This window comes from Paenibacillus silvestris (assembly GCF_009882985.1).
GTDB classification, from domain to species: domain Bacteria; phylum Bacillota; class Bacilli; order Paenibacillales; family NBRC-103111; genus Paenibacillus_E; species Paenibacillus_E silvestris.
The window spans coordinates 466736-697421 of the sequence record NZ_WTUZ01000022.1; the positions used below are offsets into that span (position 1 = coordinate 466736).

Annotated in this window: 202 protein-coding genes (2 of these 202 cut by a window edge); 142 read left to right on the plus strand and 60 right to left on the minus strand. The window is 46.9% G+C overall.

Annotated elements, in window-relative coordinates:
* Positions 1-691 carry the 5' portion of a hypothetical protein gene (locus GQF01_RS22495; protein ID WP_161408908.1) on the minus strand. The gene continues 101 nt to the left of window position 1, outside the view, so 691 of the gene's 792 nt are visible here — the first part of the coding sequence; its start codon is at positions 689-691; its stop codon lies beyond the left edge, outside the window.
* A 533-nt stretch (positions 692-1224) separates the two neighbouring features.
* The gene (locus GQF01_RS22500) at positions 1225-2766 is read right to left on the minus strand and encodes an FAD-dependent monooxygenase (protein ID WP_161408909.1); all 1542 of its coding nucleotides are present in this window, start codon (positions 2764-2766) and stop codon (positions 1225-1227) included.
* Between the two features lie 295 nt (positions 2767-3061).
* Between GQF01_RS22500 and GQF01_RS22505 the strand changes: the two genes are divergently transcribed.
* Together GQF01_RS22505 and GQF01_RS22510 are read left to right on the plus strand one after the other, a co-directional pair.
* Positions 3062-3295 (plus strand): hypothetical protein, encoded by a 234-nt coding sequence (locus tag GQF01_RS22505; RefSeq protein ID WP_161408910.1) that lies wholly within the window; start codon positions 3062-3064, stop codon positions 3293-3295.
* Positions 3296-3499, plus strand: a complete 204-nt coding sequence (locus tag GQF01_RS22510; RefSeq protein WP_161408911.1) for a hypothetical protein — start codon at positions 3296-3298, stop codon at positions 3497-3499. It abuts the gene before it with no gap.
* Positions 3500-3696: 197 nt separating this feature from the next.
* Here the strand turns inward: GQF01_RS22510 and GQF01_RS22515 are convergent, their stop codons facing one another.
* Positions 3697-5133 (minus strand): SpoVR family protein, encoded by a 1437-nt coding sequence (locus GQF01_RS22515; protein ID WP_161408912.1) that lies wholly within the window; start codon positions 5131-5133, stop codon positions 3697-3699.
* The gene (gene yhbH / locus GQF01_RS22520; RefSeq protein ID WP_161408913.1) at positions 5130-6287 is read right to left on the minus strand and encodes a sporulation protein YhbH; all 1158 of its coding nucleotides are present in this window, start codon (positions 6285-6287) and stop codon (positions 5130-5132) included. The genes GQF01_RS22515 and yhbH overlap by 4 nt, the downstream gene beginning before the upstream one ends.
* A 249-nt stretch (positions 6288-6536) precedes the next feature.
* Here yhbH and GQF01_RS22525 point away from each other — a divergent pair, with 249 nt between their 5' ends.
* The 5 genes from GQF01_RS22525 (at position 6537) to GQF01_RS22545 (ending at position 10981) form a co-directional block, all read left to right on the plus strand.
* Positions 6537-6803, plus strand: coding sequence for a hypothetical protein (locus GQF01_RS22525; RefSeq protein ID WP_161408914.1), 267 nt, complete (start codon positions 6537-6539; stop codon positions 6801-6803).
* Between the two features lie 346 nt (positions 6804-7149).
* The gene (locus GQF01_RS22530) at positions 7150-8193 is read left to right on the plus strand and encodes a FecCD family ABC transporter permease (RefSeq protein ID WP_161408915.1); all 1044 of its coding nucleotides are present in this window, start codon (positions 7150-7152) and stop codon (positions 8191-8193) included.
* On the plus strand, positions 8193-9224 hold the full coding sequence (locus tag GQF01_RS22535; RefSeq protein WP_161408916.1) for a FecCD family ABC transporter permease: 1032 nt from the start codon (positions 8193-8195) through the stop codon (positions 9222-9224). Before GQF01_RS22530 ends, GQF01_RS22535 begins: the two co-directional genes overlap by 1 nt.
* Positions 9225-9253: 29 nt before the next feature.
* Positions 9254-10111 carry an ABC transporter ATP-binding protein gene (locus tag GQF01_RS22540; RefSeq protein WP_161408917.1) on the plus strand — a complete coding sequence of 286 codons (858 nt, stop codon included), beginning with the start codon at positions 9254-9256 and terminating at the stop codon, positions 10109-10111.
* 21 nt (positions 10112-10132) lie between these two features.
* Positions 10133-10981 carry a (2Fe-2S)-binding protein gene (locus tag GQF01_RS22545; RefSeq protein ID WP_161408918.1) on the plus strand — a complete coding sequence of 283 codons (849 nt, stop codon included), beginning with the start codon at positions 10133-10135 and terminating at the stop codon, positions 10979-10981.
* A 400-nt stretch (positions 10982-11381) separates the two neighbouring features.
* Here GQF01_RS22545 and GQF01_RS22550 read toward each other — a convergent pair whose 3' ends face one another.
* The 3 genes from GQF01_RS22550 to GQF01_RS22560 all read right to left on the minus strand — a co-directional run bounded on the left by GQF01_RS22550 (position 11382) and on the right by GQF01_RS22560 (position 15426).
* Positions 11382-12437, minus strand: a complete 1056-nt coding sequence (locus GQF01_RS22550; protein ID WP_161408919.1) for an aliphatic sulfonate ABC transporter substrate-binding protein — start codon at positions 12435-12437, stop codon at positions 11382-11384.
* Between the two features lie 151 nt (positions 12438-12588).
* Positions 12589-14019, minus strand: a complete 1431-nt coding sequence (locus GQF01_RS22555; protein WP_161408920.1) for an LLM class flavin-dependent oxidoreductase — start codon at positions 14017-14019, stop codon at positions 12589-12591.
* 45 nt (positions 14020-14064) lie between these two features.
* Entirely contained in the window at positions 14065-15426 is a 1362-nt protein-coding gene (locus GQF01_RS22560; protein WP_161408921.1) for an LLM class flavin-dependent oxidoreductase, read from the minus strand.
* 369 nt (positions 15427-15795) lie between these two features.
* On the opposite strand from GQF01_RS22560, the gene GQF01_RS22565 reads away from it, so the two are divergent.
* Together GQF01_RS22565 and GQF01_RS22570 are read left to right on the plus strand one after the other, a co-directional pair.
* A complete protein-coding gene (locus GQF01_RS22565) occupies positions 15796-16575 on the plus strand; it encodes an ABC transporter ATP-binding protein (RefSeq protein ID WP_161408922.1) in 780 nt (259 codons plus the stop codon).
* Positions 16576-16605: 30 nt separating this feature from the next.
* Positions 16606-17481, plus strand: a complete 876-nt coding sequence (locus GQF01_RS22570) for an ABC transporter permease (protein WP_161408923.1) — start codon at positions 16606-16608, stop codon at positions 17479-17481.
* Positions 17482-17522: 41 nt separating this feature from the next.
* Here GQF01_RS22570 and GQF01_RS22575 read toward each other — a convergent pair whose 3' ends face one another.
* Positions 17523-17726, minus strand: a complete 204-nt coding sequence (locus tag GQF01_RS22575; RefSeq protein WP_161408924.1) for a hypothetical protein — start codon at positions 17724-17726, stop codon at positions 17523-17525.
* 201 nt (positions 17727-17927) lie between these two features.
* Here GQF01_RS22575 and GQF01_RS22580 point away from each other — a divergent pair, with 201 nt between their 5' ends.
* The 12 genes from GQF01_RS22580 to GQF01_RS22635 all read left to right on the plus strand — a co-directional run bounded on the left by GQF01_RS22580 (position 17928) and on the right by GQF01_RS22635 (position 36064).
* A complete protein-coding gene (locus GQF01_RS22580) occupies positions 17928-20258 on the plus strand; it encodes a helix-turn-helix domain-containing protein (protein WP_235960372.1) in 2331 nt (776 codons plus the stop codon).
* Between the two features lie 113 nt (positions 20259-20371).
* Positions 20372-22759 (plus strand): glycoside hydrolase family 95 protein, encoded by a 2388-nt coding sequence (locus GQF01_RS22585; RefSeq protein ID WP_161408926.1) that lies wholly within the window; start codon positions 20372-20374, stop codon positions 22757-22759.
* Positions 22760-23063: 304 nt separating this feature from the next.
* On the plus strand, positions 23064-23966 hold the full coding sequence (locus GQF01_RS22590) for an ABC transporter permease (protein ID WP_202556700.1): 903 nt from the start codon (positions 23064-23066) through the stop codon (positions 23964-23966).
* 22 nt (positions 23967-23988) lie between these two features.
* The gene (locus GQF01_RS22595; RefSeq protein WP_161408927.1) at positions 23989-24888 is read left to right on the plus strand and encodes a carbohydrate ABC transporter permease; all 900 of its coding nucleotides are present in this window, start codon (positions 23989-23991) and stop codon (positions 24886-24888) included.
* Between the two features lie 115 nt (positions 24889-25003).
* The gene (locus tag GQF01_RS22600; protein ID WP_161408928.1) at positions 25004-26665 is read left to right on the plus strand and encodes a type 2 periplasmic-binding domain-containing protein; all 1662 of its coding nucleotides are present in this window, start codon (positions 25004-25006) and stop codon (positions 26663-26665) included.
* A 77-nt stretch (positions 26666-26742) separates the two neighbouring features.
* Positions 26743-29121 (plus strand): glycosyl hydrolase family 95 catalytic domain-containing protein, encoded by a 2379-nt coding sequence (locus GQF01_RS22605; protein ID WP_161408929.1) that lies wholly within the window; start codon positions 26743-26745, stop codon positions 29119-29121.
* A 974-nt stretch (positions 29122-30095) separates the two neighbouring features.
* Positions 30096-31037 (plus strand): aldo/keto reductase family protein, encoded by a 942-nt coding sequence (locus tag GQF01_RS22610; RefSeq protein ID WP_161408930.1) that lies wholly within the window; start codon positions 30096-30098, stop codon positions 31035-31037.
* Between the two features lie 128 nt (positions 31038-31165).
* Entirely contained in the window at positions 31166-32062 is an 897-nt protein-coding gene (locus GQF01_RS22615; protein ID WP_161408931.1) for an aldo/keto reductase, read from the plus strand.
* A 221-nt stretch (positions 32063-32283) separates the two neighbouring features.
* Positions 32284-33285, plus strand: a complete 1002-nt coding sequence (locus tag GQF01_RS22620) for a sulfonate ABC transporter substrate-binding protein (RefSeq protein ID WP_161408932.1) — start codon at positions 32284-32286, stop codon at positions 33283-33285.
* Between the two features lie 43 nt (positions 33286-33328).
* The gene (gene ssuD / locus GQF01_RS22625) at positions 33329-34513 is read left to right on the plus strand and encodes an FMNH2-dependent alkanesulfonate monooxygenase (protein ID WP_161408933.1); all 1185 of its coding nucleotides are present in this window, start codon (positions 33329-33331) and stop codon (positions 34511-34513) included.
* Positions 34482-35264 (plus strand): aliphatic sulfonate ABC transporter permease SsuC, encoded by a 783-nt coding sequence (gene ssuC, locus GQF01_RS22630; RefSeq protein ID WP_328803511.1) that lies wholly within the window; start codon positions 34482-34484, stop codon positions 35262-35264. Before ssuD ends, ssuC begins: the two co-directional genes overlap by 32 nt.
* Before the next feature lie 20 nt (positions 35265-35284).
* Positions 35285-36064: an ATP-binding cassette domain-containing protein gene (locus GQF01_RS22635; protein WP_161408934.1), complete on the plus strand. Its 780-nt coding sequence runs from the start codon at positions 35285-35287 to the stop codon at positions 36062-36064.
* Between the two features lie 62 nt (positions 36065-36126).
* On the opposite strand, the gene GQF01_RS22640 is transcribed toward GQF01_RS22635, so the two are convergent.
* Both GQF01_RS22640 and GQF01_RS22645 read right to left on the minus strand, forming a co-directional pair.
* Positions 36127-36888, minus strand: a complete 762-nt coding sequence (locus GQF01_RS22640; RefSeq protein WP_235960173.1) for a WYL domain-containing protein — start codon at positions 36886-36888, stop codon at positions 36127-36129.
* Between the two features lie 7 nt (positions 36889-36895).
* A complete protein-coding gene (locus GQF01_RS22645) occupies positions 36896-38221 on the minus strand; it encodes a helix-turn-helix transcriptional regulator (RefSeq protein ID WP_161408936.1) in 1326 nt (441 codons plus the stop codon).
* A gap of 163 nt (positions 38222-38384) precedes the next feature.
* Between GQF01_RS22645 and GQF01_RS22650 the strand changes: the two genes are divergently transcribed.
* From GQF01_RS22650 to GQF01_RS22680, 7 genes are all read left to right on the plus strand, one after another.
* Positions 38385-39797, plus strand: coding sequence for an RtcB family protein (locus tag GQF01_RS22650; RefSeq protein WP_161409901.1), 1413 nt, complete (start codon positions 38385-38387; stop codon positions 39795-39797).
* Between the two features lie 249 nt (positions 39798-40046).
* A complete protein-coding gene (locus GQF01_RS22655; RefSeq protein WP_161408937.1) occupies positions 40047-40874 on the plus strand; it encodes a nucleotidyltransferase domain-containing protein in 828 nt (275 codons plus the stop codon).
* Positions 40875-40889: 15 nt separating this feature from the next.
* Entirely contained in the window at positions 40890-42311 is a 1422-nt protein-coding gene (locus tag GQF01_RS22660) for an RtcB family protein (protein ID WP_161408938.1), read from the plus strand.
* A gap of 14 nt (positions 42312-42325) precedes the next feature.
* Positions 42326-43621, plus strand: coding sequence for an ATP-binding protein (locus GQF01_RS22665; protein WP_328803512.1), 1296 nt, complete (start codon positions 42326-42328; stop codon positions 43619-43621).
* Between the two features lie 29 nt (positions 43622-43650).
* Positions 43651-44229: an RNA 2'-phosphotransferase gene (locus GQF01_RS22670; protein ID WP_161408940.1), complete on the plus strand. Its 579-nt coding sequence runs from the start codon at positions 43651-43653 to the stop codon at positions 44227-44229.
* Positions 44222-45016, plus strand: coding sequence for a TatD family hydrolase (locus GQF01_RS22675; protein ID WP_161408941.1), 795 nt, complete (start codon positions 44222-44224; stop codon positions 45014-45016). Before GQF01_RS22670 ends, GQF01_RS22675 begins: the two co-directional genes overlap by 8 nt.
* A 324-nt stretch (positions 45017-45340) precedes the next feature.
* Positions 45341-46297 carry a 3'-5' exoribonuclease YhaM family protein gene (locus GQF01_RS22680; protein WP_161408942.1) on the plus strand — a complete coding sequence of 319 codons (957 nt, stop codon included), beginning with the start codon at positions 45341-45343 and terminating at the stop codon, positions 46295-46297.
* A 52-nt stretch (positions 46298-46349) separates the two neighbouring features.
* Here the strand turns inward: GQF01_RS22680 and GQF01_RS22685 are convergent, their stop codons facing one another.
* Positions 46350-46808: an Lrp/AsnC family transcriptional regulator gene (locus tag GQF01_RS22685; protein ID WP_161408943.1), complete on the minus strand. Its 459-nt coding sequence runs from the start codon at positions 46806-46808 to the stop codon at positions 46350-46352.
* A gap of 359 nt (positions 46809-47167) precedes the next feature.
* Between GQF01_RS22685 and GQF01_RS22690 the strand changes: the two genes are divergently transcribed.
* Entirely contained in the window at positions 47168-49066 is a 1899-nt protein-coding gene (locus GQF01_RS22690) for a sensor histidine kinase (RefSeq protein WP_161408944.1), read from the plus strand.
* A gap of 46 nt (positions 49067-49112) precedes the next feature.
* On the opposite strand, the gene GQF01_RS22695 is transcribed toward GQF01_RS22690, so the two are convergent.
* Both GQF01_RS22695 and GQF01_RS22700 read right to left on the minus strand, forming a co-directional pair.
* Complete coding sequence (locus tag GQF01_RS22695) at positions 49113-49352, minus strand: NHLP leader peptide family RiPP precursor (RefSeq protein ID WP_161408945.1); 240 nt, start codon at positions 49350-49352, stop codon at positions 49113-49115.
* A 284-nt stretch (positions 49353-49636) separates the two neighbouring features.
* A complete protein-coding gene (locus GQF01_RS22700; RefSeq protein ID WP_161408946.1) occupies positions 49637-50575 on the minus strand; it encodes a hypothetical protein in 939 nt (312 codons plus the stop codon).
* Between the two features lie 281 nt (positions 50576-50856).
* Here GQF01_RS22700 and GQF01_RS22705 point away from each other — a divergent pair, with 281 nt between their 5' ends.
* The 3 genes from GQF01_RS22705 to GQF01_RS22715 all read left to right on the plus strand — a co-directional run bounded on the left by GQF01_RS22705 (position 50857) and on the right by GQF01_RS22715 (position 54339).
* Positions 50857-51780 carry an ABC transporter permease gene (locus tag GQF01_RS22705; protein ID WP_202556603.1) on the plus strand — a complete coding sequence of 308 codons (924 nt, stop codon included), beginning with the start codon at positions 50857-50859 and terminating at the stop codon, positions 51778-51780.
* A gap of 19 nt (positions 51781-51799) precedes the next feature.
* The gene (locus GQF01_RS22710) at positions 51800-52693 is read left to right on the plus strand and encodes a carbohydrate ABC transporter permease (protein WP_161408948.1); all 894 of its coding nucleotides are present in this window, start codon (positions 51800-51802) and stop codon (positions 52691-52693) included.
* Positions 52694-52767: 74 nt separating this feature from the next.
* Positions 52768-54339 (plus strand): extracellular solute-binding protein, encoded by a 1572-nt coding sequence (locus GQF01_RS22715; protein WP_161408949.1) that lies wholly within the window; start codon positions 52768-52770, stop codon positions 54337-54339.
* Positions 54340-54381: 42 nt separating this feature from the next.
* Here GQF01_RS22715 and GQF01_RS22720 read toward each other — a convergent pair whose 3' ends face one another.
* Positions 54382-56649, minus strand: coding sequence for an AraC family transcriptional regulator (locus tag GQF01_RS22720; RefSeq protein ID WP_328803513.1), 2268 nt, complete (start codon positions 56647-56649; stop codon positions 54382-54384).
* 200 nt (positions 56650-56849) lie between these two features.
* Between GQF01_RS22720 and GQF01_RS22725 the strand changes: the two genes are divergently transcribed.
* The 6 genes from GQF01_RS22725 to GQF01_RS22750 all read left to right on the plus strand — a co-directional run bounded on the left by GQF01_RS22725 (position 56850) and on the right by GQF01_RS22750 (position 61439).
* Positions 56850-57293: a MarR family winged helix-turn-helix transcriptional regulator gene (locus GQF01_RS22725; RefSeq protein ID WP_161408951.1), complete on the plus strand. Its 444-nt coding sequence runs from the start codon at positions 56850-56852 to the stop codon at positions 57291-57293.
* 36 nt (positions 57294-57329) lie between these two features.
* Complete coding sequence (locus tag GQF01_RS22730) at positions 57330-57659, plus strand: DUF1904 family protein (RefSeq protein ID WP_161408952.1); 330 nt, start codon at positions 57330-57332, stop codon at positions 57657-57659.
* Between the two features lie 9 nt (positions 57660-57668).
* On the plus strand, positions 57669-58589 hold the full coding sequence (locus tag GQF01_RS22735; protein WP_161408953.1) for an AEC family transporter: 921 nt from the start codon (positions 57669-57671) through the stop codon (positions 58587-58589).
* A gap of 92 nt (positions 58590-58681) precedes the next feature.
* Positions 58682-58984, plus strand: coding sequence for a hypothetical protein (locus GQF01_RS22740; protein WP_161408954.1), 303 nt, complete (start codon positions 58682-58684; stop codon positions 58982-58984).
* A 35-nt stretch (positions 58985-59019) separates the two neighbouring features.
* A complete protein-coding gene (locus GQF01_RS22745) occupies positions 59020-59385 on the plus strand; it encodes a DUF423 domain-containing protein (protein WP_202556704.1) in 366 nt (121 codons plus the stop codon).
* Between the two features lie 200 nt (positions 59386-59585).
* A complete protein-coding gene (locus GQF01_RS22750) occupies positions 59586-61439 on the plus strand; it encodes a putative bifunctional diguanylate cyclase/phosphodiesterase (RefSeq protein WP_161408956.1) in 1854 nt (617 codons plus the stop codon).
* A gap of 35 nt (positions 61440-61474) precedes the next feature.
* Here the strand turns inward: GQF01_RS22750 and GQF01_RS22755 are convergent, their stop codons facing one another.
* Complete coding sequence (locus GQF01_RS22755) at positions 61475-61978, minus strand: hypothetical protein (protein WP_161408957.1); 504 nt, start codon at positions 61976-61978, stop codon at positions 61475-61477.
* Between the two features lie 115 nt (positions 61979-62093).
* Here GQF01_RS22755 and ybaK point away from each other — a divergent pair, with 115 nt between their 5' ends.
* The 16 genes from ybaK to GQF01_RS22835 all read left to right on the plus strand — a co-directional run bounded on the left by ybaK (position 62094) and on the right by GQF01_RS22835 (position 80459).
* Entirely contained in the window at positions 62094-62567 is a 474-nt protein-coding gene (gene ybaK / locus GQF01_RS22760) for a Cys-tRNA(Pro) deacylase (protein WP_161408958.1), read from the plus strand.
* Positions 62568-63160: 593 nt separating this feature from the next.
* Positions 63161-63442, plus strand: coding sequence for a hypothetical protein (locus GQF01_RS22765; protein WP_161408959.1), 282 nt, complete (start codon positions 63161-63163; stop codon positions 63440-63442).
* A gap of 177 nt (positions 63443-63619) precedes the next feature.
* Positions 63620-63922 carry a YunC family protein gene (locus tag GQF01_RS22770; protein WP_145659671.1) on the plus strand — a complete coding sequence of 101 codons (303 nt, stop codon included), beginning with the start codon at positions 63620-63622 and terminating at the stop codon, positions 63920-63922.
* A 250-nt stretch (positions 63923-64172) separates the two neighbouring features.
* Positions 64173-64964 carry a basic amino acid ABC transporter substrate-binding protein gene (locus GQF01_RS22775; RefSeq protein WP_235960176.1) on the plus strand — a complete coding sequence of 264 codons (792 nt, stop codon included), beginning with the start codon at positions 64173-64175 and terminating at the stop codon, positions 64962-64964.
* Positions 64965-65046: 82 nt separating this feature from the next.
* Positions 65047-65694: an amino acid ABC transporter permease gene (locus GQF01_RS22780; RefSeq protein WP_161408961.1), complete on the plus strand. Its 648-nt coding sequence runs from the start codon at positions 65047-65049 to the stop codon at positions 65692-65694.
* Positions 65695-65707: 13 nt separating this feature from the next.
* The gene (locus GQF01_RS22785; protein WP_161409902.1) at positions 65708-66430 is read left to right on the plus strand and encodes an amino acid ABC transporter ATP-binding protein; all 723 of its coding nucleotides are present in this window, start codon (positions 65708-65710) and stop codon (positions 66428-66430) included.
* A 470-nt stretch (positions 66431-66900) separates the two neighbouring features.
* The gene (locus tag GQF01_RS36890; RefSeq protein ID WP_161408962.1) at positions 66901-68637 is read left to right on the plus strand and encodes a sensor histidine kinase; all 1737 of its coding nucleotides are present in this window, start codon (positions 66901-66903) and stop codon (positions 68635-68637) included.
* On the plus strand, positions 68634-70220 hold the full coding sequence (locus tag GQF01_RS22795) for a response regulator transcription factor (protein WP_161408963.1): 1587 nt from the start codon (positions 68634-68636) through the stop codon (positions 70218-70220). The genes GQF01_RS36890 and GQF01_RS22795 overlap by 4 nt, the downstream gene beginning before the upstream one ends.
* A 99-nt stretch (positions 70221-70319) precedes the next feature.
* A complete protein-coding gene (locus GQF01_RS22800; protein ID WP_161408964.1) occupies positions 70320-71015 on the plus strand; it encodes an ABC transporter ATP-binding protein in 696 nt (231 codons plus the stop codon).
* A complete protein-coding gene (locus tag GQF01_RS22805) occupies positions 71005-72039 on the plus strand; it encodes an efflux RND transporter periplasmic adaptor subunit (RefSeq protein ID WP_161409903.1) in 1035 nt (344 codons plus the stop codon). Before GQF01_RS22800 ends, GQF01_RS22805 begins: the two co-directional genes overlap by 11 nt.
* A 21-nt stretch (positions 72040-72060) precedes the next feature.
* Entirely contained in the window at positions 72061-74970 is a 2910-nt protein-coding gene (locus GQF01_RS22810; RefSeq protein ID WP_161408965.1) for an ABC transporter permease, read from the plus strand.
* Between the two features lie 2 nt (positions 74971-74972).
* On the plus strand, positions 74973-75857 hold the full coding sequence (locus tag GQF01_RS22815) for an ABC transporter ATP-binding protein (protein WP_161408966.1): 885 nt from the start codon (positions 74973-74975) through the stop codon (positions 75855-75857).
* A gap of 169 nt (positions 75858-76026) precedes the next feature.
* Positions 76027-77322: a homocysteine synthase gene (locus GQF01_RS22820; protein WP_161408967.1), complete on the plus strand. Its 1296-nt coding sequence runs from the start codon at positions 76027-76029 to the stop codon at positions 77320-77322.
* A gap of 193 nt (positions 77323-77515) precedes the next feature.
* Entirely contained in the window at positions 77516-78361 is an 846-nt protein-coding gene (locus GQF01_RS22825) for a M15 family metallopeptidase (RefSeq protein ID WP_161408968.1), read from the plus strand.
* Positions 78362-78463: 102 nt separating this feature from the next.
* Positions 78464-79477, plus strand: coding sequence for a Gfo/Idh/MocA family protein (locus tag GQF01_RS22830; protein ID WP_161408969.1), 1014 nt, complete (start codon positions 78464-78466; stop codon positions 79475-79477).
* Positions 79478-79514: 37 nt separating this feature from the next.
* Positions 79515-80459, plus strand: coding sequence for an AraC family transcriptional regulator (locus GQF01_RS22835; protein ID WP_161408970.1), 945 nt, complete (start codon positions 79515-79517; stop codon positions 80457-80459).
* Between the two features lie 220 nt (positions 80460-80679).
* On the opposite strand, the gene mtnA is transcribed toward GQF01_RS22835, so the two are convergent.
* The gene (gene mtnA / locus GQF01_RS22840; RefSeq protein ID WP_161408971.1) at positions 80680-81756 is read right to left on the minus strand and encodes an S-methyl-5-thioribose-1-phosphate isomerase; all 1077 of its coding nucleotides are present in this window, start codon (positions 81754-81756) and stop codon (positions 80680-80682) included.
* Positions 81753-82979: an S-methyl-5-thioribose kinase gene (gene mtnK, locus GQF01_RS22845; RefSeq protein WP_161408972.1), complete on the minus strand. Its 1227-nt coding sequence runs from the start codon at positions 82977-82979 to the stop codon at positions 81753-81755. Before mtnK ends, mtnA begins: the two co-directional genes overlap by 4 nt.
* 200 nt (positions 82980-83179) lie before the next feature.
* Between mtnK and GQF01_RS22850 the strand changes: the two genes are divergently transcribed.
* From GQF01_RS22850 to sufB, 8 genes are all read left to right on the plus strand, one after another.
* On the plus strand, positions 83180-83638 hold the full coding sequence (locus tag GQF01_RS22850) for a Dps family protein (RefSeq protein WP_161408973.1): 459 nt from the start codon (positions 83180-83182) through the stop codon (positions 83636-83638).
* Positions 83639-83741: 103 nt separating this feature from the next.
* The gene (locus GQF01_RS22855; RefSeq protein WP_161408974.1) at positions 83742-83915 is read left to right on the plus strand and encodes a hypothetical protein; all 174 of its coding nucleotides are present in this window, start codon (positions 83742-83744) and stop codon (positions 83913-83915) included.
* 116 nt (positions 83916-84031) lie between these two features.
* Entirely contained in the window at positions 84032-84601 is a 570-nt protein-coding gene (locus tag GQF01_RS22860; protein ID WP_407945418.1) for a DUF1802 family protein, read from the plus strand.
* Positions 84602-84766: 165 nt separating this feature from the next.
* Positions 84767-85597 (plus strand): Fe-S cluster assembly ATPase SufC, encoded by an 831-nt coding sequence (gene sufC / locus GQF01_RS22865; protein WP_161408976.1) that lies wholly within the window; start codon positions 84767-84769, stop codon positions 85595-85597.
* 57 nt (positions 85598-85654) lie between these two features.
* The gene (gene sufD / locus GQF01_RS22870) at positions 85655-86950 is read left to right on the plus strand and encodes a Fe-S cluster assembly protein SufD (protein WP_161408977.1); all 1296 of its coding nucleotides are present in this window, start codon (positions 85655-85657) and stop codon (positions 86948-86950) included.
* A complete protein-coding gene (locus GQF01_RS22875; protein ID WP_161408978.1) occupies positions 86947-88173 on the plus strand; it encodes a cysteine desulfurase in 1227 nt (408 codons plus the stop codon). Before sufD ends, GQF01_RS22875 begins: the two co-directional genes overlap by 4 nt.
* Positions 88160-88594 (plus strand): Fe-S cluster assembly sulfur transfer protein SufU, encoded by a 435-nt coding sequence (gene sufU / locus GQF01_RS22880; RefSeq protein ID WP_161408979.1) that lies wholly within the window; start codon positions 88160-88162, stop codon positions 88592-88594. Before GQF01_RS22875 ends, sufU begins: the two co-directional genes overlap by 14 nt.
* Positions 88595-88661: 67 nt before the next feature.
* Positions 88662-90059 carry a Fe-S cluster assembly protein SufB gene (gene sufB / locus GQF01_RS22885; RefSeq protein WP_161408980.1) on the plus strand — a complete coding sequence of 466 codons (1398 nt, stop codon included), beginning with the start codon at positions 88662-88664 and terminating at the stop codon, positions 90057-90059.
* Positions 90060-90231: 172 nt separating this feature from the next.
* Here the strand turns inward: sufB and GQF01_RS22890 are convergent, their stop codons facing one another.
* Entirely contained in the window at positions 90232-90630 is a 399-nt protein-coding gene (locus GQF01_RS22890) for a hypothetical protein (RefSeq protein WP_161408981.1), read from the minus strand.
* A gap of 300 nt (positions 90631-90930) precedes the next feature.
* On the opposite strand from GQF01_RS22890, the gene GQF01_RS22895 reads away from it, so the two are divergent.
* The 7 genes from GQF01_RS22895 to GQF01_RS22925 all read left to right on the plus strand — a co-directional run bounded on the left by GQF01_RS22895 (position 90931) and on the right by GQF01_RS22925 (position 95938).
* Complete coding sequence (locus tag GQF01_RS22895) at positions 90931-91428, plus strand: hypothetical protein (RefSeq protein ID WP_161408982.1); 498 nt, start codon at positions 90931-90933, stop codon at positions 91426-91428.
* Positions 91429-91550: 122 nt separating this feature from the next.
* The gene (locus GQF01_RS22900; RefSeq protein WP_161408983.1) at positions 91551-92660 is read left to right on the plus strand and encodes a C40 family peptidase; all 1110 of its coding nucleotides are present in this window, start codon (positions 91551-91553) and stop codon (positions 92658-92660) included.
* A 117-nt stretch (positions 92661-92777) separates the two neighbouring features.
* A complete protein-coding gene (locus GQF01_RS22905; RefSeq protein ID WP_161408984.1) occupies positions 92778-92999 on the plus strand; it encodes a hypothetical protein in 222 nt (73 codons plus the stop codon).
* The gene (locus GQF01_RS22910; RefSeq protein WP_161408985.1) at positions 92996-93700 is read left to right on the plus strand and encodes a hypothetical protein; all 705 of its coding nucleotides are present in this window, start codon (positions 92996-92998) and stop codon (positions 93698-93700) included. Before GQF01_RS22905 ends, GQF01_RS22910 begins: the two co-directional genes overlap by 4 nt.
* Positions 93700-94902 carry a glutathionylspermidine synthase family protein gene (locus tag GQF01_RS22915; RefSeq protein WP_161408986.1) on the plus strand — a complete coding sequence of 401 codons (1203 nt, stop codon included), beginning with the start codon at positions 93700-93702 and terminating at the stop codon, positions 94900-94902. The genes GQF01_RS22910 and GQF01_RS22915 overlap by 1 nt, the downstream gene beginning before the upstream one ends.
* On the plus strand, positions 94899-95552 hold the full coding sequence (locus GQF01_RS22920; protein WP_161408987.1) for a hypothetical protein: 654 nt from the start codon (positions 94899-94901) through the stop codon (positions 95550-95552). The genes GQF01_RS22915 and GQF01_RS22920 overlap by 4 nt, the downstream gene beginning before the upstream one ends.
* Positions 95549-95938, plus strand: a complete 390-nt coding sequence (locus GQF01_RS22925) for a DUF350 domain-containing protein (protein ID WP_161408988.1) — start codon at positions 95549-95551, stop codon at positions 95936-95938. Before GQF01_RS22920 ends, GQF01_RS22925 begins: the two co-directional genes overlap by 4 nt.
* A 7-nt stretch (positions 95939-95945) precedes the next feature.
* Here GQF01_RS22925 and GQF01_RS22930 read toward each other — a convergent pair whose 3' ends face one another.
* Genes GQF01_RS22930 through GQF01_RS36895 form a run of 3 tightly spaced genes read right to left on the minus strand, consistent with a single transcriptional unit; the run spans position 95946 to position 98823 of the window.
* Positions 95946-96989 (minus strand): HD-GYP domain-containing protein, encoded by a 1044-nt coding sequence (locus GQF01_RS22930; protein WP_161408989.1) that lies wholly within the window; start codon positions 96987-96989, stop codon positions 95946-95948.
* A gap of 46 nt (positions 96990-97035) precedes the next feature.
* A complete protein-coding gene (locus tag GQF01_RS22935) occupies positions 97036-98100 on the minus strand; it encodes a ThiF family adenylyltransferase (RefSeq protein WP_328803514.1) in 1065 nt (354 codons plus the stop codon).
* Between the two features lie 21 nt (positions 98101-98121).
* Positions 98122-98823, minus strand: coding sequence for a molybdenum cofactor biosynthesis protein (locus GQF01_RS36895; RefSeq protein WP_161408991.1), 702 nt, complete (start codon positions 98821-98823; stop codon positions 98122-98124).
* A 130-nt stretch (positions 98824-98953) separates the two neighbouring features.
* Between GQF01_RS36895 and GQF01_RS22945 the strand changes: the two genes are divergently transcribed.
* From GQF01_RS22945 to ytvI (GQF01_RS22980), 8 genes are all read left to right on the plus strand, one after another.
* On the plus strand, positions 98954-99424 hold the full coding sequence (locus tag GQF01_RS22945; RefSeq protein ID WP_235960178.1) for a molybdopterin-dependent oxidoreductase: 471 nt from the start codon (positions 98954-98956) through the stop codon (positions 99422-99424).
* Positions 99421-100869: a bifunctional metallophosphatase/5'-nucleotidase gene (locus GQF01_RS22950; RefSeq protein ID WP_161408992.1), complete on the plus strand. Its 1449-nt coding sequence runs from the start codon at positions 99421-99423 to the stop codon at positions 100867-100869. The genes GQF01_RS22945 and GQF01_RS22950 overlap by 4 nt, the downstream gene beginning before the upstream one ends.
* Positions 100870-100973: 104 nt before the next feature.
* Positions 100974-101786: an undecaprenyl-diphosphate phosphatase gene (locus GQF01_RS22955; RefSeq protein WP_161408993.1), complete on the plus strand. Its 813-nt coding sequence runs from the start codon at positions 100974-100976 to the stop codon at positions 101784-101786.
* Between the two features lie 119 nt (positions 101787-101905).
* Positions 101906-103039: an HD-GYP domain-containing protein gene (locus GQF01_RS22960; protein ID WP_161408994.1), complete on the plus strand. Its 1134-nt coding sequence runs from the start codon at positions 101906-101908 to the stop codon at positions 103037-103039.
* A 64-nt stretch (positions 103040-103103) separates the two neighbouring features.
* Complete coding sequence (locus tag GQF01_RS22965) at positions 103104-105332, plus strand: MMPL family transporter (protein WP_161408995.1); 2229 nt, start codon at positions 103104-103106, stop codon at positions 105330-105332.
* 118 nt (positions 105333-105450) lie between these two features.
* Complete coding sequence (yfkAB, locus tag GQF01_RS22970) at positions 105451-106578, plus strand: radical SAM/CxCxxxxC motif protein YfkAB (RefSeq protein ID WP_161408996.1); 1128 nt, start codon at positions 105451-105453, stop codon at positions 106576-106578.
* 29 nt (positions 106579-106607) lie between these two features.
* The gene (locus tag GQF01_RS22975; RefSeq protein ID WP_161408997.1) at positions 106608-107945 is read left to right on the plus strand and encodes a hemolysin family protein; all 1338 of its coding nucleotides are present in this window, start codon (positions 106608-106610) and stop codon (positions 107943-107945) included.
* Positions 107946-107959: 14 nt separating this feature from the next.
* A complete protein-coding gene (gene ytvI, locus GQF01_RS22980; protein ID WP_161408998.1) occupies positions 107960-109006 on the plus strand; it encodes a sporulation integral membrane protein YtvI in 1047 nt (348 codons plus the stop codon).
* A gap of 95 nt (positions 109007-109101) precedes the next feature.
* Here the strand turns inward: ytvI (GQF01_RS22980) and GQF01_RS22985 are convergent, their stop codons facing one another.
* Positions 109102-109788, minus strand: a complete 687-nt coding sequence (locus tag GQF01_RS22985; RefSeq protein WP_161408999.1) for a C40 family peptidase — start codon at positions 109786-109788, stop codon at positions 109102-109104.
* A 206-nt stretch (positions 109789-109994) separates the two neighbouring features.
* Here GQF01_RS22985 and GQF01_RS22990 point away from each other — a divergent pair, with 206 nt between their 5' ends.
* Genes GQF01_RS22990 through GQF01_RS23000 form a run of 3 tightly spaced genes read left to right on the plus strand, consistent with a single transcriptional unit; the run spans position 109995 to position 111068 of the window.
* Complete coding sequence (locus tag GQF01_RS22990) at positions 109995-110219, plus strand: spore coat associated protein CotJA (RefSeq protein WP_161409000.1); 225 nt, start codon at positions 109995-109997, stop codon at positions 110217-110219.
* Positions 110216-110482 carry a spore coat protein CotJB gene (locus GQF01_RS22995; RefSeq protein ID WP_161409001.1) on the plus strand — a complete coding sequence of 89 codons (267 nt, stop codon included), beginning with the start codon at positions 110216-110218 and terminating at the stop codon, positions 110480-110482. Before GQF01_RS22990 ends, GQF01_RS22995 begins: the two co-directional genes overlap by 4 nt.
* Before the next feature lie 16 nt (positions 110483-110498).
* Positions 110499-111068: a manganese catalase family protein gene (locus GQF01_RS23000; RefSeq protein WP_161409002.1), complete on the plus strand. Its 570-nt coding sequence runs from the start codon at positions 110499-110501 to the stop codon at positions 111066-111068.
* 664 nt (positions 111069-111732) lie between these two features.
* Here the strand turns inward: GQF01_RS23000 and GQF01_RS23005 are convergent.
* From GQF01_RS23005 to nagB, 4 genes are all read right to left on the minus strand, one after another.
* On the minus strand, positions 111733-112734 hold the full coding sequence (locus tag GQF01_RS23005; RefSeq protein WP_161409003.1) for a hypothetical protein: 1002 nt from the start codon (positions 112732-112734) through the stop codon (positions 111733-111735).
* A gap of 641 nt (positions 112735-113375) precedes the next feature.
* Positions 113376-114122 carry a YdcF family protein gene (locus tag GQF01_RS23010; RefSeq protein WP_161409004.1) on the minus strand — a complete coding sequence of 249 codons (747 nt, stop codon included), beginning with the start codon at positions 114120-114122 and terminating at the stop codon, positions 113376-113378.
* 388 nt (positions 114123-114510) lie between these two features.
* A complete protein-coding gene (nagA, locus tag GQF01_RS23015; RefSeq protein ID WP_161409005.1) occupies positions 114511-115683 on the minus strand; it encodes an N-acetylglucosamine-6-phosphate deacetylase in 1173 nt (390 codons plus the stop codon).
* Positions 115680-116408, minus strand: coding sequence for a glucosamine-6-phosphate deaminase (gene nagB / locus GQF01_RS23020; RefSeq protein WP_161409905.1), 729 nt, complete (start codon positions 116406-116408; stop codon positions 115680-115682). Before nagB ends, nagA begins: the two co-directional genes overlap by 4 nt.
* A 243-nt stretch (positions 116409-116651) precedes the next feature.
* Here nagB and GQF01_RS23025 point away from each other — a divergent pair, with 243 nt between their 5' ends.
* The 4 genes from GQF01_RS23025 (at position 116652) to GQF01_RS23040 (ending at position 119524) form a co-directional block, all read left to right on the plus strand.
* A complete protein-coding gene (locus GQF01_RS23025; protein ID WP_161409006.1) occupies positions 116652-117320 on the plus strand; it encodes an HAD family hydrolase in 669 nt (222 codons plus the stop codon).
* Positions 117321-117392: 72 nt separating this feature from the next.
* On the plus strand, positions 117393-117617 hold the full coding sequence (locus GQF01_RS23030; protein ID WP_161409007.1) for a spore germination protein: 225 nt from the start codon (positions 117393-117395) through the stop codon (positions 117615-117617).
* A 479-nt stretch (positions 117618-118096) separates the two neighbouring features.
* Positions 118097-119134, plus strand: a complete 1038-nt coding sequence (locus GQF01_RS23035; protein ID WP_161409008.1) for a cation diffusion facilitator family transporter — start codon at positions 118097-118099, stop codon at positions 119132-119134.
* A 27-nt stretch (positions 119135-119161) separates the two neighbouring features.
* The gene (locus tag GQF01_RS23040) at positions 119162-119524 is read left to right on the plus strand and encodes an ArsR/SmtB family transcription factor (protein ID WP_161409906.1); all 363 of its coding nucleotides are present in this window, start codon (positions 119162-119164) and stop codon (positions 119522-119524) included.
* A 45-nt stretch (positions 119525-119569) separates the two neighbouring features.
* Here GQF01_RS23040 and GQF01_RS23045 read toward each other — a convergent pair whose 3' ends face one another.
* The 5 genes from GQF01_RS23045 to GQF01_RS23065 all read right to left on the minus strand — a co-directional run bounded on the left by GQF01_RS23045 (position 119570) and on the right by GQF01_RS23065 (position 125812).
* Complete coding sequence (locus tag GQF01_RS23045; RefSeq protein WP_161409009.1) at positions 119570-120703, minus strand: YheC/YheD family endospore coat-associated protein; 1134 nt, start codon at positions 120701-120703, stop codon at positions 119570-119572.
* 6 nt (positions 120704-120709) lie between these two features.
* A complete protein-coding gene (locus GQF01_RS23050; RefSeq protein WP_161409010.1) occupies positions 120710-121837 on the minus strand; it encodes a YheC/YheD family endospore coat-associated protein in 1128 nt (375 codons plus the stop codon).
* Positions 121837-123201, minus strand: a complete 1365-nt coding sequence (locus GQF01_RS23055) for a YheC/YheD family endospore coat-associated protein (RefSeq protein ID WP_161409011.1) — start codon at positions 123199-123201, stop codon at positions 121837-121839. The genes GQF01_RS23050 and GQF01_RS23055 overlap by 1 nt, the downstream gene beginning before the upstream one ends.
* 97 nt (positions 123202-123298) lie before the next feature.
* Positions 123299-124426, minus strand: a complete 1128-nt coding sequence (locus GQF01_RS23060) for a YheC/YheD family endospore coat-associated protein (RefSeq protein ID WP_161409012.1) — start codon at positions 124424-124426, stop codon at positions 123299-123301.
* 9 nt (positions 124427-124435) lie between these two features.
* Complete coding sequence (locus GQF01_RS23065; protein ID WP_161409013.1) at positions 124436-125812, minus strand: YheC/YheD family endospore coat-associated protein; 1377 nt, start codon at positions 125810-125812, stop codon at positions 124436-124438.
* A 160-nt stretch (positions 125813-125972) separates the two neighbouring features.
* On the opposite strand from GQF01_RS23065, the gene GQF01_RS23070 reads away from it, so the two are divergent.
* Both GQF01_RS23070 and GQF01_RS23075 read left to right on the plus strand, forming a co-directional pair.
* Positions 125973-126308, plus strand: coding sequence for a YlbF family regulator (locus GQF01_RS23070; RefSeq protein ID WP_161409014.1), 336 nt, complete (start codon positions 125973-125975; stop codon positions 126306-126308).
* Positions 126309-126477: 169 nt separating this feature from the next.
* A complete protein-coding gene (locus GQF01_RS23075) occupies positions 126478-127533 on the plus strand; it encodes an acyltransferase (protein ID WP_161409015.1) in 1056 nt (351 codons plus the stop codon).
* Positions 127534-127808: 275 nt separating this feature from the next.
* Here GQF01_RS23075 and GQF01_RS23080 read toward each other — a convergent pair whose 3' ends face one another.
* Positions 127809-128837 (minus strand): NADH:flavin oxidoreductase/NADH oxidase, encoded by a 1029-nt coding sequence (locus GQF01_RS23080; protein ID WP_161409016.1) that lies wholly within the window; start codon positions 128835-128837, stop codon positions 127809-127811.
* Between the two features lie 197 nt (positions 128838-129034).
* Between GQF01_RS23080 and nfsA the strand changes: the two genes are divergently transcribed.
* The 3 genes from nfsA to GQF01_RS23095 all read left to right on the plus strand — a co-directional run bounded on the left by nfsA (position 129035) and on the right by GQF01_RS23095 (position 131674).
* Positions 129035-129763, plus strand: a complete 729-nt coding sequence (gene nfsA / locus GQF01_RS23085) for an oxygen-insensitive NADPH nitroreductase (RefSeq protein ID WP_161409017.1) — start codon at positions 129035-129037, stop codon at positions 129761-129763.
* 105 nt (positions 129764-129868) lie between these two features.
* A complete protein-coding gene (locus tag GQF01_RS23090; RefSeq protein ID WP_328803516.1) occupies positions 129869-130156 on the plus strand; it encodes a hypothetical protein in 288 nt (95 codons plus the stop codon).
* Between the two features lie 189 nt (positions 130157-130345).
* Positions 130346-131674, plus strand: coding sequence for a DRTGG domain-containing protein (locus GQF01_RS23095; protein WP_161409019.1), 1329 nt, complete (start codon positions 130346-130348; stop codon positions 131672-131674).
* Here GQF01_RS23095 and GQF01_RS23100 read toward each other — a convergent pair.
* From GQF01_RS23100 to GQF01_RS23110, 3 genes are all read right to left on the minus strand, one after another.
* Positions 131671-131964 carry a YtpI family protein gene (locus tag GQF01_RS23100; protein ID WP_161409020.1) on the minus strand — a complete coding sequence of 98 codons (294 nt, stop codon included), beginning with the start codon at positions 131962-131964 and terminating at the stop codon, positions 131671-131673. The two genes, GQF01_RS23095 and GQF01_RS23100, sit on opposite strands and share 4 nt — an antisense overlap.
* A gap of 93 nt (positions 131965-132057) precedes the next feature.
* The gene (locus GQF01_RS23105) at positions 132058-132549 is read right to left on the minus strand and encodes a hypothetical protein (RefSeq protein WP_161409021.1); all 492 of its coding nucleotides are present in this window, start codon (positions 132547-132549) and stop codon (positions 132058-132060) included.
* Entirely contained in the window at positions 132546-132878 is a 333-nt protein-coding gene (locus tag GQF01_RS23110) for a YtrH family sporulation protein (protein ID WP_127458086.1), read from the minus strand. Before GQF01_RS23110 ends, GQF01_RS23105 begins: the two co-directional genes overlap by 4 nt.
* Positions 132879-133000: 122 nt before the next feature.
* Between GQF01_RS23110 and GQF01_RS23115 the strand changes: the two genes are divergently transcribed.
* From GQF01_RS23115 to GQF01_RS23150, 8 genes are all read left to right on the plus strand, one after another.
* Positions 133001-136591 carry a DNA polymerase III subunit alpha gene (locus GQF01_RS23115; RefSeq protein WP_161409022.1) on the plus strand — a complete coding sequence of 1197 codons (3591 nt, stop codon included), beginning with the start codon at positions 133001-133003 and terminating at the stop codon, positions 136589-136591.
* Between the two features lie 72 nt (positions 136592-136663).
* Complete coding sequence (locus GQF01_RS23120; RefSeq protein ID WP_145659581.1) at positions 136664-137164, plus strand: phosphatidylglycerophosphatase A family protein; 501 nt, start codon at positions 136664-136666, stop codon at positions 137162-137164.
* Positions 137165-137336: 172 nt separating this feature from the next.
* A complete protein-coding gene (locus GQF01_RS23125) occupies positions 137337-137525 on the plus strand; it encodes a glutamate decarboxylase (RefSeq protein WP_145659579.1) in 189 nt (62 codons plus the stop codon).
* 67 nt (positions 137526-137592) lie between these two features.
* Complete coding sequence (gene accD, locus GQF01_RS23130) at positions 137593-138459, plus strand: acetyl-CoA carboxylase, carboxyltransferase subunit beta (RefSeq protein WP_161409023.1); 867 nt, start codon at positions 137593-137595, stop codon at positions 138457-138459.
* Positions 138449-139423: an acetyl-CoA carboxylase carboxyl transferase subunit alpha gene (gene accA, locus GQF01_RS23135; protein ID WP_161409024.1), complete on the plus strand. Its 975-nt coding sequence runs from the start codon at positions 138449-138451 to the stop codon at positions 139421-139423. The genes accD and accA overlap by 11 nt, the downstream gene beginning before the upstream one ends.
* On the plus strand, positions 139416-141170 hold the full coding sequence (gene pyk, locus GQF01_RS23140; protein ID WP_145659573.1) for a pyruvate kinase: 1755 nt from the start codon (positions 139416-139418) through the stop codon (positions 141168-141170). Before accA ends, pyk begins: the two co-directional genes overlap by 8 nt.
* A gap of 458 nt (positions 141171-141628) precedes the next feature.
* The gene (locus GQF01_RS23145; RefSeq protein WP_202556607.1) at positions 141629-142081 is read left to right on the plus strand and encodes an acyl-CoA thioesterase; all 453 of its coding nucleotides are present in this window, start codon (positions 141629-141631) and stop codon (positions 142079-142081) included.
* A gap of 13 nt (positions 142082-142094) precedes the next feature.
* A complete protein-coding gene (locus GQF01_RS23150; RefSeq protein ID WP_145659570.1) occupies positions 142095-142490 on the plus strand; it encodes an FxsA family protein in 396 nt (131 codons plus the stop codon).
* 41 nt (positions 142491-142531) lie between these two features.
* On the opposite strand, the gene ytvI (GQF01_RS23155) is transcribed toward GQF01_RS23150, so the two are convergent.
* Positions 142532-143668 carry a sporulation integral membrane protein YtvI gene (gene ytvI, locus GQF01_RS23155; protein ID WP_161409025.1) on the minus strand — a complete coding sequence of 379 codons (1137 nt, stop codon included), beginning with the start codon at positions 143666-143668 and terminating at the stop codon, positions 142532-142534.
* Positions 143669-143842: 174 nt separating this feature from the next.
* On the opposite strand from ytvI (GQF01_RS23155), the gene ppk1 reads away from it, so the two are divergent.
* Positions 143843-145975: a polyphosphate kinase 1 gene (gene ppk1, locus GQF01_RS23160; protein ID WP_161409026.1), complete on the plus strand. Its 2133-nt coding sequence runs from the start codon at positions 143843-143845 to the stop codon at positions 145973-145975.
* On the opposite strand, the gene GQF01_RS23165 is transcribed toward ppk1, so the two are convergent.
* Complete coding sequence (locus GQF01_RS23165) at positions 145941-147476, minus strand: Ppx/GppA phosphatase family protein (protein WP_161409027.1); 1536 nt, start codon at positions 147474-147476, stop codon at positions 145941-145943. The genes ppk1 and GQF01_RS23165 overlap by 35 nt on opposite strands.
* A 301-nt stretch (positions 147477-147777) precedes the next feature.
* Between GQF01_RS23165 and citZ the strand changes: the two genes are divergently transcribed.
* The 4 genes from citZ (at position 147778) to GQF01_RS23185 (ending at position 152400) form a co-directional block, all read left to right on the plus strand.
* Entirely contained in the window at positions 147778-148890 is a 1113-nt protein-coding gene (gene citZ / locus GQF01_RS23170) for a citrate synthase (RefSeq protein WP_161409028.1), read from the plus strand.
* 359 nt (positions 148891-149249) lie between these two features.
* Positions 149250-150548, plus strand: a complete 1299-nt coding sequence (icd, locus tag GQF01_RS23175; protein WP_161409029.1) for an NADP-dependent isocitrate dehydrogenase — start codon at positions 149250-149252, stop codon at positions 150546-150548.
* 57 nt (positions 150549-150605) lie between these two features.
* Entirely contained in the window at positions 150606-151547 is a 942-nt protein-coding gene (gene mdh, locus GQF01_RS23180; protein WP_145659557.1) for a malate dehydrogenase, read from the plus strand.
* A gap of 424 nt (positions 151548-151971) precedes the next feature.
* Positions 151972-152400 carry a hypothetical protein gene (locus GQF01_RS23185; RefSeq protein WP_161409030.1) on the plus strand — a complete coding sequence of 143 codons (429 nt, stop codon included), beginning with the start codon at positions 151972-151974 and terminating at the stop codon, positions 152398-152400.
* 71 nt (positions 152401-152471) lie between these two features.
* Here GQF01_RS23185 and yfbR read toward each other — a convergent pair whose 3' ends face one another.
* Positions 152472-153068, minus strand: a complete 597-nt coding sequence (yfbR, locus tag GQF01_RS23190; protein WP_161409031.1) for a 5'-deoxynucleotidase — start codon at positions 153066-153068, stop codon at positions 152472-152474.
* A 17-nt stretch (positions 153069-153085) separates the two neighbouring features.
* Positions 153086-154228 (minus strand): polysaccharide deacetylase family protein, encoded by a 1143-nt coding sequence (locus GQF01_RS23195; RefSeq protein ID WP_161409032.1) that lies wholly within the window; start codon positions 154226-154228, stop codon positions 153086-153088.
* 77 nt (positions 154229-154305) lie between these two features.
* Between GQF01_RS23195 and GQF01_RS23200 the strand changes: the two genes are divergently transcribed.
* The 4 genes from GQF01_RS23200 to GQF01_RS23215 all read left to right on the plus strand — a co-directional run bounded on the left by GQF01_RS23200 (position 154306) and on the right by GQF01_RS23215 (position 159869).
* Positions 154306-155856, plus strand: coding sequence for a fumarate hydratase (locus GQF01_RS23200; RefSeq protein WP_161409033.1), 1551 nt, complete (start codon positions 154306-154308; stop codon positions 155854-155856).
* A gap of 139 nt (positions 155857-155995) precedes the next feature.
* Complete coding sequence (gene pnpS / locus GQF01_RS23205) at positions 155996-157792, plus strand: two-component system histidine kinase PnpS (protein WP_161409034.1); 1797 nt, start codon at positions 155996-155998, stop codon at positions 157790-157792.
* A 96-nt stretch (positions 157793-157888) separates the two neighbouring features.
* The gene (locus tag GQF01_RS23210) at positions 157889-158605 is read left to right on the plus strand and encodes a response regulator transcription factor (RefSeq protein WP_145659545.1); all 717 of its coding nucleotides are present in this window, start codon (positions 157889-157891) and stop codon (positions 158603-158605) included.
* A gap of 181 nt (positions 158606-158786) precedes the next feature.
* Positions 158787-159869: a Gfo/Idh/MocA family protein gene (locus GQF01_RS23215; protein WP_145659543.1), complete on the plus strand. Its 1083-nt coding sequence runs from the start codon at positions 158787-158789 to the stop codon at positions 159867-159869.
* Positions 159870-159918: 49 nt separating this feature from the next.
* Here GQF01_RS23215 and GQF01_RS23220 read toward each other — a convergent pair whose 3' ends face one another.
* Positions 159919-160797, minus strand: a complete 879-nt coding sequence (locus GQF01_RS23220) for a helix-turn-helix domain-containing protein (protein ID WP_161409035.1) — start codon at positions 160795-160797, stop codon at positions 159919-159921.
* Positions 160798-160915: 118 nt separating this feature from the next.
* Here GQF01_RS23220 and GQF01_RS23225 point away from each other — a divergent pair, with 118 nt between their 5' ends.
* Positions 160916-161767, plus strand: a complete 852-nt coding sequence (locus GQF01_RS23225; protein ID WP_161409036.1) for a phytanoyl-CoA dioxygenase family protein — start codon at positions 160916-160918, stop codon at positions 161765-161767.
* Positions 161768-161773: 6 nt separating this feature from the next.
* Here GQF01_RS23225 and GQF01_RS23230 read toward each other — a convergent pair whose 3' ends face one another.
* On the minus strand, positions 161774-162652 hold the full coding sequence (locus GQF01_RS23230) for an AraC family transcriptional regulator (RefSeq protein ID WP_161409037.1): 879 nt from the start codon (positions 162650-162652) through the stop codon (positions 161774-161776).
* Positions 162653-162775: 123 nt separating this feature from the next.
* Between GQF01_RS23230 and GQF01_RS23235 the strand changes: the two genes are divergently transcribed.
* Positions 162776-163549, plus strand: a complete 774-nt coding sequence (locus GQF01_RS23235; protein WP_161409038.1) for a phytanoyl-CoA dioxygenase family protein — start codon at positions 162776-162778, stop codon at positions 163547-163549.
* Positions 163550-164149: 600 nt separating this feature from the next.
* Complete coding sequence (locus GQF01_RS23240; protein WP_161409039.1) at positions 164150-164914, plus strand: DUF975 family protein; 765 nt, start codon at positions 164150-164152, stop codon at positions 164912-164914.
* A 279-nt stretch (positions 164915-165193) separates the two neighbouring features.
* On the opposite strand, the gene GQF01_RS23245 is transcribed toward GQF01_RS23240, so the two are convergent.
* Positions 165194-165979: an HAD family hydrolase gene (locus GQF01_RS23245; protein ID WP_161409040.1), complete on the minus strand. Its 786-nt coding sequence runs from the start codon at positions 165977-165979 to the stop codon at positions 165194-165196.
* 254 nt (positions 165980-166233) lie between these two features.
* Between GQF01_RS23245 and phnX the strand changes: the two genes are divergently transcribed.
* The 8 genes from phnX (at position 166234) to GQF01_RS23285 (ending at position 175001) form a co-directional block, all read left to right on the plus strand.
* Positions 166234-167031, plus strand: a complete 798-nt coding sequence (phnX, locus tag GQF01_RS23250) for a phosphonoacetaldehyde hydrolase (protein ID WP_161409041.1) — start codon at positions 166234-166236, stop codon at positions 167029-167031.
* A 17-nt stretch (positions 167032-167048) separates the two neighbouring features.
* Positions 167049-168155 carry a 2-aminoethylphosphonate--pyruvate transaminase gene (phnW, locus tag GQF01_RS23255; protein WP_202556707.1) on the plus strand — a complete coding sequence of 369 codons (1107 nt, stop codon included), beginning with the start codon at positions 167049-167051 and terminating at the stop codon, positions 168153-168155.
* Positions 168156-168288: 133 nt separating this feature from the next.
* On the plus strand, positions 168289-169392 hold the full coding sequence (locus GQF01_RS23260; protein ID WP_161409043.1) for a putative 2-aminoethylphosphonate ABC transporter substrate-binding protein: 1104 nt from the start codon (positions 168289-168291) through the stop codon (positions 169390-169392).
* Between the two features lie 128 nt (positions 169393-169520).
* Positions 169521-170558, plus strand: a complete 1038-nt coding sequence (locus GQF01_RS23265) for a putative 2-aminoethylphosphonate ABC transporter ATP-binding protein (RefSeq protein ID WP_161409044.1) — start codon at positions 169521-169523, stop codon at positions 170556-170558.
* The gene (locus GQF01_RS23270) at positions 170559-172280 is read left to right on the plus strand and encodes a putative 2-aminoethylphosphonate ABC transporter permease subunit (protein ID WP_161409045.1); all 1722 of its coding nucleotides are present in this window, start codon (positions 170559-170561) and stop codon (positions 172278-172280) included.
* 47 nt (positions 172281-172327) lie between these two features.
* Positions 172328-173116 (plus strand): DeoR/GlpR family DNA-binding transcription regulator, encoded by a 789-nt coding sequence (locus GQF01_RS23275; protein WP_161409046.1) that lies wholly within the window; start codon positions 172328-172330, stop codon positions 173114-173116.
* A gap of 50 nt (positions 173117-173166) precedes the next feature.
* The gene (locus GQF01_RS23280) at positions 173167-174186 is read left to right on the plus strand and encodes a hypothetical protein (protein WP_161409047.1); all 1020 of its coding nucleotides are present in this window, start codon (positions 173167-173169) and stop codon (positions 174184-174186) included.
* Positions 174183-175001 (plus strand): hypothetical protein, encoded by an 819-nt coding sequence (locus tag GQF01_RS23285; RefSeq protein WP_161409048.1) that lies wholly within the window; start codon positions 174183-174185, stop codon positions 174999-175001. Before GQF01_RS23280 ends, GQF01_RS23285 begins: the two co-directional genes overlap by 4 nt.
* 433 nt (positions 175002-175434) lie before the next feature.
* Here GQF01_RS23285 and GQF01_RS23290 read toward each other — a convergent pair whose 3' ends face one another.
* Both GQF01_RS23290 and GQF01_RS23295 read right to left on the minus strand, forming a co-directional pair.
* Positions 175435-175986, minus strand: a complete 552-nt coding sequence (locus tag GQF01_RS23290) for a hypothetical protein (protein ID WP_161409049.1) — start codon at positions 175984-175986, stop codon at positions 175435-175437.
* 225 nt (positions 175987-176211) lie between these two features.
* Complete coding sequence (locus GQF01_RS23295; protein ID WP_161409050.1) at positions 176212-177900, minus strand: DUF2339 domain-containing protein; 1689 nt, start codon at positions 177898-177900, stop codon at positions 176212-176214.
* Between the two features lie 160 nt (positions 177901-178060).
* Between GQF01_RS23295 and GQF01_RS23300 the strand changes: the two genes are divergently transcribed.
* Together GQF01_RS23300 and GQF01_RS23305 are read left to right on the plus strand one after the other, a co-directional pair.
* Positions 178061-178339 (plus strand): hypothetical protein, encoded by a 279-nt coding sequence (locus GQF01_RS23300; protein WP_161409051.1) that lies wholly within the window; start codon positions 178061-178063, stop codon positions 178337-178339.
* Positions 178340-178516: 177 nt separating this feature from the next.
* Positions 178517-180274: a glycoside hydrolase family 2 protein gene (locus GQF01_RS23305; RefSeq protein ID WP_161409052.1), complete on the plus strand. Its 1758-nt coding sequence runs from the start codon at positions 178517-178519 to the stop codon at positions 180272-180274.
* A 36-nt stretch (positions 180275-180310) separates the two neighbouring features.
* On the opposite strand, the gene GQF01_RS23310 is transcribed toward GQF01_RS23305, so the two are convergent.
* From GQF01_RS23310 to GQF01_RS23345, 8 genes are all read right to left on the minus strand, one after another.
* Entirely contained in the window at positions 180311-181993 is a 1683-nt protein-coding gene (locus GQF01_RS23310; protein ID WP_161409053.1) for a DUF11 domain-containing protein, read from the minus strand.
* Positions 181990-188700, minus strand: coding sequence for a hypothetical protein (locus GQF01_RS23315; protein WP_407945422.1), 6711 nt, complete (start codon positions 188698-188700; stop codon positions 181990-181992). The genes GQF01_RS23310 and GQF01_RS23315 overlap by 4 nt, the downstream gene beginning before the upstream one ends.
* Positions 188701-188848: 148 nt before the next feature.
* Positions 188849-189601, minus strand: coding sequence for a class I SAM-dependent methyltransferase (locus tag GQF01_RS23320; RefSeq protein WP_161409055.1), 753 nt, complete (start codon positions 189599-189601; stop codon positions 188849-188851).
* 157 nt (positions 189602-189758) lie between these two features.
* A complete protein-coding gene (locus GQF01_RS23325; protein ID WP_161409056.1) occupies positions 189759-190634 on the minus strand; it encodes a carbohydrate ABC transporter permease in 876 nt (291 codons plus the stop codon).
* 16 nt (positions 190635-190650) lie between these two features.
* Complete coding sequence (locus GQF01_RS23330; RefSeq protein WP_161409057.1) at positions 190651-191580, minus strand: ABC transporter permease; 930 nt, start codon at positions 191578-191580, stop codon at positions 190651-190653.
* Between the two features lie 70 nt (positions 191581-191650).
* Positions 191651-193312, minus strand: coding sequence for an extracellular solute-binding protein (locus tag GQF01_RS23335; RefSeq protein ID WP_161409058.1), 1662 nt, complete (start codon positions 193310-193312; stop codon positions 191651-191653).
* Positions 193313-193571: 259 nt separating this feature from the next.
* Entirely contained in the window at positions 193572-195941 is a 2370-nt protein-coding gene (locus tag GQF01_RS23340) for an AraC family transcriptional regulator (protein WP_161409059.1), read from the minus strand.
* Positions 195942-196067: 126 nt separating this feature from the next.
* Positions 196068-197483 carry an MFS transporter gene (locus GQF01_RS23345; protein ID WP_328803517.1) on the minus strand — a complete coding sequence of 472 codons (1416 nt, stop codon included), beginning with the start codon at positions 197481-197483 and terminating at the stop codon, positions 196068-196070.
* Positions 197484-197490: 7 nt separating this feature from the next.
* Between GQF01_RS23345 and GQF01_RS23350 the strand changes: the two genes are divergently transcribed.
* The 5 genes from GQF01_RS23350 to GQF01_RS23370 all read left to right on the plus strand — a co-directional run bounded on the left by GQF01_RS23350 (position 197491) and on the right by GQF01_RS23370 (position 200243).
* Complete coding sequence (locus tag GQF01_RS23350) at positions 197491-197724, plus strand: cold-inducible protein YdjO-related protein (protein ID WP_161409061.1); 234 nt, start codon at positions 197491-197493, stop codon at positions 197722-197724.
* Positions 197725-197846: 122 nt separating this feature from the next.
* Entirely contained in the window at positions 197847-198290 is a 444-nt protein-coding gene (locus tag GQF01_RS23355; protein WP_161409062.1) for a DUF2663 family protein, read from the plus strand.
* Between the two features lie 127 nt (positions 198291-198417).
* The gene (gene rpoZ / locus GQF01_RS23360) at positions 198418-198633 is read left to right on the plus strand and encodes a DNA-directed RNA polymerase subunit omega (protein ID WP_161409063.1); all 216 of its coding nucleotides are present in this window, start codon (positions 198418-198420) and stop codon (positions 198631-198633) included.
* Positions 198634-198802: 169 nt separating this feature from the next.
* Positions 198803-199546: a hypothetical protein gene (locus GQF01_RS23365; RefSeq protein WP_202556613.1), complete on the plus strand. Its 744-nt coding sequence runs from the start codon at positions 198803-198805 to the stop codon at positions 199544-199546.
* Positions 199547-199622: 76 nt separating this feature from the next.
* Positions 199623-200243, plus strand: a complete 621-nt coding sequence (locus GQF01_RS23370; RefSeq protein ID WP_161409065.1) for a carbohydrate-binding family 9-like protein — start codon at positions 199623-199625, stop codon at positions 200241-200243.
* Positions 200244-200502: 259 nt separating this feature from the next.
* Here GQF01_RS23370 and GQF01_RS23375 read toward each other — a convergent pair whose 3' ends face one another.
* Positions 200503-201702 (minus strand): ornithine--oxo-acid transaminase, encoded by a 1200-nt coding sequence (locus tag GQF01_RS23375; RefSeq protein WP_161409066.1) that lies wholly within the window; start codon positions 201700-201702, stop codon positions 200503-200505.
* Positions 201703-202200: 498 nt separating this feature from the next.
* Between GQF01_RS23375 and aspA the strand changes: the two genes are divergently transcribed.
* The gene (gene aspA, locus GQF01_RS23380; protein ID WP_202556615.1) at positions 202201-203619 is read left to right on the plus strand and encodes an aspartate ammonia-lyase; all 1419 of its coding nucleotides are present in this window, start codon (positions 202201-202203) and stop codon (positions 203617-203619) included.
* Between the two features lie 264 nt (positions 203620-203883).
* On the opposite strand, the gene GQF01_RS23385 is transcribed toward aspA, so the two are convergent.
* The 4 genes from GQF01_RS23385 to GQF01_RS23400 form a co-directional block, all read right to left on the minus strand.
* The gene (locus tag GQF01_RS23385) at positions 203884-204573 is read right to left on the minus strand and encodes a DUF1361 domain-containing protein (RefSeq protein WP_161409068.1); all 690 of its coding nucleotides are present in this window, start codon (positions 204571-204573) and stop codon (positions 203884-203886) included.
* A gap of 122 nt (positions 204574-204695) precedes the next feature.
* Positions 204696-205613, minus strand: coding sequence for an arginase (rocF, locus tag GQF01_RS23390; RefSeq protein WP_161409069.1), 918 nt, complete (start codon positions 205611-205613; stop codon positions 204696-204698).
* Positions 205614-205770: 157 nt separating this feature from the next.
* Positions 205771-207003, minus strand: a complete 1233-nt coding sequence (locus GQF01_RS23395) for an aminopeptidase (protein ID WP_161409070.1) — start codon at positions 207001-207003, stop codon at positions 205771-205773.
* A gap of 68 nt (positions 207004-207071) precedes the next feature.
* Entirely contained in the window at positions 207072-207845 is a 774-nt protein-coding gene (locus tag GQF01_RS23400) for a helix-turn-helix domain-containing protein (protein WP_161409071.1), read from the minus strand.
* A gap of 160 nt (positions 207846-208005) precedes the next feature.
* On the opposite strand from GQF01_RS23400, the gene GQF01_RS23405 reads away from it, so the two are divergent.
* The 4 genes from GQF01_RS23405 to GQF01_RS23420 all read left to right on the plus strand — a co-directional run bounded on the left by GQF01_RS23405 (position 208006) and on the right by GQF01_RS23420 (position 211729).
* The gene (locus GQF01_RS23405; protein ID WP_161409072.1) at positions 208006-208815 is read left to right on the plus strand and encodes a phytanoyl-CoA dioxygenase family protein; all 810 of its coding nucleotides are present in this window, start codon (positions 208006-208008) and stop codon (positions 208813-208815) included.
* Between the two features lie 145 nt (positions 208816-208960).
* Positions 208961-209893 (plus strand): VanW family protein, encoded by a 933-nt coding sequence (locus GQF01_RS23410; RefSeq protein WP_161409073.1) that lies wholly within the window; start codon positions 208961-208963, stop codon positions 209891-209893.
* A 124-nt stretch (positions 209894-210017) separates the two neighbouring features.
* On the plus strand, positions 210018-211418 hold the full coding sequence (uxaC, locus tag GQF01_RS23415; RefSeq protein WP_161409074.1) for a glucuronate isomerase: 1401 nt from the start codon (positions 210018-210020) through the stop codon (positions 211416-211418).
* Positions 211419-211468: 50 nt separating this feature from the next.
* Entirely contained in the window at positions 211469-211729 is a 261-nt protein-coding gene (locus GQF01_RS23420; protein ID WP_161409075.1) for a hypothetical protein, read from the plus strand.
* A 445-nt stretch (positions 211730-212174) separates the two neighbouring features.
* On the opposite strand, the gene GQF01_RS23425 is transcribed toward GQF01_RS23420, so the two are convergent.
* Positions 212175-212999: a helix-turn-helix transcriptional regulator gene (locus GQF01_RS23425; protein WP_328803518.1), complete on the minus strand. Its 825-nt coding sequence runs from the start codon at positions 212997-212999 to the stop codon at positions 212175-212177.
* A 159-nt stretch (positions 213000-213158) separates the two neighbouring features.
* Here GQF01_RS23425 and GQF01_RS23430 point away from each other — a divergent pair, with 159 nt between their 5' ends.
* The 3 genes from GQF01_RS23430 (at position 213159) to GQF01_RS23440 (ending at position 216201) form a co-directional block, all read left to right on the plus strand.
* Positions 213159-214442, plus strand: a complete 1284-nt coding sequence (locus GQF01_RS23430) for a Gfo/Idh/MocA family protein (protein ID WP_161409076.1) — start codon at positions 213159-213161, stop codon at positions 214440-214442.
* 22 nt (positions 214443-214464) lie between these two features.
* Complete coding sequence (locus GQF01_RS23435; RefSeq protein ID WP_161409077.1) at positions 214465-215505, plus strand: dienelactone hydrolase family protein; 1041 nt, start codon at positions 214465-214467, stop codon at positions 215503-215505.
* Positions 215506-215583: 78 nt separating this feature from the next.
* Positions 215584-216201, plus strand: a complete 618-nt coding sequence (locus GQF01_RS23440) for a DUF1273 domain-containing protein (RefSeq protein WP_161409078.1) — start codon at positions 215584-215586, stop codon at positions 216199-216201.
* A gap of 12 nt (positions 216202-216213) precedes the next feature.
* Here the strand turns inward: GQF01_RS23440 and GQF01_RS23445 are convergent, their stop codons facing one another.
* Positions 216214-217077 (minus strand): LysR family transcriptional regulator, encoded by an 864-nt coding sequence (locus GQF01_RS23445; RefSeq protein WP_161409079.1) that lies wholly within the window; start codon positions 217075-217077, stop codon positions 216214-216216.
* Between the two features lie 139 nt (positions 217078-217216).
* Here GQF01_RS23445 and GQF01_RS23450 point away from each other — a divergent pair, with 139 nt between their 5' ends.
* From GQF01_RS23450 to GQF01_RS23485, 8 genes are all read left to right on the plus strand, one after another.
* Positions 217217-218098 (plus strand): DMT family transporter, encoded by an 882-nt coding sequence (locus tag GQF01_RS23450; protein WP_161409080.1) that lies wholly within the window; start codon positions 217217-217219, stop codon positions 218096-218098.
* Positions 218099-218944: 846 nt separating this feature from the next.
* Positions 218945-221014 carry a bifunctional aldolase/short-chain dehydrogenase gene (locus tag GQF01_RS23455; protein WP_161409081.1) on the plus strand — a complete coding sequence of 690 codons (2070 nt, stop codon included), beginning with the start codon at positions 218945-218947 and terminating at the stop codon, positions 221012-221014.
* 33 nt (positions 221015-221047) lie between these two features.
* Entirely contained in the window at positions 221048-222268 is a 1221-nt protein-coding gene (rhaI, locus tag GQF01_RS23460) for an L-rhamnose isomerase (RefSeq protein ID WP_161409082.1), read from the plus strand.
* Entirely contained in the window at positions 222262-223764 is a 1503-nt protein-coding gene (gene rhaB / locus GQF01_RS23465; RefSeq protein ID WP_161409909.1) for a rhamnulokinase, read from the plus strand. Before rhaI ends, rhaB begins: the two co-directional genes overlap by 7 nt.
* A 9-nt stretch (positions 223765-223773) precedes the next feature.
* Positions 223774-224541, plus strand: a complete 768-nt coding sequence (locus GQF01_RS23470) for a DeoR/GlpR family DNA-binding transcription regulator (RefSeq protein ID WP_161409083.1) — start codon at positions 223774-223776, stop codon at positions 224539-224541.
* Positions 224542-224655: 114 nt separating this feature from the next.
* Positions 224656-225399, plus strand: a complete 744-nt coding sequence (locus tag GQF01_RS23475; protein ID WP_161409084.1) for a (Fe-S)-binding protein — start codon at positions 224656-224658, stop codon at positions 225397-225399.
* Positions 225386-226903, plus strand: coding sequence for a LutB/LldF family L-lactate oxidation iron-sulfur protein (locus GQF01_RS23480; protein WP_161409085.1), 1518 nt, complete (start codon positions 225386-225388; stop codon positions 226901-226903). Before GQF01_RS23475 ends, GQF01_RS23480 begins: the two co-directional genes overlap by 14 nt.
* Complete coding sequence (locus tag GQF01_RS23485) at positions 226896-227642, plus strand: LutC/YkgG family protein (RefSeq protein ID WP_161409086.1); 747 nt, start codon at positions 226896-226898, stop codon at positions 227640-227642. The genes GQF01_RS23480 and GQF01_RS23485 overlap by 8 nt, the downstream gene beginning before the upstream one ends.
* A gap of 782 nt (positions 227643-228424) precedes the next feature.
* On the opposite strand, the gene GQF01_RS23490 is transcribed toward GQF01_RS23485, so the two are convergent.
* Positions 228425-229288, minus strand: a complete 864-nt coding sequence (locus GQF01_RS23490) for an aldo/keto reductase (protein WP_161409087.1) — start codon at positions 229286-229288, stop codon at positions 228425-228427.
* Between the two features lie 337 nt (positions 229289-229625).
* On the opposite strand from GQF01_RS23490, the gene motA reads away from it, so the two are divergent.
* Both motA and motB read left to right on the plus strand, forming a co-directional pair.
* Positions 229626-230420: a flagellar motor stator protein MotA gene (gene motA / locus GQF01_RS23495; RefSeq protein ID WP_161409088.1), complete on the plus strand. Its 795-nt coding sequence runs from the start codon at positions 229626-229628 to the stop codon at positions 230418-230420.
* On the plus strand, positions 230417-230686 hold the 5' portion of the coding sequence (gene motB, locus GQF01_RS23500; protein ID WP_161409089.1) for a flagellar motor protein MotB. The gene runs 537 nt beyond the window's last position; 270 of the gene's 807 nt are visible here — the first part of the coding sequence; the start codon lies at positions 230417-230419; the stop codon falls past the right edge of the window. Before motA ends, motB begins: the two co-directional genes overlap by 4 nt.

The following is a 230686-nucleotide window of genomic DNA, read 5'->3' on the forward strand; positions in this document are numbered from 1 at the left end:
GTCCGTCTACCAGCTGACCGCCACCCACTTGCTCAAGAATGGCTGTGCGGAATTGTTCACCTGTGCATGGTGTTGGCGCCACGACCATGTACACATGATTACTCCTGTCATATACGATACCTGAGCGCATACGCTTCTCGTCAATGACAGGCATCTCTTCCGAAACTGCTTGGGCTGCCCACCCGTCGGGATTTGCCAGACCCATGCTAACTCCGCCCTGCGCCCAGTAATTATTGCGATCCATGACCTTTAGCTCATTGGCGTTTTCGACCACTTGGACGGTGAAAGTTTGCGCCTTTTCATCCCAGACCAACGTTCCCCGTTTGCGGTCGATATTGAACCAGCCAGAGCCGTAATCACCTGGTTGTCCCTTGACTGGGAGGTCGTTAATGACGGCGATGCTGAGCAGATAACCCTGCCAGAAGAAACCACCGTTGATGCCATTCTCGCTCAAATCCGTTATATTCGCAGTGATAGCCTTGAGTCCTATATTTTGCGGCGGGGTTCGGATGGTATGGAGGGTAACGCCATTGCTTGCCTGATCGATACGATACTCGGAAATGGGGAGATTCGGCGGTTTGACATGTCCATTCGCCCCCCAGATGAGGGTCCATATGAAACTAGTTATCATGATAAGGAGATAGATAAGTAGGGAGGCTGCTCTATTTTTGGCAAGAGGGATCGTATCCATATGGCAACTCCTATCTCTTCAATCAATTCATTTCTATCAGTCTATGAAACTCAGAAATAAATTATGCCAAGAGGCACGAAAAAAGCCCATCCGTAAAGTGAATGAGTCACTCTAGCGAATAGGCTTTACTTGTATGTGCAGATCCTATTAAAAAATTGGAATTCTCGCTTTATTTCCATCCTTTGCGTATAAAATGGCTTCGGAGCTGAATAAATCAACGTGCTCTAAAGTATGACCAAGGTTCGTTGTCGTAAATTTGTTATAACGAAGAGCGTTGATCAGGGAGGGAATTAGTTTGTGGTCCGTGCCAATAAAGTTCACAGAAATTGGTCTCTTGTTAAATAAAATATTCATTCTCACTTTCAACTCATCTCCTGACATGATAATTATTATCAATTAACTGAGTTCTAATCGTAACATTGCTTGAATAGGATGTCCGTCGATTATCGTTGTCGGAAAACCACTACTTTTGTCATTGAGAGAGTGAGTGAGAAGAGCATTTTTGGCGGGAGGTTTACATGAAGGTTTATCGTTTAATTGCTAGGGGTAAACATTGTGATCACACTTTCGAAAGTTGTCTGCCAGTTGGCCGTGATGATGCTTCCGATGTAACCGTCTGGCCGGATCAAGACCATCGTGTCGCTATTAATCCCATAGATTTTGGTCAAATTTCCTGTGGCGTCATGTATATAATTGCCTTCAATTTGACTTGCATTACCTACCGTAAAGCAGCGGATTTCGGCACCTGTGGTCGGTAAGGTCAACTTGGGAAGCACTTGGGAGGCAGTGGCTCCGAACGCAAGCAGAGTAAACTGGGCACCCCTATATATGTCAAAGAGTCGTCGTGCTCCGTTAGGCCCCATACAAGGCGCATCCGGTGCTCGGTCACCTACGTGCAGCGTCTTGGTATAAGACGAGTCCTCTGGTGCAAGAGGGCCGCTGTGGTACGTGATTCCGAGCTGTCGTTCTTCGTTTCCACGTTTGAGACTGGAGAAGCGGAACTTCTTGAGCCCTGCATATAGCTTGTTGGATTTGTCTAGAACATGGGCGGCAATTGGCCGTCGTTCGGCTTCGTAGCTGTCAAGGAGGCTGCCCGGGGCGCCGAATATAACCTGACTGAGTTTCCAACCGAGGTTGTAAGCATCCTGAACGCCGGTGTTGAGTCCTTGTCCGCCAGCAGGAGTGTGGACGTGGGCGGCGTCGCCGGCCAGGAATACGTTGCCTGCACGATAGTGATCAGCGAGTCGGACGTTTGGACGAAAAACTGATTTCCAGGTGATGTCATAGAGCTTGAAACCGGTGAGGTTATGAAAATTTGCAGCGAGATGAGCTTCATCGAGGTCTAGTGTCTCGTCTGGTGTCAGCTTGATCATCACCTGGAACTGATCGGAGTGGGGCAGCGGGCAAGCAGCGACTGACTTCCCTTTCGTTCGAGGCCACATATGCCACCGATTCCGAGATAGTCCATCAATTGTACCATCAAGAATGAGCATACGGTCGGAGTCATCGGTCTCTCCGACGAATCGAATGCCTGAAGCTTTACGGACGCTGCTCGAACCGCCATCTGCCCCGATCAGATATTTACAACGAACCTGCTCTCCGGAAGAGAGAGTAACCGTCACCCCGTCAGCATCCTGTATGAAGTTTTCTACCGCGGTATTGAACTCAATGCTTAGCCCTTGGCGATTTATTAGGCGGTGTAAGATGGCATCCGTGCGATGTTGAGATAGTAACAGGATGTTTGGATAGGGCACGTCAGGTGTCTGTTTGCTCATCTTTTGCATCCTCCAAGGAACAGTAACCGGGCCGAAATGGAGGCCTGAAAGGGGGTAGGAATCGCCCTGCTTATGTGCCTCACTCAGTATACCGAGGTCTTCGAAGACCTCCTGAGTTCGTGGTTGAACCCCTTTGGCACGGGAGCCCTGGAAAGAATGTGGTGCCTTGTCAACTAGCCGAATACGAAGGCCGCGTCGGAGCAAGTCCGCAGCTAGTGTGGAGCCGGTTGGTCCTGCCCCAGCGATAAGTACGTCGATATCTTGTTGATTTTTTAATCCATCAGATAGGTTGCTTGTCATTGTTAAGTTTCCTTTCTGGAAAGAAATTTAAAGGATAAGGCCTTTTAGGTTAATTCTTAGATGTAATTGGTTGTATTATAATTTCTTAGAAACAATATGTTTCTTGGAAACAATGTTACGTTGGTTTGCTAGTTCTGTCAATTACTTTTCTGGTGAAACTTGAAGAGTTTAAGGGTAGAGAATATATTAATTAAAAAAGAGTCAATTACAGCTAGTCCACTGCATGCCACAACTGAACTAGCTGTAGCTGCAGGTCTGGATATGAGATAATTCTTAAATAAAGGAGGCGAAGCTCATGCAATTCAGTCTTAAAGCCCCAGATGGCACAGTCATTGATTCCTATTTGAAAAACCATAAAGAGTTCATCCGCATTGAAGGCATGGAATACGAGGTCTACAGTCCTGTTGATGAGTTTGATTCCGATCTGGAAGTTAGACAAATGATTGAGGCTTCCGAAAAAGACTTGAAGCAAGGAAAAGTTTATTCTACAGAAGAAATGGTTGAAGCTATAAAGCGTGGTGAACTGTAGTTGATCGTACAGTGGACCGAAACGGCGCGAAATCGATTCCGACAAATTAAGAGTGATCACTACAGCGAGCAGGAAACTATTGACTATAAGATTGAGTTGCTACGTCAAGTGGAGCAGAAGGTTGTAAGCATGGGCACAATGATGCCCTCACGTGAATATCGCAACACATATTATTGCATTGCAGACCGATTTATTGTGTCTTAAAAGGTGATGGATAACGATGAGCGATATGTAATCACCTCTTTTAAGCATGGAGCCATGAAACGCAATATTAAATACTAATTGTCATCGACCCCTATTAAAGGCAGTACGAATTAGTATATTTATGGAATCTCCTCACGCAAACAAACCCCCAAAGCCCTAAGGCTTGGAGGTTTAATTCCTCTGCTATCCAGTATCCACTACAGAAATCTGCGGTGATGCTTCTTCCCGTCAAAAGAGAACAAAACCGGCTTCTCTTCCACAACCGTATGCATATGAATGGACTTGCCCCAGAGCTTGTAAATATAGGGAAGCGTCCGCTCTACGTATTTGAGATCCAGTTCGACGCCCTCGTAACAATGCTTCAAATACAGCTCACCATTACGCTGATAGTCGCCATCCTCCACGACAATATACGGAAAGCCCCCGTTGACACGCGACGCGAATAGCTGATCCCGCGTATTCTCCCATGTTTTATCGGTGATTTTCCACTCAGGACCCTTCTTCTCAAAAACGTATAAATCCAGTTCCTCCACCAACGGTTTGTTCAAATAGTTCCGGATAAAGGAGGTATCGGATTCGTACTCGCGTACCTCGAACATTTTGCTCCGGCCTTCGCCTTTCTTACGGCCTTGTATCCGGATTTCCTCATCGGTCGGATTATCCCAGTGCTTTTCGATGTCTTCGAAAATTTTGACTCCCAAATAATACGGGTTCAGCGTATGGCGGGAGGGAACAACAACAGATGAGTTGAGTTTGGAGTACTCAATCGTCTCCTCTTCGGTCAAATCCAGCTCGCGCAAAATGCGTTGATGCCAGTAGGAAGCCCAGCCTTCATTCATGATTTTGGTCTCAAGCTGCGGCCAGAAATAGAGCATTTCATCGCGCAGCATGGTCAAAATATCCCGCTGCCATTCCTCCATATAAGGCGCATTCTCTTCAATAAAGAGGAGGATATCCTTCTCTGGTTTTGGCGGGAAGCGCTTGGCTTCCTCTTTGGCATCAGCGGAAGGAGCGGGTTTACTTTTAGCATCCAGACTCCATAAGTCCTCATAGCCGTAAGTCGCTTCCGATTTCACAGCAGGGGTTGAGGCTTTGTTGGTCTCTTGGCGATTGCGTGTTTGCCGGTAAGAAAGGGTGAGCACAGGATCAATATGTTCCTGAATCGCGAGTACTGCATCAATGAATTGTTCAACTTCGTCAATGCCGTGCTCGATTTCATATTGGCGAATACGCTCTGCAGTGGCGGACATGCTTTCGACCATGTTGCGGTTCGTTTTGGAGAAGCGGACGTTGTTTTTGAAGAAATCACAGTGCGCCAGGACGTGAGCGACGATGAGCTTATTTTGAATGAGCGAGTTGCCATCCAGTAAGAAAGCATAACAGGGGTCGGAGTTGATGACCAACTCGTAGATTTTGCTTAAACCCAAGTCATATTGCGTCTTCATGCGGTGAAAATTTTTCCCGAAGCTCCAATGGCTATAACGGGTCGGCATCCCATAAGCCCCAAACGTATAAATAATTTCGGCGGGACAAATTTCGTACCTCATCGGATAGAAGTCGAGCCCAAACCCTTTGGCAATCTCCGTTATCTCATCAATGGCGTATTCAAGCTGCTGAATTTCGGATTTACTCACGGAACAGCCACTCCCTCCTGCTTGGTAAAAAAGGTTTTCAACGCTTTGTAAACTTCGCCTTTTTCGCGAATGACATAATGCAGAAATTTAGGATCGTGAATATGGCGAAAAGCGGACATCAGCGTGGAACTGCGGTTATACTGGTTCACCTCTCCATAACCAAACATGTTGCAGCGCTCCATCAATTGGGTGATGAGCTTCACACAGCGTTCGTTATCCGACGTTAAGTTATCTCCATCGGAGAAATGGAACGGATAAATATTGAATTGAGAAGGCGGGTACCTTTTATCAATAATATCGATGGCGGTTTGGTACGCGGAGGAGCAGATCGTGCCGCCACTTTCTCCTTTTGTGAAGAATTCTTCTTCCGTAACCTCTTTGGCTTCCGTATGGTGAGCAATGAACACAATTTCCACGTTCTCGTATTTTGTGCGCAGAAACCGCGTCATCCAGAAGAAGAAGCTGCGTGCGATATATTTCTCAAAGGACCCCATGGAACCTGACGTATCCATCATGGCAATGATGAGGGCATTTGAGTGCGGCTTCTCGACTTCTTCCCAGGTTTTGAAACGTAAATCATCAGGGCTGATGTGATGAATGCCAGGTGAAGTCGAGCGTGAATTGCGACGCATATTTTCAAGGATCGTCCGTTTCTTGTCGATGTTGGACATGATGCCTTTTTTGCGAATGTCATTGAAAATCACTTCTGTGGTCGTCATGTTGCGCTTCTCTTTTTTCTGCAAATTCGGCAGCTCCAGCTCAGAGAACAGCATCGCTTGCAGCTCCTCCATGCTGACTTCGGCCTCATAATAATCTTCGCCAGCCTGATCGCCTGCCCCCTCGCCTTTGCCTGGTCCTTGAGCTGGCTGAGGATCGGTTCCAAGCACATCCCCCACTTGCGAGTCGCCGTCTCCCTGTCCGACATGTTTCCCTTTGTTAAAATTGTACCGAAAGCGATACTCATCCAGACTTTTAATAGGTACCTTCACAACCTGCTTCCCGTTGGACATTACAATGCTCTCATCTGTAACCAAATCAGGGAGGTTCTGCTTAATGGCTTCTTTGACCTTCTCTTGGTGTCGGGTTTGATCTTGGTACCCTTTACGGTGCAATGACCAATCCTCACGGGAAACGGTAAATAGGGGTTCTGTCATGTTGACACCTCCTTGGGGGTGATCTTCCTAGGCAAGTAGCAGCTTACCCTTATCGTATGGCATGCACAAAGCAATGATTTAGATGTGAAAAAAAGCTTGTTACTAAATATATTCAAGACCACGGGGGATATGTGATGAATGTGAAAAGGTCGAAGCAAATGATCTGAATCAGATCAACTTAGACGTCACGTGTCCAGTTGATTTATGTTATGATTGAGATACAAGTTAGATAAAAAGGTGGCGAAAATAATGGAAAAAGTAAATAGCTCCGAAGAGCTTATGGAAGCCATCATCAACATGAATAGTGAGGATTCAGTTCTTCAATTTCTTATACCTGGAAAAGGGAAATTTACTGTTGTTCTTCAAGAAGAAGATCATCTTTCTATTAGTTCTGAAGTCAAAGCTAATCTAGAACTGAAACGTATGATTGAAGATAGCCGTGAAGAATATGCACAAGGCAAAGGAATGTCAACTACGGAACTTTTAAGATCTCTATCCCCCAAGGATTTTGAATAATTATAAATAATCCTATATTTGGTAAGGCCTATACAGAGGAGTTCGGTGAATACAGAGGAATAGCCCGTATAGTCGTCAGAAGATTTAGAATTTATTTTGAGCAAGTAGATGAAGTTTTCATCATTGTTGCTCTTTTATTTCCTGGTGAAAGTAAGTGCCCCATTAGAATTACAAAAAGTCTGCTTAATCTCCAGCGGCCACGCATCGGAGATCAGGCAGGCTTTTTAGTTGCTTAAATTCAAATTAACAATGATAATCATTATCACCTGTGTTATAATGTTTTTCATGAGTAAGATGGAGCTTATTTGATCTTGATTGGGGTACATATCGGAAGGAGATTTTGTTCATGAGTTTATCTGCAGCATCGACCGATGCTCCACGTCCTAAGCTGCGAAGCAGGCCGCTTGTAGCTTCATTTATTATTTTCGGAGGGCTGGCTGCTTTACTGCTTGGGCTTGCTGTTTCCGTTTCGGTTGGAGCGGCTGATATTAAGCTGTCTACTGTTTGGGAAGCTGTGTTTAATTTCAACCCGAAATTGACCCAGCATCAAATCATACAGGAGTTGAGACTGCCACGGGCTTTGGCCGGAGCGCTGGTTGGCGTTGGATTTGCTGTTTCTGGCGCAATCATGCAAGGAATGACACGGAATCCGCTTGCTGATCCGGGTTTGCTCGGGATTAATGCTGGCGCAGGCTTTGTGCTTGCGTTGTGTTTTGCTTTTTTCCCGGGGCTGCCCTTTCATTATTTGATTTTATTTTCTTTTGCAGGAGCCGCTATTGGTACCGGACTTGTGTATGGGGTAAGCTCCATGTCCAAAGGTGGATTATCACCTGTACGGCTTGCCTTGGCAGGCGCGGCGGTAAGTGCGCTGCTTGTAGCGCTTAGCGAGGGGATTGCGATTTATTTTCACATTTCGCAGGATTTGGCGTTCTGGTATGCCGGAGGCGTAGCTGGAACGAAATGGCTGCAAATCAAGATCGTCTGGCCATGGATTGTTGGCGGCATCATCGGTGCGCTCGCCTTATCCAGATCGATTACAGTGCTGAGTCTCGGTGATGAAATTGCCGCAGGACTCGGGCAGCGCACGGGCTGGGTGAAGATTGCTGGGATGCTGCTATCTCTGGTGCTGGCAGGTACATCGGTCTCGGCCGTTGGTGCTGTCGGCTTCGTAGGACTGGTCATCCCGCATGTCGCACGGGCATTAGTCGGCGTCGATTATCGCTGGATTATTCCCTGCTCGGGTATACTTGGCGCTCTGCTCATGGTTACCGCCGATATTGGCGCGAGGATGATTAACCCGCCATTTGAGACACCGATTGGGGCTTTGATCGCGCTCATCGGGGTACCGTTTTTCCTCTATTTGGCTCGTAAGGAAAGGAGAGAACTATAATGGCCTCTCTGGTAGAAATTTCAACGCGCAAGCGATCAGTTAAAGCCTATACCATGTTAACGATTTTGCTTGTGGCGATTACGGTTGTTTTTATCATCAGCATGAATACAGGATTCATTCGCTTGTCTCCGATGGACGTGCTTCGGACGTTGTTCGGTCAAGGAACGGCTAAACAAGAACTGATTCTATTTGAGTTCCGATTGCCTCGCATTATTATCTCTGTACTAGTTGGTGCAGGACTCGCCTTATCAGGAGCTATTCTGCAGGGGCTCTCGCGTAATGCCCTGGCAGATCCAGGGATCCTTGGCATCAACGCCGGTGCGGGCCTTGCGGTTGTGCTGTTTATTTCGTTCTTCCCTGTCAAACAGGCGGCTCCCGTTTATATGATGCCGCTTCTCGCTATGCTTGGGGCCGGAGTTGCAGCAGCACTGATTTATGTTCTAGCCTACAAAAAAGGCATCGGCATTTCGCCAACGAGACTCGTTCTGGTAGGTATTGCGGTAGCGGCTGGAATCAGCGCAGTAATGCTTGTACTTACGATCAAAATGGATCCTCAAAACTATCAATTTGTTGCTATCTGGTTAGCAGGCAGCATTTGGGGAACTAACTGGAAGTTTGTAATGGCCCTGCTGCCTTGGCTTATTATTTTGATTCCATATGTCCTATATAAAGCTCAGACTTTGAACGTGTTGCACTTGGGAGATCAGCTGGCGAGTGCGCTTGGAACGACTGTCGAACGGGAACGACTTGGCCTCCTTGCAGCAGCTGTTGCTCTTGCAGGCGCTTGTGTTGCTGTCGGCGGTGGCATCGGTTTTGTTGGCTTAATTGGGCCTCATCTTGCCAAACAATTGGTTGGCCCGAAGCACCAATATTTGCTTCCGGCTTCGATGTTAACTGGAGGTCTCCTGCTGATTGTGGCAGATACGCTTGCCCGCTGGATTCTGCAGCCGAGTGAGATTCCAACCGGCATTGTCGTAGCTGTAATCGGCGCTCCTTACTTTTTATTTTTGCTTGCTAAATCCAAGGCTTAAGAAAGCTTATTTTGAGAGGAGACATCCCTATGACTCGTTTGTATACACAGCAAGTTGACATTGCTTATGATGATCGTTTGATTGTCAGCAACTTAAATTTATCCATCCCTGATGCCAAAATTACCGCACTTGTTGGCGCCAATGGCTCAGGCAAATCCACCATTTTGAAATCACTTGCGCGCATTATGAAAATAAAAGGCGGCCAGGTGTACCTCGACGGGAAGTCTATCCACCAACGGACGACGAAGGAAGTCGCGCGGGAATTGGCGATTTTGCCGCAAAATCCAACTGCTCCTGAGGGCTTGACGGTGAGCGAACTGGTTTCCTACGGAAGATTCCCGCATCAGAAAGGCTTCGGCTCTATGACGAAGGAAGATAAGGAGACAATCAGCTGGGCGATTGAGGTTACGGGCATGATGCCGTTCGCCGACCGTCCTGTGGATCAACTGTCCGGCGGCCAGCGTCAACGGGCATGGATTGCGATGGCATTGGCGCAGCAGACCGACATTCTTTTCTTGGATGAGCCGACGACTTTCCTTGATATGGCGCATCAGCTTGAAGTATTGAAGCTGCTTAGGAAGCTGAATAAGGAAGAAGGAAGGACCATCATTATGGTCGTTCATGACCTGAACCATGCGACTCATTATGCGCATCATATGGTGGCGATTGTGCAGGGCAAGGTGGTAAGCGAAGGGACGCCGGAGGAGGTTGTGACGCAGCCGGTGCTTCGCGAAGTCTTCGGTATTGAGGCGGATATCGTCAAGGATCCGCGTACGGGCGTGCCGCTTTGCATTCCCTATGATCTAGTAGGTGCTGAGAAATCGGAGAAGACGCTGCAAGAGTCAGATCTCGCTAAAGCCGTGGTGGCTGTTGGCGAATCTCGCTAAAAAGTAGAAGGAGGCCAGACAATGAGTTCATCATTAGAGCATGTTCTCGCGGAGCAGTTCGGGGTTACTACGGAGTTACATCCACAGCCGTTATTTGCTATAGCAGGCAGCCGTCTCTCTACAGAGGCTGGCATGCGGGAGCTAATTAGCGCTTACTCACCGCTGATGAAGGCGCTTGAGCCTGCGGCGGCTTGTGTGTATTTTATGAGTAGACTTGGTGTATTGAACATGGCTATGCATGGCATGGTGTTGAAGGATGAGTTGATTGATCTGGCTCCGGAGCTTTGGACACTGCAAATCTACATGCACAAGCAAGGTTATGCTGAATTCCGCTATGTGCTTCATGATATTCGGAAGCTGGAAGGACCGCGGGAGGGAGAGCGCAGCGCTTGGCGCAAAGAGCGCTTAAGCCACTGGTACGGGACTCACATTCGACCTATTGTTGAAGCGGCTTCCTCGGCTGCAGATATGGATATCACACATTTATGGAAATTGTTTCCGACTCGGATGCGTTATATGTTCGACCGCTTGAAAGAACAAGCTGGTTCCGAGCAGGAGCAGCAGCGCATCGAGGAAGAATGGACGTTCGTTTCGAAAGAGCTGAGCGGCCAAGTTTTCGGACGTGCGGGAAATCCGCTGAACGTAAAGTTTATCTACCTTGACTACCCAGGGGCTCCCGGTGAGCCGGATTCACAGCTGCGGATGAAGTCGGGTTGCTGCATGTTTTACTGCACGGAAGGCGGCAGTTATTGTTACACATGCCCACGGCTGAAGCCGAGTGAGCGCGAAGAGCGCAAGGTGCAGATCAGGGCGAAGCTGGCACTGGAAGCTGCGGCTAAGGCGGCTGCGTCTAAAGCAGCTGCGACATAACATTAGCAGTGGTAGAAGGCTATCTTATTTGGTCAGTGATGACTGGATGAGCTAGCTTTTTTCGTTTGTAGGTGAATTCGAAAGTGGAGGCTATATGAAATAACTGGAAAATCTCCCGTTAATCTATGCAGTTCGGCGGTAGAGAATGAAATAACGGGAGAAGCTCCATCTAAATCGTCGGTAGCTGGCCGAAATCACCTTGATTCGCCAATATTAGCTGGAGAAATTCCAGTTATTTGGGTAAAAGTAGATCATATCGGGGAATTAGCTGGAGTAATCGGCGTTAATTGCAACAAATCGTCCCAACCTCCCAACCTCCCCAACCCCCCAACCACCACTAGAAACAAAAACAAAAGGCCGCCCGCAAGTAGAAATATCTACTTTTGAGGCAGCCCAGTACTTACTTCTTCAATGCTTGATCAATGAATTTGCTCTCAAGAACTTGTGACGTGTCCAGCTTTTTCGTAATAGCGCCGACAGATAGGAGGAAGTCAGCTTGCTCCTGGTGCGCTTTGGCGAATTCCGGTGTAATCGGAGAGAGGATCGGGAATGTGTTTTTCAAAACATCGACAATGATGGCTTTGTCCAGCTTCTGCGACTTGGAGAGCTCGTTCGCGATTTCATCTTGATGATCGACGTAGTACTTGCGTGCTTCTTCATAGGTTTTGAGGAACAGCACAGTAAGATCCGGATGCTCCTGTGTGAATTTGGTCCGAGCGATCAGGAAGGATGGTGCGTTGATATTCAGTTGTTCACCTGTGACTAAAACAGAGGCTCCTATTTGGTAAACGGCTGTAGTCGCGTAAGGCTCCCAAATGGACCAAGCGTCGATGGCGCCGCTGTCGAGAGCGGGTCTTGCTTCATCAGGCTGAAGCTGAATAACTTTAACGTCGTCGCCCTTTAACCCGGCTTTATCGATGGCCATATAGAGAAAGTTATAGGCGCTGCTGCCTTTGGCTACGGCAACTTTTTTGCCTTTGAGATCTTTTAATTCCTTGATGGGACTGTTCTTCGGCACGATAATCATGTTGCCTTTTTTGCCGTCGCTTGTCACAGCGATGCCTTTGAAATCAACGCCGCCAACTTGACCGGAAATCAGGGGCGTTCCGCCGGTGGCACCAAAATCGAGCCTTCCTGCTGCTATCGCCTCAAAATGCGGAGGACCGCTGGCAAACTCATTCCATTTGATTTCAGCGCCAACAGCTGTAAATGCCTTCTCGAAGTATCCCTTCTCACGAGCGAAGTTCAGGACGCCTGTTTTGCCTTGGATGCCGATGTTAACGACAACCTTCTCTTTCGCAGCGGCCGCAGGCGTGGATGCAGCATTGCTGCTTTGCGTAGCAGCGGCGCTGGTTGTCGGAGCACCAGTTGTTTTGGCACCGCATGCGGATAAAAGAACTAACGTGATAACGGCCAGGAACGATAAGCTTTTATTATAAAATGATTTCTGTTTCATAAGGATGACCCCTCTCTTAGTAAAGCTGATGTTTAGTGAGCAGATGTTGCTGACGTGGGCAGTGTGGTTTGCTCTGGTGCAGATGCAATCACTGGTGCGGGCACTGCCGTTTGCTCTGGTGCAGATGCAGTCGCGGTGCGGGCACTGTCGTTTACTCTGATGCTGACGCTAGCGCAGCCTCAGTTGCCACTCCGGCTTGTGACTCATCCGCTGCAGCCGACTCCGCCACAGCTGCCGAACGCTGAGCAAAGCGATTCGCAGGCTCAGCCAAACCAAGGTGATCGCGCAGCGTGTGCCCCGAATACTCAGAGCGGAATAAGCCGCGCCGCTGCAATTCTGGAATAACCAGATCGACGAATTCGTCCAGTCCGCCTGGCAAATAAGGCGGCATGATGTTGAAGCCGTCGCAGGCTTCCTTCACGAACCATTCTTCCAATTGGTCCGCAATTTGGACAGGCGTTCCAGTGATGGTTCGATGTCCGCGGGCACCGGTAACCCGGTGGATGAGCTGGCGAATCGTGAGATGTTCTCTGCGAGCCATATCAAGCAGCAGCTGGTAGCGGCTTTTGCCGCCATTGATGTCGGTAGAATCCGGCAACTCAGGCAGCGGTCCATCCAGTGGATAGCCAGAGAGATCGACTCTCAGCATGTTCTGCACCATCCCCAGCCCGACGGCTGGAAGGACAAGATTCTGGAACTCGGCTTCCTTGGCCTTTGCTTCTTCCTCTGTCGCACCTATGAAGGGCAGGACGCCAGGCAATATTTTCAGCTCATCCGGCGAACGTCCGTAAGCAGGGAGCTGGCCTTTGAGGGAAGCATAGAAGCTTTGCGCTTCTTCCAATGTCTGCCACGCGGTGAAAACGACCTCAGCCGTCTGCGCAGCAAAGGCTTGCCCCGTCGTGGAAGAGCCCGCTTGCACGACAACGGGACGTCCCTGCACAGAACGATGGACATTCAAGGGACCTCGAACGGAGAAGTGATCGCCAACATGATTGATCGCATGAACTTTATCAGGATCAGCGAACTGGCCGGTTGCTTTATCAATAACGAGCGCGCCTTCTTCCCAGCTGTCCCAGAGAGCAGTTACGACATCAACGAATTCCTTGGCTCGCTCGTAACGGAGGGAGTGATCCAAATGATGGTCGCGGCCGAAGTTTTTGGCCGTATTTTCCATGCTGGTTGTGACGGCATTCCAGCCTGCTCGCCCGCTGCTCAAATGATCGAGGGAAGCGAATTTACGCGCCACATGAAAGGGCTCGCTGTAAGTGGTCGATACCGTTCCGACAAGTCCGATCTTTTTGGTGACCGAGGCCAGTGCAGACAGCAGGGTCAACGGTTCCGCCCGGACCGGCAGCGTGTATTGGACGGCTCTGTTCAGCGGCTCCGGAAGCACTGGAATGTCTTCAATAAAAACGAGGTCGAACTTGCCGCGTTCCGCTGTTTGGGCAAATTGCTTGTAGAAATCAAGCTTCAAAAGCCCGCCTGTATCTGTCAAAGGATAGCGCCAAGCCGCGATATGATGGCCAACGCCAAATATAAAGGCCCCGAGATGAAGCTGTCGTTGTTGATGGTTAGTTCCCATTGATACATTCCCCCCAATTCTCAATGCTGACTTATCACTTATCACTTAATACCCGCTTGCAGATTCAGCCTTTTGAAATCGGCTTTGTGGTCTAGTCAGTCCTAGATGATCGCGCAAGGTGCTTCCTTCATATTCGGTGCGAAACAACCCTCTGCGCTGCAGCTCAGGAATGACGAGATCCACGAATTCTTCCAAACCGCCTGGCAAATAAGGAGGCATGATATTAAAGCCATCGCAAGCGCCGCCCTTGAACCATTCTTCAAGCTGATCAGCAATTTGGACCGGTGTGCCATAAATGGTGCGGTGACCCCGAGCGCCTGTCACCCGGTACATCAATTGGCGGATCGTCAAGCCTTCCCGGCGCGCCATATCGGAGACGAGCTGGAAGCGGCTTTTGCCGCCATTCACTTGCTGCAGCTCCGGAAGGTCAGGGAGCGGGCCATCAAGCGGATAGCCGGTCAAGTCGACATTCAGCGATGCAGAGAGCATGGATAATCCGACGGCTGGCAGCACTTGGGACTGGAGAAGCGCTTCTTTCTCACGCGCCTCTTCTTCGGTTGCTCCAATGACTGGGAAAATGCCCGGCATGATAAGGATGTCATTCGGTGATCTGTCGTAGGTGACAGCCAGGTCTTTCACGCTGCGGTAAAAGAGCTGCGCTTCCTCCAGCGTTTGCCAAGCCGTAAAGACGACTTCCGCCGTCTGGGCGGCAAGGTGCTTCCCTGTTTCCGATGCTCCCGCTTGAATCACAACCGGTCTGCCTTGCGGTGAGCGCGGCAAGTTCAAAGGGCCGCGAACGGCGAAGAATTCGCCGCGGTGATTCAGCTCATGCACTTTGCTTGGATCAGCGAAAATGCCATTCTCCTTGTCAGCCACAATGGCGCCATCTTCCCAGCTATCCCAGAGGGAGGTGACGACATCAACGAATTCGCGCGCTCGTTCATATCGTTTATCATGGGCAAGATGATGCCCTTGACTGAAATTATGGGCCTCTTCATCTCGGCCTGAGGTCACGACATTCCACGCCGCGCGCCCTCCGCTCAAGTGATCCAGGCAGGAGAATTCACGCGCCAAGTTGTACGGCTCATGATACGAAGTAGATACGGTAGCAGCCAATCCTATATGTTCAGTAACGCCTGCCAGATAGGAAAGCAGCGTGATGGGTTCGGGCCGAACGGTCACGGTATGCTTGATATTCGTTTTGAAACGATCAATGACCGCAAGCGTGTCTGCGAGGAAAATCATATCGAACTTTCCGCGTTCCGCCGTTTGGGCAAAATGTTCGTAAAACTCATGCTGCAGAATGCCTTGGGCATCTGTATCCGGATAACGCCAAGAAGCTACGTGGTGGCCCACTTGAAATAGAAATGCTCCTAGACGCAGTTGTCGCTGCTCTGGTGTACTCATCCTTCATCCCTCCAAAATAATGCTATTTCATATAAGCCCCCCGGAGTATACAAAAAGGCTCTCACAAGCTTGCCGCTTTGAACGGTGCTTGGAGAGCCTTTGGTGGACCAATAGGCTGCATGGGTTATTGATTAGTTATGCTAGCATATTAATTCCGATAAAACAAGTGGGTTATATAAGAATTAAACCATTGACTTCCATTTTTTGTAGTGATATGATCCCCTTATATCCAAGTTAATCACTATGAATTGAAAGCAAATTGAATCTTGTCGACCAGGTATCTGGAGACTTCCCGATTTCCCCGTAAAGGGGTTCTTATGGGGGTCTCTTTTTTTATAGTTGAATAAATGGTTAGAGGGGGAAAGCTCGATGAGCGTACTATCACTAGATATTGATTTGCCGAGCAAATGGTTTCAGACGCCTCAAGGGCACCGAGTGGAAGCACTTCATAACATTCAATTAAAAATTAAAGAAGGTGAATTTATAACGATTATAGGTCCAAGCGGCTGCGGTAAAAGCACACTGCTCAAAATCATAGCTGGCCTGGATACTGACCATAACGGAAAGGTGCTTCTCGAACAAAAACAGGTAGAAAAGCCTGGTATTGATAAAGGATTTATTTTTCAGGAGCATCGCTTATTCCCTTGGTTGACTGTCGAGAAAAATATCGCCGCCGATCTTAGTTTGAAAGATCCTGACGTGAGGGCGCGTGTAGATCGCCTGATTGAGCTAGTGAGGCTGCAGGGCTTTGAGAAATCGTACCCGAGGGAGCTATCGGGAGGCATGTCCCAGCGGGTTGCGATCGCAAGGGCTTTGCTCCGTAATCCGAAGGTGCTCTTGTTGGATGAACCGTTTGGGGCGTTGGACGCCTTCACACGTTCGCATTTGCAAGAGGTTGCGCTCGACATCTGGGAGAAGAACCGGACAACGATGATACTCGTTACGCATGATATTGATGAGGCCGTGTTCCTGGCTACCCGAGTCGTCGTGATGGATGCGCGTCCAGGCACAATCCGTAACATCATTCAAGTCGATCTGCCTTATCCACGCAAAAAGACAACCGTTTCGTTCCAAGAACTGCGCAAGCTGGTACTCAGCGAATTTGAACCTATCGATGAATTAGAACTGATTGACAGCTCGGGTATTTAACTAAATGAGAATGAAAGTGAGGGAGCAGCGATGAGTCAAGCAGAAGTTATTGTTGGAAAAAATCAGCCCATTTCCCGGTCGAAGACTGCGGAGCCACCCGTTTCATCCGAACAGCCTAGCCTTTCAAAGCCGCAAAGGAAAGAAGCCAAATGGGAGCTTGTTGTGCGAGGGAGCATTTTGCCGCTGACCGTTCTGATTTTATGGCAGATTTTCGGGTCATTAGGCATCGTGTCCAAAACCTTGCTGCCTACTCCGTATGCGATTGGGCAGGCTTTTTATGACTTACTCATTAGCGGTGAGCTCTTCAGACACGTGAGAATTAGTATTTGGCGTGCGGCTGTTGGCTTTCTGATTGGCGGAAGTTTAGGATTGGCCTTTGGCCTGCTCGTCGGCTTGTTCCGCAAATTCGAGCAGACGCTTGATCCTTCCGTTCAGATGCTGCGCACCATCCCGCATTTGGCGATCACACCGCTCTTTATTCTGTGGTTTGGTTTCGGAGAGTTCTCCAAGGTGCTGCTGATTGCGAAAGGAGCGTTCTTCCCGCTGTATGTGCAGACCTTTCTAGGTATCAGGAACGTGGATTCCAAATTGTTCGATGTTGCTCGAGTGCTGGAATTCAGTAAGTTCAAACAAATCACGAAGTTGGTATTACCGGCGGCGCTGCCTAATATTCTGCTTGGCTTACGACTGTCGATTGGCGTTGCTTGGTTAGGGTTGGTCGTAGCTGAACTCATGGGTTCAAGTGAAGGGGTTGGCTACTTGATCTTGGATGCCAGACAGTTCTCTCAGACGGCGATTGTGTTTGTTGGGATTTTGATCTTTGCTTTCGTAGGTAAAGGCTCTGATTCCTTGGTGCGCATATTAGAGAAGAAGCTGTTAAAATGGCGTGATAGCTTTAATGGGTAGATTCTCGCCAATTTGATTGTAGCAACGGTAAAACAAAACGTTCATTGGATGAATTCCAATGAACGTTTTGTTTTTGCTGTTGAAACGTTGATCTCATTGGACAAAATCCAAGGAATCTGCGGATTGGAGCCGTAATAGTGGCCAATTTCGTGTTTTCGTTGGATTTCATCCATTGAAAACTGGAATTCAGCCGCTGAAACGGCTCTCTCATTGGAACTCATCCAATGAAGTGTCCAGCTTGCCAATAATGGATCTAGCTTTCTCGGCGTCTGAGCCTCCCCTTCGTACCGAGCAATTAACCGTACTGTGGAGGGGGTCGGTTAGTCCTATTTTACTCATCGCCTAATTTCGACAGACAAAATCCAGCTTTTATTTTATGATAGAGGTATAATTGAAAACGCTTACCAAAATGGGATTGTACAAGTAGATGAGGTGAACAAGTTGTGATGAAGCTAACTTACAATCTGAAGCTGGAGCATTCCCCCATTTTCAGAAGTTTTCTTATTTCCTATGTGCTCATCCTGTTTATTCCCATGGTGACGGGTTTTATCTCCTATTATGTTTCCTCCGACATTATTAAGTCTAGCTCACTCGAAGCAAGTGCGATGATGTTGAACCAAAGTAAAGACGTTCTGGATCGCAGAATGGAAGAGGTCGAAAACATCACGAGACAACTGTCGTTGGACCAGGAACTGAACTATGTGCTGAATCAGCAAGTGGATGTCGATCACTACGACGTATATGCACTATGGAAATCATGGCGTAATACGGCAGCGTACAGTTTGACGAACACCTTTCTGGAGGATTTCTACATTTATCTAAACAATTATCATGCTATTTTTACGCCATCGGGAGTGTATGTGCGCCCTGATGATTTCTTCGATCTGTATCATTACGAGGATGTAGATCCGGTGCAGTGGAAGCAGGGACTACTCGGCAGTATTCATCGCAGGGAAACGTTGCCATCAAAGCCATTTATCGGTAATGGCAAGAAAAGCAATGTCATCACCTATTTGCAGTCGATTCCGTTCGATAGCTTTCAACATTCGCTCGGTACAGCTGTTATTTTGATTGATGAAAATGAGATAGCCAAAATGCTGGAACGCATTCCGAAGCAGTATGGCGGCTGGGCTTATATCAGCGATAAGGACGGTCATCCGATTGCTAGAGTTGGGATTGATGATGCCCAAATTCAAGCGATGAATATCCCGCAGCTGATCAGTCAGCAGCCTGGCAACATTGTTGAAGGCGAAACGCTGCTTATCTCCTCAAAATCAACCTATAACGGCTGGGTGTATGTTGTTGGTTTACCCAAAAGTATCGTCTTGAAGCAGTCGGTTTTCATTGCAAAGGTGACGTGGACGATTACGATTTCAACGTTATTGCTAGGCATAGTGGCCGCATTATTATTTGCCTATAGGAATAGTGCCCCCATCAATCGGATTGTTTCGGTCTTTCGGGAGCAAACGGGTCAAGGCAGCTATAAAGGGAAAAATGCGTTCGATTTTCTGCAAGGAAATATTTCTGATTTATTAGCCAGTCAGCGTTCTTTGGAAGAGGAGCTTAAATGCCAGCTGCCTTTATTAGAGGATGCTTTTGTGAAGCGGCTATTGAAAGGGGAATTTGATTCTCTGCAGGAAGTCCAAACCTTAATGCACTCACTGCCGAGCATGAAATTAAAAAGAGAAACAGGTCATGTCGCGATCATTCGAATTAACGGCTACAGCGGCTTGGTCAGCCAAGAAATTATTCACGAGCTGAATGCGGCAAGGCTTTTAATCAAAAAGTGTCTGTTTGATTCGAGCGGTGTGTTCCAACTCAATGTAACGGATATCGACTCGGATAAAATCGGGATTCTGATGACGCTAAAGGAAGAAGCTGTTCACTTGGAAGCGGAGGACATGACGGATAGTCTGTCTGGCTTGTTTGAACAACTTAGAGAATATGTGAAAGAGGAGTACCGGATTCAAATGACGGTTGCCATAGGCGGCAGCTTCCAGTCACTTTCCGATAGCAGTCGTTCGTTTGAGGAAGCCAGAGGCGCGCTTGATTATTCGGTCTTTATGGAAGAAGCGGAAACGATCTGGTATCGGGATGTAATTAAGGAGTCAACGACCTATTATTATCCGATTGATATGGAGCTGCGGATGTTGAATGCGGTCAAGATCGGCGAGCTGCAGGAGGTTCACCGCATTTTTGAACAGCTGCTGGCCCACAACTTCACAGAACGGCAGCTATCAGCGGAGATGGTTCAGCAATTATTCGGCGAATTGAAAGGGACTTTCTTCAAGCTCCTGCAGCATAGTCCTTTCACGGATCAAGCGGTGTCTCAAGGGCTGAAAGCGCGAATTGAGCATTTGCAGCTCTCGGCTAGCCTGGATCGTTTCCGCCATGACATTCTTGAGCTGCTCGAAGCATTTTGCAGTAGAGTGCTCAAGAAAAAAGAGGATAGTACAGGTGAAATGATCAACAAAATTGTGGATTTCCTTGATCAGCATTATTCAGATTCAGATTTAAACCTGTATAAGATATCCGTTGACGTCGAGCTGCCAGAGAAGTACATTTCGCAGTTATTTAAGGATCACACGGGTGAAAACTTATCAGACTATCTGGAGAAGATACGGATTAAAAAGGCTACGGATCTGCTGTTTAACAGCCAACATACGATTGATGAAATTTCGCAATATGTCGGCTATAACAGCGCACATGCATTCCGGAGAGCTTTCAAGCGCGTATCGGGCGTTTCGCCTAGCTTTTACCGAAAAACGGTCAATTAAGGCTGTTTCCGTATAAGCGTACCCTAGTGTTAGAAGTGTACCTATACAGGAGGTTCGATATGTGATTTATTGGGGAAGTTCATGATTCCAATCGTAAAAAGGAGCTGTTAACTTTGAAATTACGTTATCGAAGCTATGCCAAAGCGTGGACGGAAGCGCTTCCTATCGGGAATGGCCGTCTCGGGGCCATGGTTTTCGGCGATCCGGAAGTCGAGCATATGCAGCTAAATGAAGATACGCTTTGGTCAGGCCGTGGGCCTGTTGACGGAAACAATCCGAATGCGAAGAACGTGCTGGCAGAAGTTCGCGGGCTTCTTGCCGAAGGCCGTTATGAGGAAGCGGACAAGATGAGCAAGGGCATGATGGGGCCATACAATCAATCCTATATGCCGCTTGGCGATCTTCATTTGAAATTTCTCCACGGTGGAGTGGTTCGCGAATATGAGCGCAGTCTGGATTTGATGAATGCCATCACGGGAGTGACATATCGTATAGGGGATATCCAGTATAAGCGGGAAATCTTTGCTTCATTTCCGGATCAAGTAATTGTGGTTCGTATTGAAGCAAGCGCTCCAGGCGCTTTGAATTTCACAGCGCGTTTGGATAGTCCGCATCCCTATCGAACGCACACGAGTGCAGAGCATCTCTTCCTGCGAGGCATCTGCCCGGAGCATGTCGATCCGAATTATTACAACCGGGATCAGCCTGTGCTGTACGGAGACCCTGAGACAACGGAAGCGATGCGCTTTGAAGGGCGACTTGGCGTTCGTCAGGAAGCGGGAACAGCTACCATTGATCATGACGGCTTACATATTAGAAAAGCTAGCGCAGTAACGCTGATATTCAGCGCGGAAACCAGCTTTCAAGGTTACGATAAACCTCCTGCGAGGGAAACTGAGGATATGGCTGCCGCTAATGAGGAGCGTCTGGAGCGAGCATTAGGCAAATCGTATGCGCAATTGCGGCAAGCTCATATCGATGATTATACAGCGCTCTATAATCGTGTGGAGCTGAGCCTTGGCGCCTCTGAGGCAACCGAGGAGATGCCGACCGACCGACGAATTAAGCAGTATGGGGCGAAGGATGCGGGGCTAGTAGAGCTGCTATTTCAGTATGGCAGATATTTGTTAATTGCAAGCTCACGCGCTGGGTCGCAGCCAGCCAATCTGCAAGGGATATGGAACAAAGAATTGAGGCCGCCATGGAGCAGCAATTTTACGTTGAACATTAACACCGAGATGAACTACTGGCTTGCGGAAACGTGCCATTTATCCGAATGTCACGAGCCACTGCTTGGGTACATCCAGAATTTATCCAACAATGGACGGAAAACGGCTGAAGTTAATTATGGCAGCCGTGGCTGGGTCGCGCATCATAACGGAGACATCTGGTGCCAATCTGCGCCAGTTGGGGATTATGGGCAAGGGGATCCGGTATGGGCGCTGTGGCCGATGTCGGCTGCCTGGCTGTGTCAGCATCTATGGGAGCATTATGCGTTCACCAAGGACGAGCAGTACTTGCGCGAGCACGCTTATCCAATCATGAGAGAAGCAGCGCTTTTCTGTCTGGACTTTCTTCATACGGACGCAAGCGGCCATCTCATCACGTCGCCGTCCACGTCGCCGGAGCACAAGTTCGTGACGGCAGACGGGCAGAAGGCTGGGGTGAGTCAGGCAACGACGATGGATATGTCGTTGATCTGGGATTTGTTTATGAATAGCATCGAGGCTATCGATGTGCTGGAGCGGGCAGATGACGCGTCCTTTAGGGACGAGATAGCAGCAGCATTAGAGAAGCTGAAGCCGATGCAGATCGGCAAGCATGGCCAGCTTCAGGAATGGTCCGTGGATTGGGAGGATGAGGATGTCCATCATCGTCATGTGTCGCACTTGTTCGGCATCTACCCTGGACGTCAACTGACAGAGCAGGAAACGCCAGAGCTGTATAGAGCGGCGCGAAATTCCCTGGAGCGGCGTGGAGATGGCGGCACGGGGTGGAGCTTGGCTTGGAAAATCTGTTTATGGGCACGTTTCCAGGACGGGAACCGAACGCTGCAGCTAATCTCCAACTTGCTTCAGCTGGTGGAGGAAGACGGGACGAACTATCATCGCGGAGGCGTTTATGCCAACTTGTTCGATGCGCACCCGCCTTTCCAAATTGACGGCAACTTCGGATTTACCGCCGGTGTGGCGGAAATGCTCGTCCAATCGCATGCTGGCGAAATTTCCTTGCTGCCTGCTTTGCCAGACGCTTGGCCTACTGGCTATGTGAAAGGCCTCCGAGCTAGAGGAGCGATAGGGGTTAACCTCTCGTGGGAGGGAGGCGCTCTTCAGGAAGCAGAGCTCGAAGTACAGTTCGGTGGAAGCTGCCGCATTCGCACCAAGGAGGCTGTACTTTCAGTTGAGTCGGAAGGTAAGCAAGTATCTTTTGAACGCGTAATAGACGGTGTTATCCGTTTCGATGCGGAGGCCGGTCGAGCGTACACGCTGCGCTGTGTATAAGTGCTTATAATCAAACGGCGGGTTCCATCCGGATCCGCCGTTTGCTGTTTCTTCTGAGAAAAGTACCTGTCAAATCCAAGTGTACCTTTCTTGATTTCAGCGAGTGTACGCACTATTTTGAGGTGTACCTTTCTTGATTTCAGCGGGTGTACGCACTATTTTGAGGTGTACCTTTACGCTGGAGGGGGAAATGTGGTCTTGTAGAGATAGAAAGCGCTACCAAACAGGAGGGATTGATCTGGATACCGTATCCGTCAGAGAAACACGCGCTCCGAGTGTCACCAATAAGAAGTCCAGGCTGTGGATGGAGGCGAGAAGGAGCTTTCGGAAGCACTGGCAGTTCTACTTACTTATTATACCGGCTGTTCTTTACTTCCTTATTTTCAAGTACATTCCGATGGTGAATGCCGTCATCGCCTTCAAGGATTATAGCGTTGTCAAAGGGATTTGGCACAGTCCTTGGGCCGGTTTCAAGCATTTCAACCTGTTCTTCAATAATCCGCAATTTTGGGTGTTGATGAAAAACACGCTGTTCCTTAGTTTATATCAGATCGCTATTGGCTTTCCCGTTCCGATTCTGCTCGCCTTGGCGTTAAATGAAGTACGCAACGGCATCTTCAAAAGAGCCGTACAACTGGTCACCTACGCGCCTTACTTCATTTCAACCGTTGTCATGGTCTCCATGATTATGCTGCTTCTCTCACCGAGATTAGGCGTAATTAATATCATTTTACAAAGCTTCGGCTTAGAAACGATCAACTTTCTTGGCATCCCGAGCATGTTCCGTAGTGTCTACGTATGGTCTGACGTATGGCAAGGTGCAGGGTACTCAGCGGTTATTTATTTGGCCGCACTGGCTGGGGTTGACCCGTCGCTGTATGAAGCGGCTAAAGTCGATGGAGCTTCTCGTTTTCAGAAAATTATTCATATTGATATACCTGGGATTATGCCTACAGCCGTCATCATTTTGATATTAAGCGTAGGGAACATTATGTCTGTCGGGTTTGAAAAAATTTATTTGCTGCAAAATCCGCTTAATCTCGAAACCGCTGAGATTATCGCTACTTATGTCTATAAAATCGGTTTGCTGAACGCGAACTTCAGCTTCGCAACAGCCGTCGGTTTGTTCAATTCGGTTGTGAATTTGATTCTGCTCTTGCTGGTTAATGCTATAGCCAAAAGAATCTCTAGTACAAGTCTTTGGTAAAAGAAAGGAGAGGACCCGCCAAATGATCAAGACGGGGCGTCGCATTCGTGAATCGACTGGGGACCGGCTGTTCCTAACGGGCGTGTATATTGTTCTGGGGATCGCACTGATCGTCGTTCTTTACCCGCTAGTCTTCATTGTCAGCTCATCCTTAAGCAGTCCGCTCGCTGTTTCATCAGGACGTGTCTGGTTATGGCCAGTGGATCTGACATTCGTAGGTTACAAGGTTGTATTAAGTAATCCTCAGGTTCTTCAGGGCTATGGAAACTCATTGTTTTATGCCTTCTTCGGCACATTAATTAGCGTTACGTTAACGATTATTTTGGCTTATCCACTATCGCGAAGAACTTTCTTTGGACGCAGCGCGCTTATGATGTTCATTACATTTACGATGCTTTTCTCTGGTGGTCTAATTCCAACGTATTTGGTCGTCAAACAGCTGGGCCTGCTCGATACCAGGTGGGCACTTCTTATCCCCCAAGCCATCTGGGTATGGCAAATCATTATTGCCAGGACGTTCTTCCAGTCTTCCATTCCAGATGAGCTGGCGGAAGCTAGCGAAATGGATGGTTGCAGCGATTTTCGTTTTATGTGGAGCGTTGTACTTCCCTTGTCCAAACCGATTATCGCTGTGCTCATTCTGATGTATGCCATCGGGCAGTGGAATGCTTACTTTGATGCTTTGATCTATTTGAAAACACAAAGCTTGTACCCGCTGCAGCTGATTCTTCGCAGTATTCTGATTCTCAATTCGGCGGCATCAGGCAACATTGATGCGGCTGAGCAGCTAAGAAGACAGCAGTTTGCTGATTTGACCAAATACTCGCTCATTGTCATAGCAAGCTTACCTGTTTTGATCATTTATCCTTTTGTGCAGCGATATTTCGTCAAAGGGATGTTGATTGGCTCTGTGAAGGGATAAGAGACACCTAGGAGAGGTGGTGGTGCAGCCCCGGGATACTCGGAACAAAGCGCAATAACTTGGCTAATAGCACATGCAGGGGTTACCATTTGACAACGAAAGGGAGAGGGCGCATTTGAAAAAAACAATTTCAACCTTATGGATAATGCTGCTTACGATCAGCTTAGTTCTCACAGCTTGTACATCCCCATCTACTTCTGTTACCAGTACGCCTGGCGCAACGGGCGCTGCGAAACCATCGGAGGGCACGGGCGCTCCGGTTCCGATCAAGATTTTTGCCCAACAAGATGCGAATATCGATCTGGCGACAAACAGTTTCTCTAAATTGGCGGAGCAGAAATTTAATATTAAATTTTCATGGCAGACGGTTCCTTTCGATGGTGCGGCTGAGAAAAGACAGATTTCACTGGCCAGCGGCGATTATCCGGATCTGTACATGCTGATTCCGTGGGTTGATAAATTTTCCCAGACCGACATTCTTCGGTATTCCCAGCAGGGCGTGATTCTTCCGCTTGACGATCTCATTAAACAATATGCACCCAATGTACAAAAGGCTCTGGACAAATACCCCTACTTTAAGGCGATGAACACCGCGCCGGATGGCAAAATATATGGATTAACACAGCTGGTCGAATGTTATCACTGTTCATATCCGAATAAAATGTGGATCAATTCATCCTGGCTGAAGAAGCTGAATCTAACGATGCCGAAAACGCTGGATGATTACAAAAAAGTTCTGGAAGCGTTTAAAACAAAGGACCCGAATGGCAACGGCAAAGCAGACGAAGTGCCGCTTAGCGGATCTATTGAAGACTACGGGGTTCACATCATCCCTTACTTTATGAATGGCTTCATCTATGATGACGATCGCACGTATCTCCTACTGAAAGATGGCAAAGTGGATGTAGCAGCTAACAAGGACGAATGGAAGCAAGGTTTGCAGTTCGTGAAGTCCATGTATGACGGCGGCTTGATTGATAAGGGAGCATTCACTCAAAATGCTACAGCTTACAAGAAAATCGGAGATAATGCAGATGCTCAAATTCTAGGCGCAGGGGTCGCCATGCACCCTTACATTTTCATCACAGGCGGATCGGATAGTTCCAAAACGTACGATGCTGTACCACCGCTGACAGGGCCTAATGGGGCATTAGCGACTTATAATTATCCGAGTGATCCAGGTGCTACTTTCGTTCTTACGAATAAAGCAAGCAAGGAAGCGCAGATCGCCGCTATTAAATTAGTCGATTACATGTTTACGCAGGAAGGCCAAATTCGCAGTCACTTCGGCGAAGAAGGGAAAGACTGGAGGAAACCGAAGGATGGCGATTCTCCTGTAGAGAAGTCAGCGACTCCTCTTCTGGCGACGATTCCTACGCCAACGGGGGAAACTCCGCATAACTCGGCTTGGGGGCCGATGGCGCAATATTTCCAACCGAAGGAGTTCCGGGACAGCTGGGTTGCGGCTACGGATATCTACGACACAACGGGCTATGAGCGCAGATTGCAAGAAGCTACGCATCTGTATGATGGCAAACAGCCAAAAGATGTATTCCCGCACTGGGCAATCTGGATCGATCCGTCAACAGCTGACGAAGCGGCTATGCTGAAGACGAATATTAAAAACTATATCGATCAGAATTCACTGCAGTTCGTCACAGGCGCCAAAGATTTGAACAAGGATTGGGATGCCTATGTAGCTGGTTTGAATAAATTAAACCTGAAACGTTACACGGAAATCATGCAGCAATCCTACGATAAATCATTCAAAAAATAAGGCGATGGTCCTGTACGGCCCAGGTGGTCGTACAGGACTTTTACGCTGCCAAATGATGGTTAAGGGAGAGAGTAGCCATGAACAGTAATGAGCAAGCGAAGCGACACCCAATCCGCTATGAGAAGCCAGCACCAGATTTCTTTGAGGGTGCTCTGATGGGGAACGGCGGCCTTGGTGCCGTGGTCACAACACGTCCAGATGCGGTTGTCATCCATTTTGGACATAATAATGTGTGGGACATTCGGATTGCCGAGAATAATCAAGATAAGATTGGCACTTTTCAAGATGTCTTTGAGCAATTGAAGCAGATTCCGAAAGATTTGGAAACGTTCCGAGAGAACGATTGGTATCGCGAATACTGTAGCATGACGGCGGAGAACTACGCCAAACCATACCCTCGGCCGATGCCGTGCGGCTCACTTCTCCTCGGCTATGACCGACGCAAGGCGGAAGTGCTTGGCCATCAAGTACATATTCACAATGGTCTTATTGAAGTATATTTCAAGCTGGAAGCGGGGGAAGCCACGCTGCAATTGTTTATCGAACCTGAGGCGGATCGAATGTGGATGAAGCTTGTTTCGCCGGAAGGTGCTGTCGGCGGATTGTTCGATCGGGTCAAGCTAATCCCCGATCCAGATACGCCGAAGGAGCTGCCGCTTGCGCAGAAGGCCGCTGACGCTGAGCGTAGTCAGCTTAGCTTCAGGCAGACGCTTCCTTATGCGCCTGAGGGAAATGAACGCGATCCAAGGGATAAAGCGTTCCGCTTGGATGTTCGTGTAGCCGAGGACATCGAGGCTGCGGATACCACGGGCAGCGTACAAGCCAAGCTTCTCCAAACTGCGCCGTTCCTGGCTTGCGTGGAGCTGACAGAAGGCTTAGACAGCTCCGTTGCGACAGGGCTGCAGGAGCTGGTGGCCCCTACGGAGCAAGGGCTTGCTGCCGCTTTCGCTGTTTGCGAGAATAACTGGGCAGCGTATTGGAACTGCTCAGGCGTGAGTCTCGGCGATGAGTTTCTGGAGCAGATTTGGTATTGGAATTTATATTTCTATCACTGCTCTGTCAAGCCCGAAGCGACCTGTCCGGGTCTGTTCGCGAATTGGAGTTACCGTTCGATAGGCTCGGAGTGGCATGGCGACTACCACATGAACTATAATACACAGCAGCCGTTCTGGCTTGCTTTTTCCAGCAATCATGTTGACAAGCACTTGGCTTATGTCAACATGGTAGATCATATTCTACCTGTGAGCCGAAAATGGGCGAGTGAATACTACGGCATGCGAGGAGCTTACTATCCGCATTCCGCTTACCCGGTCGACATGAACATCATGCCTTATCCCGTACCGCATTGGGGCTGGGAAGTCTGTGAAACTCCGTGGACGGTGCAGAGTCTGTGGTGGCATTATCGATACACGATGGATCGGGACTTCCTGGCGAATCGCGCTTTTGTGCCAATAAAAGAAGCTGTGCTGTTTATGGTGGATTACATGCGCAGGCCGGATACACACGGGGAGGCGTGGGGGGATGACCGTTATCACATTTTCCCTACTGTCGTTCCTGAGCTGTATGAATTGACGCCTGGTTTTAAGAAAAATTATGACTGCCTAGTTGATTTGACGCTGACCAAATTTGTATTTCATGCTTTTCATGAGGCTTGTGAAACACTCGGTATCGAGCAGGAAGAAGCGGAGCTGCTGGACAGCGTCCAAGAGATTTTAAGTAAATACCCTGAATATGCAACAGCGGAATCGCAGCGAGGAAAGGTATTCGTATCGGTGCCAGGTGAGGATGCGGAGGTTGTCTATAACACGCCCAATGGTATTATGACGATTTTCCCAGGAGAGGAACATGGCCTTCACTCGACAGGTGAAGCGTACGAAATCGCGCTCAACTCCTATTTGAACCATCGGAATGAAGGCGGAAATGAGCTTGTCTTCTACCATCTTGCTGGAGCACGAATGGGACATCTGGACCTGGAAAAGTTCAAACGGCAAATTAGTTACTGCCTGCTGCCTAATGGTACGTGTACCGATCGTGTCCTGTTGTCCGGCGGTAGGTACAGTGATACGCTGAGTTTTGATTTTATGAGCAGGGTGGGCATTTGGTTCGAGAACTTTGCGCTGCCGGTCGTCATTAATGAGTGCCTGCTGCAAAGCTATAACGGCATTCTTCGTCTGTTCCCGAACTGGCCTAGCAAGCAGGATGCTGAATTTGCTACGCTGAGGGCGGTCGGAGCTTTTCTGGTGAGCGCATCGATTTCGGGTGGCGAAGTGCAGTGGGTGGAGATTGAAAGTGAAGCGGGTGCTGAGCTGAGGTTCTATAATCCATGGGAGCACGGGGCTGTGTGCAAGCAAGCTAACGGTGATGTGACCATCTACGATGACATCGTTCAGTTGTCTACGAGCCCGGGTGAGAGAATCCGGTTGGTGAAAGCTAACGCGCAAGTAGCGGCGAGTTAAACGGATTATGGCCTGATCTCTAAGCCGATGGGCTGGGGATCAGGTTTTTTTATTGAACTAGCTGGCGTGGTATGTCGGAGACCGCCACCTTAGCTCTTCCAGGAGGCTGAGCGCCTCCACGAAGCTTCACGTGAACGCTGATTTCACCAGCGTTCACACGCTCAACCCTCCGAAAGTCGCACATAGCTCGCTCTTAAACTAGCCTAACAATTGAGGGGCGATTGCTGCCCTCTAGAAATCCCCCCACCGGGCCAAGTGTCGCCGTTGATGGGAACTACAGGGCGTTATTTCTGCGAAATGCGCCCATTATCAAACAGCAGGGGAACTATGATCCGCTATTTCAAGCTATTTGGCGAAAATTCCGCCAAATCTGTTGAAATAGCGCCCTGTAGTTCCCCAACATCAACCCCATCGGCCGCTTTCTGCGAAATAGCGGACTATAGTTCCTCATAGGTGGCAGAGCCAGCCACCTTAACTTATTCATGAGGCTGAGCGCCCCCACGAAACTTCACGTGAACGCTGATTTCACCAGCGTTCACACGCTCAACCCTCCGAAAGTCGCACATAGCTCGCTCTTCAACTAGCCTAACAATTGAGGGGGGGGCAACTGCCGCCCTCTTGAATTGCCCCCATCGGCTTAGCATCACCGTTGATGGGAACTACAGGGCGTTATTTCTGCGAAATGCGCCCATTATCTTCCAGCAGGGGAACTATGAACCGCTATTTCAAGCTATTTGGCGAAAATTCCGCCAAATGCTGTGAAATAGCGCCCTGTAGTTCCCAAACCATCATCCCCATCGGACGCTTGTTGTGAAATAACGCCCTGCAGTTCCCCAAAGGCAGCTAGTTACCTCCAAGTAACTAACTTAATTATTTGATATTATGTGAGAAACTTTTCACTACTTATATTCCTTAATCAACTATTGATATAATAGTAGAGCCTGTAATTGAAAATATTAGGAGGATGAAATGAGATGAAATATCGTAAATTAGGGCTTTCCGGATTAAAGGTAAGTGAAATTAGTTTAGGTAGCTGGTTGACATACGGTGGTTACGTTGAGCGTGAGAATGCAGTCAACTCCATTCATAAAGCATATGAATTGGGAGTTAATTTTTTTGATACAGCGAATGTGTATGAGCGTGGTGAAGCGGAGAAGGTCGTAGGCGAGGTTTTGAAAAATTATCCGCGTCATTCCTACGTGCTTGCTACCAAGGTATTCGGCAAAATGGGTGACGGACCTAATGATAAGGGCCTTTCACGCAAACATATTTTTGAACAGCTGCATGCGAGTTTACAGCGACTTGGTACGGATTATGTGGATGTGTATTACTGCCACCGTTATGATCCAGAAACGCCAATTGAAGAAACACTGCGGGCACTCGATGATCTCGTTACACAAGGGAAAGCGCTGTATATTGGGGTAAGCGAATGGACAGCCACTCAAATGGCCCAAGCCTTAGCTGTAGCTGATAAATATTTGCTGGACAAAATTATCGTTAACCAGCCTATTTATAACCTTTTTAACCGTTACATCGAGAAAGAGGTTATTCCTTTAGGTGAGAAACAAGGGATTGGTCAGGTGGTCTTCTCGCCACTCGCGCAAGGCTTGCTGACGGGGAAATACAAATCCGTTTCTGACATACCACAAGATAGCCGAGCAGCGAAGCTGGATAATTTCCGCAAAGGTTTGACCGAGGAAAATATCGCCAAGGTTCAACAGCTAGAAGCCGTTGCTGCAGATTTGAACATTTCGATCGGGAACCTAGCGCTTGCTTGGATCTTGCGTCAACCGAATGTTTCTAGCGCCCTAGTAGGTGCGAGCCGTCCTGCACAGGTTGAGGACAATGTGAAAGCTTCGGATATCACATTATCTACGGATGTTTTAGAGCGTGTAGAAGCAATTATGACGAAGTAATTTGAAGTAATCATGCTCTTAATCTTCATGTTCTTAATCTTCATGCTCTTAATCTTCATGTTCTAAATCTTCATGCTCTTAATCTCAATGTCCTTCATCTTAAACCTCTTCAAAGGAGAAAAGCTATCATGGAAAAGCGTCCTTATGGCAAAACAGGCATGCAGGTTAGTGTTCTAGGATTTGGCGGCGCTGAAATCGGCTTTTCTTCGGCTTCCACAGAAGACGTGGACAAGCTGCTAGGCAGTGCGCTTGATGCTGGTTTAAACGTGATCGATACAGCTGAATGCTACAACGTCAGCGAAGAGTTAATCGGTAAAACGGTATCGCACCGGAGAGATGACTACTATTTGTTCACCAAATGCGGCCACTCCTCTGGGTTTGACCTCCCAGATTGGGATCCTAAGCTGCTAGAACTAAGCATTGAACGCAGCTTAAAACGTCTGAATACAGACTATATCGACGTGATTCATTTGCACAGCTGCTCGGAGGAATTGCTTCGTCGAGGCGAAGTGATTGAGGTTCTGCAGCGGGCGAAGGAGCAAGGAAAGACGCGTTTCATCGGCTACAGCGGTGATCACAAAGCGGCTCAATATGCGGTTCAATCCGGCTTATTCGACTCGCTCGAGACTTCGATCAATATTGCCGATCAGGAAGCTATCGAACTAACCATCCCAGGTGCTATTGAAAGAGGCATGGGTGTGGTTGTGAAGCGTCCGATTGCCAATGCTGCTTGGAAAACAGGCGAGAAGCCGGAGAGCGCCTATCATCAGCCTTATTGGGAGCGTCTGCAGCAGTTGAATTACGAGTTTCTGCAGACAGATCTGCAGGAATCTATTGAAGTTGCTCTGCGTTTCACGCTGTCTGTACCAGGTGTCCATACCGCCATTGTGGGGACGGCTAATCCGGGGCGTTGGCTAGAAAACGCGAAGCTGCTGGAACGAGGCAATTTACCCCAAGAAGCCTATGAGACTATCCGCAAAAGATGGCAGGAGATTGCCGAAGTCGATTGGATCGGTAAAGGTTAACGCAAATTCCCAACTGTGAGTATTTGACGGTTGGTCTTTTTTTACCAAAAAAAGTATTGACGAATGACTGTAATGTTGGTAAATTAAAACCAAGTAAATTGATCAGAATAATTATGTATCGACCGGATCACCGGAGACACATGCTTAACTTCCATTACGGGAGAGCTGTGTCTCTTTTTTGTATGGTTTCAGTGCGCTAGATAGAAAAGGGAGGATCTCTTATGAAAAAAAGTTTAATCGTTTCATTTATTTTATCCGCGTTTCTCGTTACAACGTTAAGCGGCTGCGGATCGACTTCTACAGCGGTGAGTGGTTCAACGGATACGAAGGTGCCGGCGACAGCCAAAACAGAGAAGAGCACTACACTTCGAATTGGCTATCAGAAATATGGTACGGTGAACTTCCTGAAAGCAAATGGGGAGCTCGATAAAGTGTTAAAAGAAAAAGGCATCACGATCCAATGGACAGAGTTCCCCGGTGGTCCTCAACTACTGGAAGCCATGAACGTTGGGAGTATCGATGTGGGGCATACGGGAGAAGCGCCGCCGATTTTTGCGCAAGCTGCTGGTACACCGCTCGTTTACTTAGGACATGAGCCGGCAAGCCCAGCCAGTGAAGCGATCCTCATCCCGGAGAAGTCGGAGATTAAATCCGTTGCTGAGCTAAAAGGGAAGAAGGTTGCCCTGAACAAAGGCTCGAACGTTCACTATTTATTAGTGAAGCAGCTTGAAAAGGCTGGATTGAAATATGAAGATATTCAAGTTGTGTTCCTCCCTCCGGCAGATGCCAGAGCGGCTTTTGAGAAAGGCAGTGTAGACGCTTGGGTGATCTGGGATCCATTCTTCTCAGCGGCTGAGACTTCGGCGAAGGCCAAGATTTTGGCTGATGGCAAAGATACCGTTGCGAATCATGAGTTTTATCTGGCTACCCGGTCCTATGCACAAAGCAATCCTGAGACGGTAAAAACGCTCTTGGAGCAGTTGGCGAAAGTTGATACTTGGTCCAAGGATCATCCGAAAGAGCTGTCCGAAACCTTATCGCCGCAGCTGGGGATTGATGTTCCATCCCTGGAACGTGCAGCGAAACGCAGGACATACGGCATTCAACCGATTGATGATGCTCTGCTTAGTGAACAGCAAAAAATAGCTGACAGCTTTTTCAAATTAGGCCTTATCCCGAAAGAGATTAATGTGAAAGATGCCGTATTGCCGGCTACGAAATAGCTTCGTGCTAACAACTAATAACGAATAAAGGGAGACGATGGAGATGGAAGTATTCTGGTTCATTCCGACACACGGGGACAGCAGATACATTGGAACAACAAAAGGGGCACGCGCAGTCGATTATGGCTATATGAAGCAAATTGCGCAAGCAGCGGATAGGCTGGGTTATGGCGGTGTTCTGTTGCCAACTGGAAGATCGTGCGAGGATGCATGGGTTGTTGCCTCATCCTTGATTCCAGCAACAGAGAAGCTTAAATTCCTAGTCGCCGTTAGACCGGGCTTGATGTCGCCAACCCTTTCAGCCAGAATGGCTTCCACCTTCGACCGCCTCTCCGATGGCCGTCTATTGATCAATGTTGTAACCGGAGGAGACTCCCAGGAGCTTGAGGCAGATGGTCTATTCCTTGATCATGATGCCAGATATGATTTGACAGATGAATTCCTCCATATTTGGCGGAAGGAGCTTGCAGGTGAGCAGGTTGATTTCGAAGGGGAACACTTGAAAGTAAAAGGCGGAAAGATCGTCTATCCACCGATTCAAGCACCGTACCCGCCGCTTTATTTCGGAGGTTCCTCGCCGGCTGGGATTGAGGTAGCTGCGGATCATGTTGATGTTTACTTAACGTGGGGGGAGCCTCCTGCTCAAGTAGCGGAGAAAATCAAAACCGTTCGTGAAGCTGCTGCCAAGCGAGGCCGAACAGTGAAGTTCGGCATACGACTGCATGTTATCGTACGCGAAACAGATGAGGAAGCATGGGCGGATGCCAATCGCTTGATTTCGCATCTGGATGACGAAACTATCGCTGCGGCGCAGAAAATATTTGCACGCATGGACTCGGAAGGTCAGCGCCGTATGGCTGAACTGCATAAGGGCGACCGCACGAAGCTGGAGATTAGCCCCAATTTATGGGCAGGCATTGGACTTGTGAGGGGTGGTGCAGGAACGGCTTTAGTGGGTAGTCCTGAAGCTGTTGCTGCGCGAATGAAGGAGTATGCTGAGCTAGGTATTGAGACTTTCATTTTCTCGGGTTATCCACACTTGGAAGAGGCTTATCGGACAGCGGAACTGCTTTTCCCGCATCTGCCTCTGAAGAAAGGTGTGACTCGAGCGAACGAAACTGCCAACTACGTAAGCCCGTTCGGAGAGCTAATTGCCAATACGGAATTGCCAAAGCCGACGAAGGGGGTTCAGCATAGTGAAAACCAACCTGTCAAAGTCTCTGGGTAAACAACTGCTCCCTTGGGTACTTCCGATAGTGCTTATCGTACTATGGCAGCTATTGGGACAATTTGGGGTGATATCCACTCGCATTCTTTCTACACCTGCGGCAGTTTTTGCAGCGGGTGTTCATTTGGCGCAGAAAGGAACCTTATTTGACTATATCGGTGCCAGCTCCAAACGAGCTTTTATCGGCTTTGCTATAGGAGGCAGTATAGGTTTTGCGCTTGGCTTAATTAACGGACTTATTCCCATTCTTGAAAAGATTACAGATACGTCGGTACAAATGCTGCGTAATATCCCGCATCTCGCCATGATTCCTTTGGTTATTCTCTGGTTTGGCATCGGGGAAGAAGGCAAGCTCTTTCTGGTTGCGTTAGGTGTCTTTTTCCCGATTTATTTAAATACGTTTCACGGGATACGTTCGGTCGATCCCGGGTTAATTGAGATGGGCCGTGTTTATGGACTTCGTCATTTTCATCTGTTTCGTAAAGTCATCGTTCCCGGTGCACTGCCCTCTATATTGGTCGGTGTTCGCTTCTCTTTAGGTATCATGTGGATAACTTTGATCGTTGCAGAAACGATATCATCCAGCTCGGGGATAGGTTACATGGCGATGAACGCCAGAGAGTTTCTGCAGATGGATGTCGTTATTCTGAGTATTCTGGTTTACGCATTGCTGGGCAAAATATCCGACTATATGGCGAAACTGCTGGAGCGCGCTTGGCTTCAGTGGCATCCGAATTTCTTGAAATCTTAGCGTAGAGGAGAGTGAGCGTGATGGCTGACACGAAAGGCATTCGATTGCAGGTGAAGCAGGCGGCGAAGCAGTTTGGCCAAAAGCATGTGCTGCATGAAATCGAGCTAGATGCAGAACCAGGTGAGTTTATTGCGATTGTTGGGCGCAGTGGTTGCGGCAAAAGCACGCTTTTGCGTTTAATTGCTGGACTTGATAAACCATCAAGTGGACAGATCGAGGTGGATGGCCAGCAAGTGAAGGGCATCAACTCGGATACACGCGTGTTATTCCAGGATGCCCGATTACTTCCATGGAACCGTGTGCTGGCGAATGTTCAGGTCGGTGTGCGAGATGGCTCGCGCGCGAGGGCGGAGCAAGTTCTTGCACAGGTGGGGCTTGCGGACAGAAGCAATGAATGGCCCGGCGTCTTGTCAGGCGGGCAGCGTCAACGCGTTGCTCTGGCTCGTGCTTTGGCCGGGCAGCCTCGACTGCTTCTGCTGGATGAACCGCTTGGCGCTTTGGATGCATTGACACGCATTGAAATGCAGCAGCTGATAGAACGCCTCTGGTTCCATCAGAGGTTCACGGCTTTGCTGGTCACGCATGATGTTTCAGAAGCGGTTCAACTTGCGGACCGCGTGATTCTAATCGAAGAAGGCAGGATTGCCTTAGATGTGAAAATTACTCTTCCGCGCCCTCGCGTTCGGGACAGCGGTTTCGCCTATTTCGAGCAGTTGATTCTGGATCGTATTTTGGTGAAAGAACAACATCCTGGTTTGACAGATGTAGCAGCAAACAATAAATACGCCTTTTCCATTTAGGGGTGTATTGTTAAAAAAACCACTCCAAGGCGGCTGCCTTCAGAGTGGTTTTTCCAATTAGTCTACTCATATCTAGCCAAAGCCCTCTGAGCGGACTCCAGCATCCTCTTTTGCAAATACTCGCCTTGCGTGACGCGCACCCGTTTGCCGAGGAAACGCAGCTTGCTTAGTACATATTCGGCTTCATTGTTTAGATATGTTAGCCGAATGGTGTACGTACCCTCTTTGTCGTCATAGTCGACCTGTTTCTCGAAGCAAGAAAACGCATAAAGAATCCGTGACAATTCCCGATTGTATGATTTGATGACGGTGATGCTTGCATGGATGTGACGTTTGTGCAGCAGCTTTTCAATTTGTACGTGTACTTCGGCAGCCCGCTCGGGGGAGAATGGCAGATCATGAATGGCTTCAATGTTGTCCAGCTTTGAGCTCATCATTGTCCGGTGTCTAAGATGATACCAGAGCAAGTACCAATCTTTTTTGACCTGCGAATATTCGAGTTTGTACGGAAAAGCCATTTCATTGGTAAAAGTACGCTCATCCTTCACCCGATAAGTAAGCCTGATAGCACCTTGTCGTGTAATCACTCGGCGGAGGGTGCGCAGCTGCGGATGAAACACGTGTTTTTCTTTACTTCGCGCTTTCTCCGTGAACGCTTCAGACAAATCCAAGGCAGGTTCAACATCCAGAACCCTCTGAAGCTTCTCCAGCGCAGCAGGTGTGAAGGCATGCAAGGCAGCGCTGTGACTCAACATCGTTTTCAGCCATGACCGCTCTACAGAAGTCACCATGAACGTTCCTGAGTTTTCTAATCTCGTAATCATAGTATAGTTAAATATTTTCTCGAACAGGTTCATAATAGCCTGATAGCTCCTTCCACTCCTCAATCATCTCCCGCCGGAATTCGCTAGGTTCTAGCACTTCACAGCTCGAGCCGAAACTTCGAATCCAAGGCTTAATTTCCGTAGTCCCATTGACGGTGATCTCGTATACGAACGAATCTTCCAACTCCTCCGTGATTTCTCCCCATTGTCCTTGAAGAAGTACGCGCTCTTTGATGAAATTCGGTCCTGATCGGCCCGGGTTGTAGAAGCACACTTTTACCGTTACAGCCCTCCCTGTGTCTATGACCCAGCTTAGCTTGATTCGCTCCTCTAAATCCAACTTTCTTTCATTGAAAAATGAGGCATCCACCAGCTCGTCAGGCTCAATCTGTGTCATCCCTTCGACCCGGAATTTCCGGATGCCATGCCGCGAATCGTGGGCAAGCAAATACCATCGCCCATACTGGTGATCGTATACGATTTGCAGCGGCAGCGCCTTCTGCAGCTGTCCTTCCATTTCCCGTTCGAATAAGGGATTCGTATTTTTTGAAGCGTAAGATTGGCCATTTTTGGGTGAAAAATAAAGAAATTGGACCTTGCGGCGCTGAGTGATCGCTGATAACAATCCGGACAAATGGGCTTCGTCCAAAATCCGGGAGTAATACTGATATTTATACAGAAATGGCTCTGCAGCCATTAGTTCGGCTGAGCTCCGATTCATATGCTTTTTAAGCCCGTCTCGCAGTAAATAGCCTTGCACCGAAGGGACCTGAGTATTGGCCATCACATCTATAAAATCATAGAGATCAATAAGCTCATCCTGCGAAAGCTCGTCTATGAACGCATTATGCATACGGTACCGATAGGGGCGTGACACCGAGGTTTTCGTAATGACGCCGACTTCCTCCAGATATTTCAGATCGTTTCGAATCGTTTTCTCATCCGGAAGAGCCGCCTCGCTGGGGATGCCTTTACTGCAAGCTTCAAGCAATTCAATAGCGGTCAAAGGCTGCTCATTCAAAGCCGCTAGCAGTGCAGCGATCCGCTGGCTTTCCGACTCTTTCAGCGATTTGGCCCGAAATAAGAACAGCAGCATAGGGTCTGTTGAATCGAAATAACTGTAGCGCATCATATCGGCGAATTCTTTGCGCTGCGCATCCGGTGCTTGTTGGTACACGCCAGAGATGATTTCTTTTAACCGGCGTAATGTTTTATCAAAAGTATGTACCGAAATGCCGAGTCTCTCCGCAAATTGCTGCCGGCTATACGCTCCGCTTGTCAGCACGAACATTCTCAGAAATTGGATTTCTTTATCAAAGCTTTCTCTAGCCACACAATCCCCTCGCTCTTCCTCTAACCTGATCTTATTGTAGCAGGGCTGCGATTAGGAGAAAATGGAAAACTTTTCGGTTGTCGTCATACTTTCGCCGTGTTCGCCTCATCCTAAATAAGCGATGATAGGTGCAGAAGACAAACGGAGGAGAACCGATATGGAAATGAAAATGAATCACCACGGCAACAATCATTATGAAATGGAGCTGGCTCATGGCCGCCTTCACGTTTTTGCTAACAACGAGGTGTTCCAATCTTTTGAGAATCGCGTCTATGAAATGGCGGACAACAATCTGCGGATTCCCCGCAATTTGCATATGAGCTACACGCCGGATGCCCACGTGGGGATTGGAACTTGCATCGGAACAACAGCTGTTTGGGGTCTAAAAGACGGCTTCGTTTCCCCCTCCATTGTGGGTGTGGACATCGGCTGCGGGATGCGCGTTCATACAACGTCTCTGCACAAAAAAGACATCCAAGACAAAGGTGTGCGCCGGGAATTGATCAAAGCTATTGAGAAGTATGTGCCAACCAATGAGCGCGCGAACACGAATTATGCGGACATTGACATTATGGAAGTTGTGAAACATGGACTGAAAGGACTACCTGAATCGTATATCCCGAGTGAACGGTGGATGACGCACGTCGAGGAATCTACGTTCCAATTCGACCATACGTACCTTGAAAGATTACCTGAAAAAATAGGGAAATATGCGCATGGCCAGCTAGGGACGCTAGGTGGAGGGAATCATTTTATTGAGATCCAATACTTGGAGATAGCGGAAAAGCACCAACAGTTGGCAGCACAGTGGGGATTATTCGATGGTCAAGTGGTCGTCATGATCCACTCCGGTTCTCGTGCATGGGGGGCTAGACTAGGCCAAGAGTTTACCAAAGTTTTCAGAGAAGCGATGCAAAGCTGGGGGATTGAAAACCCTGATCGGAATCTCCTATATGCCCCAATCTCGAGCGTTGAAGGCCAGACTTACTTAAATCTAATGTATTCTGCCTTGAATTTTGCGGTTAGCAACCGGCATATGATTGCGTTCGGCGTGCGTGAAGCGTTCAGGGAGGTTTTTGGCGAAAAGGAAGAGCTGCCTGTACTCTATGATCTCATGCATAACTATGCGCTTAAGGAATTTCATCGCAATCAGCCGATGCTTGTTCACCGCAAGGGAGCAACAAGGGCGCTGCCAGCGGGGCATTACCTAAATACAGCGGCATACAAAGCAACCGGTCATCCGGCCTTGATTCCAGGCTCGATGGGGACCTCCTCTTTTATCATGGTGGGGCGGGAGGAAGGGCTTAAGAACTTTTATTCTATCTGCCATGGCGCTGGTCGAGCGAGATCACGAAGAGCAACGAAAGAGCTGGTCACAGTCGATGAATTCGCACAATCACTCAAAGTGGGTACAGAGGAAGAAATACTAGTGAACCATCGTTCCCTGCAAACGATTCTGGATGAGTGTCCGCAAGCCTATAAGGATGTGGATCAGATCATTGACAGTGTGGTTGGCGCTTCCCTTGCGGATGTGGTGGCAACGTGTAAGCCTATGGTTGGGATCAAAGGGGTTTAGACAAATCAGTATAACGATTTTTTCCGCCGCAGGGTGATTGACGTGATGCAGCTTTCGCTCGTATGATGTTTGTAAATGAATGGAAAGGAGGCCGACGATATGATTCGCAATCAAATTTCTATCCGTAACGTGACAATAGAATTAAGCAGATTACCTTCGGTCTCAGCCGGGTTTGTGACGAATACGTAAGTCCTCTGTGGAGTGGCTTCGTTTAAATTTGACATGAAAAGCCGTAGACGCTGTTGGTCTATGGCTTTTTTGTATGCGCATTTTGAAGAAGAAAGGGTGAGCCCAGTGACGTTGGATGTTAGCAAAATACACGCAGAGCTTAAACAAATTGAACAAGAGGAAGGCGTTCGGATCTTATATGCCTGTGAATCTGGCAGCAGGGCGTGGGGATTCCCGTCCAAGGATAGTGATTATGATGTGAGGTTCATCTATGTAAGACCAGTGGAATGGTACTTGTCAATCTTTGAGAAACGGGATGTGATCGAGCGCCCAATCAGCGATCTTCTTGACATCAACGGTTGGGATTTGAAGAAGGCGTTGAATTTGTTTCGCAAATCGAACCCGCCTCTGCTCGAATGGCTTCAATCGCCGATTCCATATCTGGAGTCGTTCAGCGTGACAGAGAAGATCCGTCAGCTCTCTCCGCTGACTTTTTCCCCACGATCGACTATGTATCACTACTTGCGTATGGCGAAAGGAAATTTCCGGGAGTATTTGCAAGGCGATCTTGTTAAAATCAAAAAATATTTCTATGTGCTGCGGCCCATACTCGCATGCGGATGGATTGGGAAGTACGGCACGATGCCGCCGATGGAATTTGAAGAGCTCGTGGAGCAAATGCTTCCAGCCTCGACATTAAAAGAAGAAGTATATACCTTGTTGACTCGCAAAAAGGCTGGCGTCGAATTCGACTTAGAGCCGAAAATATCGGTGATCAACGACTTTTTAGAGCGGCAAATCGCTTATTTTGAAGAAACCGCCAAACACATTTCAGACTCTGGAGAAAAGCAGGATCAAGCTTTAGATGGTTTGTTCCGAGATGCACTGAAGGAGGTTTGGGGTTCATAGAGAGGATAAAATCGAATGAAAGAAAATTATGTTCAACACGTTCAGCTCCCTTCGGGGGTTGTCCATGTTTATGCAGCGCCTGAGCTGTTTAAAACGTTAGATTATCAAATTTTTCAGATGGCTAACAACAATTTGCAGATCCCGAATCAAAAGTTTATGAGCTATACGCCAGATGTGCATGTAGGTGTAGGTACATGTATCGGGACAACGGCTGCGTGGCAGACTCACGATGGTTATGTGTCGCCATCGATCGTTGGCAGTGATATCGGCTGCGGCATGAGAGTGCATCTGACGAATCTGCATAAGGATGAGCTCAAAGATGTGAAGCTGCGCCGCAAACTCGTGAAGACCATTGAGAAATATTTGCCTGTGGAGGATCACGCGCGTGGTCAATTCTCCGATGTCCGTTTGGAGCATGTTGTGACCAAAGGTCTGCACGGCTTGCCGAAAAAATACATCCCGGATGGCTATACGCCTAAGAAAGCGACCTCCCTTACACATGTCGAGTGCAGCAAATTTTCATTGGATGAAAATGTGTTGAATCGCTTCCCGAATGCCGTCTGGCATCGTTCACACCGACAGCTTGGAACGCTGGGCAATGGGAACCATTTCGCCGAAATACAAGCAATTGAGATCGCTGAAGAGAACCGCGAAGTGGCGGAAGCATGGGGCCTGTTTGACGGCCAAGTCGTTGTTATGATCCATTCCGGATCGCGCGCTTGGGGCGGCTCCGTCAGCCAAGTAAGCAGCAGCGACATGGTGAAAGTCATGCGGACGCTGGGATTGGGAACCGCAGATCCGAAGCTGCTTTTTGCTCCGCTCGAGCATTCGGCAGCCCAAACCTACGTTAACTTGATGTACTCAGCGCTGAATTATGCCGTTGTGAATCGCCATCTCATCGCTTATGCGATTCGTGAGGCTGGTAAAGATGTTTTCGGGTCAAAGTTTGAAATGACGACCTTGTATGATCTCATGCACAACTACGCCTGGGAGGAGAAACATGAGGGCGATTCCTACTTTGTACATCGCAAGGGAGCGACGCGCTCACTTCCCGCAGGGCACCCGGATAATCCGCAGCCTTATATGCACACGGGGCACCCTGCGCTGATTCCAGGTTCAATGGGAACGGCTTCCTATATCATGGTTGGAGCGCCAGGCGGCAAAGCCAACTTTCACTCCATCTGCCATGGTGCAGGCCGCATCCGCTCGCGAAGTGCAACGAAAAGGCTGATTACGCTAAGCGAATTTGCCGCCTCCATGCGTGTCGGGACCATGGATGAAATCGTTGTGAATCAAAAGTCATTAGAGGCGATTCTTGATGAATCACCTCAAGCTTACAAAGATGTCGATCAAATTATAGAGAGTGTCGTCGGAGCGGATTTGGCTCAGGTTGTAGCAAAGTGCAAGCCCATGGCGACAGTAAAAGGTGTCAAATGAAGAGGGATTACAAGGTGAAACTAAGAGAAGTAACTACGGCTGCCGTATCTGTTCCGAATGGTGCTGAAGGCAGCCCGCTCACGGCATATGGGGATTATGCTTATGTGCTGAGGAGCATTCAGAGTGTGCTGAGCGATTTATATGGCAAGGATTATGAACCTTATGTAAGTGATGACGGGAAAGAAGAGTATTGGGAGTTATTGGAACAGGATGTCAAAACGGGAAGTCCTTATGTTCAGCATGTTACGAAAATTTTCGATCATATGGAGTCGCGTGCATTTGGCATGCAAGGAGATAGTGAAGCTTCGTCTTACCACACATTTCCGACCTTGCGCAATAACGTCTTTGCCTATCCGGATTGGGGAATTGCGCTAGCTAGGGTTCCTATTTTTCGGATGCATGGGATTGGTGCTGAGGATTTTGTTTTTGCTGTGGATGACGCCAGTCTTCAGCGGTTTCTGGAACAGTCGCGGCAGCGCAGGAGAGACTTGGATCGGCGGCAAGTGACGATTTTTACAGATGGCCCCCACGGCATGGAAAAAGAACTGGCACCTATAACACGCATGGTCGACCGTACCGATGTCATTATGAAAGTTGAAGTGAAGCGAGATATCTTTAGGTCCATTGATCAGTTTTTTGATGAGGATCGAACCTTTTTTAAGGAATATCAGCTTCCCTATAAAAGAGGCATACTGCTCTATGGCAAACCAGGGAACGGGAAAACAACACTGGTGAAATCCATCGCAGGCAGTGTGCAAGCCCCTGTTGCCTATTGGCAAATCACAGAGAATACGTGCAGCGATTCTATCCAAGAGGTATTTCAAGCAGCAGCGAATCTAGCGCCAATGATTCTTGTGATTGAAGATATCGATGCGATGCCTCAGCGGGCTAGATCTTATTTTTTGAACATTTTGGACGGCGCAACATCGAAAGAGGGTATCTTTCTCATTGGTACGACTAATTATCCCGAACAAATTGATCCGGCACTGATGAACCGCGCAGGGCGTTTTGACCGTGCTTATGAAATTAAGCTTCCTGATGTGACGCTAAGGCAACTCTATTTGGAGCAAAAGGGGATTGGCAAGCTGTTGACCGATGATGTACTGAAGGTAACCGCGATGCAAACGGAAGGTTTTACTTTTGCCCAGCTAAATGAATTGTACACAGCCGCAGCGCTTCAATGGCATTACGAGCAGCATGTGGATATTGAAAAGCTGGTGAAGGCAATGAGATCAGATTTGCAAAAGGGGCAATCGATGTCTTGGCTGAAAGAGGACTCGGGGGTTCGAGTTGGATTTATGATTGGTTAGTGAGCATAGATAGGAGGATGTGATTCGAAATGGTTAGTACACATGTACAAACAAAGTTAAGTAAGTTGATGAGTAAAATATTGCGGCATGCTCCGTTAAAATTCGGTCTGCTGCTTGATTCTGTTGATGGTTCTTGCGAGGTTGCTGATTTATTGCAAGTAATTCGTGGTCAGTCAGGGTGGTCGGAACTTAGTTTGCCTGATTTGGAGGAAGTGGTCGAGCGTTGTGAAAAGCAACGTTTTGAGATCATTGGTGGTCGCATCAGAGCAAGGTATGGACATAGCCATGACAAAGTCAGCTATCCTGCCGACGTGCCTCCTATGGTGCTTTATCATGGTACGAATGCGCAAGCTGCGCTGATGATATTGGAGCAAGGTTTGCGCCCTATGCAGCGTCAATATGTACATTTGTCTGAAGGGCTGCATTTTGCGACGTTGGCTGGTAAGCGTAGAGGGGAACTTGTCATTTTAAACATCGATACAGTGAAAGCTAGCCGTGCGGGGATCAAGTTCTATTATGCAGGAAATGAAGTTTGGCTTGCGGACGCCGTTCCTGCGGAGTTTTGCAGTATTTTGAGTATAGAGAGGGAGAGTGGTCGGAGTGAATAAGCTTATTGACATCGGAGTTAATTTGATGCATCGATCATTTGAGGGCGACCGTGATGAGGTAGTCACAAAAGCGCTTGAGGCAGGTGTGTCACCTCTGATTCTCACTGGCACAAGCGAGCGGAATAGCGATTCGGCCATGCGATATGCGGCGAAATTCCCCGGACAGCTGTTCACGACAGCAGGCATCCATCCGCATGATGCGCGGAATTGCACATCACGAACGCGGGATACATTGCGACGATTAGCAGCGATACCGCAGGTTGTTGCAATTGGAGAGTGTGGCTTGGATTACAACCGCGATTTCTCGCCACGTGATATCCAGCGCAAATGGTTCGAGGAACAGATCCAGCTTGCCTGTGAGCTGGAAAAACCTCTCTTTCTGCACGAGCGAGAGGCACATCACGATTTCGTGCGTATTTTGAAGCCTTACTTAAGCAAAGGAAATTATAAAGCCGTTGTCCATTGCTTCACGGGATCATCCCAGGAACTTGAAACCTATCTGCAACTGGGCATGCATATTGGGATCACCGGTTGGATTTGCGATGAACGTAGAGGCAAGCATCTGCGCGAGCTGGTGAAGCGGATACCCTTGGATCGTCTGATGCTGGAAACGGATGCTCCTTTCCTGACGCCTCGTGATTTGCCCGATAAGCCGAGAGATGGTCGGAATGAGCCGAAGTTTCTTCCTCATGTCGCAGCAACCGTTGCTACTTGTTTGGGTATCACGGTGAAGGAGGTTGCGGAAGCGACAACGAGTACGGCGAAGGCGTTTTTTGGACTGCTTTAGTGTCTCGGGTGGGCGTAAGGGAACTACAGGGCGTTATTTGTTTGAAATGCGGGATTCTCGCGAACAGAGGGAACTGTGGTCCGTTATTTATCCGTTTTCTGAGAGAAAACGGGGTTTGGCGGGCGAATAAGGCCCTGTAGTTCCGCTTGGAAGCGGAAAGGGGCTGGTTTCGTTGGAATAGCGGACCGTAGTTCCTCGAAGGTGTCCCGGCAGCCACTTGAATGCAGCAGGTTTTGAGAGAAAAGAGTCGAATCTATGAATGAATTCAGCCATTTTGTCATTTTCATAGTATAATAGTTCCTAATGACATGTGGAGGAATTAAAATGACATTAATTAAGCAGCTTCAAGCACCAGAAGAATTTGTTGGTTTTTATCTCATTAAAGAACTAGAAGTCAAGCAAACGAACACAACGCCTGCTAAGGATTTCATGGATATCGTGCTGTGCGATGCAAGTGGGCAGATTTCAGCAAAAATGTGGGACGTCAGCGCCGCTGATAAGGAAACATTTTTCCCGATGACATTGGTGAAGGTTCAAGGGGTCGTTCAGACCTATCGCGATAGATTGCAAGTGAAGATTGCTAGAATACGCAAGGTACTACCAGAAGATGGCGTACAAATGACGGAGTTCATCCGATCGGCTCCTATTAGTCCTGCTGATCTTATTCATACCATAAATGGCGTTTTGGAAAGCATTGAGCATCCAAACATTAAAGCGATTGTTTCTTTTTGCGTGGCGAAGGTTGGGGAGAAGCTTAATCATTATCCGGCTGCCAAAACGCACCATCATGCCTATTTCGCAGGGTTAGCCTATCACATTGTACGGATGCTGGAAATTGGCGAGTTCATATGTAAACAGCGCCCGTTTCTTAATCCGGATCTAATCAAAGCAGGCATCATTTTGCATGATATCGCGAAGCCCGAGGAAATGATTGCGCAGCTGGGCATCGTGACGGAGTACAGCGTGCAAGGCAAGCTGCTCGGTCATATTTCGATGGCGTCGAATTGGATTACGGAGGCGGCATTGCACCATGCTTTGGATTTGCAAGCCGACGTGGTTGTCGGTCTGCAGCATATCGTGCTGTCGCATCATAATTTACCGGAATGGGGAAGCCCCGTGCTGCCGCAAATTCCTGAGGCTGTAGCCTTGCATTACATCGATTCGATGGATGCGAAGCTGCAGATGGTCGAGGATACTTTGCAAGTGACTCCGGAGACGGACGCTTGGACGCCTATGATTCGCGGGTTAGAGAATAAGGCGATGTATCGTTTAAATTTATAAAGAAAAACCGTCAGAGCTATTGAAGCCCTGACGGTTTTTTTATAACTAAGGTTCAAAGCCCCAGCCTTTTCCCCTGCTTAAACCGTTTAATCACCACTTGCGTGTTCACGCGAACAACGCCACTCCGTTTATAGAGGTTTTGATACAAAAATGCCTCTAATGCAGCTTCATCTTTCAGGAGAGCATGCACATGCAGCGAACTGTTTCCTGTCATTTGATAAATCGAGATGACATTGGCATCATCTGAAAGCTGATTGCCTACCTCTTCGGTAAAACGCGGCTCTACCTCCACTTCGAAAAAGGCGCTGACGACCTTTCCTAATTTTGCAGCATTCAATCGAATGGTGAAGTTCTCGATGACTTCATTGTCGATCAGGTTTTCTACTCTTTTTTGAATAGCTACACGCGAAAGGTTGAGGATTTCTCCGATTTTGGCGTAGGAAAGGCGGCCATTGTTATGCAGCAGCCTGATAATTTCTTTATCCACTTGATCGAGATGGGAAAGTTCCATATGATATAACTCCTTACATAGAAAAATATATTCAGTTGATGATAAAGATAATATTTTACGAAAAATAATAAGAAGAGCGGTTGATGCCTCTTTGTATGTTAATAAACATAACATAAATATAGATTATTTTAAATGTATGTAATATAAATTAACGCGTCAGAACGGTGGAGTGAAGAGAGAAATAGGTATCACCACAGAGCCGAGCATATCTCAAGTAATTATCACCTCTTAATTGGTAAGAGTGGGCTATATTTGTTTGACTATTGTTTACTTGGTAAAAGAAGGGAAAGTGCGTATCCTGTCGAATTTCATTTATTGTTAAACATTGTAAGTTAAGTTTGGACGGGGATGGTGAACACATGAAGCGGTTTTCTCAAACGCTTTGGTTAGTGGTACTTGTTGTTGTGTTGAGTAGTGTGTTTTTAATGCCGCGAGCAGATGCCAGTGAACTTTCAGATAGAATGCAAACGATTTCGGAGTATTCAATTATGTGGGGGGATCCATCAGAAGGTTTGGAAAGTGTTATGGCGTCCTCGCCTGAGCGATGGAAGATAGTGAAGAGCGGTGAAGCTATTCCTAAGAAACCGAAGGACATTACTACTGCGTGGATAAGAATCAAACTACCTTCTCAAATTCCCGAAAACTATGGGATGTTTATTCAGGGTTTATACGCTGAGCACCTTACGGTGCATATTGGGCATCGATTAGTCCAAGAAAGTAAGATTGGATTTTCTTACGACCAACAAAGCAGTCTTTTCCCTATTAGCAGTGAAGATGGTGGAAAAACTATTTTTATGAAACTTGAGACTTCAATGGGGCGTTTGGGCATAATTTCTGCAATTGCGCTGGATGATTATGATATTCTATTGAGATCCTATATACTTGGAGACTTACAAAATATTATTCTAGGGTGTGCATTTCTTTTCATAGCTTCAATAATGTTGCTAGGATCGATATTCCTAAAAAGAGTTAATCTTACAGACTGGATTTTAGTTAGTGTGCTCTTTGTATCACTTGGTATCATTTTTATTACGTACACGCCTTTCCTATATGCAAGTTTCCCGAAATATGGGGCGATATTTAGTGTTAGCTTCGATATTTCACTTAATGTTTTTTTACCGGCACTAACCTATTATTTTGAACGAATTTTTGGTGATGGTAAAAATAATGTAATTTCTTGGGTTAGAAAGTTTCAAACGGTGTATTCCGTTTTTACAGTTATTTGCTTGTTAATTAACGTATTAAATGATTATCGATTTAATAAAGTTTATTTTTTTGTATCTGTTACGATTTTGGGGATTATAATGATTCTTCAGTTTAGTTTACTCATTGGATCATCGGTATTACTCATGTTCAGAGGGAACAAAGAAGCTGTAATATTTTCAGCAGGGTTTGCCTCACTTGCCTTTATGAGCACACTAGATCTTGTTCTCTACTATGTGAACTCACAGAACAAGCAGATTTTTCTATGGAAATGGGGGATATTGGGATTCATTATAGCCCTTATTATAATAATGGGAAGGCGATTTTCAATCAATCAAGAACGCATTATTAATTATTCTAAAGAACTAGAATATTACAATCATCAGCTTCAGCAATCGGAAAAAATGGAGATTATCAGTCAATTAGCGGCATCAATTGCTCATGAGGTGAGAAATCCGTTGCAGGTAACACGAGGCTTTTTGCAGCTTGTTGCTTCTCGTTCAGATAAGAAGAGCCAGGAATATATGACAATTGCCATCGAAGAGTTAGATCGAGCTTCCGTCATTATTACGGATTTCCTAACTTTTTCTAAACCACAGGGAGAGGAAATTAAGAAGTTAAATCTTTTCGAGGAGTTTAGGCAAATTGAAGGCATCATCTTTCCTTTGGTTGCACTGAATAGTGGAAGGATAAATGTCGATGTCCCTGAACACTTGCTTATCCAGGGTAATTCATCAAAATTAAAACAAGTACTGATAAATCTAATTAAAAATAGCATCGAAGCTTTTCAGGATGATGGCTTTGTGAACATATGGGCTTACGAAAAGCATGAAGAGGTTTATATACATATTAAAGATAATGGGGAGGGAATTGAAGCGGCCCAGTTGACCCGACTGGGAGTACCCTATTATTCTACCAAATTGAAAGGAACTGGACTCGGATTAATGGTCTCTTTTCAAATTATTGAGAATATGAAAGGGAAGGTTGAATTCAAAAGCCAAAAAAATGTGGGCACTGAAGTCATTCTTCGCTTTCCAATTAATAGTAATGAATAGAAAGAGGTGCTACACATTAATTGCGTAGCACCTTTATTAAATTGTTTTACCAAGTAAGGGAAGCAGCACCCGCAGTCACCAGCACCTTAGCCGGATTAGCCGGAATAACAAGCACAAACTCCGTCGAAGTTTCTTCAACCGCGTTCACTGTAAAATCATCCGGGAGATTAATGCCAAAGGTTTCTCTTAGTGCTGCCTTTGGGTTTGCAAGAAGTCGATGTTTGAAAGCTTCATCTTCCCAAGCTTTTTGAATAATTTTTGCTTTTAACTGTTCATGTGATGACATGACAAGCCACTCCCCTTTACATGTAACAGACCTGGAAGCCGCTATTTCTGAATATTAGGGACGAAATGGGATGTTATCGGACTGAGGGGGCGTTATTCACTGTTACTACCCGGGTTAGGGGCTATTTCGAGAGGAATAGCGTCGCACAGGTCCGTTAAATCCTGTTTCGATCTGAAAAGTCATGAATAGGGGGATTTCAGTCCGTTAGGCTCAGCATCTTTACACGAGCCGTTGGTTAATATTACCAACAAAAGGAGTATAGCATGAATTTTCGAAATATTCTATCAAAAATTGCTAGAATTCGACAAAAAATAGGATAAACCGCCAGAAAGAAGCTGCTTTCGCTTTTCTTTGATCTCTTTCGCCGTTGCACGCAAACTATCTACAAGATGAAGATGAAATTCACTAAGCCCTTTCATCGATAACTCTAAAGCAACCAACTCCTCATGATGTGTAGCGGCGATCTCGCTATACCCCTCCAACCCATCACGAACATATATTTGATGTTTGATCCACTCAGACGTCAACGAATCACTCTCTATACGCATCTCACCCCCAAGCAAAAATGCAAGCAAACAATTATAAGAACCCTCGTCCAAATCGTCCTCCCAATCCGCCCAGTCATCCAGCATTTGCAGGGTCACAAGCACCTGTTCAACAGCGCTCGTCACGACAGGGATCAGCTCAGCCTTACCCGCGAGAAGCAGCGCTCCAGTGCTGGCGTTTTTGACAGGACTTGCTTTCCAGGCAACCTTCCTTTGATCCGTGTGAAAGTAATCGCCACTCAGCTCACCTGTAACTGCTTCGGCCCATTCCAGTACGTAAGCCTCGTAATAAGGCCAGAAAGGGGATTGCGGCGGGAACAACGCTCTATACATCTTTTGAAACTGCAATTGAAATAAGTTCGCGAGGGGCAGCTTGTCCTTATGCTCCCCTTTGGCAGCATCCATAATGTCATCTACCACAAAATAATAAAGCATAACGAACACATTCGCTAAACTCAGCTTCTTGACCCTATCTGTCGGCAGATGGGTTATTTCCTGCATCCAATAGGGAAGCAGATAGCAAATATAATTTTTCGTGCTCGATGGCTGGCGCAGGTCAAATTTGGCGAAATAGGCTAGTCCGTGATGATTCAGCGGTTCAGGAAATGCGCGAATAAGACTTTCCGTTTCTGCGAAAACCTCATCCATTTTGACTTTATGAGCGGAGAGCCAATCCATAGGTCATATCCCCCTTTATTGGTATATTTTTGAAACTATCGTAGCACGAATACGACAATGGTACAATCCAAATCCTTCTTAAACCGCCCTGTATCAACGATATATCACATGCAGTTCATTGAAGTTAAGGTTGTTCATATGCCAGTTCACTGAAGTTAAGATTGTTCATACGCCAATTCACCATATTGTTCACACTCCTAGCGAGGCTTCACTACCCGGTTTCTATGCGCTGATTTATGATCGTCTCAAGACACATGCCCCAAGGAGGATCGCACCCAATCATGCTCAAACGCAGAGGTTTCCTTTATGAAATCGTAACGAACAAAATATTGTTTCTCATGCTGCTGCCAACCCTGATCTTCTTCTTTATTAACTCGTACATTCCGATGGTTGGCATCTATTATGCATTCACACGGTTTGACTTCAATGCCGGATTGTTCGGCAGCCCTTTCGTAGGCTTAGACAATTTCTCTTTTTTATGGAAATCCGGCATTTTAATTAAATTAACGCTTAACACGCTTGGGTATAACTTAGCTTTTATCATTTTTGGCAATGTTTTCGCCATTATATGTGCAGTACTGCTGAGTGAAATTCGTAGCGCTTGGTTTAAAAAAATTGCCCAGTCGGTGATGTTCCTGCCCTATTTCATCTCCTTCGTTATTCTGAGTGTCATTGTTTACAACTTATTTAATTATGAGAGCGGATTTCTCAACACAATGTTAAAAGAGTTCAGCACCGAACCTGTCGATGTGTACAACACGCCTTGGGCATGGGTTTTCCTCATTATTATCTTTTATTTGTGGAAAAATCTCGGGTACAGTATGGTCATCTATCTGGCAGCCATCACGGGGATCAGTGAAGAGTATTATGAAGCTGCCAAAATTGACGGTGCGAATATTTTCCAACGAGTCTGGCACATTACGATTCCCATGCTGAAGCCGACTTTTGTGGTGCTTCTCTTATTCTCCCTAGGCAGTATTATGAAAGGCCAATTCGACTTATTTTACCAATTAATTGGAAATAACGGGATTTTGTTCAATGCAACCGATATCATTGACACTTATGTATACCGCTCATTGAAAGTTACTTTCGATGTAGGGATGGCGACTGCAGCAGGGCTGTACCAATCCCTGTTCGGGTTCATCTTGATCATTACCGTCAACTATATCATTCGAAAAATTAATGACGATTACGCTCTATTTTAGGGAAAGAGGTGCTGCTGGCTTGAGAATCAAGGACGAGAAATATATGCATTTGTTCCAAACAATGGCTTATGCCGTGATCATCATCTCTTTTCTAGTCTGCTTGTTTCCTTTCCTGATGATTATTTCGGCTTCGTTCACACAGAATGAATCCATTATTCGAAGTGGATATCACTTTATACCGAAGGTTTTCTCTATTGAGGGGTATAAGACGGTATTTCGATTTCCAGAGCAGGTACTCAAAGCTTACGCTGTGACCATTTTCGTGACTCTGATTGGTACAGCTCTCGGATTGTTTCTCATGACGATGGCGGGCTACGTTCTACAGCGTAAGGACTTCCGATACCGCAATCATTTCTCGTTCTATATTTACTTCACGACGTTATTTGGCGGAGGCTTAGTCCCTTGGTATATCCTGCTGGCCAGTTATTTGAAGCTGACGGACACCTATGCGGTACTTGTGCTGCCAGGGCTCATGAGTCCGTTTCTGATCATCTTGATGCGAAGCTTCATGAAATCAGCTATTCCCGAAGAGCTCATTGAATCGGCCAAAATCGACGGTGCCAATGATTTCAAAATTTACTACAGTGTCGTTCTCCAATTGTCGATGCCCGGTATCGCGACCGTTGGGCTGTTCCTTGCCCTGCATTATTGGAACGGTTGGCTGTTGTCATCACTCTTCATCAATGATCCTAATAAGTATGAGCTGCAGTATTACTTGTACAACGTGATCAATACAATGCGTTTTGTCTCTCAAATGGGGGCAGGAACTGGGGTTGTTATGACCGGCGAAATGCCGACGGAGTCCACGAAAATGGCGATGGCTATCATCGTTACAGGGCCAATTCTGTTTCTGTATCCATTCGTTCAGCGTTATTTCGTCAAGGGATTGACAATTGGTGCTGTCAAAGGTTAGAACCGAAGAAGGAGCTTACAGATTGGCAACCTTCTCGGCTGACATATAACTACACATCTAAAGGGAGGATTCAAATGAAAATGTTAGCAACACACCGATTCTCCGCCATTCTTTCCGGGGCGCTCCTTATCACGGCTCTTACAGGCTGCAGCAGTTCGCCAGAGCCTAAACAAGGGGCAGCAACACCGGCAGCTAGTGCGGCTGCGCCAGCAGCGACAGTCAAGACGGAAGCTCCAAAGAGAGAGAAGGTCGAGCTGCAATTCTACATGCTAGGTAATGCTCCCAAGGATCTGCAAATCATTCAGGACGAGGTCAATAAGCTGGCATTGAAAGATTTAAATACTACGGTGAAATTCAACTATACAACTTGGACGGACTGGGATCAGAAATACAAGCTTCTGCTTTCCTCCGGTCAGCAAGTGGACTTGATTTTTACAGCTGACTGGACACAATATCAATCCTACGCGAAAAAAGGTGCTTTCCTGCCTCTTGATGATATTCTGCCAAAGGCTGCGCCGACGCTAAACAAATATGTGCCGAAGGATATGTGGGAAGCGGTAAAAATAGATGGCAAAATTTATACGGTACCAGCAACGTTCAAAGAGTATGTTACGAATGGGTTCGTTTGGCGTGAAGACCTGAGGGTCAAATACAATTTGCCAAAGCCGACTTCGATTGAAACATTCGAAGCATACATGGACGGCATTAAGAAGAATGAGCCGAACATCCTGCCTTTTGCCAGCGGTGGAGACGGGAATTTGATCGTTAACGGACTTCGTGACGTCGTTCACAACAGCGTGGGATCACCTCTTTACGGCATCGGGATCAACTACAATAAACCAGGTGAAGTTTACTCCTACTGGGGTTCAGAAGAGCACATGGGAGACATCAAAATCGCCAAGCGTTGGATGGATAAAGGTTTTATCCCGAAAAACGTTCTGAACGTGAAAGATTCAACGTGGGATCAGCTTGTCAGCGGCAAAGCAGCTTCTGAATTTGGCGATAACCCGGCACGCTTCAACGATTCTTTGAACAAAATGAAGTCGACGCATCCTGACTGGAATCTTGACTATTATGCCTTCCCGACCATCAAAGGTTATGCGCAGCCTGTTCATCCGATTCACAACGGATTTGCCATCCCTAAGAGCAGTAAAAATGCTGAGCGCGCACTCGAATTCTATGAGAAAATGGTCACGGATAAAGCGTACAATTGGCTTACTTCCTACGGTATTGAAGGCAAGAACTTCCAAGTTGATAATGGCTACTACAAAATGATTGGCGATAACAATTCCAATGGCTTCCCTCGTGAGTCGATGAATAGCTGGGCATGGCGTAACCCTGATTTCATGCTGTTCGAGAAAAGCTTTGATGGGGTGAAAGCGATCTATAAGGATCTGGATAAAATCCAAAAACCGGATATCTTCACTGGGTTTGCTGAGGATTACAGCTCTTACCAAGCAGAGAAAGCAGCGCTGGAGCAAGTAGAGAAGCAGTATTTATGGCCATTGCAGCTAGGGCTTGTAGCTGATCTAGATGCAGGCATGAAAACATTCATGGAAAAAGCGAAGCAAGCTGGACTTGAAAAGGTGCAAGCGGAGTACAAGAAGCAATGGCTTCAATATGTGAATGAAAAAGGCATTAAATAATAGGAAACGGCCGCCTTGCTGGTTGCAGGGCGGCTGTTTGTTTTAGGTTGAAGCTTGATTGCCGTTGCCGGGTTCAAGTCCGGTTTTGCGATAATCGGTGGGAGTTAAGCCGAAATTCTTCTTGAACATTCGGTAGAAGTAAGAACTGTTGGTATAGCCGATCCGTTCGGCGATATCGGCGATGGGCAAATCGGAGTGCTTCAGCAAATCTTTGGCCCGTTCCATTCGCATCGTGTTAATGACATCTACAACCGCGTTCATGGTATTCTGTTTGTACACACGGCTTAGATAAATCGGCGACATATCCATCTCATCCGCGATCCAATTTAAGCATAAATTCGGATTGCCGCAGTGCTGCTCAATCATATCGTTGATTTTACGAATAAGATCGTCCTGCTTCATGCTTCGCTTGTCATCTAGACGTTTCTTCATTTCATCGAACAGTTCGAAAACGACAACTTCAATAGCCTCAATAGTCTCCAGCTTGGCTAATGCATTTCTGGATAACTGAATGCTCATGGAGGTATCTAGGGAATTGTTTTTGAGAATCGTATGCAGGACGCCATTCAAAGTAATTGTTAAGCGCGATAGAGTTGCTTGAAAAACGCTTATCGGATATGGCCTTGTTTCCTCTATAATGACGCTGTACAATTTCTTGGCCTCAGCTATTTTGCCAGCCATTAAAGCATCGATCAGCTTTTTCTCTTTTTCAACGGTAAACAGATAATCATCTGTTTCCGGATACTGGTGATCCAGAGAAGCAATCAAACTGCCCGGGCCAAGAAAAACGCGATGCTCAGAGGCATCGACAACTCTTCGATACAGGGACACCAAATCCTGAGGCTGAGAGCTGGGCGGACTGTAGGTGACGGAAAGACTTATTTTGAGCAGCTCGGCAACGGCTTTTTGTATTTGTTTTAAAAGTGCTAGAAACATACTCTGATCACCATCGAAAGGCACGCTTCGGGCATTAATCAGCAGCACTGTGCTGTCATTCCCGATATCGACCGTTTCCACTTGGTAGGCTTGTGAGGCTATTTCCGAGGAAATATTCATGATCGCATATTTGTACACGTGAAGGTCGTCTTGATGATTTTGTACAAAGGGTTGAAAACCATCGATTCGAAGGAGAATCAGACGATAATCGCTTTGGAAATCGAACAAAATGCCGAGCTCACTGCGTTTCTCCCGCATCATTTTGACCGTAATAGGTTCATGCCCTTGAATCAGCTTCCGCAAGACATCTTGCTTTAATGTAAATAGCGAATTTCGTTTATCCGATTCCAAGGATTTCATCTTCGTAACCATACGATCAATAGGGACATAGAGCTTGCGTGATAATAACCAAGAAACTAACAATCCAGCGACTAAAATGGAGGCACCAATGTAAATCGTCGTTGTGCGAATTTTATTGATTTTCTCCGTGATTGTTTGATAAGGTGTAATGCGGATGTACCGCCACTCTAAGGAATCCGGCGCTGTAAAGGAGATTAAGGATTTCTTGCCTCCCACTGTATCAATGAAGTAACCGGAGCTTTTACTACTCATAATCTGTTTGGTAATGGTTGATTCGGCCGTTAATGCTTCTGCATGATTGGGAAGATCGCCGCTAAGCGTCCTGCCTTTATTATCGATAATAAAAGAGCTGTTCGTGCTATTAGTATGCTGCTTGCCGATATCTTTATTGATCCAATCCGTTGTGATATTGACGATAATGGCTGAATTGAGTGCATTGTTATTGCCGATTGCATCGTAACAAAGGTATGTGTAGACATTGCTTTTTTGCGTGCTTGACGCGCTTTTTAAGTAGGTACGCGGTATAGGTACGAAAGGTTTGAACTCCTGGAAATGATCCAGTACGTTCAAAATATCTTTGTCGACCAACTCTTCTTTGGTCATTAATCCGTTCTGCCCAGAGTCGGAGGCTATGTAGACATAGTTGGCTTTCGGGTTATAGACATAAATGGAAGCAATGTAAGGCATGGAATTTAGATAATTGTTCAATTCTCGCATGGCAGCCGTGGTATCATAGATATCAGGGTTTTCATAAAACATCAGCTTGCTGATATTGCCGTTTCGGTACAGCTGAAATGTAAGCGATTGCGCACTTTCCGTCATGGAGATGACTTCGCGGCTCGTTTGGGTTAGATTTTCCAAATCGGTTTGATAGACCTGGTTCAAGTTAATATTTCTGTAATTCACAAAATAAATCGTGGAGGATACCAGCAGTGTAAGAACCGTACAGAGAATTGTAGTCAGTAGAAGTTTAATGTACAACTTGCGGTTGTCTCCGGAAAAATTCACATTCACAGGCGCGCCTCCCCACACGGACTTAGGGTCAGTGATTTCAAGTAGTAATACCATATCACCCTAATAGAGAATGGCACAAGATGGAATCATACAACATTTATGAACTTATCTGACTATTCACATTGACAGTAGGGCTATTTTTATATACATTTGAAACAAAACGATTGTTCACAATAGGACTTGGAAAGGAAGCCGATCGTATGAGCACCAATGAATTATTAAAACTTGAAAATCAGCTCTGCTTTAGTTTATATGCAAGTTCAAGAGCTATTACACGGATGTATCGTCCCTTTCTTGAAGGTTTGGGAATTACTTATCCGCAGTATTTGGTGCTGCTCGTTCTGTGGGAACAAAAAGAGAGCACCGTCAAGGAGCTCAGCGAGAAGTTAGATCTAGATTCAGGCACGTTGACGCCGATGCTCAAACGAATGGAAGCTCAGCAGTTGATAGAGCGGAAAAGGTCAACGGAAGACGAACGTGTTGTGAACATTGTTATTACGGAAGCGGGCTTAACCCTTTATGAAAAAGCATTTTGCATACCGCAGACGCTGCTTGCATCCAGCGGACTGTCTCTAGAAGAAATTCATAATTTCAATATACAATTGAAACGTATTATTTCCAGCGTAAACGCATCAACGAAATGAGAAGCCTTACGGCAATAACAGATTGGAGTTAGAAGCATGCCTAGATTAACGTTCAGAGGAGTATCCGTCGAACAAATTTGTGGAATGAGTGAGAGCTTGGTTGAACAGCTTGCTGCTATTTGTGAATGTGACACCGATAATTTTACGCTAGAGTGTGTGCAGCATCCGGCGATTTTCGGCGGTAAAATCGTTCCAGCCTACCCGTTTGTTGAAGTCGCCTGGTTTGAAAGAGGGGACCAGATCAGAGATGCAGTCGCTATGGCCGTTACGTCCCATGTCCTTGGCCTTGGTCTGTCAGAGGTTGAAGTTGCTTTTACGACTTACAGCAAGGATGCGTACTACAGCAACGGAACTTCATTTAAGTGAGGAACTATAATGAGTTATTTTGTTTATATTTTAATCAATAATATTGTGCCGATTTCAATCATGATCGCAATTGGCGCAGTCATGTATCGTGCTTTTCATCTTGATATTAAAACATTATCCAAGCTCAATTTCTATGTGTTTTCTCCCGCTATCGTTTTCGTGAAGCTGTACGAGTCTGAAATGAACTTAAGTGTCATTTTGCAGGTTCTTTTGTTTTTCGCCTTGTTCTTTAGCCTCCTTTTTGCGGTGATCGAGATCTATATACGGATTAGAAAAATGCAGCGAGGCATGCGGATTGCCATGCGAAATAGCGTTATTTTCTATAATAGCGCCAATTACGCGCTGCCGCTTAATCAAACCGTATTCGGCGGGAATGCCTATACCCTTTCCATACAAATTATCATTATGATTATGCAAAATTTGATTCCTAACACGTATGGGATTTACACGCTAAATGCGCACAAATCAACCTGGAAGGCAACGATGAAGACGATCCTGTCTTTACCTGTCATTTATGCCATTCCAATAGCCGTACTGCTGAGATATTTCCATCTGCCTGTTCCATCTTCCATCCATTTGCCACTGACGTATCTTTCGAACGCCTTCATGGCAACTGCGCTTTTGACACTTGGTGTACAGCTAGGCGGGATGAAATGGGAATTTCATTTCTCCAATGTGGCTGTTTCGAATATTTTGCGGCTGATTGCGGGACCATTGCTCGGATTTTTGGTTGTCTGGATGCTTGGAATTACTGGACTGACCGCACAAGCGCTAGTTCTTTCATGTGCCGTGCCAACCTCCCTTAGCAGTGTGTTGCTGGCGATTGAGTATGAGAATGAACCGGAGTTTTCCTCACAGGCTGTGTTTACATCGACCTTGTTTAGTATGTTTACTATCCCAGTCGTCATCTATTTTGTGGGTTTTCTGTGAACATTCTTGGTCATACTGAATGATGCAGGAATTTCGACATTTTCCGTTGAATTGGTAAGTAAATGTTACTAATTTAAAGGGGGCAGTTATTGATGAAGTACCAATTTTGCCAGTATGTTACGATTGTGGACATGAATGAAGAAATTTTATCCGAGGTATTGTTTGAACACGGGGAGTACGAATCTAACGCACTTTCCATCGGTTCTTCCGCTCTGATTTATGAGCTGGGACTCAAGCAATTCGAGGTCGTTTATGACAAAAGAGAAGGCAAAATAGCCCGCAATAAAATTGTAGATATTGAGATCGATTTAATTAAACAACCGACAGTTACCAAGGTTTACTTGGAGCCTGTACGCCTAATCGTTGGGCAGCATGATATCGGCGAAGTGGAATAAATGAAGGCTTTATAGAAGGGAAGATTGGAAACATGATGAAAATTTTTGTATTGATCGGCAGTTTGAATGCTTTTCTTTCTGTTGCACTGGGCGCTTTCGGAGCACATATCTTGAAACAGAAATTAACGCCAGACAAACTAGACGTTTTTCAAACGGGTGTGCATTATCACATGATTCACGCCGTTGCGCTAATCGCCATTGCTATATTGTCAGACAAGCTGGGGAACACGTCGATGGTGAATGCTTCCGGATGGGCGATTTTTATCGGAATCATCTTATTCTCGGGCAGTTTATATGCGCTTAGCTTGACAGGCATCAAATTTTTTGGCCCGATTACGCCGCTTGGCGGTTTGAGTTTCTTGGTGGGATGGATTCTGCTTGCCATTGCTGCTCTAAAATAATAAAACTGGAAAGAGTCAGGAGAATCCGACTCTTTTTTCTTTATTTTGTGCCCTATTTGCAGGAAAAGCTCGACTTATGTAGAAAGTAATGAGTAACGGAAATGGATTAAATTACATAGTGACTTGGTTGTATGTCGGATGAATCACACAGTGTGACGCTTCCTATTACCTAGCGTGAGATCGTAAGAGGAGGCAAATTTGTGAAAAACCGGCTCTATATTGGCGGATATTTGATCGTCGCCATATTCGTAAGTCTTTACGTAAAGCCGTATGCTGTATGGATATGTGTTCTAGCTGCTCTGCCGCTGTGCATTCAGTTGTTGAGAAAAGAAAGGGACATTCAGCGCTTATCCGAATCAGATCTGCAGCACCAATCTTATCATCATGTGCTGGATTCTTTATTTGAGCATAATCCGAATGCGATTGGGATTTTTGATCAAGAAGGGACATTCGTTCGGATTAATACAGCCGCGGAATCGATCCTCGGTTATTCGGCCTCTGAGCTGCTGGAGAAACGCTTCAGTCATTTCGTGACGCAAGAGCAGTATGAGCTGACGTGTAATCAAATTCAACTTGCGACGAATGGAGAACCGCTTACTTTCGAAACTTCTGTGTCTCATAAAAGCGGCTACCGGGTTGACCTGTACGCAACGGCAGTTCCTGTTCAGCTGAGCGCTGATGTTAGAGGTTTTATTCTCATTTGTCAGGATATAACCGAACGTAAGCGCGGCGATGAACAAGTCCGGTATATGGCCTATTATGACGACATGACGGGGCTGCCTAATAGGCGCATGTTTAGAGACAACTTGAACGAACGATTGAGCTTGGCTCGATCAGCGGGGCAACAGGTTGCCGTCTTTTACTTAGATATTGATAGGTTTAAATTAGTCAACGACAGCTTCGGCTACGATTATGGCAACATGCTGCTTCTGCAGCTTGCCGAACGTTTCACCAGATGCATCACAGAAAATGATTATCTAGCGCGGACGGAAGGCGATGAATTTGCCTTTTTCTACACCAATGTAGCCGACTCCAATGATGTCATTGCTGTCATCGCCGAGATTAACCGCGTCCTCGAAAAACCATTCGTTCTTGAACAGTATGAACTGCATATAACAGCCAGTATTGGTGTCGCTATCTCTTCGGCAGATGAGGAAGATGCCGATACACTGATGAAATATGCCGATATCGCACTCGCCAGAGCGAAAGAGAAAGGGCGCAATGAGTATCAAATTTTCAACTTCGACATGAAATCCGTATCTATCAATCGGCTCAAGCTGGAGAATGAGCTTCGCAGAGCGATTGCTGGAGAGGAGTTTGTCTTATTCTATCAACCGCAGGTTGATATTGAGACCGGACGCATTGTCGGTGTAGAGGCGTTGATTCGCTGGGAGCATCCAGAGAAGGGGCTGATCTCGCCGAACTATTTCATTTCCTTTGCAGAAGAATCCGGATTGATCGTGCCGATTGGGGAATGGGTGCTGCGCGCGGCATGCAAGCAAAATAAAGCCTGGCAGAATCAAGGCTTCCCCAAGATGCCGATTTCCGTTAATCTATCGATGCGGCAGTTTTTCCAGCATAATTTGAAGGGCAAGATTTCTCATGTGCTGGAGCAAACGGGGCTTGAACCGCAGTATTTGGAGCTTGAAATTACCGAGAGCATGACCATGGATGTTGATCACGCAATCCAATCCTTGCTGGAGCTCAAGCAGCTAGGTGTTCACGTGAGCATCGATGATTTCGGGACTGGCTACAGCTCCCTATATTATTTGAAGAAATTCCCGATTGATAAGCTGAAAATTGATCGTTCCTTTGTCCGTGACATTATGGTGGATCCTAATGACGCGGCCATCGTAACTACGATTATCGCGATGACGCACCATCTGAACTTGAAGGTGATCGCAGAAGGTGTAGAAACGGAAGATCAGCTGCACTTCCTTCATCAGAACCGCTGCAATGAAGTGCAGGGTTATTGGTTCAGCCCGCCTGTGAACGCAGCCCAGCTGGAGAATATGCTAAGTCATGGCGTTCATGCCACGGCTTCGGGAAATTAAAGAGGATGTCCCCTAGTAGGGACATCCTCTTTGTGTTAGAAAGCGACGTAATCGTCGATTTCATTGAGTCGAAATGAGTAAACTTTCTTCTCATCCACATGATACACCGTAACATTCTGATTGCTCCTGTCATAATTCAAAATGCGGCAGGGAAGATTGAGCTTAATGCCCTGACCTTTGATAACGGTTAGTCGAATCAATGTGTTGTTAGCTTTGAAACCTTCGAGCTGTGTAATAATGTGATCGGCCGCTCCGCTTGGCGCTGTTGACTTCATCGTTGGCGCGGGAGTTGCAGGCGGGGGAGAAGTTACTGCCTTTTTGCCCGTATATGAAGGAGGCTTGCTCTCTTTTGTCGTTGTATTCAATTCGATTAATTTGCCAAGCTCGATGCCCTTGAGGATTCGATAGTCTTTGACCGTCTGTGTCTGTGCGTTAAGAAAATGAAGGAGCTTTTCCATTGCAAGCCCATTAGAAGCCTCTTCAATTAAAATTTCTACAGTGAATAAATGACCTGTGTGGTTGGGTTTACCTTGACTCATATGGCCTCCTTGCAGCCTAGAAATTGCTCATGTCCTAACTATATCATGTTATGATATCCAAATATAGATTGGTTTTTCATTCGTGCAACTTTTGTATACAAAAGAGGAGGAACTTATGTCAAACAAAACGAATGCCTGCCGAATCCTCGATTCTCTCCGTATCACTTATTCGCTTCACGAATATGATTGGGATGAAGATCAGTTGGATGCTGCTACTGTTGCCGCTAAAGTAGGCCTAGAGCCTAGCCAGTTATATAAAACGCTCATTTTAAAAGGGGACAAAACGGGCGTACTTGCAGCCTGCATTCCCGGCGATCAGGAGCTGAACCTAAAGAGCCTCGCTTCGGTAAGCGGGAATAAGAAGATTGAAATGGTAGCTGTCAAAGACATCCAATCACTGACTGGCTATATACGGGGCGGCGTATCTCCTCTGGGGATGAAGAAGAAGTACCCCTTTTACATACATGCCTCTGTCGAATCCATGGCATTGGTTAGTATTAGCGGCGGCCGCCGGGGGCTACAGATCTTCTTACGTGGTGGAGATTTGGTGACTGCCTCGGAGGGGCGGTTGGTGGATATAGCTTATTGAACAGTGGACTCGGAGGTAGCTCGGGGCTAGTGCTAACGGACCGTAGTGCCGTTATTTACGGTAAATGGGCCTTTTTGGATGACTAACGGACTCCAGAGTCGTTACTTGGTGAGTGGACGGCCAAATATCATGCTGATCGTGTGAATAGCAGCGGTGGTGTCCGTTAGAATTTGAGATTGGCTTATTTGCGGCGAATAAGGGCTGTGGTGTCTGTTAGGGATCGTGCTACCCAAAAACTACGGCGTTTGGATTGAGGACCTAGCTAGTTAATGAGGGGACTCGGCAGGGTCAGGAAGCAGCTCGGCGCGAGCGCTAACGGACCGTAGTGCCGTTATTTTCGATAAATGGCGTTCATTGCAGGTCTAACGGACAACAGAGTCGTTAATTGGTCATTGGACGGCTGAATTTCATGCTAATCGCGTGAATAGCAGCTGTAGTGTCCGTTAGAATCTGAGAATGCCTTATTTGCGGCGAATAAGGGCTGCTGTGTCCGTTAGGTTATCATACTCACTAAGTTACTTCCGAATTTAGTTCACTGAGATCCAGATCAACGAATGATTAATGCCTAGGTTTTAACTAGGAGGTTCGCGACAATGAATGATAGAAAACAACTATTGACTAGTTTACTCTTGCAAGTTCGTGACCAAGTGGACTCTCCGACTACTGATATTTCATGGTCAAAATACGATTCTCTCGAAGAATTGCTTCAATTCTTGGACATCCTAATAAAGAAGGTTAAAGAGAGTGAGGAAGACTCTATTAACTCTATTATAGAAGACTTAAAGCTACTATTTGCTCCGACGGGCTCATTACAAGAAATATCTATTAGTAGTGGCTGGACGAAAGAATTTTTAGAGCTATCTCAGTGGTGGTAAAAATGAAAGTCTTACGCCTCCAGTAACCTTGACCTTGGCTTGGCCTTGATAGGGCCTGGATACGGGATGTTCTTCTTAGTCCAAGTAAACAAAAATTCTTTTTCCACCAAACATCACACCGTACTAGCCGCACGCGCATATACTACCGTAAGACTGCAAAGAGGAGCTGTGCAGAGCATGATGCGCGTAGAACCAATTCTCCTTGAGGGACATACTGCAATTGCGATAGAGGTTAAATTGCCCAAGACGACGCTGCTGGTAGTAACGACAGATAAAGGATACATCATGTGCGGTGCATTAGACGTTGCACTGCTCAACGAGCGTTTAAGTGAACGCAACATTGTCGCGGCAAGGGCAACGGGCGTGCGCACGATTGAGGAGCTTCTTGAAGCACCACTAGAATCGGTGACGCACACGGCGGAAGACCTGGGCATTTTTGCTGGAATGACGGGAAGAGAAGCTATTTTGAAAATGATGTAAGGGTCTGCCTACGATGGCAGCAATTTATGGAATTTGAACGCTTCGGATCAAGAGATCCGGGCGTTTTTCTATTTTTTTATCGGCAAAAAGTACAAAGGGTGCACAATTCTGTTGTGCAAAAAGCCAAAAATGAACAAGAGAGGTGATTACCTGCAATTTCCTGAGTAATTTTCTAGGCACAGACGTTGTCATTTTATTGACCAGATGTTAAAATATGATTCGTTCCATACATAGCACGGGGGGAATCTTAATGAAAAAAATATCTTTTTTAGTTTTAACAGCAGCTCTAGTTATCGGATTAACAGGTTGTGGAGCAGCTAAAGATAGCGGCGGCACGAAGATCAAGTTTGCGACAGATGCTGCTTATGCGCCAATGGAATATATGGACAAAGACAAGATGACCGGTTTTGACATCGATTTTCTTGCAGAAGTGATGAAGGAAGCAGGACTTTCCTACGATGTAACGAATACAGGTTGGGACACAATGCTTACAAGTGTTAAACAAGGTAAAGAGTATCAAGCCGGTATTTCCAGCGTTTCGATTACAGATGAGCGTAAACAATCTTATGATTACTCCATCCCGTACTTCGAATCAACCAACATGATTCTGGTCAAAGAAGGCAGTCCAATCAAAAGCGCGACAGACCTGAAAGACAAGAAGGTTGCCGTTCAAATTTCTACGACAGCTGATACGCTTATGAGCAAAATCCTAGGCGAGAAGAACCCATCCTTGAAACGTCTTGATAACAACACGCTTGCACTGTTGGAACTTGAAAATAACGGTGTAGACGCAGTTGTAGCGGATATTGCAATCGTTCGTGAATATGTGAAAAATAATCCGAACAAAAAATTCGTTACCATTTCTGATACGAAAAACTTTGAGTCCGAATACTACGGTATTCTGCTTCCTAAAGGCAGCGAGCTTAAAGCGAAACTTGACCCAGCAATCAAAAAAGTGATTGAAAATGGGGCTTATGCAAAAGTGTACAAAAAATGGTTCGGTCAAGAGCCAGATACGAAAAAGTTGCTTGAACAAAAATAAAAAAAGAGCAGCATGCGTGACTCAACCCTACGCATGCTGTTGTTCTGTTATCGGTATAATAAGGTAAGAAAGGAAGTGTGGAATGGAGTTTCGTTTTGACATTATTATTGAATATATACCGCTTTTATTAAAAGGTACGCTTTTGACCATTGGGATATCCATTTTGTCCATCTGTTTGGGTTCCGTGCTGGGACTGGCTGTGGGATTAGGCAAAATGTCTCGCAGAGGGTATCTAAGATGGCCAACTAGCATATATGTGAACTTCTTCCGCGGCACACCGCTGTTGGTACAAATTTTGCTCGTGCATTACGGGGTCGTTCCTTTATTTCTTGGGACAACTAATGCCATCATTGCTTCTATTGTTGCTTTATCTTTGAACTCTGCAGGGTACATGGCCGAAATCTTCAGGGCAGGTATTCAGTCCATCGATAAAGGCCAAACGGAAGCCGCATATTCCCTAGGGATGACACATTATCAAACGATGAAAAAGGTCATTTTGCCGCAAGCGATTAAGCGGATGATTCCTCCATTTGGGAATGAGTTTATCGTGTTGATTAAGGATTCATCGCTGTTTGCGGTTATCGCCGCGCCAGAATTGATGTATTGGTCTAATGCGATGCGCAGCCAGTATTTCGCTGTATGGGAGCCGTATTTGACGGCAGCATTCATTTATTTCATCCTCACTTATTCTCTAAGCAAGCTGCTTAGCTATGTGGAAAGGAGAGTGTAGAGATATGACCGCGATGATTGAGGTTAGAAATCTTAAAAAAGCATTCGGCAGTAACGTCGTTTTGCGGGATATTTCCGCAGATATTCAGCACCAAGAGGTCTTGGTTGTGATTGGTCCTTCCGGATCGGGGAAATCGACATTTCTACGTTGTCTGAACCTTTTGGAGCAGCCTAATGGCGGTTCCATCAAGATTGAGGGCAAGGATATTATGGACCCGACGAATAAAATCAATGAGATCCGCATGGAGCTTGGCATGGTGTTCCAGCGTTTTCATTTGTTCCCGCATATGAAGGTTATTGATAATATTATGCTGGCGCCGATTCAGGTGCGTAAATGGTCAGAGGAGAAAGCGCGCAAAAAAGCGTTGGAGCTCCTAGCGAAAGTGGGTCTCTCGGATAAAGCTGATGCGTTTCCAGATTCGCTCTCCGGAGGTCAAGCGCAGCGTGTAGCGATTGCTCGCGCACTTGCGATGGAGCCGAAGATTATGCTGTTCGATGAGCCGACATCCGCTTTGGATCCCGAAATGGTCGGTGAGGTGCTGGCCGTTATGAAGCAGCTGGCTAAGGAAGGGATGACGATGGTTGTCGTTACCCATGAAATGGGCTTCGCTCGCGAGGTTGGCGACCGCGTTATGTTTATGGAGCAAGGCGTTATTGTGGAAGAAGGCAAGCCTACGCAAATCTTCGAGAACCCGCAGCAAGAGCGGACCAAGTCCTTTTTGTCCAAGGTGCTTTAGTACGGTGAATGAGTGAATGAATAAGAATAGCAAGGGGCTATTTCATTGAGTCAGAAATGACGTGATGGGTGGCCTCTTTTTTCGTGAAGCTAGGGTGATCTAGTCCGGAGCGAGCGAGTGGCGAAGAAATAGGGGAACTACAGTCCCTTATTATGTGTATATCAGAACATATAGCCAGTTCGAGGGAACTATGATCCGCTAATTGAACGAAATGCTGTTGAAAAGTAAGATTTTAAGAGAAATAAGCGCCTGTAGTTCCCAATCATCCCCCAAATAGCTTATCTAGTCCAAAATAGAGCCCTGTAGTTCCCCACTTCCGCAATTACATGATCGTATCGTATTCGTTTTCACATCGGCCGTGAACAACAGCCTCTCTGATATGTCTATCTTTTTGGTAAAAGATAGATTTATAATGAAATAACTATCAACGGCAACATGAAGGGTGACGTATGCGATCGCTGCTCAGACACGTGTTTAATCGCTTTCAATTCCGTGTGCTTCTCTATATGCTCCTGGTTATTTCACTTCCATTAGTCTTGGCCATGTATTTATTTCAGGGGCAATTTTCTGCCTATAGCAAGAAGGAGTTGACCCTTTCTGTAGATCAAAAGCACGATCAAGTAATCGCTTCCATCTATCAGGGGCTGCGCAACGCTTCAGATATTACCCACAGGGTGACGGAGGATTATGGCGTATTAACTTTTGTCAAAATGAAAGAGGCCGCTTCCCGAGAAGGAAAAGAATTGAATGACTATACGAACAGTCTGCTGTCCGATCAAATGCTTCAGAACCGTTATCTAGAACAGGTATGTTTGACTTTGCAATCATCGAATCGAACGCTATGTGCTCAGAGTGCAGAGGCGCCGGGGATGCTGGATACACGCATCAGAAGTGCTGAGAAACGGTTTGAACCATTAATAGCTGAGTATAGCAAACTTGATGCGTATCTGCTGACCTATACGGAATCGATCAAGGACAAGTCAAGCTTACAGGAGCTTGGAAGGGTAACGTTATGGGTCAATATGAACAAGTTGATGAAGGAATTATCGGTTAAAAACAACTTTCAGGCGTATGTTCTTATGGACCAGAATAATAAAGTGGTCTATCGCAATGGCTTATACACGGGCGAAGAATTGAAGAGCGCAGGACGCGCTACTGACTATTTGCGCACAGATGATTCATTCATTCACTCTGCGAAACACGTAGATATGATAGGGGGCGTCCAGTGGACGTCTTATTATGAAACAGCGATTCCATCATTTATTTCAGCATTTCCCTATTATCGCGCTTGGCTGATCGCTTTTGTAGCTCTGGTTGTTATGCTCAGTGCAGGCAGCGCACTCCTGTTCATGACTTATGTAACGAGGCCCCTCGATGTACTCAAAGCTTTGATGAACCGAGCAGAGCTTGGCGATTTGAGAGCGTACTGGACATCCAAAACCTCCACCGAGTGGGGGCAATTAGGTCAAAGCTATAATCAAATGTTGAATCGGCTAGAAGATCTTATTAAGCAGGTAAAAAGAGAGGAATCGCTGAAAAAGGAAGCGGAAATGGAAGCACTCCATTATCAGCTGAACCCGCATTTTCTCTACAATACATTAAATACGATAAAATGGGTGGCCAAAATACATAAAACACCTCAGATATCAGAGGTTGTAAGTGCATTGGTTCGTCTGCTGCAAGCGAGTTTAGGCAAGAAGGGCGAGTTTATTACGCTGCGTGAAGAAATAGGGCTGATCCGAGACTACATGGAGATTCAGAAGTTTCGCTATGGGGATCGCATTCAGGTTGTCTCTCAAGCGGATGAACTAACATTGGGCTGTTTGGTTCCAAGGATGTTCCTGCAGCCGCTTGTGGAGAATGCGATTATTCATGGGATCGAGCCGGCCAAACGGGAAGGCGTCATTACGATTCGGACATGGCTCGATAGAGACCTCCTATTTTGCCAAGTGGAAGACAATGGTGTCGGGATGCAGGTGGAAGAAGGCAGCTCTGGTTGGAAAGCCATGCATGCTGCAGGAGGAAGCCGATCCGATCGGATGCTGAGAGAACGAATGAGCGGTGTAGGTATTTCGCATATTCGGGAGAAAATCAAGCTTTACTACGGGCCGGAATTCAAAATGCATATTGCCAGCAAACCTGGGGAAGGAACCACGATCAGGATGTCACTTCCTATCCATCAGGGAGAGGAGTTGGAAGCAGAATGAATGTACTTGTTGTGGATGATGAACCCATCATTCGTTTGGGATTGCGTACATTGGTGGATTGGGAGATGCATGGCTTTCATTATGCCGGTGATGCGGAAGATGGCCTAGAGGCAGTTGAACTGCTGGAATCACTTCAAATCGATATTGTGATAACGGATCTAATCATGCCCCGTATGGACGGCATAGCGCTCATAAGAGAACTAAGAGATTGGACAAGACCAATTAGTTCCATTGTTCTAAGCTGTATGGACGACTTCACCTATGTGAAAGAAGCGATGAAGCTTGGAGCTAAGGACTATATTCTGAAGCCTACGATGGAGCCAGAATCGCTAATTGACATCTTACTGGGTGTTAAGCGAGAGCTCGAAGCCCAGCGGAATGAGCAGAGAGAGCAGCAGATTCGCGAGCTTGAGCTGGCGTCCACGAAGCAAATGCAGCTATCAAATAGGCTGCAGGCTTACTTGCAGACCAAGCTTGGCGAAGCTGAGCTGCAGGCAGAGCTCTTCGGGGCAGACGCGCCGCCGAGCGGCTCTGCCGGCGCAAGTGCCTCAAGCAGCAGCTTAGTCAGCCTGCTGCTGCACACCAGCGCCGCCGTCATAGACTGGCGCTGGACCGGCTGCCTGGCGGCGCTGCCGCTGGCCGCCGACAGCACGCTGCTGCTCCTCCCAGCAGCAGCCGAACAGCAAGACGCCGCCGAAGATGGCGGCGTCTATGCCACAGCCGCGGCGCTTGAGCGCGCCGCGGAGGTCCGGCTCGCGCACGCGCCGGACTGGTTCATCGGAGCCGGCGTCGTCATCCGCCGGCTCGCGGACGTGCAGCCTGCCGCGGCGCTGCATGCGCGGCAGGTGCAGGAGCGATTCTACAGCTCCAGCTGGAATCGCCTGGTTGTGCATGCGCCGGAGGCAGCATGCGGGCAAGGGCATGCGCTGCCGTTTGAGATTCGCAGCGACCTGCTGCGCTGTGTGCTGCACAATAACAGCGAGGGGTATCGGCACCATGCGGAGGCGCTTTGCCGCAAGCTCGGGGAGCAGCGCCATGACAAGGAGAAGGTGTTGATCTTCATCCAGGAGCTGCTTGCGCTGGCCGCAGGTTATGCGCGCGAACGCGGCTGCGCAGCGCTTGAGCGATACGAGGAGCTATACGTGAACAGCAAAGCTCTGAGCGGCTGCAGCAGGTTCGAGCAGGTCAGTGAAGTGGTTTTTCAAGCGATGAGCATGCTGATGGAGAATGGCTTGGTTGTTGGGAAGGAGCCGGTTCATCGCTCAACCAATCCCTTTATTCGTAAAGTTTTGACTTATATGATGGACAATTATGCATCACCGATAAGCACATCGGACATGGCTGATTATGTCAGATTGAGCCGCAGTTATTTGAGTGATTTATATAGCAAGGAAATGGGAGAATCGCTGAGTGAAACGTTGACGCGAATCCGTATGGAAGAGGCGAAACGCAGGCTGCGCACGGGAGAAATGAAGGTATATGAAGTGGCTGATGCCGTAGGATTTCCAGATGCGAAAACATTTGCCAAGACATTCAAACGCGCAGTCGGATGCTCGCCGAAAGAATTCGAGAAGAACAAATAGACACCTTTTCCAACAAAGGATGTCTATTTTTTTGTTATGTAAAGGTTTACATTTAGAGAGAGAGTTCCATGATTTAGGAATAAAGATGAGGTGCTAACTATGACTATGCAGGTAGATCAGGTGCCTATGGTGCAAGCAATTGGCGTTACGCGCGTATTTGGAAAAGGATCGGGAGCGGTTCACGCATTGCGTGGCGCTCATCTCAGCATTCCCAAAGGCAGGCTTGTGGCACTGCGTGGAAGATCGGGGTCCGGCAAGACGACGCTGCTCAATATTCTTGGGGCCCTCGACCATCCTTCGGAAGGTGCCGTTTATTTGGAGGGCATGGAGATCAGCTCTCTTTCTGAGGCGAAGCGTAATGAAGTCAGACGGAAGCAGATCGGTCTTATTTTTCAATCCTTTGCTTTAGTCCCCTATATGTCGGCCTACGAGAATGTTGAGTTTGGCTTGCGCATATCGGGCATTCCTCCCAAGCATTATAAGCAATTGGCTGAAGAGGCGCTGGATTTCGTTGGTCTGAAAACGCGAATGAAGCATCGTCCTTACGAGCTTTCGGGTGGCGAGCAGCAGCGGGTTGCAATTGCCAGAGCTATTGCTCACAAGCCCAAGCTGATTTTGGCAGATGAGCCCACAGCGGAGCTGGATAGCAGAATGGGGCTGCAAGTGCTTAAATTGTTCAAAGATTTGGTGCAAGAAGGAATGACCATTATTTTGACCACACATGATCTCGCTATTATGGAAATTGTAGATGAAGTGTATGCATTGGAGGATGGTACCATTGTCGATGAAGGTTAATCCATTTGCGTCGAAGTTCTTTCTTATAACTGGTGTTGTGCTATTGCTGGCAGGGTGCTCCCTGCTGCCCAAAGAAGAGGAGGCGCTAAAGCCGCCATTAGTGAAACCCGTGAAAGAAAATTTTGAACTTTATGAAGTGAAGAAAGGCAACATAACGAAAAAAGCTACTTTCATGGGAACCTTCAAGTCGAGCCAAACGAGCAATTACTATTTTAAGGAATCAGACCATCGCTTAGCAGCTCTACGTGTCAAATTAGGCGATGTGGTTAAGCCGGGTGATGTGCTGGTTGAACTGGAGAAGGGGGATTTAGAAACTCGAATTGCCCTTCAAAAGCTGAACTTGGAGAAAGCTCAGATTGCCAGCGTACAAACCAGGCAGGTTGATCCTGATCAAGCACTGACGCTTCGTTTGAAGGATATTGATATTGAAGCTGCGAAGCTGCAATTGACATCGTTGCAAGCGCAGTTGGACAAGACCAAGCTAGTGGCAGAGTCCAGTGGAATTGTCACTTTCATCACGGATGCTCAGCAAGGAAGTGTAGTGGATGCCTTCAATACACTTGTGGTTCTGTCCGATCCTGAACACTTGGAGCTCTCTTATGAAGCTACAGATATCGGAACACTTACAGGCATAGAAGTTGGTATGAATGTAGAAGTGAAGCTCGCGAAATCTGGGAGTACGGTGCAGGGCAAAGTGCTGCGAACACCATCGAGTACTCCCCCAACGGATAACAAAGCACAAGCCGAAAGAAATGCCAAAACAATTATTATTGGGGTTCCTTTAGGAACAGAAGGTGCAGAAATTGGTGCATCTGGAGACATGACGATTGTCGTGGAGCAGCGAGAGAATGTTATTGTCATACCGCGAAAAGGACTGCGGACTTATCTGGGCAGAGATTATGTGCAAGTGCTGAATGGGGAAAGCCGTAAGGAAATCGATGTTGAAAAAGGTCTTGTTACCTCAACGGAAGTTGAAATTCGGAGCGGGCTCAAGGAAGGCCAAAATGTCATTTTAGAGAACTAGTACTTTCTTAGGAGGATTGCAATGGCTTTATTTCTGATGATTCTCCGTAAAATGGTTAAAAATCGCTGGCTCGAGCTTAGTTTGTTGATAGGGCTCATTATTTCCGTAGCTCTTGCAAGCTCGATGCCCATTTATACACACGCCATTTTACAGCGCATGCTGATCAAGGACTTGGAAGTTCTGCAAACAGACACCACGCAATATCCGGGGCAAGTGTATAACTACGCGTACTTTGTACGATCCGAGAAGGAGCAGGACACCGATCATCTTCTCGCGGAAACGGATGCTTTTTTGAAAGAAGAAAGTCATGGATTTGGCGTACCGATCCTGCTTGCGACGACCATGCGCAGCACGATGAATTTCAATTTTAAACCGAGTGATCCAAGTAAAGTCGATCCGAGTGTGAAGCGTCTAGGCGAGCTGACAACGATGTCGGAGTTAGAGAAGCATATTCGCCTTGTTGACGGTGTCATGCCCTCTGCAGAGCCTGTGAATGGCGTGTATGAAGCATGGGTATTCCCTGAACTGTTGACGGAGATGAAGATTGTTCTTGGCAACGAATTAATCATTCAAGACGAGGATTTGAAACAAAACATTCGCATTAAACCGGTAGGGGTCATTGATCGCAGCGATTATGCCGATCCATATTGGACGAATAATATGTATGACTTGCGTTCAAGATTTTTCATTCCCTTCGGATTATTTGAGAAAGAAATTACCAATAACAAAGAGTTTACCAGCTTGTATTGCTTTTGGAATTACATACTCGATTATCACCAATTAAAGCTGGAAGGATTAGGGGCTTATACGGCTGCACATGCACAAATGGAAGGCTACTTAAGCAATCGGTTCAACTCTTATAAATCCGAGAATCCCGCGCTTCCTACCCTGAAAGTGTATGGTGACAAAGAGAAAAAATTAAGAATGATGTTATGGTCGCTGAATGTGCCCGTAAGTATTCTGCTAGCTTTCTATTTATTCATGGTTGCTAATTTGATCACGGAGAGGCAAAAAACAGAAATTGCCGTTCTGCGCAGCAGGGGAGCTAGCCGTACTCAGATTTTATTAGGTTATGTGCTGGAGGGGGCTTTATTAGGGGGCATTGCTCTTCTAGTTGGACCTGCTATCGGCATGCAATTAACCAAAATCTTGGGAGCTTCCAATGGGTTTCTGGAATTTGTACAACGCGCTGCAATGGAGGTTAAGCTGAATCAAGAGGCTTATCAATATGCTTTGATTGCCGTGGTGGCTTCGGTTTGCATGACGCTCATCCCTGCCGTTATGGCAACTCGCACGACCATAGTGGGTCATAAGCAAGCATTAGCGAGGAAAAACAAGCTTTCTTTTGTCCATAAAATCTTTCTCGATATTGTCTTATTGGCTGTATCCATTTATTTATTGCAGAGCTTTAACCGGCGGATGACGGATCTGGTTGCTCTGGGGCTGGATTCAATGGACATGAAGGTTGATCCTCTTCTTTTTGTTGTGCCGGCACTATTCATATTTGCAATGGGTTTGTTTCTCCTTCGGATCTATCCGTGGATTATTCAACTGATCTATACGGCAGGGCGCAAATGGTGGCCGCCATATCTGTACTCGACGCTCCTTCAGGTAGGCAGGTCCACGACACAGTACCAATTCATTATGCTGTTTATCGTGATGACGCTGGCAACTGGGTTGTTTAGTGCGAGCGCAGCCCGGACGATGAATAAAAACATTGAAGAGAAGATCCGCTATACGAATGGGACAGATATTGTTCTGCAAACACCTTGGGATAATGATGCACCGCCTCCACAATCAGGCGCATCTGGACCTTCGGGTGATGCGGGTTCTCCTGCGGGCGAGGTTGTTGTGAAGAAACGCGTGCAATATACGGAACCGCCGTTTCTCCCATTCACCCAACTGCCAGGTGTGGAATCTGCTGCTCGTGTTTTTCAAAAGAAAGATGCGTACCTTTCCATTGGCAAAGAAACGAAGCGGACAACGCTGATGGGGATTGATACCGATGAATTCGGTCAAACTGCTTGGCTGCGTGATCAATTGCTGGATCATCACTTCAACGAATATTTGAACTTGCTCGCTGGGGATTCCAAGGCTGTGCTTATATCCAGGTCCATTGCCGAAGAAACGGGAGCCAAAGTTGGCGATACGGTGAATATTGGATGGGGAGATGTAAGAGGTACAGCATCCATCGTTTATGGCATTATTGATTACTGGCCAAGCTGGAATCCTAATCCGGTATTGACGGCCTCATCGAGTAGTACTAGTAGTACGTCTGGCTCAACAAAGCAAACGAAAGTGGATGCACCTAAGCTCGTCGTTGGGCATCTCTCCTACTTCCAAAATAATTTGGCCGTGGAGCCTTATGATGTATGGCTTAAGCTGAAACCCGATATGACTAGTCAGGCATTATATGATGCGCTAGAACTTAAACATATCAAGATTGAAAGCTTGGTTGACACGAAGCAAATGTTGGTCCGTTCCAAGAATGATCCCTTCCAACTGGCTGTGAATGGCGTAATGACACTTGGGTTCTTGATTGCGATAGGCATCAGCTTTATGGGATTTCTTTTGTATTGGGTGCTTTCACTATCCGGTCGGATTTTGCAATTCGGCGTACTTCGTGCGATGGGAATTTCGTATGCTCAGTTGATTGGGATGCTAGTCGCCGAGCAAATGTTAACTTCAGGCGCTGCTGTCCTAATTGGTATGATCACTGGGAATACGGCCAGCCGTTTGTTCGTTCCCTTGTTCCAATTAACATTTGACTCATCGAGTCAAGTGCCGCCTTTTCAGGTGAGTTTCGATCCTAATGATCAGCTGCATTTGTACATCATTGTCTTAGTTATGATAGGAATTGGTCTACTGCTGCTTGGCGGGATGCTCTCCAGAATTAAGATTCATCAAGCCATTAAGCTTGGGGAGGATTAAGGATGATTCACTGTGAGAATTTGGTTAAAATCTATAAGGCCGCTGATCTTGAAGTCGTTGCTTTGCAGGGTCTTGACCTCCACGTGGAGGAAGGGGAGCTGATGGCGATTATTGGGAACAGCGGCAGCGGGAAATCGACGTTGCTGAATATGCTGGGAGGGCTGGATCGGCCCTCAGCGGGTAATCTCCGAGTGGACGGGAAGGATTTGTTGAAATTTAAGGAATCTGATCTAGTTAAGTATAAAAGGGAAACCGTCGGCTTCGTCTGGCAAAATAATGCGAGAAACCTGATTCCTTATTTGACAGCTTTGGAAAATGTGGAGCTTCCCATCCTTCTTCAGGGGCGACGCAAGCGTCACCGCGCTTTGGATCTGTTGGAAGCTGTAGGTCTAAGCCACCGCAGAAACAATAAGCTCAATGAGCTTTCTGGCGGGGAGCAGCAGCGTGTTGCCATTGCCATTGCGCTTGCGAATCAGCCCCGGCTCTTACTGGCAGATGAACCGACAGGGTCCGTCGATACGAAGATGGCGAATCAAATTCTTGATCTCTTTCGGGAGCTCAACCGCAGCTTTGGCTTAACGGTTGTTATTGTTACGCATGATCCGCTTCTGGCCAAGAAGGTAGACCGGGTTGTTGCGATTCGGGACGGCAAAACTTCCTCAGAGATTCTGCGGCGCAAATCTTATCAAGAGGAATTGCTTGAGCTTGAGCAAGGTATCTTGGCTGCTGAAGAAGACTCACATGTTGAGTATGCCGTCGTTGACAAGGCGGGCAGACTGCAGATTCCGGCTAATTTCCTCGATTCGATTGGAGCTGCCGGGACGAATAAGGTACGGGTTGCTATGGAGGACGGACGGATCGTATTGCTGCCGCCTGACAAGTCATAGAGCGGAAATAATTGCAGCACATTGCCTTTGAAACAAGTATAGAAAATAATGCCGATATGATATATTGACTATAGCTAGATATTTCCATTAGAATGAATACATACTAATCCAGTAGGAATTATCGAGTTTAAGTCAACGAATCCATTCATCATCCAAGGAGGCATGTGCAATGTCAGATTCCAAACGCCAGTACTTACCGGAAACACTAGCTATTCATGCAGGTCAAGAGGTCGATCCGACAACGAAATCAAGAGCTGTTCCGATTTATCAAACAACGTCCTATGTTTTTAACGATACGGATCATGCAGCCAATTTATTTGCACTGAAAGAGTTCGGTAATATTTATACGCGAATTATGAATCCAACGACAGATGTTTTTGAAAAACGGATTGCTGCATTGGAAGGTGCGCCAGCAGCTCTTGCCGTAGCATCCGGTCAAGCTGCTATTACGTTTGCGATTTTGAACATTGCTGAAGCTGGAGACGAAATTGTATCGGCTTCTTCCTTGTATGGCGGAACTTATAATTTATTTTCTAATACATTGCCTAAGCTTGGAATTAACGTTAAATTCGTTGACCCGAGCAATCCCGAGAATTTCCGCAGCGCCATTACCGATAAAACAAAAGCGGTTTACGCGGAGTCGATTGGCAATCCCAAAGGAGATATCCTCGATATCGCAGCTGTGGCGGCTATTGCGCATGAGAACGGCATTCCATTGATTGTTGATAATACGTTCCCAAGTCCTTACCTCCTAAGACCTATCGAGCACGGTGCTGACATTGTTGTGCATTCGGCAACGAAGTTTATTGGCGGCCACGGAACGACAATTGGTGGCATCATTGTGGACAGCGGCAAGTTCGATTGGGTAGCAAGCGGCAAATTCCCAGGCCTGACGAAGCCTGATCCGAGCTATAACGGCGTTGTGTACACCGATGCGGTAGGACCAATCGCGTACATTATCAAAGCGAGAGTTCAATTGCTTCGCGATTTGGGAGCTTCACTTTCACCGAACAGCGCGTTCTTGCTCTTGCAAGGTCTGGAGACCCTGCATTTGCGTCTGGAACGTCATAGTACGAATGCGCTGAAGGTGGCTCAGTATTTGGAGTCTCATGAGGCTGTGGAGTGGGTTAGCTACTCCGGACTAGAAAGCCATCCTTCCTATCAGCTTGCTCAGAAATACCTGCCTAAGGGTCAAGGAGCTATCTTGAGCTTCGGGATCAAAGGCGGCGTTGAAGCGGGTAAGAAGCTGATCCATTCCGTAGAGCTCTTTTCACATTTAGCCAATGTTGGAGATTCCAAATCCCTTATTATTCATCCTGCAAGCACAACACACTCCCAATTGAGTGAGCAAGAACAAATTTCTGCAGGCGTGACCTCTGGACTTATTCGTTTATCCGTTGGAACCGAAGCCATTGAAGATATTATCTATGATTTAGAGCAGGCGATAGCTGCAAGCCAGGCTTAAGCAATTTCTGGAAATAGAATAAACTTGTAACAACGATTCGTTATGCATAAAATATGAGAAGGCTGCGATTTAGGCGCAAAACCTAGATGGCAGTCTTTTTACGTTGAAATGCGACTTCATGCAACTTTTACTAGGGATGAGAAGTCTATTTCATATGTAAGTTTTTTAACTTCAAGGAGGCATTTATTTCAACATGAACAAAAAGACAAAATACGCGCTCGCCCTACTCATGGCGTTATCCATACTAGCGGGCTGCAGCAGCAAAGAGGAAGCTACACCAAGCACGAGCCCAGCTGTCAGCACGGCGGCAACGGCTACGCCTAATACGACGACTTCCACACCAACGACAACAGCGACAGCTTCGCCGCAAGCAAGCTCCAAGCCTGTCCAAAGTCCTTCAGCTTCCCCGAAGGCATCCAGTACGCCTTCCAAAAGTGATGGACTTCAAGTCATTGCCAAGCCAGAAAGTGTGACGGTGCTGGTGAACAAACAATTCTCACTTCCTTCGAGCTATGAGCCGACGGATTTGGTCTATCCGGATATTCCGTTTACATTCGCAGAGAAGAACGAAAAACGCAAAATGCGCACCGTCGCGGCGGAAGCAATTGAAAAGCTGGTCGCTGGCGCGAAAAAGGATGGCATCAACCTAGCTGGTGTTTCGGCCTATCGCTCCTATGCCACGCAGAAGGCGCTATTCCAACGTTACGTTCTGAAGGATGGTGAGGAAAAAGCGAAAACGTACAGCGCTGTGCCAGGAACAAGCGAGCATGAAACTGGACTTGCTATCGATGTATCGGGCAGTGACGGGAAATGTGCCGCCGAGGATTGCTTTGGAGGGACCAAAGAAGCGAACTGGCTGGAGAAGCATGCCCAGGAGTACGGATTTATTATCCGCTACCCCAAAGGAAAAGAGAAAATTACGGGGTACCAATACGAGCCATGGCACATTCGTTATGTAGGTGCGGATACGGCTAAGGATATGGTAGCCAAAAAGGTGACGATGGAAGAGTACTACAATGCGGTGCCTGTAAGTAAATAATGTGATGTCGTTATTTTGCACCCTCATCTGTCGCTAATTCGAAATTTATCAAGCTGCCCAGGCATGTTAAAATGAAACCAAGTCACTTATTTGGAGGTTAACATGATTAAAGTAGCAATGTTAAGTTTTTGGCACGTGCATGCAAGAGACTATGCAAAACAGGTTAACGAGCACAAAGATACCGAAATTGTAGCGGTGTGGGATGAAATTCCTGAGCGCGGACAAGCAGAAGCGTCACAGCGTGGTGTTGCCTTTTATTCGGATCTTGCTGAGTTACTGGCAAATAAGGATATTGACGGCGTCGTTGTTGACACACCGACGAATATGCACCGTGATGTTATGATTGCTGCTGCCAAAGCAGGTAAACATATTTTTACGGAGAAAGTTATTGCTCCAACGTTACATGAAGTGAATGAGATTCTAGATGCGGTTAATGAAGCTGGTGTTACTTTGACTGTTTCATTGCCGCGTTTGAATCCAACGTATACATTAGCTGTACAAGAAATTATCGCGAAAGAGCTGCTAGGAACGATTACGCTCGTGCGCACTCGTTTATCCCACAATGGCGGTATTTCTACAGAAGCGAATCCTAAAGGCTGGTTGCCTGAGCATTTCTACAATGCTGAACAATGTGGCGGCGGTGCGTTAATCGATCTTGGTTGTCATCCGATGTATCTGACTCGTCTATTCCTGGGTCTGCCTGAGTCTGTAAGCGCTTCTTATGGGCATGTAACGGGCAGAGAAGTTGAAGACAATGCCGTAGCTACCCTTCAGTATGCGAATGGCGCTCTGGGCATCGTCGAGGCTGGTTTTGTGAACGCTCATTCACCATTTGTGATTGAAGTTCATGGTACTGAAGGCAGCGTGTTGTACTCCGATCATGACGGAAGAATTCTGCTCCGTACGAGAAAACTTGCTGATGCTGGCTGGACTGCTTACGAGAACGGTCCAAAAGAGAAAGTATCTGCCTTTGATCAATGGGTAGACCACATTCAAAACGGAACAAAAGCTACTGAAAATATTCAGTTAGCTGTAGACTTAACGAAATTGATGGAGGCTTCCAACCGCTCCGCTAAGTCCAAACAACAAGTACGTATTGATTCCCTGGCTCAGTAATAGCAACTGAGTTGTGCAGGATGGAAGGAGGTTCAGCATGAGTCAACCCTTTTACTTCGAACCGATGCTTGAAAATCCAATGGCACTAGATCGGCTGGACCTGCGGTTTCGGTGGGGTTCTTATGGAATCCGGGTGCTTCGCTGTCATCTAACCTCCTTTCCGCCTGGCACGGTGATCGATTTCCATCATCATTCCGAATTCGAGTTTCATTACATCCCTAGCGGCAAAGGCCGAGTCATTTTGGATGGGATCACCCATCCTTTGCAAGAAGGGATGCTGTATGTGACAGCGCCAGGCGTCTCGCACCGCCAAGAGGCGGATGAACACGATAAGATGGATGAGTTGTGTTTGCATGTTGACTTTGTAAGGCTGGATGAGGCTCCGCTGGGTGGAGACCCTGAGTCGCAGGCGTGGGGAGAAGCATGGGAGATAGCGGAGGCAGATGCTTGCATCAAGCAGCTAAGCGAGCTTCCACACATCCCTGCCTTTGACCGGCAGGAAGCGATGAAATGCTTTCTGGTCGCCTTTGGAGCTTGGCGGGACAACCAGCTTGGACAATATACGATCATCAAACAATCGATTATCCAGATGCTGCTCAGAACGATCGGCGCTTACAAAGCGGATCATCAAGGTCTTGATTTGCCAGCACGCGATATGAAAAGCTACCGCTACCAGCTTGCCGTCCAGTTCATCGAGGACAACTTCCGGCGTCCTCTGACGCTTGAGGGCGTTGCTGAGCGGCTGCAGATCTCCTCGCGACAGCTTCAGCGCATCTTCAAGGAGCAAGCGAACATATCCTTCAGTGAATATTTGGAGCAGGTCCGCTTGAAACATGTGTGCACAGAGCTGCTGCAAACGACGATGACCTTGGAGAAAATCGCCGAGAAAAGCGGCTTTGCTTCCAGTAATTATTTGCATTATGTGTTCAAAAAAGCCCACGGCGTCACGCCAAACCGGTATCGTGAACGCCTGCATGGATAAGAAAAAGGCTGTTCTCGCCGCTATCGTAGTCAATCAACTACGATACGGTGGTAACAGCCTTTTTTAGTTGCGACGGGCATGCGATAGATGGCACACTGCTGCTGGGATAGATGGAAAAACTACCGCTAATTGGAGTTGCGTTGGTCCAGGGAAGGCAATAGATGGAGAAACTCCATCTAAATCGCCGCCACCGGACCAAAGTCCCTGGATTTGCATTGCATTATTCAAAAAGCTTACGCAAGTTCTCCGCATACGGAGCACGAACGATGCCTTTTTCCGTAATAATCGCCGTTACATACTCGCTCGGTGTGACATCGAAGGCAGGGTTATACACTTTTACGCCTTTCGGTGCCGTACGTTTGCCGAAGCCTTGCGTGATTTCATCCTCATGGCGCTCCTCAATCGGAATGTCCCCGCCTGTAGGTGTGTTCAAATCGATCGTGGAGATCGGGCTCGCCACGTAGAACGGAATCCCGTGCGCTTTGGCGAGAACAGCCACGCTGTACGTGCCGATCTTGTTGGCGACGTCACCGTTAGCGGCAACGCGGTCGGTTCCGACGATGACCGCCTGGATCCAGCCCTTGGACATGACCGCACCGGCCATGTTGTCACAGATCAGCGTCACATCGACGCCGGCCTGCTGCAGTTCAAAGGCTGTAAGCCGCGCGCCTTGCAGCACGGGTCTAGTCTCATCCGCGAACACTTTCAGGTTCACGCCTTTTTCCTTAGCCAAGTAGAACGGCGCTAGCGCCGTGCCGTACTTGGCTGTCGCAAGACCACCGGCGTTGCAGTGCGTCAGCACGCCGAAGCCATCTTCGAACAGCGTCAGCGCGTGCTCGCCGATCTGGCGGTTCGTCTCCTCGTCCTCCGCTTGAATCTTCTGCGCTTCGTCCAGGAGCGCTGCTTTGAACGCGTCTTGGCTAACGCCCGCCGCTGCCAAAGTGCCTGCCTGCGCTCTCATCCGGTCGAGTGCCCAGAACAAGTTCACCGCTGTCGGACGGGATGTCGCCAGGTAGTCGGCTTGCTTCTGGACTTCGGCCAGAAGCCCATCCACTGCGGCATCCACGTTGCGGATACCTAGATATACACCATACGCGGCGGCGATTCCGATAGCCGGTGCGCCGCGAACTTTCAAGTGACGAATCGCTTCCCACACCTCAATTGGTGTTTCCAGCGGCAAATAAACGATCTCTTCTGGCAGCAAACGTTGATCTAATAGATCAAGCTGCTGACCATTCCAACGCAAGGATTGCAATGCACCTTGCTCCTCTAAACTTTCTAAGTGCTTGTTAGTCATAGAACAAATCCTCTTTCTACTGCTGATTCTTTGGTGACGATGGCAATTAGCTCATCGATTGAAGCCACTTGACGGTTAGCGCGAATAAAGCTGGTGCCGATCGCTAACGCCAAACGCTGAGCGCGCTCTCTAGCAGCGCTATCTTCAATTTTATCAATATCTGCGACATGAGCAAGTCCTACGATACGGCGCACCATTTTGGCACCTGTGAAGCCAGCTGTATCCTGAAGCAGGTTTTTAATGAAATAGTCTTGGTAGCCAGGCGCTTGGAAAACACGATCTACACCATGCTCATTCCACAACGCGCGGAAATTGGCTTCAAAATGCGTCCATACGTCTTTCACCGTTTGTAATAAATAAGCGCGGTAGGCCTTGCGGCTTTCAAGATCCTTGCTCCAGCCTTCTTGTCCTGCAAAGTTTAGAATCAAATTCGCAAGCACAGCTCCGATATCGAAGCCCATTGGTCCGTAATAAGCGAATTCCGGATCGATGACTTTTGTGGAATCAGGCTTGATGAAAATACTTCCCGTATGCAAATCACCATGAAGCAGTGCTTGCGCGCTCGTCAAGAATTTCTGGCGAAGAATCGCGACTTCGAAGTGAAGCTCGCTGTCCGACCAGAGCTGCTCTGCCGCATCGCGGATATGATCTTCAATGCTATTCGTTTCCGCATCGCGGTACGGATCATCGAAAATCAAATCCTCCGTAATTTTGCAAAGCTCAGGATTGATGAAGCGGCCTTGTTGGATTTTCTTATCCTGTTGATTTTTGCCTAAATCCGAAGTGAAAAACAACGTATTTGCCATAAAACGGCCGATATGCTCAGCAAACAGCGGGTATTCGTTCCGTTCAATTAACCCTCTGCGCATAATGATGTGATCGCTCAGATCCTCCATGACCGTCAGCGCGAGATCAGCGTCATAAGCATAAACATGCGGTACAAGATCCGGTACTAGACCTTCTTCAATAATAAGCGCTTCACTCTCAATACGTGCCCGATCAAGCGTCAATGGCCAGGATTCCCCGACAACCTTGGCGTAGGGAAGAGCTTGTTTCAAAATAATACTTTTTCCTGAAGCTTTTTCCGTTATGCGAAAAACGAGATTTAAGTTGCCGTCGCCGATTTCGTGGCTGGTCAGTTCCGATCCTGATTGGAACAAATTCGGGATTTGACGAGCGTATTCGATCGCTTGAGCTTCACTTAAAGGATGATATGCAGACATGGCTTGCCTCCTAATGAATCATTGAAATTAATTCCAACTAGTTTACTGTGTATTAATCGTCTTTCCCTAGTATAAGGCAAAAAGGGGCCGCTTGAAATACTCTCTGCGGAATTGTTGCACAAATTACATAAAATCAGCACAAAGAACGCAAAGTAACGTGTACATGCTGCACCGACAACTACAACTAGGAGGCACTTATCATGGTAACAACGACATTAACATCAGCTCAATCCATTCAAACTGTTCTCAATAAGCAAATTGCGAACTGGGGCTTGCTTTTTGTTAAGCTTCATAACTTCCATTGGTATGTAAAAGGAAGCCAATTTTTCACGCTGCATATCAAATTCGAGGAATTGTACAATGAAGCCGCGCTGCACATAGATAATCTTGCTGAACGTCTGCTTTCGATTGGTGGTCAACCAGCGGCAACAATGAAAGCATATATTGAGTTGTCCTCACTAAAAGAGGCGCAAGGAACCGAGACCGCAACCAAAATGGTTGAAGCCGTCATCGAAGATTTTACAATCCTCACCCAAGAATTAAAGGCAGGTATGCAAGCCTGCGAAGAGGTGCAAGATGAAACAACTTCGGACATGCTGCTGGCCATACAGACTTCACTGGAGAAACACCGCTGGATGCTGCAATCTTTCCTAGGATAGATTCAAGCAGCCCACATCTTTACAATTTCTTTAAACTGGAAAAACATAAGCCTAATGATACTTCGTTATACTAGGAGCAAATTCGCTTTCGGAGGATCTTATGATGATGAAAATCCTGAATGTGCTGCTGGTGATGGCCGCGTGCTTTTTCTTATTCTTCATGGCTTTCGAAGCGGAGCCTCCGGGGGAGCATGCAGACCCTAATCCGATGAAACAGAATCAAACACAGTTTGCCCGTATACAACAATCGTATTACGCCGAAGATGTAAATAAGTAGACTTAGGGATGGCCTGAGAGCCATCCCTTTCTTTTCGCCTTTTCTTGCCGTGTTGTTTTGCTGCTCCAAATTCCTTATAATAGATGGATTATTGGGTGAGCAAGGAGTTGGCGTCGGTGGAAAAACCAAAGGCCTTGAAAGAATGGGCTTCGGCTATCAAAGCACTGGAAGACGGCACACAAATTTTTATTATGCGCAAAGGGGGTATTGTTGAAGAAACGAGAGATTTTCAAGTCGAATCGAATGATTTTTTTCTTTATCCAACCTACGAGCACCAGAGAAAAGAATTGCTCAAGGAAAGTTATCAGGGTGTTATTGATGAAACTTTGGCCCTCTGGAGTGCGCAGGATGAACAGGTCACAATCCGTTCGTACGCCCGGATGATCGAGGATATTGAGATTAACGATGGCGAGCAGCTCCATAAGCTGTATCCATTTCACATTTGGACGGAGAATTTCACGGAAGAGAGATTGAGGTGGAAACGTAAAAATCCGCTGCATCTCATGTTGTTAAGAGTGTATCGACTAGCAGAACCTTTACATATTCCAATTGAGCAAGCCTATATCGGCTGTAAATCATGGATTGAGCTTGGGGCTGAAATACCTCCTGACTCCTCGTTAGTTCCGGTTATGAGCGATGAGGAATTTGCAACGCAGGTTGCTGAAATAAAGCGAACTTTGTCGTAAGAAAATGGTTGCATTTTCACAAAATGCCCACCTTTTTCAAGCAATTGCCCTTTCTTGATTTGACATAGTAAGTTATAATAGAATTATTCTAATGAGAATCAATGATAATCATTTTATGATTATCGTTTATCTAGTACATTTAAACATTATGGAGGCTTAAAGAAAATGGAAAATTCACCAACATTTACAATAGACGGTCTTAGAGCGAACGTCGAAGGAAAGGAAATTTTGAAAGGGTTAAGTCTTGAAATCAAAGGCGGAGAAATCCATGCGATCATGGGACCGAACGGTACAGGTAAAAGTACGCTAGCGGCCGCTTTGATGGGACACCCGAAATATGAAGTGACGGAGGGTTCTGTTACTTTAGAGGGTGAAGATGTTTTGGAAATGGCTGTTGATGAGAGAGCACGCGCTGGCCTGTTCCTAGCTATGCAATACCCAAGCGAAATCACGGGCGTAACGAACGCTGACTTCTTGCGCAGTGCAATCAACGTACGTCGCGGCGAAGGCAACGAGATCTCTTTGATCAAGTTTATCCGCCAAATGGAAGCGAAGATGAAACAGCTTGAAATGAACCCTGAGTTCATGCACCGTTATTTGAACGAAGGTTTCTCCGGCGGTGAGAAAAAACGTAACGAAATCCTGCAAATGCTTTTGCTTGAGCCTAAATTCGTTATTCTTGACGAAATTGACTCCGGTCTAGATATCGATGCTTTGCGTATCGTTGCTGAAGGCGTTAACGCTATGCGCAGCGAAGAACGCGGTTTCTTGATCATTACGCATTACCAACGTTTGCTCAACTATGTTAAACCTGATTTTGTACATGTTATGATGCAAGGTCGCATCGTGAAATCCGGTGGTCCAGAGCTAGCTGAGCGTCTGGAATCGGAAGGTTACGATTGGATCAAAGAAGAACTTGGCATCGTGGACGAAACGGTTGGTCAAGACGAGGAAGAATTCAAAATCCCAATGAACACGCCGGGACCGAAGTACTAAAGAGAGGAGAGACTTTGACTTTAGGGTCAAAGGTCCTTATATATTAGGAGGAATACCATGAGTACTCAAACACAACTTTCCATAGATACTAATGCTGTTATCGAGCTCTCCCGCAGCAAGCAGGAGCCGGAATGGATGACTGCCCTTCGTACAGAAGGGTTGGCATTAGCGAATTCTTTGGAATTACCTACGCTTGAAAAGACAAGAATTGATCGTTGGAGCATTTCCTCTTACGGTTCCTATAAAACGCAAACTCCTCTGACTTCCCTTGAGTCTTTACCAGAAGTAGCCCAAGGTCTAACGAACTCAGATAACTTGATTGTTCAACGCAACTCCGGAGTTGTGTACAGCCAAGTTTCCGAAGAGCTTAAGAAGCAAGGGGTTATCTTCACTGATTTGGAAACAGCGATTCGCGATCATGCCGATCTAGTAAAGCCTTACTTCATGAAAGCCATCGAAGCAAATGAAAATCAATTGACAGCTCTGCACGCTGCGCTATGGAACGGCGGTATTTTCATCTACGTACCAAAAGACGTTCGTGTGGAAGTTCCACTTCAAGCGTTGTTTGTTACCGATGATGCAGAAGCTACATTTGCTCCGCACGTTCTTATCGTCGCAGAACAATTCAGCTCTGTTTCCTACGTTGATAACTTCGTATCTTCCTTGTCTGGAGCTGAGCTCGTACAGAACGGCATCGTTGAAGTATTCGCGAAACCGGGTTCACGCGTGAGCTACGCATCCGTTCATAACTTTGAAGAGTCCGTTACGGACTTAACTTACCGCCGCGCTATTCTTGATAATGATGCAAGCATCGCGTGGGTAGTTGGGGAAATGAACTACGGGAATACATTGTCGGACACGACTTCTATTCTCAAAGGCAAAGGATCTGATTCCGATGCGAAAATCATTTGTGTTGGTACGCATGAGCAGAAGCTTAACTTAACGACACGTGCTGTTCACTGGGGCAAAGCCTCCACAAGTGACATGATTACGCGTGCTGTTATGCGAGATAGCGCAACGGCAATCATCAACGGCATCACGAAGATCGAAAAAGGAGCACAAGGCTGTAACGGTCAACAAACGGAGAAAGTGTTGATGCTTAGCCCCAAAGCTCGTGGAGACGCGAACCCAATCCTTCTCATCGATGAGGATGATGTTAAAGCAGGTCATGCTGCGAGTGTTGGTCAAGTGAATGCTGAGCAAGTGCATTACTTGATGTCCCGTGGTATTACGAAAGAAGAAGCTCAGCGCTTGATCATTTACGGATTCTTGGCGCCAGTCGTTTCCGAGATTCCGATTAAGAGCGTTGAAGAACAGCTGCAAAGCTTAGTGGAGAGGAAGCTGGGACAATGAATACAGCCGAGATACGTGAACTTTTTCCCATTCTAAAACAAGAAGTGAACGGTCATCCACTGGTGTATTTGGACAGCGCTGCTACATCCCAGAAGCCCATTCAGGTGATTGAGGCACTTAAGCATTACTATGAATGGGACAATGCGAACGTACATCGCGGTGTTCATACCCTTGGTTCCCGTGCAACAGATGCGTACGAAGGAGCACGAGCGAAAGTTGCTAAGTTCATTGGCGCATCCAGCGAGCAAGAAATTATTTTCACCAGAGGCACGACAACAGCCATCAATATTGTGGCAAGCAGCTATGCCAAAGCGGTGCTTAAAGAAGGCGACGAAATCGTCCTCACGCCAATGGAGCATCACAGCAATTTGATTCCTTGGCAGCAAGCCGCTAAGGCAACTGGTGCCACTTTAAAATATATCCCATTACAGCCCGACGGATCGATTTCCCTGGCAGATGTAGAAAACACGATTACTGATCGTACGAAGATCGTTTCGGTCGTTTATGTTTCTAACGTTCTGGGTGTTATCAACCCTGTCAAAGAAATCGCCCAAATTGCCCACAAGCATGGTGCAAAAATATTGGTTGACGGCGCACAAAGCACACCTCATATGAAAGTAGATGTGCAAGATTTGGATTGCGACTTTTATGGGCTTTCCGGACATAAAATGTGTGGACCGACCGGTATTGGGGCATTGTATGGCAAGAAGGCTTTGCTGGAGAACATGGAGCCAGTTGAGTTTGGCGGCGAGATGATTGACCATGTTGATTTGTATGAATCGACATGGAAGGAACTGCCTTGGAAGTTCGAAGGTGGAACACCAATCATCGGAGGCGCTGTCGCACTTGGCGCGGCGATCGATTTCCTGCAAGAAGTCGGAATGGACAATATTTTCAAACATGATATTCAGCTCACGAACTATGCGATGGAACGTATGACACAGATCGAAGATCTGACTGTTTATGGACCAACCAGCAACCGTGCGGGACTTGTTACTTTCAATTTGGGTGATGTCCACCCACATGATGTAGCAACTGTTCTGGATGCAGAGGGAGTAGCTATTCGTGCAGGCCATCACTGCGCACAGCCTCTGATGAGATGGCTTGAAGTAAGCAGCACGGCTCGTGCAAGCTTTTATCTATACAATACAGAAGAAGATATTGACCGTCTTGTGATGGCCTTACAAAAAACAAAGGAGTACTTCGGCCATGCAATTGGATGATTTATACCGTAGAGTTATTATGGATCACTATAAAACACCTCGTAACCGGGGGAAATTTGAGTCTGGTGAAGCGGTAACCATCGATCTGAACAATCCAACTTGCGGTGATAAGATTTCGCTGCAAATGTTGGTGGAAGACGGTATCGTGAAACAGGCGAAATTCACAGGCGAAGGCTGTTCGATCTCTCTATCTTCCGCATCCATGATGACGGATGCTGTCAAAGGCAAGACGCTAGAAGAGGCGCTGAAGATGGCTGAGGATTTTTCTGGCCTGATGAAAGGCGAATCTGTTGAATTTGAATATGAAGATATAGAGGCTTTATCTGGGGTGAATAAGTTCCCTGCGCGGATCAAATGCGCAACCCTGGCATGGAACGCTCTTCGCAAAGGTATTGAACATACCCAAAAGACCGATAACTAACGCTTTTAGCGATCGCATAGAACCTTGTTATTGATCTGTAACCTACAACGCTAAGGAGGAAATAACCATGGCAAAACAAATGCCAGATCTTGAAGATTATAAGTATGGATTCCGAGATGAGCACAAATCGATTTTCCAGTCCGGAAAAGGTTTGACTCGTGAAATCGTTGAAGAAATCTCCAGAATGAAGGGCGAGCCGGATTGGATGCTTGAGTTTCGTCTGAAATCCTTGGAGCAGTTCTTCAAAATGCCGATGCCTCGTTGGGGCGGTAACATGGATGATCTTGATTTTAATGATATCCAGTACTATGTGAAACCGTCCGAGAAACAAGGTAAAACATGGGAAGAAGTTCCTACAGAAATTAAAGAAACGTTCGATAAGTTAGGTATTCCTGAAGCGGAGCAAAAGTTCCTTGCTGGTGTATCTGCTCAATACGAATCCGAAGTTGTTTACCACAGCATGCAAAAGGAACTCGAAGATCAAGGCGTTATCTTCACAGATACGGATTCAGCTCTTCGCGAATATCCTGAACTGTTCAGAAAATACTTCGGTACAATCATCCCGCCAAGCGACAACAAATTCGCTGCTCTTAACAGTGCGGTATGGTCTGGTGGTTCCTTTATCTACGTACCAAAAGGCGTTAAATGTGAAGTGCCTTTACAGGCTTACTTCCGTATTAACTCCGAGAACATGGGTCAATTCGAGCGTACATTGATCATTACAGACGAGGAAAGCTTTGTGCATTATGTAGAAGGCTGTACAGCTCCTATCTACAGCACAAACTCACTTCACAGTGCGGTTGTTGAGATCGTATGTCTCAAAAACTCCCGTGCTCGTTATACAACGATCCAGAACTGGGCACCAAACATCTACAACCTCGTTACCAAACGTGCAGTTGCAGAAGAAGGCGCTACAATGGAGTGGGTCGATGGCAACATCGGTTCCAAATTGACAATGAAGTACCCGGCAGTTGTATTGAAAGGCCGCGGCGCAAAAGGCATGGTTCTTTCCATCGCTGTAGCTGGTAAAGGACAACATCAAGATGCTGGTGCGAAAATGACGCATCTGGCTCCGGATACAACATCAACAATCGTGTCCAAATCGATTTCCAAGCATGGCGGTAAAGTAACATACCGTGGTCTGGCTTCCTTCGGACGTAATTCCCAAGGTTCCAAAGCAAATATCAAATGTGATACGTTGATTCTAGATAACGAGTCTACATCCGATACAATTCCTTACAATGAAATCATGAACGATAACATTACGCTTGAGCATGAAGCTACAGTATCCAAGGTTTCTGAGGATCAATTGTTCTACCTCATGAGCCGTGGGTTGACGGAAGCAGAAGCAACGCAAATGATCGTTATGGGCTTCATTGAGCCATTCACCAAAGAACTTCCAATGGAATATGCCGTAGAAATGAACCGTCTCATCAAGTTCGAGATGGAAGGCTCCATCGGTTAAAATTAATATCGAAGAATCCGCAGTTACTGCGGGTTCTTTTTTTATTCTGCTAAAGTCCTCCATTAATGAGTAAGCCAAAAAGTCCCTTTGATAAGTGATGTCACAGCAACTTATCAGAAGGACTATAACATCAAAAATAAAAAGGGGCTGTAACAGCCCCCTGCAAAAATGATTATTGCTCAATGTACATAAACTTCACAGTTGTGTCGCTAGTCCAGGCACCAGTGTTATCTTTAACAGATACACCTACAGCTAAAGTTGTATTTTTTGGAAGTGTAGGTACAACTACGGACATATTTTTTTGTGTTGTGTTTTGAGTTACGACTCCGGAATCATAAACTACATTCCAACTCTCATCATAAATAAGAATCCAATATTCAGCGAAATAACTATTCGCATCTGTATCGTTTTGATACCATGCAATCGGTGGTTGATACGAATATACGGTTGGGTTGCCGGAGATTGAGGAAAAAGGAGTATTAACGACAACATTCGGTGCAGCTGCAAACGCGCTAGTAGAGAAAGCTAGCATTAAAATTGCAAGAAATAAGGAAGAAACTATTTTTTTCATAATGCCTCCAAATGGGTTTATTAGGAAATGTTGGCCAACTATTCCAAGTTATATATTACCATATTTAATAGATTGTACAATCCCTTATTTTGGATATTATTTAAATGTATGTAATTTTACAAAATATTAAAATAAAGAGTAGACGATTTACTTTCATAGTTTTTCGGAAATATCCTCCAAATTCAGTCTCCAGACGGAGTTCTAATCCACTCTAGAGGCGGTTCTGATTCAAAGTGGATGGTGATAGGATAATGAGTAGAGGGAGCCTTGACGTGAGGCTAAGAAGCGAGGGGGCGCAGGATGAACAACAAAAAATGGTTCAATGGGATGTGGGAAAGCAGGGGATGGAATCAGCGGGAAATTGACTATCAGTGGCCATCACCTTCCCTGCCAATCATAAATATACGAACTGGCGGCATGAGAAAAAGCAAGCATCGGGTAGCCATTGGTGTTATCGCGGTTGGCGATATAGCTGTTGGGCTTGTATCGATAGGAGCTGTCAGCGTTGGTGTTTTTTCCTTCGGCGCAGTCGCCATATCATGGCTTGCTTCCTTTGGGGCGGTAGCTATCGCAAGTTACTTAGCAGGAGGGGCTGTTGCTGTCTCAGGCTGGCTCTCTGTGGGAGCTGTTGCAGTTAGTCAACTGGCTGTGGGAGCCGTAGCAATAGGCAAAACGGCTCTTGGTGCAGTCGCAATCGGCGAGTCCGTCTACGGTGTTGTCGTTATTGGACAGCATGGACTCGGGCTAATACCGATTACAGTCGATTTTGCCAATTGGATCAAGGGACTATTCAAGTGATAGATAGCAGTGCTTTCCAACATGCTCCATGCATTTCTAGACTTGGCTGACGTATATTTATTTCCCACATTTCTCAACCTATAGAGGATCATAATGTGTCCCTAAAGGAGAGAAGTGAAGGTATGTGGAAAAGGCTGAAACTTGCAGCAATCGGGAGTATGGCTATCGTTCTAGCGACAACAACGGCTTGTGGGAAAGATAATGCGCCCCCCAATAACTCAGCACCAACGCCGAATGGAGTGACACAATCAGGCACAGGCACTGCGTTGCCGCACAGCTTGTCCCAAGCAGGGAACGGGATAACGAAATTAGGCAATGACGATGCTGTTTTACCCATTAAAGTAATCAACAATGTCAAATATGTTGCAGCCAGTGAACTCATTCAAACATTAAAGTATCAATCCGAGTGGGATGCTGGTAGCCAGAAGCTGCTGATTGGCGATAATGACGCAAATTTCGAAATATCTGCAAATTCCAATAAAGCGATGAAGGATGGAGCAGAAATCCATGTAGGCGAGCCATTCGTCAAAGAAGGCGATGCTGTCTACTTGCCTGTCTCGGCCATTGCGGACTTATTTCAAGATGAGATGTCATATGATGTAAGTAGCAATCAACTGAACATCCATCCTTCGCCTGATGGTTCGCTTGAGAACGAAGATTCTCCTGACCCCAGCGCGGATACACCGGAGCTGGCATTTGCAGACGACCCGAATGATCCCTTCAAAGGAAACGCAGCGGATGGAGCGAACCCAGCCTCCTTGGGGCTGCCTATCGAAGATGATCCGCAGGTATGGGCTTCCTCTGGGGAGAAGGCAATTCCAGTTCTGAAAAATATCAATATTAATGCCTTGATTAACAAAGGTGAGCAATATAAAGGGGTTAAATATAAATTCGGTACAGGTCCATATCCTCAAACCGGTAAATTTGATTGCTCAACGTTTACCCAATACGTGTATGGGAAATACAGCGTTAAGCTTCCGAGATTGGCTCGCGAACAAGCAGCGTTGGGCAAATTGGTTAGTCGAAAATCTTTGCGCAAAGGGGATTTAATGTTTTTCTATGTCCCAGGCCGTTTCAAAACAAATAAAAAAGTCGGACATGTGGGCATCTATATTGGTAATATGCAAATGCTGCATGCCTCCCCGGAGCCAAAGAATGGGGTACAGATTAGTAATATCAATAAAGCGTACTGGAAAAAAACGTTCCTTCGTGCGAAACGTGTTGTAACTTAAAGCGTTCAAGTCTATCCTTAGGGGTAGGCTTTTATTATTTTCTGTCAAGGTGAAACAAAAGGTCGGCTCATGCGTTTTATCTAGTATGAAGTCATCGATGAAGGAGGATGAAACCGAATGACAATTACACTTTTGGAAAAATTGGCGGATGGACAGCTTTTGAAAATTAGTGAACGTCCATGGGATGAGAAGCTGATGCAAGCCCTAGACGCAGCGAATTATGTGCTCATTGGTGGTAAGGAATATGAAATGATCGAAGGAAGATTGAATTTAGATTTGAATGTGTTTGAGCTATTATTAGTTGCAATTGGTTCTGAAGGGGGAGGGAACAAGCAGTGAAAAGACCGCTCAAGGTATTTTCAGCTTCTATAAGTCTGGTGCTAGTCGGGCAGCTTCTGCTGTTACCAGCCTATGCCGCGGAGACGCCAGCACCGAATACTGCCTCCTCCAAGCTTGTCGAATGGTCTAATGATGAAGTGAAAGCCTATTTCGACCCAGCGGTTGACTGGAATTTACCTATTCCTCCCTCAGCGGGCGCAGCTTCACCATCGCCTTCTCCAACACCTACAGCAGGCAGCGGCGGTTCCACAGGAGGCAGCACGGCGCCTATTATTGTAAATAATTATGGTGGTGGCAGCGGGTTTGGATGGGACGATCTGCTCTTATACCATCTTATTTTCAATAGCCCAAGTCCTTATTCCTCAAGCAATTGGGGGAGCAGTCATCGTTCTTATTATTATCGATCCAATACACCCTATGTTACCAAGTCATATCAACCTAGCACGTTCTCCAATCGATCCACGACCAAAGCACCAACGACGTCAAGTGGATCTGGAACGTTTACGACCAATAAATCATCCTCATCTACCACGAAGTCGGGAACTACAGGGAACACAGGAACTGCAGGAACCACAGGTTCCGTTAGCAGCTCAGGCACGAGCAGCGGCTCAACGTCAAGCTCGAAATCAACTTCGACATCAACGGGCAGCATAGGCGGCAAATCGAGTGGTTTCAGCTCCTCATCCAGCTCAGGAGGTTAATGCTTGTGGTATTCGAAGTCATAGGCACACCAGCTCCGGAAAGAGAGCATAGAGTCCAGAAGCTTGCTGAACTTGGATTCACATGGGCCAATCTAGAAGATGAAGCGTACTGGATTGATCAAATTGTCCTTATGGAACAAGCCACTTATAACGAGCTAATTCTCGCGGCAGATGCATTGTGGCGCGTATTTGATAAAGCTGTTCGTTACGTGAAAGGGAATAGAGTGATTTACCAACAGCTGTCGATTCCCGAAGTGCTCTGGGATGGACTTGACCGGCTGGAACTGGGTGATATAGGGGTGATTAGCCGCTATGCAAGATTTGATTTCACTGTGGATCAACAGGGAGGAATCAAACTCTTAGAGCTCAATGCGGACACTCCCACAGGTTATGTGGAAGCGTCGATTGCGACACCGTGGTTATGTGAGCAGAAAGGTTATACCTCCCCGAATACGGATATGAAAAACTTAATCCGCGCTGCATGGGATATTGAGGCGCCGGATTTCGCTGCATGCATTGCCTATGGCCAGCACGCGGAAGATACAGGGACCATTGATGCCCTTGTTGCTCATAGCGGAAGAAACATGACATGTGTTGATTGTCTAGATTTGTGGATTGACGAAGGCGTAGTCAAGGTCGGGGAACAACAAATCATTTCCAGCATGTTCGCACTATATCCAAAGGAATGGATGGGTGTTGATGATGGGGGAGAGGCGCTCTCTTATGCGATTGAAGAACAATTCATCCAATTGTTTAATCCATTGCATGCGGTTATTTTGCAATCCAAGGGTCTGCAAGCTATGGTCTGGAGATTGCACACGGAAACCTCAGCCTTGTTCACCGCGGAAGAACATAAGGCTATAGCTGCTTATATGCTGCCTACCTTTTTTTCTCCTGAGTTGTCAGGGGATTATGTGTCCAAATCCATGTTTGGAAGAGAAGGGGGCTCGGTCGAGCTCTATGACGCTGCGGGTGAGCTAGAAGTCAAAGACGAAGTTGGCTTTGATACGAGTGTTTTTTTTGAGCGCGTGTATCAGCAGAGGGCCGATTTGCCCGAGTTATCTTTTGCTCATGGGAATAGGCATTTGCTAACGGGGCTGTTCGTATTGAACGGAACACCTTGTGGTCTTTTAGGGCGAGCCGGTGGGAAAATTACAGGAAATGCAAGTCAATTTGTACCGATTGGAGTGAAAACACCTTGAAACAAAAACGATTCTGGCTAATGGCGTCTGTTGTGTTGGTCGTCATAATGATGATCTGGGGTATCAGCAGCTTGTTCAATAAGAAGCCCTCTGTCTTAAGCAAACCGGTCGAAGGAAGTTCCGCAACGACAAGCGTTGGCGGCATGGATGGCGATGTGCCTTGGGATTATCAGGTGCAGCAGGCCAAAGTCGGAGATTTGCTTGATGGAGATATGGTTCTGCTGCCAAACAATGAGCGCATATCGAATGACCAGAACTTTGCAACCGGCGATCAAGTTTATGTGCTTAGCTATATGCAGGCAACGATGAAAACAGACAGTCAAGGGAAAAACGACGTAACGCTTTCACAGTGGAAACCGATTAAGACCTTCAAAACAAAGGAAGAAGCCGATAAAGATTTGGCTGAACTTAAGGTTGAAATTAAGACGGATGTGAAGCTGATAGGTGTTTATAAAACGGAGCTGGATGGCAAATTCCGCTATTTCGCCGTTGCTGATCTGCCAACAGGGCAAAAGGTGAAGCAGCCTATTCCTGAAGATCGCTATACTAGCTTTAAAAGCAAGAAAGAAGTTCAGGTTATTTTAGAGGAAGTACACGATTACAGCAATTATGATCAATCTATGGCGAAGTTTCGGGGGTGGGCAGAATGATAGTCTTGAATATTGTGATCAGTTTATTTGTCATAGTCCTGCTGCAATTTGGAGGGATGTATGTATTTAGCTTAATGACGCCCTACCGCGATATGGAAGAAATAAATAAGGGAAACCTAGCCGTTGGAATCACGATGGGTGGTAAATTTGTCGCTACAGCCATCGTGCTGGCGATTGCCGCATATAGCAATTCCTCGATCTGGCACATGAGTTTGTGGTTTGCGGTAGGTTACGTCTGTTTGCTTGCTACTTACTGGGTGTTCGATTGGTTAACGCCTGGCGTGAAGCTATCCGATCAGTTAAAAGGCGGAAATGTAGCCGTCGGCACTTTGTTAGCAGCTGTATATATCGGTATTGCTCTTGCCGTCAGCTCGCTTATTATCTAGAAAAGCATTAAATGGCAATAGTTGAAATCTCGACATCGCTAAGTTGCGAGAGATCCAGGAATTGATTATCGATTCTAATGAGTGGCCGGAAAAAGTCGGTAGGATTGGTCATGACGATTGTACCGACTCGGCCGTCGCTAAGAGATACTGTTTTCCCGATAAAGTTAGGAATCATGTTACGAATAAATACTTGTGTGATTTTCGGATCAAGCTGTCCAAAGCTCATCCGGTGAAGCTCTTTAAGCACGAATAAGAGGTCGCGTTTATCTTGATACACACGCTTGCTGATCATAGCGCTATACACGTCTGCGACAGCAACGATAAGCGAATAAGAATGAATTTCTGTGCTTTTTTTGCGTAACGGATAGCCTGTACCGTCCATGCGCTCATGATGCTGAAGAGCAACGAGTGCCAATGTGTTGTCTTTCAAAGAGTTTTTGATGATTTCATATCCGAAGATGGTATGCTTTTGAATTTCATTGTACTCATCATTTGTTAGCTTGCCAGGCTTAAACAGAATTTCCTGGGGAATTTTACATTTTCCAACATCATGCAAGTAGCCGGCTGTACCAATCATAAGAGCTTCTTTCTCGCTCTTGTTCATCCATTTGGCAATATAGTAGGAAAGCATACCGACTTGTACACTATGCTGAAAAGTGTAATCATCTTGACTGCTTAATGAAAGAAGCAAGGAAACCACGTCATTCTCTTCCTCAAAGCTCGAAATTAACGGATTGAAAGCGGATTCTATCATGTCCATAGAAAGCTTTTCCCCGTTTTCTGCAGAGCGAAATATGTCTTTAATGCCGGAGATGCAATCATGGAAAGAACTTAATTGAGCCAGCTTTGCTTTAGAAGATTCTACTGACTCAATTGCGATTTCATTAACCCTTGGGGCAATATCCACATATTCCACATTATGGCGATTAAGCATCATTATGTCGCTTGCATCCACCACGGTGCCAGCTGATAGAAGATGAAGTCCTTTTGTATTGTAGGAATCGGAAATCAGTTTATCACCAACAATTAGTTGAAGTACGTGTATATGCATTGAATTTCCTCTCCCAGTCCTATATTCGTGTAGGTATATTGTAATACTACATCCCTATATAACGGCTGTAAAGACTTTTGGCTTGAATTAAATCATCCGTTCCTTGAATGAGGACGCGACCATCAGGGAAAATAACCATGTGCAAATCCGGGCCTGCCTGGAACTTTAAAAGGAACCGATTTCGTTCTACCGAACCTAACGGTTTCAGGCGCTCTTCCCAGTATTCAAGCGGCTTCGCAGCAGGAACAACAGGATGAATCTGAACCGAGTTACGTCCGCATAAGGATTGAATGGTGTCACCATCAATGTCAGTCTCCAAGTAGTCGTACTGCTTGCTCGCACAGGCGGGACAATCCGCTTTTAGTGCCCCGGTCACGTTTATCGAGGAATGCTGATTGAACCAAAGGTCCCACTGCTGCATCCGGAGATTCAGATGTTCGGTAGCACCAACTAGTAGTTTAAGAGCCTCAGTTGCTTGAAAGGAAGCAACGACATGAATAATTCCGCCTATCACACCAGCTGTATCGCACGTTTCGGTCGTGCCAGCAGCGGGAGCTTGGGTGAACAAACAACGCAGGCATGGCGTCTGTCCTGGAAGAATCGTCAAAGAGACGCCTCTTGAAGCAACGGCACCGCCATAAATCCAGGGAATGCCCAATTTGATGCTCACATCGTTAATAAGGAAGCGGACGGAGAAGTTATCCGTGCCGTCCAAAATTAAATCAATATCGCCTAACAAATCTTCGGCATTCGTAGCATTCAGATCCATGACATGAGGTTCGATTGTGACGAGTGAGTTCACTAGTTGTAATCGTTTGGCTGCTGCAATTGCCTTAGGAGTCATCATTGCCGCATCATCTTCGTCGTACAACATTTGTCTTTGCAAATTGCTTGCCTCAACAAAATCGCGATCAATCAAGCGGACATAGCCGACCCCAGCGCGCACCATATGATTGGCAAGCACTGTGCCTAGCGCACCCATGCCAACGATAGCGACACGACTGCCAATCAGTTTACGCTGCCCTTCTACACCAATAGGGGAGAAGAGCACTTGTCTTGAATAGCGCGCATCTACCCCATTTTCTTGCTCCGTATGTAAAAATGTGTCCACACAAATCATCTCCAATTCGTTCTAATCCGTAAGTGTTGTTTCTAGCGGATTCCAAGGGCCAGTTTGGCTGCCTTTCCATTCCGAACCATCTTCCCAAATTTCCTTTTTCCAAATAGGTACGATTTGTTTCAACCGTTCGATTGCATAGCGGCTTGCCTCGTAGCAGCTTGCCCGGTGAGGAGAGGATACGGCAATCACAACACTAGCCTCTGCAATCGCTACCTTCCCGAGCCGGTGGGTGATAGCAGTAAGTGTGCCCGGCCAACGGTCGGTAATTTCTTGACCGATTGTCTCCATTGTTTTGATTGCCATAGGAACATAAGCTTCATATTCCAGTAGGACCGTGCGTTGACCATACGTCATCTCTCTCGTTGTCCCAATGAAGAGGAGCGAAGCCCCATGATTGGGATGGTTTACTTTGGCCGCAACTTGCCGAGCATCAATGGAATCGTAAGTAATTTCATATAACGTGGGCTGCCCTCCCGACACGGGTGGTATGAGAGCAAGCTCATCGGCCGTAGTGACCCAATCGCTCTCGTTTGCGTAAGCTTGATTTTTAGCAAAAAAGCAAGTTTTCAGCTGTGGCGCTGCTGCCGGGTACTTGTCCGTGATCAGCTTTCTAAGCTGCTCAATTGAAACGGCCTCTTGGTCGATTGCTATATGTAGGACGGAAGTCCCGAAGAGTTCAACAAGTCCTGCAAAAAGTTGGATGTTTAAGTTCACAATTTTGCTCCTAAATGCTTAGTGTGAGAATCCCTTACAGCATATCATATTTTGACCAAGGAATGGTATAATGGATAGGGCCTTGGGAATAGCAAAAATGAGCTTATGGGATGAAAGGAGAATGGTCAGGATGCAAGCAGATTTACGCATACAAGTGTCAGACCCACATATTGCACACGAAACATTGACAGTACAAGAACTCGTTGATCTGGCGGAGATGAAATTGGCGCTTGAGGACCGTGTTCCGAACGTTTCAGGGGATGCATTTGATCTAAAAGCATGGTATCGAAGCTGGAAAAACAGTCGTGGCGGACAAGCTGAAAGCGAGCCTACGCATGTAAAGGTAGAGGCGGTTGATGAATTTCAAGCGTTAATGTCGTGGTCGGAAGTAGACTCAGCTCTTCTTCTCTACGCTCAGGACGGAGAACCACTCAAGAAGGGGTACCCCATTCGCTTGTATGTGCCAGATGGAAGCAGTGAATGCCTTAATGTCAAAAGTGTTGTACATATCTGGTTTCTTCATGATGCCCTACTTGGCGAAGAAGCGACCTTTGGATTTAAAAATAAAGTAACGCTCGATGAGCTGAAAATCAAGAAATGAAACGACTTCTGATTTTACATACGAATGATTTGCATAGCCATTTTGAGATGATGCCCAAAATTAGTGGCTACTTTAACGAAGCTCGCAAGAACTGGCCATCCGAGCAAGTATTGACGCTGGACATTGGCGATCATATGGACCGGATGAGTCCGGAGACTGAGGGCACCAATGCCATAGCTAACTTGGAAATCATGAATGCAACTGGTTATGATGCGATGGTGCTTGGCAATAATGAAGGGCTGACGTTTACGCCTGACTTTCTTAGAGCAACATTCAAGGACCATGCGCGATTTCCTGTTCTTGGAAGTAATATTTACGAAAGAGCAACACACCTCACACCTGACTGGCTGCTGCCTTCCTTGACGATTGAAAGGTCTGGTTTGAAGATTGGCATTATTGGCGTGACAGCAGCTTATCCAGCTTATTATGAGCTGCTCGGTTGGGATGTGACAGATCCGTTAGCGGCCGTGAAGACACATACAGAACTGCTGCGCCCACACACAGACCTCATCGTGGTCATGTCCCATCTCGGTCTGCCGATGGATAGGCGCATAGCAGAGGAGATCGAGGGCATCGATGTGATCCTAGGCGGCCATACACATCATGTCCTGGAGGAGCCGCTCTTGATCAGCGGCACCTACCTGGCTGCGGCCGGCAAGTTCGGGCAGTATGCCGGCCACATCGAACTTGCCTACGATCCGGCGCAGCGCCGGATCGCTCAGTTCCAGAGCCGCGTCGTCCCAATGACGACGGGCAGCGAAGAAGACAGCAGCGTAGCCGAGCTGCTGGCACGCTTCCGCATCGCCGGCGCAGCGGCGCTGGATGAAGAAGTGGCGCAGCTGCGGGAGCCGCTGCGCCTGGACTGGCACGGCGAATCCCCGCTCGGCAACTTGCTTGCCGCAGGGATTCGCCGCTGGACCAGCGCCGATATCGGGCTGGTCAATAGCGGCCAACTCCTTCAGGGACTGAAGGAGGGGCGCTTGACGCGCGGCAGATTGCTAGAAATCTGCCCAGGGCCGATCAACCCGTGCCGCATGCTGCTTAGCGGCGCGGACTTGCAGCAGGCGCTCGAAGAGTCGCTGCTGCCTGAATTCATGGAGAAGCCAATCCGTGGACTCGGCTTCCGGGGCGAAGTGCTAGGCGCGCTTAGCGTCGACGGCATCACCGTCGAGTGGGACAGTTCCCGCGCGCCTTATGAACGTATCATCGCCGTCCATGTAGGCGAAGAGCTTCTGGACCCTGGCCGTGACTATGTTGTGGGCACGATAGATATGTTTACTTTCGGATCCGGATACTTATCTTTAAGCCGTGGGAAAGAGGTGGTGTACATGCTCCCGGAGTTTATTCGCGACGTACTTGTCCGCCAGCTTACGGATCATGAGGCGATTGCAAGCAGCCACTCAGCAAGATTTATTGATCAAAACGCCTCTGCAGCGAGGGGTTAAACCTACGAATTTCGTCAATAAAGTTGTCAGATCATATAGGTTCCAAGTAGAATATATAATTGGATAGGAGTCCAACCATAATCTTATACCTTTAGGGGGAAACCATGCATACTATTTTTGAAGCGATCATTATTGGGATCGTAGAGGGATTGACCGAGTTTTTACCGGTATCCTCAACAGGGCACATGATTTTGGCGCAAAGTTTGCTCAACACGCAAAACGACGAAGTGATGAAAACTTTTGATTTTGTTATTCAGCTTGGAGCTATTATGGCAGTCGTCATTATTTATTGGAAACGGATCTTATCCTTGTTTGGCTTGGTGAAAAGAAAAAGTGAGAGCAGAAGCGGGAGAAAGCTGAATCTGCTGCATATTCTTATCGGTATTTTACCTGCAGGAATCATCGGTGTTTTATTTAATGATGTTGTGGATGAGAAGTTATTTAATTCGACTACGGTCGTTATCGGACTTATTCTGGGCGGTATTTTGCTCATTATTGCGGAAAAGAAGAAAGAGAGACCCAGCACCGAGGTATTGGATGATTTAACCTACCGTCAAGCCTTCTTCATCGGGTTGTGGCAGCTTGTGTCGATCTGGCCAGGATTTTCCCGTTCCGGTTCAACGATTGCAGGGGGGATGCTTTCAGGCGTTAGTCGTGCAGCCTCTGCAGACTTTACGTTTATAATGGCGATCCCGATTATGTTCGGGGCTTCCGGCGTCTATTTTTTGAAAAACTATGAAGCTCTTTCTTCCAATGATTTTGCTTTTTTCGCAGTAGGGTTTGTGGTGGCTTTCATCGTAGCTCTGTTAGCGGTTGTTTCTTTCATTAAATTTGTTCAAAATATGAAATTGACCTATTTTGCCTACTATCGTTTCGCAGTAGCCATCATATTTGCACTCTATATGTTTTTAAAGTAAATGCTACTGAAATAAAGTGGCGAACCGCGTCGAAAGATGCGGTTTTTTTTGTTGAACTTTTAGATGAAATCTATTACATTTAGATAGATAATAACGTTCAGCTACTCGGGGGTCCTTACATGCTGTTAATGCCGATCAACAAGTGTCATCCTGGAATGAGGCTGGCTAAAAATATTTACAACGAAGATGGTATGGTTTTACTTGCTGTTAACGTTGAGCTGACACAGAGATTACTCGATCGGCTATTTTCATATGGTATCGACTATATTTATATCTCAGATTCCCGGACCGATGACGTTATTCAAGTTGATATTATTCAAGATGAAACGCGAAGCAGAGCTGTTCAAGAGATTCGGCATACCTTTAAGAAGGTCATGGAAGATTCGAACAAACGCGGAGCTGTGAGCTATTATGATATCGGACGTAATTTCCGTGATGTAATGAACATGATTATTGATGACTTAAGTGCACATCAAGGCGCAATGGTCATGCTAAACAATATGAATATCAAAGATAATTATTTATTCCAGCATTCGGTGAATGTCAGTATTTACGCGATTATGCTCGGAATTAGTTATGGATATAGCCGTGAAAAGCTGGAGACGCTTGGACTTGGCGCTTTGCTGCATGATATTGGAAAGACCAAAATTCCACTGGGCATCTTGCGCAAGCCCTCTCAGTTGACGAATGCTGAATTCATGGAAATGAAGAATCATACTACATATGGTTTTCAGATTCTTAAGGATGAGCCGAATATTCCATTGTTGTCTGCGCACTGTGCGCTTCAGCACCATGAACGGATTAACGGAAGCGGATATCCACGAGGTTTGCAAGGCCCGGATATTAATGAATTTGCGAGATGGATCGGTTTGGTCGATTCTTACGATGCTATGACAACTACCCGTGTATATCGCAGACCGTTATTGCCTCATGAAGCTATGGAGCAGCTTTTTGCAGGTTCAGGCACGATGTATGATCAAAGCCAGATTGCTTTATTCCGTGATAAAATCGCCATTTACCCGCTCGGCATTACTGTGAAATTGAACACAGGCGAATTCGGAATTGTCTCCAAATTAAACTTAACGGTTCCGCAGAGGCCGGTCGTTCGTATCCTGCAGGATGAAGGGGGCATAGAACTCAAAGAGCCGTATGAAATCGATCTCTCAATTAAGCATTCGGTTCTCATTTCAGAAATCGGTGAAATTAAAATAGAAGAGCTGGACACAGAATCGGGTATGCCAACTCTACTTTGAGATAAAATAAAGATAACGAACATGAAGAACCTGGGATCCCAGGTTCTTTTTGCAGATCAGGGGGATGAGTGTGAGAGAATCAGCGGTGAAAGGGAATTTCTGGAGATGGGGATACGCCATGCATCGGTATCGGTGGCTAGTCCTTGCGCTTTGCGTATTTCTGTTCCTTAGTTTCGCTCTATTTGCACAGAAAACACCTGGGATACTCAAAGACAATGGCTTTACGCCAAAAGGAAGCGAGTCAGATCTCGGCCTCATCCAACTGCGGGATGACCTAGGCGTTCCTCTTACGACGATTAATTTGGTCTATACGGGAAAAGGCCTCGATATGACCAAGAAAGAGCCGCAGCAAGCCATCATGGATTCACTTAGTGAATTAAGGAAGCTGCCCTATGTAGAAAGTGTGAATTTCGTTGCCTCGCCTCGGAATGAAGGGCATCTAGATGTCCAGGCTGTTAACGTTTCGCTGAATCTGGACACGGACCCAGCGCTGGAGAAATACCCCGAGGTGAAGGAACGTGTACATACTCCTGCTGGCATGAAGGTGTATGTAACCGGCGGACCTGCTATTTTGCACGACATGCAGGAAGCGAGCAAGCATGATATTGCCAAATCAGAAGCCATTGGCCTGCCCATTGCGCTTATCGTACTATTAATTGTTTTCGGAACGTTAGTCGCGGCGCTGCTGCCAATGATTGTAGGACTTATGAGTGTAACGCTCACACTAGGGATTACCTATTTTATTGCCCAGCATCAGTCCTTATCGAATTTTCTTCCGAATATGGTGACGATGCTGGGATTGGCCGTCGGGATTGATTATGCCTTATTCCTCGTTAGCCGTTTCCGGGAGGAACTTAAGGTACAGCCGAGTGTGGCTGAGGCAGTAGCCATGACCTGCCAGACCGCTGGGAAATCGATTTTTTTCTCCGGCATTGCGGTACTGATAGGATTACTTGGCATGCTGTTCGTTGATCTCACGTTTTTTCGCTCTCTGTGCCTAGGCGGAATCATTGTCGTATCCATCTCTGTTGTTGTCGCCAACACGATGCTGTTATCGCTTCTGGGGTTGCTCGGTAAGCGAATTAATTCGCTTCAAGTGCTCCCTAAGCGCTTCCGTAAGCAAGAATCGTCCCGATTCTGGGAAAAGATTGCCTATGGCGTGATGAAGCGGCCTGTTCTGCTTGTCATATTGGTCGGGGGAGTATTGATCTATGCAATGACCCCCATTGGTCAAATGAAGCTAAGCGTGCCCAATGCCGAGGTGCTGCCTCCTAACTACGAGTCGCGATACGGATCGGACTTGCTTAAAACAGCTTATGACCCTCGGATGATGGGGCCAATTCAAATCGTTGTACATACGGAAGAAGACATATGGGAAGAGTCATCGATCCGCCAAGTTCGGGCGTACGCGGATAAAGTGAAGAGTGTTTCGGGCGTCAAAGAAATCCAAAGCTACCTCAGCACGTTAGGACAACATTCAGATGCTGAATTAACAGGTATGCTGAAAGCTCCAGGAGTTAAAGAGAGGATCGAAGGGAGCAAGCTGGCGAAGGGACATACAGCACTGCTTGTTGTGGTGCCGGAGAAGGACACAGATGATCCGTCGACGGACGGGCTTGTACGGAATCTTCGCGCCTTGGGGCACCAAGGACTGGATGTGGCGGTCACAGGCGGGCCAGCTTACCGCCTGGATATCATCGATCGTATTCAAGATGAAATACCTTCTGTGCTCACTTTTGTTATGGGAATTACGTATATCGTTCTTCTGCTTGCCTTCCGGTCTATTCTGCTCCCTCTTAAGGCTGTTCTCATGAATATGCTAAGCCTAGGCGCAAGTCTTGGGTGCGTAGTGTTAGTATTCCAGCACGGTTATATGGCAGATTTGCTTCACATCACGTCCATTGGTTATGTCAGCGCTACGCTGCCGGTTATTATCTTTTGCGTAGTGTTCGGCATCTCGATGGATTATGAAGTTTTCTTGATTTCCCGCATCATGGAGGAATATGAAGCAAGCGGAGATAATGACAAGAGCACGGCGGAAGGGCTTAAGAAAACAGGCAGTTTAATTACAAGTGCTGCATTCATTTTGGTTGTCGTCGTCGGTTCGTTTATCTTCACAGATATTGAGATCATGAAGGCGCTTGGTCTAGGACTTGGTCTCGCGGTTCTCATTGATGCTACGATTGTTCGCGTCATGCTGGTTCCCGCTTTGATGAAGCTGCTTGGAGACGCAAACTGGTGGGCACCGAAGTGGCTCCGGGTGAAATCGCCAACTCCTGCGGAGAAACCGTAGAGAAGGAGATGGCGGTTTCCTTTTTTTCGCATCATAAGTTACAATAAAGGGCATAGGTATAGGCATGATAAGAACAAATTGCAAGTGAATAGGAAATGATAGGTCAGGTGTGAACAGCATGAATATGAATGGAACACGCTCCTTTTTACCGGAGCTATCTCCCGCTTACGACCCTTGGGACCCGATTCGGTCTTATCGGCAATACGGGAAACACGTACTTACTAGTGTAGAGTTAACGATTACCAATCTGTGTAATATGCGCTGTGAGCACTGCGCTGTTGGCGATTCGTTAACGATGACGGAAGGGCCACGTATTCCCTTACCCGTTATTCTAAATAAACTGGATCAGGTAGAGCATTTGGAGACAATCAGTTTGACAGGCGGAGAACCCTCTTATCATAGTAAGATTGTCAAAGATTACATGCTGCCCATCCTTAAATATGCGCGCGAACGGGGTGTTCGTACACAAATCAACTCCAATTTGACACTCGACTTGGAGCGGTATGAACTGCTTGCTCCCTATCTGGACGTCATGCATATCTCCTTTAATTACTTGAATGCTGACGATTTCCACCAAGTTGGTTTCGTTAATTCGCAGCATCCTGTAGGCCGCGAAACAGCGGTGCGCATGTATGAACGTATGGTAGACAATACGATTGCGCTCAGCAAAGGCGGACTATACGTATCAGCGGAATCCATGATTAATACGCGCACGCATGAGAAGCTGCCACAAATTCATAAGCTAATCGATGAAATGGGCTGCAAACGTCATGAGGTTCACCCGATGTATGCGAGTTCGTTTGCCTCACATTTGCCAATGGTTTCACTGGACGAGTTACGAAGCAGCATTCATCGTTTGCTCGATAGCCGCAACCGCGACATGTGGATGTTATTCGGCACACTGCCGTTTTTTGCCTGTAATGAGCTCGAAGAGGACCGAATGCTGGTGAAAAGGCTTCGCGATGAACCGAACGTCACAGTTCGGAATGATCCGGATGGGCGAAATCGCTTAAATGTGAGCACCTTTACTGGCGAAGTATTCGTCACAGATTTTGCGAATGAACCGCCTCTAGGTAATATCCATGATGATCAATTGGATACTATTTTTGCAAGATGGGAGAACAATCCCCTTAATCAAAAGGTGAATTGCTTCTGCAGCGCAGCTTCTTGCTGCGGCCCGAACCTGTTGGTTGCCGATTCGTATTATCGTTCCATTGATTTTAAAAGCCGACAAGCTATTATCTAATATCATCTATCTGAAGGAGATATCCGCACTTGCCACATACTTCCTTTGAAATTGGTCCAATCGTTCTAAATCTGGTATTAGTAATTATCTTGGTTCTGCTGAATGGCTTCTTCGTTGCTGCTGAATTTGCCCTTGTCAAGGTGCGGCATTCCCGCATTCAGCAGCTGCTTAATGAAGGCAGCAGCAAGGCTAAGTATGCGAGCAAGGTTACATCGGAATTAGATACGTATCTGTCAGCCACACAACTCGGAATTACGTTAGCTTCATTAGGGCTAGGTTGGGTAGGGGAACCGGCTGTTTCTGAGCTGATCATGGAACCGTTCTTCCACGTGATAGGCTTAGAAGCCTCTGTGTATACGCATGCGATATCTTTCATCGTAGCCTTTGGTTTCATTACCTTTCTCCATATCGTGCTGGGGGAACTGGCACCTAAGTCTTTCGCGATTCAAAAAGCAGAATTAACCTCCTTATGGCTTTCTGCGCCGCTGTTGTACTTCTATCGCTTGTTTCGTCCGATTATCTGGGTACTCAATGGTACGGCTAATAAGTTCTTGTCCTGGATTGGCGTAGAACCCGCTAGCGAGCATGAGTCCGCGCATACAGAGGAAGAGATACGCATTCTGATGGATGAAAGCGTGAAGAGCGGACATATCGATCAAGATGAAATGGTGCTTTTTGATAATATATTTGAATTCTCAGAGCGTATTGCAAGGGAGGTCATGCTGCCGCGGACCGATATGGATTGCTTATATCTAGAGATGAGCTTTATCGAAAACTTGCGGATGGTTCATGAAACGAAACATACCCGTTATCCTGTTGCTGATGATGATAAAGATAGAATTGTCGGATTCGTACATATTACCGATCTGCTGACGGCTGATCCCGATGTGGAGCACGAGATTAGTGAATTCATTCGACCTATTCTGAATGTGCCGGAGTCCATGGAGATAAGTCGTGTTTTGAAATTAATGCAGAAAAAGCATTCGCAATTAGCGATCGTTGTGGATGAATACGGCGGTACCGCAGGGTTTCTCACATTAGAGGACATTATGGAGGAAATCGTTGGCGAGCTGCACGACGAATTCGATATTGACGAACGACCAGAAGTTGAGGTGAAAGATAAGTATACATCCGTAGATGGACGTGTACTCATTGAAGACTTGAACGATATGCTGGACCTGGAAATTGAAGACGAGGATGTAGACTCTATAGGCGGATGGTTATTTAAGAAGCTGGAAGGAGCCCCGGTTAAAGGTAAAAGAGTGGCTTCAGGCAATCATGTTTTTGAAGTTTCTGAGGTAGATCGATTGCGTATTGTACGTATACATATTACCAAAATTAACTCTGTAAAGCCTGGAAATGAATAATCGGAGGAATTCCTATGTCGCTTAAGACGACACTAATCATAGTGCTTGGATTGCTGGTCCTATACGGATTTTTCACGATAGGGTTACCTTTCTTGCTTGCCTTGGTTACAGCTATTTTTTTGGACCCTCTAACTTTGCTGCTGATGCGAGCTATAAAGGTAAACCGGTTGGTCGCTGCGTCGATCATCGGTACTATTTTTACGCTGCTGACGATTGCTTTGTTCTATTTCATTGGGTTTAATGTTGTGTCAGAAGTCATTGATCTCGGCCGCAAAGCCCCTAATTATATGGACGATGTCAATAAATACGTCGATCAGGCTGTTAGCCAAACTCAGGTGTTCTATGATTCCTTGTCGCCCGAGATGGCGGCGCAGGTGCAAACCTGGGTAGAGCGAAGCACAGAGACATTAACCGCGACATTAACCGACATGTTGAGTGGAATTTCCGGATTCTTCTTGAATATGGCGGGCAAAATTCCGAATTTCTTTATCGTCATGATCGTCTACATCATCGCTTTATATTTATGCATGTTTAGCTTGCCGAAACAGCGAATTGCTTTCTTGTCCATGTTCGAAGACCAGACGAGAACCAAAATGGAGAATGTCCTCGTATATTTACGGGAAGCTATTTTTGGGTTCATTCGGGCTCAGCTCATCATGGCGATATTAACGTATTTGGTCACTTTCGTAGGCTTGCTGGTGCTCAGAGCGGAATATCCGTTAGCTATTTCTTTGCTGGTGATGGTCATGGAATTCGTTCCTGTCATTGGTACAGGGCTTGTGTTCATCCCATGGCTTGGTTATCAGCTGTTAGTCGGGCATACAGGGATGGGAATTGGATTATTGGTGCTGTTCCTTGCCCTGACAATCTTCCGCCGCATTGTGGAGCCTAAGGTGCTAAGCGAAGCGGTAGGGATTAATGCCCTCGCGGCTTTAATAAGCTTGTACATTGGTTTCGAGCTGTTAGGTGTAGCAGGTTTGTTCTTGGGACCTCTGGTCGTCATTATTTATCAAGCGATGCGGAAGGCCGGTCTTTTGAAGTTGAATATTAAGTTGGATTAAAATGTGCGGATGTTGATGCCGTGTGCAAATAAGTCCCTGCTTGCTGCCGTTCTGGCATGGAGCAGGGGCTTTTTGGTTTGCGTCTGAGCGAACAACTAATAAACGCGCTTAGCTCCCATATACTTAGGACCCCAATATGAGCTTGTCAGGCTTTGCGGGTAGATGCCTGCTGATCGTGTGGCAGATAGAAATTGCCCGTTCCCCAAATAGAAGCCTACATGGTCAACGACAGCAGGAGATGCTATGGCGAAGAACACCAGGTCACCTGGCTGCAAATTAGCCTGACTCACGGACAAGCCTGTGGCATAAAGCTCCTTGGAGGTTGTTCGAACAGCCGGTATTCCGTGCTTTTGAAACATGTAATAAATAAAACCGGAGCAGTCAAACCCTTGAGGAGTCGCTCCACCCCATAGGTAGGGGACATGCAGAAAATTCATCGCATCGTCCAGCAGCAGCTGTTTTTTGATCGAGTGGGAGATGCTAGTTTGGGTTGCAGCATCCACTACGCCAGTTGGAGCTAACTGATAGGCTTTTTGATAATCTTTAACAGCTTGAGCTGTGATTGTGCCGAAGTAACCGGTGATGGCCCGATATGTAAAATAGCCAAGTGTTTTTAAATTGGTTTGCAGTGCAGACACGGATGAGCTTGTCATTCCTTGCGCTAAAGTAATGGTGCTCGTTGAAGCCGACGCTGCAGATGCAGGTAGAGCGGGAATCATGCCATTTATGGTTACGCTTACAAGAATTGCTGCAGAAATGATCAGTCGTTTAGATCGTGTCATTGTGATTCCCTCCAAGGTGTTAGATTGTGTAAGTCATGGTGTCACATGGATTGTTCTTATTTTAAGCGTTCAATGCGCCTTCTGACCATGAGGAAATATTGGAAAATCTGTGATTTTGGCCAAGTCGTGCTGCATATACGTGCTTATAGGCCTCTCTGCCGCTATGACTATTTCTCGTGCACCGAAGCGAGAAGAGGAGGAGACGTATGCAATCGCAATTCAGAAAGTACTATCCCTATATCAGTCCATTCGATCCTTGTCCACCGATTCAAGTGAAATTGTATAATGTGCCGCCACACCTCTATATTGCCTTCCAACCGCCAGGTTTGCCGCAATTCAGTCCTTATGAAGCTCTGAAAAAAGGGACGTTATGGCCCGCCCTGTATGGACCTTACGAATCCAAAATAGAAGAAGGGAGCCCTTGGCTATGAATCCACCAGCGGTACCGGAATCTTATTACAAGATGATGCACGACTTGCAGGCTGTTGATTTCGTGTTGGTCGAGCTAACGCTGTATTTGGATACACATCCGAATGATCTCGCAGCCATCCAACAATACAATCAATTTGCTCAAAAGAGGAAGTCGATGGCTCAGGAATTTGAGCTGGAGTTTGGTCCGCTTATGCCATTTGGTCATGCCTACAGCAAAAATCCTTGGCAATGGGTGGATACGCCCTGGCCATGGCAGGTCTGAATAAGGAGGTAAAAGCATGTGGATTTATGAGAAGAAACTTCAGTATCCAGTCAGAGTCAGCAAATGCGACCCGAGGATGGCGAAGCTTCTGCTAGAGCAGTATGGGGGAGCCGACGGAGAGCTTGCTGCGGCCTTGCGTTATTTGAATCAGCGATATGCGATTCCGGATAAGGTAGTGGGGCTGCTCACGGATATTGGGACAGAGGAATTCGCCCATCTCGAGATGATCGCGACAATGGTCTATAAGCTCATGAAAGATGCAACGCTTGATCAACTTAAGGCTGCTGGGATGGACGATCAGTACGTGATTCATGATAGGGCGCCATTCTATCAGAATGCGTCTGGCGTGCCATGGACGGCAGCTTACATACAGGCGAAGGGAGACCCCATTGCAGACCTCTATGAGGACATAGCTGCCGAGGAGAAGGCTAGAACCACGTATCAATGGCTAATTGATTTGACCGATGACGTCGATCTCCAGGATAGTCTGAAATTTCTCCGTGAGCGGGAAATCGTACATTCCCTTCGGTTTCGCGAAGCCGTCGAAATTTTGAAGGATGATAGGATGCAGAAGAAGGTTTTTTGAGAGGTTGAGGGCGACGGTAACCATAGGTTAAATAATTGTTGTAGAGGAGTGAATAATAGAATATCGTAGGGATTGCCATGTAAATGTGAGGGGAGGGAAATTATATTTTGATTAAAAAGGATTTCAATGTCTAAGAAAGCTATCCATGGTTAGTTAATTTTTTAGTAGCCGTAAGCATGGAAAACAGTTGTAGTAATCACTTTTTACCGGGATACGTTGGAGACGGTTTTTGCTTGATAATACAAGTGTAAAAACTCCCAATATCCACAGTTAAGTAATAGGAAAACTACGAACTGGTCCGTTATTTCGTTGTATACAATATATTCCATATAAGATAAAATATTAAAAGTGTGTAATAATAATCTCATCTGACGAGTTGATGCGATTCTATAGTAGATTTACCAGGGGGGTGTTAACAAGTGTTGAGAAGATACTTCGGTATTTGGGCACTAGTTCTAGTCATTGAACTTATTATTCTTTACAACTATCTTGAAAGATATGGTATTACGTACCAAATCTCAATATTTGTAATTATTGTAATCTTGATTACGTTAATTTTTGGTTATGCGGCTATTCAAGCTATTACAAAAAAAACGCCAGACTAAAAGTAAACAGGGAGCTTTAAGAATAGGCTCCCTGTCTTTCTGTTTATATTTTCATCTAACTAATAACTATATTGTCCACCGATCAAAGTATCCGTTGTCTGACTTTTGGTACTATAAGTTATTGTAAAGCTGCTATTTGTTGCTGTTACACTATCGATACTACCAGAGTTCCATGTATGAGCAAAATATACCGTCGCTAAACCATGAGCAGAAGAGAAAGTTGAGCTATATTTTAGTTTTACTGCTCCAGCTCCCCACCTCATCGCGTAACCACCACCCCATGAATCAATTTTATCGGATAATTTAAACATTGCTCCGTTGTTAGAATCAATAGTCCCCCATCGGCTAGTAATAGTTTCAGAGTTTTGACCTGATTTACTAGCAGAGCATCCGCTACAAGGGGCATCATGATAGAGACCTTGAGCAAAAAAGCCTGAGAGTAGAGCAGCGTTATTAGCTGTTGTTAAGTGGATGCCGACTGTGTCTAAATTTCCTATTTGCGTAGCTACATTCATATTTCGCTCGCCCCACCAAGACCAGTTATTTGTAAAACTGTAGCCTCCCCAAACTTCCCAAGTGTTACTAACCGAGTCATAGGATACCCATGGCGAATTTACAGAAACATCAGCTCCCGTTGTCGATGAAATAGCTACTTCTTTTTCTTTTTGCTTTCCAAGCTCATAGTAAACTAGGCCATTTTCTTCTAGAAAGTCGAAGAATTGTTTCGTAAACTTTTGTTCTTCTCCAGCTGCGATTTTAGTAAAATAATCATCAATTTTCTGTGTTCGCTCGTGATTGCCCTCAGCAGCTGCTTTTTGCTTTTGGTTATGTTGATTTGCTTTTTCTGCAATTAATGGTTTGATATTTTTCCCTTCTTTGAACTTGACTACTTTACCAATTGGGTTTACATCTTGCTCAATGTCAACCGTATTATCGTAATACGAGTCAGACACTGTTATTTCAGAAGCTGAAGGTTTAACAAGAACTGAAGCCGAAGTAAGTTGAGGTACTAAGAAAAAGCATGCTAGAACGGATGTCACTAAGATTTTTTTCATTTTCATTATTACTCTCCTTTTTAAATAAATTCTATTTTTTCCATATATTACATTGTGTATGTTACTAGACATAATTAATAGTGTATATAGCTTTTTATGTTTTTAATTGTCGAAAATCATAAAAATAGTATTAATTAACTTTTTTAACACTAATAATCCTATTATTCTGATGCGGCTACAAGGTTAAAGGTAAATTTCAACTAAAAACTCATTTGCAAAAAGTGAAAAAACGAATCATTTGTGAGCAAAACAATCACGTCACAGATGTCTTATTTCTGACGCGAACTTATGGAATAATCTACACAAGACAAGGTGAATCATTCTAGCCATTCATCCATTAAAATAAAAGCTAGCCCGAAGGATTATCTCCGGGCTAGCTTTTGCTTTTTCGGTTGCTTCCATATAAATCATATAACCCATCTCAATAAAAGAGGGGTACTGATTACTGTAACCTTATTTGTTTTATCGAAAATAACAATGTTCAATTGCTTCTCAAAATAACTGATTCAATTTCAAGTCAAGATAAATATCCTGGAAAAAACTCATGATGCTTTCGACAGTTAGGGATTACCTTAAAAAATAGTACAGGGTTTTCGGTAACTATGTCGGTAATGGCAAGCCAGGGAGAGAGCAGTCACACCATGCAGCTAATTTTTAGCTGCGAGTAAGCCCAAATATTCTTTCAACGCGATTGAAGTATTGGATAATCCGCTGGAAGAGGGAACGAATTTACTAATACTGAGTGCCTGCTTTCCCTGCGAAATATAATCGGTTGGATAAGGTAATACATCCACCTTGAGTTTTTGAAACTGTTTGACGGAGCGGGCCATATGGAAGGCAGAAGTAACAAGAATGGGATGCTGCCAGCCATTTGTGGTTAGCAAGGCTTGGGTATGCAGCGCATTTTCCTCCGTGTTGCGGCTCGTATCGTCCAGAAAGATGGACGCTTCTGGAATGCCAAGTGCGATGAGATGGCGTTTGGAAATTTGTGATTCATTGCCGGAGTCTGTGAAAACTTGTCCACCCGAGATGAGGATGGGCAGCTTCGTGCTGCGATATAGCTCTGCTATGGTTAGCACACGGGCAGCTGTGTTCCCTGTCAAATATCCTTCGCCTTTGGTTAGAGGGTCTGGCGTGTCGAGTGTCGCACCGCCTGTCAACATAACAATCACATCACCGGTCACTTGTTCCGGCGGTGTGTATCTGCGTTCGATGGAATTTAGAAAGGCATTGCCGAAATAGGGCATGGAGCAAACGCATAAAAGAAGCGCAGCGAGTCCGACAAGCAGAGTACCTAGGTACTCTTTTTTTTGCTGCAGCCATAAGGCAATGGAAATGAGCAGCAGAATGATAATCCCTGGGGGAAACAATAACGTATAGGCGATTTTGATCAAATAGAGCATAGGGATGATTAGATCCTTTCTTGGAAAAAAGCGGCTATTTGTGTTCCTATGCTTTTTCGACAAAGAGGGAGAATATCCTGCAAAAAATAAGAGAGGCTGTCCCGAAAGTCATCAAATGACCGAGAGACAGCCTTCTCAAATGAACGGTAAATATTACCGTTATATATGGGAATATCATAGCTAAACGATAAATAAATGGAAATTCTCCAGTTAAATAGGACGTTTGAGCTGGGAAGCACGGTTGTAGTCGTGAATTAACTGGAGTTTTTCCAGTTAATTGGATATACAAACCGGAATTGCTTGTATTAACAGGAGAATTTCCCGGTAACTATTGAACAGTTCAGCTACGGAATACAAAGCTTCGCGCTGAATAATTAAATTATGCTTGCAGCTCTTTACCACGAATCCACACGTGTTCGAGCTCCAGCTCAGGGCTGACGAGCAGCAGGTCAGCCTGCTTGCCCTGCGCAATCGAGCCATGCGACGCCTGCAGCTGCAGCAGCCGTGCAGGGTTGCCGCTCGCGAAGCGGCTCGCGTCTTCGACGCTGACACCAACCTCGCGCACCATAAACCGGAGCGCATCGATCATGGTCAGCGTGCTGCCGGCGAGCGCGCCGCCTTCCGTCAATCGGGCAACGCCCGATTGCACGGTAACGGCTTGCCCGCCAAGGTCGTACTGCCCGTCGCCGAGTCCCGCGGCAGACATGGCATCCGTGATCAGCAGCAAGCCATGCGGCTGCTTAGCTTTCACCAGCAGGCGTATCGCTGCCGGGTGCACATGATGCCCATCGGCGATGACTTCGCCGCTGATGCGATCGTCGGTAAGGACCGCACCGACGGTTCCGGGCTCGCGATGATGCAGCGGCTTCATCGCGTTGAAGGTGTGCACCGCATGCGAGAGCCCCACACTAGCCGCCGACTGGATGTCGGCGTAGGAAGCGTCGGTGTGGCCGCACGCAGCAACGATGCCACGATCACGCAGCCACGCGATCGTCTCAAGGCCCCCCTCGACTTCAGGGGCGAGGGTAAGCTGCTTGACGAGCTGCGGAAAGCGCTCGTCCCAGTCTTGCAGCCAGGATAGCTGTGGCGGCAGCATCAGCTTGGGATCTTGCGCGCCGGCCCACTTCGGCGAGATAAAAGGGCCTTCCATATGCACGCCAAGCAGCTGCGCATAAGGCATAGGTTCTTGCATGTAGCGGTTGACTTCACCAAGGACACGGTCAATGGCCTCACGCGTTTGCGTCATTGTCGTAGCCAGCATGCCGGTAGTTCCGTTTTTTGCGTGAAAACGTGTAATGGTATCAAGCGTTTCGGGGCTGGATTCCATGAAGTCAGCGCCATACCCGCCATGTACGTGAACATCGATGAAGCCAGGCAATAACCAGCTGCCGTTAGCATCGAGCGTTTCTGCAGTGCTATCTGCGGTGCTGGGATTCCACTGTGAGCTGCTTTGGACGGAAGCGATAACACCATCTTTTAGATGGAGGACACCTTGCTCAATGACCCCTTGTTCCGTAACGATTTTCGCTCCTGTAATGACAAGTTCGCTCATTCGAACAACCTCCCTGCCTCAGCATCAAGCAGAACGACAAGGTGGGGGTGTGTTTGCAGCAGCGTAGCTGGGACTTCTGTTGTAATTGGTCCTGTAAGCGCGCGGTGGACGATTTCGGCTTTGTCAGCTCCGCGAACGATCAGCAGGATCGATTTGGCTTTGAGAATGGTGCCTACGCCCATCGTTAGAGCGTGTGTCGGAACTTCGTCAATCGAGTTGAAAAAACGCGCATTCGCTTCACGCGTTTCTTCTTTCAATTCAACGAGATGCGTACCGCTGACCAGGGAATCGTCAGGCTCATTGAAACCGATATGTCCGTTATGGCCAAGGCCAAGAATTTGCAAATCAATCTGCTTCGCATCTTCCAGAAGTTCATTGAATCTTTCGCATTCCGCTTCCAGATCAGGTGCATTACCGTTAGGAAGGTGAGCTGAGGCAGCAGGCAAGTCAATATGCGAAAATAAATGCTGCTGCATGTAGGCGTAATAGCTCTCAGGGTGATCCGTCGGCAAACCGACATATTCGTCCAGATTGAAGGAGGTGACGTTCTTAAAGCTGACGCGGCCTTTCTCATAAGCTTTCACCAGCTCTTCATAAATACCTACTGGCGTCCCGCCTGTGGCTAAACCTAGAACAGCCTTTGGCTGCATTTGGACAAGGGATGTAATAATACCGGCTCCAGCCTCATTAAGCTCTTGTTGATTTTGAAAAATATGAAGATTCATATTCGTGTTCCTCACTCTCATGGACAAGTTATTTGCAGAAGATGTCTGATTTATGAAATCATTTTGCATAAAAATATCATTTTTCATAGTAATTATACTCATTTCAATCATAACTGAATTCATAAGTCTCGGCAACAGGCATTTTCCCAAATATGAACATTGACTTACATGGGTATGTTTGCCATTCTTAACTAAGATCATTACACGATTTATATAATTCGATGTTGGCGAAGGAGCTTGATGATGAGTACACAGAGAAACCTACCTGAAGCTATGTTTTTTGACATGGATGGCACGTTATTTCAAACGGAGACGATTCTACTGCCCGCTTATCATGCGACATTTGATGTGCTGAGAGAAAAGGGTCTTTTTACGGGAGAAACGCCGCCGGAAGAAAGAATCCTGGGAGCGCTTGGCATGCTGCTTGAGCATATTTGGCAGCGGGTCATGCCGGAAGCTTCTATAGAAGCGCGACTGGCAGCCGATGAGCTGTTGCTTCAATTCCAGATGGATGCACTGAAGCAAGGACAGGGTAAATTGTACGATGGCGTGGCTGAAACCTTGCAAGTTTTGCATGACAAAGGTGTCCGGTTATTTGTGGCGAGCAATGGACTAGAGGGCTATGTTGGCAGTGTGACCGAGGCAATGGGGCTTTCTCATTCATTCGAGGACCTATACAGTGCGGGGAAATATCAAACTAGATCCAAAGTGGATTTGGTTAAAATAGCGCTCGACAAGCATCAAATCGGGTCCGCTTGGATGGTGGGAGATCGTTCCTCCGATGTGGAGGCAGGCCTTAAGAATAATCTGACCGTAGCGGCCTGTGATTATGCTGGCTTCCGTGAAGCTGGAGAGCTCGAAGGCGCGCATATTCGAATCCGCAGCTTTGCTGAGTTATTGGAATATGTTTAGGAGGAAGTTGTCGCAAACAGGGTTGGCTGGGCATACACTATAGCACATTGACAGATAAAGGTGCTGATTAGAATGCCTTCTTTTGTAGGGATATTCAACATTATAAGGAACGAAGGAAGCCTGGTGAACGGTGATACGTTAGTGATTGCTCCGACAAGTGCAGCCAAATCGTACTCCGGCAGCGGCGGCGGCATAACAGGAGACTTCGCCGTTTCTAATGTTCTATTTAGCGCGACGATATCACTGGATCCGGATGTTGTGGACGCTGGGGCTAATAAAGTAGCTACTGGGACGTAAATGTATGGAAAAAAAGGCTCCAAGCTCGGGTGACGAGCTTGGAGCCTTTTTTGCGTTTAGGCGTTTGTTTCTCAGCGGCAATGATGAGAAGCACTTCCGCATGAGCGATCATTTTTTCGCTCGCTCAGCTATCTGGGAACTACAAGCCGCTATATCGCAGAAAAGTCATAGATCCCACCTGTTGCGGGAACTACGATCCGTTATTTTTGGCAATTTGGCCTGAATACCTGATAGGGAGGACGAATAAGACCCTGTAGTTTCCCTTAGAGCGGCAAACAACTCGTTTTCCTTCTAATAAGGGACTCCAGTACCGCACAACAAAGAAGCAGCCCTGTTTTCTCAAATTTAGGCAAAACGTTATTGACAGGGCAAGGCCTCACTCATTAATATATGAATATATGCTCATATATTAATTCGTTATGTATAAAGATACGGACAGCACGCCATTCTAGTGGCAGAGCGACGGGGGAGGGAATGTTATGCATCAACATTCGTCAGATAAGAAATCTCATTCTCATGAGGAGCATGCTTCTTGCAGCCACGAGGTCGGCGATGGGCACACGCATGCGCAGCATGCTGAGCACAACCACGCGCATCATGGACATCACCACGGGCATCATCATGGACATGGACACCACCATCATGGTCAAGGCGGAAACAAACAAGGTCTTCTGATTGCCCTTTGTATTACTGCAGGTATCATGGTATTAGAGTTTGTTGGAGGGCTATGGACGAATAGTTTGGCGCTGCTTTCGGATTCGGGCCACATGCTAAGTGACGCCGGGGCCCTGCTTCTGAGTTTGATAGCCCTAAGGTTCGCTGCAAAACCATCCTCGGCAAGCAAGTCCTTTGGCTTTCATCGCATTGAAATTTTAGCGGCGCTTTTTAACGCCGTCACCCTTTTTGTAATTGCCGGTTTCATTATTTGGGAAGCGATTGGACGGTTTCTTCAACCTCCGCCTGTAGCGAGCGGTTCCATGATGCTCATTGCTTGCATCGGGCTATTGGCTAATCTGTTAAGCGCGTGGTCGCTTATGCGCAAAGGGGATGTACATGGCAACTTAAATCTGCGCAGCGCGTATTTGCATATTTTGGGTGATGCGCTAGGCTCTGTTGGGGCTATTGTTGCTGGTGCGGTTATGCTGATTTTTGGCTGGTACGCAGCAGATCCAATTATTAGTGTGATTGTGGCGTTGCTTATTTTGAGAGGTGCTTGGGCGGTTCTGAAATCCACGCTTCATATTTTGATGGAAGGGACGCCATCTGAAGTGTCATTCGGAGAGGTTAAGCAGGTGCTGGAGGGTATCGACGGAGTTATTAATGTCCATGATCTTCACATTTGGACGATTACTTCCGGGTTAGACGCCTTAAGCTGTCATTTGCTTATTGCTGATGATCAGGATAGCCAAACGATTCTACAGCAAGCCATTCACAGGATTGAGGAACATTTTCATATTAGCCATTCAACGATCCAAATTGAAAATTCCACGAATACACATTCAGAGTTAAAAGTATAGTTTGTAGGTTGGAGGGAGATTTTTATGATGGAAAAAGCCGTGTTGGATACTTGCGATGAGGCCTGTACAGGTACGGGAGCTGTCAAGGAGGGGCTTGAGCTTCCTATGACCGACGATCTGGCGGTGGGAGTTGCGGATATATTCAAAGCTTTGGGGGACCCAACGAGGGTTAAAATCATTTTCTTACTCTTGAAGCAGGAGCTCTGCGTACATGATCTCTCGACACTGCTATCGATGGGGCAGTCAGCGGTTTCTCACCAGCTGCGTTATTTGCGGGATGTGCATATTGTTAAGCGTAGAAAAGTAGGGAAAACCGTTTTTTATTCCCTGGATGATGATCATATTGAGCAAATTTTTGTGCAAACACTAGGACATCTGCAGCATATGTAAATCGGAAGCTTCTACAGCTTGGTGCTGTTGCTTCCGAACGCGAGATTAATCAGTTTCATTTGAATCATCGCTTGAAGGTAGTTCTGCTTTTCGGGTATTTTGCCTTAACATCCAGACGGCGTACTCGAGAGGTCGTGAAACCGCCTTCTGATAAGTAGCGATTTCGCCAATCTTACGAAATACTTCCCGAGAAGGCTTGGGATTGACTTCAAGCAGCCAAACATTTCCCTTCGGATCTACGGCGATATCCATGCCTAACTCACACAGCTTGCCGAATTTGGTTTCTAGAAAGTCTGCCAACTTATAAGCGAAGTTGTTCATTTCTTTCTTGATCGTTTCCGTTTTCTCAGGTGAAGCAAAACGATACGCTAACAGCTTATCTTGCGAAACCGCGCTTCCGCCACCGTGAAGGTTCGAGGTGATGCTGCGGTGAGGACCGATGCGGCCCGCACAGCCGGTCACTTCCCATTCACCGCGGCCATTTTTTTGAATCAGCAAGCGGTAATCATGCACACGGCCGTCCTTCAGCGTAAGCTGTATTCCTTGTTGAACCACATAGTCCGGACTCAGCTTTAGCGTATGCAGCTTGATCGACAGCTGTTTCTCGCTTGCACGAAAAGGGGCGATGATGGTTCTTTGCTGATTCCTTCCTTGTAACAGAAACAGATCAGGACCCAGCTGCTCAATGCGCAGGATGCCTCTTCCACCTGTACCGTTTTTCGGTTTGACGTAGACGAGTGTATGTTTCTTAATGAATTTCAATAGTTCTTGCACAGAGCTGAACCGCACCGTAACTGGCAGGAAAGGGCGGATGCCTTCATTTTCAGAGAGAATCTGATGCATTGACCATTTGTTGGCTAACGGTCTGCTCAGGAAAATCAGCTTCGCATGCCGATTGCGGAATGCTTTGAGCATTTGGTAATTCGCGGCTGCTTTATAGCGACAGCGGTCATAAATGACCGGCGGCATCGATGTGCGGCGGCGAATCCATTTGCCTAGTGAAGCATCATAGGTTAATGACCTCACCGAGTTATCAGCTTCCACATCGGTCGGAGAGAAGACTTCGACTTGAACCCCCATTTTTTTACCTTCTTTACTTAGCCTTTGAAAGTAAGAGAGTTCTTCAAGCCTGGATTTGCTTAAATAAATAGCGAGTACGCCAAGTCGTTGTGAAGACAAGCATAATCACCTTCTTCTTCCATGATTAATTAAGTAAAGGCTGTAGCGAATAATGCGTTCAAGTGATTTTTTGCGTATTTTTGGTTCGTCGAATTTCATTGGTTTGGAGTTCGCTTCGAAGAACCAGATATGACCTCCAACATCGACTCCGATATCCATCGACATTTCACCCAGCTGATTGCCGGATGATTTTTCGATTTGGTTCGCGAGTGTTACGACAGCTGTTTCAACCCGTTTTAATATGCTTTTTGCTTCCTTGGGTCCAAAGCCCTGTGAAAGGAGTTTGAGCGGATCGTCGATTGAACCGCCACGGGGAACATGCGTCGTGATGCTGGCTTTACCCGCTACACGTGCGCCTACACCTGACACGCTCCATTCTCCATTGGCTGTTTTCTGAATGAGAGCTCGTAAATCATAAGCTCGCTGTTTGTACCTAGCCAGAGCAATGCCCTGCTGAACAATGTACTCGTTGGAGCCGCGGTGCCGATTCCATTCGTTCCATAGTTCTGAGGTGGAATTGTGGACGCTGTACGTCATTTGCCTGTCAACCTGGCGGCTTAATCGGTACTGGGTTTGCGTGCTTTTCGTTGTAATTCGGTCAATGCGCATAATCCCTTTTCCCGCTTTACCCTTCACCGGTTTCAAATATAGCACGGCGTGTTTGCGTAAAAGCGAAGACAGATCATCAGCCGAGCTTAGTTGTTTGGTATCGGGCATATAGGGCTTGCTATCCTTAGCGCCATTAAGCCAGCTGAACAAGGTCCATTTGTTAAAGAAGGAAGAATTGAATAAATGAACACTGGAACTGCGATTGCAAGCTTGAATGGTTTGTTGAACTTCAGGCTTCATTTCCATTTTGCGGTAAGGAATCCGATTGTAGACGACTTGAGGAGCGGGAACGAGTTCCCTGCTCCATTTCTTCGTTTGGTTGTTGTAGCGATAGCCGTAGATGTCATTGCCTGATAGGTTGAAATCCTTGGTTGTCACGACGTAAACATCAACCCCAAGCCGCTCACCTGTCTGAATAAGATCAAGGAAATTGTGCAAATTACCGCGAAATACTCGATTGCTATCTTTAACAGTGAGAATTGCAAGCCTCGGATTCTGCTCTTTATTGTGTAGGAAGAAAGCCATTAATTTTCCCTCCTAGGGCGGAATCGACTTAAGTAGAGGCAGTGCTCATAAATATTTTGTAGAGTAGCGAGGTCTCCTTCTTTCAATGACGGGTGCTTGAAGATCGATCTACCTGGCTTGGCATTGGCTTCGAACATCCAAATTTTCTCATTTTGATCGATCCCAATATCGAATCCGAGCTCTCCGAGCAAGTGGTTATAATTATTTTCGATGCCTTCCGCAAGCTTGATCGCCGTTTCTTTGGCATTGGTGAGCACTTGCTCCGCACGGGTGCCGTAGATCTGACGGAGCACCTGCTCCGGCGTCATTAATTGACCACCGTTGCGGATATGGGTGGTTACGCTGCCCTTGCCGGATTTCTTAGCCCCTATGGCGGCGACAACCCAGTTATTGCTGCCGTTCTTCGTCAGGTGGAAGCGGAAGTCAATGGGACAATTGTCAATTTCAATGAGGCGGATGCCTTGCTGCGCTACGTAATTGGAGAGACGACCCCGCCCGGTCCCGAGCATTTGCATGAGCCCTTCGAACTTTCCATAACGGATGAGTACGTTTTTGCCGCCTTTGCGGTAGCGAACAAAATAACCGCGTTTCGGGTTATAGGTCACCCGGAAAATACCGATGCCCAAGCTGCCCGCCGTTGGTTTCAAATAAATGAATTTATGCTTGTCGAGCATTTCTTTAATTTGATCAGCAGATGGATTAATCCGGGACTCTGGAACGAATTTGTAGGCATCATCGCCAGCTAACATTTTGTAGACATCCCACTTGTCAAAGAAGCTCCAGTTAAACAGCGGTACTCCTCTGCGTACAAAACGATCCTTAAAGCCCTCCATGCCGGCAGACTTCTCAGCTATACGGCTGGAGAGGCGGTTATAGACGACATCTGGCAGCGGAAAGGTTTTGCGAATCCAGCCTCCGCCTTCTTTGGGAATGATACCGGTAACGGTTTCCTGTACCCAGTTGACCCCTTTCGGGCTGAAAGCGAAAATAAAGGACTTGCTTGAACCTGTATTTAAAACCTGACGGATGAATCCGGTCTTTGTACCAAAGGGAGAAGAACCTCCTACAATATTCGTTAAAACGCCGATGAGCGGGCCGATGCGCAGTTCTTTATTACTCGCGCTCGCGACCATAACACTCCCCGAACGAGGAATACGCAGAGAAGCCATCAAAGAAAGCGGAATGTACATATGCTGGCCACTTTTCTTAATCAGACGGATCGGTAGGGTGGCTGTTTTGCTGCCGACCTTTACAGTAATCGATTTGTTACCGGTTAACCGTAAAGCTTTGACGAGTTCACTTGTTAAGTAGACCGATCTATCTGTTCGTTGTACGGCGTGGAGCATACACGTTGTCAAACTCATTAGGTTACCCTCCTAAACTTGTTGCCCTACGGGGCTTCCGTGTCAAAGTAGACAGACATAACTTCTGCCTACCCGGGCACTTACCAGCAATCCAAGCTTAACTCAGCTTTTTGTGCAGCAAATATCCAGCATAATAAATAGGGTTAGCAATGGATTTCAACCGTGCTTTCTCGTTGCGCATGCGCGCAAAAATCGTTCTTCCAGGCTTGGAGTTCACTTCGAGTATCCAGACACGCCCCCAGGTATCGATCCCAAGATCAATACCGAGCTCAGCTAATCGTCCGTGATGAGTCTCTAGAAGTGGGGGGATTCGATTCGAGAGCATGGATAATGTTGATATAAGCTCACTAGCCTTGGCATCGCCGAATTCCTTTGTAAGAAAGGCGGAAACCTCTTCAGCGCTGCCTCCACCATGTAGATTGGAGGTTACACTGCCGGGTTTGCCCACACGAACTGCCATGCCGGTGCTTTCCCATATGCCGGAGCCATTTTTTTGGACGAGAGAGCGTATGTCGTAAGCCATTCCTTCTGAGGAATGCAGGTGCAGATATTCTTGCATCAGATACGGCCTGGTGCCGATACAGCTTCGCAGCCATTGCCAGCAGGAATAGAAATCACTAAATTGGTGATCGACGAGCCCATTATGAGCATTGCGACCTTTGATATGATAAGCGCTTGTTCCGTCTACTGCGTTTACTTTGTGAAGATGCAAGGCACCTTTTCCTTGACTGCCGCCCTGCGGTTTAAGGAATGCATCGTCTCTTGTCTGAAGCCAATTTCTAAGGATATTGCCGCTTGTAAGTAAGTTTGTTTCAGGCAAGTAACGGCTGATTGTGCTATCTTTTTGTAATATTTGATCGACTTCCCATTTTCCGCGCAGCCCGTAACCAAGAAAGCGGATAAAAGGTGTTTCACGCAGCTTTTTCACATGGTACTGATACTGTTCATAGCTGCGCTTGCTGCTAAAGAAACATCGGTCATAAATCAGGGAGGGCAGTGGAACGAGTTTGGCCACCCACTCTTTCGTTTCCGTCAAGTAGGTGTAACCCCGCACCGTTTGCCCTTTCCAATCGATGCGATTCGGTGAGAACACGACGACGTCCAGACCTTCACGGGCGCCATAATAAGTCAGATGCTTATAAAAGCCTGAACTAGCAAACGGCAGCTCCCGTTTCAACTCTGTGACCATAATCCCAAGCAAGGGACGTTTGGTGCTTAATCGCATAGTTCCACCTCAAATCTTTGCTAAAAATTTGGCATACTGTACGAGTTGTTTCACGGAAGGTCTTATTTTCTTCTCATTGTTGAGTGGCGTGTTATCATCTTTGGATGGTTTGGAGTTGACTTCAAGCAGCCAAACCTTCCCCATTTTATCTACAGCAAGGTCAATGCCTAGCTCTCCAAAATGACTTGGGATTTGAGCTTCAATCCCTTTGGCGATGTCGATAGAGGCCTTGCGTAAACGAGCCGTTACAGAGACACGAGTAGCGGAAGAAAATGGCGTTTTGGCAAGTGCGCCCACCACATTCGTCAGACTGCCGCCTCGGGCAAGGTTGGAGACGAAGTGCTGCGACCCGGCAATCCGGCCGACAATAGAAGTAATGGCCCACTCACCTTTGGCCCCACGTTGGACAAGTGAACGGAAATCAATCGATCTGCCGTCTGTTGTGATGAGATCAAGTCCTTGCTGCAGTTGATAACGCTGGGTCTTGAGCTTGCCGGATATCGCTTGGAAGACAGCAGAAAGCGATGGGAACGTTTGTTTGCGGACGCCAGTTAAATTCGTATAATGACACGTATAGACGTCACCGGGTTCTCGGCGAATACGGATTATTCCTTTTCCAAGGCTGCCGGTAATTGGTTTAAGGAAAAGTACGGGATGTCGAGAGGCCATAGATTTTAACATTTGATAATTTTTGAAGAGGTAGGATTCCGGTAAATAACCATGAAGGGAACTATCTTTGCGTAAAGCTTCGAACACTTCCGTTTTGTTCAAATATTTCTCATTGAAGACCTCTGTTCCATAACGGGCCTTGGCATCTTTCAAAAATTGTTGAACATTCGGCAAGTTCTCATACTTGCGCGAAGTAAGTCGGTTGTAGATCACATTGGGGATCGGAAACGTTTTTTTGCTCCAGGAACCATTGGCATACGCATACGCGGAAATGGAACTGGCATTCGCTTGCATTTCACCAGGCGGGAAGAAGCAGACAACAGCCCCATAACGTTCACATGCATCCGTCATTTCTTTACAAAAAGCGGTAATAGCACCAAATGGGCGGTCGTGCGAACTTGAATAAACACGGCTGACCATCACGCCAATTAAAGGTCCAATCGACAAAGTGCCCACATTTTGCCTATAATGGATATTGAGCTGCGCCCCTTGATGGATACCGATCTTGGTAGCGAGGATAGGATTGAACCGTAAACTATTCGATGTAGCAGCGGTGACGACCTTAACATCCTGTTTGGCAGAGCCGAAACGCAGGATCATCGATTGATTGGACGGAACTTTCCATCTTCTTGCAATGGCTTCACTTAGAACAACGGTCCGATCATCCAAATAGATGCTGGTGCCTTGAATGGATATTCCGACTTTCGTCCTGGTCAATAGCGAACACTCCTTCCAGCATCAAAAATGGCATTGCTGTTTAAGCAAAGTAAACTACTCCATCATATGAGGACATATATCCCTTGGTGCTTGGTATGTAGTCGAAACTGTTTGGGGGAAGAGCCCAACCGCATTTGGGTTAAATGAGGAGGTAATGGAAATGAACGTACACGATAAAGCATACGAGCTGGCAAAAGCAATCAAGGAAAGCAGTGAATATCAGGATATGCTGGAGATTCGCTCACGGATTAATGGGGATGCTTCTAGTAAAAACTTATTGGAAGATTTCCGTTTGCGCCAAAATGAACTTCAGCAGAAGATGGCTGGAGGCGAGATGCCCCCTCAAGAGGAAATGGAGCAATTGCAGAAGCTGTATGACGTACTGGCTCTGAACCCAGGAATTAGTCAGCTATTTGATGCGGAGCGTCGGTTGTCTGTTGTATTGGAAGACGTACAGCGCATTATTGCAGAGCCGCTGCAAGCCATGATGAAGTAGAAGATACACAATTGAAGCTAAATGAGAGGCTATTCAGGAAGTTAACCTACTTCAACCTGGATAGCCTTTGTATATGAAGAAAAGTAAGCGCTGTCAGGTTGCGAAATGTGTCGAAACTGTCTATAGTAAAAGGGGATTGTTGAATAGGAAAAGAGGACCTGAAACCGATATGGCTAAACAAAAAATCACGGAGCTAGATATCGTCAGAGCGATAGCTATCCTTGCTGTTGTTACGATCCACGTGACGGCAGACTGGACAGTAGATCCGGCTTTGAAGGGCAGCAGCTCGCAGTTGCTCATTTTATTTTTAAACAAAATAAGTTATTTTGCAGTTCCTGTGTTTATCTTTTTAAGCGGGATTGTGCTTTTCTACATCTATACGGACAATTGGAGCGCCAAACAGGCCGGCGTTTTTTATTGGAAGCGGGTCAGGCAAGTCCTTGTTCCCTATATTGTATGGTCGTTTTTCTACTATATTTATAATCCATGGCTATGGACGCCAGGACATCCATTTAAGATAGAACCGCGTGTGTTTCTGGAGCAGCTAAAATGGGCTGATTCTGGCTATCATTTGTATTTTATGATCATTATTGTGCAGTTTTACTTGCTTTTTCCGCTGCTGGTTTGGGCTGTGAGGAATGCAGCCTGGTTCCGCAAAACGCTAGCGCTTTGGGGTCTGGCCATTCAGGCTGGCGTGTACATATACAGCCATTGGTTCGGAGCAATCGATCACAAGCCGGAGCTGTGTATCACCTATTTCGGGTACTTCCTCATCGGAGGCGCGATTGGGATGAATTACGGAGCATTTCGTGCATGGCTGGAGCGGAACAAAGGTTGGGTTATCCCGGCCTCGATTCTCAGTGGCCTTGTCTACACATCACTCTATCTACTAGGCTTAAAGGGATATACGTTTGAAAATACTTGGTTTGAGGTGCTCTGGCTCCTCTATAGCATTGGAATTGGCATTAGTTTCATCTGGGCCGGAAAGTGGCTTTTGCAAAAAGCAGCACCAGTGGCACGCTTCTTTGTTTCACTCGGCTCCGTGTCGTTCGGCGTATACCTGATGCATCCAGCGCTGCTTTCTCTATGGAAATACAAAGTCCATATGCCTGGCTCGATTGTGCTCTTTCATATGTACAATGCGATCGTGCTGGTGCTAATTGTAGCGATTCCTTGGCTATTAACGCTGCTGTATCGCAAGGTAAGGAAGCTGATTGGGATTTAGTTAAGCAGCAAACACAAAAGCCTGACGGGGTTGATCTCGACCCGTCAGGCTTTTTATTTGTTTCTACCGACTCCTATGAGTCACCAGCTTGGACAGAGGGAACTGTGGTGCGCTATTTTGCCAATTTCACCTTATTCACATGCCACGGAGGCCAAATAACGCCCTGTAGTTCCGCTCAGATAGGAAAAAGCTTGTTTTCCTCCAAATTAGAGGACCACAGTTCCCACAAGATGAGCATTAGCGGAATTCTCTTTCCCGCTAGTGGGAAACCAAGATCAATACCCGCGCAGATATTGCTGCGGGATATAGGGATGCTCATGCCCTAGCTGAACGGCAGCATGCGTTGCCCAATACGGGTCGCGCAGCAAGCCGCGCGCGATGGCCACAAGATCCGCATCCTCGTTAACGATGACGGATTGCGCCTGTTCCGGTTCCGCCAGCATGCCGACGGCGATAACTGGCACTTGCAGCGCCTCGCGAATTTGGCGTGCGAAAGGCACTTGGTAACCGGGAGAATTACCCGGTTTCCGCTGCCCTGCAGGACCTTCCCCGCCTGAGCTCACATGAAACGCATCGACGCCTGCGGCTTGATACGCTTTGGCGAGTTCAATGGCGTGGTCAATATCATAGCCGCCGTCTGCGTACTCAACAGCAGAGATACGGAAAATAAGCGGCATGTCAGCAGGCATTTCTTTTTTCACCGCTTGAATGACTTCAACGCCAAATTGAGCTAGATTGTGCCCATAGACATCGTCTCTTTTATTCGTAAGCGGAGATTGGAACTGGTGGATTAAATAACCGTGAGCTCCATGCAGCTCGATGGTGTCTACGCCTGCTTGCACCGCACGGCGGGCGGCATCGCCGAACAGCTTCACGGTCTCCCGCACCTCATCTGTCGTTAGAGCGCGTGGCATTTTGTAGGCATCTCCAGGGAATGGGATAGCCGATGGCGCGACAGGGACTTCCGCATCCTCAGCCTTGCGGCCTGCGTGGGCAATCTGGATGCCGATTTTTGCACCGTGTGCATGAACGCCATCAATAATTCTGGCGAAAGCAGGAATATGCTCGTCGGACCAAATCCCCAAATCGTGATCTGTGATGCGGCCGTCAGGATGCACATCCGTCATTTCAATAAGGAGGAGGCCAGTGCCCCCGATTGCCCGGGAGAGATAGTGGACGTAGTGCCACTCTGTAGGTTTTCCGTCTTTTGCGGTAACTGAATATTGACACATCGGCGCCATGACAATGCGGTTTCTTATTTGTAAGCCTTTCAGCTGATACGGCGAAAATAAATCTTTTTTCATAGGAAGTACCTCCGAGGATATAGATATATGTGTTAATATAGATATAGGTATATATAGATATTAACCGCCGTTAGGTTGGAGCGGTTAGCAAAACTATGTACCTTAGTATCGATGGTATTATAATTAAATTCAAGTAGTCACTTTTTAGTGCTATAGTTACAAAAAGTATACTAAAGGGAGAGAAAGGTTGCATCTATATGAACGAAATTATTCAGTTATTGCAAAATCATCGCTCGATTCGCAAATTTACAGATCAAGCTGTCACAGTTGAGCAGCTAAAAGACATCCTAGTTTCCGCACAAGCGGCTTCAACCTCCAGTAACATGCAGGCATATAGCGTCATTCACGTATCGGATAGCGAACTGAAAAGCCAACTTGCCGCGTTCGCCGGCAATCAGAATTATGTCAGCGAATGTCCGGTGTTTCTCGTATGGTGCGCTGACTTGCAGCGCTACTCGCAGGCGTCGCACCAGCATGCGGACACACCGATAAGCGGCAATGCGGAGAATTTCATCATTGCCACTGTTGATGCTGCACTCGCTGCGCAGAATGCAGCCATTGCGGCCGAGTCGCTCGGACTCGGCGTTGTCTACATCGGCGGGCTGCGCAATAAGCCCGCTGAGGTCTCTCAGCTGCTCGGCCTCCCGCAGCTGGTATACCCTATCTTCGGCATGTGCATCGGCGTGCCGGATCAAGAGCCGCTGCAGCGTCCTCGGCTCCCTCTTGAAGCCGTATACCACGAGAATCGGTATACGGACAACGAAGAAGCGGTTCGTCAGTATGACGAGACCATCCGCGACTACATGAACGTTCGTACGGGAGGCAAAGTCGATACGACTTGGTCGAAAGAGATGGCGGGCAAGGCGCTAAGGCCGCGCGAGCACATGAAAGCTTTCCTTAACTCGCAAGGCTTCGGAGAGGTGTAGGTTTCGATTCTTTTCGCTGATGTACTCATATTGCCATAACTTGTCTCATACATATGAATGAGGAGAATGAAGACAGGCTTGGAGAGTTCATCAGGCGAAAGGAGTGTGATCAGGTTGAAAGGCTTTAAAAATGTTGTGTACATGAGCGTAGCGCTGGGCATGCTGATTTATTCGTTACCCCAATTGCAGCTTCGCGACGTTGGCTCCCTGCCAATGATTTTCAGCTGTATTTGGATCGCTATGGCGCTACTCGTTATTGCCTCTCATTTGCACCAGATTCTAGGTGTGGATGAAGAGAAACGCAGAGAGCTTAAGCGCATTAACCGGATGAAAAAATGGCAGTTGGAGCAGCTTGTGCAAGGCCGCAGAAAAATGCTGCAATTTCGTAAATAGCCGAATGTAATCCTGTTAAGTTTTACATTTTGACAACGAACATATGTTTGGTATAATACAAATGAAGCATCCAATCCAATAGGGTTGGATTTTTCTTATTATAGAAGCTGTACGCATTGTTCTTGTTCTTTCCAACGTTTATACTAGTAGTACAGAGTAATACAGGAACAGGCGAATGGGGTGTAACAGTTGGATACTCAATCCGTGGATGCGTTAACCAAACATGAACAAATTTTACGTCATATAGAAAGCTTGAAACTCGGTAGTCGAATTTCTGTGCGCAAAATTGCCAAGAACATGGAAGTAAGTGAAGGCACGGCTTACCGGGCGATCAAAGAGGCGGAGAATCAAGGTCTCGTCTCAACCAAAGAGCGAATCGGAACCGTGCGAGTGGAGAAAAAGCTGCGGCAAAACATCGATAAGCTCACCTTTGCAGAAGTCGTGAACATGGTCGACGGACAGGTGCTTGGCGGTTCGCGTGGACTGCACAAAACGCTGAATAAATTCGTCATTGGCGCGATGGAACAGGACGCCATGATGCGATATATCGAAGCTGGAAGCCTGCTTATCGTCGGAAACCGGAACGAGGCGCACAGCTGTGCACTCGAATACGGCGCAGGGGTGCTAATTACAGGCGGATTTGATACCAGCACAGAAGTGAAGCATCTTGCTGACAAGCTGGAGCTGCCGATTATTTCAAGCAGTTACGATACTTTTACGGTAGCTTCTATGATCAATAGAGCGATCTACGATCGTTTAATTAAGAAGAAGATTATGCTCGTTGAGGATATCCTGGCTTCCGGTGCATCACTGTATGCGCTGAAGGCGAACAGCACGCTCAAGGATTGGCAGCGATTATCGGAGGATACTGGCTACAGCCGTTTTCCCGTCGTTGATGAGTGGAACCGCATTATTGGTGTTGTCACGTCCAAGGATATGGTCGGGGCGAATACTTTGCAGACGGTCGATAAGCTCATGACGCGCAGCCCGCTCACGGTCACACCGCAGACTTCGGTAGCTTCAGCTGCCCACATGATGGTGTGGGAAGGTATTGAGCTGCTGCCTGTTGTCGATCTGAACCGCAAGATGGTAGGTGTGCTGAACCGGAGCGATGTGCTCAAAGCGATGCAATATATTCAGAAGCAGCCGCAGAACGGAGAAACATTTGAGGATTTGATATGGTCCGGACTCGAAGAGGTGAGAGATGAGAAAGGGACTTTACAGTTCCACGGTGTGATCACCCCTCAGATGACGAATCATTTGGGTACAGTGTCAGAGGGAGTTCTTACGACGCTCATGACTCAAGCAGCCTATCGCATTGTACAGGAGTTTAAAAAAGGCGACCTCGTCATGGACAACATGTCCACCTATTTCCTCAAACCGCTGCAAATTGATTCCAAAATAGAAATACGACCCACCATTATTGAAGTGAGTCGTAAATTCGGGAAAATTGATGTGGAAATTTATCATGCTGGGGCTTTGGTTTCCAAAGCGATGCTGACCGCACAAGTCATCTAGCGAAGCAGTCGATCGAAGTGCCCGTGATTGCGAATGCCTGCGAATAAATTAAACAATCCAAGCAGGACTAGTACAGTGCCGAAGATTCGGCGGAAGCTGGACTCGCTGAAGAAGAAGAGCTGAGTGACAGCAATCATCACGAGCATCAAGCCCATGCAAATATTCATACGAGCTGAGTATAGACCGCGTTTGGCGGGTTCCTTTTCACGACGCGCCCGGAAGCTGAAGAAGACCGATAGGGCAAGCAGCAAGCAAATGAGAGAGAATAAAGTAATTTGAATCGCGAACATGTGGTTCATCCGTCCTTTAAGCGAGTTTACTGTTAACTTTAGCGATTTTGGGAGGAGAATGCAATCACATCTCACGCAGATCATGCCTTATGCTTATGTTCGCTTCTCTTGGGCTGTGATCCAAACCGTCAATTCAGTCTGAATCAACACGATCGATTTCACTTCAACAATATATTTTTTATCATGCAAAATGTACGTTTTTTGAGTAATCAGCTTTTCGTATAGAGGTTGAGCGTCCTTGACATAAGTGGCTTTCTGGCCGATGACGAGCTTGAGCTCGCTTTTAATATCACTCTCAATTTCCTTCTGAATATCTTCGCTAATCAGCTCATCCTGATTTTTGGAAACTAGATGCACATTGACGATGTTAATTAAGGATTGTTTATTTTTTGTCTTGTTTAAACTATCGATATCATTACGCAAATCACGATTTTCTTGTAAATATTTATGCATTTCCACGTATAGCTGCGTATAGGTGTGCTGATGAATGCTCATATAGACCGCGCTCCCAATGATGGCTCCCGAAACCATCAGTGCGAAGTTCGCAAGCAAGCGCTGATAGCGGGCAAAAGGAGGGATCCTCAAGGCTGATGGCCTCCCTTACAAATCATTTGGATGAGCGAGGTACCGATTTGGGCTCCCACGAAAGCGACAACAATCAGAATGATTTGTTTGATCGCAGGATTCAAATGTCCAACGGCTACATGACTTTCTATATAGCGTATCGGATCAATCGTGCCGCCTACAGCAGCAACCATGGCCCAGATTTTGATGTTTTCAGCCACAGTCATCATTTTCTCCGTCGGTGATTGGAGGGTCAGCACAGCTGCAATGCCGCTTAACATGCTGCCCCCGAAGACGACCCCGAAAGCAATGCAGAAGTACAAAATTATATTTGCCCAAAAGATTCCCATGACTTTACCGCTTCCTTTCCAGTCCGTTATGAGGACAAACTCTCTATACTTAATGTATGGGAATGAACAGCTACAATATGATAATATGTAAAGAATAAAATGAGAGCAGGGAGGAAATGCTGATGAGTTCGTTTGTACACTTGCACGTGCATAGTGAATACAGTTTATTGGATGGTGCCGCACGCATGGAGGAGCTTGTTACACAAGCAGCTAATCTGGGCATGACCTCTCTAGCTTTGACGGATCACGGTGTGATGTATGGGGCTATCGCCTTCTACAAAGCATGTAAGCAGCGTGGCATTAAACCCATTATTGGGTGTGAGGTTTATTTCACAGCGGGCTCCATTCGCGACAAAGGGACAAGACAAGAACAGCCGATCTACCATCTCATTCTGCTTGCCAAGAATTACCAAGGCTATCAGAATCTGATGAAGCTTTGCTCGATTGGGCATTTGGAAGGCTTTCATTATAAACCGCGTATTGATCTGGAACAGTTATCCAAATATTCGGAGGGACTTATCTGTCTGAGTTCCTGCTTAGGCAGCGAAATCTCCCAGCATTTACTGCATAATCGGCAGGATGAAGCGAGACAAGCAGCGGAGCGCTACAAGCGCATCTTCGGGGATGACTTCTTTCTGGAGATTCAAGATCATGGCATGATTGAGCAGAAAAAAGTCATGGTTTCCATGATCGAGCTGAGCAAACAAACCGGCATTCCGTTGATTGCGACGAACGATGTGCACTATGTGACGGAGCCGGATCATGTCATGCAGGATATTCTGATCTGTATTGGAACGGGGAAGACCGTGGATGATACGGATCGGCTCAAAATGGGAACAAGCCAGATGTATTTGAAAAGTGAAGAGGAGATGCGGCGTTTATTCGTCCATGTACCCGAAGCGCTAACGAATACGGCTGTCGTGGCTTCTCGCTGCGAGCTCGAGCTTGAGTTTGGCAAATCGATTTTGCCAAGCTTCCGTCCCATCCCTGAGCCTCTTACCGCAGCTGAGTATTTGCGAGAGCTGTGCGAGCAGGGCATGAATCAGAGGTATGGGGCAAAGCCGGAATGGGAGCAGCTGGACTCACCGCTAAGGAAACAAGCAGAAGAACGGTTGGCCTATGAATTAGGCGTTATTGAGAAAATGGGTTTCTCCGATTATTTCTTGATCGTCTGGGACTTCATTCGGTTTGCTCATGAAAAGCATATCATGACAGGGCCAGGGCGGGGATCATCCGCTGGAAGCCTTGTAGCTTATGTGCTGCGCATCACCAATGTCGATCCTCTTCAATATAAGCTGCTCTTTGAGCGCTTTCTGAATCCTGAGCGGATTTCGATGCCCGATATCGATATCGACTTCAGTGACGAACGTCGGGATGAAGTCATTGATTACGTCGTTGCCAAATATGGGCATGAGCATGTCGCCCAGATTATTACCTTCGGAACGATGGCGGCCAAGGCGGCAGTCAGAGACGTCGGTCGTGTGTTGAATGTTCCTTATGGGGACGTAGATCGCGCGGCGAAAGCCATTCCGAATCAGCTCGGCATGACGCTGACCGAGGCGCTGCAGGTAAGCTCGGATCTCAAGTCTCTAGTCGCTAGACAGCCTAAGACCGCTGAACTGCTTGAAATGGCTATGCGTGTAGAGGGTATGCCGCGTCATGCATCGACGCACGCGGCTGGGGTTGTTATTTCCAGAGAGCCGCTCACGCAGTATGTGCCCCTTCAAGAAGGGACGACTCAGACAGCGCTAACGCAATATACGATGGAGCATTTGGAAGCCATTGGACTTTTGAAAATGGACTTTCTAGGTCTGCGGACATTGTCGATTATTGAACGAACCGTGGATTGGATTGCCCAGATGGAAGGCCTTCATTTGGATTTCGATGGACTGGATATGGATGAGGACGCGGTTACTTACGCGATGCTGAGCAGGGGTGAAACCACCGGCGTTTTCCAATTGGAGTCAACAGGTGTCCGCAAGGTTCTGAAGGACTTGAAGCCCTCTGTATTTGAAGATATTATCTCCGTTCTAGCCTTGTATCGTCCGGGCCCGATGGAGTTCATTCCTAAATATATTTATGGTAAACATGGCCAAGTGGAAGTCGTTTATCCGCACCCGACGTTAGAACCAATCCTTCGGGATACGTACGGCATTATCGTGTATCAGGAGCAAATTATGCAAATTGCCTCCTCGATGGCCGGCTTTTCCTTAGGCGAAGCGGATTTGTTACGGCGTGCGGTTTCCAAGAAGAAGCGGGAAGTACTCGATGAAGAACGCGCTCATTTCGTGAAAGGCAGCTTGCAGCAAGGCTTTATTGTAGAAGAAGCGAATCATGTCTACGATATGATTGTGCGTTTTGCCGACTATGGCTTTCCTAGAGCGCATGCTACCGCATATGGCGTACTGGCTTTTCAGACAGCTTATCTCAAAGCGCATTACCCGATTTATTTCATGGCTTCCATGTTGACGGCCGTGATGGGTAATCACAGGAAGGTAGCCGAATATGTAGATGAGTGCAGGCGGACGAAGATCGCTGTGCTACCTCCGGATGTGAATAAGAGCGGAACGGTGTTTACGCCTGACCCCCAAACGGGAGCGATTCGGTTTGGACTTGCTGCGATCAAAAATGTAGGCACGCAGGCTATCGATGCGATTCTGTTTGAGCGCAAGAAGTCTCCCTTCGAGAGCTTGCTGGACTTCTGCAGACGAGTTGATTTGCGAGTCTGCAACAAACGGGTCATTGAATCATTGATTCAGGGCGGTGCTTTTGACTCCTTGGGAGGTCATCGTGCTCAGCTTATGGCCATCTTGGACGAAACGATCGCTTCAGCGACCAAATGGCGCAAGGAGCGGGATGACTTGCAGCTTCACCTCTTCGGCTTCGTCGAAGAGCCGAACTGGGAAGTTGAAGTTCCGAACATTCCCGTTATGCCGCAGAGCAAGCAGCTGGAACTTGAGAAGGAACTTCTCGGGATGTACATCTCGGGGCATCCGCTGGATGCCTACGCCCAGTCCCTTGAGGAGATGGACGCGGCCATGCTCCACCAGCTGGCAGAGCTGCCGGATAACAGTGAAGTTCTTGTAGCCGGGATGATCCTCTCGAACAAGACGATCGTCACCAAGAAGGGGCAGCCCATGGCCTTCATGGAGCTGGAGGATCGCATCGACAAGGTCGAGGTGGTGCTCTTCCCCGAGACCTGGAAGAACGCGGCTCCGCTCGTGCAGAAGGGCAGACTCGTCCTCGTGCGTGCGAAGCTGCAGCTGCAGGACGAGGATCCGCCCAAGCTGCTCGCGGAGCAGGTGGCCGCGCTGGACGACCCAGCGGCCATTCAGCGCCTGCGCCGGCAGCCTGGGGCGCCTAGGCGCGCAGCTGGCGAGCAGCCTGCTCGCGCGGCTGCTGCATCTGGGGCCGCGCGCAGCGGCGCCCCCGTCAAGCAAGCGGCCCCGCCAGCGGGCCGCCAACCAGCCGCTGCTGAGGCAAAGCCGCAGCGGGTGTTCGTCAAGATCTCGGCTGACTGCGAGCAGCCGGATAAGCTCTTGCAGCTGAAGGCGCTGCTGAAACTGCACAAAGGGCCTCTCGCGGTTGCGCTTTTCTACGAAAGCAGCAACAAGCTTTTGGCCCTGAGCGATCAATACTTGATCGATCCCTCCAAGGATCTGATCCGGATGATCGAAACGATCATGGGTAAAGATTCCGTAAGGGTGAAATAATGCATGCTTCCTCCGCATATGAATAGGAACCCGGCATTTCAGGGGCATTCCATGTGTAGGAGGGGGACTCTTATGACCGAACAGCATATGATCCAGTTGCTGCAAAAACGCGGTGTGACCGTGGAACAAATTTCCGAAATTGTGTTCAAGCTGCAGAAGCCCTATAATGATCATCTGACGGAGCAAGAATGCACCGACAGTGTAATGGCTGTACTTGCCAAGCGGGAAGTGCAATATACACTGTACACGGGCATCGCACTGGATGAGCTCGCAGAAAAAAAGCTGCTGCCCGAACCTTTGCAATCCATTCTTGAGGCAGATGAACCCTTGTTCGGTGTCGATGAAACACTGGCCCTAGGTATTGTTCATGTATATGGAATGATCGGACTAACCAGCTTTGGCTACCTAGATAAAGAAAAAATGGGAATTATTCGGACGCTCAACGATGATAAAAGCTCTGTGCATGTTTTTCTGGATGATTTAATTTGCGGATTAGCGGCTGCCGCTTCTGCCAGAATCGCTCATCAGAATGAGCATGCGCCTGATTATAGCAGTAAATTACGTCTGGACTAACTCGTTTAGTTCAGACTTCACTTTTTTTCATGAACGTGCTCTGTTGCGGTAAAAAGAGAAATTATGATATCATTATTCCATTGTGTGTGCCTATGCTTATTACAGGATGTTTATTATCATCGTACTAAATGCCCTAATCCATGTAGCAGTACTTCATAGGAGGTTTTTTTTCATGTGGACGGTGATATACATAGCTCCTACCGCGAGAATTGCAGAGCGGATTAAACAGAGGCTGACGGAAGAAGGGTTTCTCGTACAAGTAAGGGGCATCTCCTTATCCAAAAATCAGTTTGAAATTGTCGTTCCCGCAGGGGAAGTTGAAGAAGTGCAGGAAGTACTCAATTCTATTTTACATAGATAATGAAAAGTAGAAGCAAGTAACATGGCTTGTCAGAGGTTGACGATAACAGCCAATTAGAGGTGGAAATGTGCTAAAGGATTTATTTCAAAAGCGTAAATACGCAACGATTCCTTCCGAGAAAACAAAAAGGGAAATTCCCGAAGGGTTAATGAATAAATGCCCGAAATGCGGTACCATTCAAACGAGCAAAGAGCTAGAGAAAAACTTAAAGGTCTGTACAGCTTGCGGCTACCATTATCGTTTAAGCGCATTGGAACGTATTCAATTAACGCTCGATGAAGGCCAGATTCTGGAATACGATGCGGATATGATTTCTGAGGACCCTTTGCAGTTTCCTGATTATGTTGAGAAATTAGATAAAGCGAAGAGCACGACGAAATTACAAGATGCGATCATTACCGGCGAAGGCACTATTGGCGGTTATCCGGTCGTGATTGCAGCGATGAGCTTTGATTTCATGGGCGGATCACTTGGGTCCGTTGTTGGAGAGCGAATTACGAGAGCAGTTGAAGCTGCTACTGAGAAGCAAATTCCTATTATTATTTATTCCACTTCAGGTGGCGCTCGTATGCAAGAAAGTATTCTTAGTTTGATGCAAATGGCCAAAACAAGCGCAGCTATATCCAGGCTTAACGACGCAGGCGGGCTTTTTATTTCCATCATCACAGATCCGACATTTGGCGGTGTTTCCGCAAGTTTCGCGATGCTGGGTGATATTATTATCGCTGAACCTGCTGCACCGTTTGGATTTACAGGCCGCCGTGTTATTGAACAAACCATTAAACAAAAGCTGCCGGACAATTTCCAAACATCAGAATTCAATCTCGAGCATGGTCAGCTCGACAAGGTCGTGCCCCGCAAGGATCTGCGACCTACGTTAATCAAGCTGTTGGACATGCACGGAGTGAAGGGGGAGGCGACTTATGGCGGGTGAAATGCCGTTTGAACAGCCGCTGGCGGAACTGAAGAGCAAAATTGCTGAACTGCGCAAATTTGGAGCAGAGAAGCAAATTGACTTTACAGAAGAAATTCGCCGTTTGGAAGAAAGATACGCAGAGCTTGAGGATGAACTTTATGCAAGTATGTCTTCAGCGGAAAAAATGCAATTGGCTCGTCATCCGCAAAGACCGACGACAATTGATTATATTTTATCTATTTTTACTGATTTCATAGAGTTTCATGGAGATCGCTTATATGGAGATGACCTAGCGATTGTAGGTGGACTAGCCAAATTTAACGGCATTCCAGTTACCGTTGTTGGGCACCAAAAAGGGAAAGATACGAAGGATAACATTGCTCGTAACTTCGGTTGTCCACACCCGGAAGGTTTCCGCAAAGCGCTGCGCATGATGCGTCAAGCGAATAAGTTTAATCGTCCAATCATTACGTTTATTGATACGAAGGGCGCATTCCCTGGGAATGCTGCTGAAGAGCGTGGTCAAGGAGAAGCGATTGCCAGAAATTTGCTGGAAATGGCCTCTTTTCGCGTGCCAATCATCTGTATTGTTATCGGTGAAGGCGGCAGTGGCGGCGCGTTGGCATTAGGAGTTGGCAATAAGGTTTTGATGTTGGAAAATGCAATCTATTCGGTTATTAGTCCGGAAGGGGCGGCTTCCATCTTATATAAAGATGCTACCAAAGCTTTACATGCCGCAGAAGCAATGAAGATTACGGCAGATCACATTAAAGATCTGAACGTCATTGACGGCATCATTCCAGAGCCAAAAGGCGGCGCACACCGTGATTTGGCTGCACAAGCAGAATTCATCAAAACAGCGATTTGGGAACAGCTTCAGCTTTTGCTGAGCTTGACCGAACAACAGCTGTTGGAGGACCGTTACCGCAAATTTAGAGACATTGGTCGGTTCACATTCACTCAGGAGGGAAACCATGCGTAAAACGAAAATTGTCTGTACCATTGGACCAGCAAGCGAATCACAAGAAAATTTGAAAAAACTCTTGTTAGCGGGAATGAATGTTGCCCGTCTTAACTTCTCCCACGGAGATTTTGAAGAGCATGGCGCACGTATCCGCAACCTTCGCGCTGCATCCGCTGAGACTGGCAAAGTAGCAGCTATCTTGCTAGACACCAAAGGACCGGAAATTCGTACCGGTAAATTAAAAGAAGAGCCGATTGAGCTTGTACAGGACAAGCATATCATTTTGACTACAGAAGAAATTCTGGGCGATGCAGACCGTATCTCTGTTACTTACTCGGATCTGCCGCGTGACGTTGCAGTGGGATCCACGATTCTGATCGATGATGGTTTGATTGGTCTTACTGTCGTTGACATTCGTGGAACTGAAATCGAGTGCCGTATCGTTAATGGTGGAACAATCAAAAGTAAAAAAGGCGTTAACGTGCCAGGCGTGAAAATCTCTCTTCCAGGCATCACAGAAAAAGATGCTAACGATATTGTTTTCGGTATCGAGCAAGGTGTAGATTTCATCGCAGCTTCCTTCGTACGTAAAGCGAGTGACGTCATGGAAATTCGTGAATTGCTCGAAAGACATAACGCATCACACATCCAAATCATCAGTAAAATCGAGAACCAAGAAGGCGTAGACAATCTAGATGAAATCCTCGAAGTTTCCGATGGTTTAATGGTTGCTCGTGGAGATCTTGGTGTTGAGATTCCAGCTGAAGATGTGCCAGTTGTTCAAAAACAAATGATCAAAAAATGTAACATCGTTGGTAAACCGGTTATTACGGCAACGATGATGCTTGATTCCATGCAGCGCAACCCGCGTCCAACTCGCGCAGAAGCAAGCGACGTGGCGAACGCAGTGTTCGACGGAACAGACGCGGTTATGTTGTCCGGAGAAACGGCAGCAGGGAAATACCCGGTTGAGTCCGTACAAACGATGGCTCGTATTGCTGAACGTGCAGAAGAAGCTTTGGAATACAAAGAAATCTTCCTTCGTCAAGCGCAAGCACAACAAGTAACCGTTACGGAAGCTATCTCTCAAGCGGTAGCTAACTCGGCGTTGGAGCTTGGTGCAAAAGCGATTTTGACAGCGACAGAAAGTGGATATACAGCAAGAATGGTATCCAAATACCGCCCAAAATCACCGATCATCGCGATCACACCAAGCGAGCAAGTGATTCGTCGTTTATCTTTAGTTTGGGGCGTTATCCCTGTGATGAGCGAACAAGCCAAAACGACAGACGAGCTGTTCAACCTTGCTGTGGATAGCAGCATCAAAACAGGACTTGTGTCCTTAGGTGATATCGTTGTTATCACGGCTGGTGTCCCTGTTGGACGCTCTGGAACAACGAACTTGATCAAAGTTCACCATGTTGGCGAGATGCTTGCCAAAGGTACTGGTATCGGTATGCAAACAGCTACGGGTATCGTTGTCACAGCTCGCACGCCTGAAGAAGCAAATTCCAAAATGGTCGATGGAGCCGTGCTCGTTACGGTAACTACAGACAAAGAGTATATGCCGGCTGTACAAAGAGCTTCCGCATTGATTACGGAAGTTGGCGGTATCACATCTCATGCGGCAGTTGTTGCGCTTAGCCTGGGCATCCCGGTTATCGTTGGCGTTGAGAACGCGGTTGAGCTCATTAAAGACGGTACAGAAGTGTCGATCTATCCAGAAGTAGGTATCATCTACTCTGGTCAAGCGAGAGTACTGTAGGTTATAAACGAAGAGGCTATCTAGTGGGGTCTGCAAAGACTGAACTGGATGGCTTCTTTTTTTTTCTGATGATAACCGTCGCGTAGGAGTTGAGAATGCCTCTTGTGTTCGGTTGCTTGGTGTTTAAGCAAAAGGGGTTGCCCGAGGGAACTAGGATCCGTTATTTTCCATACTAGCTGCGTTTTTTGGGGTGGATAGGAACTATGGTCCGCTATTCTGGCAGTTTTGGTTAATAGTAGTCGTTTCTGTTTGAAATAAGTCCCTGTAGTTCCTCATTTCAATAAAATTGACCGATTCCGCTCAAATAGCGGACTCCAGTTCCCTTTCGATTGGGACAGCGGAGGTTTTCCCTGATTCCCGCACCCCCAACCCTGCAGCCACCCAAGCGCAGCAAGGAGTTCCTGCATCCCCTGTGTTATACTAAACACATAACAATAACTCAGGAGGAATGCATAATCATGAGCGAGGAACACTGGTATCAGCACCAGCTGCGCGTGCGATATGCCGAAACAGATCAGATGGGCGTTGTGTACCATGCCAATTATTTGAACTGGTTCGAAATCGGACGAACAGAGCTGATCAGGGAGCTCGGCTACCCTTACAGCAGCATCGAGGCAAAAGGTTTGCTGCTTCCCGTCGTCGAGGCAGATCTTAAATTTAAGAAACCAGCTCGTTATGATGATTTGGTAACGATTCGAACAAAGGTGCTTGAAATGACATCGGTGCGGCTCCATTTTGCGTATGAGATTCGTAAGGTAAGTGAGGATAAGGCGAGCGAATCAGAAGGGAATTCAGGGGAATTGCTTGTAACAGGAACAACGCGGCATGTTTGGGTGAATCCTTCTTGGAGGCCAGTACGTATAGAGAAGGAAGCGCCGGAATTGTGGCAGCTGTTATCTAAGTACTCTTAAAGGGGATGGGCTTATGTTTCGTATCATTCTTGCTATTTTCATTATAGTGCCTGCCATTGAAATTTCTGTGCTTATCGCATTGGGTCATTTTGTAGGCGGCTGGACGACCTTCGGGCTTATCCTGTTAAGTGGTTTCCTTGGTGCTTATTTTGCTAAGCGAGAGGGGCGTAAAGTGCTGGAGTACGCTCGATTTGAGTGGTCGCAAGGGCAGCTACCCGCGCAGCAATTACTGGATGGGATTTGTATTTTCCTCGGCGGTATTTTATTGATAACACCAGGCTTTATTACGGACATCTTTGGGTTCCTGCTTGTTTTTCCTTACACGAGACCGATATTCAAGGTCATGCTGCTAGCGTTGATCCAAAGGCAAATTAGCAAAGGCAATATTCACTGGATTAATCGAAGATAAGACTTTGCGAAAACAAGTCATCAAAAAAAGCTCGGTCCCTCTTAGTCAGGAGGAGCCGAGCCTTTTTTTATGTAACTAGCGATATCATGAAAGATTCTTGCTCGGTAGAAAGCTGAGATGAGAATCAAGGAAACAGGGCCAACAATGAGCCCCAGGAGCCCGAACAGCTTCAGCCCGACGAACATCGCGATCAAAGTAGCCAAAGGATCAAGTCCGACGGAGGAGGCCAGCACTTTAGGTTCCATAATTTGCCTGGCAATCACAATAACGCCGTACAACACACTAAGCCCGATTCCCAGAACCAGATTGCCTTGTGCAAAAAACACGTATAGAATCCACGGCACCATGACAGCGCCTGTTCCCAAATAAGGCATTAGGTCCGCCAGACCTGTTAATAAGCCGATGGTGATCGCATAGTCTACTCGCAGAACTAGCAAACCGATGATGACAACCAAGGCTGTCAGCGATACGAGGATAAGCTGTGCGCGCATGTATCCGAACAATGCTTTTTGCAAATCGTTGCGAATCAGTTGCGTGGTTTTGACGATGAGCTCCGAGAAAATCCCTTTGTACCTTTGGATGAGCTGATACCAGTCTTTACTTATAAAGAAGGTAGCCAACATGATGATAATGGTAATCGTTGCAATATTCGGCAGCGAAGTGAGTAAGCTTTTGAGCGTGTTAAAGACATAATTAATTATTAATTTACTAACATCAGCAATTGATCCTGCTGTGGACGAGAGGTTGTTATTAACGGTTTCCTGGTATTTGGGATTATTTTCGAAAAACTCATTAATTTTCTCGATCCAATCCTGGAAAGCCGTTGAATTGATGAACACATTGAATTGCTCCACCCAACGGTTAATCTGAAGCTGCAAGGTATCCGCAAGTGATCCTAACTCGACAACAATATTGGCAACCAGCAGGGTGATGGCAGTAACCATGGCCGCTAAAAAGAGGAGCATAGAGAAGCTGACGGCAAGCCATCGCGGAAATTTGAGTTTGAATTGAAAAAAATTCACAATTGGATTGAGCATAAGCGCAAGAATCCAGCCAAAAATAAAAGGGTAAATAAGTGGAATAACATAATAAAAAGCGTAGGCGATTCCAGCTATGATTAAAGCCACCCAAATACCCCTGAAAATCTGGTGAACTAGGCGCGGGTTCAAGATTCCCATCGTTCTTCTCTCCTTGGTTCAGTTGATTGTATTGTAACATGAACATGGATAAATACGGAAACGATCATCTCTTTACAAAATCTTAATATAATTGTGAAGGGGGGACTGCATTGTCGGCCTTCGAGTCACATAGTACAATGAAGTAATAAACTAGATCAATTAATTGGAGGCTTTATGAGTATTGCGCGAGAACCTGATCTGAAGGAAGTTAAAGAGCTCAAGGAACTTAAGGAACTCAAAGAGATTTCGACCAAATACTTAAATCGTGATTTAAGCTGGATCGAATTCAACTGGCGAGTTTTGGAGGAAGCTCAAGATCCAAGCACTCCACTGCTTGAGCGTGTGAAATTTCTGGCAATCGTATCCAGCAATCTCGACGAGTTCATGAGTGTTCGTGTCGCAGGTCTTAAGGATCAGATTAAAGCTGGTTATACCAAAAAAGATTTTACCGGCTACACGCCTGCGGGGCTTATTAAACGGATTATGAAGCGCACGAACAAGATGGTGAGCGAACAGTACAAAACGTATCGTGAAGTCACGAGATTGTTGACGAGAGAAGGCATCGTGTTCACCGAATACGAGGATTTGAATACGACCCAGAAGAAAGCTATGGATGCTTACTACCATGATATTATTTTTCCGGTATTAACACCGATGGCTGTAGACCAGAGCCGACCATTTCCACTCGTACATAATCATTCTGTTTACTTGGCTGTCCTGCTCATCAGAGAAGGCGATGACCCGGATGATGAGCCTTATTTTGCCATTGTTCAAGTTCCTAGCAATTTATCCCGCTATATCTCAGTACCTACACGGCCTAATAGCAAGAAACAGGAATTTATTCTACTTGAAGAATTAATGGAGCATCATATACAGTCGTTGTTCAGTGGTTACATCCCCATTTCCGTTCATGGTTTCAGGGTGACTCGTAATGCCGATTTAACGCTCAATGAAGAAGGGGCCGAAGATCTGCTTGAGGAGATTGAGAAAGAGCTAAGACGCAGGCGCTGGGGCTCTCCTGTGCGGCTTGAGGTTCAAGAGGGGATTCACCCTTACGCGCTTGCCCAATTGCAAGAAGAATTCGAGATTGAAGAACAGACCTTTGAAATTGACGGACCGCTTGATATTACTTATTTTATGAAACTGGCCAACACGCTCAATGGTTTTGAAAGTCTTCGTTATCCGCGAATCAACCCCAAATATCCCGTGGAGTTTGAGGATGAAGTCGATTTCTTCGATGTGCTGAAGCAAAAAGATGTACTTGTTCATCACCCTTATGAAACGTTCGATGCAGTAACGGATTTCATCGTCCATGCGGCTTATGACCCTAAAGTGCTCGCAATTAAAATGACCTTGTACCGGGCAAGCGGGAACTCCCTGATTATTCAATCCTTGGCGAGAGCCGCGGAATCCGGCAAGCAGGTCACGGTAGTCGTGGAGCTGAAGGCGCGTTTTGATGAAGAACGAAATATCGCTTGGGCGAGAATGTTAGAGAAGTCAGGCTGCCATGTTGTTTACGGACTTGTCGGACTTAAAACGCACGCAAAAATCACCTTGGTTGTACGTCAAGAAGAGCATACTCTCCGCCGATATGTGCATGTGGGGACAGGAAACTATAATGATAATACAGCCCGTCTTTATACGGATGTGGGGCTTTTCACCTCTAATAGTGTCATTGGCGAGGATGCTTCGGCGTTATTCAATGAGATTACCGGCTACTCGGCTCCACACGATTGGCAGTCTTTCGCTGTAGCTCCTACGGATCTCAAAGATAAACTGTTCGAGCTGATTGAAAGGGAAGCGGTTCATGCGAGAGAAGGCAGACCAGCGAAAATCATAGCCAAAATGAATTCATTGTCCAATCAAGAAATGGTTGATGCGCTGTACGCGGCGTCACAAGCTGGCGTGAAGATTGAATTAATTATTCGCGGCGTATGCTGCTTGCGCCCAGGAGTACCTGGACTTAGCGAGAATATTACGGTGCGGAGTATCGTAGACAGGTTCCTTGAGCATTCGCGCATTTACTATTTCGAAAATGGCGGTTCGATTGACGTTTATTTATCATCCGCTGATTGGATGACACGAAATTTGACGCGGCGGATTGAACTCATGTGCCCAGTCCTTGATCCGCAGATGAAGAAAATGATGATCTCGATACTGAATGTCAGTCTGAATGATAATGTGAAAGCCAGAGAGCTTATGTCAAATGGTATGTACACCAGCATAAAAAATGAACTGACCCCTTATCGGAGCCAGTTCGAGGCAATGAAAATTACGTCTTGGAAAAAACTCCAGCTTGAATCTTAAGTTTCAGGCCCCACGCTTTTTCGAAATCTTTGGTAATAGCTGCGAGCTCTTTCAGCTCTAGAATCGGGTTGTGTACACAGAGTAGTTTGAGCGTCAAGGACGTATCCGTTCGTGTGACCACCAGCTTTTGAACAGGCTGAGTTTCACTGTGATCTAGCGCCGTGGCAAGCTTTAAGAGTGTGCCCAGCTTAACAATTAACACCTCGTCGGATTCTTTCAACAAATCCTTGTAAGCAAGGCTTTGCTGATGGGTCCGGCTTTTTGTTTTGTACGTTGCGATGAGGGAGCAAATCACGATCTCGCGATGTGTGAGTCCATCGATGCGAGCATTGGCTAGCATGTACTGCGTATGCTTCAGATATTGATAATAGTGAACGCTGACACCGATTCGGTGCAGGAGCGCGGTTGTGTGCAAATAACGCGAGCTGCCTTCTTCAAGGTTAGCGTGCAGCTCAAGCTTGTCGTAGAGCAGCAAGGCAAGCTGGTCAACACGTCGAACGTGTTTCTCCGCCCCATTGGGATGGAGACAAAGCAAGTTTTGAATGCTCGCTTCCAGGACATCCGGATGAATTGGCTGCTTAGGATTGAACATCTCGAAGAATATCCCGTCTCGAAGTCCCGAGCCGCTGATGATGCACTGGGAAGCATTAGCAGCTTGGAACAAGGTATCTAGAATAAGCAGTCCCGGAACGATAATATCGGAGCGTTCTTTGGAGAGGCCTTCGACTTTCTTTCTTTTATCAATGGGCAGAGAGGACAGCAAGGTAACGAAAGATCGAAGCTCTCCGGGCTTCAATTCGTAGTTATGTGCCAGCTGTAAAGAGTACTTCGAGCGTTTCTGGCTCATTTTGCCTAGCGTTCGAATCGTACCGCCTAAACCGATCATCGGCAAATTCGGCGATTGCGTGATCCAGGGTTGGCTGGCTATCGCTTCTTCAACCATGCGACGAATATCTGCTGACTCCTGTTCAGTGAGATTCGCATTTTTCATAAATTGATGGGTCGTGTTCACGGCACCGAATGGAAAGGAGACACTTTTCAGCAGCTTCCGATCACGCAGTAAAGTAACCTCCGTACTACCGCCGCCAATATCTATGATAAGAGCGTCCCGAATGTCGATGGTATTGATAACACCTAAATAGCCGTAGCGTGCTTCCTCCGAACCGCTGAGTACCTCTATCTTCAGGCTGGTCTGCTCCTCAAGGACACGTACAATCTCATTTGAATTGGCCGCGTTGCGAATGGCTGCTGTTGCAACTGCTCTTACCGTTTGAACTTCGTGTACCCGGCATAGCAGCGCATAATGAGAAAGAATGGGGACAATAGAAATAATATCTTTGCTATGTAAAATGCCATCATAACCGATGCGTTCGCTGAGTCTTGCGGAATCCTTATGCTCGCTTACTACACGGTAGGCTCCCAGCTCGTTGATTTCATAGATCACGAGTCGAATCGAGTTGGACCCGATATCGATGATGCCGATTTTTGTGCCGCTGCTCATGTATTTGCTCCTTTATCCGAGAAATCACTGATGCTTTGCCTTTCATTGTATCAAGGGAAGGCCAACTCGACAAACTTTTGCAAAATTGTTGTATAATTCGGGGAAATAAACAAAAACTTGTAGCGTGTGTTTTAAGTTGTGGAGCAAAATAAAGTGGCTTTTTTGTGTCAAAAAGATTCTTTATGGTAGTGATAATGAAGTTTTATGCCCTATTTTGTTCACTTACCGAGTAAAATACTTTATTATTAAAGTTAGGAAAAAAGCAATTTTTTGCTAATAGAGTAGCTAAGGAGAGATTCCAATGACTGCAACCAAAGGTTTAGAAGGAATTGTAGCCACGACCTCGTCGATTAGCTCCATTGTAGATGGAGTGTTAACATATCGCGGGATTGATATTGATGACCTCGCAGAAAATGCGACATTTGAAGAAGTAATTTATTTGCTTTGGTTCGGCAAACTCCCTAACCAAGCTGAGCTTGAGAAACTGCAAAGCGACCTGAACGCTTATAGCAAGGTGCCTGATGCGGTAATCAACCAGTTGAAAGCATTCCCGAAAGATGTTAATTCCATGGCTGCGCTTCGCACGGCTGTTTCCGCTCTTGCTTTGTACGATGAGGAAGCAAACGACCTGAGCCAAGAATCCAATGTGCGTAAAGCGATTAAGCTGCAAGCACAAATTCCTGGTATCATTGCTGCTTTCGCTCGTATCCGTGAAGGTAAAGAGCCACTAGCTTCCCCAGGATATGCTTCCGTTGCTGCTAACTTCTTGTACCAATTGACTGGCAAAGAGCCAGACAAAGTTGCAATCGAAGCTTTGGACAAAGCATTAGTACTTCACGCTGACCACGAGTTGAATGCATCCACATTCGCGGCGCGCGTAACAGTTGCTACACTAACTGATATTTACTCCGGTATCACATCGGCTATCGGCACGCTCAAAGGACCTCTTCACGGTGGTGCGAATGAAGCTGTTATGGCTATGCTTGAAGAAATCGGTACTGTAGAGAACGTAGTTCCTTACATTAACGGCAAATTAGAGCGTAAAGACAAAATCATGGGCTTTGGACACCGTGTTTACAAAAACGGAGATCCGCGTGCGAAGCACTTGCAAAAAATGTCTTACGAGCTTGGTAAAATGACTGGCAACCTGAAATGGTACGAAATGTCCATTAAAGCGGATGAGCTGGTAACAGGTCTTAAAGGCTTGAAACCGAATGTAGACTTCTACTCGGCATCTGTTTACACAACACTTGAAATCCCGCGCGACCTGTTTACACCGATCTTCGCGATCAGCCGTACTTCCGGTTGGACTGCACACATTCTAGAGCAGTACGAAAACAACCGTTTGATCCGTCCTCGCGCTGAGTACACAGGCCCGGTTAACCAAAAATACATTCCGATTAGCGCTCGCTAATTGGCCTAGATTAGATGTAACGCTCAAGGTGCGGGCAGTTCGGTACCCAGCTTTAGGGACGCAAGTTCCTTGAGGTGTACCGCAACTCCCGTCACTTTTTGTGTGTGTAAATGCTTTTACCTAGCTGCGGTGATGAGAAAAATTTTTAAAATTGATCTCTTTGTAGTAAAGTAGCTAGTGGAGTGCTTGATAGTGACTGGAGAAACGTAGTGCCCGCCTTTATAATAATTTATTTACATATGAAAATTTGTTCAAAATAATTGATTATAAGAAGCGGTCGGAAGGCACTATCAAAAGCATGGAACGTAAAGCACCATATGAACTCGTATCATTTTAAACAAATCTTAGGAGGAACTATCATGCCACAATTCGAAGCCTACGAACTACCAACAGAAGGTCAAAAAATTACCATCGAGAATGGTGTTCTGCAAGTACCTAACAACCCAATCATTCCTTACATCGAAGGTGACGGTACAGGTCCTGATATCTGGGCAGCTTCCGTGCGCGTTCTTGATGCAGCTGTAGAGAAAGCTTACAAAGGCGAGAAAAAAATCGCTTGGTACGAAGTTTTCGCAGGAGAAAAAGCTTTTAACAAATTCAACAACTGGTTGCCTAACGATACATTAACAGCTATGCGCGAATACATCGTGTCCATCAAAGGACCTTTGACTACACCAATCGGTGGCGGTATCCGTTCCCTGAACGTTGCGCTTCGTCAAGAGCTAGATCTATACGTATGTTCCCGTCCAGTTCGTTACTTCAACGGCGTTCCTTCACCTGTTAAACGTCCTGAGCTGGTTGACATGGTTATTTTCCGTGAGAACACAGAAGATATCTATGCAGGTATCGAGTGGGAAGCTGGTTCCGAAGCTGTTAAGAAAGTCATTTCCTTCTTGCAAAACGAAATGGGCGTTAACAAAATCCGTTTCCCAGAAACTTCAGGTATCGGTGTAAAACCAGTATCCTCTGAAGGTACAGAGCGTTTGGTTCGCGCTGCAATTGAGTATGCAATCAAACATGGCCGTAAAACGCTAACGTTGGTTCACAAAGGCAACATCATGAAATTCACAGAAGGCGCGTTCAAAAACTGGGGTTACGAGCTAGCTGAGCGTGAATATGCTGATAAAACATTTACATGGGCACAATATGATCGTATCAAAGAAGCAGAAGGCGCAGAAGCAGCTAACAAAGCTCAAAAAGATGCAGAAGCTGCTGGCAAAATCATCGTAAAAGATGCAATTGCTGATATCGCGTTGCAACAAGTATTGACACGTCCAACTGATTTTGATGTTATTGCAACATTGAACTTGAACGGTGACTACCTGTCTGATGCACTTGCTGCACAAGTAGGCGGAATTGGTATCGCTCCAGGAGCAAACATCAACTACTTGACGGGTCACGCGATCTTCGAAGCTACACATGGTACAGCTCCTAAATACGCTGGTCTTGACGTGGTTAACCCAGGTTCTGTTATCCTTTCCGGCGTAATGCTTCTTGAGCACCTTGGCTGGTTGGAAGCAGCTGAGCTGATCTACAAAGGCTTGGAAACTTCGATCAACAACAAAACAGTTACTTATGACTTTGCTCGTTTGATGGAAGGCGCTACTGAAATTAAATGCTCCGAATTCGCGAACGAAATCATCAAAAACATGGCTTAATCATCATTATAGCTCCAAGGGTACGATAACTAATCATTATTAGGAGGCACATCTCAAATGGCAATCCGTCGTAATAAAATTACTGTTGTCGGTGCAGGCTTCACAGGAGCAACAACTGCTCTTATGTTAGCTCAAAAAGAACTTGGTAACGTTGTTCTTCTAGATATCCCGCAATTGGAAAACCCTACAAAAGGGAAAGCGCTCGACATGCTCGAAGCTGGCCCGGTACAAGGTTACGACGCTCAAATCACAGGTACTTCTAACTATGCAGATGCTGCTGATTCCGATATCGTCATCATCACCGCGGGTATCGCCCGTAAACCGGGAATGAGCCGCGATGATCTGGTAAACACGAATGCAGGTATCGTGAAATCCGTTTGTGAAAACGTAAGAGAAGTAGCTCCAAACTCCATCGTTATCATCTTGAGTAATCCAGTTGATGCAATGACGTATGTTGCATACCAAGCTCTGGGCTTCCCGAAAAACCGTGTAATCGGTCAATCGGGCGTACTGGATACAGCTCGTTACTTGACGTTCATCTCTCAGGAGTTGAATGTATCGGTTGAGGATGTTAAGGGAGTTGTGATCGGCGGTCACGGCGATGACATGGTTCCACTTGTTCGTTACACCTACGCAGGCGGAGTGCCAATTGAGAAGCTGATCCCAGCTGACCGTATTGAAGCGATTGTTCAACGAACACGTACAGGCGGCGGGGAGATCGTTAACCTGCTTGGTAACGGTAGTGCATACTACGCGCCAGCAGCGTCCCTTGTGCAAATGACTGAAGCTATTCTCAAAGATAAAAAGCGTATCATTCCTACAATCGCTCTTCTCGAAGGCGAGTATGGGTATGATCAATTGTTCATGGGCGTATTGACTGTCCTTGGTGCGAACGGTATCGAGAAAGTGATGGATATCGAGTTGACTGAAGATGAGAAAGCCGCACTAGACAAAACAGCTAACTCTGTTCGCAACGTAATCAAAGTTGTAACAGGCTGATTAGTTAAGTAAAGAGCCAGTCTCCCAATCGGAGATTGGCTCTTTTTCTGTTGAAACTTCTTGACGGCTAACGCGAGCGAGCACGCCGAGAAGAACGTCAATGTGCAATTCAATGCAACTGCTTCAGGGACTGCGAATATGCGCTTTCTTCTCTGACAGCCAGTTCGCATTGGATGAATTCAAATGAGAGGACATGTATAATGGCTTGGCAGAATGATCCCATCGCCAACCCACCGGGTTAAGTGCGGAGCAAGAGATTAGAACCTGTGCTGGTTGAATGGCCAGTTATGACAGAGTTAGTCACATTTTTATGGAGATATGGTGAAAAAGAAGAATTGTTGACATCGCTTTCTTGTTCCAAAGATAGGTATTCGGTATACTTACCTAAGAACGATTCTAATTCAAAATTGCGGAGGTTATTAGAATGTATCAAGTTATGATTTTTTTACATGTGCTTAGTGCCTTGTTGCTTGGCGTATACGTCGTGTTCCCGTTCATCGTGGGACGTGCCGCATCGTTAACTGGCGCTGCATTAGAGGGTTTTGTGGGGCTGTTGTCTACGTTAAATCGAATTGGGCAATTTTCATTGATTGTGACCTTCATTACGGGCGGAGCTATGGTTTCCAAAGTGGATGCATCCGTGTTGTGGATGGTGCTGGCTGTTGTTCTACTGCTTATCGTGGGAGCGGTGACTGGTATGATCGGCGGAAGACTGAAGAAGTTAGTTGCTAACGCTAAGGCAGGAAACAGCACAGCAACAGATGCTGCGAAAGTTAAAACATTCAGCTGGATTGCTGCGGTAGCTGTAGTTATTGCTATCCTGTTCATGACGAATCCTCAAATATTGGCGTAATGCTCGAAATAAAGGGGCTGTTCCAAGCGTAGAGATTTCTACGTTTGGAACAGCCCCTTCTTTATATTGGATTATTCGCTTTGGTTTGGATTAAGTGTAATCTCATCTAGCGTTTTCTCAAATGAAGCGCTCATATGCTCAAGGAAATAATCAACTTCCGGCATGTTCATTTTCTTCAAGCTTTCTAGAATTTGTTGCTTCGCAACAACGAATTCACGGTTGCCGGTTGAAAGTTCAGTTAAGCACTTGATGTAAGCCTCAAGCAAGTCGGCAGCTTTCACCCAGCGATAAAGCTCGGGATCCGGTTCCTGAATCAGCTTGCGGTAGATGTCGCTAATTGCAGGTGGAATCGTCTGAATGAGCCGCTCTACCGCAACATCTTCGATTTCGCGGAAGTTGCGCAGGATCTGCTCATTGTTGTGCTTGACAGGCTGCGGGATATCGCCCGTTAATACCTCTGACGCATCGTGGAACAAGGCGATAGAGACAACACGATCCGTAGGCACATTGCGGCCATACACTTCATTGGCGATCGTACATAGCATATGTGCGATCGCGGAGACGTAGAAAGAATGCTCAGCTACGGTATCCCTGCGCATGTTCCACATGAGACTCCAACGATCGATGTATTTGAGGCGGTATAAATAAGCAAAAAAGTGATGATTCATGAGGTTCTTGTACTCCTTCAGTTTGATTTCACGCTCGGCGCCACCCGCGCAGCCACCGTCCCGGTGGCCGGGGTGTAGACGAGCGGCAGCCCCACAAGCGCGCTCAAATCATCGAGCGCGATCGTGACCTGCCCGTGCTCGCGCAGCACGGGCTCTTTCAGCTTCACGCGCGCCGAGCCGCGCGTGGCCTCAGCCGCATTCACCTGCAGGGTGAATGCCTCTTGCCCCAGGCGGAGGCGAAGCGCTCCGCCTTCTGCACTTGCGCTGCCGCCGAGCTGCGCTACGGCAGCGGCCGCGTCTACGCGCAGCGGGGCGCTGCCCGGCTGCGCCTGAATGCGGCGCTGGATCGAGCGGTCCAGCAGCTCCGGCGTGATGCCGGGGCTGCCCGCGTTGATCCGCGGGATGAGCAGATGGTCAGCGCTGCGCGTGGCCATCTCGGGGGAGATCGTGAAGGCGTAGCGGATGCCCGCCTTCTGGATTTGTTCCGTCGCCGCAGGCGACGTGATGCCGTATGGATACGCCATTGCGTCGAGCGGCGCGTCCGTCAGACCTGCAAGCTTGCCGACGCAAGCTTGTGTATCCTGCAACACACGCTGCTTGTAGGCGTCGTCGCCTTCTGCATCCAAGCGGCCGACAAGCGCTGCATCGCCGCTCGGCAGCTTGTTATGCAAGCTGTCCGTGTGGCAGCCGATATCGATGAAATTCGTCGCATGCGTCATTTCGCTGATTTGCTCTTTGGACATCGAAGGAATATAGGATGCCATTGGATCAGCCAAATCATGCGTGATGACAAAATTGACAGCGGGAACACGCAAGCTTTTCAAAATCGGATAAGCCCCTGTATAAAAGCTCTGATAGCCATCATCAAAGGTTACTAGGACCGCGTTGGAAGGAACAGTGGCGCCTGCCAGATATTGCTTGAATTCATTCAGGGAAATAAAATGATAGCCCTTGCTTAGTAAAAATTGCAGCTGATTTTGAAACAGCGTGGATGTAATGGTGCTGGAGCTTGTATCGGTGTCATGGATATGATGATACATGAGAACAGCAACTTGATCCTGATAGTAGATATCTTGAGATCGCTTAGCAGAGAGCGGCGTAAGCAGAAGCGTGAGTCCTATCAGACTCAGCAGAATCGTGATCCCGATTCTTTTGGACATGTCAGCGTAACTCCTTATATGATATAATAGTTTGTAATGATTATTATTTGTTAAGTCGAGAGGAGCCATTTTTAGTCATGCAGCATTTTTATCAAAGCGTCTACGATCTAATTGTCGAAACGTCCACAAACCTTCCGGGTGATGTACGTCGTGCGGTGCAAGCCGCAAGTGAAAAAGAAGACAAAGGAACTCGCTCAGCGCTCTCCTTATCCCGTATTGCCGATAACATTCATATGGCGGAATGCAACGTCTCCCCGATTTGCCAGGATACAGGCATGCCAACGTTTATTATACACTGTCCGGTTGGGGCAAACCAAATTATTATGAAGAAGCACATTCTTGAAGCTGTCGCCAATGCGACGAAAGCAAGCAAGCTTCGCACGAACTCCGTAGATTCCTTAACAGGAGCCAATACAGGTGACAATTTGGGACCTGGAACTCCAGTTATTCATTTCGAACAATGGGAACGCGATGAAGTGGAAGTGAAGCTGATCCTTAAGGGCGGCGGCTGTGAGAATAAAAATATTCAGTACAGCTTGCCAGCTGATCTGGAAGGCGTAGGCAAAGCCGGACGCGATCTTGATGGTATCCGCAAATGTATCATGCATGCCGTGTATCAAGCACAAGGGCAAGGGTGCAGTGCAGGCTTTATTGGCGTTGGTATCGGCGGCGACCGGACAAGCGGTTACGAGCTGGCGAAACATCAATTGTTCCGCCACGTTGATGATGTGAACCCGCATCCAGAGCTTCGCAAAGTGGAAGAGTATGTCATGGAGCATGCGAATACACTTGGAATTGGTACTATGGGCTTCGGCGGTCAGGTAACCCTGCTAGGCTGTAAAGTTGGCGTTGCAAACCGTTTGCCAGCTAGTTTCTTCGTATCCGTTGCCTACAACTGTTGGGCGTTCCGCCGTCAAGGTGTGGTACTTAATCCTGAAACTGGCGAAATCAACGGCTGGTCGTACCCGAGAGGAAGCGAAGTTTCCTTCCAGGAAGCTTTTGAGGCGAGCGCTGAAGCTGCTAGAAATGTGAAGGAAGATGAGCGTCGCGAGATCGTCTTGCAAACTCCAATTTCCGAAGAGCAAATCCGCAGTCTGAAAGTCGGCGATGTAGTCGTCATTAACGGGACTATGCACACGGGGCGCGACGCGCTGCACAAATATTTGATGGATCATGATGCTCCGCTTGATTTGAACGGTGCGGCTATTTACCACTGTGGACCGGTTATGAGCAAGGATGAAAGCGGCGAATGGCATGTGAAAGCGGCTGGACCGACGACAAGTATTCGCGAGGAACCGTATCAAGGCGACATTATCAAGAAGTTCGGAATTCGCGCGGTTATCGGAAAAGGCGGAATGGGTCCGAAAACACTAGCAGCACTTAAGGATCATGGTGGTGTTTATCTAAATGCAATTGGCGGTGCTGCGCAATACTACGCACAATGCTTTAAGAAGGTAGAAGGCGTTGATTTCATGGAATTCGGTATTCCTGAAGCTATGTGGCACTTGGAGACAGAGGGTTTTGCTGCTATTGTTACGATGGATTCACACGGCAACAGCTTGCATGCTGATGTTGAGAAAAACGCATTTGAGAAGCTGTCAGCATTGAAAGAGCCTGTTTTTAAATAAGTTTAAACGGAAATTGATTTTGCTCTTATACATCTTTACAATTAAATAACTGGATTTGGTACGGGAGAAAGGGTTACTATGTAGAGTAGCCCTTTTATCTTTGAATTCAGACTAGATTTATCGGAGGCCAGAGAAACAGATGACGAAATTCCGTGCCAAACTGACATTTATTTTGATTGTAATGATTGGTTCATCCATGCTGCTTGCCGGGATTTTTATGGCAAAAGTGCTTGAGGATTCTCATGTGAAGTCCTTGGAGGAGAATATGGAGCGCGAGCTGCATGTCCTTGTAGCCACAGGGGATTGGGGCAGAATGGGATCAGAAACTGAACTGGTATCCTATTTCTCCGAGCAAGCCAAACGAATTAAAGCAGCAACGAATGAACGGTTGACCTTTGTTCGCGCAGACGGCAAAGTGATCGGTGATTCCGATCAAAATCCAGAGCAGATGGACAACCACTTAAGTCGTCCGGAGATTGCCGCAGCCGCTGTAAATGGCGTAGGCTACGTTACGAGGTACAGCGAAACCTTGAAAGAGAAAATGCTGTACGCCGCCATTCCAGTGAAGAATGAGGCACAGGTGACAACTGGCTTTTTACGCATCTCGCTGAGTTTAGAGCAAATAGATAATTCAATCCGCAGCTTGTGGTATTTTCTCATTGTAGGGCTGATGATCCTATTCCTGATTGCCGGATTGGTTAGCTATCGAATTGCTAAGGGGATCACTCATCCGATTGAGAAAATGACAAAGGTCGCCCAGCAAATTACGAATATGAATTATGAATCCCGTGTTCCGGCTTATAGCAATGATGAAGTTGGGCAGTTAGGGCAGGCGATTAATCGTATGTCCGAAAGCTTGCAGCAGCAAATGGCGCGGATTCAGGAGAATGAACGCAGGCTTCAAGGCGTTATGGAAAATATGCTGAGCGGGATTATGATGATTGACCGGGAAGAGCGGATCATGCTGCTTAATCCTTCAGCTGAATACATTTTGGGCTTTTCTTCACAGGAGCTTCTGGGGAAAAGATATAATGAAGCCAAGCAGCAGTTTGAGTTTACGAAGCTGATTCAAGAATGTATCGAGACGCGCGAATCCATTCGTGACGAAATGATCTTCTATTATCCGGCTGAACGCATTCTGGACATTCATTTAAGTCCAATTGCGCATGAAGACGAAGAGTGGTCTGGTGTGCTTATCGTGATTCATGATATCACGGCTGTTCGCAGGCTTGAGCGGATGCGAAGCGAATTCGTAGCGAATGTATCCCATGAGCTCAAAACGCCAATTGCCGCAGTCAAAGGTTTCGCTGAGACACTGCTGGCAGGGGCACTGAATGACAAAGAAACGGCGGTTTCGTTCTTACAAATTATTTTTGATGAAAGCGAACGGTTGAACCGGTTGATTGGGGATATTCTCGAACTTTCGAAAATTGAATCCAAGCGGATTCCAATGAATTTTTCGCCGATCTATTTGCCAGAGTTTCTAGAGAGATCACTTAATGTTTTGCGAAAAGAAGCCGAGAAAAAGCATATCGAGCTGGGTTTGCAGGTCGATGAAGATATGTATATTGAAGCTGATGAAGATCGTCTGCGCCAAATTATTATCAATCTTCTCTCTAATGGAATTGCGTATACGCAGGAAGGCGGCAAGGTTAAGCTCCGTATAGAGCCGCTTGATCCTAATAGCGAGGGTGATTACGAGCGTCTGCGTTTAATCGTCTCTGATACGGGCATGGGGATTCCGAAGAAGGATTTACCGCGTATTTTTGAACGCTTTTATCGGGTAGACAAAGCTCGTTCGCGAAGTTCAGGTGGAACTGGACTGGGCTTATCCATTGTGAAACATTTGGTTGAGCTGCATAAAGGGACGATTCGCGTGGATAGCGAAGTTGGCGTTGGAACGAGATTCACCATTGAGTTGCCGGTCATCCACTAAATTATATGGCGAAAATGCAACATTTACATTCACTAAGCAAAAATGTGTTATTATATGGATGTGCAATGTTAATAAACTGTAAATACGGGGGATCCCATGGCACAAAAAATATTAGTAATTGAAGACGAGCCTACTTTGGCCAGGTTGTTATCGTACAACCTTTCCCAAGAAGGGTATCATACAAAAGTTGTGGATCATGGTGGAGATGGTCTTCAAGAAGCGATTCAGCAGTCCTATGATTTAATTATTCTGGACATTATGCTGCCGGGATTGAATGGCTTTGAGGTGTTGGCTAAGCTCAGACAAAAAGGAAATAGCACGCCAGTAATCATCTTAACGGCTCGCAATGCGGAAGATGAAGTTGTCCAAGGCTTGAAACATGGAGCGGATGATTATATCACGAAGCCTTTTGGTGTAGCGGAGTTGCTGGCACGGGTATCCGCGGTGCTGCGCAGAACGATGTCGGAGGATGTCACGGTAGACAAGCAGGGAACGAATGAGAAAGTCATTCAAGCGGGCGAACTCTACATCTATCCAGAGAAGTATGAAGTCGTTCTGAATGGCGAATCAATTCCTTTGAGACCTAAGGAGTTCGAGGTTCTGCTATATCTAGTACAGCGCCCAGGCGTAGTTGTGACAAGAGATGATCTCATGAATATCGTATGGGGCTTTGATTATATCGGCGGACAGCGTACCGTGGATGTTCACGTGAGTTCGCTTCGCAAAAAGCTGGAAATGAATCAGCAATCGGTGCAGATTGATTCGATTCGCGGTGTAGGTTATAAGCTAGTGGCGTCGATTATCAAAAAATAAAGAGCCTAGGGTGCTGGTAAAACAGTTACCCAGGCTTATTTTTTTGCTTGATTACATTACTCGTCTTCTCAGATAGCACAATCGGATATAATTATCGCCAGATCAGAAATTTTATTTTTGCAGGTTTTTGATATACTGATAAATAGTACGAGCTCTGACGAAAACCCTAAGGAGGACCATCATGTCCAAAACGTATCGAATTGCGATTATCGGCTGTGGAGGCATTGCCAACGGCAAACATATGCCAAGCTTGAACAAATTAAAAAATGTAGAAATGGTTGCTTTCTGCGATATTATTCCTGAAAAAGCGCAAGAAGCTGCTGACAAGTATGGAAAAGGTGAAGTTCGCGTATATGAAGATTACCGTGAGCTTCTGAAAGACAGCACGATTGATATTGTGCATGTTTGTACACCGAATGATTCCCATGCGGAGATCACGATTGCGGCATTGGAAGCTGGTAAACACGTGATGTCCGAGAAACCGATGGCCAAAACAGCAGCTGATGCTCGCCGAATGGTGGAAGCAGCGAAACGCACAGGCAAAAAATTGACCGTAGGTTACAACAATCGCTTCCGCAGTGATAGCCAGCATCTGCACCAATTATGTTCGGAAGGCGAGCTTGGCGATATTTATTTCGCAAAAGCACATGCTATCCGTCGCCGCGCGGTACCAACATGGGGAGTTTTCCTTGATGAAGAGAAGCAAGGCGGAGGTCCTTTGATCGATATCGGCACACATGCGCTCGATTTGACGCTGTGGATGATGAACAATTACGAGCCGAAGGTTGTTCTCGGTACTTCATACCATAAATTGTCTCAACGCGAAAACGCAGCAAACGCATGGGGGCCTTGGGATCCATCCAAGTTTACCGTGGAAGATTCCGCATTCGGTATGATCACGATGAAAAATGGTGCAACGATTATATTGGAATCAAGCTGGGCGCTGAACACGCTGGAAGTCGACGAAGCGAAGTGTACGCTTAGCGGTACAGAAGGTGGGGCTGACATGAAGAACGGACTTCGCATTAACGGCGAAAAGCACAGCCGCTTGTATACGACAGAAGTTGAGCTGAAAGCTGGCGGCGTTGCCTTTTATGATGGCGAAACGGATAGTGCACCGGATTTGGAAATGCGTCTATGGATTCAAGCCATTGAAAATGATACAGATCCAGTCGTAACACCGGAGCAGGCATGTGTCGTTTCTGAGATTTTAGAAGCTATTTATGAATCCGCTAAAACAGGTAAAGCCGTTTATTTCGACTAATTTCAACTATTTCCCAGGAAATGTGCAAAAAATCCCCTTTATCGAGCGTTTAAGCTCGAATGAAGGGGATTTTGCTTTTTTTGAGCTCTCCGGGCGTTAGTCCCGTTCTTTTCTTAAACGTTTTGGAGAAATGGTGGAGGTCTGCGAAGCCGCAGTAGCTGGCAATGGATTCTTGACTGAGATCCGTATGCGTCAGCAATTCCTTGGCATGATTCACTCGCATGTTCATCAAATATTGATGAGGGGAAATGCCATACCGCTGTTTGAACACAATGCTGAATCTGGAAATCGACAGATTTGCTCGTGCAGCCATGTCCTCTAAGGAGATAGGGTCACTCAAATGATGCGAGAAATAGGAAGTAATCCAGTCGAAGGAATGTGACGCAGTGTATGGTTCTTGATAGTAGGTTTCTAATAAAGTAAGCATAATTTCCGTTACTAAATGCTGGGTTTTTAGTTGAATGAGCGGATCTTGTTTTTCGGCTTGCTCAATAACTTGTAAGAGAGTTTCTTTCAGTTTTAATGGTTTGGACGGCTCAACCTGCACAGGCATATCCACTCCGTACAGTTCTTTGATGGTTGGCTGCATGAGATGCTTATAAGCAGATAAGTCAATTTGTCCAGGGCGGGTAGGAAAACTGTGTTCACGTTCACTGTTAAAAGAAAGGTCAAAATGGATATACGGCGTAACGGTATTCGTTAACCCTTCCAAAGACAGTAAACTGCCAGGCTGTACGAGGCAAAACTGACCTGCGGTAAAGGTATATTTCTTATTATCAATATGAAAGCTGCAAGTGCCTTCTTGAATGTAGACCAATAAATAATCAAGCAGTCTGCGCTCCGGGGAAGACCATGGTTTACGAACGGCAAAGTCGCTTTGTCTGACGAAAGGAACGATGGGATGTTGTTTCAGAAAATCGTTTAGCATGTGAACCTACCTTTCAATCCAGTTGTTTTTGACAATAATATAACCTTGTTTGACAAAGATTTGTATCAAGTCCAGCCCTATAATAAAGCTATAATTATACAAATTGAGGTGATCCAAGATGAGCATGAAGGAAACAAGCCATAACCAAGCGTTACCCTCTTTGGAAGACAGTTATACCTTGTCGGAGCAGCAGATAGAAAGCTATCAGCAGAAAGGACATATTGTGCTGCGACAAGTGGCCAGCTCATCAGAAATCGCTTCGTACGAGCCGATTATTACGGATTTGGTGAAGGAACTGAATTATCACAACAAACCGATTGAGCAGCGTGATACGTATGGCAAAGCTTTTATCCAAATCTCAAACTTGTGGGAGAAAAGCGAAGCGGCTCGCAGGTTCGTATTAGCGAAAAGATTTGCCAAAATCGCAGCGGAATTGATGGGCGTAGAAGGCGTGCGCATTTATCATGATCAGGCCTTGTACAAGGAACCCCATGGAGGTCATACCCCATGGCATCAGGACCAAATCTATTGGCCGCTGGATACAGATAAGACGATTACGATGTGGATGCCGCTAGTACCTATCTCAGAAGAAGTAGGTTCAATGACTTTCGCTTCTGAGTCCCATCGGATTGGCTATATTAATAAAATGGTGATTTCCGATGAATCCCATCGCACTTTAGCAGGGTATATTGAAGGCAAAGGGTACGAAAAGATGTCTCATGGTGCTATGGAAGCCGGCGATGCGACCTTCCATGCAGGATGGACTCTGCACAGTGCGCCTGGCAACCCGACAGACTCCATGCGCAAAGTGATGACGGTCATCTACTATGCTGATGGGCTTCGTATTGCAGAGCCGGATAGCAAAGCCCGCGAAAGTGATTTGAAAGCTTGGTTCCCCGGCGCTCAGCCAGGCGATTTGGCGGCAACAGCCATCAATCCGCTGGTCTACAGCCGTTCCGTAAGATCGTAATTGCAGCTACCTGCTGGTTTGTTCCTGTTTGCGGAACTTGCCTGGGGGTAGCTTTTTTTCTTGTTTGAACGTATGGGTAAAATAATGGACGGACGAAAAGCCGGTGACCTCAGCGATCTCGTTAATCGACAGCTCGCTTGTCAGCAGCAGGTGAGCTGCTTGGCGTATGCGCTCACTGCGGATGAAATCGGTATACGTTTCATGAATTCCTTCTGAAAATAAGCGTGAAAGGTGGCGCTCGGAAACATTGAGATAGCCAGCAACATCGCTAAGGTGAAGGGGTTGGGACAGGTTGTCGCGGATATAAAGTTTGGCCCGCTGCAGCAGGATATTCGTATTTTTACGATGGACGATAGGCTTGCCAGTTTCTTTGCCGAATAGGCTGAGAAACGATACGAGAAGTGTGTAGGCTAATGTTGGAACAGCTGCAATCGGTAAGCTTCCATGCCCCTCCCGAATCAAAAGCGACTTCCACAAGAGGGCTGTCGGGTGATGGTCACCATCATACAGGCAAACCTCGGCATGCTCAGCGAGATCCTGGAAGGCATCCCGCATTGTATCTTCACTTTGTGTTTCATCAAGTTCAAAGGCGACGAACAAAATAAACAGGCCTTTTTGAGTGCGGATTTGATGTTTGATGCCGGGTCTGGAGCAAAAGTGCGTACCTGGTCTCAGCGGGTAGAGGCTGCCTTCTTCCGTATACTCGCCTTCGCCGCTAATGACATAACAGACCTCAAAAAAGGAATGCTTGTGGGGTTGGTTATCGAATAAGCATGGATCTATGCCCCAATATTGAATTTTAAAGCATGCTGAGGGGCCATGGATGACGGTAGCAACCTCGTTCAGCAGCGATCTGGTTTCTTTGCACAAGTACACAGTCAACATCCTTCATGTCCTTATTTTGCAAAAATCTGTCCTTTGCAGAAAAAGACAGATCATTGTCTTATTCCTTATAATTATAGATAAGAAAGCGGTTTACAATCAACTGGATAGATGGAGGAATGGACTGTGATTACTCGCGAGGATGTAGAATTTTACAAAGAAAATGGGTATTTGCTTGTTAAAGGGGTCTTCAATCAGCAAGAAGTAGAAGAAATGAGACAAGCGGTTGAAGAAATTATTATTCGTGCTGCTGAGGCAAAAGCAGACCGAAATGATCAATGGAGGGGCGATTTCCTTCCACCTGATGAACTGAAGAAGCTGGTTCTAAAAGGCTTCCACGATGTGCACTATCACGATGCCGCATTCATGCGCGCTGTGATTCATCCGAATATGGCTGCTGTGCTGCAGCAAATCATTGGACCTAACGTGCAGCTGCATCACTCCAAAATGCTCGTGAAGCCGCCAGAGAATGGTGCAGCCTTCCCTATGCATCAGGATCACCCGTACTTCCCGCATGAGAAACATTCGATGCTTGCTGCGAGCGTGCATTTGGATTATGCGGATGAGGAGAACGGCTGCTTGCGAGTTATTCCAGGCTCGCACCGCACAGGCAGCTTGCCGCACGTGGGTCAACATTATTTGAACCACAAGGAATATCCCGTCAAAGAGGGGACGCCTTGTGTGGCAGAAGCCGGCGATGTGTTGTTCTTTAACTATTTGACGATTCATGGCTCGGAATCCAATAAGAGTTCCAGAACAAGACGGAACGTGTTGTTCCAATACCGTGACCCGAGTGATTTCCCGACGGAGAATACGCATTTTGACTGGGGCATGGGCCTCATGGTTACAGGGAAAAACCCGCATTTCACGAAGGTGAAGCCGGAATATAAAATTATTTGAGGATGAGAGAGGCGCCTGCGGGCGCCTTTTTTCGTTAGTGGCTGCTTAGTGCTGCTTGAGTTTGCGGGTGCAGAAATGAACTCCTGTGGTGCGTGGTTGCTGCTGGAGTGCTGCTAGAAGGTGGGAGAGGTGAATAGTGCGTGGAATTTGCTAACGGACGTAGGAGTCGCTAAGTGGTGGGAAAGCATGGTTTTGGAGTAGCTAACAGACATGTAAGGCGCTATTTGCCGAAAATCAAGGAAAAGTCAGAGGAACTATGCAGGATAACGGCCCTCGTGTCCGATAGAATTTTAATAGGTGATAATTCAGCAGAACAACGGCGGTGGAGTCCGTTAGACGAGACAGGCTTAACCCGAGACTGCTCTATGGGGTCGTTTGGCTGGCTGCTTGGTGGTACTGGACTATTGCAGGAGTGCTGCTAGAAGGAGGGAGAGGTGTGTGGTGCGCTGAATTTTGCTAACGGACGCAGGAGGCGCTAAGTGGTGGGAGAATCGTACTTTAGAGTAGCTAACGGACGTGAGAGGTGTACTCGTGGGTTCTACTTTTGGACATTCTGTTGTACGATAGATAGTAAATAAGTGGAAATTGGATGGTGGTTTCTTGGACTGGACACGTAGAGAGCTAAAGGAAAGAGCAAAGCAAGTACTACGAACATCTTACTGGAAGGCATTCCTCGTAAGCCTTTTACTAGCTGTGCTGAGCGGAGGGGTGTCAAGCTGTTCCTTCAATTCGAACGGAGGAACGTCGGTCAAATTCCCCTTAACGGGTAATCACAGCAGTTGGACTGATTTCTATGGCAGCCCGGTATTTGTTGCAGTCGTCGTTGGAGCCATCATGTTATTTATCTTTCTTATCCTTGTATCGATTGCTTTTCATGTTTTTGTTACGGCTCCGTTTGAAGTGAGCGTGATGCAATATTTTAAACAGGCCGCATCTGAAGATGTGAATATGAATTATCTCGTCTACTCGTTCCAGAAGGGCAGATATATGGCTATCGTCAAGGGGATGCTTTGGAAAAGCTTTCTAACATTCCTGTGGTTCTTGCTGCTCATTATTCCGGGCATAGTGAAGGCTTATGCGTACAGCATGGTGCCCTTTCTTTTGGGAGACAATCCGGGGATTGGTACGAAGAGGGCGGTTGAGCTCAGCAAACAGATGACGAATGGGCAAAAGTGGAACATGTTTGTCCTGGATCTTTCCTTCCTTGGGTGGTATATCCTAGGATTCCTGGCACTCGGCATCGGCGTTCTGTTCGTTATGCCGTATGATCATTCAACCAAGGCTGAGCTATATAAGGTGCTCAGGCAGCAGGCGCTGTATGATGGACTCAGCAGCAACAAGGAATTGAATTTGCCCGAGATATGAATCAACGGGGCGCCTAAGTCAAACTCATTGGATGAATTCCAACGAGTGACCGATTTTAGATGCCTAACTGTCATTTAGATTGGACAAAATCCAGCGAAGCTATGAATTTTGAGGAGTTTTAGCGTCTTTTTAGCCACTTTGGCTGGATTTGATCCAACCAAAAGAAGAATAAATACGTCTGTACGGTGCTTTCAGTGGATTTCATCCAATGAGCAAGAGGGTACTGGCCGTTACACAAGAAAGGACCGTCAAGATTTCTCTGACGGTCCTTTCCTATAGCTACACAAGGGCTAGCAAGTCTTGCAGGGCAGTGATCTCATGGCTCGGCAAGTTGTGCACCGGCGCCGTTCGCTGGTGATGATTGATCCAAACACTGCGCATGCCAACCGCTAAAGCTCCTTTGATGTCGGTATCCAGATTATCACCGACCATGAGGGCTTCTTCTGCCGTGACATCAAGCAGCTTCAACGCATGCTCAAAAATAGTAGGATCAGGTTTGCCGCGGCCATAGACGCCGGAGATTAAGATATGATCAAAGTAATCGGCCAGCCCCGGAATACTATCTACCTTTTCCTGTTGCAGATCAGGCGCGCCATTCGTCAATAAGAGCAGAGAATACTTAGGCCGCAAGTTTTGCAAGACTTCGAAAGTCGCCTCATAGACCAATGGACGCTCCCGGCGCTCCTTGGCAAACCTCAGCGCGAGTATTTCACCTAACGCCGGATCGTTAATTCCCAGTTTGAGCAGGCCTTGCGTCCAAGCGCTTTTTTGAAACATTGGCGCTAACTGTCCCAGCTCTAGAAAGCTTGGATGCTCTTTCGCATCAAATCTTCCCCACAGCGCTTCCAAATGTGTGATTTCAATCATTTTAGCATAGTCATAGCAAGCCATTTCCTCAAATAAACGCTCGGAAGACGCGCGTACCTCTTGCTCTAATTCGGAAGGGGTAACGTTGACTGAAGCTGCCGCTGACTCGCAAGTCACCTCAAATGCTTCTTGAATACTTCTTTCATCCCATAACAGTGTATTATCCAAATCGAAAATAATGGCTTTGATCGGCTTCATTTCTATGATCCCTCCCGTTTCTTACCCTTAATTTCCAACATAATAACAAGGAAGTCAACAGAAAACGCAAGGGTGAATTTTGAATAATGTGTAAATGGAGCAACTAAAACAAATTAAATCAAATTAAAAACACAAGTTTTACACACGTTTAACGCTGCGATTACAAATGCAGGTTATTATGTAGCTATAGACACAACCAAAACCAACAAAAGGTGCTGGAATAACAAGTAGATCAGTCAAACAGGAGGATTTCAATGATACAAGCAGTTGTTTTTGATTGGGCGGGGACGATGGTAGACTATGGATGTTTTGCTCCGCTTAACGTTTTTATGGAAGTCTTCCGAAAAAGAGAGATTGCTATTACCTTGTCAGAAGCAAGAGCGCCGATGGGACTTCTGAAACGCGATCATATTAACGAAATCCTAAAAATGGAGCGTGTCGCCGGCTTATGGCGCGAGCGCTATGGACAATTGCCTCAGGAAGCGGATGTTGATTCACTTTATGCCGATTTTGAACCGATGATGCTAGCTGTCGTTCATGAATACGCCGAACCGGTACCAGGAGCCCTTGCACTCGTAGAACGTTTACGTCAAAGCGGCATTCGGATCGGCTCCACAACGGGCTACACGGCTGAGATGATGGCGATTGTCACCGTTCAAGCGAAGAAGCGCGGTTATGCTCCGGACCACTTGGTTACGCCAAATGATGTGCCCGCAGGACGTCCATATCCTTGGATGATCTACGAGAACGCGGCTGCTCTGAACGTCTATCCCATGTATAACATAATGAAGGTGGGAGATACGGTAAGTGATATAAGGGAAGGCGTCAACGCCGGAACTTGGACAATTGGCGTAGTACTAGGAAGCAGTGAACTGGGTATGAGCGAAGCGGAAGTGGAAGCTTGTGATCCTGAAGTTCTTAAGACGCGTATGGAAGCTGTCACAGCCAAGTTTCATGAAGAAGGTGCTCATTATGTCATCCAAACCATTGGTGAGCTTGATCAGCTTATTCCCGTTATCAATCAAAAACTTCAAAGAGGTGAACGTCCATGACAACAACGCCGAATCAATTGCCGGACAATCCATATGTATTGCTTACGCCAGGCCCATTATCGACTAGTAAAAAAGTAAAAGCAGCGATGCTGCGTGATTGGTGTACATGGGACCAAGACTATAATCAACTCGTGCAGTCCATTCGCAGCCGATTGGTGACGATGGCTTCCAGCAAGCCGGATGACTATACAACAGTACTCATGCAGGGAAGCGGAACTTTCAGTGTTGAATCGGTCATTGGATCTGTTATTCCCAAAGACGGCAAGCTGCTTGTTCTAGCTAACGGGGCTTATGGTAAAAGAATTGCTCAAATAGCGGATGTTCTTGGTATTTACTCGATCGTCCTGGATGCTGGGGAAACGAAGCCGGTTAACGTTAAGCAGTTAGAGGAAGTACTGAAGGTGGACTCGTCGATCACGCATGTAGCGGTTGTTCATGTAGAAACAACGACGGGAATGATGAATCCGATCGCTGATGTTGCTCGCATTGCCAAGCAATACGGCAAAACACTGATTCTCGATGCGATGAGCTCTTTTGGCGGTATTCCGATTGATATAGCGGAGTTAGATATTGATTACTTAATTAGCAGCGCGAACAAATGCATTCAAGGCGTACCGGGTTTTGGATTCATCATTGCACGGAAAGAATCTTTGGTCAAATGCAGAGGATTAGCGCGTTCCTTGTCGTTAGATCTCTACGATCAGTGGGAGACTATGGAGCAAGGAAACGGGAAATGGCGTTATACGTCACCAACGCATACTGTCAGAGCTTTTGATCAAGCACTACAAGAGTTGGAGGAAGAAGGCGGCGTAGCGCGTAGATTCGAAAGATTCACTCGTAACCAACAAACGTTGGTTGATGGCATGCAGCGGATGGGGCTGCAACCTTTACTTCCGACTGAGCTGCAGTCGCCGATTATTACTTCCTTCTTGTACCCGGATTCATCTGTGTTTTCCTTCGATGAGTTCTACGCACGCATTAAACAAGAAGGTTTTGTTATCTATCCAGGCAAAATAACAGCCGCGGCTACATTCCGAATCGGCAACATCGGCGATGTTCATTTACCAGACATTGAGCGTCTTCTGCAAGGGATTGAAAGACAGTTATTTTGGAAAACAACTTAAAAACAACTAATAGAAATAAAATACAAACATTTAACGTGCATTTAATACCAATTTTACAATTCTCATTTATACTAATATTTATAAAGTGCTAGACATACAAACCGATAATTCGAATGAAGGTGGGAGTAAGAAGATGAAGAAATCATTAGGAAGTGCAGTAGCGTTGTTGACAGTTGCATTAATGTTAGGGGCTTGCGGCGGAAAAGTGGCAGGTACAGATGGAGCGAAGACAAGTGCAGCTCCCTCGACAGCGGCCGCAGAGGTTACAGTGGATACTAAAAGCAAGGATCTAACGGTTTACACGGCTTTGGAAGATGATCAAATCAAAACTTACCTCACAACCTTCAAAGCGAAATATCCAGATGTTAAAGTAAACATTGTTCGTGATTCCACGGGAATTGTAACAGCGAAATTACTTGCTGAGAAAGACAATACACAAGCAGACGTTGTATGGGGCCTAGCGGCAACAAGCTTGCTTGTTCTTGATCAGAACAGCATGCTAGAGCCTTATGCACCAAAAGGCGTAGATCGCATTCTTCCAGATTTTAAAGACAAAAATGCTGTCACGCATTGGGTTGGCATCGACGCATGGGAAACAGCGTTCATCGTCAACAAAGTGGAGATGGAGAAGCGCAAGCTGGCAATTCCGCAGTCTTACGAGGATCTGGCGAAACCTGAATACAAAGGTCTCATTACAATGCCGAATCCTTCGTCTTCAGGTACTGGTTTCCTGACGGTTTCCGGATTGGTTCAATTGAAAGGCAATGACGCTGCATGGGATTACATGAACAAATTGCATGACAATATTGCGATGTATGTACACTCCGGTTCCAAACCTGCAAAATTAGCTGGTACTGGTGAATATCCAATTGGTATTTCCTTTGGCTACCGCGGTATTCAAGAGAAAAAAGCTGGCTCACCGGTTGAAGTGGTATTCCCCAAAGAAGGCTCCGGCTGGGACGTTGAAGCGAATGCTTTGATGAAGAAGAAAGTCGTGAAACAAGTAGCTAAAGACTTCTTGGATTGGGCGATTACGGATGATGTTATGAAAGAGTACAACAAAAACTATGCCATTCTTGCGATTAAAACAGATTCCGCTAAGATTCCTGACGGTTACAGCGTAGATCCGGTTAAGCAACTTATCAAAAATGATTTGAACGATGCTGCCAAAAAACGTGACAGTGTATTAGCGGAGTGGGACAAGCGTTTTAACGCCAAAAGCGAACCGAAAAAATAGAGGGCAAAACAAGAAAAAGGCTGACTGCGAACCATGCTTGCAGCAGCCTTTTTTCTATCACCTTTTTACAAAGCGATAACATATCACACTTATACTAGAACTAATAAGACTAAGGGGGCTGCTTGATCATGACACAAGCTTACTTGTCCATTCAAGGGGTAAATAAAACATTTGGATCTTTCAGCGCTTTGAATAATATCCATATAGATATTCAGAAAAATGAGTTCATCTGTTTATTAGGCCCAAGCGGTTGCGGTAAAACGACATTGCTTCGCATTATTGCGGGATTAGAAAAACCGACACAGGGCCGGATTACGGTTGATGGAAAAGATATTACCCACCTGCCGCCAGCTAAAAGAAACTTCGGCATGGTATTCCAGTCGTATGCGCTTTTTCCTAACCTTACTGCTTATCAGAATGTTGCCTATGGCTTGCAGGGCAAGAAATTCAAGAAGAAAGAGATTGACGAGAAGGTCAAGGAAGTCTTGAACTTAGTGGATCTGCTGCACCTCCACGATCGCTACCCAGCGCAAATGTCCGGCGGGCAGCAGCAGCGTGTAGCATTGGCCCGAGCTATCGTCTTGTCCCCTGATTTCTTGCTTTTGGATGAACCGCTTTCAGCGTTAGATGCCAAAGTTCGCGTCAAACTTCGTGAGCAAATCTGCGAACTGCAGGACAAGCTTGGCATTACAACCGTGATGGTTACGCATGACCAAGAGGAAGCGCTCACGATGGCAGATCGCATTGTGGTGATGAAAAACTCTGAAGTTGTGCAAATGGGAACACCAGAACAAGTGTATGAAGAACCCAATTCGGCCTTTGTCGCCGATTTTATCGGATCGATTAATTTCTTGGAAAATGGGGAGCAAGGAGGATTATCGCAGCGTAGAAGTCTTGCTATTCGTCCTGAACATATTCGCCTATCCGCTCCTGGATCAAACAAAGGAGTGAAGGCAGTTGTCAAGCATGTCGAGTTCCGAGGAGCTTTCTACAGAGTGACGCTTCAGCCAGCGACAGGCACAGGCTACCAGCATGTCCTGCTTACAGTGGATGTGTCTTCGCAAGCCACGCATCAACTGAAGCTCGTCAAACATGCCGAAGTATCCGTTGAATTCCCGCAAGAAAAGATGATTACATTCCCAGCTGATTCTATGGTAGGTGCTTAAATGGACAAGGGAATTGTCAGCATGAATCCGCCGATCCGCCGTCACCTTGGAGCTCTTTTTACTTTACAAAATGTGTTGATTGTCGTACTCGTGCTCACTTTAACAACAAGCACTCTCATTCCGTTAATTCTTTTATTCAGTAAAGCCTTGTTGAATAAGAATGCGGAGTTTATTGGACTAGCTAACTTTGTCCAGTATTTCTCTACGCCTTCCCTGCTTCAATCATTAACGAACACGATCTGGATTTCCGTGTTATCCACAATAATTGCCGTTGCTCTCGCTTTCGCTTATGCCTACGGGATAAGCCGAACGGCTATTCGCGGCAAAAGTTATTTCCGCTACATTGCGTTATTGCCGCTGTTTCAACCGACGATGATGCACGGTATTGCGCTTACGTATTTGTTCGGGAATCAAGGTATCATTACACACGGGTTTTTCGGGCTCATGCCTGGTCTGAGAATACCGATTTATGGACCCATCGGGATCGTCATTTCTGAAGTCATTTATTTATTTCCTCAAGCTTTTTTGATTTTTATCACCGCTTTGTCAATGACCGATCAGCGACTGTATGAGGCCGCGGAATCGCTGGGCGCGAATAAATGGAAGACCTTTTTCACGGTAACGTTGCCCTCCGTCAAGTATGGCCTCATTAGTGCCATTTTCGTCTGCTTTACAGCTAGCTTTACGGATTTCGGAGCTCCGCAGGCTATCGGCGGAAAGTTTAACGTGCTGGCTACGGATATTTACAAGCAGGTCATCGGGCAGCAGAACTTATCGATGGGTGCCACAGTGGGGATCCTTCTCACGATTCCGGCAATCATTGCTTTTGCTGTAGATCGATTCGTAGAGCGTAAACAGCGTTCGCTGCTCTCTTCGAAATCAACGCCATATCGGGTGCCAGAAGGGCAAGCGCGGGATAGATTCTATCGGGCATTTTGCATGATCGTTTCGATTGCTATTTTGGTTCCGTTAATCACGATTGTATTTGCTTCCTTGGTGAAGGTGTGGCCGTACAATATCAGCTTAAGCTTCAAACATTATGACTTTTCGAGTGTTGCAGGATCAGGCTTGGAGCCGTTCTGGAATTCACTTCAAGTTTCACTCATCACAGCTGTGGTGGGTACAATCATGACCTTTATTTTCGCTTATTTAATTGAAAAAAACAGATCGATGAAAGGTATGCGTCAAGTTGGTTACTTCTTGTCTATTCTACCGCTTGCGCTTCCAGGTATGGTTATTGGTCTTGCTTACATTTTCTTCTTTAATAATCCAAGCAATCCCCTGAACTGGATTTATGGCACAATGGCGATCATCGTGCTTGCGAACATTACGCATTTCTATGCCGTTCCTTTTATAACGGCGACGACGGCACTGAAAAAGCTGGACAAAGAATTCGAACTCGTTTCGGAGTCTATGCGTGTCCCTTTCTACCGAACATTTCTGCGAGTAACCGTGCCAATGTCTCTCCCGGCCATTATTGAAATTGCGATGTACTTTTTCGTTAATTCCATGGTTACGGTATCTGCCGTCGTGTTCCTACGGGCTGCGGATATGAATCTTGCGGCTGTCGCTTTGGTGAATATGGAAGATGCAGGTGACGTAGCTGCCGCTGCCGCGATGTCTACCCTAATCGTAGGAACGAATATTATCGTTCGTTTGTCTTACGAGGTCATTTTAAAAAAGGTGAAAAAGCGAACGGCTGCTTGGCAAATGCCGAAGTAATACCCTATCAGGCGAAGCGTCATGTATAAATTGGAGGGTTTAACCTTATGTCTTTGATTGGTGAAGAGCGAAAGAATTATATTCTCAATCAGTTGAATTTGGATGGCAAAGTAAAGACGAATGAATTGGTCGAAGCGCTGGAAGTTTCATCTGAGACGATACGTCGTTATTTGGAAGAGCTGGAAGATGAAAATAAGCTGAAGCGGGTATATGGCGGCGCCGTCAAAATTAATTTGTCACGAGATGAGCCGTCACACCTGAAAAGGGAAGTGCTGTTCGCGGATGAGAAACGTAAAATTGGCCGCGCCGCAGCCACTCTCGTGGAGGATAACGAGGTTATTTTCATCGATGACGGAACTACGACCCTGCATATTATCGATTATTTGCTTAACAAAAAAAACCTGACGGTGCTAACCATTTCCATACCAGCCCTGTACTTGTTAATTGACTACAAAAACAAAGGTTTGTTCACCGGGGAGATCTTTCTAATTGGCGGTAAAGTCAATGCCTTGCATTCCAGGGTCACAGGTCTGCTGGCTGAGAAAATGGTGGAAAATTTCTATGCAGATAAAGCATTCTTATCTGTGGACGGCATGATGCTGGACAAAGGGATTACTGGCTTCGAAGAAGGCAAGGGTCAACTGACTCAGCAACTGATGAAATACGCCAAGCAAAGTATCGTGCTCTGCGACCACTCCAAGTTCGGGCTCGTACAGTTCTACAAAATTGCGGATTTGAGAGAGATCGATATCATTGTCAGCGATGTGCCTGCCCCCAAAGAGTGGTTATACGAATTGCAAAAAAAAGGAGTTGTATGGGTCTCATCAAACGATTAGCTGTGTTATGATAGGAAGATAATCATGACAAATGTTGGGAGCTGATTCGTTTGTCGGTACAACTGAAAGTGACGCAATCCACAGATGGTATTGGTATTTTGAAGCACGCCGTCACGATGGTGATGGGGATGTGGCTGATTGTTGGCTTATTTATCGATGGCTTTGCTCATAATCACGGAGCGGTTGAGACCTTTTTTACGCCATGGCATGCGATTCTGTACTCCGGGTATTTGGCCTGTGCGATTTGGATTCTTATTATTACTTATCAGAACAAAACCAGAGCCGGTCATGCTACTTGGGCAGCGGCCATTCCCACGGGTTATGGGCTCGGGGTCGCAGGTGTTCTCCTCTTTTTCATTGGCGGCATTGGCGATATGCTCTGGCATACGATATTTGGCATTGAGAAAAATATTGAAGCTCTCCTCAGCCCAACACATCTGATCCTATTGACTGGTGCGCTGATGATTCTGACCAGCCCTTACCGCGCGATGAGTGATGCGGAGAAGGACGTTTCTCCGAGCTTTCGGCGGTTGCTGCCTGCACTGACTTCCGTGGCGCTGACCTTTGCCGTGATGGCTTTTTTTCTCATGTATGCCTGGTCGTTTCGGCAGAATTTATGGATGGCTATAGAAGAAGACGCTGTTGCCAAAGCTGTAGTGGATTTTCTGGTCACAACCATGCTGCTCGTTTTGCCGATTATGTTCGTACTAAGAAGGTGGAAGCTGCCTTTCGGCACGGTGACCTATTTCTTTGTTTTTGAGGCAATATTGATGGCAGTGCTGGACGGCTTCTCACACTATGGTTCTATCGTGATTCTGCTTATTAGCGGGATAATCGGGGATTTGCTTCTGAAATCGATCAAAGAAAAAGAAGTCTGTGCGTGGCAATATCGCGGCGTTTTCTTCCTGTTGCCTGTGCTCATCTGGGGCTTGTATTTTGCTGATTTGCGCTTGTTTCACACATTAGATTGGTCTCCTGAGCTTTGGGGTGGCACCATCTTTATTTGTGGCCTCTGTTCGATGGGATTAAGCATGCTGACGGCCCCAATCACGTCTGGAAGAAACCAATGAAACGACTTGTCATCCTTCTCATGGGTTTGGCTGCTCTCTTAGCCGCCTGCGGGAATCAAAACACGACCATTGATATGTCAGGGATGCAGATGAATATGGAGGCCATGCCGGCACATGCCCACAGCAATGATGCCATAGCGCATTTCTCGGTTGCTATGGACCGTTATGTGCCGGGTGAAGAAGCGACGATCACGATTCTTATTCAAGATAAGTGGAACAAACCCATTGATAATTTTGATCTCATGCATGAGAAGTTGATGCATTTGATCGTAGTGAGCAAGGATCTGTCTTATTTTGATCATCTTCATCCGGAACATGTTGGGAAAGGGCAATTCACTGTCAAGACGAAGTTCCCCACTAGCGGCTATTATCAGCTGATTGCTGATTTCACTCCACAAGGGAGCGGGGAGACGGTGCAAATGCACTGGGTCACGATTAACGGGAAAGCGCCGAAGATGGCGGTGCTTCAACCAGATACCTCGCTGACGAAAGAGGTGGACGGCAAGGAAGTGACGCTTGCTTTCGACCATCTCATGGCGGGGATGGGGCTGGATATGATCTTCACGATCAAGGATGCCCAAACGAAACAGCCGATTACCGATCTGCAGCCCTATCTGGGCAGCTTGGGGCATGTCGTTGCGATCAGCGCGGATGCGAAGGAGTACGTCCATGTGCACCCGAATGAGCAGAAGGGTTCGGGGCCTATAGCACCGTTCACAATTATTTTCCCCAAAAGTGGCATCTATAAAATTTGGGGGCAATTTCAGCATCAGAATGAAGTATTTATCATGCCTTTTACCATAAAAGTTCCATAAAGGCGTTACATTTACAATTTCATCTGAATTTTGTAATCAAAAAGAAATATGTTATTCATCTAGCTTTAATGAAACGGGCTTATAATAGAACTCGACCCCCTTTAAAATATATATATCTTAAGACCCGCGGCCCGTTGCTGTGGGTCTCTTTTTATGTAGAGGGAACTACAGTCCGCTATTTCTCTGCAAAGGCGCATTTTCCATGTGGAAGGGGAACTGGGGTCCGTTATTTTGCCAATATCACCTGAAAACGTGGCATGGAGGCAGCAATAGCGCCCTGTAGTTCCGCTCAGGCTGGAAACAGCCTGTTTCTCTTCAAATAGCGGACTCAAGTTCCCTTTGATCACTGGCCCTGCGGCACCCCACGTCTCCACCGCATGAAAAGCAAAAAAACAGGTCGAATCTTAGATTCGCCTGTCTTATGAGAAACAGCTTATTTTTTCGCTACATCGGAAATAACGAATTTGTCGCTTACTTTTTTCGTTGTATACGTAGCGCCGTCTTTCGTCGTGAATTTGACTTGATCAGCTGTATTAGCCTTGTCGAATGTGACGTCCGCTTTGGTTGTGTCTAGCAGGTTCGTCGGGAAGAAGGAAGTCGGGTTCGTTACAATAGCTCCGTCTGCCTCTTGTTCTGTCAAATAGTGAGCTGCCAGTTTATCCGCCATAGCGGCATCAAAATAGGTGGAAAGGAACTTCACGGCTTTCTCTTTGCTATCTGCTGCGATAGGGTTAAGGATGAACTTGTCATCTTTGGATTTGGCTTCTCCGAATAGGAAGCCCACTTTCTCTTGAGCAATTCTAGCGCCGATATAGCCTTTCATGTTGACAGCATCCTGCGTTTCAGCAGTTGCTTGCGGTGAAGCTGCTGCGCTGGCGCTTGGAGACGGGCTAGTTCCTGTATTTTTTGGTGCGGAGGAGCATGCTGCTCCTGTAACCATCATCGTAAGCAGGAGGACACCTGCGGCTGTTTGTTTCAAAATCATGTGTGATACACCTCTTCGTCTGTATGAATGTATTTATTTGTAAATAAATACATATTATATTTAAATTATTTAACTGCAAGTAAAAAATATACGCTATTTTTAAATGTAATGCAATGAATTCAAGGAAAGTTCACATTCTATTCTGTCCCTGAAAAGGCGAAAAAAACCTTCGCATCCACCAGGAAAATGGGGTTGAAGGTTTCTTTCTATCCAACGTCATCTTATTTATTTACGCTTATAAAACAATCTGGAAATCCCTACCCCAATGGCCCCAAGTCCGATAAACAGGATCGCCCTTATGGCGGTTGACACATCAGGTAAATCAATGAAGATTATTTTGAGCAGGGTTACAAATAAGAACAGAATGCCGATTAGATTGGCTTTTGCTTTACGCACAAACAGTCCCGCGACAATGAGGAGCACCGCATAGATCGCCCAAACACCAGAGAGAATGAGATGTTGGTAATCATCACCCAGCCCCTTCGTTAAGGCATTGGTTAATTGAGAGACGAAGACAAGGAGCAGGATAAATCCCATCCATAGCAAAAGCAGAGAGATTCGCGCCGGCACATGGCTTTCCCGGACAGAGGCGGAAGAGCGAAAGAAAGCATATAGGCCGCCTATGGTAGCCACGAGCACAAACCAAGCAAAAGTTTCATGTGATCCGATATCATGGATTGGATGAAAGAGAACGAACAGCATGCCGATGAAATAGGTGAGGGCTCCACTGATTTGCTGGAGCCTGCTTTGGAAGCGTACACCTAGGCAGAGAGCGATGCCGCCTTCGACTAACAGCGCTGATCCAGCTTGGTCAGCATGCAGGACGAAAATGAGCCATAAGAAGATGCTGAAGGTTGCGATGGAGATCTGCACGGAGAAGGCCCGCTTTTGCCGGTAAAGCCAGTAGGAAGTGCCGATGTACACAAGCGACCACAGGGCCAGCATCCACTCATAGAGGAGCTTATCGCTGCCTGTAGTGCCGTACAGACCGTATGTCCAGGCTGCGACGAGGCCAAAGCTTAGAAACAATGCGATGCGCTGTCCAATGCGGCTGTCTTCCGAGCGCAGAAGCGCAGTGCTGAAGAGGAGCAGATGCTGCAAGATGACAACAGTGAGTAGTAGCGGTCTGTCACTCGCCGTATGGCTGAGTAAGGTTGAAATGATCAGAGGCAGATGAAGGACGCCAAATGCGGTGAAATAAGCACCTCGGAAGGCATAGCGCAAGGATAACAGCATCATAGCGATGGAAAAGAGTCCTTCATAGCCAGCAAAAACCCACATATTCGGATGCGACGAGTCGACCATGAACGGAACGAGATATCCTGCAAGCAAGGTGATCATCATGAGGGCTTGTGAGTGGTGGCGAATCGCTGTAAACACACTAGCAGCTATAGAAAGGATGTAAAGTACGAAAGCAAGCCAGGAAGGGATCAGCTCAAACAGCATATGAGCTGCGAAAAGCGATAAGATCAGCACCCCGCTTGCTCCGCCTAGCAGCACTTGCCCTAGTGCTGCGCGTTTGCGCTTCAATTGCGCTTCCCCTTGCCAATACATGAGGCCTGCTGCGGCAACACCGAGTAAGCAGCGCACAGGCTCGGTAATGAAGCCGGCACTTACGGCTGCTGTGAACCCCCAAAGCACGCCAAGCAGGAAGACGATGACAAAAATGCGCGGCAGCCAGACGCGGGCGATCAAGTGCTCCCAGTCTCTTGGGGGAGCAGGCTCTGCGGCGGGAATGAACGTTTCCTGCTGGAAGGCAGGCCGCGGAGTGGGCTGGGAATGCTCATCTAAAAGAGCTGGCATAGCTGAGTGTAGCGATTCTGAAGTCGCTTTTCGGTCAAGCGCATGGTCAAGTAACAGTTCGAGCTCTTTTACTTTCTTTTCGAGTGCGGCTACTCGCAGTTCTAAATCCATAATAGCCCCCTTTGTGGTACACATTTTAGGCATGTTTTTCCATTACATTCTATGTTAACATGGGCCAGGCAAGACGTGTAGGCTAACAGACGAAATAAAAGCGGGACAACTATGCTACAATAGTCATAAACATGAATAGGACATTAGGAGATGAACCACCATGAGTAAAGAATTAAACGAACAAGAGCTTATCCAATTTATCGTAGAGAAATCGCAAGCAGATCCCAAACAAATTCAGCTCGTCCTGAAATATGAGAAAGCGTATATCCTGAAAGCCGAAGAAAATACCAAAGGGGAAGTGGATATCGACAGCGATGATTTGATCGATCATATTCTAAGCAGGCCGGATGTGAAATTGACGGAGCTGGCGGTTGACACGATTTTGGAAGCAGAAATGGCGTACTTGATGAAACATGGATTAGCGGGTTATATGGATTAAATGAAATGGGACGATGCAGGGGATTTCTCCGGTGTCGTCTTTTTTTATTTACATTAACATAAGAGTTAATTGAATAACATGTATTGACAGAGAATGAGCTTAGGATGATAATAGGTTTAGTTATATTGGACTTATTTAATTAACTTATTAATTAACTTTATGGAGGTAGCGTTACCCATGACGAATCAACCCCGAGCAGATTACCCAAGGCCACAATTTGTACGAGACAGCTGGATGAACCTGAATGGCGAATGGGAATTTGAATTTGATGATGATCGTGTAGGCAACAGAGAGAAGTGGCACTTAGGGAATAAAGCGTTATCCAAAACGATTCAAGTGCCTTTCGCTTTTCAGAGTAAGCTAAGCGGCATTGGAAGCAATGAGTTTCATGACGTTGTATGGTACCGCAGGGATTTGGTGATTCCGGATTCATTCGCAAATAAGCGGATTTTGCTCCACTTTGGGGCTGTCGATTACGATGCATCCGTATGGGTGAACGGTAATTTGGTGGCGACACATGAAGGCGGACATACGCCGTTTCACGCGGACATTACCGATGCTCTTCAAGAAGGCACGAACAAATTGGTTGTCAAAGCCGTTGATTACAGCAAAGACGTGACGCTGCCTAGAGGCAAGCAGTACTGGCTCTCGGATTCAGCGAGCATTTTCTATACAAGAACTACAGGTATTTGGCAAACGGTATGGATGGAAGCCGTAAGCGCTTATGCTTATTTAGACAAAGTCAGAATTACGCCGGACATAGATAATAAACAGGTGGAATTACAATTTTTCATCGAATCTGCCCAAGCGCATGAGAAACAGCAGGTGAAGGTTGAAATTTCTTTCAAGGGCAAACTTGTTTCCGAGGATACCTATTTGTTGAAAGACAGTGTGGGCACAAGAACCGTTCGTCTGAATGATTTCAACGATCATGGACTTGGCGGCTGGTGGACACCAGAGCGTCCGAATTTGTACGACGTTACCTATACACTGCTGGTTAATGAACAAGCTGTTGATCAAGTGACGAGCTATTTCGGTATGCGTAAAGTGTCGATCGAGAATGGTAAGCTTTGTCTCAACAACCGCCCATATTTCTTGAAAATGGTGCTGGATCAAGGGTATTTCCCAGATGGAAATTTGACACCGCCAAGTGATGAGGCGATCAAACAGGATGTCGAGCTGACGAAAGCGATGGGCTTTAATGGTGCCCGCAAGCATCAGAAGCTGGAAGATCCTAGATATCTGTATTGGTGTGATCAGCTGGGTCTTGTTGTCTGGAGCGAAGCGGCCAATGCCTACGAGTATACAGAAAAGTATGTAGAACGGTTTACCAAAGAGTGGCAAGCGTCTGTGGATCGCGATTATAACCATCCTTCCATCATTGCTTGGGTTCCTTTGAATGAAAGCTGGGGAGTTCCCAATATCCAGATTGATAAAAGACAGCAGCAGCATGCGCTGGCCATGTATCATTTGACCAAATCGCTTGATCCGATGCGCCCTGTCATCTCGAATGACGGCTGGGAATTGGTGAAAACAGATTTATTCGCGATTCATGATTATGAATGGCGCGAAGAGGTTCTGACAGAGCGTTATAGCTCCGAAGAGAAGGCCGTTCATGCGATGCCGGCTAATCGCCGCCTGTTTGTTGAAGGTTTCCCTTATGAGAATCAGCCGATTCTTGTTACAGAGTTTGGCGGGATCGCCTACAAGAAAAGCGAATGGGAAGGCTGGGGTTACTCAGGGGCTGAGAACGATGAAGAGTACGAGCAGAAGCTGCGTGCCGTCATTCGTCCCCTTCTGAACTCCGGTGTTGTTCAAGGATATTGCTATACGCAATTAACGGATGTGGAACAGGAAATCAACGGTTTGCTCACATATGATCGGCAACCGAAAATCCCGGTTGAGCTGATTAAAGCGATCAATGACCGTAAATAAAAAAGAGTCGGGGCAAGTAGATGCCCCGGCTTTTTTCTATTCTTCGGCTTCCTCGATCCGAATGACAACTTCATTGGAGAGTGTCGTTCCTGTATGAACAGGTTCGTTAACCTGGTACACATATTTGGCAGCGGCTCTAAGCGGAATGCGTTTGGCATTTGGCCGAAGAATAATTGTCGCTGAGTAGGTAATCTCCGTTGTGCCTTGCGGCGAGATGACTCCAAGCGATAAAGGCTGCGAGGAACCATAAGACTGATTCATCAGAGTGCCATTGATGCGCAAAGTGCCGGAATTTAACGTTGTCAATGGAGAAATCCAATCATGCAGATACATGCTGCCTGCAGCAAGATTGCCTGTATTGGATATTTGAATCCTGTAATGGACAGTAGATCCAGGCTCAGCGATTAAAGGATTAGCCAAAATTAAGATAGTTACATTTGGTCGTAGTAATTCAACGCTTACGGTATTAGAGAGCACATGATCGGAGACAACCCGATCATCCGGCAGCCGGAAATTATATGACACGTCGGCATGGCTGGTAAGCTGGGTTTGCTCGGCGGAAATCGCTACGGCGTTGACGGTAACTTGGAATGTGACGACCATTTGGCTTTTTGGCGGTAATTGCCCGATATAAACGGAGTTCGTTAATGGTGAGTTGCCATAAGAAGCGCCATTCACCGTTAAACTTCCGAGCACATAGGAGCTGCCCTCGGGAATGAAATCGGATAGCCAAATTTCAGCAACGATATTGCCTTTGTTTGAAATGATTAACGTATAAGTTAAGGTATCGTTCAAAGTAGCCTTTGGCGGAAGAACGGACTCGACGACCGTAATCGAAGGATCGTACACCTCCAATGAAATGGAATTGGACGTCATTTTTTGTTTGTAGTCTTCGAGCTGCAGGATAAGCTCCGCGTCATTCACGATTCGCCCGGATGAGGGAGCTTGGGTAACGCTTACCTGGAACTGAAGTGTTGTATCCGCATAAGGAGGCAGCTCGCTTAGTGAAATGCCTTCGGCGGGATTCGCTGACGGGTAAGAAGTATGCCCGATTTTTACGCTGCCCGCAACGAAACTAACGCCGGCTGGCAGCCGATCCACAAGTCGCATTTTGTTAATTGTGTAGCTTCCTTCGTTCTTGATGGTGAATAGAAACGTAACGGTATCTCCGACAAACGTATAGGATTTATCCGCTTGTTTCTTAAAACTGATTTTCGTTTCTTCGAAAGGAATGATGACGGTATTGGACTTTGAGCTCCCGGACGCTGATCTTCCTCCTGATGTATGAAAAGTATAGGTTGCAGTGGCTTGATTTCTGAGCTGCGAAGAAGGCTGAAGTACAATGATTTGAAAGTTTACTTCGATGTGCTGGTCCATGTGAATCGTCCCTACATAGATACCCTTATCGGGTTTGGCCATAGGCATGGGGACGCCATTCACGATGACGCTGTTAGGTACTAACGAAGTCCCGTCCGGCATGGTGTCAAAAAGGGTAACTTGTGCATCCAAGTTACCCTTATTGGCTATTGTCAAGGTAAAAGTCACGATCTGACCGAGCACGGCTTCAGACGTATTCGCCTTCTTTCGAATCGTAATGACGGGACCAACCACAGGGGTATCTACAGTATTCGAATAAGAGTGGCTGGTCAGGTTGCCTGAACTGAAACGGACGACAGATTGATTAATTAAATGTTTGGGAGGTTGGGATTCGGCCGTCATACGACCGTCACCTCGAATTTAACAGTGACAGATCCTCCGGCCGGAATCGTGCTGAGCGGAACACCTGTACCTGGGTTCTGGCCTGGTCTTGGGGCGCCATTAACCGTTACGCTGTCTGTGACAAATACAGTTCCAGTCGGAATTGGATCTGTAAGTACAACGCTGCTGACAGCGGCAATACCGCTATTGGTGACAATGACTGTGTACGTAATCGTATCGCCAACGATCGCATCGATCACATCGGAGCTTTTCGCCACTCTAACATCTGGTGAGGAAACTGGAATCACGAGCGTGTTGGAAGCTACAGAGCCTGACAGCACCCGTCCATCTGGCGGCGAGTAGGTGTAGTTGGCGGTCGCTGTGTTTACTAATTGCTGTGGTGACGGCAAGGATTCTACGGTGACGGCCAGCGATATTTTCACAGTAACCGTATCGCCTGGAGGAATGGTTCCAGCATTGATACCCGTAGCTGGATTAGCACCAGGCTGAAGTTGGCCGTCGACAATTACGCTGTTAGGGACAAATTCGGCTCCTGCCGGAATGGTGTCAAATACCGTTGCAACGGCAGGCAGATTCCCGGAATTGTGAAGATTAAGCGTGTAAACGATGGTATCGCCAACGGTGGCATTGGTTGTATTCGCGCTCTTGATGAGAGCGATAATTGGCTGATAGACCGGCACGATGACTGTGTTAGAGAAGGCGGATGCGGCAAAGGCGCCGCTCGTAAAGCTGACGGATGATTGATTCGCAATCTGCCCGGATAACGGTAAGGCGGTAACGGTGACTTTGAAAGAAACTGCAACAGATACGCCTGGCTGAATGGTGCCAAGCGAAATCCCTTTGGTTGGATCAGCGGTAGTTACCGGATTGCCATCAATCGTAACGCTGCCTGGAACGAAGCTTGTGGAACCAGGAAGCTGATCAAAAAATTGAACATTATTGATGGCCGCTATGCCGTTATTCGACACATTAGATAAATAAGTGACCGTATCGCCGACTACGGCATCGGCAGCAGTTGCCAATTTCCCGACCGTGACATCCGGAGCTGATACCGGAATGGTTACGGTATTGGAAACCACTGAACCCGTAATAACTCGACCATCTGGCGGACTAAAGCTGAAGTTCGCCGTAGCCGTATTCGTTAATACTTGCGGATTCGGCAGTGAAGTAATCACAACGGCAAAGGTTACAGTGTTAGTAACACCGGGTTGTGCAGTAAATGGAATGCCTGTAGTAGGGTCAGCTCCTGGCTGGGTGATTCCGTTAAGTACAACAGAGTTCTGTTGGAAAGTAGCTCCATTAGGAATTGGATCAACTAAGTTGACGCTAGCTGCGTAGTTTCCGGTATTACTGACATTAACCGTATAAATAATGAGATCGCCAATTGTTGCATTCGTGGAATTTGCTGTTTTGGCTGCAGCAAGAATAGGTTGATAAACCGGCGTTGTAATGGTGTTGGAGAAAGCAACCGCCGAAAGGGCGCCGGAGGTAAAGCTGACAATACCTTGGTTATTTAACTGTGCAGGATTAGGCAGTGCAACGACTCTGACATTAAAGGTGATCGTAACCGTTCCGCCAGGCGCGATGGTACCAAGCGCTATGCCGGATATTGGGTTTGGCGGAACAGGCGGTGTTGGTGCTCCGACAATAACGACGCTGCCTGGAATAAACGCTAAACCGGAAGGGATCGGATCAGAGAAAACAACGTTGTTAACGGGTGCTATCCCATTGTTCATAATGACTATCTCGTACGGAATAATATCACCAACGACGGCATCCGTCACGGTCGTGCTCTTCGAAACTTTGACGTCAGGCGAAGACACAGAAATCGTTACGGTATTCGACGTGGCGGAGCGGTTGAACGTCCGTCCGTCAGGTAGCGTGAACGTGAAAGCAGCCGTTCCGGTATTGGATAAAACCTGCGGATTCGGCAGGGTATCAATCACGACAGAGAACGAGACAGGAATCGTGGCACCTGGCTGTACGGAACCGATATCAATGCCTGTTGAGGGATCTGCACCTGGAGCAGGCGTCGTTCCAACGAATACGCTGTTTGGTTGAAAGGAGGTTCCAGCAGGAATCGTATCCGTCAGGATGGCAGATGCCGCATAGTTGCCTGTATTAGAGACATTCAGTGTGTAAACGATCGTGTCCCCGACTGTTGCATTCGAAGTGCTTCCAGCTTTGAGAACACCAATGACAGGTTGGAACACAGGTGTTGTTATGGGATTCGAGAAGGTTGTGCTTGAGAGTGCGCCTGATGTGAAGGTGACGGCAGATATGTTCGTTAATTGTGCCGGAGTTGGTACAGAGGTAACGAGCACATTGAAAAGCACCGTGACCGTTGCTCCAACAGCAATCGTGCCTAGCTGAACGCCTGTGGCCGGGTTCGGAGGAACAATCGGTGGTGGAGCGCCGATGATGACTACACTGCCAGGAACAAATGTGCCGCCCGCAGGAATTTGATCCGTGAATACGACATTGTTGATGGGGGCAATCCCGCTATTCATGATGGACGTGCTGTACGTAATAGTATCGCCTACGGTTAAAGCGGTAGAAGTCGTACTTTTCGATACCGTTACATTAGGTGAAGAGACAGGGAATGTAACGGTATTGGAGACAACCGAACGTGTAATGATACGGCCATCGGGTGGTGTGAACGTGTATGTAGCCGTAGCGATATTGCTGATCGTTTGCGGGCTGGGCAAAGTTTCAATCAGCACAGAAAAGCTTACTGTCTTAGAGGTACCAGGCGCGATGGAGCCAGCAGTAATTCCGGTTATGGGATCTGCGCCAGGTTGAGGCATCCCGTCGACTTGCGCACTATTCGTTACAAAAGAAGTTCCAGCAGGAATCGTATCTGTAACAATGACATCCCCTGCAAGGTTGCCTGTATTCGAGACAACGATACTGTAGAGTACGGTGTCGCCGACAGTTGCGCTGGTTGTGTTGGCTGTCTTTACAGCCTTGATATCCGGTTGGGTAACGGGAGTGATGACATCATTGGAAGAAGAAGACCCTGAGAACGTGCCGGATGTAAAGCTGACGGAAGATTGGTTAATGATTTGTGGCGTTGGCATTGTGATTTTCACCTCAAAAGTCACGGTAACTGGGTTGTTAGGAGCCAGGGTACCGATTGGAATACCGGTCGACGGATTGGTATTCGGCAACGAAATGCCGTTCACAATGACGCTTCCGGGAATAAATGAAGTGCTCGGATCGGCAATGCTCGTAAGAATCACATTGTTGACGTTCGCGACGCCTTGGTTGGTGATGACGATGGTATAGATGACGGTATCTCCTTGAACGGCTGAGCTGACATTGCTGGTTGTCATCACCTTCACGTTAGGAGCTGAAACAGGAATGGTAACCGTATTTGATATACCAGAGCCAGAGAGCGTTCGGCCATCCGAAAGCGTAAAGGTATAGGATGCGCTCGCCTGATCGACTAATTGCTGCGGAGTTGGCAGGGAAGTTACCGTCGCTTCGAAGGTAACAATTTTTTTGGCACCAACAGCAATCGTGCCGAGCGGAATACCGCTCACAGGATCAACGCCTGGGAGAGGTGCGTCATTAATGATGACGCTGTTCACGATAAACGTAGTACCTGCGGGAATGTTATCCGTTAACGTCACGTCGGCAGGAGAACTGCCGGTATTGCCCACCTCCAGTCTGTAAACAACAATATCTCCGAGAACTGCCAGCGTCAGGTTAGAGCTTTTGACAATGGATAAGATAGGCTGTTGAATCTGAGTGAGGACGCTGTTCGAGAAAGCTGCTCCAGAGAAAACGCCGGAATTAAAGCTTACACTGGCGTGATTCTCAGCCTGCGCTGGCGTGGGAACCGAAGTGACAGTTGCCCGGAAAATGACCTGTGTTGTGGCGCCGGCCGCAATGTTACCAATCGAGAAGCCGGTATTCGGGTCCGCCGCAGATCTAGGCACACCGTCTATCGTCACGCTTCCAGCTTGGAACGTAACGCCGGCAGGGAGTGAATCTTGCAGGGTGACGCTGCTTACTGGAACAACGCTGCTGTTCGTAATGTTGAGCGTGTAAATAAGGGTTTCACCGATAGCGGCATACGCTAGATTGACTGACTTGCTTACAACGACATTAGGGGCGGATACGGGAATATCTGTCGTATTTGAAGTGGCACTGCCGTTTAGTGTGCGTCCGTCCGGTGGTTGGTACGTATAATTTGCCGTTCCTTGATTTTGAAGTCTCGGAGGAGACGGCAGGTTCTGCACGATGACTTGAAACTTAATTTCACTCGTGCCGGAAGGCGGAATAGATCCTGCTGGAATACCAATAGCAGGATTGGCGCTCGGACTGGAAACGCCATTTATTGTAACACTGCCTGCCACAAACGTAGTGGATGGTGATATCGTATCCACGACCGTTGGTATAACAGCGATATTACCTTGGTTGCGAACCAGAAGTGTGTAGGTTAGGGTTCCCCCAACGGTGACGTTGGTGCTATTCACACTCTTGGTCACAGAGACGACTGCTTGAAACACGGGTGTCGTAATCGTGTTGGTTAGGGTAGTTCCTGCAAAAGTACCTGAGCTGTAAGAAACAGAAGCCTGGTTGCTTAGTTGCGCCGGGGTAGGCAAGGAAACGACATTGACCTGGAAGGCGACGGTCACCGAGCCGCCAGCTGCTATAGTACCTACCGCGATACCGCCGCCAGGTTCTGAACTTGGCCTCGAACTCCCTCCAACGAGGACGGTGCCGGGTACAAAAGTCGCGCCTTGGGGAATCGCATCCGTGAGAATGACATTCGTTACACTTTCTACGCCTGAATTCGTAATCACCGTACTGTATGTAAAGGTATCTCCGACAACCGCGTCGATCACGTTAGCGCTTTTGACGGCACCAACACTTGGCAAACGGACGGGAATAGTCACCGTATTGGAGCCAGCCGTTCCCGAGATTGTGCGACCGTCAGGCGGTTGGAACGTGTAAGTACTATTCGCTGTATTTACGAGCTGTGGCGGAGATGGGAGGGAATTAATCAGTACATCAAAGGTGACCGTCGATGTTCCGCTGGCAGCTACTGTGCCAATGTTTACACCTGTGACTGGATTGGCGCCAGGAATGGTGACGCCGTTAACTTTGAAGCTGTTCGCGACGAAGGATGTTCCCGCTGGTATATTGTCGGTAACCGTCATTAGTGCGGCCCGATTCCCAGTGTTCGCTATTTGCAAGGTGTAGGTTACTGTGCTCCCGACAGAACCGTTCGCCGTACTCGCGGATTTCACAATCGCAATCTTCGGTGAATATACCGTTGTTGTTACGGTATTCGATGGAATGACGCCTGAAATCACATTACCGCCTGCAACGCTTTGGAAGGTGAAAGCGGCATTCGCTGTATTCCCCAGCGTTTGCGGATTGGGAAGGCTTGTGACCGTAGCTCTATAAGTAACAGTGATCGATGAGCCAAAAGCAAGGGAGCCAAGCGGCGCACCTGTTGTAATATCGTAGGTTGGCTGCGATACCCCTGCTACGATGACACTGCCAGGCACGAAGGTTGAACCGGCAGGCAAGGCATCGGATAATACGATACTTGCGGCGCTGGCCGTCCCTGTATTGGAGGTCGTTACGGTGTAAGTGATGATATCGCCTACGACCGTTCCTGGCACACTGGCACTTTTGGTCACACCAATTTTGGGGGCGTTAATATCGACTTGAATGCCGTTGGCATTAACAACATAGGCATCTCCGGATGTTGTCAATTGCAAGATGGCGGAGGATTGATTGTTCGTTAACCGTGCGGAGACATCAACGTTCGTAATGTCCCACCCTTGACGGCCTCCGCTAATGTTCGATCCCGGAGCTCCGTTGATTTGGTTGAGTGAGCCGAACGTCCCTGTGGTGTTAAGCTGCCCTGCATCGTTATTGATCTGGGAAGCAAAAAAGTTGGCGGCAAAGTTATTCGGTCCGGATAATGCGACGAGTGAGGCCGTTGTGGGTCCGAACAACGCCTGATCCCCCGTTCGGTTCGCGTCCCCTTCCTGTGCGCTGAAAAGCGCTCTACCGCCTAATGCTCCTGTTACCGGTGTAGCAAATCCGGTAATGGTGGTATTAACAGGAGGGGAGGTAGACTGGACGAGTACGGCTCCAACGCGTAATGACATATTCCGGAAAGGCAGGTTCGTGTTCTGGTAAATAACGGCGAGCGTCCAACCGCAATGGTTGGCTGTAGGATCCCCCGTAATGACAATCGTACCTGGCACGCTTCCAACGGTGTAAGTACCGCCCATCCCTTGCTGCACCTGAGTCGTGACATTGGCTGTGCGCACATAGCCGAATGCCCCACTGCCCAAGTTAAACTCATTCTTCGTTGCATTATCAGGCGTGATGCTAAACGTTGCTGCTGGTGTCGTAAACGAAACTGGATTGTTGATCACAGCGCTCAGGTCAACATTGCCGTTGATATAAGATCCGCCCCAGATCAGCTCTGCATAAAGTACGGTACTTCCAGCAGGAATTGTGAGTATGGCAGCTGAGTTATTCGAGGTGTAGAGATTGGTCGTACCTGCGGGATACGTTCCGAATTTCAGCGCGGTATTCACCGTTGTGAAAGCACCGATGCTGTCTTGTGTTCCCGGTGCGCCTGCCGTATCGGAGCGACTTAGGCCAAGTGTATTTCCGGTGAACGTAATCGCGCCAGTCGCGTTGAGTGTGGACCTGACGACGAGAGCTATGATCGTCACCCCCTAGATTTTGAACGTTCGTTAGATAGCTGAAGGAAGTTCACTGTGATGGCTGGTAAATTTAGGCCGATGGTTACATGGTATGATGCGAAACAGAAAACATGATCAGAAAATAGAAAGTTTTGTTATGTTGAATTTATTAAGGCTTCTTTTTGGGGCTGCGGGGGATTGTTTTGGTTGATTTAAGTGGCTTAGGGCCATAAAAGTCCAGGGCTGGAGGGTGAAACGGCATAGGCGTTTCCGGTGCGGCGGCTTCCACAATGACGGTCGGGGCAGGCTGTCTTAATGCGTCGGCCCACTGGGGCTCACGGTACTGCTGATTGCACATCCATAGCCACTCATCGACGGAGAGCTCTTTTTTGACAACAACGAAATGATACATAATTTCACTCACGACATTCGGCTGAAGCTGGAGCAACAAATCAAGCTCATCCTGCTCATACAGCGGGGGGCTAAAGGGAGATTCATAGAAAAACTCCATTCTGAGCAGCCGGAACTCAAAAGGAACGGAGTTGCCCGTATAGCTGGGGACGTTGGGACTAAGTGGACTGCCTGGCGGTTGATGAAAACGATTAGTGAAATAACGCGGTGTATATTCATCGAATTTTTGCTTAAGATGGGGATTGGACATATGGCGGAAATGATGGGCGTACGGCGACAGGATACAGACGATCGCTTTGTGGACACAAATCCGGTGCACCTCGGACATGACAGCTAGGAGATCGTTCACATAGGGGAGACTGCGGCTGGCCATGACAAATTCAACGGATTGATCAGGCAGTGGAATGCCGTCATTGATATCACAAACCATGTCCACTTCCGGGCCGCCAATACGATCTATTCCGTAAAAATGCTTATGTTTATGCTCGCCGCATCCCAGATCAACTTTCATGTGGGCTCTCCTCTCAAATGAGTAATCCTGTGATCCTATAGTGTATGGCCAAGTTTCTCATCAGAAACTGCTGTTGCCTAAAGCTTTCAAAAGTAAGCGAAAAATAGAAAAAACGCCGCTGCCTACGAGATAGGCAGCAGCGTTTTAGTCTAGCAAATTACCCTTTGACAGCGCCAATCATGACGCCTTTGACGAAATACTTTTGCACGAATGGATATAAAATAAGAATAGGCACGGAGGCTACCATGATCGTTGCATATTTGATCGTTTCCCCAATTTGAAATTGATCGGCTGCATTGGCACCGGTTGACATGGAGTCGGTGTTATTCGAAATGAGAATTTCTCTTAACGTGAGCTGAAGCGGATACAGATCTCGGTCCTTCAGGAAGATGGAGGCATAGAACCAACCATTCCATTTCTCAACGGCATAATAGAGAATCATAACAGCAATAACCGGCATGGAGAGCGGGATGATAATGCGGAATAGGATGACGAAGTGATTGGCCCCGTCCATTTTCGCAGATTCCTCAAGGCTTTCAGGTACGGCCATGAAGGCAGTACGCATGATGATCAAATTGAATGTGTTAACCGCAAAAGGTAGAATCGTAGCCCATAAGGAGTCGATTAAGCCTACGCCCTTGACCACCAAGTAGAGCGGGATGAGACCGCCGCTGAAAAACATCGTTACAACAACGATGAAGATAAATACATTGTTCCACATGACATTTTTACGCGAAAGGACATAAGCTCCCAAGGATGTGACGATTAGGTTGGTGATGACACCGAAGAATAGGATGAAAATGGTGTTCTGGTAACCTTTGAGAATCGCAGGGTTCTTGAAAACGCTTTTGTAAGCTTCAATACTGAAGCCTAATGGCTTGAACAAAAACCCTTTGTGGGTAATCAACTGCCCAGCATCGCTGATGGAAGCGAAGGTGACGTAGAGAAGTGGATACAACGTAACGACAACGAGCAGAAGCAGCACAATGTGGATGATCGTAGTAAATACTTTGTCTGAGTAGCTGGTTTTCACTTCAGTCCCTCCTTTCTCACCATAAGCTGCTTTGACTTATTTTTTTACTGATTTTATTGGCTGCAATGAGCAAGGCTAGATTGATAACGGAATTGAACAAACCGACCGCGGAGCTGTAGCTCCAACCGAATTCGATTAAGCCTTTTCGATAAACGAAAGAGGAAATAACATCGGCCGTATCATACGTGCTGGGATTATACAGCAAAATAATTTTCTCGAAACCAACGTTTAGTAGATTCCCCATTCGCAGAATGAACATGATCGCGATGGTCGGGAGAATACCCGGGAGCGTAATATGCCAGATTTGCTTGATTCGGTTGGCTCCGTCGATTTTCGCCGCTTCATACTGCTCCTGATCGATTCCCATGAGAGCCGCTAAATAAATGATAGACTCCCATCCAATCTTCTGCCATATTTCCGATAAAATATAGATCGTCCGGAACATCTCAGGCTTCTGCAGCATGGCTGTGTCACTGAAGCCAAAGTAAGTCATAAAGTTATTAATGAGCCCGCCATTATTCGTAAAATCTTTGATCATCCCGGCAATAACGATGAGGGAGATGAAATAAGGCATATACGTAACCGTTTGCACGAAACGCTGAAACCTTTTATTCGTCAGCTCATTGATCAGAATCGCCAAAATAATAGGTGCAGGAAACTCAAAGCATAGCGAGTAAAGCGAGATAATAACAGTGTTCTTGAGAATTCGCCAGAAATAATAGGAACTGAAGAAGTCATTGAAGTGCTGGAAGCCGACCCATGCGCTGCCCAAAATACCTTTATTCGGGGTATACTCCTTGAATGCAATCAGAGCTCCATACATCGGCGCATAATGGAAGACAAAGTAGTAGACCAGCACGGGTACCATCATGAGGTACAAATATTTGTTGAGCAAAAAATCGCGCTTAAAGCGTACTTGGAACGTTGCTTGCCCTGCTTTGCGCATGAAATCTCTCCTTTCGCCGCGAGTTTCTAGTAAAGCGGGGAGGGCGATTGCCCTCCCCCTGGCTTGTTAATTATCTTTTGTTGAAACGATCCAAGGAGGCTTTCTTAATTTCAAGCGCGCGGCTCAGTTTAACAGACTTGAATTTTTCTTGATATTTTTCGAAGGAATCTAAAGGCTCAGTGCCCAGAATGATTTTGAGCGTCATTTCATCAACCAACGTATTAAGGTCCGTCATGATTTTGGCAAGCTCTGTACTTTCTTCCGGTGTAGCCGTGATTGGTGGCAGTTTGTGTTTGTCTACATCTGTTTTTTGCCAAGTTGTAACCGCATCACGCTGCGTTTGCAAAGCCAGATATTGCTCAATGTAGCGTTTATCTTGAACGAATGGACCATTGTAGTTACCGCGTACATACAGGGACAGCGCTTGTGCCGGTGCTAATTTATCCGGATTTTTCATGAGAAGGTCTGTATATTTCGGATAGCCATTTTCCATTTTGTAGGAAACGCCTTCGGTGCCGAAGTTAAAGTAATTATGACCTTCTTCGGAGTAACCATAGTCAAGAAGTTTCGCTGCAGTCTCAATATTTTTGGAAGAAGCCGTGATCGCAACCATACCACCTGGTGAGAAGGATGGATCTTTCTGGCCGTACATCGCGATATCACCTTTTTTGAGCACCGGATATGGCGCTGCAATGAGTACGCCTTTCGGATCTTTCGCTGAAATAAGAGGCTGCCATTTCCCGATACCGCCGCCTGCATTATTGACAGTTACGCCTGTTGCACCGGAGGCCATATTGGCATCCAAAGCTTTGCCATCCGCTGTAGCGAAGTTTTTATCGATCAAGCCTTCTTCATACCATTTGCGAAGGGTACCCAAGAAATCTTTGTAGCCTTTTTCAGCCGGACCAAATTTAATCGTGCCATTGTCAATATAGAAATCACGCGTAACGCCATAAGCACCTGCGAAAGCGCCGTTTCCTAATTCATTGAAAGGTCTAGGCACACTGACAACAGAGAATGCAGCTGTAGCGCCTTTCTTCTCTTTAAAAGCTTTAAGTGTCGTATACCAATCGTCAATCGTCTCTGGAATCGGCAGACCTAGTTCGTCCAGCCAGTCTTTCCGGATAATTGGACCTTGATAGACACGCAAGTAATCATCGCCGCGGATGAAAGGGAAGGAATAGTAGCTGCCGTTATCGGTTTTTACTTGTTTGTCGATTTCCGGATGCTCTTTCAGATATTTCTTCAAGTTAGGTGCAAATTTATCAATCGTATCATTCAGTTTCAAAATGTAGCCGTCTTTGATCGCTTTTTCAGGACCGCCAGGGAATGCTCCTTGCCAGTCGAATTCAATCATATCCGGAAGATCACCTGATGCTAACAAAACGTTCAATGCTTGCTGACCTTGGTTGGTAGGAGGAGCAAGGAACTTCAATGGAACACCGGTCTTTTTCTGCCAATCCTGGAAGAAAGGAATGTCGGCGTGAGCGGCTTTAACACCTGTCACGTTGCCAGGCAGTTCGCCCCAGTACGTTAGAGTCTTGTCTGTTTTGAGCGGATACGAAGCAGGTGCGGCAGCTGCCGCTGGAGCGGTGGTTCCGCCGGCAGTCGCTTTCGGACTCGTGCTAGATTCTGCAGACGGTGTGTTCGATGACGAACAAGCGACAGTCAAGCTTCCCATTAACGTTGTTGCGACAAGCACGGTGAACATTTTTTTTCTGTTTTTTTGCATTGATTGACCTCCTAAGAGTTACTGAGTTTTTCGCCAAGCAAACTGGCATTGCAGACGATGCTGCATGAATGCTGTAAATTGAGGCGATCTCTGTCACACCTTTACTATATGATAACGCTTACAATTCAACCATCTGCAAATTATCCAATTGCTTCTTGAATAGTTGAGATAGGCTCTACAAAATGTCCAATCGGGTCTTCAAAATAGCCAATATAGGCCTATAAAAAGGAGTGGACAGCCTATTGGCTGCCCGTAATATCTACTTTTCAATCAGTTCCTTATATTTTCCCGGCGTAATACCTTCGACTTTCTTGAACACACGGATGAAGGCATTAATATCATTGAACCCCACGCCATTCGCAGCATCGCCGACCGACTGCTCTTGGCTTTTCAGAAGCTGCTTGGATTTGTCGATCCTGACTTTATTGATGCGATCGAGCAGCCCTTCGCCTACGTAATCTTTGAACAGCTTGGACAAGTAAGTAGCTTTGCGGTCAAAATGGCTGCCAATCATGGTTACATTCAAATTCGCGTCGGAGTAATTATTTTCGATATACATAGAAATTTCGTCGACCAACTGCTGCAGCGCTTTTTGCCGCGTTTGCGAGATGGCAGCCTGACGTTTGGCAGATGTATATGCGCAAACCTGCTCTAGCATTTCGTTCAAATAGAGATTCATTTCCGGGACGGTTATGCTGCTTAACAGCCGGTCGACCAGCTTGGGATTGCGGATGAAGAAGCTCTCCTGAATGTCACCTGTTTCACTAATGCTTTTCATCATTGTAGTTACCAAGCCTAATATTAAGCACTTGGTTAAGGAGACGGAAATCCCGCGGATTTCAAAATTTTTGTTCATGATCTCGGCAAGAATGCTCTTAGCGTCTTCTAATTCCCCTGATTTCACAGCATACAGAAACTGTTGTTCAACTTGCACGGGATAATAGTAACCGGAAGCAGGTTCACAGGGACGGTTAGCTTGCAAATCATCATAGGCGAGAATTTCACGTCCTCCCATAACCAGCTTGTAGGCCATGGAATCTAACGCTTCCAAGAAGGCTTCAGGTACTTTTGATATTTTCTCATGGATGCTGCTGATCGAGATCGTCAAATGAATGTCATAAGTAGCGGATAGGAAACGCTGCGTCTCTTCAGCGATGCGCAGCAGTTCCTCCTTGCCGTTCGTATCCTTTTCCAGCGTTAAATTGACTAAGCAGGCAAGCGAGTCGTCGATCTCCGTCGCATAGCCGCGGTGCCGCTTGGATGTCAACTCTTCCACAACATTCATAATAATGAATTGCAGCAGCTTCCACTTATCCTCATCCGACGTATGGGTAATCCGTCCGAAGAACGGCGAGCTTTTATCAACGACGAACAGCATGACGGCGAAATCTTTGCGATCCAGCTTCATATCGAAAGTCGTCAAGGCTTCGGCAATTGGCATATGCCGGTCTAGCTTTCCTTTCAGCAACTTCTCGATGAAGTGAGAGCGGACCATGTGCCGCTGCTGTTCCATTTTGCTTTTGAAATCAGCCATCTCGAGTAAAGTGCTGTCTACAGCTTCTTGTATGAAGTGAAACTCGTTATAGCGCTCGCCAGAGGCATAGGTCATCTTTTTGGAAAAAGCATGGACGAGGCGCCGGACGGGATTATAATTGCGCCGTAAAAAGAAGAAAGTCAGAATGCCGCCGCCAAGCAGCGAAATCGCCATACTCATATACGTTAGATTACGGATGTGAGCCGCTTTTTGCCAATAAATCGTACTCGGCATAATGGACACATATTTTAACTTGGAGAGGGGGGATTGAATGTTAAAAACCTCGTATTTCTCATGATCTGCCCCGGAAAAATAGAAGTTTGGCGTGTTAGCTAATTTGTCGTAAGGGAAATCGCTTGGAAGCGCATGGGCCGAATTGGAAGCCAGAATCTGATTCTCATTATTCAGAATAAAGACGTGACCTTTATTGAAAATCTCCATATTTTGAATAACGCCAAGAAGACGAGACTGATCAACCATAATGACATTCGTGGCAAGCGGCTGATTGTGTTCAACAGGGTAGGTGCTGATATAGGCAACCGTTTTGCGCAGCATGTTATCGTCGCCGATTCGGGTCATCGGAATAAACCCTTTGAAGTTGGGACGGGTCATGATCTCTTGCCAGGCTGAGAAGGAAAATTCATCGCTCATATGCAAAGTTTGATAGGCAAAAGAGCTAGGCCTGACCGTAGTAGGGAGGATAACGGATTGATCCTTATACAAATAGATATAGAAAGAGTCAATTAGCGGATAGGAGGTTTTGTACATCGATAGATTGCGTGCGATTTGAGAAATATCATAGCGATATTCTTTGGGAAAGGTCTCATATTTATTCGAGTAGAGCAGTTCCTGCATGTTCACATTCCAAGTGATTTCAAAGTTAAGCTGCTCCATCGCTTTGAATTGGTTGTCCATGACTTCGCGAACCTGTTTCAATAGGGAATCATTGGCTTGCTGAATTTCATCCTTCAGCGTTTTGTTGGATTCCATGTACAAGAGTAAACCGATGACGACAGGTAAAAGGAGAATAACGATATAGGAGATCATCCAGGTTAAGACAATGCTTTGTCCGTTAAAGATGATTTTATTCTTCATGCTAGCAATCCCCTCACAATCAAAATCGGACTCGATAACGAGTTCATAGCGACACTATGTATGCGCTCTCATTTCATTGTATTTCCTTTCCATCGCCTAAGTCAACGATAGAAAAGAACCAATTTTTTATTGCGATTCTTCAACTGGCTTGAACCGATTTTTCCCGAAAAAGAAATAAAATAAATAAGAGATTACCGTGTAGACCACGGCAGTAATGCAGAAAGCATAGGCGTAGCCGTAGTAGGGGCCATGTCGGAAAACTAGGCCTGTACTTATCGGAGCCGCCAAGAACCAGCCCAAGTTGAAAACGGCTTCCCCGGAAGAGGAGGCCAGCCCGCGCAGCGAGCGGTCGACATAACTCATTTTGACTGAGTTGTAGAAGGGATTCGCCGCATTCATCAAGGCCTGACGGAACAAATACCCGCCGGAGGACAAGTAGAAATTAGCCGAGAAAGCCGTCAAGAGGAGAAAGGGGATGGAACAGAGCTGCAAGTACACAACGGATCTGACTTCCCCGAATCTCTTCACAATCATAGGGCCAATGAGAAAGGCAATCGCTGTTGCTCCTTGGCCTAACGCCACAACAATGCCGATCGCAGACTTCGAAGCTTCAAAACGATCCTCGAAATACACATTTAGATATGGAACAATCATTCCTCCGCCGATAGCTGACAGTAAACCGAGTAGGCAGAAAATAGCGATGACTTGCAAGGAAGATTTGTGGGAGCGCCACGAATGTTTCCAATTGAGCGCTTCTCTCCGCGGCTGGATTTCCTGCTCACTTTTTTCGAACATAGCCACAGGGATAACACCAAGCGCAGCGAAGACGACGCCAATTAGTAAAGTGAAACGTAAACTTAGAATCTCCTCAAATCCGATGACGAATTGAAAAAAGTCACATAGAAGGCCTCCGAGCGCAATACCCACAACATTGGCAATCATCACAAGCGCCATATTAAAGCTGAACAAGTGTACACGCTGCTGGGGAGTGGAATTGTTAGCCATAAAAGGCAGAATGGTCGCTGAGACCACAGCTAACGCCATGCCTCCGAAGAAAGAGGAGACAAGCATGCCTCCTTCAGCCTCGAATAACGAGCGAATCGTTAAGGCGACAATCGTAAAAACAAGACCAAACGTAATAACACGTTTCGGCCCGAATCGGTCATTCATAATACCTGCGGGAATAAGAATGATAGCTGCTGCCAGTGAAGTCATGCCAACGATGCTGCCGACCGTCGTTTGCTCGTAGCCGAGACTTTTGACATACAGATTATAAACGAGACCAAACATACCCAATCCTAGGTTCCAAACAAAGTTAAAGCAAAAGAATAGCAAAATATTTCGACTGTATCCCTGAAACTGAGACTTCCATTCTTGAAGTAAATTCGTCATGCGAGATTCCTGCCTTCGTATTGTGTGTCTAATTTGTAGCCGCTTTACCCATTCTACCACCGGTAAATAATTTTGAACACGGGAAAGACTTGATATTAAATTGGATCTGTATAATAATAAGTAGTCTAATCTACGAAACAGGGAGAACATGCTGAAAATGTCTACATCAACGAGTACCGTTACGGAAGAACAGAAACCAGAAGTCGAACAGATTGAAATTTGGAAATGTAAAGAGGGAGATTGTAAAGCATGGGTTCGCAAAGAATTCGTTACGGAAGCTTTACCAACATGCCCGCTCTGCAAAAATCCGATGATCCGCAGCTATAAGCACGTGCCTGTGACTGCGAAAAAAGGAAACAAAAAGTTCCTAGTAGGGAAAAAACGTTTCTAATTTATGAATATCCAAAGACCAAAGCATCTTCAACAACGCTCTTTGAGTGATGCTTTCGGTCTTTTTTTCTTGCAAGATTAACGGTGAATAAGCATACGATGATTAGTGAGGGGGGAATGCCGATGGAGCAGCCTGATCTAAATCTAAGTAATGACACCAAAGTGTTGATAGAAAAGCTGAAAAAGAGAAAGAAAGAATGGGATAGACTGAAGAAGGCGCAATGGCTATTTCTCAGTTTGACTGGCGCATTGTTACTCTATTGCACAGTATCCTTTTATCAAAAGGTTTTATTAGTTTCGGGTGGGAATGCGATGGTCATCCTGAACCTACTTGTTTCGAACAAGCGATTAACGTTTTCTCTGCTGGCTTGCATAAGCTTTTTCATGTTTAGCCGAAACCTTGTGAAGCAAAAAGAGAAAGCCAAAACGAAATACGAGAATATCCGTATGGAAACCGTCGATAGACTTGATGCTGATTGGTTGCATGACGTTAAGTCGGAAACTCGTGATAAGATTTCTAGTTATCTAGATAAAAAGTATGATATTAATATTTCTTATAAAGGTTGATTCGCTAATATAAATGGATTATTAGCTGATAAAAAGGGTATACTAATAGAAACTGTGCCCCCAAAATAGCCGCTCATGAAAAACGTCGAATACCAAAAATCGCAATACGGGAACTGAGGTAATTTGAATGTTATATCCTTCGATTGATAAATTGCTTGATATCGTTGATAGCAAGTATTCGCTAGTTGTAGCTTCTTCCATGAGAGCAAGATCTTTGCGCGATGGTGCCAAATCTGATTTGAAAGGCCAAAAGTCTTTTAAATATGTTGGCATTGCTTTAGAAGAACTTTATGGCAACTATATCAGTTATGAAAAACTTAAAACCGAGCCGGATAAGAAATAAAAGACCAGGAGAAAACCTTCAAGGCAGCAGATGAGCAGCTAGGCAACTAGTTGATGTCACTTGTATGCGTGAAGGTTTTTTTTGCGTGTGGAATCTAGTCATAATTTTGGTAGAGATAGAATACTAGTAAGAGAGGAGTGATAGCTCAGTATAAAGGGGTTGTAGCTGGATGATAAAGCCCATGATAAAAGGGATATTTCATATATTTCGTTCGCGGAAAGCGTCAGGTGCAGCGGATATTTCACTTCGTAACATCAAGGTTAGCGCACCGCGTACCTATTTTGAGCGAACGACGGCTTTTATTGACGACCTCTACTATTTTGCGAAAGACAGTTCCATGCCTTCCACGAAAATGACGATTACCTTTATTATTCGCATCCTGTTTGATAATTTTGTAGACCAAGTTCGCAAAGAAATGATGACATATGATCATCTTCTGGAGCTTAGAGATACCCATGGGGACGTTCTATACGCCAGGCCTCATTCGCAAACGATAAGTTATGCGGCTGCTTCTGCCCCTCGCCACGCTTATTCCCAAAAGTCAACCAGAGTTGACGGGAATCCAGCGGCGATGAAATTTCAATGGACACTGGGCCATGGTGCCAGGCATTCTGTGCGTTCAGATAACTCATACAAAACACTGAATGTTCCTTTAGATGCTTCCAAAGTTCGCCGGGTGGAGACGCTCTTTTCGGATTTTGAAGCAAGAGGAGAAGATATTTATATGGATATGGACGAGCTGGTATCTCTTCTCTATTATCAATTCGTTCAACATATTCGCAACAACATTCATCTTGAAGCGAAACAGTCACTCATTCACGATATGGTAAAAGAGTGGAAATTGCTGCAAGGTGAAGAGGAGAATGTGGAAGTGGAAGATAATGATTCAAAATGGCGGGATGAGGAGGAGTAAAACTATTGGCATCCAGACAATAAGAGATTAATATGGATTACAAAGATGAATTGCAAAGTGGGGGAATCGACCTGGAATGAGATACGAATGTCTATACATAGCTGATGAAAATGCCCATATACCTTGGGATGAAATAACCCCGGGTGTGCTGTACGATGTTGTAACTGGAGCCAAGCCTCGTTTGGAAACTCGATTCCGCGCATGTTGGACCGGGGATGCTTTGCTTGTCCGGTTTGAGTGCGAGGACGATCATGTCGTGGCGACGATGGAACGGCGTGATGATCCTATCTACGAGGAAGATGTCGTGGAAGTGTTTCTAGATCCCGAGGGTACAGGCAAAGTCTACTACGAATTCGAACTTAGCCCGCGGGGCGTTGAATTTGATGCTTTGATTCACAATAACCTCGATGGGCATAAAAAAGTGGATGTAGCTTGGGATGCTAAGGGTCTTCGTACGTCTGTCTCGGATGGGGCAGAGGGGTGGAAGCATTATGATCTGCGAATACCATTTGCCGATTTAACGGATGAGCAGGAGCAAGTGAAAGTACCGCAGCATGGTACCGAGTGGAACTGGAATCTGTACCGGATCGATGACGATACAGAAGGACAACGGCATTACTGGGCATGGTCTCCGACTGGTGCAGTGAATTTTCATGTTCCACAGCGTTTTGGTACGCTCGTGTTTGTGAAAGAATAGAAAAAGCTCCGACTTTCGCTTGTGGCGAGTCGGAGCTTTTTATGTTTTAGCGGAACTACAGTCCGCTATATGTTTGAATTTCAGCTGTATGACCGCTGAGGGGGAACTATGGTCCGTTATTTGACCAGTTTGGGGTGGAAAGTGGCCAACTCAAGGCAGATAAGACCCTGTAGTTCCGTTTCACACAGGAAATGAGCAGTTTTGTTCAAATAGCGTCCTGTAGTTCCCATATGCTCCATTTTTGAGGGATATAAAACGCTTAAGCGCCAATCAGCACATCATGCACGTGCTGCCAAGCCCAATCCAGCTCCTCCCGCGTAATCGTGAGCGGAGGAGCAAAGCGAATAATGTGCTCGTGTGTCTCCTTGCACAAGAGTCCCTTCTCTTTCAGCTGTTCGCAGTAGGGCCGGGCCGGGACCTTAAGGTCAATACCAATGAACAGCCCGCGTCCGCGAATCTCCGCGATCAGCGGGGACTGAATTTCCTGAAGCCGCTTCAGGAAATAGGCCCCAAGCTCATCCGAGCGCTCTGCGAGCTGCTCGTCTTCGATCACTTCCAGCGCCGCGACAGCGACGGCGCAGCCGAGCGGGTTCCCACCGAAGGTGGAGCCGTGGGACCCGGGCTCGAACACCTCAAGGACCTCGCGATCTCCGGCCACAGCCGAGATCGGAAAAACACCGCCGCCGAGCGCTTTGCCCATAATGTACAGGTCCGGCGTGACGCCTTCCCAGTCCGTGGCGAAGCGGCGGCCCGTACGGCCGAATCCTGTCTGGATTTCGTCCGCGACAAACAGCACACGATTCGCTTGGCATAGCTCATAGCATTCCCGCAGATAGCCATCCCGCGGGATAACAATGCCGGCCTCGCCTTGAATCGGCTCGAACAAGAACCCGGCTGTATGCGGTCCGATCGCCGCGCGAAGCGCCTCCACATCCCCATAAGGGATGATGCGGAAGCCCGGCGTGAAGGGCCCGAAGCCGCGCTTGTACTCCGGCGATGACGAGAAGGATGTGACCGTCACCGTACGCCCATGGAAATTCCCTTCACAGACGATAATCTCCGCTTGATCCTCTGGAATTCCCTTAACGTCATAGCCCCAGCGGCGAATCGCTTTTACCGCTGTTTCGACGGCTTCCGCCCCGGTATTCATTGGCAAAATCATCGGCTTATTTGTGTAATTCGCTAATTTTTCATAAAAAATACCTAGTGTTTCGCTATGAAAAGCTCTTGAAGTCAAAGTCACCTTCTCAGCTTGTTCATGGAGCGCTTTCAAGATATGGGGGTGACGATGCCCCTGATTCAAAGCCGAGTAAGCACTAAGCATATCCATGAAGCGGTTGCCGGCTGGATCCTCGACCCAAACCCCTTCCGCTTTGGAAATAACGATAGGTAGCGGATGATAATTATGTGCTCCGTATTTTTCAGTTTGCTCAATGATCAAAGAACTTTTTGTGTCCATGAGTATTCCTCCTTGGAGTGCAACCTGGCCAAACGTGTCTTGATACCTGTATTGTCGCACATAGCGAGCTTGTAATCCATTGTATTCTTCTGGTTATAAGGTTGCTCATGAGCGGCCGAAAGTCGATTGTGCGATATTCGGGCAGCTGATTTTCGGGAAATGCCCTTTGCATGCAGCCCCTTGCGAGCATATATTAGTAGAGAAAGTTAGACATCGTGCAAGCTTTTTTGAAATGTACCAAAAGGAGTCATGGTAATGCGTAAGTTGGGTAATATTATTTGAAGAATACTAAAACCTTTCGAATTATGAAAATGCTTTCATTTTCGCATAGATTTATTACAAGGCGTGTCAGATATTGCAGGAATAAGAGGTAGAAGGCGCGAATAGTTCAGATAGCACTTGTACATTACAGTGGTCAATTAAATATATCCCTGAAAGATGCTACTAGAACACTTACTTCGCGAGCAGTTACTTTACTGAAAAGGAACGGTGTGTACGATGAGTATTCGCATTGAAAAAGATTTTTTAGGTGAAAAACAAGTTCCAATCCAGGCCTATTATGGCATTCAAACGATGCGTGCACTTGAAAATTTCCCAATTACAGGCGTTAAAATTCATGCAGAACTTATAACGGCTTTAGCAGAGGTCAAGCGAGCAGCAGCTCTGGCGAATATGGAAACGCATATGCTGCCTAAGAAGATTGGTGAGCCACTCGTAAAAGCAGCTGAAGAAGTTAGAGCAGGCAAACTTCTGGATCAGTTTATTGTAGATTCCATTCAAGGCGGAGCGGGAACTTCGATCAATATGAATATGAATGAAGTTCTGGCCAATCGGGCCCTGGAGCTGATGGGTGAGGAGAAAGGCAGCTACTTTCACTGTAATCCTAACAATCATGTGAATATGTCGCAGTCCACGAATGATGTTATTCCTACTGCCATCAAAATTGCCGCATACCGGTTATCTCAACAATTGATCGAGACGATGATTTCGCTGCAGAGCGCTTTTGCCAGGAAAGAATCAGAATTTGATGATGTGATAAAAATGGGAAGAACGCATCTTCAAGATGCTGTTCCGATTCGTCTTGGACAAGAGTTCGGTGCCTACGCACGTGTCTTGCAACGTGATATCAATCGAATTCGCCAAGCTTCAACGGGGCTTTTGACCGTGAACATGGGGGCAACTGCCGTAGGCACGGGGCTGAATGCGAAGACGGAATACGTCAACCGCGTGATGTTCCATTTGAAAGATGAGTGTGGAATCCCGGTTGAGAATGCCGAGCATTTGGTTGATGGTACTCAGAACATGGATGCTTACACAGAACTATCTGCATCTTTGAAGGTATGCGCAGTGAATCTATCTAAAATATGCAACGATATTCGTCTAATGGCTTCTGGTCCGCGGGCTGGTCTAGGAGAGTTGAAATTGCCGCCAAGACAACCAGGCTCATCCATCATGCCAGGCAAAGTGAACCCCGTTATGCCGGAGGTTGTGAACCAAGTTGCCTTCCAGGTCATCGGGAACGACCATACGATTTGCTTGGCGTGTGAAGCGGGACAGTTTGAGCTTAACGTAATGGGACCTGTACTGGCCTTTAACTTGCTGCAATCGCTCAAAATCTTGCGCAACGCGGCGGATGTTTTCGAGCGCTTCGCGATCGAAGGATTGGAAGCGGACCGCGATCGGTGCCGCTCCTATGTTGAGCAAAGCTTCGGCATCGTAACAGCCTTGAATCCGCATCTTGGCTATGAAGTGGCCGCACAGTTGGTGAAAGAGGCTGTGCGCACAGGCATGACGCTGAAGGAGCTGATTCTGGAGCGCGGCTTGCTGACGAATGAGGAGATTGAAGAAATCCTCAATCCGATTCAGATGACGACGCCAGGCATTGCCGGCGAAAGATTGCTGCAGCCAACCGACTAAGTCAGGTTTGAGCGAATGAAACGAGACTGTCCCAAAAGTCATTCAATGACCACGGGAGAGTCTTTTTTTTTGAAGTTTTGGGAGCTTCCTCTTGGATTAACGGCATTTTTTCCAGTTATTTGTCTTTTTAAAGCCAGATCTACTTGAAATAACTGGAGTTATTCCCGCTATCGCTGCAGCTTCATAACAAAGAGGCAGTCCCAAGTCATCCAATGACTGGGGGACATGCCTCTTTGTTGAACTTTCGGGAGAGCCTCGGTTCTGTTATCTTCTATTCGTTGCAAGCCTGGTGCTGCCAATGCCATTGATAAGCAAATAGAAAGTCGTGTACATGGCGAAGATGACAAAGCCTACCAACACACAGAAAATAATAGCCTCTTTGTGTATGCTCTTTTCCAAGGTATTCACGATATCGATGTCCAGCAGAGCATCCCAGCTATTCAGGCGATATTCTCTGCCTAGAAGAATGCCATATCCGCTTAGCAGCGAAGTTACGATCATGAGAAGCCATGAAAGGATGTGGCCCCAATGCTTCGTCATAACGACATGGATCATATACATGGAGCTGCATCCAAGCAATAAGCCATTCCAGGCATATAAAAAAATGGTGAAAAAGTCATTCCAATATTCCATGCTCCATGCTTTTTTGGTTATGTATAATTCCTTTAATAGGGTCAAATGGATGAAATCAGTTATGATATACGGCGCATTTGGGAGGAACAATAGCCAGCCTAGGCCAAAAATGAACATGAAAACATGGACAATAAGGGAAGGTCTGCGCAAATGTAACAGATAAGTCAACAAGGCGAAGAGATTGGGTATCCAGGCAAGGAACAGATTCCAATTCAGAAATTCAAAATACGTTTGGTTTTTGAAGTAGAAGTAGATGCCAATCGTGGATAAGGAAAGCAGGGCGAGTAAAAGTTGCAGAATCCATTGATTTATCGTTTTCATGCTGATCTCCTATCCTGTGTCCGTCTCGTAAGTCCTCTATATTTTACCAATTAAACCTACTTGCAACAAGCAGAAAAACCCGTATCCCTAATGAGGAGTACGAGTTTCAGTTGGACGGTTAGCTATAAGATTTGTTTGCCCAACAATGAACTAATGAGGCCGACAGCAAGCTGCGAGGTCTTGTTGTTATCGTCAAGCAGCGGATTGACCTCAACGAATTCGGCGGACGTGACGATACCTGCTTCATGCAGCATCTCCACGGCGAGATGGGCTTCGCGGAATTGAAGTCCGCCTTTCACAGCGGTGCCGGTTCCCGGCGCTTCGAGCGGGTCTAGGGAGTCAACATCAAAGCTAACATGTACGCCATCTGTTTTGCCGCTGATATAAGTGATTGCATCCTGCATCACAGCAGCCATTCCTTTGCGATCGATATCATGCATCGTATAGCACTTGATACCGAGTGAACGGATCAGCTTCTTCTCGCCTTCATCCAGGGAACGAGACCCGATAAGGACGATATTCTCCGCCTTCACCTTGGCCTGCTCTCCTTTAATGCTGGTTAGCAGTGGGTGCCCCATGCCAAGGCTAATCGCGAGTGACATCCCGTGAATGTTGCCCGTTGGACTAGTATCTGCTGTATTTAAATCAGAATGCGCATCAATCCATATGACACCTAAATTGGAATAATGCTCGGATAATCCTGCCAATGTCCCAATGGCAATGCTGTGATCGCCGCCGATAATGAGGGGGAATTGCCCTTGTTCTACGACGTTGGAAACTTGTTCAGCCAAGCGGGTGTTTACGTCTATAACTTCAGCTAAATATTTTAAATTGTTTTTTTCCACCTCAGGGGGAAGCGGAGCTGCGGTATCGTTCGGGAGGCGAATCTCCGCCACATGCTGAATCGTCATATCCATTTGCTGCAAACCTCGCAATAAGCCTGCTTGCATAATAGCTTTAGGTCCTTTACTAGCCCCGCGTCGGCCTGCTCCAAGATCAAATGGCACGCTAATCGCAGCAATCGTCGGTTTGGTACTCATACGATCAACTCCTCTTGTTTGGATAGGGTGCAAGAAATTCCCGCCTACCTTCTGACTAACATTCCCAATTTCGTAAGAACCAATGCTCCTATACTATATGAAAAAAGAACCTTCCGTTCCACTCTTATTGTGGTTTAGAAGGTTTCTTTTGTCTAATTTAAAATGCCCAATTGCCTTTGCGGAAAATAGGTTCAATGCGGCCGTCTGCGTGCTCGCCGTCAATATCCATGTCGGCAGAACCTACCATGAAGTCAACATGGATCAGGCTGTCATTCAGCCCTGCTTCGAGCTGCTCATCCTTGGACATGGAAGGTCCGCCCTCCACACAAGTAGGGAAAGATCTCCCCAAAGCCAGGTGATTCGAAGCATTTTCATCAAAAAGTGTATTGAAAAAGATCAGATTCGAGTTGGAAATCGGTGAATCATGAGGAACAAGCGCTATCTCGCCTAAGTAATGGGCGCCTTCATCCATTTCGATCATCGCCTTTAAAGACTCAAATCCTACTTCGGCTGTATAGTCGACGACGCGTCCGTTATCGAAGGTGATCGTAAAGTTATCGATCAAATTCCCTTGATAACTTAGCGGCTTCGAGCTGCGTACCGTTCCCTGTGTCCCTAGTCGATTCGGTGAAATAAACACCTCTTCGGTGGGGATATTCGGGTTGAATTCAAAACCTCCGGTTCCGTTCGTAGCAGATCCACCGCGCCAAATATGCTTTTTCGGCAGCTCAACAGTTAGTTCTGTGCCCGGGGCACGGTAATGAATTTTATGGAACTGCTTCTCATTGAGCTGTTCTCTTTTGCTGCGCAGGGTAGCGTTATGCTCGTGCCAAACCTCCACAGGATGGTCTTGATCGACTCGTGTTGCTTTGAAAATCGCGTCCCACAGGGCTTCCATAGCAGCCCCTTCATCCAAGTCCGGGAACACCTTTGAGGCCCAAGCTGGTGTAGGCGCAGCGACAATCGACCAAGTCATGAAATAGGAGGACATGCTTTCTCTCCATTTGACAAGCTTAGGTCCTGCCGCTTTGGAATTGGCCGCAATACGCGCGGGATCGACGCCTTTGAGCAGCTCAGGATCTACGGCATCAATCAATAGATAAGCGCCGTTATTCTCCGCTAAATCGTTAAGTGCTTGAGCACGCCAAGCAGGATACTCGTGAAAAGCTTCCTCTGGTGCATGCATATATTTAATTTGCGTGCTGATTTCATCTTGCCATTCGATATGTACGTGTTTGGCTCCTGCTTCATAAGCTTTCCGAGAGATGAGGCGCACAAGAGCTGGATGGAGAATGGGAGCGTTAATCCACAGCGTTTGCCCGGATTGGATATTCGCACCCACGCGGACGATAAGCTCCGCATATTTATCAAGATTACGTTCAAAGGTCATAGAAATCCTCCTTTTTTCTAAAGCTTGCTAGCAGTTTATCGTGGAGTTTGTAAACTGTCAAATAATTTTTACCGTCGTTCTTTCATGAAAGTACTAGGGTTAGTGCCATGCCATTTGCGAAATTGGTTGGTAAAGTGATTGTAGTTTTGAAAACCAACGTCATAACAGACGTCTGACGCGCTTCGCTGTGTATGCTCAAGCAGGAGAGCGGCTTGCTGAACCCGCATGCGGTTGAGGGAATCAATGATGGAGTAGCCAGTGCTAGCTTTAAAAAGATGAGCAAGTCGCGATGGGGAAAGCCCGACATGCTGAGCTAATTCTTCGATGCGGACAGGCTCTCGCATCTGCTGGGACAAGAGGTGGAGGACCTCTTCAATGCGAGGGTCCATCTTATGGCTTGTCTTCTGCGCCATGATGAGCAGGATTTCCCGCAAGGAGGAAAGAATCAGCTCAAACCAGTATTCCCCGCGCTCTCTGGAATCCTGCAGGATGCGTGCGAAAGCTTGATAGATGCGCTCCCGGAGCGACTCGCTTTCAACGGTGAGGAAAAGCTGCTCCTCCTTAGGAAGCAGATTCGTTTCTGCGAGGATGGACGGAAAATGAGCCCAAACAAACTGCCAATGATGACCTTTCCTTGTACCGTAATGCTGCGGTGTTCCTGGGGCAAGCAGCGTAAGATCACCTGCTCGGCAGCGTCTTTCCGTCCCATTCTGTTTGAAGTAACCTTCCCCGTCTAAGGTGAAGCAAAGCAGCCAATCCCTACGTCCTTCAGGGCGTATGGTGACATAGGAATCCGATTCATTGAAATGCCCGGCCAAGAATGTGTTTGCTTCAATATTCATGAAGATGACTCCTTCCAGAGAACAGGATGCTAATGATTTGAGTATATCAGAAAATAGCAGGATTGTAGGAATTATTAGCAGCATTCTTACTTCTGTGAGAGCACATTATTCGGTATGCTGAAAGCAGGAAGAATACAAGATAACTTGGAGGGAAGATAAGATGGGGAGCACATTGCTTAAACTAACCATAGAGCAAAAACAGCATTTTGAACGTGAAGGTTATTTGATTGTTAAAGGCTTATTTTCAGAGGATAATTTGAGTGAAATTGATACCACTTTTGAAGATATTTCGCTGCAGACGGTCCCCGGATATTTTGAACCTGATCTGCAGGCAGATGCCTCGGACCCTCTGAAGCGTTACCCGCGTGTCATGCATCCGCACCGCTTTAATGAGACGGCCAAGAAGTATATGCTGCATCAGCCTGTGATGGAGGTGCTAGCTGATTTGTATGAAGAGGAAGCACTGGCTGCTCAGAGTATGTTCTACTACAAACCGCCAGGCTCTCGCGGACAAGCGCTGCACCAGGATAACTTCTACTTGCAGGTTGAGCCCGGTAATTGTATTGCCGCATGGACAGCGATAGATGCTGCAGATGAGCAAAACGGCGGTCTGCTCGTCGTACCCAAAACGAATACGTTGGATCTTTCTTGCCCAGATCTTGCAGACGCCAAAGAATCGTTCACAACGCATTATGTGAAGCCGCCAAAAGACGAGAAGGCGATGCCTGTCATCATGGAGAGAGGCGACGTGCTGTTTTTTAACGGCAATCTGATCCACGGATCGTACCGCAACAAAACGAAGGATCGCTTCCGCAGAGCATTCATCTGCCATTATGCCAATGAATCCGCAACACACATTAATCAACACTATTGTCCGTTATACCGCCAAAACGGCGAATCCATCGATCTGGAAAATAACACAGCCGGTGGACCTTGCGGGACTGAATTCGAAGCGGCTTATCCGCATTAAGCCTATTTTTTAAGCAGAAAAACAAGGGACTCTCCTTAGGCCAATCATTGGTCGAGGGGGGTTCTTTTTACATTACAGCTAGGAATTGCGTTATTTGGTATGGAAAATTTTCAATTGTTTACAATAGGGGAGGGGTGATGAATTGATGATGCAGGGATGGATTGCGGGTCTCATGCTTTTCATGCAGATGAATGAAATGGCCGATCAGACAACCAAGGATGAAAGTTCTCAAATTCAAGCCAATGTGCAGCGTGAGGCTTACAGACTTGATTATGTTGACGTGCCGTTGATCAATAATGAACGATTGGATCGTCTTGTGACTGAAATGGAGAAGAAAGCGTACCGGAAGCCCGTCAACGCGACGATTAGCGATGCGGGAGGGATTGTGAAAGAAATTCCAGGAGCACAATTGAATCGGCGCGCATTCGTGGAACAATTTTACAGGCAGTTTTACAGTGAGGGACCTTTGAAATTCGATGTTCCCGTACAGCCTATTTATCCGAAAGTAGATAGTGAGCTGCTTGCGAGCATCCGAGTGCATCCAATCGGCTATTATGTGACGTATTTTAATTCCAATAATAAGCACCGCTTCACGAATATTAAGCTTGCTACTCAGGCGATTAACAATTACGTAGTCCTCCCGAACGAAACGTTCTCCTTCAACCGGGTGGTTGGTGTTCGAACGCGTGGAAGAGGTTATATGCCTGCGAAAGTCATTGTCAGAGGAGAATTTTCTGAAGGGATCGGCGGCGGTATTTGTCAAACCTCTTCGACCCTTTTTAATGCGGCGGATCGGGCGGGTCTTACGATTGTAGAAAGGTACTCCCACAGCAGATCTGTGCCCTACGTACCTTCAGGAAGAGACGCGACGGTGAATTGGGGGGGGCCGGATTTCAGCTTCAAAAATAACTATAATCAACCGATCCTCATCAGAGCACAGGCTCTGCCGGGCAGAGTCTATGTCAGCATCTACTCCTCGGAGTTGATTAATCATAAGCCGCGGCACGTCCCGGGCGCTTCCAAAGCGATCCCGGAAGAAATAACGGCAGGAGCAGAAGCTGGAAATTCAGACTCTTAGACGATGAGAGGTCAATATATGCATATTTCACAAAATTAAAGCAAAAAATCACAAGACTTCACTTCCACCTTCGGCTAAAATAAAGGGCAGATCATTCAGGTCGAGAAAGGTGGAAATTCGCTTTATGAAAACGTTTTTAGATGAAAACTTCCTACTTACTAATGAAACCGCTGTTCATTTGTTCCACGAATATGCCAAAGATCTGCCGATTATTGACTATCACTGCCACTTGAGCCCAAAAGAGATTTATGAAAATAAACAATTCAATAACATTACGGAAGCTTGGCTATACGGCGACCACTATAAGTGGAGAATGATGCGCGCTAACGGCGTTGAAGAGAATAAAGTTACTGGCGAAGCTAGCGATTATGATCGTTTCGTTGCTTGGGCAGGTACGCTGCCAATGGCAATCGGCAACCCGCTGTACCACTGGTCCCACATGGAGCTTCGCACCTACTTTGGTGTGAACGACCTGATCAATGAACAGAATGCGCCTGCCATTTGGGAAAAAGTGAACGCGAAGCTGGCTGAAGGCGGTTCACGCGCCAGGGACCTGATCACGAATTCCAAAGTAACCGTCATCTGCACAACGGATGATCCTATTGATTCCTTGGAGTATCACATCAAAATCAAGGAAATCAAAGATTTCCAAACCCAAGTGCTGCCGTCTTTCCGCCCTGACAAAGCGCTTGAAATTAACCGGGCTACGTTCCTTCCGTGGATCGCTCAATTGGAAAAAGCGGCAGGCCTCACGATCTCCTCTTACGACGACCTGCTTGCAGGGCTTGAGAGCAGAGCTGAATTTTTTAATTCCGTAGGCTGTAAAGTGTCTGACCATGCTTTGGATTACGTGCCTTTTGCGGTGGCGACCAAAGAAGAAGTTGAACAGATTTTCAAATCGGCCCTGGCTGGTAACGCAGTTAGTTTGGAAGATGAGAAAAAATATAAAGCATTCACGTTGTTGTTCCTAGGCGGCATTTATAAAAAGCTGGATTGGGCGATGCAGTACCATATCAACGCGTCCCGTAACAATAATGGACAAGCTTTTGCAACACTCGGACCGGACACAGGATTTGATTCCATCAACGATAGCCCTGTAGCTAGCGCGCTTACTGGTTTACTGTCCTCTCTAGCTGTAGCGGATTCGCTGCCAAGAACCATTTTGTACTCATTGAACGCGCGTGATAATGAAATTCTTGCTTCGCTGATGGGCAGCTTCCAAGGTGACGGGATCCCTGGCAAAATTCAGCTTGGCGCCGCTTGGTGGTTTAACGATACGAAAGACGGCATGGTTTCACAGATGAAATCGCTCGGCAACTTCGGTTTGCTTGGTCGTTTCGTCGGCATGCTTACCGACTCCAGAAGCTTCTTGTCGTACACGCGACATGATTATTTCCGCAGAATTTTGTGCAACATGATCGGCGAATGGGTGGAAGACGGCGAGTTCCCCAACGATGAGCAGCTGCTCAAGCAGTTGGTTCAGGGCATTTCCTACAATAACGCGAAACAATATTTTGCGTTTTAAAAGATAAAGGCTTCCCACAAGTAGAGTTATCTGCTTGTGGGGAGCCTTTTTTGTTTTGTGGACGCGCGGCTTGGCGCGCTTGTGAGCAGGTGGGGGGAGGTGGTGAGGGGGATCGCGAGCTGCTGGGTTGTATAACAGCCAGTAAGAAGCACGGTGTTACAAGCCACCGCCGCGAAGCAGCTGCAAGCTGCAAGCACGAAACAAGTGCAACTAGCAAGGCCATGCAACTAGCAAACCCCATACAACTAGTCACAAGCCCCTACTCTCAAGTAGCATCATCATTACCAGCAACAGCTACCAAACAGGAGTAGCAGGTCCCTAACACTAACTAGTCTTAAGGCATACTCTCAAGTAGCATCATCATTCCCAGCAGCAGCCACCAAACAGGAGTAGCAGGCCCCTAACACTAACTAGTCTTAAGGCATACTCTCAAGTAGCATCCACCAATATCAGCATCAATCACCATGCACAATCAAAATAACAGGAAATTATCCTGTTAATATCGTACAATTTTACTAGTTAATTCCAAATAGATGGAAATTCTCCTGCTAATTCAATCGCATATCCTCAGATCATGCCATTTCAAGGAAATTAGAGGTAGAATTTCCATCTAATTTGCATTAGCATTCTCGAAAGGGAAAATTAACAGTACTTTTTCCAGTTATTCTCCAGTTTCTCTCCATCTACTCCCCATCTACTCCCCATCTACTCCCCATCTACTCCATCTCTCTCCATCCAACGCGATCCACCCACCAACTACTGGCTGAGCCGCATCAGCTTCCGGCACTCAAGCGGCGTCTGCGAAGTGACCTGCTTAAACACGCGGCCGAAATGGGCGACGCTATCGAAGCCGGACTGCTCCGCAATGTGAATCACCTTCAGCTTCGTTTCTCGTAGCAGACGCTGAGCTTCCCGAATCCGCACATTGTTCAAGTATTCAACGAATGAGAATCCCGTCGTCTCTTTAAAAGATCGGCAAAAATAGCTGGGACTGATATAAAACGTCTCCGAGATCGAAGCAAGCGTCAGCCGATTCCGGTAATGCTCGTTGATATAAGCCACAATTTCAAAAATTTTGGGATTGTGGGATTGCGGCGCGTGATCTTGCGCCGTGCTGATCCTGTCCGTCATACGTGAGCAGAAGATCAACAGCTGCGTAAACAGCGCGCGGCTGTTTAATTGCCACCCACCGAGCGCTTGCTGCTGCTCCCGAAGCAGTTGAAACAGCAGATTCTCAACGAGGGTACGATTCGTACCGCTCAGCGAGAATACATGCTGCTTTTGCACAAAAGGCACAAGCAGGTGCGTGGACGCATCCTCACCAATGGAGCGAATCCATCGATCATCGAAGCTGAGCAAAATGCGCTCATGAGTCTCTTCGTCGACATTTCGTGTTTTGTGCAGCTGATTTTTATCGATAAAAACGAGATCGCCTTCCTGAATGAAGTACGACCGATCTTGTATAAAGTAATAGCGTTTGCCACTGAGCAAATAGTAGATTTCATAATGATCATGGAAATGATTCACCTGCATGGAGTAGGGACGATCTCTGCGCAGTCTTTCAATTTCATATTGGATCACAAGGGACACCTCTTCGATCACTCAAACTAAAATGTACTGTTATTATAGCAAAATATGCAAGGATTGAAAGACATTAGATAAGATTTGATTAGAAACACAGCAAATATTGTATTAATCTTGAGGTAAGAAAACTTAATCTCGAGAGGGGCTTAACCGGTTATGAAAAAACGTTATGCAGTCGTCGGCACCGGAGGACGGGCCGAATTTTTCTATGGCGCTATTGTAAGGGATTTCCAAGATACATCTGAATTGGTTGCCATCTGCGATATTAATCAAACGAGAATGGATTTTACAAACGGTTTGCTGCAAAAAAAATACGAATATAAGGCTGTCCCTACGTATAAAGCACATGAATTCGAAGAGATGATCCGTAGAGAAAAACCGGATTATGTCATTGTAACTTCCGTTGATCGCACGCACCACACGTACATTATTAAAGCGATGGAGCTAGGTTGCGATGTGATTTCGGAGAAACCGATGACGGTGGATGAAGAGAAGTGTCAAGAGATTCTCGACGCCATCAAGCGGACAGGTCGTCAGCTTCGCGTAACCTTCAATTACCGGTATGCACCGCACAATACGAAAATCCGCGAGCTGATTATGGATGGAACCATTGGCGACGTTCACTCCGTGCACTTCGAGTGGCTGCTGAATACCCAGCATGGGGCGGACTATTTCCGCAGATGGCACCGGGATAAGCGCAATGGCGGCGGTCTGCTCGTACACAAATCGACGCATCATTTTGACCTCGTGAACTTCTGGTTGGGAACACGTCCTGAAACAGTTTATGCAATGGGTGGATTGATGTTCTACGGCAGAGAAAATGCCGAGAAACGTGGCGAGACCAAGTTCTATCAACGCGCGACAGGCAACGAGAATGCGAAGGATGATCCGTTTGCACTGCATTTGGATAAGAACGAGCACCTCAAAGGCTTATATTTAAATGCGGAGCATGAAGACGGCTATCAGCGCGATCAAAGTGTTTTCGGCGACGGGATTAGCATCGAAGATACGATGGGCGTAATGGTTCGCTACAAAAATAAAGCGATTCTCACCTACTCTCTGAATGCTTACATGCCATGGGAAGGCTTTAACGTGCATATTAACGGCAGTAAAGGCCGTATTGAAATGAGAGTCGTTGAGCAATCCTACGTCAATTCCGGCGGCAAAAAAGAAGACGAAGGCGCTTTGAAGGAGAAAACGATTAAGGTATTCCCTATGTTCGCAGCCCCTTATCAGGTTCAAATTGAAGAAGGCGTTGGCGGTCACGGTGGCGGAGACCCTGTGCTGCTTCGTGATATTTTTGAAAAAGCATCGGACGATCGCTTCCAAAGAGCAGCCTCTCATGTAGACGGCGCTATGTCCATCCTTACTGGCATCGCGGGCAACATTTCACTGCGCACAGGACAACCCGTTGCGGTCGATAAGCTAGTCACTTTTTAACAAATGAGAGTGAGGAGACGGTATGTGGAATCCAGATGCCATCATGGAGAATCTCTATCTCTCCTATGAGCAGAAACGTCTAGCGCAGATGAGGGAAGAGAGTGCTGACCAGACTAGGGAGAGGCTTAAGCAAGGGCTAGCTAATTCGTTGCAGATAGGATTGATGACGAAGGATGAGCTTAGTCCTGTTCTCCTTGAGCGTGTCGAACGGAAGGATCATATTCAGGAGCGAATCGAATTTGGGACTGTATCGGGTTTCCGTGTCCCTGCTTATGTGCTAATCCCCAAGGGTAAAAAAGAGCGATCAGCCGCTGTCCTTGCCCTGCATGGGCATGGCTATGGCAGCAGGCAGATTTCCGGTATGCATGCAGATGGCACCGAAAATACCGGAGAACCGGATTCTCATGGCAATTATGCACTTGAATTAGTGAAACGCGGCTTCATCGTCATGGTGCCGGAAATTATCGGTTTCGGCGATCGCCGATTGGCCGAGGAGCTGAAGGATGGGAAAGTTGGCAACTCTTCTTGCCAAGCGCTTGCTTCCCATCTGCTGCTGTATGGCATATCGCTGGCAGGGCTGCGCGTGCAGGAAGCGCAGCGAGCCATCGATTATCTGCTGACGCGCGAGGATGTCGAAGGCGACAGCGTAGGCTGCTTTGGCTTCTCAGGCGGTGCCTTAATTGCTTCTTACGCAGCAGCTTTGGATGAACGCGTCAAAGCTACCGTGTTATGCGCATTTCCGAATACGTTCAAGGGCAGCATTATGCATCTTCGGCACTGCATTGACAACTACTTGCCAGGCGCGCTGGCCTACGCGGAGCTGCCTGACTTAATGGGGCTAATTGCACCTCGTTCGTTATTCATTGCTTCTGGCAGGCAAGATCGGATTTTCCCGGTAGCTACGACGGAAGTAGCGATTGAGCAATTGAAGGGCGAGTACACGCGAGCTGGTGCGGCTGAGCGGTTGGGATTCCATCTATACGAGGGTAAGCACGAAGTGAATGGGAGCCAGGCGTATCCTTGGCTTGTCGAGGCTATGAGCAAAGAGCTGTCCGGTAATTAACCGGCGGCTCTTTCTGCTTTCTATCGCTATCTTTCTATGCTACCCTTTAGGGAGAGTTAACAAGGTGGTGTGCTTCTTTTGAAAAGAATATTAATTACAGGATATAAAGCATCAGAGCTAGGCATTTTTTCATTAAAACATCCAGGCATTTCAATTATTAAAAAAGCAATCCAAAAGAGACTTACTCCGCTGATTGAAGAGGGACTTGAATGGGTTGTCGTCAGTGGCGGATGGGGCGTCGAGCTGTGGGCGGCGGAAGCCGTTCTTGACCTTAGGGCCAGCACCTATCCAGAGCTTAAATTGGCTGTCATCACGCCTTTTTTGGAGCAAGAAGAGAAGTGGAGCGATGACAAAAAGAATAGCTACACGAGCGTTATAACTCGGGCTAATTACGTAAATAGCATCACGAAAACGAAATATGAGGGACCTTGGCAGTTTAAAGAACGGGACAAGTTCCTGCTGCGCAATTCGGACGGCATTCTTCTTGTCTACGATGAGGATACAGAAGGGTCTCCGAAGTTCATGAAACTGCAAGCTGCGCAGATTGCTGCTAAGCACGATTACCCAATCATCACGATTAATGCCGCAGATTTGCAAAATGTCGCCGAAGATGAACAGGATGTTGAGCACGGCGATCAGTGGGGGGACATGGATGCCCAGCATCCAAGCGGTCCCACCGATTATGAGGAAATTTAAGCGTTAGGTATCTTACGCCTGGGCAGCTTCCGGCAGCATGCCGACAAAAGCGCTTAATGAACTGCTAATAAAAGCATCCTTGCGCGTAATAAATTCCGTTTTGATGAAACGGTAAGGCTCTGGAATGGCAAAGGTGCGAAGTAAACCTTCCCTTTCGTGTTTCTGTATGACCGCTTTGGGCATGAGCGAGATCCCTAGTCCTGCGGATATTCCACCAATGATAGCTTCAAGCATACCGAATTCCATCAGGATTGGTTGTATTTTGCCAATGGACTGCAGCCACTGATCCAGAACGTCGCGATAAGAACAGCCTGTGTTGAAGACAAGGATAGGCTTCGTCAAGGCTTCGGAAAGTGTGGCAACGCCAGGCCCAGCAGTGATAACCAATTCCTCTTCATATGCCTGAGTGGACAGCAAGTCAGGATGCGTACAGGAACAACCGATGAAAGCGCCATCGAGCTCATAGTGAAGCACCTTTTCAATTAGGAATTGCGTATGCCCAGTTGTTAAAGAGAGCTGTACATTAGAGTGCTGCTCATAGTAAGAGGCAAGCAGTTTAGGGAGGCGGACGGCTGCTGCAGTCTGTGTGGAACCAATCAAAAGCGGGCCGCTAGGTTCACCTGTTGAAGAAAGTGCCAGGACAGCCTCATCCAGCAGACCAACGATTTTATCCGCATAGGTGAGTAAGGTTTTGCCACTAGAAGTTAAGGACATGCCCCGGTTATGTCGGGAAAAGAGGACCGTTTGCAGTTCAGATTCCAACTGTTGAATTCGAGCCGTAATATTGGATTGCACGTAACCGAGGCGTCCCGCAGCTTTGGTAACGGAACCCTCCCGGGCAACCATTTGAAACACTCGCAAATCTGAGCTTTCCATCGTTATGATCCTCCTGTGCGTATATGTGAATGTCTTTGGTATCATTAATTATGATTTCAAATATCTTTAGCAATCATTATACATAATTTCAGACCTCCTTTACAATGAGATCATCTTGTTGATTGGGAGGTTTTTTCAGATGAACAAATATAAATATATAGCGCTTATCCTTGTCACAACATTTGTGATGGGGGTCGCTTTTCCTGTAGGTAAGGTCGGGCTGGATTATTCGACGCCGTTCTTCCTGATGGGTATCCGCTTTGCTCTGGCTGGAGGCATATTAGCACTCATCGTGAGGAAAAAGCCACGGCCCTCCAGTTTGAAAATGTGGGGGCAAGCAGGCTTGATCGGCTTATTGCAATCAGCGGGTGTGATGGGCTGTGCCTATTACAGCATGCATTGGATTAGCTCGGGCGAGTCTTCGATCATCACTTGTACGAACCCTCTGCTCGTAATCGTTTTGGGCACTTTCCTGACGGGAGTCAAATATCGAGGGCGGCAATGGCTCGGTGTAGCCCTTGGGTTCATCGGAGTGGTCGTTACCTTCGGACTGCAACTGAACTTTCAGGCGGGAATGTTAATTGGCTTCCTCGGTGCCATATTCTTTGCTGCATCTACCTTGCTCATTAAACAGTGGGGAGCGAGTTTCGATATGATGGTACTAGCCGCGTACCAAATGCTTGCTGGAGGCATTGTGCTTCTTCTTCTGGGAGCAGTGACGGAACATCCGCATTTTACTTTTACATCTAAGTCTGTTGTCGTGTTGCTCTGGCTTGTCATTATGGGGTCGATTGTGCAATTCTCCCTGTGGTTTTATCTGCTTCGCAGCGGAGACCCTGCCAAAACGAGTGCTTTCTTGTTCTTAGTTCCTGTGTTCGGGCTGCTCTCTAGCTGGTTGCTGCTTGGTGAGAAGGTCGCTTGGTATGTCGGATTGGGTGGTGCTTTTATTTGTGTGGGCATCTTTTTGGTGAATTGGGAAGGGAAGGCTGGCTCGGGAGAGCGGTTGGTGCGGGCTCGGTAAATCGGCTGTGCGCCGGTGAAAAGGAGATCAATTTCAATTGGATGAAATCCAATGAGATGGGGGATTTTCTAGTCGAAATTGAGCTTTCGTTGGATGGAATCCAATGAGAGCACTCGAGAAGGCGATGAAACAGTGGAAACATGGCGAACTCGTTGGATTTTGTCCAACGAGTTCGCCATTTCGGCGGCAAATTGGCAGCTTTGATTGGAATTCATCCAATGAAAGTTGCGGGAGGGCTGCTCTTGTGACAGTCCTCCTCTGAGGGAGGAACTACAGGCCGCTATTTCACAGAAAAGCGGCATTTTCCAACAGTCCGAGGAACTACGATCCGCTATTTTGCCAATTTCATCAACAAAGCGTGGCATGGACAGGGAATAAGATCCTGCAGTTCCGCTCAGAGAGGAAACAGCTTGTTTTACTTTAAATAGGGGACGCAAGTTCCCCTAAGATGAAGTAGAAGGTGACTGTGTGGAGATTAGTGAGATGGATGATGGCAGGTTAGAAAAGTAGCATATACGAAAGTCTGGCGGATTGAATCTAGCCAGGCTTTTTTATGCTTTAAGGGCTAGTCTCAGTCATCCCAGAAGGGCACGCGGTCCCATTCCCTGCAAGCAAATTAGTTCTGAACCCATTGCGGCGGAACTCTGAGCTATCAACAGCTCCAGTGCCCTCCAAGGAGGCGTCTTTACTCCTTCTTTTAATCAAAGATAAACAAAGACAAAAATAATTATTCAAAAATAAACAAAGATGTGATACGATAAAACCATCAAAAACAAACACATCATGGGATGTGAAGAGGAGAGACTTTGGGCAGCGCTCAGAGGTCCCTATACTAGGAGGATACTTATGGTTGCGAATTTGTGGGAAGCAGAAAAGGCGAATAACGTATCAAAAGGCGTAGAGGAATTGGTTTACCGCTCCAACTTACTAGGAACAGATCGTGCTGTTGCGAACTGGGGCGGAGGCAATACATCCTACAAAACGATCGAAAAAGATTTCCGTGGACGTGACGTTGAAGTGATGTGGGTGAAAGGAAGCGGCTCTGACCTTGCGACGATGAAAGCAAAGAATTTCACAGGTCTTCGTATGGAAGACATCCGTCCTTTGTACGAAAGAGACGAAATGTCCGACGAAGAAATGGTGGCTTACTTGGTGAACTGCATGATCGACAGCAAGCATCCACGTGCTTCCATTGAGACACTTTTGCATGCTTTCCTACCATTCAAACACGTAGATCACACGCATCCAGACGCGATTATCTCGCTATGCTGCGCACACAATGGCCGTGAGCTGGCAAAAGAAATCTACGGCGACCGCTTCGTATGGGTACCTTATGTACGTCCTGGCTTCACACTTTCCAAAATGATCGCTGAAGGCGTAAGAAACAATCCAAACGCTGAGCTAGTATTGATGGAGAAGCATGGTCTGGTCACTTGGGGCGAAACATCCGAGGAGAGTTACCTCAAAACACTTGCCATCATCAATGAAGCTGAAAGCTTTATCGAAGCGCGAGTTCAGGAGGCCAACCTGTACGGAGGCTCCAAATACGAGTCCCTGTCCGATTCTGAGCGCAACGATATTCTGGCGCAAGTGCTGCCAACGGTTCGCGGAGCTGTAAGCAAAGAGAAGAAAATGATCCTTACCGTGGACAGTGCTGATGATGTCTTGAAGTTTGTTAACAGCAAAGAGGCAGCCGTCTTGTCGCAAGTAGGCGCAGCTTGTCCGGATCACTTGGTTCACACAAAAATGAAGCCGCTGTACATCGACTGGAATCCGAATTCCCGTGATGCTGCTTCCTTGACAGAAGCTTTGCAAGCTGGCATTGCTGCATACAAGGAAGAGTACAAAGCGTACTTCGAACGCAACAAAAATGAAGGCGATGTTATTTTCGAAACGGCTCCTCGCGTTATTTTGATCCCAGGCATTGGGATGATTAACACAGGCAAAAGCTGGGCTATGGCGCAAGTCAGCGGCGCGCTTTACCACCGTGCAATCTCCGTTATGAGAGGCGCTACAGCACTTGGAACTTTCGTTTCCTTGAGCGAAAATGAGTCCTATAATGTGGAATACTGGCCGCTTGAACTTTACAAATTGACACTTGCACCTGCAGAAGCGGAATTCTCACGTAAAATTGCTTTCATCACTGGTGGAGCAGGCGGGATCGGAAGTGTTACCGCTCGTCAATTCCTCAAAGAAGGCGCGCATGTTGTGCTGGCTGACTTGAATCTGGAAGGCGCACAGAAGTTGGCAGCTGAGCTGAACGAGCAATATGGTGAGAACAGAGCAATTGCTGTGAAAATGGATGTAACGAAGGAAGAAGATGTGGAAGCGGCTTACCGCGATTCGATCCTTAGCTACGGCGGTATTGATGTTATCGTGAATAACGCGGGTCTTGCGACATCAAGTCCATTCGATGAAACGTCCCTTAAAGAGTGGAACCTGAACATGAACGTGCTCAGCACAGGATATTTCTTGGTTGCTAGAGAAGCTTTTAAGATTATGAAAAAGCAAAGTGTTGGCGGCAGCATGGTATTCGTCGGCTCCAAAAACTCGGTATTTGCAGGGAAAAATGCCTCTGCTTACTCAACAGCGAAAGCGGCTGAAATTCACTTGGCGCGTTGTATCGCAGCTGAGGGCGGCGAATACGGCATTCGCGTGAACTCTGTACTGCCAGATGCCATTCTCCAAGGTTCCGCGATTTGGAATTCCAATTGGCGCAATGAGCGCGCTGCGGCTTACGGCATTGAACCAGATCAACTCGAAGAGCACTACCGCAAAAGAACAACATTGCTTGTTAACATTTTCCCGAAAGACGTTGCGGAAGCTATCGTGTACTTCTCATCTTCCAAAGCTGAGAAAACGACAGGCTGCATGATTACCGTTGACGGCGGCGTTCCAGCTGCATTTACCCGTTAATTCGTTCCATATCCAAAAGGAGGCTATTATCCGATGAGTGATAAAGCATATGCACTGTTTGAAGAGCTGCAAGCAAGTAGAGGTATTGATCTGACTGCTGTAAAAGCCAAGCTGAAAGCCCTTAAAGTAGAAACTCCATCCTGGGGTTACGGGGATTCTGGAACTCGCTTCAAAGTGTACAAGCAAAACGGTGTGCCACGTAATCCTTTTGAGAAATTCGAGGATGCTGCGCAGGTTCATAAACTGACGGGTGTTTGCCCGTCGGTGGCGATCCACATTCCTTGGGATAAAGTGGACGATTACGCGAAACTGAAGCAGCATGCAGCTGATTTGGGCGTTTCCATTGGAGCGGTGAATCCGAACCTCTTCCAAGAAGATGATTATATCTTCGGAAGCGTGACGAATTCGAACGCAGCGATTCGCCGCAAAGCGACGGATCATTTGCTGGAGTGCGTAGACATCGCCAAAACCGTTGGCTCTGATGTGTTGAGTCTCTGGTTCGCAGACGGTTCCAACTACCCGGGCCAAGTGGATATTCGCGCTCGCAAAACTTGGATGTATGAGTCACTCAAAGAGATGTACAACGCAATGTCGCCTAACATGCGAATGTTGATTGAATACAAATTCTATGAGCCTGCCTTCTACCACACAGATTTGGCAGATTGGGGTATGGCGTTCAACATGGCGAACAAATTGGGTCCTCAAGCTGAAGTGCTTGTAGACACAGGCCACCACCCGCAAGGTACCAACATTGAGCACATCGTGACTTATTTGTTAGATGAAAATAAACTTGGCGGCTTCCACTTCAATTCCCGCAAATATGGGGATGACGATTTGATCGTAGGCTCCGTGAATCCATACGAATTGTTCCTGATTTTCTACCAAATCATTGATGCGGCGAACGATAAAAACCCGCAAATCCGCCAGGCGGCCAACAACATTGCGTACATGATTGATCAAAGCCATAATATCGAGCGCAAAATTCCAGCGATGCTGCGTTCTGTCCTGAACGTTCAAACGCAATATGCCAAAGCTCTTCTCATCAACCTGGATGAAGTGAGAGATGCGCAAGAGCGTCAAGACGTCCTTGGTGCGGAAGATGCGGTTCGGAAAGCATTCGAATTCGACGTGACACCGCTGCTGCAAGCTGTTCGCGAAGAAATCGGCGTGCCGGTTGATCCGATGAAAGCTTACCTGGAAAGCGGCTACGATGAAAGCATTAACGTGCGTGGCAAAGGCGGTGCGAGCTGGTGAGTAAACCCTCAAGCGTTCTGGCCTTTGATTTGGGAGCAAGCAGCGGCAGAGCGATCGTCGGACGCCTTGATTCTGAAGCGGGCCAAGTGACGATCGAGGAGATTCACCGCTTTCCGAATGATCCAGTGAAGGTGGGCGACCATCTTCACTGGGACATTCTGCGCTTGTTTCATGAGTTGAAACAAGGCATTTTGCAGACGAAGCAGCTAGGTTACACAGATATCGAAAGTTTGGCGATTGACTCCTGGGCAGTTGATTTCGGTCTGCTTTCCCAGAACGGCGAGCTGTTAGGCAATCCTTATCATTATCGTGATCACCAGACGGATCATGCGATGGATAAGGTGTTCGCATTAGTAGGACGCGAAAAGCTTTATGCCAAAACGGGGCTCCAGTTTCTGCAATTCAACTCGATTTTTCAACTCGCTGCAATCAAAGAAAGAAACCCGGAACTGTTGGAACGTGCGGCAACACTGCTCATGATTCCAGATTTGCTCCGCTATTTTCTGACTGGGGAAAAGCATAGTGAATTCACGAACTCCACGACCACTCAGCTCTTGAATGCTACGACGAAGACGTGGGATGCAGAGCTTCTTGAGCAGCTTGAACTTCCAGCCCGTTTGTTGCTGGATCCAGTAGCGTCAGGTACACGGGTAGGTTCATTAACTGAAGATATATGCACCGATCTTGATGTTGCTTCCATTCCTGTCATTGCTGTAGGCGAGCACGATACGGCTTCAGCCGTTGTTGCGGTTCCTGCGCTGGACGATCATTTTGCTTTCCTAAGCTGTGGGACTTGGTCCTTGCTCGGAACAGAAACAATGGAACCTGTCTTAACCGAACAGGCTTTGGCTTGGAATTTCACGAACGAAGGCGGCGTGTATGGCACGAATCGTTTGCTGAAGAACATCATGGGACTGTGGTTGATCCAAGAGTGTAAACGGACGTGGGATAAAGAAGGCAAAAACCTCAGCTTTGCCACTCTCGTCAAGCTTGCTGAGCAAGCGAAGCCTTTCCAATCATTCATCGATCCGGATGATGACATGTTCCTCAATCCGCAGCATATGCCGAAGCAAATTCAGCAGTATTGCCGGGATACCCAGCAGGTTGTCCCGCAATCCGAAGGCGAAATCGCACGCTGCATTCTAGAAAGCCTGGCGCTTAAATATAGGTTTGTGCTGGAATGGACCGAGCAGCTTACGGGTGTTACGTACCCTGGACTTCACATTGTTGGCGGCGGCATTCAAAATGAGCTGCTCTGTCAATTCACGGCGAGCGCTACAGGTCGCGAGGTTTGGGCTGGTCCTGTCGAGGGTAGTGCCTTAGGAAACCTTGTAGTACAATGGATAGCATTAGGGTATATCGCGAATTTGCGCGAAGCCAGGAAGCTGATTCGGAATTCGTTCCCGGTCAAAACGTACATCCCCGAGGATGCTGCGGGTTGGCAGGCGGCGTATGCAACATTTTGTCAGGTGGCGTCCCGATCGAGGATGAAATGAGGGAAGACGATGCTGGTAGCGGAAAGATGGCAGAGAATCGTTCAGTTAGTAAATGAAAGAGGAAGTATTCGAGTGACAGAGCTCAGCGAGCTGTGTCAAGTGACGGAAGAGACAATTCGAAGAGATTTGGATCGGCTAGAAAGCGAAGGCAAGCTGATGCGCAGCCATGGCGGTGCCGTGAGTGTGAAGGAAGCGCAGTCAGAAGTACCTTTCTTGGAAAGAGAAACGGCGCATGCTGATTTCAAGAGCGCTATTGCGAAGGAAGCCGTATCGCATATTCGCGAAGGCGATCGAATCATTTTGGATGCCAGCACAACAGCTTGGTATATGGCCAAATTGATTCCGGATATGCAGCTAACCATCCTTACGAATTCGATGAAAGTCGCGCTCGAGGTTAGCGGCAAAGAGAAAATCCAGGTGATATCAACTGGAGGACTTCTCTCGCCGAAATCGTTGTCCTATGTAGGACCACTAGCGGAAAGGTCGCTGGACATGTACCATGTCCATAAACTTTTCCTTTCTTGCAAAGGGGTTCATATTCAACGTGGTATTAGCGAGTCTAACGAGCTTCAAGCGCTTATTAAGCGCAAAATGATCTCTATTGCTGATGAGACCTATTTGCTAGCCGATCACAGTAAATTCGGAATGCAGTCTTTGACGCAAGTCGCGGCATGGCCCGAAATTAAGCATGTGATTACAGACGGACTAACCAATAAGGAGGATGTGGAACGCATTCGGGAAAAAGGTGTTCACGTCATCCAACTAGATAAAGAATAGAAGACATTGTTCCTTCCATTCTCCAGTATGTTCTCTCGCGTACTGAGGATGGTTTTTTGTATAGGCCACCTGCCTCTGTGGGGGGAACGATGCAGGAAGGGAGTCAGCTGCAACATGAAAGTATCGATGTTCATAACGTGTCTCAGCGATCTTGTTTATCCCAAGGTCGGCGAGTCTATCGTTCATTTACTTGCCAAATACGGAGTCAAGCTAGACTTCCCGGCGATGCAGACCTGCTGCGGCCAGCCCGCCTTCAATAGCGGTTACTGGGATGAGGCGCGAGGCTCCGCAATGACCTTGCTCTCGGCTTTTGAAGACAGCGATTTTGTCATATCGCCTTCGGGTTCCTGTACGAGTATGATTCACCATTATTATCCGAAGCTTTTTGAAAATGATCCTGTGAATCTAGCACGCGCTAACCGGCTTGTTGAGAAAACCTATGAATTCACACAGTTCCTCGTACAAGTGTTAGGGGTTATAGATGTAGGGGCTGTATTCCCACATAAAGTGACCTATCATCCTTCCTGCCACGGCAGCCGGCTGCTTGGGGTTAAGGCTGAACCGATGCAGCTGATGCAACATGTTCGCGGCATGGAATTGCTGCCGCTTCCTCATGCTGAGGATTGCTGCGGCTTTGGGGGGACTTTTGCGGTGAAGATGTGCGATATTTCCGGGGCGATGGTCTCTGAGAAATCCGATCACGTCCTAGAGACGGAAGCCGAAGTGCTCGTTGGGCTCGACATGGGCTGTTTAATGAATATTGCCGGTAATTTATCGTTTCGCGGAAAGCCTGTCAAGGTGATGCATCTGGCGGAATTATTGGCTGAGGGAGTGAAACTTGCCCATGAGCGAGCATAAATCTAGCGGATCGGTGAAGGATAGATCCAAGATTGCGCTGAATAATGATTTTTTGCGCAATGCGGTGAAGTTCACAACGGAACGATTGAAGAACGGGAAGCTGGCAGCTACCGCCGAGCATGGCAATTGGGAAGAGTGGCGTGAACGCGGACGGGAAATAAGGTTGCATACGATTGCTCACCTCGACTACTATCTTGGCAAATTTGTTGAAAATGCAAGGGCGCAGGGCGTGCACGTTCATTTCGCTGCCGATGCGGCTGACGCGGTTAGACTAACGATGCAAATTGCCGAGCACAAGAAGGCCAAAAGCGCGGTGAAGTCCAAATCGATGGTGTCCGAGGAGCTGCACATCAACCGTGCGCTTGAGCAAATCGGTGTAGAAGCTATTGAGACAGACCTGGGTGAATATATCATTCAGCTTGCGGGCGAAACACCTTCGCATATCATTATCCCGGCGATTCACAAAAACCGGTACCAGATCGCTGATCTGCTGTCCGAAGACGCAGGGGAGAAGCTGGAACCCGATACGGGGATTTTGGCCGGCTATGTACGAAGAAAGCTGCGCGAGAAATTCCTTGAAGCGGACATCGGGATGACGGGCTGTAATTTTGCCATTGCTGAAACAGGTTCGATGGTGCTTTTTGAGAATGAAGGTAATGCGCGGATGGTCAGCACGATTCCTAAGACACAGATCACGTACATGGGGATGGAACGCATCATTCCTACGCTGGACGATCTCGAAGTTATGGCTACGCTGCTGCCTCGCTCGGCTACTGGACAGAAACTGACCGTTTACATGTCCGTTATTTCCGGGCCGCAGCGTCAGCAGGATGGCGATGGCCCCGAGGAGATGCATATCATCATCCTTGATAATGGGCGCTCGCTCCAGCTCGGCGATCCGCAGTTCCAGGAACTGCTGAACTGTATTCGCTGCGGAGCTTGCTTGAACGCTTGCCCTGTGTACCGCCATATCGGCGGACATGCCTACGGCGGCGTGTACAGCGGCCCAATCGGGGCCGTGCTTACGCCGGCTTTGAACAAGAATGTCGACCAGTGGGACGACATTGCCAATGCCTCAAGCCTTTGCGGGGCCTGCTATGAGGCATGTCCAGTCAAAATTCCGCTGCACGATATGCTCGTCTATCTTCGCCAGCGTAAAGTTGAGCGGGGCTCGACGGATTTTGCCGAGAAAATGGGGATGAAGGGCTTTAATTTCCTCATGTCCGATGCCAAGCGCGTGAAGGCTCTCATTAAGCTTGGTCGCATCGGGCAAAAGCTGCTCGTCCGTGACGGTCATATTAAAGCGCGGATTGGTCCGCTCAAAGGCTGGAACTCGTATCGTTATGCGCCAAGCATGGCAAAGAAGACATTCCGTGAGTCGTGGAAAGACATCGAACAGGAGCTGGAAGGCACATTCCCTGAGCTGGATGCTGTCATGAAAGCGCGTATGGAGAAGCTTGTGGCTGATCGCAGAACCGGCGGAGGAGGACATCATCATGGCTAAATCAGATCCAGCATTCCTGCAGCAATTGCACGAAGAAGCTCTCAAAAAGCAAGAAGGTTTCTTTGCTAATATTTCAACCCGACTTGGCCGAGTTAAGCCGCTGGTGAATGCTCCCGCACATCCGATGAAGGGAGCTCCAGCATTTTGGGAAGACGTCAACCTCCCGCTGGAGGAGCGTATTCAACTGTTCATGGCGAACTGGCAAAAAGCAGGCGGGCACACGTACCGATTGTCAGGTATGGCAGAAGCGGAAGCCTTCATTATAGATTTTATCGCGAAAACACAAGCGAAGAATCTGATTATACAGGATCAGCCGGAGTTGGAAGTGCTGCGTGCAGGTCTCTCCGCCGGCACGGAAACGAACATCACCGTGTGGAACGCGCAAGATGCTACCGCCGCTGCCAAAGATGAACTAGTCGCTAAGGCCGCTGGCGCAGATATCGGTATCGTAGCTGTCGAGCATGCGGTAGCTTACACGGGCTCGTTAGTCGTCACGTCTGACGCTACGCGAGGCAGAAGTGTCAGTCTGCTCCCAACGACGTTCATCGCGATCATCCCTGTGGAGCACCTGCGGACGAAGCTTGGCGAAGTTCTGCGTCCATATGACGAACTTGCCTTAGGCGAGCGTCCGGCAGGCATTCATTTTATATCGGGTCCGAGCCGGTCAGCCGATATTGAGAACGATTTGACCATTGGCGTGCATGGTCCTGGTATCGTTTATGCGTTAATTATTGAATAACGTGAAGAGGCTATTGCTGCACAATGATCCGTATCATGGACACGCTCGCCTTTGAAAGGGAACTACGGTCCTTTATTTCTGTGGGGATCAACACTTTTGCGAGTGAAAGGGAACTACGGTCCTTTATTTGAACAATAATGGATTCCAAGCGGGCTTTGCTGTTTGGAGGACAAATAAGACCCCTGAGTTCCCTCCTGCTCTTGAAATCAGCCTATTTGGCATAAATAACGGCCTGTAGTTCCTGTCGCAACAGCGATATGCATTGGAATAAGGAAAAGAGGGTGTCCCAACCAGGAAAGATTTGGGGGCAGCCTCTTTTCTTGTTATTCCATCAGTAATGGACACCACGGCCGTTATTTACGATAAAAGGGTTACATTTTATCTTTAACGGACTCCATGATCGTTATTAAGGATTAAACGATAACAAAATGAGAGGAAATGAGTGAATAACTGCTCCTGTGTCCGTTAGAAATGCTGAATGCCTCATTTCCCTCAAATAGAGCCTCCCTTGTCCGTTAGCATTTTGCTCCGCTTCAAAGCTTAGCCCAAGTAAGCGAAGATCGTAAAGCTAGCCAAAAAACAAATTCCAAAATTTGAAAATCGAAAATCGAAAATCGAAAATCCAACATCCAACATCCAACATCCAACATCCAACATCCAACATCCAACATCCAACATCCAACATCCAACATCCAACATCCAACATCCAATCATAAAGCCAAAAGCACATGAAAAAGGAGCTAGCGTATCCATGCCGCTTAGCTCCCTTTTCATGTGCTTATTTAACGAACGTACCATTCCCCCGACACCCAGTCGGTTGATTTCCAGCGCAGCACCTCTGGATTAGCCAGATGCATGATCTCTTTCAGGAAGGACAGCTGTTCGAGCTCAGTCATTGGTTTGAAGCTCTTGGCTATGGCTAGATTTTTCTCTAGCTGCTCCATCGATTCCATGCCGACAATTGCTGTGGAAATCGGCAAAGAGAGCGTGTACTGCAGCGCCTTCTCGTACCACGGAGCAAGCTTGCCTAGCGCCATTACCTTCATGCCGATCACGGCAATGCCCTTCTCGTTTGCTTTCGGCAGAAACTCATGTGCGAAGCTGTATACGAGGTGGTCAGCGGCTGAGAGAGCCACAAGCGCGCTATCGAACGGGAACCGATCAATCGCTTCGAGCTGAACTCGTGGGTTCGTATGTCCGCTGATCGAGATATGTTTGATCAAGCCTTGTTCTTTTGCTTCAATCAGTGCTTCCAGAGCGCCGCCTTTGGCAAAACACTTGTCCAGCTCTTCCATCGTCATAATATTGTGCAAGCGCCATTCTTCCACATGATCCGTTTGCAGCCTTTTGAGACTGGCTTCGAGCAGCTTCATAGAGCCGTCTCTCGTGCGCTCGTTCGTTTTGGTCGCAATCCAGACATCGTTTCTGCGGCCATGCAGCGCTAACGCTTTGCCCAGTCTTTCTTCGGATTGGCCTTTCGAATAACTCGGTGCCGTATCGAAATAAGTGATGCCTTCGTCAATCGCGCGATTCACGATCGCAATAGCCTCATCTTCCGTACAGTTGTGCTCGTCTACGATGCGTTGTGCGCCAAAGCTAAGCAGCGAGAATTGCTGCCCCGTCCGGCCGAACATTCGTTTCTCCACGTTCATCTCTCCTTATGTATGAAGATTGCTTGCTTCTTTTCTATCGTTTCCTAAAAGGCTGCCAGATCATACCAACTTCCTTCAAATTTGCTGATATCGATTTAAGCAGGAGTTATCTCATCTTAAGTATAAATTAGGTAAGAGAGGGACGCCAGATTTCGTCATTCCCTTTTCACATTCACAAAAAATACACGACTAAAGTCCTATTTTCCCTATCAAAAAAGATTGTAATTTATAGCAAATAAACCTATCATTATGTACATAGACGAACTATTTGTCGAATTATGGAATGGGTTATACGTGGCTTTTATTATTATAGAAAGAGGGAGTCTGGCATATGGAGAAATCATCATTGATTGGCATTGTTTTAGCGCTTATATCGGTTGGTGTGGGCATGGTGTTAAAAGGGGCAAGTTTGGTGGCGTTATTGAACCCAGCAGCTGCACTTATTATTTTCGGAGGAACGGCTTCAGCCTTGTTTATCGCGTTCTCATTAGAGGACATGAAAAAAATTCCGAAATTATTGAAGATTATTTTTACCGAACAAAAATTAATGCCTAAAAAAGAACTTATCAATACCTTCATCGAATGGGTATCCATTACACGTCGTGAAGGCCTTCTTTCACTGGAAAAGCAAGCAGAAGAGCTGGCGGATCCTTTTATGAAAAGCGGGATGCGGCTCATTATTGATGGGAATGATCCTGATTTCGTGCGCGACGTACTGCTTGAGGATATTGCAGAAATGGAAACAAGACATAAGAAATACGCTGGAATTTTTACACAAGCCGGTACATATGCACCAACACTTGGCGTTCTTGGCGCCGTAGTAGGTTTGATTGCTGCCCTGGGGAATTTAAGTGAAGTAGAGAAACTGGGGCATTTGATTTCTGCAGCATTCGTTGCGACGATGTTCGGGATTTTCCTTGGTTATGTTATTTTTCACCCTTTCGCGAACAAGCTCAAGCAGAAGTCGAAGAAAGAAGTTGAAATTAAACTCATGGTGGTCGAAGGCTTGCTGTCGATTCAATCGGGTGTATCTGCCAACTCTGTGAAGCAAAAAATGATGATCTTCGTAGCGAATAGCGATCGCGCAGCGTTTGACGAAGAAGCGAAAGGGGACGCGGCGCAGTGAGTAAAAAGAAGAAGCATGAGGAACACGAAGAGCACGTTGATGAATCCTGGCTCATTCCCTATGCGGATTTGCTTACTTTGCTTCTAGCTCTTTTTATCATTCTATTTGCATCCAGTCAGTTGGATTCGAAGAAATACAACTCCATTATGAGGTCCTTAAACAATGCGTTTACGGGGGGAGAAGCGCCATTCGCGGTATCCAATTTAATCCCGATTGACGACGCGGCGAGCTCCACCAAGAACGACAACAAGAATCAGAACCCGCCT

Excerpts from the sequence above, each read along its gene's own strand:
- GQF01_RS22755 (WP_161408957.1), bottom strand. The coding sequence starts at position 61,978 with ATGAGTCAAGGTAAACCCAACCACACAGGTCATTTATTCACTGTAGAA.
- GQF01_RS23480 (WP_161409085.1), top strand. The coding sequence starts at position 225,386 with ATGAGCGAGCATAAATCTAGCGGATCGGTGAAGGATAGATCCAAGATT.
- GQF01_RS22855 (WP_161408974.1), top strand. The coding sequence starts at position 83,742 with ATGATGAAAATCCTGAATGTGCTGCTGGTGATGGCCGCGTGCTTTTTC.
- GQF01_RS23310 (WP_161409053.1), bottom strand. The coding sequence starts at position 181,993 with ATGACGGCCGAATCCCAACCTCCCAAACATTTAATTAATCAATCTGTC.
- GQF01_RS23400 (WP_161409071.1), bottom strand. The coding sequence starts at position 207,845 with ATGAATATTGAAGCAAACACATTCTTGGCCGGGCATTTCAATGAATCG.
- sufD (WP_161408977.1), top strand. The coding sequence starts at position 85,655 with ATGAGTACTCAAACACAACTTTCCATAGATACTAATGCTGTTATCGAG.
- GQF01_RS22730 (WP_161408952.1), top strand. The coding sequence starts at position 57,330 with ATGCCTAGATTAACGTTCAGAGGAGTATCCGTCGAACAAATTTGTGGA.
- GQF01_RS22545 (WP_161408918.1), top strand. The coding sequence starts at position 10,133 with ATGAGTTCATCATTAGAGCATGTTCTCGCGGAGCAGTTCGGGGTTACT.
- sufU (WP_161408979.1), top strand. The coding sequence starts at position 88,160 with ATGCAATTGGATGATTTATACCGTAGAGTTATTATGGATCACTATAAA.
- mtnA (WP_161408971.1), bottom strand. The coding sequence starts at position 81,756 with ATGACTAACAAGCACTTAGAAAGTTTAGAGGAGCAAGGTGCATTGCAA.
- GQF01_RS23030 (WP_161409007.1), top strand. The coding sequence starts at position 117,393 with ATGCCTTCTTTTGTAGGGATATTCAACATTATAAGGAACGAAGGAAGC.
- GQF01_RS22770 (WP_145659671.1), top strand. The coding sequence starts at position 63,620 with ATGATGCGCGTAGAACCAATTCTCCTTGAGGGACATACTGCAATTGCG.
- GQF01_RS23395 (WP_161409070.1), bottom strand. The coding sequence starts at position 207,003 with ATGACCTTTGAACGTAATCTTGATAAATATGCGGAGCTTATCGTCCGC.
- GQF01_RS23220 (WP_161409035.1), bottom strand. The coding sequence starts at position 160,797 with ATGCTAAACGATTTTCTGAAACAACATCCCATCGTTCCTTTCGTCAGA.
- GQF01_RS22825 (WP_161408968.1), top strand. The coding sequence starts at position 77,516 with ATGAACAAAAAGACAAAATACGCGCTCGCCCTACTCATGGCGTTATCC.
- pnpS (WP_161409034.1), top strand. The coding sequence starts at position 155,996 with ATGACGAAATTCCGTGCCAAACTGACATTTATTTTGATTGTAATGATT.
- GQF01_RS22640 (WP_235960173.1), bottom strand. The coding sequence starts at position 36,888 with ATGATTACGAGATTAGAAAACTCAGGAACGTTCATGGTGACTTCTGTA.
- ybaK (WP_161408958.1), top strand. The coding sequence starts at position 62,094 with ATGTCAAACAAAACGAATGCCTGCCGAATCCTCGATTCTCTCCGTATC.
- GQF01_RS22690 (WP_161408944.1), top strand. The coding sequence starts at position 47,168 with ATGAAGCGGTTTTCTCAAACGCTTTGGTTAGTGGTACTTGTTGTTGTG.
- GQF01_RS22780 (WP_161408961.1), top strand. The coding sequence starts at position 65,047 with ATGGAGTTTCGTTTTGACATTATTATTGAATATATACCGCTTTTATTA.
- GQF01_RS23125 (WP_145659579.1), top strand. The coding sequence starts at position 137,337 with ATGTGGACGGTGATATACATAGCTCCTACCGCGAGAATTGCAGAGCGG.
- GQF01_RS22850 (WP_161408973.1), top strand. The coding sequence starts at position 83,180 with ATGGTAACAACGACATTAACATCAGCTCAATCCATTCAAACTGTTCTC.
- GQF01_RS23385 (WP_161409068.1), bottom strand. The coding sequence starts at position 204,573 with ATGAAAACGATAAATCAATGGATTCTGCAACTTTTACTCGCCCTGCTT.
- GQF01_RS23110 (WP_127458086.1), bottom strand. The coding sequence starts at position 132,878 with ATGGGAATCTTTTGGGCAAATATAATTTTGTACTTCTGCATTGCTTTC.
- GQF01_RS22505 (WP_161408910.1), top strand. The coding sequence starts at position 3,062 with ATGCAATTCAGTCTTAAAGCCCCAGATGGCACAGTCATTGATTCCTAT.
- GQF01_RS22925 (WP_161408988.1), top strand. The coding sequence starts at position 95,549 with ATGATAGTCTTGAATATTGTGATCAGTTTATTTGTCATAGTCCTGCTG.
- GQF01_RS22705 (WP_202556603.1), top strand. The coding sequence starts at position 50,857 with ATGCTCAAACGCAGAGGTTTCCTTTATGAAATCGTAACGAACAAAATA.
- GQF01_RS22565 (WP_161408922.1), top strand. The coding sequence starts at position 15,796 with ATGAGCGTACTATCACTAGATATTGATTTGCCGAGCAAATGGTTTCAG.
- yfbR (WP_161409031.1), bottom strand. The coding sequence starts at position 153,068 with ATGAATCATCACTTTTTTGCTTATTTATACCGCCTCAAATACATCGAT.
- nfsA (WP_161409017.1), top strand. The coding sequence starts at position 129,035 with ATGAACGAAATTATTCAGTTATTGCAAAATCATCGCTCGATTCGCAAA.
- GQF01_RS23435 (WP_161409077.1), top strand. The coding sequence starts at position 214,465 with ATGTGGAATCCAGATGCCATCATGGAGAATCTCTATCTCTCCTATGAG.
- GQF01_RS23450 (WP_161409080.1), top strand. The coding sequence starts at position 217,217 with ATGAACAAATATAAATATATAGCGCTTATCCTTGTCACAACATTTGTG.
- GQF01_RS22930 (WP_161408989.1), bottom strand. The coding sequence starts at position 96,989 with ATGCATATACACGTACTTCAACTAATTGTTGGTGATAAACTGATTTCC.
- GQF01_RS23340 (WP_161409059.1), bottom strand. The coding sequence starts at position 195,941 with ATGAAGAATAAAATCATCTTTAACGGACAAAGCATTGTCTTAACCTGG.
- nagB (WP_161409905.1), bottom strand. The coding sequence starts at position 116,408 with ATGAATCTTCATATTTTTCAAAATCAACAAGAGCTTAATGAGGCTGGA.
- GQF01_RS22800 (WP_161408964.1), top strand. The coding sequence starts at position 70,320 with ATGACTATGCAGGTAGATCAGGTGCCTATGGTGCAAGCAATTGGCGTT.
- GQF01_RS22895 (WP_161408982.1), top strand. The coding sequence starts at position 90,931 with ATGAACAACAAAAAATGGTTCAATGGGATGTGGGAAAGCAGGGGATGG.
- aspA (WP_202556615.1), top strand. The coding sequence starts at position 202,201 with ATGAGTATTCGCATTGAAAAAGATTTTTTAGGTGAAAAACAAGTTCCA.
- GQF01_RS23230 (WP_161409037.1), bottom strand. The coding sequence starts at position 162,652 with ATGTTGACTGTGTACTTGTGCAAAGAAACCAGATCGCTGCTGAACGAG.
- GQF01_RS23040 (WP_161409906.1), top strand. The coding sequence starts at position 119,162 with ATGGAAAAAGCCGTGTTGGATACTTGCGATGAGGCCTGTACAGGTACG.
- GQF01_RS23215 (WP_145659543.1), top strand. The coding sequence starts at position 158,787 with ATGTCCAAAACGTATCGAATTGCGATTATCGGCTGTGGAGGCATTGCC.
- GQF01_RS22555 (WP_161408920.1), bottom strand. The coding sequence starts at position 14,019 with ATGGGAACTAACCATCAACAACGACAGCTTCATCTCGGGGCCTTTATA.
- GQF01_RS22765 (WP_161408959.1), top strand. The coding sequence starts at position 63,161 with ATGAATGATAGAAAACAACTATTGACTAGTTTACTCTTGCAAGTTCGT.
- GQF01_RS23410 (WP_161409073.1), top strand. The coding sequence starts at position 208,961 with ATGATGCAGGGATGGATTGCGGGTCTCATGCTTTTCATGCAGATGAAT.
- GQF01_RS23100 (WP_161409020.1), bottom strand. The coding sequence starts at position 131,964 with ATGTTCGCGATTCAAATTACTTTATTCTCTCTCATTTGCTTGCTGCTT.
- GQF01_RS22605 (WP_161408929.1), top strand. The coding sequence starts at position 26,743 with ATGAACAGTAATGAGCAAGCGAAGCGACACCCAATCCGCTATGAGAAG.
- nagA (WP_161409005.1), bottom strand. The coding sequence starts at position 115,683 with ATGAGCGAACTTGTCATTACAGGAGCGAAAATCGTTACGGAACAAGGG.
- GQF01_RS22985 (WP_161408999.1), bottom strand. The coding sequence starts at position 109,788 with ATGACACGATCTAAACGACTGATCATTTCTGCAGCAATTCTTGTAAGC.
- GQF01_RS22535 (WP_161408916.1), top strand. The coding sequence starts at position 8,193 with ATGGCCTCTCTGGTAGAAATTTCAACGCGCAAGCGATCAGTTAAAGCC.
- GQF01_RS22875 (WP_161408978.1), top strand. The coding sequence starts at position 86,947 with ATGAATACAGCCGAGATACGTGAACTTTTTCCCATTCTAAAACAAGAA.
- GQF01_RS22685 (WP_161408943.1), bottom strand. The coding sequence starts at position 46,808 with ATGGAACTTTCCCATCTCGATCAAGTGGATAAAGAAATTATCAGGCTG.
- GQF01_RS23115 (WP_161409022.1), top strand. The coding sequence starts at position 133,001 with ATGAGTTCGTTTGTACACTTGCACGTGCATAGTGAATACAGTTTATTG.
- GQF01_RS23050 (WP_161409010.1), bottom strand. The coding sequence starts at position 121,837 with ATGGCTTTCTTCCTACACAATAAAGAGCAGAATCCGAGGCTTGCAATT.
- GQF01_RS22635 (WP_161408934.1), top strand. The coding sequence starts at position 35,285 with ATGGCTGACACGAAAGGCATTCGATTGCAGGTGAAGCAGGCGGCGAAG.
- GQF01_RS22660 (WP_161408938.1), top strand. The coding sequence starts at position 40,890 with ATGAAAGAAAATTATGTTCAACACGTTCAGCTCCCTTCGGGGGTTGTC.
- phnX (WP_161409041.1), top strand. The coding sequence starts at position 166,234 with ATGATACAAGCAGTTGTTTTTGATTGGGCGGGGACGATGGTAGACTAT.
- ytvI (WP_161409025.1), bottom strand. The coding sequence starts at position 143,668 with ATGGGAATCTTGAACCCGCGCCTAGTTCACCAGATTTTCAGGGGTATT.
- GQF01_RS22670 (WP_161408940.1), top strand. The coding sequence starts at position 43,651 with ATGGTTAGTACACATGTACAAACAAAGTTAAGTAAGTTGATGAGTAAA.
- GQF01_RS22525 (WP_161408914.1), top strand. The coding sequence starts at position 6,537 with ATGGAAAAAGTAAATAGCTCCGAAGAGCTTATGGAAGCCATCATCAAC.
- GQF01_RS22725 (WP_161408951.1), top strand. The coding sequence starts at position 56,850 with ATGAGCACCAATGAATTATTAAAACTTGAAAATCAGCTCTGCTTTAGT.
- GQF01_RS23185 (WP_161409030.1), top strand. The coding sequence starts at position 151,972 with ATGTATCAAGTTATGATTTTTTTACATGTGCTTAGTGCCTTGTTGCTT.
- GQF01_RS23265 (WP_161409044.1), top strand. The coding sequence starts at position 169,521 with ATGACACAAGCTTACTTGTCCATTCAAGGGGTAAATAAAACATTTGGA.
- GQF01_RS22775 (WP_235960176.1), top strand. The coding sequence starts at position 64,173 with ATGAAAAAAATATCTTTTTTAGTTTTAACAGCAGCTCTAGTTATCGGA.
- GQF01_RS22995 (WP_161409001.1), top strand. The coding sequence starts at position 110,216 with ATGAATCCACCAGCGGTACCGGAATCTTATTACAAGATGATGCACGAC.
- GQF01_RS22955 (WP_161408993.1), top strand. The coding sequence starts at position 100,974 with ATGCATACTATTTTTGAAGCGATCATTATTGGGATCGTAGAGGGATTG.
- GQF01_RS23485 (WP_161409086.1), top strand. The coding sequence starts at position 226,896 with ATGGCTAAATCAGATCCAGCATTCCTGCAGCAATTGCACGAAGAAGCT.
- GQF01_RS22680 (WP_161408942.1), top strand. The coding sequence starts at position 45,341 with ATGACATTAATTAAGCAGCTTCAAGCACCAGAAGAATTTGTTGGTTTT.
- GQF01_RS23290 (WP_161409049.1), bottom strand. The coding sequence starts at position 175,986 with ATGATTTTGAAACAAACAGCCGCAGGTGTCCTCCTGCTTACGATGATG.
- GQF01_RS22950 (WP_161408992.1), top strand. The coding sequence starts at position 99,421 with ATGAAACGACTTCTGATTTTACATACGAATGATTTGCATAGCCATTTT.
- GQF01_RS22570 (WP_161408923.1), top strand. The coding sequence starts at position 16,606 with ATGAGTCAAGCAGAAGTTATTGTTGGAAAAAATCAGCCCATTTCCCGG.
- GQF01_RS23120 (WP_145659581.1), top strand. The coding sequence starts at position 136,664 with ATGACCGAACAGCATATGATCCAGTTGCTGCAAAAACGCGGTGTGACC.
- GQF01_RS23005 (WP_161409003.1), bottom strand. The coding sequence starts at position 112,734 with ATGAAAATGAAAAAAATCTTAGTGACATCCGTTCTAGCATGCTTTTTC.
- GQF01_RS22550 (WP_161408919.1), bottom strand. The coding sequence starts at position 12,437 with ATGAAACAGAAATCATTTTATAATAAAAGCTTATCGTTCCTGGCCGTT.
- yfkAB (WP_161408996.1), top strand. The coding sequence starts at position 105,451 with ATGAATATGAATGGAACACGCTCCTTTTTACCGGAGCTATCTCCCGCT.
- GQF01_RS23165 (WP_161409027.1), bottom strand. The coding sequence starts at position 147,476 with ATGAGCAGCGGCACAAAAATCGGCATCATCGATATCGGGTCCAACTCG.
- GQF01_RS23055 (WP_161409011.1), bottom strand. The coding sequence starts at position 123,201 with ATGAGTTTGACAACGTGTATGCTCCACGCCGTACAACGAACAGATAGA.
- GQF01_RS22795 (WP_161408963.1), top strand. The coding sequence starts at position 68,634 with ATGAATGTACTTGTTGTGGATGATGAACCCATCATTCGTTTGGGATTG.
- GQF01_RS22650 (WP_161409901.1), top strand. The coding sequence starts at position 38,385 with ATGAAAATGAATCACCACGGCAACAATCATTATGAAATGGAGCTGGCT.
- sufC (WP_161408976.1), top strand. The coding sequence starts at position 84,767 with ATGGAAAATTCACCAACATTTACAATAGACGGTCTTAGAGCGAACGTC.
- GQF01_RS23370 (WP_161409065.1), top strand. The coding sequence starts at position 199,623 with ATGAGATACGAATGTCTATACATAGCTGATGAAAATGCCCATATACCT.
- yhbH (WP_161408913.1), bottom strand. The coding sequence starts at position 6,287 with ATGACAGAACCCCTATTTACCGTTTCCCGTGAGGATTGGTCATTGCAC.
- ytvI (WP_161408998.1), top strand. The coding sequence starts at position 107,960 with ATGTCGCTTAAGACGACACTAATCATAGTGCTTGGATTGCTGGTCCTA.
- GQF01_RS22810 (WP_161408965.1), top strand. The coding sequence starts at position 72,061 with ATGGCTTTATTTCTGATGATTCTCCGTAAAATGGTTAAAAATCGCTGG.
- GQF01_RS22945 (WP_235960178.1), top strand. The coding sequence starts at position 98,954 with ATGCAAGCAGATTTACGCATACAAGTGTCAGACCCACATATTGCACAC.
- GQF01_RS23025 (WP_161409006.1), top strand. The coding sequence starts at position 116,652 with ATGAGTACACAGAGAAACCTACCTGAAGCTATGTTTTTTGACATGGAT.
- GQF01_RS22610 (WP_161408930.1), top strand. The coding sequence starts at position 30,096 with ATGAAATATCGTAAATTAGGGCTTTCCGGATTAAAGGTAAGTGAAATT.
- GQF01_RS23355 (WP_161409062.1), top strand. The coding sequence starts at position 197,847 with ATGGAGCAGCCTGATCTAAATCTAAGTAATGACACCAAAGTGTTGATA.
- GQF01_RS23000 (WP_161409002.1), top strand. The coding sequence starts at position 110,499 with ATGTGGATTTATGAGAAGAAACTTCAGTATCCAGTCAGAGTCAGCAAA.
- GQF01_RS22990 (WP_161409000.1), top strand. The coding sequence starts at position 109,995 with ATGCAATCGCAATTCAGAAAGTACTATCCCTATATCAGTCCATTCGAT.
- GQF01_RS22530 (WP_161408915.1), top strand. The coding sequence starts at position 7,150 with ATGAGTTTATCTGCAGCATCGACCGATGCTCCACGTCCTAAGCTGCGA.
- GQF01_RS23455 (WP_161409081.1), top strand. The coding sequence starts at position 218,945 with ATGGTTGCGAATTTGTGGGAAGCAGAAAAGGCGAATAACGTATCAAAA.
- icd (WP_161409029.1), top strand. The coding sequence starts at position 149,250 with ATGCCACAATTCGAAGCCTACGAACTACCAACAGAAGGTCAAAAAATT.
- GQF01_RS23145 (WP_202556607.1), top strand. The coding sequence starts at position 141,629 with ATGAGCGAGGAACACTGGTATCAGCACCAGCTGCGCGTGCGATATGCC.
- GQF01_RS22830 (WP_161408969.1), top strand. The coding sequence starts at position 78,464 with ATGATTAAAGTAGCAATGTTAAGTTTTTGGCACGTGCATGCAAGAGAC.
- ssuD (WP_161408933.1), top strand. The coding sequence starts at position 33,329 with ATGGAAGTATTCTGGTTCATTCCGACACACGGGGACAGCAGATACATT.
- GQF01_RS23300 (WP_161409051.1), top strand. The coding sequence starts at position 178,061 with ATGAGTAAAGAATTAAACGAACAAGAGCTTATCCAATTTATCGTAGAG.
- GQF01_RS23305 (WP_161409052.1), top strand. The coding sequence starts at position 178,517 with ATGACGAATCAACCCCGAGCAGATTACCCAAGGCCACAATTTGTACGA.
- GQF01_RS23260 (WP_161409043.1), top strand. The coding sequence starts at position 168,289 with ATGAAGAAATCATTAGGAAGTGCAGTAGCGTTGTTGACAGTTGCATTA.
- GQF01_RS23245 (WP_161409040.1), bottom strand. The coding sequence starts at position 165,979 with ATGAAGCCGATCAAAGCCATTATTTTCGATTTGGATAATACACTGTTA.
- GQF01_RS23350 (WP_161409061.1), top strand. The coding sequence starts at position 197,491 with ATGTCTACATCAACGAGTACCGTTACGGAAGAACAGAAACCAGAAGTC.
- GQF01_RS23375 (WP_161409066.1), bottom strand. The coding sequence starts at position 201,702 with ATGGACACAAAAAGTTCTTTGATCATTGAGCAAACTGAAAAATACGGA.
- GQF01_RS23430 (WP_161409076.1), top strand. The coding sequence starts at position 213,159 with ATGAAAAAACGTTATGCAGTCGTCGGCACCGGAGGACGGGCCGAATTT.
- GQF01_RS22905 (WP_161408984.1), top strand. The coding sequence starts at position 92,778 with ATGACAATTACACTTTTGGAAAAATTGGCGGATGGACAGCTTTTGAAA.
- GQF01_RS22815 (WP_161408966.1), top strand. The coding sequence starts at position 74,973 with ATGATTCACTGTGAGAATTTGGTTAAAATCTATAAGGCCGCTGATCTT.
- GQF01_RS23330 (WP_161409057.1), bottom strand. The coding sequence starts at position 191,580 with ATGCGCAAAGCAGGGCAAGCAACGTTCCAAGTACGCTTTAAGCGCGAT.
- citZ (WP_161409028.1), top strand. The coding sequence starts at position 147,778 with ATGACTGCAACCAAAGGTTTAGAAGGAATTGTAGCCACGACCTCGTCG.
- GQF01_RS22820 (WP_161408967.1), top strand. The coding sequence starts at position 76,027 with ATGTCAGATTCCAAACGCCAGTACTTACCGGAAACACTAGCTATTCAT.
- GQF01_RS23475 (WP_161409084.1), top strand. The coding sequence starts at position 224,656 with ATGAAAGTATCGATGTTCATAACGTGTCTCAGCGATCTTGTTTATCCC.
- GQF01_RS22595 (WP_161408927.1), top strand. The coding sequence starts at position 23,989 with ATGATCAAGACGGGGCGTCGCATTCGTGAATCGACTGGGGACCGGCTG.
- GQF01_RS22900 (WP_161408983.1), top strand. The coding sequence starts at position 91,551 with ATGTGGAAAAGGCTGAAACTTGCAGCAATCGGGAGTATGGCTATCGTT.
- GQF01_RS23270 (WP_161409045.1), top strand. The coding sequence starts at position 170,559 with ATGGACAAGGGAATTGTCAGCATGAATCCGCCGATCCGCCGTCACCTT.
- GQF01_RS23195 (WP_161409032.1), bottom strand. The coding sequence starts at position 154,228 with ATGTCCAAAAGAATCGGGATCACGATTCTGCTGAGTCTGATAGGACTC.
- uxaC (WP_161409074.1), top strand. The coding sequence starts at position 210,018 with ATGAAAACGTTTTTAGATGAAAACTTCCTACTTACTAATGAAACCGCT.
- GQF01_RS23070 (WP_161409014.1), top strand. The coding sequence starts at position 125,973 with ATGAACGTACACGATAAAGCATACGAGCTGGCAAAAGCAATCAAGGAA.
- GQF01_RS23210 (WP_145659545.1), top strand. The coding sequence starts at position 157,889 with ATGGCACAAAAAATATTAGTAATTGAAGACGAGCCTACTTTGGCCAGG.
- pyk (WP_145659573.1), top strand. The coding sequence starts at position 139,416 with ATGCGTAAAACGAAAATTGTCTGTACCATTGGACCAGCAAGCGAATCA.
- GQF01_RS22590 (WP_202556700.1), top strand. The coding sequence starts at position 23,064 with ATGGAGGCGAGAAGGAGCTTTCGGAAGCACTGGCAGTTCTACTTACTT.
- GQF01_RS22560 (WP_161408921.1), bottom strand. The coding sequence starts at position 15,426 with ATGAGTACACCAGAGCAGCGACAACTGCGTCTAGGAGCATTTCTATTT.
- GQF01_RS23150 (WP_145659570.1), top strand. The coding sequence starts at position 142,095 with ATGTTTCGTATCATTCTTGCTATTTTCATTATAGTGCCTGCCATTGAA.
- GQF01_RS22715 (WP_161408949.1), top strand. The coding sequence starts at position 52,768 with ATGAAAATGTTAGCAACACACCGATTCTCCGCCATTCTTTCCGGGGCG.
- sufB (WP_161408980.1), top strand. The coding sequence starts at position 88,662 with ATGGCAAAACAAATGCCAGATCTTGAAGATTATAAGTATGGATTCCGA.
- GQF01_RS23200 (WP_161409033.1), top strand. The coding sequence starts at position 154,306 with ATGCAGCATTTTTATCAAAGCGTCTACGATCTAATTGTCGAAACGTCC.
- GQF01_RS23445 (WP_161409079.1), bottom strand. The coding sequence starts at position 217,077 with ATGGAAAGCTCAGATTTGCGAGTGTTTCAAATGGTTGCCCGGGAGGGT.
- GQF01_RS23285 (WP_161409048.1), top strand. The coding sequence starts at position 174,183 with ATGAAACGACTTGTCATCCTTCTCATGGGTTTGGCTGCTCTCTTAGCC.
- rhaI (WP_161409082.1), top strand. The coding sequence starts at position 221,048 with ATGAGTGATAAAGCATATGCACTGTTTGAAGAGCTGCAAGCAAGTAGA.
- GQF01_RS22700 (WP_161408946.1), bottom strand. The coding sequence starts at position 50,575 with ATGGATTGGCTCTCCGCTCATAAAGTCAAAATGGATGAGGTTTTCGCA.
- GQF01_RS23345 (WP_328803517.1), bottom strand. The coding sequence starts at position 197,483 with ATGTTCTCCCTGTTTCGTAGATTAGACTACTTATTATTATACAGATCC.
- GQF01_RS22890 (WP_161408981.1), bottom strand. The coding sequence starts at position 90,630 with ATGAAAAAAATAGTTTCTTCCTTATTTCTTGCAATTTTAATGCTAGCT.
- GQF01_RS23075 (WP_161409015.1), top strand. The coding sequence starts at position 126,478 with ATGGCTAAACAAAAAATCACGGAGCTAGATATCGTCAGAGCGATAGCT.
- GQF01_RS23470 (WP_161409083.1), top strand. The coding sequence starts at position 223,774 with ATGCTGGTAGCGGAAAGATGGCAGAGAATCGTTCAGTTAGTAAATGAA.
- GQF01_RS22655 (WP_161408937.1), top strand. The coding sequence starts at position 40,047 with ATGGCTTTTTTGTATGCGCATTTTGAAGAAGAAAGGGTGAGCCCAGTG.
- GQF01_RS22785 (WP_161409902.1), top strand. The coding sequence starts at position 65,708 with ATGATTGAGGTTAGAAATCTTAAAAAAGCATTCGGCAGTAACGTCGTT.
- mdh (WP_145659557.1), top strand. The coding sequence starts at position 150,606 with ATGGCAATCCGTCGTAATAAAATTACTGTTGTCGGTGCAGGCTTCACA.
- GQF01_RS23335 (WP_161409058.1), bottom strand. The coding sequence starts at position 193,312 with ATGCAAAAAAACAGAAAAAAAATGTTCACCGTGCTTGTCGCAACAACG.
- GQF01_RS23275 (WP_161409046.1), top strand. The coding sequence starts at position 172,328 with ATGTCTTTGATTGGTGAAGAGCGAAAGAATTATATTCTCAATCAGTTG.
- GQF01_RS22805 (WP_161409903.1), top strand. The coding sequence starts at position 71,005 with ATGAAGGTTAATCCATTTGCGTCGAAGTTCTTTCTTATAACTGGTGTT.
- GQF01_RS23080 (WP_161409016.1), bottom strand. The coding sequence starts at position 128,837 with ATGAAAAAAGATTTATTTTCGCCGTATCAGCTGAAAGGCTTACAAATA.
- accA (WP_161409024.1), top strand. The coding sequence starts at position 138,449 with ATGGCGGGTGAAATGCCGTTTGAACAGCCGCTGGCGGAACTGAAGAGC.
- rocF (WP_161409069.1), bottom strand. The coding sequence starts at position 205,613 with ATGAGTACCAAACCGACGATTGCTGCGATTAGCGTGCCATTTGATCTT.
- ppk1 (WP_161409026.1), top strand. The coding sequence starts at position 143,843 with ATGAGTATTGCGCGAGAACCTGATCTGAAGGAAGTTAAAGAGCTCAAG.
- GQF01_RS22580 (WP_235960372.1), top strand. The coding sequence starts at position 17,928 with ATGAAGCTAACTTACAATCTGAAGCTGGAGCATTCCCCCATTTTCAGA.
- GQF01_RS22835 (WP_161408970.1), top strand. The coding sequence starts at position 79,515 with ATGAGTCAACCCTTTTACTTCGAACCGATGCTTGAAAATCCAATGGCA.
- GQF01_RS22960 (WP_161408994.1), top strand. The coding sequence starts at position 101,906 with ATGCTGTTAATGCCGATCAACAAGTGTCATCCTGGAATGAGGCTGGCT.
- GQF01_RS23035 (WP_161409008.1), top strand. The coding sequence starts at position 118,097 with ATGCATCAACATTCGTCAGATAAGAAATCTCATTCTCATGAGGAGCAT.
- GQF01_RS22740 (WP_161408954.1), top strand. The coding sequence starts at position 58,682 with ATGAAGTACCAATTTTGCCAGTATGTTACGATTGTGGACATGAATGAA.
- GQF01_RS22735 (WP_161408953.1), top strand. The coding sequence starts at position 57,669 with ATGAGTTATTTTGTTTATATTTTAATCAATAATATTGTGCCGATTTCA.
- GQF01_RS23295 (WP_161409050.1), bottom strand. The coding sequence starts at position 177,900 with ATGGATTTAGAACTGCGAGTAGCCGCACTCGAAAAGAAAGTAAAAGAG.
- GQF01_RS22965 (WP_161408995.1), top strand. The coding sequence starts at position 103,104 with ATGAGTGTGAGAGAATCAGCGGTGAAAGGGAATTTCTGGAGATGGGGA.
- GQF01_RS23060 (WP_161409012.1), bottom strand. The coding sequence starts at position 124,426 with ATGCGATTAAGCACCAAACGTCCCTTGCTTGGGATTATGGTCACAGAG.
- GQF01_RS22695 (WP_161408945.1), bottom strand. The coding sequence starts at position 49,352 with ATGTCATCACATGAACAGTTAAAAGCAAAAATTATTCAAAAAGCTTGG.
- rpoZ (WP_161409063.1), top strand. The coding sequence starts at position 198,418 with ATGTTATATCCTTCGATTGATAAATTGCTTGATATCGTTGATAGCAAG.
- mtnK (WP_161408972.1), bottom strand. The coding sequence starts at position 82,979 with ATGTCTGCATATCATCCTTTAAGTGAAGCTCAAGCGATCGAATACGCT.
- GQF01_RS23320 (WP_161409055.1), bottom strand. The coding sequence starts at position 189,601 with ATGAAAGTTGATCTGGGATGCGGCGAGCATAAACATAAGCATTTTTAC.
- GQF01_RS23225 (WP_161409036.1), top strand. The coding sequence starts at position 160,916 with ATGAGCATGAAGGAAACAAGCCATAACCAAGCGTTACCCTCTTTGGAA.
- GQF01_RS23365 (WP_202556613.1), top strand. The coding sequence starts at position 198,803 with ATGATAAAGCCCATGATAAAAGGGATATTTCATATATTTCGTTCGCGG.
- GQF01_RS22745 (WP_202556704.1), top strand. The coding sequence starts at position 59,020 with ATGAAAATTTTTGTATTGATCGGCAGTTTGAATGCTTTTCTTTCTGTT.
- GQF01_RS23405 (WP_161409072.1), top strand. The coding sequence starts at position 208,006 with ATGGGGAGCACATTGCTTAAACTAACCATAGAGCAAAAACAGCATTTT.
- GQF01_RS22620 (WP_161408932.1), top strand. The coding sequence starts at position 32,284 with ATGAAAAAAAGTTTAATCGTTTCATTTATTTTATCCGCGTTTCTCGTT.
- GQF01_RS22500 (WP_161408909.1), bottom strand. The coding sequence starts at position 2,766 with ATGACAAGCAACCTATCTGATGGATTAAAAAATCAACAAGATATCGAC.
- GQF01_RS22615 (WP_161408931.1), top strand. The coding sequence starts at position 31,166 with ATGGAAAAGCGTCCTTATGGCAAAACAGGCATGCAGGTTAGTGTTCTA.
- motA (WP_161409088.1), top strand. The coding sequence starts at position 229,626 with ATGGAGAAATCATCATTGATTGGCATTGTTTTAGCGCTTATATCGGTT.
- GQF01_RS22915 (WP_161408986.1), top strand. The coding sequence starts at position 93,700 with ATGCTTGTGGTATTCGAAGTCATAGGCACACCAGCTCCGGAAAGAGAG.
- GQF01_RS22540 (WP_161408917.1), top strand. The coding sequence starts at position 9,254 with ATGACTCGTTTGTATACACAGCAAGTTGACATTGCTTATGATGATCGT.